Here is a 230,686-nt window from a genome sequence, read left to right as displayed (position 1 = left end):
TTTCGACGGCCTCCTGAGTGCGGTCAAGGAAGACCGCTACGCGTTCTTCACGGAGTTCTTCAAAAACTTCTTCAACACCGACGACACCCTGGGCAGCCGCCTCAGCGAAGAAGCGCTGCGTGCCAACTGGGCCACCGCAAGCAAATCCTCCGCGCACGCCTCCGTGGCCGCCCAGCCCACCTGGCTGACCGACTTCCGCGCGGACATTCCGAAAATCGATGTCCCGTCGCTCATCGTCCACGGAACCGCGGACAACATCCTGCCCATTGACGTGACCGGCCGCCGCTTCAAGGAAGCGCTGCCCAACGCGGACTACGTGGAGATCGAGGGAGGTCCGCACGGGATGTGCTGGACCCACGCGAAGGAAATCAACGAAGCACTCCTGGCCTTCCTGAAGAAGTAGGCGCCGGGTACTCTGAAGGATTTGTGGCCGAAATCCAGGAGGCCATCATCAAGCTGTCCCAGCGCAGCGGCATGCGGGTCCTGCTGGTGGAGCAGCACATCGGCTTTGCGTTGAACGCCGCGGGCAGCTTCTACGTGCTCGCGGACGGGCCCTGGCGCTCGTGCGTCTGGCCGAAGGGAACGTCCGCGCTGACGGCTACGGTGAACGTGGTGTGGCCCAGCCGTGTCACCAGGATGCCGGACGTGCCCTCTTCCATGGCGTGCTGCCGTGCCTGCTCCACCGCCGCGTTCAACTCATCATCAATGAGGCGGGGGTCGGTGGTTTCGACAAAAAAGGTCCGTCCGGCCTCGATTGTGCTGATCATCCTGCGGTTCCCGTTCTTGGTTCTTGGTTGGTTTGTATCGTGGCGTCCCGGTCAACGTCGGAGATCGCGCGAAAAATCCGCTCCTGCGTCGCAAGCTCGATGCCGAGCGCCGTCGCAGCGATATCCTCGAGGGCTTCGTGCATCCAGTCCGTGGCGGCCCGGTTGTCCGGATGCAACGGGTCGTGCAGGGACGGGTCGGACCGCAGGAGCGAGTAGCGCGCCACCTTCGCCTTCAGCTGCCCCACGAGGTCCTCGATCTCCGTCAATAGCTCGTCGCGCCAGCTTTCGGAATCGTCCGGCATCGTAGTTTGCCTTGCGTCAGGGGAACTTCGGTCCAGGCTCAAATCGGGCCGGCGCCAGTGGCTGGCGGACATGGCAGCCCTCAACAACTCGCCATGGTCCGGAGATGCCGCATGCGTGAGCGATACTTCTAGGAATTGGTGGCCGCGCATTGATTGGACTCCTCCTGGGTAGCTCGCCGACAATGGGCGCTACCGGGGTCCGGGGCAACAATTAAGTATATCCCGCCTGGCAAGGGGTGCACAGGACCCGGGCGGCAGCCAGCGGACTGACTATAAAGCAGGCATAAACTGTAGGAACAGCAGTTGATGCATGGAAGGTGCCTTTCCGATGGTTCAAGCGACTTCCTTCCGTGGCCCGGATGCGGCTGGCGCGGCGTGGTCCAGCCATGGTTGAACACTCCTGCTCGATGACCGAGGGGCTGGACGGGGGCCTCTGCGCCGGGTTCCTGGAATCCCTGCCCGTCTCCGGAGTGTCGATTTCCGTCTTTTCCGGGCTGGCTCCGGAAACGATGGTCTGTGCCAGCAACACGGTGTCGGCGAGGATTGACGAGCTCCAGTTCGACCTCGGCGAGGGCCCGCGCTGGGAGGCGCTGGGAACCCGGAGGCCGGTCCTCCTTCCCTACGTGCGCTCGGCTCCGCACCCGGACTGGCCCGTCTTCGCTGACGCCCTGCGGGACCTTGATGTTTCAGCGCTCTTCGTCTTCCCGCTGATGCTTGGTGCCATGGATATCGGCGTGGTGGAACTGTACAGCTCCGACGCCGGCCCGCTGAGCCCCGCTGACCATTCGACGGCACTGCAACTGGCCGATGCCGTGACGTGGCAGCTGCTCCGCCAGCTCCTCACCCTGTCCCCGGGAGACGGGACAGACGCGCCGCATGACGGCTCGCCGCTCTCCCGGCGCGAGGTGCACCAGGCCACCGGAATGGTCCTGGCCCAGACCGGGGCTTCCGCCACCGACGCTCTGCTGCTGCTGCGGGCGCACGCGTTCGCGCAGGGGCGCACGGTCCGCGACGTGGCCCGCGACGTGGTCGCCAAGACCCTTGACTTCACCCCGAATGACGGGTGAACGGCGAACCATGACGTGCAGTAGAATCCCTTCATGGCGATGATGAGCCGCGCCGGGCGCGTGAGTGCCGCGTTCGTCAAGATTGCGGACACCCTGGTGGCGGATTACGACGTTTTCGACCTCCTGCACACCCTGGTGGAGGAATCCGTGGGAATACTCGACGCCGCCGCTGCCGGGCTGGTGCTGGTGGACCCGGCCGGAGATCTCCAGGTGATGGCTTCCACGAGCGAGGAGAGCCAGCTGGTGGAAGTGCTCCAGCTGGAGGCCGGCGCGGGCCCGTGCGTGGACTGCTACCACACCGGCGCCGTTGTGGCCGTTGACGATATCGCGGCGGACGGATCCCGGTGGCCGCTGTTCCAGGCGTCCGCGCTGGCACAGGGGTTCCGCTCACTGCACGCCGTCCCGATGCGCCTGCGCAGCCGGACCATTGGCGCCATGAACCTCTTCGGCCGCGAAACCGGTCCCCTCAGCGCGGACGACGCAGCCATTGCGCAGGCGTTTGCCGACGTCGCCACCATCACCCTCCTGCAGGAACGTGCGGCGAGGGAAAGCGCCATCATCAATGAACAGCTGCAGCGCGCGCTGAACAGCCGCATCCAGATTGAACAGGCGAAGGGCGTCATCTCGCATACCGCGAACGTGGACATGAACCGGGCTTTCTCGATGCTGCGCGATTATGCCCGCGCCCACAACCAGACCATTTACGATACGGCCGCAAAAGTCGTCGGCCGCAAGATCACGCTCTGACGAAGATCATCCTGACAAACGGCATCCGCCGGGCCGGACTGAGTACTGAGGCGCGCCTCCGGCGACCCAAGCCGGCAGAATAGAGTACACACTACTGGTGACGGACCGCCGCGGCAGCGGATTGAATGGACCACAGCTTGGTCTCACAGCTTGGTCTCTGGTCTCTGGGGGTTTTCCTATGTTTGTTTTGTGCGTTCCCATGGTGTCCTACCGGCTCCCCGCAATGACGGGCGGCGTCCGATGAGCGCGGGGATGGAATCCGTTGCCATGTTCGCCGGATCGATGGCCGGTCTGGTCATCCTGTCCCTGGGGCAGGCCATGGTGGTGGCGTGCCTCTGTTTTGACATGGTCCGTGCACTGTCCGTGCCCAGGTCCCACCGGCGTTATGTGGCCAGCACCGTTTTCCGGACGCTGGCATTGCCGTCGGTCCTCGCCATGGGTATCAGCGTCCTGGTTGACGCCGTGTTCTGGTCATGGATGGACGTCGCCATGGGTGTCTTCGTGATGGTCATGATCATCTTCCGCCTGCACCACGACAAGGACGAGGACAACTGGTGGAAGGGCAAGGGCAAGAAACTCGCCCGCTGGGCCCGGAAGCAGCTGTCCTCCGGAAGGTCCTTGGCCCCGGCCATGGGCTGAGGGGCCGCCCAACCGGGGAGCCGGTCAACCGTCAGTCGTTGAACAGGCCGGCCAGGTCATCGGCCGTCAGGGAACCGCCGGAGAGCGCGTCGCCCTCCATGACGTCCGCGAACAGCTGCGACTTCTTGGCCTTCAAGGCCATGACCTTTTCCTCGATGGTGTCCTTGGCAACCAGCCGGTAGACCATCACGTTGCGGGCCTGGCCGATCCGGTGCGTACGGTCCACCGCCTGCGCCTCGGACGCCGGGTTCCACCAGGGGTCCAGCAGGAACACGTAGTCCGCCTCTGTCAGGTTCAGGCCGAAGCCGCCGGCCTTCAGGCTGATCAGGAACACGGGGGCGGAGCCGTTCTTGAACTCGTTCACCACGTCGGAGCGGTTGCGGGTGCTGCCGTCGAGGTAGCAGAATTCGATCTTCTCCTCGACGAGCCGTTCACGGACCTTGCCCAGGAAGCCGGTGAACTGGCTGAAGATCAAGGCACGGTGCCCTTCGGCCACGAGGTCCTCAAGCTGCTCGAAGAGCACGTCCAGCTTGCTGGACCGGACGCCGGACAGGGACGGGTCCACCAGCGATGCGTCCAGGCTGAGCTGACGGAGCAGGGTGAGCGACTGGAAAATGGTGAAGCGGTTTTTGTTGACGTCCTCAATGAGGCCCAGGATCTTCTGGCGCTCCCGCTGCAGGTGCGTCTGGTAGACCTTCTGGTGCCGCGGATTCAGCACCACCTCGAGGATCTGCTCCTGCTTGGGCGGCAGGTCGTGGATGACCTGTTCCTTGGTGCGCCGCATCATGAGTGGACGGACCCGACGGCGGAGCTTGTCCAACTGCCCCTTGTCGCCGTTCTTTTCCACCGGCTTCTGGTAGTACTCGGCGAACCGGCTGGGGCTCGCGAACAGGCCCGGCGCCACGATCGAGGTGAGCGCCCAGAACTCCATCAGGTTGTTTTCCAGCGGTGTTCCGGTGATGGCCAGCTTGAACGCCGCCGGCAGCTTGCGCGCGCACTGGTAGGCCTTGGACTGGTGGTTCTTCACGAACTGCGCCTCGTCCAGCACCAGGGCGGCCCATTCCCGTGACGCATACGCTTCGTAGTCGATCCGGAACAGGGCGTAGGACGTAATCACGATGTCCGCGCCGGCCATGGCCTCGGCCGGGTCCACCCCGTTTTTCGCGAACGTCTCGCCGATGGCGCGGACGGTAAGCCCGGGGGCGAACCGCGCGGTTTCGGCCTCCCAGTTGCCCACCACGCTGGTGGGGGCCACGACGAGAAAGGGCGCGGCGCCGTCGGCAGCTTTCCCCTCAGACGCGGCGGCTTCCTTAGCCGCGCAAACCAGCGCGAGGGCCTGGACGGTCTTGCCCAGGCCCATGTCATCGGCCAGCACCCCGCCCAAGCCGTGCCGGTAGAGGAAACTCAGCCAGTTGAAACCCTCCAACTGGTAGGGGCGAAGCTCGGCATTCAGGGTTGGCGGCAGGGGCAGCCCCTTGATGCCGCCTTCCAGCAGTCCGCCCACGGCCTCGCGCCAGGCGGCCGCCTGCTCATCGACAACGCCAAGGTGCGCCAGTTCATCCCAAAGCCCGGCCTGGAACCGGCTGATCTGCAGCGGCGCGTCCTTGTTGTCCTGAAGGGACCGGGCCTCCTCGATCAGGGCCCGCAGCTGATGGAGTTCCGGAAGGTCCAGCGAAAAGTAAGCGCCGCCGGGCAGGAGCATCTTCGTCTGGCCGGCGGCGAGGGCGGAGAACACCGCTGCGAAGGAAACGGGCTGGCCTTCAAGGGAGATCTGGATACCGAGATCGAACCAGTCGCGCTGGTCCGTGGCCTTGGTGGAGATGGCCACCACGGGGGCTTCCTCGGCCTCCCGGTAGTCGGCGATCTCACCTGAGGTGTCCACCACCACGTCCGGGGCGTTGCGGAGCCGGGGAAGCACTTCCTCGGTAAAGGCAAGCGTGTCCAGCCCGCTCAGCTCGGCAGAAGCAGCAAGCCGCGGAGTTCCCCAGCCTCCGGTGGCGGATTCGCCCAGCTTGGGGACAACCTCCCAGGGCTGTCCCACTGCCTCGAGGATGCGGGCCTCCGTGGGGTCGTCACGGTAACCGTGGTCGCCCGGATGCCGCCAGAGGGGCTGCGCCGTGACCAGGTTCCCTGACGTGTAGTGCCATTCCCAGTGCAGCCGGACTTTGTGGTCGGCACCGTAGTTGGCCAGGAGCGACAAGGTGGGGACGGCCAGCGTGGGCAGTTCCACCGACTGGTCCGACGCGGTGACGCGGGCGGCCTGCTTGAGCTTGGGGTAGAAGCCGGTGAGGAAGCGGGTCTCGTCCCGCGCCGGAATGTGCAGCGTGCTGCCGGCCGTGACGAATGTCAGGAGTTCTTCGCTAAGCCCGCTTTCCAGCGGAGCCAGCGTGATGATCGATCCGTTGCCCGTGCCGGGAAGAGCGTCCGCTCCGGACGTCAGGAAGATCCCGTGGGCCGGCCGGCCGATGGTCCCCACGGACGCCGGGTCAACCACTTCCCCTTCAACGGTGATGGTGGGCGCCAGCGTCAGCCCGCCGTCGTCGGACGTCTTCGCGTTGACGGCGGCGGCCGGCCCGACGGCGGCACGTTCGACGGCGGCGCCGCCGCCCGTTTCCCCGCCGGACGCGCCGAAACGGGTCAGGTTAAGTCCCACCGCGGCCGGCTCCTCCACAAACCGCACGGGTTCCTGGCTGCCGGCATGCACCAGCGCGACGCCGATCTTCCGGGCCTGGGCGAGCAGGCTCCACAGGTTTTTCCCGGCGTAGGTGTTCAGCCCCAGCCAGGGCGCGGTGGAGTTGTGCTGCCGGTTCGCGAGGGCGGTGTGGGAGGCAAGGAATTCCTGCATCCACTCCACGTGGGCCTCGTTGCATTCACGCCGGTAGTTGAGGTAGCTCAGGGTGTTCCAGGAGACGTCGCCGCGGATCCACTTGCCCTTGGCGCCCATGATCACCGGGCGCGCCTTCAGCTGGCGGACGCTGCGGAGCGGATCACGGCGGCCGGTGTAGGAAAAGTGCGGGGCCGGCTCTTCAATGTCGAACTGGAGGGCCAGCGGGATGCCGTTGGTGGACGGGGTGATTCCAGGGCGGGCAATGAGCGGGCCCAGGGCCTGCTCCCAGTCCGGCATGTCCTGCGCCAGGGGTTCACGGGACAGGCGGGTGGCCTCGGCCGGGGCCAGGAGCTGGACGCGGATGGCGGGACTGTCCTCGGCCGCGAACAGCAGCGCGGCCACATGCTTGCAGTCCTTCCGCACCGGGCAGCTGCAGACGCCCACGGTGCAGCTCCAGCCGCCCGCCTTCCGGACGAGCTTGGCAGTGGTTGAATAGGGCGCGTCCGAACCGCCGCGGACCTTGCCGAGCATCAGGCCGGTGGCGGCATCGAAGGAAATCCCCGAGACCCGGCTGCCCATGGCGTAGGCGAGTCCGGCCGCGAGGGAGCGGTCGTTGATCGCGGGGGTCTGTATTGCCAGTGCCGCACTCTCGTCCGGTTGGGATGGCATGGTGCGCGCTACTTTCAGCAGGTCAAAAATCTGCAGGTTATCTGATCCATCTTACCGAGCCGGAAGAGGCCCTGAAACTTCGCCCAACGTTCAGCTCATCCTCCACCTGCGGACCGGTGCGCCACGTAGCGTGAAAGGGTCCAGAGCACCACCCGCTTTCAGCAGTGAGGATCTTCCATGAGCACCGGTCAGCCCGCCAGCAAGCACCCCGTCGTCCTGGCACCCGAAAGCGCCGAGGCGGCCAACGAGGACGTTGTGGACTCCAACGTGACCGTGGTCAACGCCATGTATGCGGAGCTTCTCGACGCCCCGGAAATCGCGCCTAACGCGCTCCGCAGCTACTACGTCGACTTCTACCTAACCCAGGCGCTGGCAGGCGGCTTTGCCCAGTACGTCTTCACGGTTCCGGAGCGCGAAGAGATCGACGCCTATGTCCGCGAAGGCCTGGAAGGCATGCGCGCCACCGCCCACCTGGCGCTGTTCAACCGCACCGCCGCGGCTTTTGATGCGCTCTCAGAGGACGACGCCGACGCGTACTTGGATGGGGATGCAGACGGGGATACGGAGGGCTTTGGCGGCGCCGACAACGGCGGCGGGACCGCCTCCCCGGAGGCGGTCCGGGAACTCGAAAGGCTCGACGACGAATTCGAGTCGCTGCTGGAGAGCGAGGACATCCTCGCGCTCAACGCCGCCTGGCTCCGCGGCCAGGAAGGCCTGCTGCTGCTTGACGGGGAGCAGCTGGAACTCCACATCGCCGAGCGTGTGGCCCGGATTCCCAACCTTGCCGAACGCCAGGCCGAAGCGGCGGAAGAAGCCCTGGAGAACGCGCCGGAGTTCGAACTGATCATCCGCGAACTGTGCGACGTCGCGGGCCAGGAGCTGCAGAAGATCACCATGGGCGATCCCAACTACGAGCACAACGGCGAGACCGTCCTCGCCTGGCACTTCACCACGGACCAGGGCGACTTCATCATGGTGGAGGATGACGAGGAGGCCTACATGATCAGCCCCTCGACCAAGGAGATCATTGCCGCCGTGGAGTTCGAAGAGGCCGACGCCTAGGGTCCCCGAACCGCCCTGCCGGGACCGCGGCGGGAACGCGGAAGCGCGGCCCCTGTAAAATTGAGCGAAATCAGACCAACACGCACGAACGCCGGCGCCGGCTTATATACCGGCGCCGGCGTTTGTGCATCACGATGATCGGTGGACATGTCGCTCAGGTTTCCCCCCAGCAAACTCACGCCACGGGCCCTATGGGTCGCGGTGGCCGCTGCCCTGGCGCTCGTCTTGGCGGCGGTAGCCATCGTGGTGGGTGCGGGGTCGCAGCCTGGCCCGGGCAGCCCCGCCGCGGACGCGCTGGCCGACGTCGCCGGCGCCCAGGCGGAGGCCAAAAAAGACGCCGGCCGCTATGGCTCGTTCTGGCTGGCCGGGGGCGACCGCAGCCTGGAGGGCCTGGCACGCCCGCTCCGGACCGACGGCGTTTCCGACCTCCGCGCCATTGAATGCGCCGATGGATGGGTGGCCGCCGCCAGGGTGGGGCAGGACGTCTTCGTACGCTCCAGCAGTCAGGACCAGGTGGTGCGGGCTGGCTCCGCGGACATCCGCCGCCCGGACTGCGTCACAGCTGTTGCAGTGGAGGCCATGCTGTCCGACCTGGGCGCACGGCCCGAGGTTCCGGCGCCGGCGGAGTCCGCGTTCGCGCGGCCGGACGGTGCCTCCGCCTACCGCCCGGGCTACCACATCACCCCCCGCGAAAACTGGATGAATGATCCGCAGCGGCCGTTCTGGCTGGACGGCCTCTGGCACTACTACTACCTCTACAACGCCGGCTACCCGGAGGAGAACGGCACTGAGTGGTACCACCTCACCAGCACCGACCTGGTGCATTGGAAGGACGAGGGGGTGGCCATTGAAAAGTACAAGAACGGCCTGGGCGACATCGAAACGGGCAGTGCCGTGGTGGATTACGAGAATTCCGCGGGGTTCGGCAAAGGTGCCGTCATCGCCGTCATGACTCAGCAGGACGACGGCATCCAGCGGCAGTCGCTGTTCTATTCCACCGACAAGGGCTACACATTCAAGCCCTACGAGGGGAACCCGGTGATGGACAACCCGGGGGAGCAGCACTGGCGCGATCCGAAGATCATCCGTGATAACGCGAACAACCAGTGGGTGATGGCCTTGGCGGAGGGCGAAAAGATAGGTCTGTACGCGTCCGCCAACCTGAAGGAATGGCACTACCTTTCGGCCTTTGAACGCAAGGGACTGGGGATCCTTGAATGCCCGGAACTCTTCCAGCTCGACGTCGACGGCGATCCCGCCAAACGGACCTGGGTCCTTGCTGCCAGCGCCAACGGGGCCGAGGAAGGGAAGTCCACCGGCGTCGCCTATTGGACCGGGACCTGGGACGGGACCCGGTTCGAGCCTTCGGACCAGAAGCACCAGTGGCTGGACGACGGCTCCGACTTCTACGCCGCCGTGACCTGGGACGACCCCCGTCTCACGGAAAGCCAGCGCATGGGGTCGCGCCACTCCATCGCGTGGCTGAACAACTGGGCCTATGCCCGCAAGCTGCCCACAGACGACTGGCACGGGGGCGCCGACACTCTGGTCAGGGATATCCGGCTGAAGACGGTCTCCGGCAAGCCCACGCTCGTCTCCATGCCCACCAGTGCGCTGAAGTCGCTGGAAGGAGACACCGCCACCGTGGAAGACCGGAAACTGACTCCTGACGGTGCAGCCGGGCTACCCGTGCCTGACCGCGGAGCGTACCGGCTCGACCTCACGCTCGAACGCGCGGCAGGCGACGACGGTTCCGAGGCCAAGGTGGAACTGCTCGCCGAAAACGGGGTCTTTGCCACAGTGGGCTATGACTTCGAATCGGGAACCGCCTTCGTCACGCGGGACGGTGCCGCCAAGGAAACGGCCGGACTCGCGCCCGATTACGGCGTGCTCCGGCGTGCGGAGTCCGCACCCCGCGAGGGCCGGGTCCGGCTGACGGTCTATGTGGACCACAGTTCCGTGGAAGTGTTCGTCAACGACGGCGAGAGAACCCTCACGTCTCTCGTGTTCCCTGCCGGGGCGCCTAAGGGCCTGAAGGCGCTGACGAAGGACGGGACGCTGACGCTCAAGTCGTTCAGCTATACACCGATGGCGGCCACGTCCTGATCCGGCACTGATTCTGCCCGCTAGGCGTCGTCCACCACGCCGGTCCGGTACGAGGCGAGGAACGCGGCGATCCGGCGCACTGCTTCCTCGATGTCCTCCACCGACGGAAGGATGACGAAGCGGAAGTGGTCCGGCCGGGGCCAGTTGAACGCCGTGCCGTGCGAGACCAGGATCTTCTGTTCACGCAGGAGGTCCAGGACGAACTGTTCATCGCTCTTGAACGGGTAGAGCTCCGGGTCAAGACGCGGAAACAGGTACATGGCCGCCGCCGCGGGAACACACGTGACGCCCGGAATGGCGGTGAGCAGCTTATGGGCGCGGTCCCGCTGCTCGCGGAGGCGGCCGCCCGGCCGGACCAGGGCCTCGATGCTCTGATAGCCGCCGAGGCACGTCTGGATCGCGTGCTGGGCGGGGACATTGGGGCACAGGCGCAGGGATGCCAGCAGTTCCAGGCCTTCCCGGTAGGCCAGCGTTGCCGCCAGCGGGCCCGTGACGGCCACCCAGCCTGCGCGGTACCCCGGCATCCGGTACGCCTTGGAGAGGCCGCTGAACGTGAGGACGCAGATGTCCTCGGCCACCGAGGCTGTATGGATGTGCTGCGAATCCTCGTACAGGATCTTCTCGTAGATCTCGTCCGAGAACAGCACCAGATGGTGTTTGCGCGCCAGTGCGGCAAACTGCTCCAGGACGTGCCGCGGGTACACGGCTCCCGTGGGGTTGTTCGGGTTGATGATCACGATTGCCTTGGTGCGCTTGGTGATCTTTGCTTCGACGTCGGCCATATCCGGCCACCAGTGCTCGTCCTCGTCGCACAGGTAGTGCACAGGCTTGCCGCCGGTCAGCGTGACGGCCGCCGTCCACAGCGGGTAGTCGGGCGCCGGAATCAGGATTTCGTCGCCGTCTTCCATGAAGGCCTGGAGGCACATGGAGATGAGTTCGCTGACGCCGTTGCCGATGAAGATGTCCTCGACGCCGATCTGCATCAGGCCGCGGGTCTGGTAGTACTGCGAGATGGCCGTGCGCGCAGAGAAGATGCCCTTGGAATCGCTGTAGCCCTGGGCCCCGCGCAGGTGGTGGATCATGTCCACAACCACGGACTCGGGAGTCTCCAGTCCGAACGGCGCGGTGTCACCCAGATTCATCTTGAGAATCCGGTGCCCTTCAGCTTCCATCTCCTTCGCGGCCTGGAGGATGGGTCCGCGGAGTTCATAGCGGACGTTCTGGAGTTTGCTGGAGTGCTGCATGGGACGCATGCTTGATCTTTTCACAGCACCGGGCGGTCTACACTGTGGTCAGCGCCCTTGAAGCAGCCCGGGGGATTCTTTATCTGTGCCTGGGGGGACAGACGGATGAAACGTATCCATGCAAGCGATCCGATTGACATGACGCAACCGGCGGCAGGGCCGGGCAATGACAGTCCACCAGCAGAGGGCGCATCGCCCGCCTGGGATGCGCTGTTGGCCGACTGGATCGACCGGTTTTTCGGCAGGCTCGGAGTCCGGGGCCGTGTGGTGATGAGCCAGCTTCCTCTGCCCGTTACCTTGTCCCTGATAGTTGTTACTGCCGCGATCTTCAGCCCGGCAACGCTGGCGGACGACGCGTTCAGGATTGCCTTGCTGGCACATGCCGCGTTGTTCGGCCTCTGCCTGGCCGTTCCCTGGGGGAAGCTGCACCCCGAAGCGTTCACGCTGATACCGGTCCTGGACTGCGTTGCCATCGGATTCACGCGGCAAGCGGGCGGCCCCAGCTTCAACGTCCTGAGCCTGCTGCTGGTTTTCCCGGTGGTCTGGCTGTCGGTGAGCGGGCACAGGCACCGGGTTGTCCTGGCAGTCCTCGCCACCGTACTCAGCACCGTCGTCCCTGCCGCCGCCCTGGGAGCGGACCCGGCGCAGGGTTCCATGATCCGGACCATCTTCTTGCCGCTCCTGATGGCTGCCATCGCGGTGACGGCCCACGTGGTGGCCGGCGCCCTCCACCGGCAACGCGGGACGCTGGTCCGGAAGGACCGTGACCTGGCAGCAACCCTCGCCGAGAGCGTCCGACGCCAGCGGCTGCTTGATGCCGTGCTTTCAGCCGTTGATGTGGGCGTCTGGGTGGTGGACGCAAAGGGTCAGGATGTGCTGACCAACAGGGCGATGCGGACCGACCCCTCGTTGGCCCGGCTGGTCCCCGCCACGGGATCTCCTCAGCTCTTTTATGGTGACAGGACCACCCTAGTGCCGCCGGACGGGTTCCCGGCAGCGCGGGCGTCCCGCGGTGAGGCCTTCACCAATGAGCTGTACTGGGCCGGCGAGGGTAGCGGGCAACGGGCCTATTCCGTCAGCGGCCGCGCCATTCCGTCCCCGGACGGGGACAACACGGGGGCCGTGGTCACCTTCGCCGAGGTGACCACGCTGATCAACGCCCTCGCTGCCAAGGACAACTTCGTCGCCACGGTGTCCCACGAGCTGCGCACGCCGCTGACGTCAATACTCGGTTACCTGGAACTGGTCATCGACGAACCGGGCCACGAGGACATACAGGCTGAGCTGCGGATCGTGGAGCGGAATGCCGTCCACCTTCTGGGCCTTGTGAATGACCTGATTGCCGTCGCTTCTGAAAGCGTGGAGCTCGTCCTGCAGGAGACGGACATTGCAGGCCTCCTCGCTGCCGCCGTGGCCGCCGACCACGAGAAGGCTGCACTCTGCGGAGCGGCCCTGGTGCTCGACACGGAAGAACCGCTGACTGCCCGGGTGGACCCGGTCAGGATCCGGCAGGTGGCGGGCAACCTGATCTCGAATGCGGTGAAGTACTCACCGGACGGCGGAAGGATCACCGTCCGGGCCCGCAGGAACGGCGAAAAGCTGGTCTGCTCAATCACCGACACGGGCATAGGTATGACGAAGGAAGATCAGGAACAGGCCTTTGCCAAGTTCTTTCGATCCGCACGGTCCCGCGATACGGCCATTCCGGGAGCAGGGCTTGGCCTTCCCATCAGCAAGACCATCATCGAAGGACACGGCGGATCAATCAGCCTCACCAGCGCCCCGGGAGAGGGCACAACGGTGTCTTTCGTCCTTCCCGCGGCCCACGGTTGACCCACCATGGTCTGCCAGGTCCTCGCGGCATTCTTCAGATCGGTCGGCTTGCCCGGGTCCCGATCCTAATGCCGGGCCCGCGGCCACAGGCCTGCCCGGGTCCCGCAAAAAGAATTTTCGGCACCGCGTAACTTTTCCGGAACACGCAGCGATGTAAGGGGAGTGCGGACCGCGTCCGCACAGCTTGAGTGGCCGGATCCAACCTGGCCGTTACTGACACTGTTGTATATGTTTTCGGAGGGTTTCATGTCCTTGTTCACTGTTTTTGCCACTAGTAAGGTTGCCGCGAGCGCATTGGCGGCCGGTACGCTGGCGGTCGGTGGCACCGGCGCAGCCGCCTTTGCCGGAGCCCTTCCTACTGACGTTCAGCAGAGCGCCCACGAACTGCTCGGCGCTCCCGCCCCGCACGTCGGCGGTGTCTCCGAGACCGCTACGGCCGGCGCCACCGCGGAAGCGTCCGCCTCCGCCTCGCCGTCCGCTTCCGCTTCGGCTGATGCTGCAGCAACCGGCTCTGACGAGGACGCCAGCGCTGAAGCCTCGGCAACCGCCGTCGGCCCGGACGCCACCGGCCCCGCCGCCTACGGCCTGTGCACCGCCTTCACCAAGGGCGGCCTGGACGCATCCTCCACCGGTTTCAAGTCGCTTGCCATCGCCGCTGAGGGCGAAGCCAACGTCGAAGGCTACTGCGCTGATGTAACTGCCGCAGGCAAGGCAGCTGCCAACGCATCGGCCAAGTCCGAGGGCGGCAAGGTTGAAGGTGCGGGCTCCGGCGAGGCCGCAGCAGACGTTCAGGCCCCGGAGGTTCCGGAAGCCCCTGAGCTGCCCACCCAGGCAGCAGTTCCGGCCACCCCGGAAATCCCCGCCGAGGTCCCCACCGAGCTCCCTGAGCTGCCCACCTCAGCTGGCCGTCCGTAATACAGCCGCCTATGGTGGACCGCGGGACTTTTCGCTGTGGCGGAAGTCCCGCGGTGCAACCGGCGCAGGTTCGCAGCCTTCCGATCTTCGGACATATGTGACCGCGCGGCACGGGATGGAGGAGCCCTAGGGTGCTGGACACTTTGGCAGATGAATATGTGCGCACGGACGGGACCGACCCCGCCGTGCTGTTCACCCTTGTCTACCGAAAGTTCTCCGGCGCAGTTCTTGGCTACCTGAGGGCGCGCGGAGTGGATGATCCCGAGGCGGTCACCCAGGACGTGTTCCTTGCCTTCTATCCGAAGCTTGACGGCCTGAGCGGCGGACTTCAGGGCGCCAAGTCGCTCATTTTCTCCATTGCGCATGCGCGCATGGTGGATTATTACCGCCGCAACGAGCGCACTCCGTCCCTCAGCCCCTACGAGTCTGAACTCGACGGCCGCAGTTCGGCTTCGGCCGAGGAACTGGCGCTCGCGAAGGTGGACTCCGGAGGCGCAGGTGCCCTTCTCGAAGGACTCAGCCCGGACCACCAGGAAGTCCTCGCCCTCAGGGTGGTGGCGGACCTGTCCGTGGAGCAGGCCGCCGAAATCATGGACAGGACACCTGGAGCCGTCAAACAGTTGCATCGCCGGGCGCTCATCGCCCTTAGGGAACGCGCCTCAATAGGAAGCCAGGCAGACCATGAGTGACAACTCCTCATTCCGGAACCAGCGGATCATCGACGAACTGCTGGCTGACGCCGGCATGGAAGACGCGGGCGAACTGCGTCCCGTCCTGCTGGAACTGCGTGCACTGGCCGCCGACAGCCCGCGGCCGTCCGCCGCGGTGGAAGCGCTGATGGCGCCGGCCGTCACGCTGACCGTGCTTCCCGCTGTTTCTGCTGAATCCGCCGCCGCCCGCACGCACGCCATGGCACTGCCCGCCGCCTCTGCCGAGCCCTCACCCGCCGACTCCGCACCTGGTGAGCCTGCCGTGGATGAGCTGGCCGCCCGTCGACGGCGCAAACGCCGGCTGCCGCTTACGGCGCTTTCCGTCGCGGCTGCCCTGGCCGCCGGTGGCGCCGCCGGTGGCGCCGCCGCGGCAGCCTCGGATCAAAACTTCCGCCACACCCTGGGTAACGTCGGTCATGCCGTGACCTTCTTCGTGGGGACCGTAACTCCGGGAGGCGGGGGAAGCACCCCAGGCCAGCCGGTGCCGGGCACCGGGGGAACGTCACCGGGCGCACCCGCGCCCGCCTCACCGGCGCCTTCGCCGGCGGACGGCGGAACAGTCTCCGGCGGGCAACCAGGTCAGGGCAGCGCCGGGGAAACCGCCGCCCCCTCGCCGGGCACCGTCCCCGCGCCCGGACACGCCCTGCCGGGGAAACCCGATCCCCGCAACCCGGCCAACGTTCCGGGACTTGGACAGCTGCCCCCGGGCAAGTCGCTTCCGTCCGCCCCCGTGAGCCCCGGTCCGTCCGGTCTTGTTCCTACGTCGCCGGTAGAGCTGCCAGTCCCCGAGCTGCCTGCTCCCTCGCCGGTTCGCTAACCGCGTGCCCGGTCGGGCTCTGTGCTGAAACGGGGCTCTGTGCTGAAACCGTCGGCTAGTAGCCGCCAGCCGCGGTCTTCAGCATGTCTCCTGTGGGGCCGACCAGGTACCAGACGTCGTTGACGCCCTGGCCGGTGATGTCACCTGCGGCTTTGTCCTTGACGTAGTAGTAGACCGGCAGGCCGTTGATCGTCACCTGCTTCTTTCCCTCCGGCGTCGCGATTGTTGCCACCGTTCCCGTAACGCCCTCCACGGCTGGCGCGTCCGATTCGGTGAGGACCGGCGGCCACGCGGCGATGCATGCGCCGGTGCACGCGCTGGTGCCGGAGTCCTTCACGTCCTTCGTGAAGAAATAGACGCTCATGCCTTTCGCATCCACCACGATCCGGCCCGCCGCAGACGAGGCAGTCTTCAGTTCAGCCGCTCCGGCGGGGACGGCGGCTGTCGAGCTTTCCGCGGGAGCGGAGGCCGACGTCGTACCTTCCGCAGCGGTGGGCGTCGACGTTCCGGTTGCGCCGCCACAGGCCGTGAGGGCCGCGGCCAGCGCCAGAACGTACAGGCCTGTTCCCCAGTGCTTCTTCATGTCCAGCTCCTTGGATTCGTGCCGGCCAAAAGGTGCGGAATGCGGGCCGGCGCTATCCGGTATGACGTGTCAGGGAACAGAATGGTTCACAAGCAGAGTCGTTCAGTGCGGCGCCTCCGTGGACCGCACTCGGCGGTGAACCGTTTCGGGCCGGGCGGCGTCATAACTGGGGAACGGCGGGCGTCCGGCCGGCCGCGGCACCATGAGGCATCACAGATAATGCAGGGCACCATCAGCACAGCGGGAGGGGCGGGGATGCCGCTCGATGAAGATGTGGTGGCAGCGATTTACCGGGAGCACGGCCCGGCGCTGCGGCGCTTTGTACTGAGCGCCTGCCGCGATCCGCAACTGGCTGAGGACGTTGTCCAGGAAACCGTCCTCCGGGTCTGGCAGCAGGCCCCGGAGATTACCGGCAGCCTGCGGAGCTACCTTTTCCGCACCGCCCGGAACATCATGATCGATAACTACCGCAAGGCCCAGCGCCGTCCCCTCGAAGCGGCCGAACGGGATGTGGCAGACCCCGCGGAAGCCAGTGAACGCGTTGACGAACTGCTCAACCGCGTACTGATGGAGGAAGCCTTGCTGCGTCTCAGCGCCGAACACCGGGACGTCCTGGTGGCACTGCACTACCGCCGCTGCACTGTCGCGGAAACGGCCGTGGAGCTGAGTATTCCCGCCGGGACGGTGAAGTCCCGCGCGTTCTATGCGGTGCGGGCGCTGCGGACCATCCTTGACGAAATGGGGGTGCAACGGTGAGCAGCGCGGACGTGCACCAATTGCTGGGAGCCTACCTGCTGGGCGGCCTGGAGCAGGCTGACGTGTCGCGGTTCGAGCAGCATCTGGCGGGGTGCCCGGACTGCCGGCGGGAGCTGGACGAACTTGCCAGCCTGCCGGCGCTTCTGGACGCCCTCCCTGTTGCGGACGCCGTCGCCCTGGCCGGGCCGGCGCCCGCGGCGGCAGCCCCGGAAGCCACTGCGTTGGGGGTAGTGGCTTCCGGGGCGGAACCCGCCGCCCTGCTGGACGAACTGGCAGTACGGCGGCGGAAATCACGACGGCGGTGGGCGGCTTTCGTCGGGGCGGTGGCCGCCGCGTGCCTGGCAGTGGGGGTGCTGGCCGCTCCGCTGTTCAACCAGCCGCCCCGGCCGGACGCCAGCTACTCGGTGGAAGCGCCGGGCGGCCTTCAGGTCCAGCTTGCACTGATCAAGAAGGCGTGGGGGACCGAGGTCTCGTTTTCCGGGACCAGCCTGCCCACCCAGGGCACCTTGTCCCTGTGGGTCAAGGGCCAGGACGGCACAGAGGACCGGGCGTGCAGTTGGTCCGCGACGCCCGGTGGCAGGTCCAGGATCACCGGGGCAACGCCCACCCAGATCAGCCGGATCAGCAGTGTGGAACTGCGCAACGAAGGCCAGCAGACAGTGGCTGTCATTTCCATGGTGGGCGGCTCGTCCGGGGCCCATTGACGCGCTCCGCGCCCGGTGGGACGCTGGGCACATGGTCCGCGGCAGGACCGGGCGTTTTGCCCGGATTCAGCCCTTTGGCATCGACAAGGTGGCAGCCGCCGTCGGTGGTGATCCCGACGTGCTCCGGATGGAGAACCTGGACACGGACATCGCGCCGCCGCCGTCGGCCATCATCGCCACCCGCGAGGCTGTGGGAAACAAGGCAGCCAACAGCTGGCTCCCCTTCACCGGCACGCTGGCCCTCCGCCAGGCCGTGGCGCACCGGCTCCGGCAGCAGACCGGGCTTTCCTACGATCCCCGTTCCGAGGTGGTGATCACCGGCGGCGCTCTCGCCGGAATGCTCAGCGTTCTCCTGGCAACCGTGGACCACGGCGACGAAGTGATCCTCACGGATCCCACCTATGCGGGCATGATCAACAGGGTCCGGCTTGCAGGGGCCATCCCGGTGTTCGTTCCGCTGATGGTCTCCGGCGGGCGCTGGCGCCTGGACCCGGTGAGGCTCGCCGCGGCGGTTTCCGCGCGCACCCGGGCCATCCTGTTAATGAGCCCCGCCATGCCCACCGGCCACGTGCTCAACGACGCCGAATGGGGCGCAGTCCGTGATGCCTGCCTGCACGCGGACTGCTGGCTGCTATATGACGCCGCCATGGACCGGATCCTGTTCGACGGCCTGCCGTACCGTCATCCGGCGTCGTTTCCGGAACTGGCCCCGCACACCATCACCATGGGCGGAGTCTCCAAGAATTACCGCATGATCGGCTGGCGCGTCGGCTGGGTGGCCGGACCCCCGGAGGTGATGGGAGACGTGGCCCTCGCCGCGATCTACAACACTGCCGTGGCCAGCGGCTTCAACCAGGCCGGGGTCCTCGCCGCACTGACCAACAGCGACGACGGGATCACCGGTGCCGTGCGCGAGTGGCAGTCGCGCCGGGACCTGGTGACCGCGGAGTTGGCAGGGCTGCCCGTTGTGGTGCCTGAGGGCGGCTGGTCGCTGTTGCTGGATGCCGAGGCACTGGGGATGCGGGCGCCGGAGCTGTCCCGGCGGCTCCTGGTGGCGGGCCGCATCGCCGCGACCCCCATGACGGCGTGGGGCCAGGACGTGGCTCCCCGGTACGTACGGCTGGTCTACGCCACCGAACCGGTCGAGCGGCTGCGCGGCATCGGTGCGCGTGTCCGGGCCGCCCTCGAGGGCGGGCGGCCCTAGGACCGCAGGGCGCGGAACTCCGCCATGAGCTGCGGGTCCTCGCACGCCCGGGCGAAAGCCCCGATGCGCTTTTCGATCTCACGGCCCAGCAGCCAGCTGCCGATCCGCTCCGCCACGGGCCGCAACCACGCCGGCCGGCAGGAAAAGGTGTACTTCCAGACAGCCCGGGTGCCGCCGTCGGCCGGGGTGAAACGCCAGCCGCCGCCAAAGTTGGCGAAAAACCACGGCCCGGACACCATGGTCATGCCCACGTTCCGGGGCGGTGCGTAGGAGACGTATTGGCTCACCATCACCAGACCCATTTTCGAGACCGTCCGCGTTCGGACACCCTTGCCGGCCGCCCGGGCGCCGTCCAGCCAGCCCTGAGCTGAAATGAACGGATCCCACTTCAGCCGGAACTCGCCGGTGGTCTGGGAGAACGCAAAAGCGGTCTCAGGGTCGAGTCGGATGAATCGTTCGGCGCGTACCTGGGGCATGCGTCCACCCTAGCCGGGCGGGTGTCCGCAGGCGGCCTACATCTTCGCCAGCTTTGCCCGCATCATCGAGTACACGCCGTAGCAGATCAGGCCGATGCCGGCGGCGGCCAGCAGGTACAGCCCGAACGGCTGGTCCCGCAGCGCCTTCAACCCGCCGTCGAGCCCGGTGGATTCCTCCGGGTGCGACCGGATGGTGGCAATGACAATCAGCAGGCCTACCAGCAGCAGTGCGAAGCCCTTCGCGACGTATCCCACCACGCCCAGGACCGTCACCGCGGTTCGGGTGGTGCCCGGGGCAGGCATCCTGAGGTTCTTTTCGAACGACTTCCGGACGCCGCGGATCCCGTACACGATCCCCGTGACGGCCACCGCGGCGCCGATGACGATCAGCAGCGCAACGCCGCCGGGGGCCTTCATCAGCGCGATGGTGAAATCGCTGGTGGACTGGCTGTTGTCCCTCCCGGTGCCGATGGCGAACGAGGCCAGCGTGACGGCGAAGGCGGCAAAGACCACGGCCTGGCCCGCCGCCTTGAGCTTCTTGCCGATCTTTTCGCGCTTCGGCAGGTGGCTGAAGTCGAAGATCGCATCGCTGGTCTGCCAGATGGCGAGCGCCACGCAGGCGGCGAAGCTGCTCCACAGCAGGATGGGTCCGGCGGGCTGGCCGGCTAGCTCCTGCACGGCGCCGCTGACGTCAGCTTTGCCTTCGCCCCCCATGGCCAGGCGGATGGCGATGGCGCCCACCAGGAAATGCAGGATGCCGCTCACTGCGAACCCGGCACGGGCCATGAGCTCCAGCGGCCGTGAGTTGGTGACTTCCTCAGCCGTCCCGGCGGCTTCTCTCAGTTCTCTTTTGATGTCCGGACCCTCGTGCAGTTCTCGTGGCCGCGGGGCTGTCCCGCAGGCGGTGTTAAAGGCCAATCGTGCCACGGGAACCGGCTCCGGAACAGCTCGCCGACGGCGGTTATGCACCGAGGCAGGGTGGCGGCGGACGGACTCAGGCTGCTCGCGGGGCCCCATGGGTAGTGATGCCCATGGCACCCCCGGGGGCAACATGGCACGATATGGACCAGCCACCACCTCGCAACTGCATCATTCTCTGGGGAGACATCATGACTTTTTACGGTGCTGACGTCAGTCAGCTTCGCGCCTTGGCCAAGGCCGCAGACAAAGCAGCTTCACTGCTCAGCACCAGGGCGTCCTCGCTGCAGAGCCAGATCCTTGCCGCCCCCTGGAAAGGCGGCGACGGCGAGCGTTTCCGGCAGGAGTGGACGGGCAGCCACCGTCCCAGCATCGAACGGGTGGTTGCAAGCCTCCGGCAGAACTCTAAGGTCCTGCTCCAGAACGCCGCGGAGCAGGAAAAGTCCTCGGCGGCGGGGACGGGCGCCACCAGCGCGGGCCCGGGCGGGCTGAAGGGCCTGTTCGACCAGATGAAGAACTGGGCGCAGGAAAAGCTTGAGGCTGCCCGCGAGGCGGCGGAACACCGTGCCGAGCTCCAGGGCCAGCTGGACACGATGGCCGGGGCCAGCCCGGAGGAACAGGCCAAGTGGTGGGACGGTCTCTCGGCCGCCGACAAGAAGTACCTGATCGAGGGCGAAGGCCCGGACGGTCCGCTGGCCAAGGACCTGATGGCCATGGACGGCGGAATCCCGGAAGCAGCGCAGGACCTCGCCCGGCAGCACCTGCTGGAGCTGGCCAAGGAAGACATCCCGGTCTACACGGAGACGGGCAAGGCCTCCATCGAAGCCCGTGTCCTGTGGGTCCACGGCGGCGCCGAAGTGGGCACCGAAGTGGTGGAAAACGCGGACGGCTCGGCCACCGTGAAGGTCTACGGCAACATGGGCCTGGGCGTGAACGACGCTTCCGGGACCGCCGGGGCCACCCTGACGGGCGAGGTAGCCCGCGAATACACGTTCGGCAGCATTGAAGAAGCCATGGCGGCGCGGAACCAGATGTACGCCGACCTCCCGCCGGACAGCGCGGGTGACATCAAGGACGTGGCCGGCAACGCGCCCGACTACATCCTGGACACCCTGGACGACGCCGCCTCGGACAACGGCTCCAACGGACACGAGGACAAGGCCAAGGGATCGCTGAGCTTTGAAGCCGGTGCCGATTCGGCTGATGCCGCCGCCTCCGCGAAGCTGGAACTGGCCTATGAAAAGAACCTCAGCGACGGGACGTCCAAGGGGAGCGTGGAAGTCTCCGCGAAGGGCAACCTGGACCTGGACGGGCGGACGTTCGAGGCTTCGGGCAAGGGTGGCCTGGAACTGAACATGGACAAGGACAACAACCTCAGTTCGGTGTCCCTGTCCATGGAGGGTACCGTGGCGCAGGGCGTCAAGGAGGGCATGGACGTCAAGGCCGGCAACGTCGAATCCAGCGTGACGGCGGGCACCCAGGGCACCGTCAAGATCGACATCGACTACACGCCGGAAAACAGCGCCGTGATCGACAGCTACATGAAGAACGTGGCGCTCGGGAACGACGCCGCAGCTGCCCGGGACGCCGCGAAGCTCTACGAGGCGGGCTCGGCTACTGTACAGGTGAACAGCGTGGTCACTGCGTCCAACGAGGCCGGGTTCGACGTCAAGGCAGGCGAGGTCAAGGTCAGCACTGAAAACCAGGTCAGCACGAACGTCAGCACGTACCAGAAGGTCCCGAACGACACCAAGCTCTCCCGGCTGTAGTTTCGCCGCCGCCGCCCCATATACACCGAGTTACCGCTGAAGGAGCAACCACCAGCCATGACAGTTCACATCGAATCCCCGCTCGGTTTCACCGCGGACTTCCCCGAGCACACCCTGGTCCTGGACGACTCCACCGCCGGCCCCAACACCGAACAGTACGGGCTGCTGGGAGACGTCCTCGTCACCGTCATCAAGGATGACACCTCCGTGGAAGGCCCGGCCGAGGCCAACGGCTGGGCGCACCTGATGTCGGCCCACTACCTTGATGAGCGCGGCGGCAACCTGCTGACCGAGGGCGAACTAAACCTTCCCGGCAAAGCCGCCTACGCCGTCGTCGTCGGCTATGACGACAAACGGGGCGACGCGAAGGCGGCCGCCACCGTGGGGGTGTGGGAAAAGGAACGGTTCATCGGCGTCGTGGTGATCTGGCCCTATGTTGACCCCCAGATCGAGCCGCGGATCGGCCTCCTCAAGGAAGTGGTGGGCGCCATCAAGGTGAGCTGACCGGCGCCTACCTACCCGAAGAGAACGTCGACAGGCCGAAGACGGCCCCAAACGGTGCCAGCGCGGCAGACGCCAGGCTGCTGATGTCGGCTGCCGGCCCGCGGGAACCAGCGGAGGGGCGTTGCGGGGTGGAGGGCTGTGCGGAGGCCATGGTGCCTCATAGCCGCCGGTAGCAGAGATCGAAGATGAGGCGGCCTGCCTCATGGGCCTTGTTTTCGAAGCTTGTCCGTATGCGGCCCTCGAAGCGTGGCGCCCAGCCCCCGGTTTCGTCCACGCCCTCATTGGGTCCGGTGTGTTCGGTGCTTACCGGGGCACGGCCCTCCTTGACGGGCGCGCCGCCCACCAGGGATTCGACGCCGGACTGCCACACCTGGGTGAGCGGGCTTTCGGGACCCCTGCGTTCGCCGTCGTGCAGGTTGACGAAATCGGCCGAGCCGGCCATGACGTCGCGGACGTGGACGGCGTAGTTGGACCAGTCGGTGGCCACGCGGAACAGGCCGCCCGGCTTCAGGGCGGCGGCAACGAGCGCGGCGAACTCGGGCTGGATGAGCCGGCGCTTGTGGTGGCGCGACTTGTGCCAGGGGTCGGGGAAGAAGACCCAGACCTCGCTGACGGACCCTGCCGGCAGCATGGTGGCCAGGACTTCCGGGGCGTTGGCCTCCACGACGCGCACGTTGCTGAGTTTGCGGCTGTTGATCTTGATCATCGTGTTCGCGAGGCCGGGGGTGTAAACCTCCACGGCCAGGAAGTCCCAGTCCGGGTTCTCCTCCGCGGCGTGGCAGACGGCATCGCCGAGGCCCGAACCGATCTCCACGATCAGGGGCGCCGAGCGGCCGAACTCCGCTTCGGCGTCGAACACGTAGTCCGGGTGCACCGAGGTGTTGGCGATGTGCCGCGGGACGTCCACCGCCCAGCGGTCCGAGTGCTCCTCCCAGGCCTGCTGGCGGCGGCCCTGCAATCGGGTTCCGCGGCGCACGAAGCTGACCGGCCGGCCGCCGTATGTGCCGAACGAAGCCTGGCTGCCGGGAGTCACCGGGCGCGCTGCCTGCGGCTGCTCCGGAGCGGCCTCCGGCGACTGGGCAGGGGACGGCTCGGGGGTTTCTGGGGATTCACTCATCCTTTCCAGAATAGTTGAGATCACCCGCTTGGAGTTGTGACGTCCCAAGACTGGCAGCCAGGGCATGCTGGCGCGGGAGCGCTTCAGAACAAGATCATCAAATCCCCCTTCGCGAGCACGAGCGTCAGGGCAGCGGCCGCATGCAGCCCGGAGATCCACAAGCCGGCGATGGCGGCAGTCCAATTGTTTGACCCCGGGGAGGAGCGTCGGACTGCGGCGATGCCAAGAGATAGGGCCAGAAGGCCCAGAACCACTGGCAGGCTCCAGAGGACCAGCGGTGCAACCCAGTCCCGCTGGCCGCGGCCGGTGTCGGGCCGGGTCAACAGCGCGGCCATGAGGCTCAAGGGCACGGTCACGATCAGACTCATAGAAGCAGCGACACTGATGACCAGGCTGGCGATACCCGCCCCGCCATCACCGGCGCGCCGCAGCTGGACGGACGGTGCGGTGGCCGGCGGCGGCTCGTGGCCTGGCGGCACGAGCGATGACCCTGCGGGTAAGACGTGCGGTTCCGGTGGGTTCATTGGCTCTCCTTGGTCCTGTAGGGGGATGCCCTGTGGCGCCCCGGGGTTGGCCAGTCCAGACTATGGACGGCAGGGCGGGGCCGCTGCCGGGATTCGCCGCTATGTGGATAACTCCTGCAAGAATGGGGCGCGTGACCGAAGCCGCGAACGAAGCCGAAAACCAAGCCAGGAACCCAGCCGTGAAAACCAAAGCTCCGGGCCGGGACCCGCGCGGAAACCCGGGCACGCTGGTGGACGCCGAAATCGATGAATTGCCCGCTGCCGAACCCACCCGGGTGGGCAGCCGCCGTGCCCTGGCCTACCTGGGCGTGTGCCTGGTCCTGATCGGGCTGAACCTCCGCACCGTCTTCTCCAGCTTCTCCGCAGTACTGCCCGAAGTAACGGCAGACGCCGGGCTGCCGGGCTGGGCGGTGGTGGTCCTCACCACCGTGCCCGTGACCCTGCTGGGGGTCTTCGCCCCGCTGGCGCCGGTCCTTGCCCGGCGTTTCGGTGCGGAGCGGGTGCTGCTGGGGGCGATGGGCGTGCTCACCGGCGGGCTGCTGCTGCGCCCCGTCGAGCTGCCGGGCGCCGGCCACCTGCCCGCGCTGCTGGCCGGAACAGCGGCCTGTGGCGCCGCGATCGCTTTATGCAACGTGCTGCTGCCGGGCCTGGTGAAACGTGACTTCCCGCACCGGCTGGGGCTGATGGGCGGGCTCTACACCACCGCGATCTGCGCCTCGGCCGCGCTGGGTGCGGGGTTCACCTACCCCGTGTTCAGCGCATCGGGGGAGTGGACGGCGGCGCTGTGGTTCTGGGCGCTGCCCGCCGCCGGCGTCCTTCTGTTGTTCCTTCCGATGGCCCTTCGGCAGCGGCACCCGCGGCACCAGGCCGTTGCCGACGGCGTGAACGTGTGGCGCTCGGCGGTCGCCTGGCAGGTGACCATCTTCATGGTGCTGCAGGCCATGATGTCCTTCAGCGTGTTCGCCTGGCTGGCACCCATCCTGCGTGAGCGCGGAGTGGACGGCGGGACGGCCGGGCTGATCGTCTCCGCGTCCATCGTGCTGCAGATGCTTGGTTCGCTGTTCGCCCCGGCGCTGGCCGCGCGGTTCCGCGACCAGCGGGCCATCAACACGGTGGTGGCGCTGATGACCGGCGGCGGGTTCGCGCTGAGCATTTTCGGACCGCTGGACTTCATTTGGGTGTGGACCGGGCTGCTGGGCCTCGGGCAGGGCAGCCTGACCGCGGTGGCGCTGACCATGATCATGCTGCGCACCCGTGACGGGCACACGGCAGCCCACCTGTCCGGCATGATGCAAGGTGTGGGCTACGGCGTCGGCTCCACAGGCACTCTGATGGTGGGGCAGCTGCATCAGGCCACGGGATCCTTCGCCGCGGCAGGTGTGCTGTTCCTGGTGGTGGGGGCGCTCGCCGCGGTGTTCGGTTTCCGCGCCGGGCGCAACCGTTTCATCGGGGGTTAAGCGGCTGAGGGGGAGGCCTCCGCCGCCCCCTCAGCCCTTGCGGCGTCGGCGTCTCAGTCCGTGCCGAGTCCGGCGGCGGAGACCTTGCTGCCGCCTGTTTCGGCGGTGACGCTGTTCAGGGCGGTGAGGTCGAAGATGCCGGTGATGTCCGCCTGCTTAGTGGTGCCGGCCTTCACCCCGTCCTCGAGCAGCTTTTTGTAGGTTCCGGCCAGCGGATCCACGGTGAAGACGATGTTCTTCAGGGACCGTTCAATGACGTCGGCTTTCAGCTCGGCGCCGGACGCTTCCTTGAGGGCGGCATTGATGACAGTGGACTTCTCGGCGGCGGCCGCGGAGTTGAGCCAGGCCACGGACTCGGCGTGGCCCTTCAGCAGGGCCTTGACGGTGTCCGGGTGGTCAGCGGCGAACTTCTTGTTCACGACCAGGATGGTGGTGGGGAACTCGCCCGGCTTGCCCGTCAGCGACCCGTCCCACAAATCCTTCTCGTCCACCAGGACCTTCGCGCCGGCCTGCAGCACCAGCCGGGACGCCCACGGTTCCGGCAGCCACGCGCCGTCGAGCTTGCCGTCCTGGAACAGCTTCAGCGTCTGCGCGTTCTCGGTCGGGTTGATCGCCACATCCCCGCTGCCGTCCGTGTTCGTCTTGTACCCCTGCCCGGCGAGCCAGGCGCGCAGCGCCACGTCCTGGGTCCCGCCCAGCTGCGGCGTAGACAGGGTCTTGCCCCTCAGATCCGCGGCCGAGCCGATCTCCGGCTTCACCACCAGCTGGGCGCCGCCCGCCGCGGCGCCGGCAATGATGCTCACTGACTCGCCCCGGCTCTTCACGAAGGAGTTGATCGCCGGGTTCGGGCCGATATACGTGGCGTCGATCGCGCCGGCGTTCAGCGCCTCGATCGCGGCGGGACCGGCATTGAACACCTGCGTGCTCAGCTTCGTCCCGCCCAGGCTCCCGGCAATGAAACCTTCCTTCACCCCCACCAGCGCCGGGGCGTGCGTGACGTTGCCGAAGAAGCCAAGCTTCAACTCCGCGGCAGGCGTGCCGGTGGCAGCTGCTGCGGCCGGCTGTGATTCGGTGCTGCGGGCGAGGTTCGACGCCACTGCCGCGCCGCCGGCGATCAGGGCGACGAGCCCGGCCGCGATGCCGATTCCGAGGGCGCGTTTGCGCTTTGCTGCGGAGTTTTGGACTTTGCTGCCTTGGCCCGCCACGATGCGGGTGGATCCTTCTGGGTTCTGATGCGATGACATGGGGATTCCTTCACGAATGCGGCCTGCCCGCACAGGGCTGCCGCCGGACAACAGTCGGGGATGGAGGTCGAAGGGACGGAGGCTCGAGGCGGCATCTCTGCCGCCCTCCATCGTTGGTCAGTGGCGGGGCCTGCTGCTCTTGTGGAGCGTCCCCGGTGCCCCGGTGCCAGCGCTTGGACCGAGATTACGGTTTGCCGCGCGGCACTATCAACGGTCCGCGACGCGCGCGTTCACCGGCGTTCACGCGGTGACTCAAAGCGTCATCGGGGAAGCCCGGAGCGGCCGAGTGGCGCGTCCGGAAGGTAACGGAGCGTCACGTGAGGTAACTGCCGCCGTCGTCGTCAGTTCAGTCCGGTGGCTCCGGACCGCGGCTGCAGCGCAGTCCAGATGATCACGGTGACCACCAGCGCGATGGAGATCAGACCAAGCCCGGAATAGCCGACGGCGGCCAGCACCGGGCCGGCCAGCGCACCGCCGGTAGCCGCAGCCGCGTTCATGCTCAGGTCCGAAACGCCCTGGATGGCCGGCCGGTCCTGCACCTGCGCCGATTCGGCCACCAGCGCGGACCCGGCAACCACCGAGGCGGACCAGCCAAGCCCCAGCAGGATCAAACTTGCGGTCACGGCCGGGCCCGAATCGGACGCAAATCCGGCCAGTACCAGCGAGGACAACAGCATGGCCTGGCCCAGCAGGATGGTGCGCAGCCGCCCCGCTTTGTCCGCCATCCAGCCGAAGACGGGGGACAACCCGTACATGCCGGCGATGTGGAGGCTGATCGTCAGGCCCACCACTGTGAGGCTGGCCCCGTGGTCGCGCAGGTGGACGGGCGTCATGGACATGAGCGCCACCATGGTGGCGTGGCTGAGGGCGACGGCGGCCACCGCGTACCGCGCCTTGGCGTTGCTCCGCAGGATCCGCAGGCCGCTCTGGGGCCGGGGGGCTGTGAGATCGGGGACGCGGGAGGCCATCGCGGTGAGAAGCGGGTCCGGCCGCAGGCCGGTTGCATAGACGACGGCGGTGGCAAGCTGGGCGGCCACGGAGAACGCGAAAGCGCCAGTCAGCGGTGGCAGGCCGAGCGCGGCGCCCACCACCTCGCCGGGGCCGAAAAGGTTCGGGCCCAGAACGGCTCCGATTGTTGTGGACCAGACCACGATGGAGAGATCCCGGCCGCGCGACCCGGGGAGCGAAAGATCGGTCGCAGCGAAACGTGCCTGCAGGTTCACGGCGGAGCCCGCTCCGAGGAGCATGAGGCCCAGCAGGAGCAGCGGAAAGACCGTAAGTGCGGTTGAGGTGATGGCCACGATGGCCCCGGCCCCGGCAATGAGGGCGCCCGTGGACAGGGAGACCCGGCGCCCCCGGGCTTGGGCAAGCCTGGCCAGGGGGACAGCAGCGAGGGCAGCGCCGAGGGTGCTCATCGTGGCGGCCATTCCGGACCACGCGTTGGATCCGGAGAGCTGGGCAGCCAGCAGGGAACCCAGGGAAAGCGTCGCGCCCATGCCGATGCCGCCGAGGATCTGGCCGCCGACCAGGACGGAGACCACGCGGCGTTGCAGGCTGCGATCGTGCGGGGCGGCCTGGACCGGGGTGGCGGCGTGGCCCGGTGTTGCCTCGTCCAGCTCCCGGCTTTCCGGCCGTTCCTCTGCGTTCATGCTGATCCTTAAGGGTTCGAGCCCCTTAGTCGCGGAACTTTAGTTGCAGAGCTGCCCGAAGGTCGCGCCGGCCTTCTGGTACCCCGCCTGCAGCTCAGCCACCTTGTCAGCGTCGGGGTTTTCCTTGGCGTTCTCGTCCGCGTAGTCCAGGATGGCCTGCACGGCGGGCTTCATCTCGTCCGAGGCCCCTCCCACGAGCGGGCGGAGCTTGTTGCCGAGGATGACCATTCCGGTTTTGCCGGCGTTGGCGCTGGGGTCCGTCACAACGATCTTGAGCCGGTCGCAGGTCTCAGCGGTGGTCAGTTGTACCGGCGCGGAGCAAGCGGAAGCGGAGATGATGAGCCCGGCGGCAAGCAGGGCCGTGGTGAGTTTCTTCATGGTTCCCTTAATAGATGTCTGTCGGTCGATTGTACGCAGATCCTGCTGGGGCTCCGGTGTGCGTACCCGGCCTGTGACGCTTCGGGCAACCCTAGTGCGTCAGATCCTTGCCCTTGGTCTCCGGGATCGTGAAGACAAACGCGATGCCGACCAGCAGCAGGAGCACGGCGTAGACGTTGAACAGGTTGGCCTGTCCGATGGTGCCAAGCCAGGTCTGCAGGTAGGGGGCCGTGCCGCCAAAGACAGCGACGCAGATGGAGTACGGGACACCGACGCCGACAGTGCGGATCCTGGTGGGGAAGAGCTCGGCATACACCGCCGGAACGATGGCGGCGCTGGCTGCGATGAAGAACAGCATCACGGACATTGTGACGGCCAGCTGCCAGGGGGAGTCCTTCAAGAGCCAGGTCATGGGGAAGTGCAGCAGGGCGGCGCCGGCGGAGCCCATGACCAGGACCGGTTTGCGGCCGATCCGGTCGGACAGTTTGCCCCAAAACGGCAGGGCGGCGATGAAGACGACGTTGGCGATCACGCCGGCCCAGAGGGCTTCGCCGCGGTCCATCCTCAGTGTGGTTGCGGCGTAGCTCGGCGCCACGACGCCCCAGATGTAGTAGCTCACGGTGAGGCCGACGGTCAGGCCGATGACCTGCAGGGCCTGCTTGCGGTGCCGCCAGATCTGCGGCCACATCGGCTCATGCTTCTCGGTGGGAGTTTCGGACTCGAAGGCAGCAGTCTCCTTCATCCTGGCGCGCATCACCAGGGCGTAAACGCCCAGGGCGCCGCCGATCAGGAACGGGATGCGCCACCCCCATGCGTTCATGTCGGCCTGGCCGAGGACGTTGGACAGGATGGCGCCGAGCAGGGTCCCGGCCAGGATGCCGGCGGTACCGGAGGTGTAGATGAGCGTGGCCCAGAAGCCCCGCTTTTCCTTGGGCGCCATTTCGGAGAGGTAGGTCTGCGACGACGGCAGCTCGCCGCCGTGGGCCAGGCCCTGGATCAGGCGGGCCACCAGCAGCATCACTGACGCAAAGGCGCCAACAGCTTCGAAGGTGGGGGCGACACCGATCAGCAGGCTGCCGAGCGCCGCCAGACCGACGGCGAATGTCATGGACGTCTTGCGGCCGATCCGGTCACCGATCCAGCCGAACACGAAGCCGCCGAACGGACGGGCCACGAAGCCGACGGCGAAGATCGCCAGGGTGGCCAGGAAGGCCGACGTCGGATCCGCTTTGCTGAACAGTGCGCTGGCGATGAATGGCGAGAACGTGGCGTAGATCGCCCAGTCGTACCATTCAACGGCGTTGCCGATGCCGGTGCCGATGAGGGTCCGCAGGTGGGACTTGTGAACCTGGACCTCGGCTGGCATGCCTACGGTGGAAGTCATATGGTGCTCCAAAAGTGGTGGGAAGGTCAGTTGCCGGCAGCCGCAAGGGCCGCGATGCGGGAAACAGCGAGCTCCGCGTAGAGCGCTGCTCCGTCGGAGAGGACGCCGTCGTCAAAGGTGGCGTAGGGGGAATGGTTGAAAGGGGTGGACGTGTGGTCCGCACCCGGTGCAACGGCGCTGAGCCCGATAAAGGTTCCGGGCACCTCCGCCATCACCCGGGAGAAGTCCTCCGAACCGCTGAGCGGGGTCGCCCAGCGGGTAAGGCGCGACTCTCCGAACAGCTCCTGGATGGTCCTTTCGGCAGTGTTCGTCTCGTCCTCGTCCGTGACGCTGAGCGGATACTCGGAGCGGTATTCCACATCCACCTCCAGTCCGTGGGCGGCGGCGATGCCCTTGAGGAGCATGGGAACGGCCGTCATCATCCGTTCCCGGGATGCCTCCGAGAACGTGCGGATGGTGGCTTCGAAGCGCGCGGATTCCGGGATGACGTTGCGCTTGGTGCCTGCCTGCAGGAGGCCCACTGTGAGGACCACGGGATCAAACATGTTGAACTGGCGCGTGATCATCACCTGCAGCGCGGTCACCATCTCGGCCACGGCCGTCACCGGGTCCTTAGCGGAGTGCGGTGCGGAGCCGTGGCCGCCGGCACCCAGGACGGTGACGAAAAGTCCGTCCGAGGCGCTCAGGATGACGCCGGGCTTGGTGCAGAACTGGGCGTACGGTTCCAGGGCGGAGAACACGTGCATGGCGTAAGCGGCATCCACTCGGTGGCCGGCAGCGTCCAGGACGCCTTCACGGATCATGTGAGAGGCGCCGTCGAAGCCTTCCTCACCCGGCTGGAACATCAGGACAACATCGCCGGCCAGCTGATCCCGGCGATCGGCCAGGAGCCGGGCGGCGCCGGCCAGCATGGAGGTGTGGAGGTCGTGGCCGCAGGCGTGCATGGCGCCGTCGACTCGTGAGGTGAAGTCGACGCCGGTGCGTTCCTGGACGGGCAGGCCGTCCATGTCCGCGCGGAGCAGGACCGCCGGTTTCCGGGCCGAAGCGTGCGCTGCGCCGCCGCGCAGGACCGCGGTGACCGACGTCGTGCTCTCCCCAAGGGTGATTTCATACGGCAGGCCGTCCAGGGCCTTGAGTACCTTCTCCTGGGTCCGGGGGAGGTTCAGACCGATCTCCGGCTCCCGATGGAGTTCGTGGCGGAACCGGGCAATTTCGTCCTGCAGTTCCTTGGCATCGACGGTGATCGACATATGTTCTCCTACTTCCCGAACGATTGGTAAGTGACCTGCGTCCATTCTGGAGTGAGCTGGTTCACAATTACGGAAATAGCTCGAAAAAATCAAAAGTAAGATTGATCTTGCAGGATTCGCGCATGTGAGAGGGTGACGGCAGATGAACGTCAGCGAAGACGATCTTGAACTGATCAATGCGCTGCAAATCGCACCACGTGTCAGCTGGTCCGATGCCGCCGGCATCCTGGGGGTGCATGCCACCACCCTGGCGGCCCGCTGGGACCGGCTGCGGACAGCCGGCGTCGCGTGGACAACAGCCCACCTGATCGGCGACCCGAAGCAGATGTGCCTGGCGCTGGTGGACGTGGACTGCGAAATGCGGCAGCGCGCTGACGTCACCGCGGCGCTCGCGGCCATCCCGGAGGTGGTCACGGTGGAGGAAGCTGCCAGCAACCGCGACCTGATGCTGACGGTCATCACTCCCACCCTGGGCCACTTCAGCGAGTCGGTGGTGCCGCAGTTCAAGGAAATCCCGGGCCTGCTCAAATACCGGACCTCCCTTTGCACCCGGCTTCACGTAGGTGGCTACGCCTGGCGGCTCAACGTCCTGAGCAAGGCGCAGCAGAACGCCCTCAACGCGCTCGCCGGACCCGAGGCCGCCGGCAACGTTCCGCCAGCCGGCACGGCTGCCCCGCTGCCCCGGAGCCACCTGGACCTGATTCCGTTCCTCGCGCAGGACGGGAGGGCAACGGCGGCTGAGATCGCCCGCAGCCTGCGCCGCAATCCGGCCACCGTCCAGCGGCAGCTGAACCGGGTGCTGTCCAGCCAGTTGCTGTCCTTCCGCTGCGAAATCGCGCAGAAGTACTCCGGCTACCCGGTCACGTGCCAATGGTTCGCCAATGTGCCGCCCGGCCGGCACGAGGCCGCCGCTGCGGAACTTCGCGGTTTGCGCAATGTCCGGCTTGCCGCGTCCACCACCGGCCGGACCAACTTTGTGATCATCATGTGGCTGCAATCACTGGCCGAAGTGATGAATGCCGAACTGGCCCTCCAGCAGCGGATTCCCGGGATCGAACTGGCGGAAAGTGTGGTGGTCCTGAGTGCCGCCAAGCGGGTGGGCTGGATGCTTAACCCGGATTCGACCGCCACCGGAGCCGTTGTTCCGTCCGCCGGCCTGGGCCTGGAGGCCTAGCCGCGCGGGGAGCGGCGGCGCCGGCCGGGTGATCCCCTACCGGCGCACCACGGCCCCGGGGTGTTTAATGGCAGGCACCATCCATGTCTACTGATCAGGCCACCACCGTGCAACGAAGCGCCCCCGCCGAGGCCCCAGAGAAGGCCGGAATCCTGCACCGCCACTACCTGCTGGTGACGGCCGGCGCATGCGCCCTGGTGTTCCTGGCCGCCTTCGAGTCCCTCGCCGTGACCACCATCATGCCGCTGGTCAGCCGCGAACTGGACGGCGCCGCCTTGTACGCCCTGGCCTTCGCCGGACCGCTCGCCACCGGGGTGATCGGCATGGTGGCGGCCGGCAACTGGTCCGACCGCCGCGGACCGGTGGGTCCGCTGTACGCCTCTGTTGCCCTGTTCGTTCTGGGGCTGCTGATCGCCGGAACGGCCGGAAGCATGGCGGCCCTGGTGGCCGGGCGGCTGGTGCAGGGCCTGGGCGGCGGCGCCATGACCGTAGCGCTGTACGTTGTGGTGGCGCGCGTTTATCCGCCCCTGCTGCACCCGAAGATTTTCGCCGCGTTTTCCGCGGCATGGGTCATTCCTTCCCTGGTCGGACCCTTCGCGGCCGGAATCGTGGCCCAGGCGGCCAGCTGGCACTGGGTGTTTCTGGGCGTGGTGGGACTGGTGGTTCCGGCGCTCCTGATGATCGTGCCCGCGCTGCGCGGACTCCGAGGCGTCCCGGAGGGCAGCTCGGACCCGGGGCGGTGGTCCTACGGCCGGCTCGCGTGGGCAGTCCTTGCGGCGCTGGCCGTCCTGGGGCTGAACCTGTCCGCGCAGGTGCCGGGGGCCGGAGGATACCTGGCGGCGGCCGCCGTCGTGATTGCACTGGTGGCGGTGCGCCCGCTGGTGCCCCGCGGCACCCTGCTTGGCAGACGGGGGCTGCCGAGCGTGATCCTGGCCCGGGGCCTCGTTTCGGCCGCGTTCTTTGGGGCAGAGGTCTACCTTCCGTACCTGCTGGTGGAGCGGTACTCCTTTTCCCCGACGTTCGCCGGTCTGACCCTCACCGGCGGCGCCCTTGCGTGGGCCGGGGCGTCCGCAGTCCAGGGCCGCCTGGGCGCCAAGCTCAGCAACGTCCGTGCCATGAAGATCGGGTCGGTGATGGTGCTCGCCGCCGTGGCCCTCGCCCTGGTGACCACCGTCCTGGGCTGGCCGGCCGCCGTCGCGATTGCCGGCTGGATTTCCGCCGGCGGCGGCATGGGACTGATGTATCCGCGCCTGAGCGTGATGACCCTGGCCATGTCCACGCCCGACACCGAGGGGTTCAACAGTTCGGCCATGTCCATTGCCGACTCCCTCGGCGGAGCTTTGGCCCTGGCCACCACCGGGATCGTGTTCACGGCGTTAACGGCAACGACGACGGCGGGCGGGGTTTCGGGCGGCTCCTTCGCCGGAGTCTTCGCCCTCACGGCCGCCATCGCCGTCGTCGCCGTTGTTGTTGCGCCGCGGGTGGCGGCGCGGAAAAAGTCCTAGCTGGCTAGCGAGCCGGCCGTTGTGCGTCCGGCAGCGGCCTTATCTGACGCAGACTCAGCCTTCCACTCTTCGATCCGGGCCTGCTGCAGCGGCGTCTTGCGGTTGAAATGCCAAGCCGCGCCGAGGATCAGGAACCAGAGGGGAGCCACCACCAGGGCAAGCCGGGTGTCCTCGGCCTGGGCAAGCGCCACAAGCATGAACACAAAGAATGCCAGCACCACGTACGGCATAAAGGAGCCGCCGGGCATCTTGAAGGCGGACGCGGCGTGGAGTGCTGGCCGGCGGCGGCGGAACACAATGTAGCTGACCAGGATCATAGACCAGACGAACATCGTGAGCACGGATGCCACCGAGGTGACCACGGTGAACGCGCCGATGACGGAGTCGCCCGAGTAGAGCAGCACCAGTCCGGCGAGCAGGAAGATGCAGGAGAACAGCAGGGCGTTCTGCGGAACCTTGCGGATGCTCAGCTTGCCGAAAGCCTTCGGGGCGTTGCCGTCCTGGGCCAGGCCGTAGACCATGCGGGACGTGGAGTAGATGCCGGAGTTGGCGCTGGAAGCCGCGGAGGTGAGGACCACCAGGTTGATGACCACTGCCGCGATTCCCAGGCCGGCCAGGGTGAACATGCCGATGAACGGGCTGCTGGCGGCGTCGATGGTCCGCCACGGGTTGACCGCCATGATGACCACCAGGGCGCCCACGTAGAAGAGCAGGACGCGGATCGGGATGGAGTTGATGGCCCGCGGAAGGTTCTTCTCCGGGTCCTTGGTTTCAGCTGCCGCGGTGCCCACCAGTTCGATGCCGGCGAAGGCGAAGATGGCGATCTGGAAGCCGAGGATGAAGCCGAACATGCCGTGCGGGAACATGCCGCCGTCGTTCCAGATGTTGGCGAGGCTTGCCACTGCGCCGTTGGGCGAGGTGAAGTGCGTCGCGATCATGACGATGCCGGTGCCGATCAGCGCCAGGATGGCAACCACCTTGATGATCGCGAACCAGAACTCGGCTTCACCGAAGGCCTTGACCGTCGGGAGGTTCAACAGGATCAGCACGACGGGGGTGATGAGCGCGGGGATCCACAGCGGGGTTCCGGGTGCCAGCTTGTCCACGTAGCCGGCAATTGCCACGATGTCCGCCACACCGGTGACAACCCAGAAGAACCAGTAGGACCAGCCCGTGAAGAACCCGGCCCACGGGCCCAGGAGGTCGCCGGCGAAGTCGCTGAAGGATTTGTAGTTCAGGTTGGAGAGCAGGATTTCGCCCATGGCCCGCATCACGAAGAACAGCATGGAGCCGATGATCATGTAGACGAATATGACGGACGGGCCGGCAAGGGAGATGGTCTTGCCGGAGCCCATGAACAGGCCGGTGCCTATGGCGCCGCCAATGGCCAGCAGCTGGATGTGGCGGTTGCCCAGTGCCCGGGCGAGGTGCGGCTCCTGGCTGTGGCCTCCGCGGGCGGTTTCCGTTGCAGTGTTCCTGGCAACCGTGGTGGTGCGTTCAGACATCAGTGCTTCTTTCCTTGTCTCAGGCGGAACGCGCCGCAGGCGGCCTGCCGTCGGCAGGTTGCACCGCCGCCGTCCGCACGGAGCCGCCACAGATGTGACGGAGGTAACAGTTGGGGGTGTGGATTAAGACTAGGGGGCGGGCGGGGGCCCCTCCTCCGCGGCGGGGCAACCGGTGCTGGCGGGCGGGACGCCGGAATGCCGACGGCGGCCGGCCCCGATTGTTCGTCGGTTCCTCGGACGGGAAAGGGCGTGCCCCCGCTTGGTGCCGGGCTGGGCGGCCATGGCGGAGCCTCCCTGTCCTCGTCTCCAAGGACGGCGGACCAGCCGCAGTCCGTGTTGCCTGCACCTCGACAAACGTCGAGCCTCAGGGCATCAACTGTAGTCCGTTGTTGGACGTAACGATGATCGGCAGTGGTACGTTGCGGGCGCCGGCTACCGGTGTGTCGGCTGGGGACCCGAGATCGCGGCCACCTGCACGTCCACGGTGACGGACCGGGGTTCAAGGTGCCGGCGGACGGTCCGCGCAGGGAACCCCGGCGTGCGGATGCTAGACTGGTGGAACTTGATGTGCAGTGATGCCCACTTTGATTCGGTTCATCAACCGGATCCCCCGAAGGATTTGTCCGGCAGGGAGTGGGTTTTTTTCATGTGAGAGGCACATCCTGCGTCGATGAACGCGTTCTATTTGGTCCCGGCCGCCGCTACCGCAAGGTTTGCAGCAGCCCGGTTGATCACCTGACTTTTCTTCGGCGAACCCCTGGGCCAACCGGCGCCGGGGGCCGATATCCGCACGGATACCGCCTGAAAGACCTTTGAAACACATGACTACTTTTGCTGGCCTCGGCACGCCCAAAGAACTTGCCGACACCCTCACCGCACAGGGAATCACCGAGCCGTTCCCCATCCAGGTCAAGACCCTCCCGGACACCCTGGCCGGACGCGACGTCCTGGGCCGCGGCCGCACCGGCTCCGGCAAGACCATCGCCTTCGCCATCCCGCTTGTAGCACGACTCGCTGAGCGGGAAGCCAAGCACTTCCGCAAGCCCGGCCGCCCAATGGGCCTGGTCCTTGCGCCGACCCGCGAGCTGGCCACCCAGATCAACGCCACCATCGAGCCGATGGCCAAGGCCATGGGCCTGAACACCACCGTTATCTACGGCGGCATCTCCCAGGCGCGCCAGGAGAAGGCGCTGCGCGCCGGCGTTGACATCGTCATCGCCTGCCCGGGCCGCCTGGAGGACCTGATCCGCCAGCGCATCCTGACCCTCGAAGCTGTCGAGGTCACCGTGCTCGACGAGGCCGACCACATGGCCGACCTCGGCTTCCTGCCGGTGGTCAAGAAGCTCATGGACATGACCCCGAGCCAGGGCCAGCGGCTCCTGTTCTCCGCCACGCTGGACAACGGCGTGGACAAGATCGTCCAGCGCTACCTGTCCAACCCGCTGACCCACTCCGTGGACGATCCGCAGGCCGCGGTCACCACCATGGAACACCACGTGCTCGTCGTCAACGACCAGACCGTAAAGAAGCAGCTGATCGTCGAACTCGCCTCCGGTGCCGGCCGCCGCGTGCTCTTCATGCGCACGAAGCACCACGCCCGCAAGCTTGCCAAGACCCTGACCGACGCCGGCATCCCCGCCGTCGACCTGCACGGCAACCTGTCGCAGAACGCCCGTGACCGCAACCTCGCCGAGTTCTCCTCCGGCGACGTCCGCGTCCTGGTGGCCACCGACGTCGCAGCCCGCGGCGTCCACGTGGACGATGTCGAACTGGTGATCCACGTTGACCCGCCCACAGAGCACAAGGCATACCTGCACCGCTCAGGCCGTACGGCCCGCGCAGGTTCCGACGGCACCGTGGTCACGCTGACCCTCCCGGAGCAGCAGTCCGACGTCAAGAAGCTCATGAAGGCTGCCGGCGTCGAGGTCAACTTCGAGCGCGTCACCGCCAACTCCCCGCTGGTTGCAGAACTGGTGGGCGAAATGGCGGACAAGATCGACCCGCGCACCCGCGCCGCACTTCTGGCTGCCAAGTCCAACCAGGGCGGCGGCACCTCCACCGGTGCAAACGCGGAGCGCAAGCGCGCACGCCGCACCACGCAGGCTGCACCCACCGCGGGTGGCCGCGGTGGACGTGGCGGACGCGGTCGCGTCGGAGCAGAGGCTCCGCGCACCGATCTTCCGCGTTCCGAGCGACGTGCCGTGGCCTATGAAGGCCAGGCCGCTGCCCGCAACGCCGCTGAGCGCGTGGCGGAAAAGAACCAGGACCGTGCCGACGCCGAGCGCGCCGAGCGCCGCAATGCCCGCGGCCGCGGCCGTGCCACTGCTTACTCGCACCACAACGACGTTCCCGCAGCAGGCGGCCGTGCATCGGCCGGCCGCGGGTCTGACGCACGTACAACCGACGGCCGTGGCGACGCCCGCGGCGGCGCAACCCGCACCAGTGCACCGCGAAGTGGTGCTCCCCGCACCGGTGGCGCTCCCCGCACTGGCGGAGCAACGGGCGGCCAGCGCAGCGGACGTCCGGCAACGGGCCAGCGCGCCGCTGCCGGCAGCAAGTCCGGCTCGGCCGGCGGTAACGCTGCAGTCTGGTCTTCCAACACGGGCGGAACCTCGGGCGGATCCTACGCAGGCGGCGGCAACGGCCGCTCCGGCGAAGGCCGTCCGGCACGCAGCGGCGGCCCCCGCCGCGCGTCGGCTCCGGCCTCGAACGAACGCCGCAGCCGCTAGAGTTCGCGTTTTCGCTACCTAAAGTAGCGGGCGACACGCTAAATGCCGGTCGCTGCGGGTATATCCGCAGCGACCGGCATTTAGCGCAGCGTAGATCACGAAGCGCAGCGCCAGCCTGAAAGCTACCAGCCGCGGGCGCGCCACTCCTCCAGGTGCGGGCGTTCCGCGCCGAGGGTAGTGGGTTTGCCGTGGCCCGGATGCACCAACGCGTCATCCGGGTACACGTCAAACAGCCGCTCGCTCACATCGCTGATCAGCTGGTTGAACCGCTCCGGATCCTTCTGGGTGTTGCCCACGCCTCCCGGGAACAGTGAATCGCCGGAGAAGATGTGCACAGGCCCCTCCGGGTCCTGGTACACCAGCGCCACCGACCCCGGCGTGTGCCCCCGAAGGTGCACTGCCGTCACGTCGAAACCGTCGAAGTTGCCCACGTCTCCGTGGTCCAGCAGGACGTCCACCGGTACCGGCAGTTCCGGGGCGTCATCCGTCCCGGCCGCCGTCTTCACCCCGGTGGCTGCCACCAGGCCCGGCAGCGCACGGACATGGTCCCAGTGCTGGTGGGTGGTGGCAATCAGCGCCAGCTTCGGCGTCGCGGGGGTATCCGCGGCGGCCTCCGCAAGCAGCCCTTGGATGGCGGCCAGATCATCGGCCGCATCGATCAGGAGCTGGGCACCGGAAGCCTTGCTGGTGAGCAGATAAACGTTGTTGTCCATCTCGCTGACCGAAATCCGGCGGATGGTGATGTCACGCAGGTCGTGAATGAGGGAATCCATGGGCCTCAGTCTACGGAAACCCTATTCGCGGCCCTGGGACACCCACTTGGGGTCCGCCGAGCGGGAGCCGACGACGGCGTCCGCGGCGGCATCGAGCTTCTCCAGTTGTGCACTGGTGAAGTTGAGCGACAGCGCACCCAGGTTCTCGTCGATCCGTTCCGCCTTGCGCGTGCCGGGGATGGGAACCACAGGCAGGCCAAGCTTTTTGCCCTGGGCAAACAGCCAGGCCAGGGCCACTTGTGCCGGAGTCGCCGGCTCGCCGGCGACGGTGAGCTCGGCTGCGACGGCCTGAACCGCGGCCACCACTCCCCGGTTGGCATCCGCCGCGTCAGCGGCGAAGCGGGGGATGTTGCGGCGGAAGTCGCCGCTCCCGAGCTTCGAAGCGTCCACTGTGCCGGTGAGGAATCCCCGGCCCAGCGGTGAATACGGCACGAAACCCACCCCAAGTGCGGCCGCCGCGGGAACAACGTGGCGTTCCACATCGCGGCTCCAGATGGACCACTCGCTCTGGACCGCCGCGATCGGGTGGACGCTGCTGGCTTCCCGCAGTTCCTCGGCCGTCACTTCCGACAGGCCGAGGTGCCGCACCTTGCCTTGCTGCACCATCGCCGCCATGGCCTCCACGGTTTCCACAATCGGAACGCGGAGGTCGCGGCGGTGCATGTAGTACAGGTCAATGGTGTCGGTGCCCAGGCGGCGGAGGCTGGCTTCCACCGCCTCCCGCACATAGGCGGCGTCGCCCCGGATGTCCGTGTAGCCGGTGGACGGGGTGCCCACCAGCCCGAACTTGGTGGCCAGCTGTACTTCGTCCCGGCGCTCCTTGAGCAACCGGGAAATCAGTTCCTCATTGCTGCCGCCGCCGTAGATGTCCGCAGTGTCGATAAAGCTGACGCCCGCATCCACCGCATGGTGCAGGGTCCGCAGGGCCTCGGCCTCGTCCACTTCGCCGTAGACCGGGGTCAGGGCCATGCCGCCGAACCCCAGGGGGCTGACGTTCAATCCGTCGCCGAGGTGGACTAATGGTGCGGGTGCCGGTGCCATAAGGGTCTCCAATTCGCTGCTGTGCGTGTTCCGGGAAGTGCCGTCCTAGCCAAGAACTCCTGCGGCAAGGCCAGTATTCCTTATGAATCGACGGCCTGCTCGAGTGCTGCCGGGCGGGGCTGAAGGCGGGCACCCGAAGCCAGGAGCGTCTCGATCGCCTCGGCGGAACCCGGGCGGGCCAGGAAGTAGCCCTGGCCCATCGGGCAATCCAGGGCGCGGAGAAGGTCCAGCTGTCCGGGCTCCTCCACCCCTTCGGCGATCACGTCGAGGGAGAGCATGCGGGCCAGCCCCAGGATGCCTTCGAGCATCGCCGCCGATTGCGCCTCGGACGATTGCCGTCCAAGGAACGAACGGTCAATCTTGAGGATGTCCGCCGGCAGCACCGCCAAGGAGCTCAGCGAGGAATATCCCGTCCCGAAGTCGTCGATAGCCACGCGCACACCGGTCTCCTTCAGGGCCTTGAGTGCGGCGATGCCGCCGTCCGTGCTGCCAGCAAGGGCTGTTTCGGTGACTTCGAGTACCACCTTTTCCGCCTGTGCCGCGGGGTCGGCAAGGATGCGCGTGATGGCGACCAGGTTCCGCGGGTTGGGCAGCTGGATGGTGGAGAGGTTGATGGCAATCCAGAGGTCTCCGCAGTGCGGCAGGGATTTCCGCCAGCTGGCCGCCTGGCGGCTCGCGTTGTCCAGCACCCAGCAGCCGACGGCGTCGATGTCGCCCGTCTCCTCGGCGAGCGGAATGAACTCCGACGGCGCAAGCAGCCCCAGCGTGGGGTGCTCCCAGCGCACCAGAGCCTCGACGCCGAGGATGGCTCCGCTGTTCAGATCGGCAACGGGCTGGTACTCGAGGCGGAGCTGGCCGGCGGGCACGGCGGAGGCCAAGTCCCGTTTGAGGGCGGCGCGGTACGTCATATGGTCGTAGCCCTCGGCGTCGAAAAGCTGGAAACGTGCCTTTCCGCCGTGTTTGGCCAGATACATCGCGAAGTCCGCCTGCCGCAGCAGCTCGGCAGCGTCTGTGGTTTCCGGACGCCGTTGTGCCGCGCCCATGCTGGCCGTGACGGTCAGCCGGTCGTCGCCGACGAAGAACGGTGCGCGCAACGCCCGGTGGATCCGATCGGCGATCCAGGCGGTGACCGAGCCGGCGTCGTCGTCCATCACAACGATCGCGAACTCGTCTCCGCCGAGCCGGGCAACCACGTCGTCGGAGCGGACGCAGCCCTTGAGGCGGGCGGCCAGCTGGATGAGCAGGGCATCACCCCGCTCATGTCCCAGCGAATCGTTGACCTCCTTGAAGTCGTCGATGTCGATGAACAGCAGCCCCTCGTTCCGGTTCCTGCGGGTGCTTCCGGCCCCAAAGGATGCCGTGAGGCGTTCCATCAGGGCCGCCCGATTTGCCAGGCCGGTGAGGGGGTCGTGCGTCGCCCGGTGGGTAAGGGCCTCATGGCTGCTGTGGACGGCGGCGGCCATGCCGTTGAATGCCTCCGCCAGTTCGCCGAGTTCGTCGCGGCGGAAGACCTCGATGCGGTGGTTGTAGTTGCCTGCCTGCAGCTTGCGGACACCCTGGTGCAGGCTCCCTACCGGGCGCATGAGGTCCTTGACCATCCTGCGGCGGAAGTAGACCGTAGCGCCCACTGCCACCACGAACAGGAAGCTGCGCGCGACAACCAGGAACCGCTCGAGTTCGGCGCTGTGCGCGAGTCCCTTGTCCATTTCCGCCAGGGAGTAGCGCCGGATGTCCGCCAGCTTGCTGCGGATTCCTGCGCTGGAGGCGGCCAATGCAGGGGTCTCCTCCACGTGGCTGCCCCGGAGTGAAAGCACCCCGCTGCCCCACAGGCCGTGTTCCGCCAAGGCCTCCTCCCACGACTGCCGGGCCGCGGCAATCGTTTCCCGCACTTCTGTCTCAGCCGGCAGGACGGCGGCGACGTCCTCGAAGACGCGGGTTATCTCCTCCTGCTGCCGGAGGAAAACGGAGCGGTCCACGGGGGCACTCGAGAGCAACTGATGCCCCAATTGCTCGTGGCTGTCGAGTGCCGACCGGAGGGTCTCTACTTTTTCGAGCTCGAGCTGCAACCGGCCGGACGTTTCCTGCACCTGGTCCATCAGGCCGCGCACACCCACGATCGTGACCACGGCGCCGATCAGCAGTGCGGCGAGCATCAGCAGGAACGCCCTGGACCATTCGCGCCGCAGGCTCCACGTGCGCCCGGACGCGGCAGGCCCGGTTGCGGGGTCCCGGGGCGTGGCCGCTGGTCCTGAAGCGTTGTCCGGCGCTTGCGCATCCATGTGCTGTTGTCCTCTGCGTCCAGGAGCCACGGGGGACCCAGCCACCGGCTGAGACCCAATGATGGTCCGGTGATCCTAGGAGCAGGCTAACAGGGCTGCACTGCCTTGGACCGTTTGCCGCTGAAATAAGACTTCGGGAACCCCGGTCCGGCCGGCGGTGAACGAACGGGGAACCCTAGGACCAGGGAATGATCCGGTCCGCGGCAGCACGGGTGGATTCGATCAGCCGCGCGTTGGCTTCGTCGGAGCCGCCGGCCCATAGCTCCGCAGCAGGCCGGTCCATGCCAAAGTGCACATGCCTGTCCACCAGCCGCTCGAGCCGCAGGTCCGGGGGAGTGTCCATGAACCAGACCTGGTCCAGCTGCGCCCGGACCTGCCGCCACACCGGGTGGTCCGCCAGCAGGTAGTTCCCTTCGGTGATCACCAGCGGCACCGAGGCCGGAACGCCGATGGAGGCTGCCACGGGCTCGTCGATCTCCCGGCGGAAATCCGGCGCGTAGACCACCGGCTCATCCCGCCGGGCGAGCCGCCGCAGCAGTGAGAGGTAACCGCCGGCGTCGAACGTGTCGATTGCCCCTTTGCGCTGCCGCAGCGGCGTGCCGTCGATGATCGCGTTGCCCAGATGGAAGCCGTCCATCGGCACCACCACGGCCAGGTCCGGGCCGAAGAGGGTGTGCAGGGCAGCCGCAAACGTCGATTTGCCGGATCCCGGCGAGCCCGTGATGCCGAGCAGCGTCCGGTTCCCGGACGCCAGGCGGCCGCGCAGGTCCGCCACGGCCGCCCTCAGCTCCGGATGCCGGAGCGCGTCCGGCTGGATAGATGCCATGGCCACCAGCCTAATTCGCCGTTACCTGGCCTGGAACACCGCCACCGTGCGGGCGGGGACGCTGAAGGTCCCCGACTGCGCATCATATCCGGCCGCCTTGACCACGGAATCGACGCCCCCGGCCTGCACCGGGTGCAGGGCGTAGACGGAACCCACCGTGCCGGACAGGGTTTGGCTCGTGGCCTCATCCGAGGCATTGAACACCACCACCAGCCCGCGGAGGTTCGGGTCCACGTCCGTCCCGACCGAATCGTCAATGCGCATCACCACAACGCCCGGGGTTTGTTCCGGGCCGCCCGCCGGGAAGGAGACCTTCTGCTGGACCAGTCCGGCATCGCCCAGGTGGAACAACGGCGTGCTCTTGCGGATGCGCAGCAGTTCCTCGGCCCGTTGACGGGCTTGCGTGATGTCCGCGGAAGCCGGCTTCTGGGCCGGATCTGCCAGCAACGGGCGTATGTAGCCGTACTTGTCCTCGTTGTCAGCCTTGGGCGGCAGGCCGCGGCCGAATCCATTGGTGGCGTCCGTGTGGTCCAGGACGTTGAACCAGTCGCCGGAATCGTAGCTGTTGCGGTCCAGGGACTTGCTGCGCAGCGATTCGCCTCCGGCATGCCAGAAGGAGATGCCCTGGCCGAAGGCCGTGGTGCTGAGCGCAAGGGTCTGCATCCGGGTGCGGTCGGCCATGGGCGTATCCTGTGGCAGTTTCAGGGCCAGGGCGTCGAACAACGTCTCGTTGTCGTGGGCCTCCACGTAGGTGATGGCCTCCTGGGGATCGCTGGTGTACCCCGCCGGGGCGCCGTTGTACGGTACGTCCGAACCCTTGACGGCGGCGCCGGTGCGGTCAATGAAGGAGTAGTCCTTCAGGTTGCCGGTCAGGCCCACCTTCACCAGGTCCTGTGCGAGGAGGAGGGCGGCCTTCTGCTGTTCGGGTGTGCCGTTGGCCGGGGAATCGTTGGGATCCGTGAACAATCCGGAAGCGAAACCCTGGACGCGCGGATCGGGGTCGAACGGGCCCCCGCCGCGGACGGCGTCGCGCAGGCGGTCGTTGAACGTCCCGATGCCGGTTCCGGCCATGTTCGCCTGGGTGGCCTGCACGAACCTGGCATTGTTGGCCACCTCGCCGAAGTTCCAGCCCTCGCCGTACAGGGCGATGTTCTTGCCGTCCACGCCGTCCCTGTGCAGGGTCAGCTTGTCCAGGGCAGCCCTGACGTCCAGCATGTTCTGCTTTGAGTGGTGCCCCATGAGGTCGAAACGGAACCCGTCCAGTTTGTAGGTCCTGGCCAGCGTCACCAGCGAGTCGACCATGAGCTTGCCCATCATGGCGTTCTCGGTGGCCGTGTTGGCGCAGCACGTGGACGTCTCCAGGGAACCGGTGACGGCGTTCAGGCGGTGGTAGTAGCCCGGGACAATCCGATCGAGGTTGTTGCTTCCGGACTGGCCTGCGCTGGAGGTGTGGTTGTAGACGACGTCCTGGATGACCCGCGCGCCGGTGGTGTTGAGGGCGGCCACCATTTCACGGAACTCCGTGATCCTGGTGGCTCCGTCCGGGTTGGTGGAGTAGGAGCCTTCGGGTGTTGTGTAGTGCAGGGGATCGTAGCCCCAGTTGAAACCGTCCTTGGCTGCCGTCCCAGCCACGCAGGCCTGTTGTTCCTCTGAGTCGGCGGGAAGGGCTGCGAGGTCACAGAGCGGCTCGCGCTGCTCGCTGCGATGCTCCTCGATGGTGCCGATGTCGTTGACGGGCAGCAGGTGGACCGCGTTCATCCCGGCGTCCACCAGTTCCTGCATGCGCCTCATGCCGTTGCTGCCGGTGTCCGTAAACGCCTTGTAGGTGCCGCGGTGCCCGGCCGGAACGGAGTCGTCGGTGATGGAAAAGTCACGCACGTGCAGCTCGTAGACGGAAAGGTCCTCCGGCTTGCTGAGCGCGGGCTTCTGGAGTTTGGCCCAGCCGGACGGTGCCAGGGACTTGTCATCCAGATCCACGAAGAGGCTGCGCTCGGAGTTGGCGGAGAGGCCAACGCTGTAGGGGTCGGTGACAAGGTTCCGCTCGACCTTGCCGGTTTCCGGAACGAACACCTCCACTTCGTACAGGTAGTAGCCACCGTTCCAGTCCTTGTCCCCGGTAATGGACCATACGCCGTCCTTGCCCGGTTTCATGGCCGTGGTGGCGACGGGTTCGCCGCCGGAGCCGGAGGCGTAGGTGCGGACAGCGACGCTGCGGGCCGTGGGGGCCCACAGCGAAAGCTCCGGTCGCTTGCCCTTCCAGGCCAGTCCAAGTTCCCGCTCTGCCGCTCCGGGGTACAGCGAGTCCAGGACGCCGGGAACCTGGATCCCGGTAGTGGCTGTGACTTTGCCGTCCGGGCCGATCGCGGCCACCAGCAGCTGGCCCTTGAGCAGTTCCTTGGCCTGGTGTGAGCCGGCTTCCGTCAGCCGCAGCGAGGCGAGGCCCGCCACGTGCGGATACTTTGCCGCAAGGCCTGCATCCAACCCTTGGGCATCGAGCTCGAGGGGAAGGGCGGAACCGCCGGTGACCTGTCCGTCGGCAACCGCCAGGCCGCCGTCGGGGGCGCTGTAGAGCCGGTAGGTCGTGCCCTCGGCTGCGGGGGCCTTCCAGGCGATGGTGTCCGCCGTCAGCCAGTGCGCCCCGGCGTCGGCTCCCAGCGCGTCCGGCACGTCGTCCGTGAGGCTGTGGCTGGCGTGGTCGTACGTGAAGGTCACCGGTCCTCCCGGCGCGTTGAGCACGATGTCGCCCCCGCCGGCCGCCCCGCCTGCGCCGTAGTTCTCGTCCCATGAATTGTTGAGGGCGACTTTCATGGCGTAGGTGCCGGCCGGGACATCGAAGGTGGCCCGGAACAGAGTTGCGGATCCCTCGACCGGCAGCAGCCTGCTGGCGGGGCACTCCGGCTGCCAGTCGCCCGGGCAGCCGATTTCGGACTGCAGCGATCCGACGAGGGCCACCGTCCCCGGAGTGGCAGTGTGGTCCGCAAAGGCGGGGAGGGCGAGGCCGCCCAGGGTGAGGGGAGTGACGCAGGCTGCGGCCAGCGCAGCCAGGAGTTTCCTGTTGAGGACGGGCGGGGACCCGGGCAGGCGGGAGTGGCGAATCATGGGAGACCTTCCTTGGCAATGCCCCAGAACGGCATCAGCGGTGAGCGGGGATACCGATGAGCCTAGGTAGCCGTTGTGACGCACGTCAACCATTTACGGAAAATTTTGCGTTCTGTTTTCATCGTTTGCGGCGTGCCGTTTACGTAGACTGGGGGCACGATGACATCCGGACGGCTGTTCCGGTGAAGGAGCCTTATGAGCACGACGGCGGGCCGCGCACACCCTGACGCCCCGGAGCGACCCAAGCTGGAGGACCTCGCCCGGAAGGTGGGAGTCAGCATCGCCACGGTGTCCCGCGTGGTCAATGGACGGAAAGGCGTTTCGCGCGAGGTGCGGCAGGCGGTCCTCGCCGCGATGGACGACCTTGGCTACGAGCGGCCGGACCGTGCACGAAGCACCACCCGGGGCCAGGTGGGGATCATTGTTCCGGACCTGACCAATCCGATCTTTCCGGCAATTGCGCAGACTGTCGTATCGCTCCTGTCCCAGGAGGACTTCATCCCGATCCTCTGTGCCTTGCCGGGCGGGGGGCGCTCAGAAGACGAGTACATCGAGATGCTCGTGGCGCAGGAAGCGTCCGGAATCATTTTCATCTGCAGTTCACACGCCGACGGCCAGGCCAGCCTGGAGCGTTACCACCGGCTCCGCGGCCGCGGCATCCCGTTCGTCCTGGTCAACGGTGCACGTCCGGAACTGTCGGCCGCCTCCGTGTCCAATGACGACGCCGCGGCAATCAGCACGGCGGTGCACCACCTTGCCAGCCTGGGGCACCGGAAGGTGGGGCTGGCTATAGGCCCGCACCGTTTCATCCCCAGCAGGCAAAAGCTGGCCGGATTCCGCTCCGCCCTCGCCGAGTACCTGGACACCCAGGACCCGGAACCGCACACGGCTACCAGCATGTACACGGTGGAAGGCGGGCAGAGCGCGGCCAATGAGCTCCTGGACTCCGGCCACACGGCCATAGTGTGCGCCTCCGACGTCATGGCACTCGGCGCCATCCGCGCCGCCCAAGCCAGGGGGCTGCGCGTCCCGGAGGATGTGTCCATCGTCGGTTTCGACGACTCCCCGCTGATGGCGCTCACCAATCCGCCGCTGACCACCCTCAGGCAGCCTGTCGCCGCGATCGCGCACGCCGCCGTCCATGCCCTGGCGGCCGAAATTGCCGGCGAACAGTCCACCCGTTCGCCGGTGGTCCTGGCGTCCGACCTGGTGGTGCGTGGATCTACCGGTCCTGCGGCAGCAGCTTCAGGCCCGCCGCGCAACCCACGATCCCGGCGATGAACAGCAGCTTGAGCGGGCTGGCGGGCTCGACGCCGGTGGCCATCGCCCAGCCCACGGTAAGGGCGGCGCCGATCCCCACCCACACGGCGTAGGCAGTCCCGAGCGGGATCGACTTCACAGCGATCCCCAGCCCCGCCATGCTCAGTGTTGCTGTGACGGCAAAAACGGCAGTGGCCAGCGGCCGGGAGAAACCGTCGGACAGGCCCAGTGCGGTGGCCCAGACAGCCTCAAGCACAGCGGAAGCGAGCAGGATCAGCCAGGCAGTCGCATTCCTGGTCATTACGCCACCACCTTCAGGCCCACCACAGACGCCGCGATACCGGCCAGCAGCAGCAGTCGCGCCGCCGTCGCGCGTTCCACCTTGGTGACGATCGCGTAGGCGGAGGTCAGCACCACGCCGACACCCACCCACACCGCGTAGGCGGTGCCTGTGGGGATCGACTGCATTGCGATGGCCAGGCCGCCGGTGCTGGCGATGACGGAGACCAGGAAGACCGCCGCGGGCAGCACGCGCCGGCGGCCTGTGGCCTGGGAAGTCCGGTGCAGCGCTGCGGCCCAGACGGCCTCGAGCGCGCCGGAGAAAATGAGGATTAACCACGACATGACAGATCCTTTGGCCAGTCTTGTCGCGTGCCGGGTACTGAACCGTCGTCCGGAGGCTCCGGAAGGGGAAGCCTTGGTCCCAGCGTAGCAACGCCCGAAGCCGGGCGGCCACCGTTGGTGGCCAAGCTCACCGGGGCTGCTTGGGCAGGGGTGGGGACCGGTGCGGGATCGACGCGGCGAGGGCAAGCAACACGATGAACGATGCGGCCAGCACCGCAAACCAGGCGACGCGCGGTTCGGTGATGGCGAGCCTGGGGCCGGCGATCCCGGGCCCCGTCAGGGCGAGTGCCACGGCGAGGGCAGCGCTGACGAGTCCGCAGGCAAGCCTTGCCCAGAGCGGCCCGCGGCGGGAGAGGGCGTAGCCGCCGCCGATCCCCGTCAGTGAGACGGCGATGGCGCCTCCGCCGAGGCTCTCGGTGAGAAGGCCGGCAATCGCGCCCGGCATGAACAGGGGAGCGACGGCGAACGCGAGGGGCGCAAGGGCGAGCCAGCGCCAGCCCCGCCGGCCGCCTGCCCGCCGCAGTGCTTCCGCCCAGCCCAGTAGCCCGCCGGCAACTGCCCCGGGCAGGAGGATCGCGCCGAAGGTTCCCCACCAGGTGAAGGTGGACTCCGGGCCCACCAGCTCCACCATGTAGCTGCGGAATCCTGCGGCCCAGGCAATCCCGCAGGTTATGCCGATCGCTACGAACGGCACCGTTGAATGGAGGGGCGCGGTCCGGGGGACGGGCGCGGCTTGATGGGCGGCGGGCCGGGCGTCGCCCGCGGTTGATGCAGATTCCTTGTCGCTCATGCCCGGCTCCAGAAGTTCAGCCAGTAGCTGGGGACATTAGGGCACTGATGCGGAAACATCAAGGCCCCTCGCTTGGTCTTAGCTGCTACCGGGTGCCGCCAGCGGCAGCGGAATCCGTTCCACCACCCGCGGTGCAAGGAGGAGCTGCCTTTCCGGCGGGGCGGGAGCTGCAGTGAGGGCCCCGCCGGCGGTTCGGCCGGTGCCCGAACCGGCAAGAGATCCGCTTCCCGCCAACTCGTAAGCCAGCACGCGGATGATGTGGCGCGCCGCCTCCTCCACGGGCTGGGCGACGCTGGAGAGACCCAGTGCCGCAGCCACGGGAGTGTTGTCGAAGCCCACGACGGCGGTCCGGCCGCTGGGGCCGTCCGGCCCGGCACCCGGCCGGGCGCCCCTGCCGGCAGCCTGCCCGGAAGAGGACCCGCCACGCCGTGATTCCCGGAGTTTCTCCATGGCTCCCAGCGCCAGGGAGTCGCTGGAACAGACCATGGCCGTGGCGCCCCTAGATGCCAGCAGGCCCGCTCCGGACGCGCCGCCGGCAACGGTGTCCTCCGCTTCCGCGCTGAGTCCCGGCACATCCTGGCCCCGCCCTGCCGCGGTCATGGCGCGCTCCCAGCCCCGGCGGCGGTCCGCACCCACCGGATCGCCCGTGAACCAGCCCAGGAATCCGATCCGCGAGTGGCCCTGCGCCAGCAGCATCTGCACGGCCGCTTCCGTTCCGGCTGCCCCGTCCACATCCACCCAGGGGTGGTCCGCCGCTGCGGGGTGCCCGGCGGCATCCCAGGGCCGGCCGAAAACGGCGAAAGGCGTGCCGCGTTCCTGCAGCCACCGGGTCCGGGGGTCGTCGGGGGTGCTGGAGGTCAGGATGAATCCGTCCAGACCGGCAACGTCCAGAAGTTGCCCGTATTGTCGTATTTCGTCCCGGTCCGAGTCGGCGCAGAAGAGCGTGAGCCGGTAGCCGGCCGACTGGGACGCTTCCGTGAGCGCATGCAGGAAGCGGTCCAGGACGGCACCGTTGATGCCGTTCGTGGCGGGAAGGAGCCGCATGCCGAGGTTCATGGAACGCCGGGTCCGCAGTTGGCGGGCCGCGGCGCTGGGCCGGTAGCCGGCCGCGGCGATGGCGGCCTGGACGCGTTCCCGGGTGGCGGGCCTGACCTTGTGCGGGGCGTTCAGCACATTCGAGATGGTCTGCCGCGACACGGCAAGTTCGCCAGCCAGGCTGGCGAGGGTGGGCCGGGGCAAGCGGGTCTCCTTAGGACGCGGGTACTGAGTGGCTAAATGCGGCCGGTGGCCGGTGGCCGGCGGGCGTCCCGGCGTTGCCGCGCCACGGCGGACTTTTCCTTCCCACACTAACGTGTGAGACGATTTAACCGCACAAATTTGATCGATCAAATTCGTGCGGCCAGGTTCACGCCCGGTAATGCGGACGCCAGCCTCCGCCCCCGAAACCCAGCAGCACAGGAGTTGTTTCACCGTGGCCTCTGAACAGCCATACCTGCACAATCTCTCGGGCGTTTTCAGCGCTCCCATCCAGGCCTGGTCCGACGCCCATGGGCAGGTCCGGCATATCGGCGCGCAGGGTATTTACTGCGGTGATGACCGTGTGCTCAACACCGCAGTCGTCACGGTGGACGGGCGGGAGCCTGAATGGGTGTCCACCCAGCTGCGTTCCTCCAAGGAAACCGACTACATCTATTTTGTGCGCGCGGACGCCGAAGTGGCGGACCCTTTGCTCTCCCTGGTGCGTACGCGTTCGGCCCAATCCGGCCGTATCCGTCCCGGCGCGGACACCGAGAGCCTCACCGGTTGCTCCGGCCGGGTGGCTGAGACGCTGCGTCTTGAGTCGGCCATGCGGGAGCCGGTGTCGCTGACGGTCCGGCTGACCCTTGGCGCGGACAACACCACGATGGAAGACATCAAGCAGGGCGCGCGTGGCGGCGCCCCGGTGGAGCCGCAGGGGACCACCTGGTCCTGGCGGGACCAGGACACCACCCTGGCGCTGACGGCGGGCAACGGAACCGTCGGCGTCAATGGCAACACGGTGACCATCGACTGGGCCGTGCAGGTGTTTCCCGGGGTGCCAGTGGAGCTGGCCTGGGCAGTGGACCTGACGGACGAGGACTCCCCGATGCTCGCCGCGGACGGGGAACCCATCGTGGCTCCGGCCTCAAACGACCCGCGGCTCAGCAGGCTCCTGGAACGGTCCGTCAGCGACCTCAACAGCCTGCGCCTGGCGCACTACTCGCATCCGCGTGACACGTTCCTGGCGGCCGGTGCCCCGTGGTTCTTCACCATGTTCGGGCGCGACTCCATCATCGCGGCGCGCATGCTGCTGCCCATCAACACGGCCATCGCCGGCGGAACCCTCCGTGCGCTCGCCGGCCGGCAGGGCACCGAGACGGACCACACCACGGCCGTCCAGCCCGGCAAGATCCTGCACGAGGTCCGCAGGACCGTCCTGACCATGGCCGAGAGCGGTCAGGCCCTGCGCCTGCCGCCGGTGTACTACGGAACCATTGACGCCACGCCGCTGTGGATCTGCCTCCTGCACGACGCCTGGAAAGCCGGCATGCCGGATGCCGAGGTGGAGGAACTCCTGCCCAACCTCCAGGACGCCCTCGAATGGCTCCGGGACCATGGCGACCTGGATGGGGACGGCTTCCTGGAATACCTCGACGCCTCCGGCCAGGGCCTGGTGAACCAGGGCTGGAAGGACTCCGGCGACGCCATCCGCTGGCACGACGGCTCACTGGCGAAGGGGCCCATCGCGCTCGCAGAGGTCCAGGCCTATGCTTACGAGGCCGCCGTGGTGGGTGCGGAAATCCTGGACGCCTTCGGACGTCCCGGGGCGCAGGAATGGCGCGACTACGCGGCAGGCATGGCCGAGCGCTTCCGGGCGCAGTTCTGGTGCGAGGACGAACTGGGTCCCTACCCGGCGCTCGCCCTTGATGCCGACAAGCGCCCGGTGGACGGCGTGACCTCCAACATGGGGCACTTACTCGGCACCGGAATCCTCAATGAGGAGGAACAGCGGATCGTCGTGCGCCGCGTCATGGACCCCACCATGTTCTCCGGCTACGGCGTCCGGACGCTGTCCACCACCAATGGCGGCTACTGGCCCACCCGGTACCACGCGGGCGCCGTCTGGAGCCACGACACGGCCCTGATCATCAGCGGCATGCTGGCGGACGGATACCCGGATGAAGCTGCGCAGCTCGCCGCCGGGCTGTTGCACGTGGCCGAAGCCAACGACTGGCGGCTGCCGGAGCTCTTTGGCGGCCACGGCTCGGACACCATGCGCACCCCCGTGCCGTTCCCCGCGAGCTGCCGCCCGCAGGCCTGGGCCTCGGCCAGCTCGGTGGTGATCGCCGCTGCGCTTACCCCGAACGGGCGGCCGGCAGCGCGGGAGGACCTGCAGGCGTCGGCCGCCAGCCTGTAGCCGGGCTAGGCGGTAACGCGGTCTATCGACACGACTGCAAGGAAGCCCCGGCCCAGGATTTCCGGCGTATTGGAGTCGGAACCGACGACGGCGTCATAGCGGCCCAGCGTCTCCGGCTCGCCTGATGCCCGGGCTGCTTCTGGTGCTTCGCCGTCGCCCGGGGTGTCCCCGACGCCGGCGATGCCGGGGGTGACAGTGGCCTGGCCCTGCAGCAGGATGCCCAGCTGGCCTTCGAAGACGGGGTGGGCGCGCTTCTTGGAGAGCTCGATGATGGACGTGTACCCCTTGAACGCCCCGTTACGGGTAATCACATTGAGGTCGCGGATGTCGCCCGTGGGCAGTGCGCTGGCGGTGTCGGCGTCGCCGGAGAACCGGAACGGCCGGTACTTCTCCAGCGGGTGTTCGGTGCCGTCTACCGTCAGCAGGAGGAGTTCGCCTTCGATCACCGTGAGCACTCGGTCCATGCCAGGAAAAGAAGAGAACGCGCCGGCCTTGGACACCTCGGCGATGCTCACCCGCCAGTCCCACGCGCCGTCCTGGGCGGAGGCGGCCTTCGGATGGCTGGCCAGTTCGCGGGTGACACCGCCTTTGTTGCGCCACGGTTCGGCCCTGAGTTCGGCATAGCGGATGATCTCCATCGGACCAGCCTAGCGGCCTGACGCCGGGCCGGGCCCGCAGCGGCGCCGGTGAAGAGGTGTCGGTGAGCGCTTCGCAGGCTTGCTAACGTCAGGTGGAGGAAACACGGCAGGAGGAGCCAGGGATGTTCGTCAAGGTGTGCGGGCTGAGTACGCCCGAGTCGGTCCGGGAAGCGGCCGGCGCCGGTGCGGACGCCGTCGGCTTTGTCCTGACCAGGAGTCCGCGCGAGGTCACTCCCGCCCGGGCGCGGGAGCTTCTTGCCGACGTTCCGGCCGGCACCCCGGCCGTGGGCGTATTCCGCCACGAGGCCGTGGCGGACGCCATCGCCGTCGCCCGCGACGCCGGCCTGGACTGGATCCAGCTCCATGGGGACCGCACCCCGCAGGACGTCAAGGCAGCGCACGACGCCGGCATGAAGGTGATCAGGGCCGTCACCATGGGTGCCTCCCCGGAAGCATTCGGCAGCTGGGGCGAGGAACTGCTGCTGATCGACGCCGCTGTTCCGGGCTCCGGCGAGGCCTGGGACTACGCCTCGGTGCAGGCAAAAGGGCTGGCCGGCCGGAACTGGCTGCTGGCAGGGGGCCTCGACCCCGCTAACGTCGCCCGGGCCGCGAAGGAAGCCGGTGCGTGGGGAGTGGATGTCTCCTCCGGCGTCGAAAGTTCCCGCGGGGTGAAGGACCTGGCGAAGATCCGGGCGTTCGTGCTGGCGGCGAAGGCTTAGCGCCGTCCCGACGGAGTACACGGCCTCAGCCGGAATGGATAGCGCACGGTTCTTGTTGCCGCAGTCATGAAGCGCATCGGATTTCTTTCCTTCGGCCACTGGGGCAACGTTGAGGGGTCCCGTACCCGCACGGCCCGGGATGCGCTGCTGCAGGGTATCGACCTCGCCGTGGCAGCTGAGGAACTGGGGATCGACGGCGCATTCTTCCGGGTGCACCACTTTGCCCGGCAACAGGCGTCCCCGTTCCCGCTCCTGGCCGCCATCGCCGCGCGCACCAGCAGGATCGAAATGGGCACCGGCGTCATCGACATGCGGTACGAGAACCCGCTGTACATGGCCGAGGAAGCCTCCGCCACTGACCTGATCAGCGGCGGGAGGCTGCAGCTGGGTGTCAGCCGCGGTTCGCCCGAACCGGCCCGGGACGGAGCCGCGGTGTTCGGTCATGTTCCGGCCGACGGCGAGAGCCCGGCAGACATGGCACGCCGGCACACCGCGGTGTTCCGCCACGCCATCACCGGCGCCGGGGTGGCCGAAGGGGATCCGCGCTACGGCGGCGGACCCGGCAAGCTCCCGGTCCAGCCGAACTCGCCCGATCTTGCCCGCCGGATCTGGTGGGGTGCCGGATCCCGCGCCACCGCGGTGTGGACCGCGGAGCAGGGGATGAACCTGATGAGCTCCACGCTGCTGACCGAAGACACAGGCGTGCCCTTCGACGAGCTGCAGGCGGAGCAGATCAGCATGTTCCGTGCCGCCTGGGCCGGCGCAGGCCACCAGCACACGCCGCGGGTTTCGGTCAGCCGCAGCGTGCTGCCGATCGTGGACGAGGAGGACCGCCGGTACTTCGGGCTCAGCGCCCTACGGGAAAAGCGGGACCAGGTGGGCATCATCGACGGGCTCGTGGCAAGGTTCGGGAAGAGCTACGTGGGCGAGCCTGAGGCGATCGCCGGGGAACTTGCGGCAGACGCCGCGGTGCAGGCTGCCGACACGTTGCTCCTCACCGTCCCCAACCAGCTGGGCGTGGACTTCAACGCCAAACTCCTCGGCACTGTTGCCCGCCACATCGCCCCCGCCATCGGCTGGCAACCCAAGTGGTCCCCGGCCGCGGCTCTGCCTGCGGCGGGGGCGTCCGGTGCCGAGGCTAGCCGCGGCTGAGGGTGTTCGCTAGCATTCAGCTGGGGAGCACCCCGAAGAACCCGGCGGCCACGCCCGCCACCCGAGTCAAAGGAGACCCGTTGTGACTCTGCCCCAAGGTATTACCCCCGGCATCTGGACACTCGACATGTCCCACAGCGAAATCGGGTTCACGGTCCGCCATGCCGGCATCAGCAAGGTCCGCGGCCGCTTCACCGACGCCTCGGCCGAAGCGCACGTGGGCACGTCCCTGGCTGCGTCCAGCCTGCACGCCACCGTCAAGACGGCAAGCTTCGACTCCGGCGATGCCAACCGTGATGCCCATGTGCGCGGGGCGGACTTCTTCGACGTCGAGCAGTTCCCCGAGATGACTTTCCGGGCCACCGGCATCGAAGGCGACGGCGAGGACTACACCGTCACCGGTGACCTCACCATCCGCGGCATCACCAAGCCCGTGGAACTCGAGGTGGAATTCACCGGCGTGGCTGTCGATCCGTTCGGTGCCACCAGGGCGGGATTCAGCGCCGAGGCCGAAATCAGCCGCAAGGAGTTCGGGCTGACGTGGAACGCGGCCCTCGAAGCCGGCGGGCTGCTGGTCAGTGACAAGGTCAAGATCAACGTGGAGGCGGCCCTGGTCAAGCAGAGCTAGACCGGAATCCCGTGGCCGTCCGGCGCAAGCCGGGCGGCCGCGGCGGCCCAGGTCCGGACCGGCTCAGGTCCAAGGTATGCGGAGGACCAAGGAAAACAGGGTGGCGTAGTCGTAGCTCGTGGAACTGTTGGACATGAGCACGACTGCCCTGCCCCGTTCCGGGTAAAGGCGCATGATGTTCCAAAACCCCAGCCCCGTGCCGAAGTGCTCCACGTAGGATCCGTGCGGCCCGTGGGAGTGTTTCCGGAACCAGCCTGCGGAGTGGTCAAACCCCTTTCCCCGGACCTGGATTTCGCGCATTGCCCGGGCCGTGGAGTCCTGCAGGATGCGGTTCCCGCCCGGGCCGCCGGCAGCCCCGGACACCGTGGTTCCGGATGCCGTGGTTCGGGAAGCCGGGACCAGGCCGTCGTTGAGGTGCAGCCGCGCAAACTCGGCCGCGTCCAGCACGGTTCCCACCAGGCCCCCGTAGCCTGCGCCGTCAACCAGGAACGGGTTCAGCGAAGAATAGTCGCCGTGCCGTGGCCCCAGCGTTCCGGGCGGGAGGATCCGTGCCAGCGCCGGTGCGAGCGGGCGGGGGAGCCGAACATAACCGGTGGCCGCCTGACGCCCTGGCGGATACGAAAAACCGGTTGAATCCATTCCCAGCCGGGTGAGGATCTCGCGTTGGACATAGCTAGTGAACGGCTCGCCGGAGACCTGGCCGATGATCTGCGCCGCCACAAGGTAGCCGACGTTGGAATAGTGTCCTGTGCCTCCCACCCGGTAGCGGAACGGCCTGCGCCGGGCCATCAGTTGCCGCAGCATCCGTTCCTGGTCCGGCCCCGGCGTGTCCGCCGGGTGAATCCACCTCACGGGCAGCGGATTGCCCAACCCCGCCGAATGGCTGAGCAGTTGCCATACGGTGGGCTGGACCGGGCCGGGGGCGCGCAGCCAGGGCAGGTACTCGTGGACTGGTGCGTGCAGGTCCAGGCGACCCTCATCGGACAGCCGGTGGGCGGCAGTGGCTGTCACCGGTTTCGTCATCGAAAACCACGGATACGCCGTGCCCGCAGTTGCCGGCGTCAGTGATGACACATCCGCATACCCTGTCCCGCCCGAATACAGCACGCGGTCCCGCGATACGACCGCCAGGGACATCCCCGGAACGCGGGCCCTGCCTGCTACATCAGCCAGGGCCGCCCCGAGCGCCGTCAGATCCATTTGTTGTGCCGGAAGGCTGCATACAGGATCACGCCCATGACCGCCATCAGGCCCAGCGCCATGGGGTAGCCAAAGACCCAGTCCAACTCGGGCATGGTGCGGAAATTCATCCCGTAAATGGTGCCCACCAGGGTTGGAGCGAAGAGGATGGCAGCCCACGAGGAGATTCGTTTGACCTGCTCGCTCTGCGCGAAGCTGGATTCCGTGAGGCGCCTCATCTCATCGTTCTGCCGCTGTGCCACCAGCGCCGCGTTGACCGTGAGCGCGTTCTGTAGCAGGGCCCTGAAGGAAGCGGTCCGCTCGCCAAGGCGCAGGACGTGGTCCAGGACGTCGCGCAGGTGGTCCTGCAGTTCGGGGCCGGGCCGATGCTCGGGTGTGCCGGTGAGCAGGGCCTGCAGGATTCCCGCCAGGGGACTGGTGCCGCGCTGGAACATAATGACCTGGCGGGAAAGTTCGTATATCCGGCGTGACACGTCGGGGTCGCCGCCGAAGAGGTCATCCTCGATTTCGTCAATGTCGTTTTCCAGCCCGGCGGCCACCGGCTCATATTCATCCACCACCTGGTCCAGGATGGCGTACAGCACGGCGTCCGGCCCCAGTGCCAGGAACTCGGGCTGCGATTCCATCCTGCGGCGGACCCGGGCAAGGTCCGGTGACTCGGCGTGGCGGACGGTGACCACAAAGTCTGTGCCCACGAAGACGTGGATTTCGCCGAACTCGACCTTTTCGACGTCGTCGAGATAGCGCGCCGGGCGAAGCACCAGGAACAGGGTTTCGCCGTAGTGCTCAAGTTTGGCCCGCTGGTGCCCGGTCAGGGCGTCCTCCACCGCGAGGTGGCTGAGTTCGAACTCGTCCGCCACGGAACGCAGTTCCTGCGAGTCCGGCCGGTACAGCCCGATCCAGGCCATCCCCTCACGCTGCCGCAGCAGGAAGTACGTCTCCTCAAGTCCTTCCGGGTCGGTGGTCCGGCGGCCATTTACATAGACGGCATTGTCAACAATGGTCACGCTGCGCCTCCTTCTGCGGACCGTCCCTTGCTGTGACGTTAGCCCTTCGCCGGGACGCTGCCAACAGTATGCGCCCGGGCCGGCGTGACGCCGTGACGGGGCAGCGTAAGGATTTCGTAAAGACCGGGTTAAGCCGGAACCGGGCGGTGCTACGCTCCGTGATGCGTCGAACAACAGGCACGTTATAGAGGCACGGCGCCTGAAGCACTTTGCATGCCCGCCGATGAGAGGATTTCCAATGGCGGCACAGCTGAGCGGGTCGGCAAAAGCGGGCACAGACATCCGGCCCGGCGACAGCCGCATCAGGCGCCTGCTACTGCACCCGGTCAGGTCGGTGCCGGTGGCATTTCTTGCCGTGATCATGCTGGGAGCCGGGCTGCTCCTGCTTCCCGCCTCGCATTACCCCACGGATTCCGACACCGCTATGCCCGCCCTGTTCACCTCGGTTTCCGCCGTCTGCGTGACAGGGCTGATAACTGTGGACACCGCCACGTTCTGGACGCCCTTTGGCCAGGCGGTCATCCTCGGGCTGATCCAGGTGGGCGGCTTCGGCATCATGACGCTGGCAACCCTGCTCGCACTGCTGGTCCGCAAGAACCTCGGCCTCCGCGGGCAGCTCGTGGCGCAGTCCGAAACGCACACCCTGAACTTCGGCGATGTGCGGTCGGTGCTGGTTCGGGTCGCCAAAATCATGGCAGCCATCGAGGGCAGCACGGCGGCGGTCCTGACGCTCCGCTTCTGGTTCGCGTATGACGCCAACCCGGCCACGGCACTGTGGCACGGCATCTTCCACGCGGTATCCGCCTTTAACAACGCAGGCTTTTCGCTCTACAGCGACAACCTCGTCGGGCTCGCTGAAGACCCGTGGATCATCATCCCGATCTGCGCGGCAGTGGTGGCCGGCGGCCTGGGCTTCCCGGTCATCATCGCCTTGATGGGAGGCGGGTTCCGGTTCAAGGAGTGGACGGTCCATGTGCGGCTTACCGTCTACGGCACCCTCATGCTGCTCGCCGCCGGCTTCGTGCTCTTCGCCGCCTTCGAATGGAACCGGCCCGAAACCCTGGGGTCGCTCAGCACCGGCGGAAAGTTCCTCGGGGCGCTGGCCGGCAGTGTGTTTCCGCGCACGGCCGGCTTCAACAGCATCGATTACGGGGCCGCCACGCCGGAAACCCTAATGGTCACCAACATCCTCATGTTTATCGGCGGCGGGAGCGCCGGGACCGCGGGCGGTATCAAGATCACCACCTTCCTGATCCTGGGATTCGCCATTTGGAACGAGGTGCGGGGCCGTGAGCAGGTCACCATCGCCCACCGGTCCATCAGTTCCTCGGCACAGCGCCAGGCGCTTTCGGTTGCCTTGCTGGGGGTTGCCGCGGTCATCGCGGGAACGCTCCTGCTCCTGATGTTCACCGACTACAGCCTCGAAAAGGTGCTCTTCGAATCCATTTCCGCCTTCGCCACAGTGGGCGTGAGCACCGGCATCACCTACCACCTGCCGGCCAGCGCGGAGTGGGTCCTGATGGCGCTGATGTTCATCGGCCGGATCGGGACCATTACCGTTGCCTCTGCCCTGGCCCTGTCTGCGCATCCGCGGCTCTACCACCTGCCCGAAGAGCGGCCGATCATCGGCTGACGCTGCGGACCCGGGATTCAGGGCCCGTTCAGGGCAGTCCCCTACTCCCGATCACTCGCCCGCGGTGGACAATGGCTGTATGAAGACATTGCTCAACATCATTTGGCTGGTCTGCGGCGGACTCTGGCTGGCGCTCGGGTACTTCTTCGCGGGGATCATCTGCTGCCTGCTCATTGTGACCATCCCCTGGGGCATCGCGTCCTTCCGGATTGCGTCCTACACGCTGTGGCCCTTCGGCCGCATGGTGGTGGACAAGCCGGGCGGCAACGGCGTGTTCTCGCTGCTGGGCAACGTGATCTGGCTGGTGGTTGCAGGCATCTGGATCGCCATCGGCCACGTGGTGACCGCGTTCGCCATGGCCATCACGATCATCGGGATCCCGCTGGCGATCGCCAACCTGAAGCTCATCCCGGTTTCGCTGATGCCGCTCGGCAAGCAGATTGTGCCCTCCGACCGGCCCTTCGTCACCAGCTACCGCTAAGCCCGGCGGAACGCGCCGCCGTCGAGAAGCGCGACGGCGGCGCTCCCGTTGAGTTCAGCAGCGATCTCCACGTCCTCCTGGTAGCCGCCGAAAACGAGCTCCCGTCCGCTGGAGGATTCCAGCAGCGTGCCACCAAGGCGTGGCTCCGCAGCGGTGAACGCGTCCATCGCCCCCTGCGCCTCCGGGGAGAACCAGTTCCGGCGGTGCTCTGGCAGCGCGGCCAGGAAGGCCCCCGCTCCCAACTCGTCCTCCAGCGCGGGCCGGAGTCCGCCGTCGGGCCATTTTTCGCCGGCCGCGATGACGGCGATCACCGCTGCGGGCGGAAGGTTCCGGGCCGCCCACTCGGCGGTGGCGCGGGCGTTGCGGAGGCACACCGCGGCCACCCGCGGTACGGTACCCGCCAGGGAGTGGGCCAGGGCGGAGCCGTTGGGCGAGGGAAGCACCACCCTGTCCAGAGCCGGCGCGGAGCGCAGGCTGGCAGGGGAGAGGCTCACCCCGCTCCCGCCGCGCCTGTCGGCGAGAACCGCGTCCTGCTCCGCGGCGAAATCAGCGGCGGTGCCGTCTTTCCAGCGATAGGGGAACACGTCGGCGCCGCGGTCCACGGCGACGCTCACACAGGTGGTGAAACACAGGACATCCACCACCACGGCCAGTTCGGCTCCCGGCGCTACGGCTATGGCGCCGTTGTGGCCCCACTCGAAGCGGACGGTAAACGGCAGTTGCCGGTGCGCGGCCTGAACCTCGCTCACGCGAGCTCGCCCGCCAGGTTTCGCCGGGCGGAGTCAAGCCAGAGCTCACGGCCGCGGGCCGTGTTGAACAGCGGGTCCAGATCCAGCAGGTGGCGCACGACGGCGGCGCGTCCCGCCGCGAAGTCGGCGTCGCCGATGTGCGCGAAGTCTTCCCGGACGGCGCTGAGGTAGCGGCCGTACGCCTTGGGTTCGCCGCCGAGAACCGACAGGTCCGCGTCGCACAGGAGGGCGCCGTCGTCGTCTCCCGGCACCGGGCGGTGGTCCGCAGTGAGACGGACCAGCCGCCCCACCTCGTACGCCTCATCCTCGGTAAGTCCGGCGTGCAGGAGCCTGTCCTCGGCCAGCCGCGCCGATTCCTCCTCGTCCTGTCCGGCGATCCCGCGGTAGACGGCGTCGTGGAACCAGGCGGCGAGAACCACGGTGCGTGGCGGGTCAGCCGGTTCAGTGAGCAGGTCCAGGGCCTCCAGGACGGACAGCAGGTGGGTGCGGCCGTGGTACTTCCGGTGTTCCTCGCCCCAGCGGTCCAGCAGGTCCAGGAACAGGGCGTCGTGGCCGGGCAGCACGGCGTTCCAGCGGTTCAGGAGCGGCACCTTGAGGGCCTTGCCACGCTGGCGGGCGGGGATGCGGAGTCCGCAGGCAATCAGCTTGCGGACCAGGATCCTGGCCTCCACGGGGATGGCACCGGCCTCCACCAGGGAGTCGTACCTGGCCTCGGAGACGTCGTAGTGGTCGCCGTCGAACGCGCGCTCCGGAATGCCGGCGGCCTCCGCGAAGCGGTGCAGCTCATCGAGGGAGGTGTCCGAGATCAGGTGCGAAAAGTGGGTTCCGTGGGCTGGCCAGAGCGGCGGATCCAGGTAGACGGCCATGGGGGAAATTCTAGTGCCGAGGGTGGGACACCTGCTTCAGCGCGGCAGAGTCCCGTGTTTCAGCCTCCCGACGGACCGGCGCCGCCAACCTCGCACGCACCCACATCGCCAACAGCCTCACGGCCTCAGTGACCGGAGCCCTTGAGGAACGCGAAAACGTCCAGCCGGGAACCCTGGAGAAAACCGCCTAATACCCGGCAGCCGGCACGCCCTACTCCGGGGCGGGCGGAATGTTCTGGTTGCCGCGGAACACGTTGTCCGGGTCGAAGTCGCGTTTCACCCGGGACAGCCGGTCGAAGTTCTCATTCCCGAAGGCCGCGCGTACGCGCGCCTGGCCTTCGTCGCCGATGAAGTTCAGCCACACCCCGCCGGTGGCATACGGCGCGATGTCGTGGCGGAAATGCTTCACCCACGCCCTGGCTTCCTCGCCCTCCTCCGGTGTTTCACCCAGCCCGAACGGGTGGCTGACCCAGCTGGCGTTGCGGTTCAGCAGCGGTGTGGCTGCCGCGGCCGGTCCGCCCACCGCACCTCCCCAGTGTGCGATCAGCTGCTGTGAGTGCTGGCCGGGCAGCCTACGCGCAGAATCGATGATGACGTCCAGGGCGTCGTCGGAAAGCTCATTGTGGTAGTCGGCGCTCCAGTAGTTGTACATGCCCGGGGGATCGTCCAGCGAGCACTGGAAGTCGGCGTAATTGGTGTCTCCCAGAAGATCCACCGCCGGGTCGAGCGCGCGGTACGGCTTGGCCCTCTCCGCGCCTTCGCCGGCGTCCCCGGCATAGATGTACACCACGGCAACAGCCATCTTTCCCACCATCTCCGCGGGAACAAACGGCTCAGGCGGGGCTGTCAGATAGATGAGGGTGGCACATTCCTCGTTGGGTGCCGCCAGGGCAAGTTCCCGGAAGCCGCGGCTGACGTCGGTGGCTGCATCCCCCGGCCAGAGCATAATGCCGGCATGGACCTTCGGGCCCAGTTCGTGGAGCCCGAACGTGAAGGACGTGGCCACGCCGAAGTTGCCGCCGCCGCCGTGCAAGGCCCAGAACAGTTCCGGGTTCTCCCGTGCGCTGGCGGTCACCTGGTCGCCGCCGGCAGTAACCAGGTCCACCGAGACCAGGTCGTCGCAGGCAAAGCCGAAGGCCCGCTCCAGCCAGCCGGAGCCGCCGCCCAGCGTGAAGCCGGCGAGCCCGGTGGTGGAGACGCGGCCGCCCGTCAGGGCCAGGCCGTGCTCCTGTGTTGCGCGGTCGAACTCACCGCAGGTGAGGCCCGCTCCGGCGGTGACCGTGCGGCTTTCCGGATCCACCCTGACCGATTTCATGGGGCGGACGTCCACCACCAGGCCGCCGTCGTTCATGGACATCCCGGCCACGGAGTGGCCGCCCGCGCGGACGGCCACGGGCAGTTCGTTGTCGCGCGCGTGCTGGAGGGCCCGGGCAACGTCGGCGGGGGTGCCGCATTGGGCAATGACGGCCGGCCGCCGGTCGATCATTGCGTTGAAAAGCTTCCGGGATTCGTCATAGTCCGGACTGTCAGGCTTGATCCATTTCATGGCAACGCTCCTCGGCGCTGGCGGCTTCGCCCCCAGGAAAAATCGTACTGCGGCCGGTATCGGCGGGCTACGGCTGAGATTTGCGGTAGAGTGCTCACCGAGGCACGGGACCGGATATGCGGATGAATAATGCTTTCATAACCGCATATGAGGTAATAGGCTGGACAAATGCCCACCATACGCATTGCGGAAGCAGCCCGGTTCCTCGGTGTCAGCGACGATACCGTCCGGCGCTGGACCGAGAACGGAAGCCTCACCCCGGTGAAGGACGAATCCGGCCGCCTGGCCGTGGACGGGTTCGAGCTGGCATCCCTGGCCCGCGAGCAGGCGCAGCTGCCGGATGACCCCACCCGGGTGGGCAGTTCCGCACGGAACCGTTTCGTCGGCCTGGTCACGGGAATCACCGCAGACAAGGTCATGGCCCAGGTGGAACTGCAGTGCGGGCCATTCCGCGTCGTGTCCCTGATGAGCAGCGAAGCTGTCCGCGAGCTCGGCCTGGAGCTCGGTTCCGTGGCCACGGCCGTGGTCAAGGCCACCACCGTGATCATTGAAACGCCGCAGGGAAAGAGCATCGTGTGAACACCAGGAAACCGCGCGTTGCAGCACTGCTGACAGCGGCGGCGCTCACCGCAGGCCTTGCCGCTTGCGCTCCGTCAGCGTCGACGTCGGCCGGCCCTGCGGCCGGCGCATCCTCGGACACGGCCGGGCAGCTTTCCGGGACCATCACCGTTTTTGCGGCAGCTTCGCTCAAAGCCACCTTCACAACGCTCGCGGACGAGTTTGAGAAGAAGAACCCGGGCACCAAGGTGACACTCAGCTTCGCCGGTTCCTCGGACCTGGCCACGCAGATCAGCCAGGGTGCGCCCGCTGACGTGTTTGCCTCCGCAGACACCACGAACATGGCCAAGCTCGCCGACGCGGGACTCCTCGACGGCGCGGCGACGAACTTCGCCACCAATGTCCTGCAGATAGCGGTCCCGCCGTCCAACCCGGCGTCGATCGGTTCCTTCGCGGACCTGGCCAGGCCCGGCGTCAAAGTGGTGGTCTGCGCGGGCCAGGTCCCGTGCGGTGCCGCGGCGGACGCCGTTGAAAAGGCTGCCGGCGTCACGATTGCCCCGGTCAGTGAAGAATCATCCGTCACCGACGTCCTGGGCAAAGTGACGTCGGGTGAGGCCGATGCCGGCCTGGTGTACGTCACCGACGTCAAGGCCGCCGGCACCAAGGCGAAGGGAATCCCGTTCGCGGAAGCCGGCAAGGCCGTCAACACCTATCCCATCGCCACCGTAGGCGCCAGCAGGAACAAGCAACTGGCCGCAGCGTTCGTCGCCATGGTGGCCAGCGCCGACGGCAGGAAGACCCTCGCCGACGCGGGCTTCGGGGCTCCCTAAGGATGGACCGAGCCAACGTGAGCGGTTACCACGGCATCCCGCGCTGGATCTATGCCATCGCAGCGGCAGGCGGACTGTTCGTTCTCCTGCCGCTGGCCGCGATGGCTGCCAGGGTCAACTGGCCCCAGTTCATCCCGCTGGTCACGTCCGAATCCTCCCTGACGGCCCTTGCGCTCAGCCTGCGGACCTCGGCCGCGAGCACCGTCTTGTGCATCGTTTTCGGCGTTCCGCTTGCCCTGGTGCTGGCCCGCTCGAGCTTCCGGGGCCAGCGGCTGCTGCGCGCCTTCGTGCTGCTGCCACTGGTGCTGCCGCCGGTGGTGGGCGGCATCGCGCTCCTGTACACCTTCGGCCGCCAGGGCCTGCTGGGGCGCAGCCTTGAGGCTGCCGGGATCCAAATTGCGTTTTCGACGACGGCGGTGGTGCTCGCGCAGACCTTCGTGGCGTTGCCGTTCCTGGTGGTGAGTTTGGAAGGCGCACTGCGCACGGCCGGCGGACGATACGAGGCTGTGGCGGCCACACTCGGTGCCCGCCCCACCACCGTGCTGCGCCGCGTCACCGTGCCGCTGGTGTTGCCCGGCCTGGCGTCCGGCGCCGTGTTGTCCTTCGCCCGGAGCCTGGGCGAATTCGGTGCGACGCTCACCTTCGCCGGGAGCCTGCAGGGGGTGACGCGGACGCTGCCGCTGGAAATCTACCTGCAGCGGGAGACGGACGCCGATGCCGCCGTCGCGCTTTCGCTCGTCCTGGTGGCTGTCGCCGTGACAGTGGTGGGACTGACTTACCGGCGCCCGGCTCAGCAGAGCCAACGCAGTTCGCCGGCAGACAGCACCGCCGGCAGGCTGGACACCGGCCGGCCGGACGATGGAAGTCTGGGCGGTGCCCGGTGAGCTTCCACCTGCAGGCAACCGTGCGTGCCCGCGGATTCGACGTCGGACTGAGCCTCGCGCCGGGCGAAACCGTTGCGGTTCTCGGCCCCAACGGGGCCGGGAAATCGACCCTCCTCAACATCATCGCCGGGCTGCTGCGGCCGGATGCCGGCCGCGCCGAAATCGACGGCAAAGTGCTGTTCAACCTCGACGGCGGCGCCACCGCCTGGACTGCACCGCACCACCGCGGCACGGCCCTGCTCGCGCAGGAACCACTGCTGTTCCCGCACCTCAGCGCCTTGGAAAACGTGGCCTTCGGGCCCCGCAGCGCCGGGACGGCAAGGAAAGCGGCGCGGGAGTCGGCCCGGAAATGGCTGGCCGCGGTGGATGCGGCGGACCTCGAAGCCCGCCGCCCCGCCGAGCTCTCCGGCGGCCAGGCCCAGCGCGTGGCCGTCGCGCGGGCGCTCGCGGCCAACCCCGAAGTACTGCTGCTGGACGAGCCCATGGCCGCCCTGGACATCCACGCCGCGCCGCTGCTCCGCAGGCTCCTGAAAAAGGTCCTGGCCGGGCGCCGCGCCATCATCATCACCCACGACGTCCTGGACGCCCTGATGCTGGCCGACCGGGTGATCGTGCTCGAAGGGGGCAGGATCGCCGAGGAAGGGCCCACCCGGCAGGTCCTGCAGCGGCCCCGGAGCCGGTTCGCCGCCGGGCTGGCCGGGCTCAACCTCATTTCCGGGACCCTTACCGCCACAGGGCTCCGGACCGCGGAGGGCATGGAGGTGGCCGGTCACCGGGACGAGGAAGCCCTCCCGGACGATGCCTGGCCCGCCGGTCCCGCCGGTCAGCCCGGCGTGGCGGCCTTCCCGCCGTCGGCCGTTTCCGTGTTCCTGACGGACGCGCACGGCAGTCCGCGGAACTCGTTCGCCGTCGCTGTCACCGACCTGGAGCAGCACGGCGACCAGATCCGGGTGCGGGCCGACGGGATGTCGGCCGATATCACTCCGGCCGCCTCCGCAGACCTGGGACTGGCACCGGGAATGACCGTCTACTTCGTGATCAAGGCGGCAGCGGTAGCCGTCTACCCGGCGTAGCAAACTCCCACAAACGGCCGCAAACGGCACCAAACGCGTGAGTAGTCTCATAAAACTTGGGGGTCCGCCGGACCGCGTTGGTACCGTCGAAAGCCAAGCCAGACTCAATACGACCCCTGGCCCCCGCCTCCGTGCGCCACAGCGCGGCCGGGAGACCCGGCGTCTGGACCGCAGCCTCAAAAACTGAAATGGGACCAATGAGCCACAACTCCTCAGCGCGCCCCGGCGCAGCGCCGGCCGCTGGCGCACCCTCACCACCAAACCAGTCACCGTCGCAGGACGCCGCGCCGGAACGCACCACGCGGGTCAACAAGACCGTCTTTTTCGGCTCGGCTGCGGGCGTGGTGGGCATCGCGCTCTGGGCCATGCTCGCCAAGGACAACGCCGAGGCCGTCATCGGGTCCATGGTGGGCTGGGTGTCCACCAACATGGGCTGGTACTACTTCCTGATTGTCACGGCCGTGGTGGTTTTCGTCATCGTGGCCGCGCTGTCACGGGTGGGCAAGACCAAGCTCGGACCGGACCATTCCAAGCCCCAGTTCGGCATGTTCACCTGGGCCGCCATGCTGTTCGCCGCCGGCATCGGGATCGACCTGATGTTCTTCTCCGTGTCCGAACCGGTCAGCCAGTACCTTGCCCCGCCGCAGGGCGAAGGAGGTACCGCTGAGGCCGCCCGGCAGGCCCTGGTCTGGACCCTGTTCCACTACGGCATCACCGGCTGGGCGCTCTACGCGCTGATGGGGTTGGCGCTGGGCTACTTCGCCTACCGCCACAATCTTCCGCTAAGCATCCGCTCCGCGCTGTACCCGATCTTCGGCAAGAAGATCGAGGGCCCGCTGGGGCATGCCGTGGACATCGCCGCCCTGCTCGGCACCATCTTCGGTATCGCCACTTCGCTGGGCATCGGCGTGGTCCAGCTCAACTACGGCCTGAACTTCATGTTCGGCATCCCGGAGAACCTCGCCGTCCAGATCGGCCTGATCGCCCTGTCCGTGGTGATGGCCACTGTCTCGGTGGTGTCCGGCGTCGAGAAGGGCATCCGGCGGCTGTCCGAACTGAACGTGATCCTGGCCGTGGCCCTGATGCTGTTCGTGCTGGTGACCGGCAAGACCAGCTTCCTGCTGGACGGCATCGTGCAGAACGTCGGCGACGTCATGAGCCGCTTCCCGGCCATGACCCTGGACACCTTCGCGTACGACCGGCCCACCGACTGGCTGAATGCCTGGACCCTGTTCTTCTGGGCCTGGTGGATCGCCTGGGCGCCGTTCGTCGGCCTGTTCCTGGCCCGCATCTCCCGCGGCCGCACCATCCGCCAGTTCGTGCTCGGCACCATGACCGTCCCGTTCCTCTTCATCCTGCTGTGGATTTCCGTGTTCGGGAATTCCAGCATCGACCTGATCATGAACGGCAACGCGGCCTTCGGCGAAGCCGCGATGAGCCACCCGGAGCGCGGCTTCTACAGCCTGCTGTCCCAGTACCCCGGCGTTCCGGTGACGGCCGCCGTCGCCACCTTCACGGGACTGCTGTTCTACGTGACCTCCGCCGACTCCGGAGCCCTGGTGATGGCCAACTTCACCTCGCACCTCAAGGACGCGGACGCCGACGGTCCGGAATGGATGCGCGTGTTCTGGGCGGTGGCAACCGGCCTGTTGACGCTCGCCATGCTGATGGTGGGCGGCGTGGCCACCCTGCAGAACGCCACAATTGTCATGGGCCTGCCGCTGTCCCTGCTCCTGGTTTTCATCATGCTGGGGCTGTACAAGGCGCTGCGGGTGGAGAACTCGCTCAACGACAGCTACCGCGCCAGCCTGCCGGGCATCATCACCGGCCGTGCGGGCGAACAGCGCGGCGGCCGCAGCTGGCGCCAGCGCCTCACCCGGGCCATGAGCTATCCCGGCCGCCGGCAGACCACGCGGTTCGTCGAAACCGTGGCCGTGCCGGCGCTCCGGGAGGTCAGCGAGGAACTGAAGGCCCAGGGCGCCGAGACCGTGCTTTCGGTGTCCACGGTGGAGTCCTGCGGGATCGACAGTGCGGACCTGCAGCTCGCCATGGGCGAGGAGCGGCCGTTCAAATACCAGATCTACCCGGTGCAGTACGAGACGCCGTCCTACGCCACCCGGCGGGCGGACCCGGACGACCACTACTACCGGATGGAAGTGTTCTCCCTCGAGGGCAGCCACGGCTACGACCTCATGGGCTACACGAAGGAACAGGTCATCACCGATGTCCTGGACCACTACGAACAGCACCTGGAATTCCTGCACCTGAACCGTGCAGCGCCGGGCAACACCGTCCTGGTCGAAGACCAGGTGGCTAAAGACAATTGGGAATCAGACTTCGAAACGCAGGAGGCAGCGAAATGACCACCGCAACGCTATTCATCGGCGGCACCTGGAGTGCAGCGTCCGACGGCGGCACCCGTGAGATCCGCTGTCCGGCCGACGGCGAACTGGCCGGCGTCGTCTCCGAGGCCAACGCCTACGACGCTGTCCGCGCCGTGGCAGCCGCCAGGGCGGCGTTCGACGGCGGCGAATGGGCAGGTGTCCCGGCCTTGGAACGCGGGTCCTTCCTGCTGCGCGTCGCGGCGAGGTTGCGGGAGCGCAAGGACGAGTTTGCCCGCGCCGAAACGCTGGACACCGGCAAGCGCCTGGTGGAGAGCGAAATCGACATGGACGACATCGCCAACTGCTTCGAGTACTTCGGCAAAATCGCGGGCCAGGACTCCGGACGGCTGGTCGACGCGGGCAGCAGCACCGTGGTCAGCCGGATCGAATACGAACCCGTAGGCGTCTGTGCGCTGATCGCCCCCTGGAACTACCCGCTGCTGCAGGCCGCCTGGAAGATCGCCCCGGCGCTCGCGGCAGGCTGCAGCTTCGTGCTCAAGCCGAGCGAACTGACGCCCCACACCGCCATCCTGATGATGCAGGTCCTGGAAGAACTGGGACTGCCGTCCGGGGTCGCCAACCTTGTTCTGGGCGACGGGAAAACCGTGGGTTCAGTGCTTTCCGGAAACCCGGATGTTGACCTCGTCTCCTTCACGGGCGGGCTCGAAACCGGCAAGACCATCGCAGCTTCGGCCGCCGCCACGGTCAAGAAGGTGGCGCTGGAGCTGGGCGGCAAGAACCCCAACATCATCTTCGCTGACGCCGACTTCGACGCCGCCTTGGACAACGCGCTCAACGCCGCCTTCGTGCACTCCGGCCAGGTCTGCTCCGCCGGCTCGCGCCTGATTGTCGAGGAATCCATTGCCGAACGGTTCGTGGACGAGCTGGTCCGCCGTGCGGAGCAGATCCGCCTGGGCGGCCCCTTCGATCCCGACGCCGAGACAGGGCCGCTGATCTCCGCAGCCCACCGCGACAAGGTGACCGCCTACGTGGACAAGGGCGTCGCCGAGGGTGCACGCCTGCGCTGCGGCGGTACGTGGGGCGACGGCGAGCTCAAAAAGGGCTACTACTACCTGCCCACCGTCCTGGACCAGGTCACCAGCGGCATGTCCGTGCTGAAGGATGAGGCTTTCGGTCCGGTGGTCACCGTGGAAACCTTCAGCACCGAAGAAGAAGCCGTGCGGCTGGGCAATGACACCCACTACGGCCTGGCCGGCGCCGTCTGGAGCCAGAATGCCGGCAAGAGCCAACGCGTGGCCCGCAAGCTGCGCCACGGCACCATCTGGATCAACGATTTCCACCCCTACCTGCCGCAGGCGGAATGGGGCGGCTTCGGCCAGTCCGGCGTCGGGCGCGAACTCGGACCCACGGGCCTGGCTGAATACCAGGAAGCCAAGCACGTCTATCACAACATCGATCCGCAGGTGACGGGCTGGTTCGCGGACCCTGGCACAGCCGGGAACACAGCCGGCAACACAGTCACCGCAGAGGGGAACTAAGCGCATGACAGCATTGGACAAGACTGACTTCGACTACATCGTCATCGGCGGCGGGTCCGCCGGCGCAGCGGCGGCCTCCCGGCTGAGCGAGGACCCCTCGGTGGAAGTGGCGCTCGTGGAAGCCGGCCCGGACGACCGCGGCGTGGACGCCATCCTCCAGCTGGACCGCTGGATGGAACTGCTGGAATCCGGCTACGACTGGGACTATCCCGTCGAGGAGCAGGAAAACGGCAACTCCTTCATGCGCCACGCCCGTGCCAAGGTGATGGGCGGCTGCTCCAGCCACAACTCCTGCATCGCCTTCTGGGCGCCCCGCGAGGACATCGACGAGTGGGAGCAGAAGTTCGGCGCCACCGGCTGGAACGCCGAGACGGCCTACCGCCTGTACAAGCACCTGGAAACCAACGAGGACGCCGGACCGGAAGCACCGCACCACGGCGACAGCGGCCCGGTCCACCTGATGAATGTGCCGGCGGAAGACCCCTGCGGCCGTGCCCTGCTGGACGCCTGCGAGGAAACCGGGATTCCCCGGGTCCGCTTCAACTCCGGCGAAACCGTGATCAACGGCGCCAACTTCTTCCAGATCAACCGCCGCGCGGACGGCACCCGCTCGTCGTCGTCGGTGTCCTACATCCACCCCGTGGTGGACCGTCCGAACTTCACCCTGCTGACCGGGTTGCGTGCCCGTGAGCTGAAGTTCACGGCGGACAACCGCTGTACCGGCGTCGACGTCGTGGACAATTCCTTCGGGAAGACGCACACGCTGACCGCCCGGTCCGAGGTGATCCTGTCCGCTGGGGCCATCGATTCGCCCAAGCTGCTGATGCTGTCCGGGATCGGTCCGGCCGCCCAGCTGGAAGAGTTCGGCATCCCGGTCCGCTCCGATTCCCCCGGGGTCGGCGAACACCTTCAGGACCACCCGGAAGGCGTCATCCAGTGGGAAGCCAGGAAGCCCATGCCCGAGACGTCCACCCAGTGGTGGGAAATCGGGATCTTCACCACCACAGAAGAAGGCCTGGACCGGCCGGACCTGATGTTCCACTACGGCTCGGTGCCCTTCGACATGCACACTGTCCGCCAGGGCTTTCCGACGACGGACAACGGCTTCTGCCTGACGCCGAATGTCACGCACGCCAGGTCTCGCGGGACGGTCCGGCTCCGCAGCCGCGACTACCGGGACAAGCCCAAGGTGGATCCGCGGTACTTCACCGACCCGCACGACATGCGCGTGATGGTTGCCGGCATCCGCAAGGCCCGGGAAATCGTGGCGCAGCCGGCCATGGCCGAATGGGCGGGCAAGGAGCTCTATCCCGGCGAAGCCATTCAGAGCGACGCGGAAATCACGGACTACATCCGCAAAACCCACAACACGGTCTACCACCCGGCGGGAACCGTACGGATGGGCGCGTCGGACGACGTGATGTCCCCGCTGGATCCTGAACTGCGGGTCAAGGGCGTGACCGGACTGCGTGTTGCGGATGCCTCGGTGATGCCGGAGCTGACCACGGTGAACCCGAACATCACCACCATGATGATCGGGGAGCGCTGCGCGGAGCTGGTTAAGGCCGCGCGGGCACAGGCTTCCTAGCGCGTTTCGGAGTCGGCCTTTGCGTCGCGCCGCACGGGGTGCTGGCTGGTGATGGACACGCGGTTGAACGCGTTCATGGTGATCACCAGCCAGCTCACCGCCGAATATTCGGCCGTGTTCAGGTGCTGCCGCGCGTAGGCGTCCTCCCGTTCACGGGTGTGGGCGTCCGGCAGGATGGTGATGGACTCGGCCAATGCCAGGGCCGCGCGCTCCTTCTCAGTGAACAAAGCGGTGTCGCGCCAGGCGGACAGCACGGCGAGGCGCTGCGTGGTCTCGCCCTTCTTTAGCGCATCGGCAACGTGCATGTTCAGGCAGTAGGCGCAGCCGTTGATCTGCGAGATGCGGACGTTGAGCAGCTCCGTCAGCGCCCTGCTGATGCCGGCTTCGTCGGCCGCCTCCCGTGCCTTCAGGCCGAGTCCGTTCAGCGCACGCCAGACCGCCGGGCTTTCCTTGTCAATGAAAATGTGCTGGGTGGTGGGGTTGCCGGCATCATGAGTCTGGTCCATGGCTTCCAGAATACCCATCAGGACATGACCGATTTTGTCACAGTCGTGACAAGGCCATTGAAGCGCTGTAGTGTTTTCACCGGACCGCCTGTCCGCCCCGCGGCGGGCGGCGGTCCACCAGAGAAGTTCCTGTGTGTCGGGCCGTGCGCATGTCACGCGCAGGCTCGCATGCCAGCCGGAGGGCGGTTCCTTGGGGGAGCCGCCCTCCTGCATGCCCGCCTAAGGGGCTAACGTTTCCCGGGCCGCAGTCCTACCATGTGAAAATGCGTTGTCGCCTGAGGTTCCAGGGTCGCCGCACCCCGCGGGTGATCTTCGCCGTCGCGCTGCTCATTGCCCTGCCGCTGGCGCCGGCGTTCGGTTCGCCGGTCCCCGATCCGCCAGCCCTCACCTTCCTGGCTTCGGGTCCGCCGGACCCGGGTCCGGCGGACACGAACATTGCCGGCGGCGAGGCTGTGGCCATGTCCGACGCCCCATTCGCCGCCCAGATCGCCTACGACACCGCGGGTGCCAGGGTGGGCTGCACGGGCAGCCAGATTTCAGCGGAGTGGGTTATTACTGCCCGGCACTGCGACTCTGCCCGACTTCAGTCAGTCCGTCTTGGCAGCCCGTACCTGGGCGTCGGCGGTTCCGTGCGGAAAGTCGCTGCCCGGTACCCGTCGACGACGGGCGACGTTCTCCTGCTCAAACTCTCCGCCCCGCACCCCGGACAATATGCCAGCCTCTCCCGAACCTTCCCGGCTCCCGGCTCGGACGCACGGGTATTCGGCTGGGGGGCCCAGGCTGAGGGGTCGGGTGCCATGTCCTACCAGGTCAAGGCTGCCGGTGTAACCGTGGCTGGGCAGGGCTCGGACGCTTTTGGCGGCCTGTCCGTGCGGACGCAGTCCCGGACGGGGCACCCGCTGTCCGGGGACTCTGGAGGGCCCCTCATTGTCGCCGGGAAGCTGGTTGGCGTGCTGTCGACGTCGAGCGTCCTGCCGGCCGGCAACCCCTCCGGGTTCGCCGGCCTCTACAACGACCACGCGGCCGTCTCGCGCCATCTGGGCTGGATCGCGGTCATCACCGGCGTCGGCCCGTCCTGACGCCCGGACGCCTTGGCGGCCGGCGCCCCTGCCGGTGCCGGTCAGCGGGGGGCCAATCGCCCCTAGACAGCCATTTCGCCGTCGGCAAACATGGAGCGTAGACCCCGTCTGCAAAGTTGAGTCATGTACACTCAACTTTAAGAGTTGATCTATCCCCGAAAGGAGCTCTCTTTGGACGCCAAGTTCACCACCAAGAGCCAGGAGGCTCTTTCGGCAGCAGCCATGAACGCCTCCACGGCGGGAAATCCCCAGGTTGAGCCTGCCCATCTGCTCAAGGCGCTGATGGACCAGCGGGAAGGCGTGGCCGTCGCGCTCCTGCGAGCCACCGGCGCCGATCCGGACGCCGTCAGCGTCCAGGCGAGCACCGCCATCAAGGCGCTCCCGGCGTCCTCCGGCGCCTCCGTTCAGCAGGCCCAGCTGTCCCGCGCCGCCCTGCAGGCAATCAAGAATGCCCAAAACGAGGCAGACAAGCTGGGGGACACGTATGTCTCCACCGAGCACCTGCTGCTGGGCCTCTCCGCCGGCAGTGACGCCGTCGGCAAGCTGATGCGCGACGCCGGCGCCTCCCACGAGGCCTTGCTCGCCGCGCTGCCGGGTGTCCGCGGTGACCGCAAGGTCACCAACGCCGACCCCGAGAACACCTTCCAGGCGCTGGAGAAGTTCGGCACGGACCTTACTGCCATCGCACGGTCCGGCAAGCTGGACCCGGTGATCGGCCGCGACGCCGAGATCCGCCGCATCATCCAGGTGCTGAGCCGCCGTACCAAAAACAACCCGGTGATCATCGGCGAACCGGGCGTCGGCAAAACCGCCGTCGTCGAGGGCCTGGCCCAGCGGATCGTCGCCAATGACGTCCCGGAGAGCCTGCGTGGCAAGACCCTCATCGCCCTGGACCTCGCCTCGATGGTGGCCGGGGCCAAGTACCGCGGCGAGTTCGAGGAACGGCTGAAGGCCGTCCTGGAGGAGATCAAGAGCTCCGAGGGGCAGATCGTGACCTTCATCGACGAGCTTCACACCGTGGTGGGCGCAGGCGCCTCAGGAGACTCCTCCATGGACGCCGGCAACATGCTCAAGCCCATGCTGGCCCGCGGCGAGCTGCGGTTGATCGGTGCAACCACGCTGGACGAATACCGCGAGAACATCGAGAAGGACCCCGCGCTGGAGCGCCGCTTCCAGCAGGTGTTCGTGGGTGAGCCGAGCGTGGAGGACACCATCGGCATCCTCCGCGGCCTGAAGGAACGCTACGAAGCCCATCACAAGGTGTCCATCGCGGACTCCGCCCTGGTCGCTGCGGCGACACTCTCCAACCGCTACATCTCCGGCCGGCAGCTTCCGGACAAGGCGATCGACCTCGTGGACGAGGCGGCGTCCCGGCTGCGCATGGAGATTGACTCCGCACCGGAGGAGATCGACCAGCTCCGGCGCCAGGTGGACCGGCTGACCATGGAAGAACTCGCCCTCGCCAACGAGAAGGACGCCGCCTCCGTTGAACGCCTCGCCGCGCTGCGGGCGGACATGGCGGACAAAAAGGAAGCGCTGTCCGCACTGAATGCCCGCTGGGAAGCTGAGAAAGCCGGCCTCAACCATGTCGGTGACCTGAAAGCCCGGATCGACGAGCTGCGGTCGGCGGCTGAGAAGTACCAGCGCGAAGGCGACCTCGCTGCCGCCTCCCGCATCCTTTACGGCGAACTTCCCGCACTGGAACGCGAGCTGTCCGCTGCCGCCGAGGCGGAAGCCGCACGGGTTGCCGGCGGTGGCGCCAAGCAGGAACTCATGGTGGCAGACGAGGTCACGGCTGGTGACATCGCAGAGGTGATTTCGGCGTGGACCGGCATCCCGGCCGGCCGCATGCTCCAGGGTGAAAGCCAGAAGCTGCTGCACATGGAAGAGGAACTCGGCAAGCGGCTGATCGGCCAGAAGAAGGCCGTCACTGCAGTGTCGGACGCCGTCCGGCGCGCCCGTGCGGGCATCAGCGATCCCAACCGGCCAACGGGCTCGTTCCTGTTCCTGGGACCCACCGGCGTAGGCAAGACCGAACTCGCCAAGGCCCTGGCGGAGTTCCTGTTCGACGACGAGCGCGCCATGGTGCGGATCGACATGTCCGAGTACGGCGAGAAGCACTCCGTCGCGCGGCTTGTCGGTGCACCTCCTGGCTACGTGGGCTACGAGGAAGGCGGCCAGCTGACTGAAGCCGTCCGCCGTCGTCCGTACTCCGTGGTGCTGCTGGACGAAGTGGAGAAAGCCCATCCCGAGGTGTTCGACATCCTGCTGCAGGTGCTCGACGACGGCCGCCTCACCGACGGCCAGGGCCGCACCGTGGATTTCCGCAACGTGATCCTGGTGCTGACCTCGAACCTTGGCAGCCAGTTCCTGGTGGACCAGACCCTGGATGCCAACGCCAAGCGCAGCGCCGTGATGGCAACCGTGAATGCGTCCTTTAAACCGGAATTCCTGAACCGGCTGGATGAAGTGGTGCTGTTCGATGCCCTGGACGTCGAGGAGCTGGCCCAGATTGTGGAACTCCAGGTGGCTGAACTTGGCGGAAGGCTGCGCGAGCGCCGCCTGGACCTGGAAGTCACCGAGGGCGCCCGCGCCTGGCTGGCCATGACGGGCTTCGATCCCGCCTACGGCGCCCGCCCGCTGCGCAGGCTGGTGCAGCGCGAGATCGGCGACCGGCTGGCCAAGGCCATCCTCGCCGGGGAAATCGCGGACGGCGACACCGTACTGGTGGACACCGCGGCCGACGTCGACGAACTCACCATTGCCAGCCTGGGCGGACAGGAATCGCCCGATGGCCGTGCCCTCGCCGGCAGCGGGCTGTCAGTGCGGCGGAAGGGCTAGCAGCGCAAGGGCGGGTGGACGCGGTCCGGCGCGGTCCTAGGGGATCAGGGATTCCATGATGATGTTGCCCTTGTCCGCCGTGACATAGCAATCCACCCGCCGGTCGCCCTTCTCCCAGCTGGTGTCGCTCGGATAGGCGTTGCGCTGCATGAGGACGTAGTTTGCCACGGCGTCGGTGAGGCCGGCGTCCTGGCAGATCTCGCGGCCCTTTTGCCGCAACGCGGCGATGCCCGGATAAGAGTCTGATTCCGGGTACCGGTACAGGGCGACCAGTTGGGCCGAGTGGCCGGTGGTGCAGGCCACCACCCGCGATTCCGTAGCTTCGGGATCGAAGTTTTCGAAGCAGTCGCCCAGCTGGTAGTCCAGGGCGCTCACGCCGTCCTGGGGAAGCTGGCTCCGGGTTGCCGGCGCAGACTGTGACGTCTCCGAGACAGCCGGGGCCGGGTCCTGGCTGGCGGCCTGCTCGTTTGCGCTGGCGATCAGGGAGGCCAGCCACCAGATGAAAAGGCCCAGCAGCACAAGTCCGGCCACCACGAAGCCGGCCTTGAACAAGTTCTGTTTTTGTTCGGCGGTTTGCTCGGCGGTTCTCCGGGTATTGCTCGCGGGCCGGGCGCCCGGGGCAGGCTCCGCAGGCTCTGTTGTCACGGCCGGCGCCTCTGTTGTCGCGGCGGGCCGCTGGATGGGGAGGCCGCTGGTCGGTGGCCTGGCAGGCGGAGGCGGCACCACGGGCGGCGTCCCGGCCCCCGGGGATGTCTTGTGGTTCCCGTCGCTGGTGCCCGTTGCGTTCTCGTCATTCACGTGAAGATTCACCCTTCCCGGCGTCTTTTCCCCCGCCTTGTGCCGTGGCTGCGGCCGCCGGCGTGGAGTCGCTCAAACGACTCTACCGAAGAAAAAACCGAGGGCCGAAGAAGGCCCGGACCTGCGTAAACGTGGCTGCTGTCCGCCGGGGGCGCGTTCCGGGGAGCAGTTACCGCTGAAAGCATGTAATCTAGGTGTACGACAAATTGACCAAACATTCCGGGGCCTCACTAACGCCAATGGTGACCACCTCCGGTCCGAGTACAAAAGGGGGTCACGCCATGGGGCGCGGCCGTCAAAAGGCAAAAGCTACCAAGCAGGCTCGGGATATTAAGTACTATTCCCCGAATACTGACTACACGGCTCTCCAGCGCGAGCTCAAGAGCTCCGAGGGTCGTGCACCGAGCCGTTTCTCGAGTGAGCCGGTAGAGCCGGATTATTCGGCCTATGTGGATAAGTACGCGGATGATTTGGAAGACGACGACGACGAGGTTGACACCCGTCGAATCGGTTAGTTGTCGCCCCCTGAACCTGCCGTAAGGCACTCAGTGGCGTGCCGCCGTCGTTCATTCACCACAGTGATCCGTACGATGCTTCGGCTCTTCTTTCCCAGCACCCCCGGGTGCTGACCTCAGATATCAGGCCCGTCAGGGCGCGCCGGTTTCCGGTGCGCCCTGACGGGCCTTTCTGCTGTGCGCCTACACTGTTGGGGTCGAAGGGAAACAATTTTATGACCGAGCGCAGCACGTACAATGCGGGCGAGATCTGCTGGACGGACCTGCAGGCCAAGGATGTCGAGGCCGCCAAGTCCTTCTACGCAGGCGTGTTCGGATGGCGCTACGAGGACCTGCCCACACCGGACGGGCGAAGCTATTCGAAGGCCTACCTGGGCGACGACCTCATCACTGTCATTGCGCCGCAGAATCCCCTGCAGGAGGCATCCGGGACCGCCGCGCAGTGGAACATCTACTTTGCCGCGGGTGACGCCGGCGCAATAGCCGAGGAAACCCCGCACGCGGGCGGCACACTGGAGTTCGGTCCCGAGGACGTGGCGGACACCGGTGTCATGGTGTTCGTCGCGCCGCCCGGAGGCGGAACCACCGGGGTGTGGCAGCCGGGAACGCATACCGGCACCGCCCGGTACAACGAGGCCGGGGCGCTGGCCTGGGCCGAACTGTTGACTGCCGAACCGCAGGCAGCGGTCGCGTTCTTCCAGCAGCTGTTCGGGCACGAGGTTACCGAGTACCCGCAGGACGACGGGGGGACGTACACCACGCTGATGGTGCACGGTGCGGAGGTGGCCGGGATCGCCAGGGTTCCCGGCGATGCCCAGCACACGCTCGAACCCGGCTGGCAGGTCTATTTCGGCGTTTCGGACGTCTCGGAAGCGGTGGCCGCTGCGGTGGCAGCAGGCGGCGTGGTCCTTGTTGAGCCGGACGACATCGAAGAGGCAGGAACTATTGCCACGCTGAAAGACCCCCAAGGCGGGGTGTTCAGCGTGCTGGAACTTTAGACAGGCGAGTGCTCCGCAACTGCCGTTTTCAGCTCGCTAGACGGCGGTTGCGGAGCACTCGGTCAGTTGCTCGGGGGAGGAGCTCAGGCGTACGTGTTCACCAGTCGGACTGCGCCGCCGTCAACACCCTTGGCACCCTGGACGTAGTCCGGGCCGGTCTTCACGATCGAGTCCGAGTTCTCCTCCACGGTGCCCATGATCCAGGACGGCAGGCCGCGGTCATTGAGGCGGTTCACTGCGGCGTCGGCCGCTTCGGGGGAGACGATCGCCACCATGCCCACGCCGAGGTTCAGCGTGCGCTCAAGGTCGGCCAGCGGGACGTTGCCCAGTTCCGAAACCAGCTTGAAGATGGCGGGGAGTTCCCAGGTGGCGCGGTCCACCGTGGCGATGAGGCCCTGGGGGAGGACGCGGGCCAGGTTGGCCGCGAGGCCGCCGCCGGTGACGTGGCTGAAGCCGTGGACGGCCGCGCCTGCCGTAACCGGGAAGGTGCGGGCCAGGTCCAGGCAGTCTGCGGCGTAGACCCGGGTGGGCTCGAGCAGTTCCTCGCCCAGCGTGCGTCCGAGTTCGGAGACCTGGCGGTCCAGGGCCCAGCCGGCGTGGTTGATGACGCGGCGGACCAGGGAGTAGCCGTTGGAGTGCAGGCCCGAGGAGGCCATGCCGATCACTACGTCGCCGGCGCGGACGCGGTCCGGCCCCAGCAGGGCGTCGGCCTCGACAACACCGGTGGCGGCACCGGCGACGTCGTACTCGTGCTCACCCAGCAGGCCAGGGTGCTCTGCGGTTTCGCCGCCCACCAGGGCGGTGCCGGCCACGGAGCAGGCTGCCGCGATGCCGCGGACGATGTCCGCGATGCGCTCGGGGACAACCTTTCCGCAGGCGATGTAGTCGGTCATGTAGAGCGGTTCGGCGCCCACCACTACGATGTCGTCCACCACCATGCCCACGAGGTCGAAGCCAATGGTGTCGTGGATGTCCATGGCCTGGGCGATGGCCACCTTGGTGCCCACGCCGTCCGTGGAGGTTGCGAGCAGCGGCCGCTTGAAGGTGAGGAGCCTCGAAACGTCATAGAGTCCGGCAAAGCCGCCCACTCCGCCGATCACGGAGGAATTGTGGGTGGCCTTGACGGCGTCCTTCATGAGTTCGACGGCGCGGTCGCCCGCTTCGACGTCAACACCGGCAGAGGCGTACGTGATGCCGGCGTTCTGGGCGGAGGAAGATGCGGAAGTCATACGGACTCTTTCTTGTCAGCGCCGGCGGTGGCGGCGTGCACGTCTGGCACAAGGTCGGCTTCGGTCAGCAGGTTCTCGAACTCGGCATCAGGTCCAGGGTCGCAGCCGGTGGCACCGGCCTTCCCGGCCGGATCCTCGTCGGAGTCCACAGCCACGGTGGCGGATGCCGGGGCGCTGGCTGCGGATCCGGCAGCGGGCAGGCCGCCGAGATCCGTGCGCTCGAGCAGGTTCTTGCCCAGCTTGTCCGAGCCCGGGAGCTCGATGGGGTACTTGCCGGTGAAGCAGGCGGTGCAGAGGCGTTCGCGCGGCTGCTGGGTGGCGCCGATCATGCCGTCTTCGGAGATGTACGCCAGCGAATCGGCCCCAATGGCTTGGGAAATTTCCTCAATGGTGGCGCCGTTGGCGATCAGTTCCGCGCGGGACGCGAAGTCGATGCCGTAGAAGCACGGCCACTGGACCGGCGGGGAAGAGATTTTCACGTGCACCGCGGCGGCCCCGGCTTCCCGGAGCATCCGGACAATGGCGCGCTGGGTGTTGCCGCGGACGATCGAGTCATCCACCACCACAACGCGCTTGCCGCGGATTACGGATTCGAGGGCGTTGAGCTTGAGGCGGATGCCCAGCTGGCGCAGGGTCTGCGAGGGCTGGATGAACGTGCGGCCCACGTAGGAGTTCTTGACGAAGCCGTGCGCGAAGGGGATGCCGGATTCCTCGGCGTAGCCCACGGCGGCGGGGGTTCCGGACTCCGGGACCGGGATGACGATGTCCGCTTCCTGGGTGTTTTCGCGGGCCAGCTGGCGGCCCATCTCCACACGGGACTCGTACACGGAGCGTCCCGCGATGGCCGCGTCCGGACGCGCAAGGTAGACGTACTCAAAAACGCAGCCCGCCGGCGTCGGCTCCGCAAAGCGCTGGGACCGCACGCCGTCTTCGTCGATGGCGATGAATTCGCCGGGTTCGATTTCGCGGATGAAGCTGGCGCCCACGGTCGCCAGGGCAGACTGCTCGGAGGCGACTACCCAGCCGCGCTCCAGCCGGCCGAGGACCAGCGGGCGGATGCCGTAGGTGTCGCGTGCCGCGTAGAGGGTGCCTTCGTCCATGAAGACGAAGCAGAAGCCGCCCTTGATCTTGGGCAGCAGCTCGATGGCGGTCTGTTCGAGGGACTTGCCCTCTTCGCCCTCCAGCAGTGCCGTGACCAGGGCGGTGTCCGAGGTGTTGCCCTGCTTCATTTCGCCGCTGAGCTGGCCGCCGTTGCGCTCAATGATCATGGCATTGAGCTCGGCAGTGTTGGTGAGGTTGCCGTTGTGGGCCAGTGCCACGGTGCCCGTGGCGGTGGCGCCAAGCGTGGGCTGGGCGTTGGCCCAGTGGCTGGCGCCGGTAGTGGAGTAGCGGCAGTGGCCGACGGCCAGGTGCCCGGTCAGGGTGTTCAGCGTTGTCTCGTCGAAGACCTGGGATACGAGCCCCATGTCCTTATAGACGTTGATCCGCTTGCCGTCACTGGTTGCTATGCCAGCCGACTCCTGACCGCGGTGCTGCAATGCATACAGCCCGTAATAGGTGAGTTTTGCTACTTCTTCACCTGGTGCCCAGACCCCGAAGACGCCGCAAGCGTCCTGGGGGCCTTTTTCGCCAGGGAGAAGATCATGAGAAAGTTTTCCATCGCCGCGTGCCACTGGTCGATTATCTCACGTGATGGGGTAGGACTTTTCCGGTTGCCCGTTTATGACTGACGGCCGCCCGCGGCGCCGCTGTCCTCGCCGTCGTCCGTCTCGTTGCCCGGGGCCTCTTCCGGGACGGCCTCGACGACGGCGTGCTCGGCGCGGCGGACGCTGAGCCGGTCCAGGAGGAGGGCAATGATGGCGCCCAGAATCACGCCGCCGGCGCCGAAAAGGACCAGGAAGAAGCCGAAGACCGAGCTGGGTTCGTAGCTCGGGTCTCCGGGCAACGCAAGGGCGATGACCGCCGCAACGATGATGCCCACTAGTCCGCCAAGTATGAGGAACGGCACGTATTTGGGTGCTCGGCGCACGGTGATTTCGCGCCTCTCGGCGGGGGTGTCTTCAGAAGCCATGCCCTCTAGCCTACTGCCCCGGGCTCTTCCTCCAGCGCCTAGCTGCCGCGGTACGTCGAGTAGGCGAACGGGCTCAGGAGCAGCGGCACGTGGTAGTGCTCCCCGGCGTCGGACACGGTGAACACCAGGTCCACTTCCGGGAAGAACGTGGCCGTGCCCAGGCCCTCGTAGTAGGCGCCTGTGGCGAAGTTCAGCCGGTACGTCCCGGCCGGGAGCAGCTCCGGACCGAGGTCCTTCGCCCGGCCGTCACCGTCGGTGGTGCCCGAGGCAACGAGGTTCCAGCCGCCGCCGTCGCGCGCGTACAGCCCGACGGCGACGCCGGCAGCCGGGCGACCGGCTCCCGTGTCAAGGATGTGGGTGGTCACCTGTGAAACGGTCATTCGCTGATCACTCCTTCGAGCCGCAGCAGGGCGATTTCGCGCAGCTGCCGGGCCACTATGGCGTCTTCTTCTTCGGGTGTGTGGTTGAGGCGCTCGTGCAGCGCCGCCAGGATTTCCGGGGCGGTGCGTCCGGCGGCCCGGATCAGGAACACCCGGCCGAACTTTTCCTCATAGGCGCGGTTGCCTTCGGCCAATGCCGTGACGATCTCCTGGTCCGCGGGATCCACTCCGGCCTGTTCCGATCGGGACATTGAAGCCTCCGTGGTGGAAGCGGCGGGCCGTTCCCCGATCCGCGGATGGTGGGCCATGGCCGACTCCACTTCGTCCGGTGTGAACGGGGCGGCGGCGTCGCGGGCGAAGTCCAGCAGGGCCTTGCTGCTGGCAAAGGGTCGTGCGTCTGCGATCTGGTCCACCCAGCGCTGGACGTCGATGCAGGGGCGAAGCGCCGCGGTGACTTCCGCGCGGTCCGCCCCGTTGAATACGGCAAGCTGCATGCTTGTTCATCCCTCGTGCAAATGCTGGCATCCATGGCGTCGGCTATGCGGAAAAGGGAGTGCCCCGCTGTAGTGGCCGCCACGGATCCGGTCAGGGCCGCCGCAGTCGCCTACATTCCGCATCATGGAACTGTTATTTCAGCATGCGTAATAGTCAACCTGAAATTTGCGGTTGGTGTCAAGAGACTACCTCACCCCCGTGAGCGGCAATCCGCTCCGCTAGACTCCTGCTGCGGGGACTGTGGCGCTTGGCCGGGTGCTCTGGGGATGGAAGGGACTTAAGTGGCTCAAGCAGATGGGCGCAGCCTTGTCAGCGCTGACTTGGCACGGCGCTCCGTGCTGGGAGAGTACGGACTGTTGGAAGAGAGTTCCAGTGCCGGCGCGGCGCGCGCACTGAACTTCCTGGTGGACCTTGCGGCGAAGCTTTGCGGCGTGCCCTTCAGCGCCGTCAATATCATCACTCCCGAGCAGCAGGTCCAGCTCGCGGCTGCGGGCCTGAAACCCGGACTGTGCGCACGCGAAGACTCGATGTGCGCACAGGTCTTCCAGCAGGGCCGCACCACCGTGGTGCCCGACGCTTCCGCGGACCCCAGGTTTGCGGCCAATCCGTTTGTGACCGGAGAAATCGCGAGCGTCCGGTTCTACGCCTCGTCCCCGCTGGTGACCGATTCCGGCTTCACACTGGGCTCCCTGTGCATCTTTTCCGATGCGCCGGCCACCATCTCCGCCGAACAGACCGCCATGCTGGATGTCCTCGCAGCACAGGTGGTGGAAGTGCTGGAGTTGCAGCACCGCACCCTGCAGCTCCAGCACGCCCTGGAAGAACTCGCCCGCAGCAACCGCAAGCTCGCTGATTTTGCCGGCCGGGTCAGCCATGACCTGCGGATCCCGCTCACCACCATCCTTGGCTATGTGGAACTGAGCGAGGATGACGAGGACATCCGTCCGGACAGCCCGGCTGCGGGCTACCTGGAACGCATCCGGGGCAGCGGGCGCCGGATGCTCTCCATGCTTGACGACGTGCTCAGCTACTCCCAGGTGGGCGGAATGCTGCGTCTGCGGCCGGTGTCCCTTAAGGACACCGTTGCAGCGGCGGTCAGCGACCTGGGCGACGTGTTCAGCCATGGCGCCAAGCTAAGCTGCGAGGACGCGGACGTGGTGGCTGACCCGGCGCAGCTGCGGGCCTTGCTGCAGAACCTTCTCGGCAATGCCTCCAACTACCGCAGCCCCGCGCACGAACTCAAAGTCAGGGTCTACGCGCTGGCAGACGACCGCGGAGTCACCGTCCGGGTGGCGGACAACGGCAAGGGCATCAGCGCCGCCGACCGCGAACGGGTCCTTGAACCCCTGGTCAGGCTGCACCGTCCCGGCGACGCACCCGGCTCGGGCCTGGGGCTGGCTACCTGCGTGCGGATCGTCCAGTCGCACGGCGGAGAGCTTTCCCTCACGGAAACCCCGGGCGGCGGAACGACCGTCTCGGCCCTCTTCCCGAATGGCGCCCCGCATGAATCCGCCTAAAGCCTTCTGCCGGACCGCGCTCCTGGTGCTCGCCCTGGTGCTCTTCCTTCCGGCGGGGGCCGCGCAGGAAGCCGTGGCAGCGCAAGCCGGAGCGGCAGCGCAAGCCGGAGCGGCAGCGCAAGCCGCCCTTCCGGCGTCGAACATTAACAGCGGCGAGGACCTCGGTTCCTCATCGGGGAAACCGCTCCTGGGCGGCGTGCTGGAGTGGGGCGAGGACGACGCCGCCGGGTTCGCCGGACGGCTGCAGGCAACCCCGGCGGTGCTCGGCCACGACGTCTCCTTTCCCATCAGGAGCGGTGAAAAGGGCTACCTGCGGGAGTTCCTGGCCCAGAGTGCCGCCTCCGGGGCCCATGCGCTGCTCACAGTGAATCCCACAGTGCCCCTCGCAGAGGTGGGCGCAGCCGGTGCCGCCGATTTTGCCGGGCAGCTTGCGGGTCTCGCGCAGGGTTTTCCCGGGAAGCTGCTGATCCGCTTCGCCCCGGACATGAACTCAAGCTGGGTTTCCTGGGGCCAGCAACCCGGAGACTACGTGACGGCGTTCCGTGCGGTAGCCCAGGCGTTCGAACCGGAATCAAATGCGGTGATGGTGTGGCAGCCGTTCCAGGCGCGCGACTATCCGTTCACCAGGAACCGTGATGCCCCGGCACCCGGCACCGCGGGTTTCGCCGCACTGGACACGAATTCCGACGGCGCCTGGAACGGTTCGGACGCACCCTACGCCCCGTACTACCCCGGGGACGACGTGGTTGACTGGGCGGGCCTGACGGCAGTGCATGACGACACGGGCGGCGGAGCCGCCGTCAACACACTGCCCAGGGACCGGGAACTGGCCTCCCTGCTGAACGGGACCGCCCGGGGGGCCGCCTCCGGTGAGGGGACCAATTCCGACGGCGGTGACTCCGACTTTTACGAGTCCTACGCGGTCAAGCGGGACAAGCCGCTGCTGCTCCAGACCGCGGCGTACTTCAGTCCGACGGCGGGCGGCCCGTCGGAGACCGACATCAAGTCCGGCTGGTGGAAGCAGGTGCTGGGCGAGGCCGCGCCGGGCAAACTGGAACGGATTGCCGCCGTCGTCTGGGACGAGAAGACGGACGTGGGTGACGCCGGCAACACCATCATTGACTGGCGCCTCACCCGGAACGCGGACGTGGCAGCCGACGCCGGGGCGGCCCTCAAGGAGTCCACGCTCGTCACAGGACCGGTCACCAGGACTGTGGACGGGCTCGGCGGGGCACCCGGCAACACGCTGTCCGGTGTGCCGGCGGGGATCGCGGCAGCCGCCCTGCTGGCAGGCGCGGTCCTGCTGTGGTTCCTGCCGGTGCGGGTGCGCCCGGCGAAGGGCTGGACGTATTCGGACAAATCCCCGCGCGACTCCCGCGTGGACCTGATGCGCGGGCTGGCCATCCTCTTTGTGGTGGTGAACCACGTGGGCATGACATCCCTCTTTCAGCTGTTCACGCAGGAAACCATCGGCTTCGTCTCCGGCGCCGAACTGTTCGTGCTGCTGTCCGGACTGGTGCTGGGGATGGTCTACGGGCCCAGGGCCCAGGACAACATCGGCGAGGTCGCCCAAAAGACCGGCAGGCGGGCGGGCAAGCTGTACGTCACGGCGCTGGCAGTTGTTGTCCTGGTGTTCGCCCTCAGCCTCATCCCGGCCTTCAACTCGGACGTGCTGACCTCGTTCACGGACCAGGGGACCGGCGGCGCCGGCAGGTCAGGCGCGGGCCGGACCTACGACCTCTACACCGGCATGCAGGGCCTGCTGCAGTTCCCGGTGTCCGGTGCCGTCATCCCTGCGGTGCTGCTCCTGCAGTTCGGGCCATGGCAGTTCAACGTCATGGGACTCTACGTGATCATGCTCCTGGTCAGCCCGCTGATCCTGCTCGCGCTGGCCCGCGGCAAGGTGCTGTGGGTACTCGCTGCCACTACCGCGCTATACGTCGCCGGCACGGTGTTCCGGTTCAGGATCCTGCCGTCCCAGTTCGAGGATTCCTTCCCGCTGCTGGTGTGGCAGATCCTTTTTGTACTGGGCCTGGTGGGCGGCTACTACCGGCGGACCCTCGTGGCTTGGTTCTCCGCGCACCGCTGGGTAGTTGGTGTCTGCGCCGCCCTCACTGTGGCTTTCGTCCTGATGTCCTGGGCAAACCCGTACCTGGCCAACGAATACGATGTCCGGCTGGCGCTGACGTCCGACGCGAACTACCGCGCCGTTTACGACGAGTTTTTCGGGCGGACCTACCTGGAACCGGGGCGGCTCCTGAACGTCCTCACCCTGCTGGTGACGGCCTACGCGCTCCTTACGGCCTACTGGAAGCCGATCGAACGCGCTGTCGGCTGGTTGCTGATTCCGCTGGGGCGGGCCACGCTGTACGTCTTCATCATGCACGTGGTGCTGATCGCGGTGGTGGCGAACATCCCGGCACTGCAGCAGGGGAACATCTGGCTCAACACCGCCGGGTATGCCCTGATCGTGGCGCTGCTGTGGGTGATGGTCCGGACCAAGTTCCTGTTCCGTATTATCCCCACCTGACGCTCTCTCACCTGTGGTCGCCTATTTTCCGACGCTCTCTCACCTGTGAGAGAGCGTCGGGGAAAACCCGGCGGGAAGTGAGAGAGCGTCGGGCGCGGGGAGCCGGGGTTAGCGGGCGGGGGAGGCGCCGCCGAGACGGGCTGTAACGCGGTCCGCGGCCGCCTTGCAGGATTCGCCGAGGCGTTGCAGCGTGTCCGGGGAGACCCGGAAGCGCGGTGCCGGAATGAGGACGGCCGCCACGATGTCGCCGCGGTGGTCGAACACGGGGGCAGCCAGGCCAACCTCGTCCAGTGACGACTCCCCGTAATTGGTGGCCCAGCCGCGCCGGGCGACATCGCCGAGCCGGATCAGGTAGGCCTCCAGGCTGGTGTCGTCCAGCCCCGGATAGGCAATTTCGCCGCTGCGGAGCAACACCCGCACGCGCTCGGCGGGTTCGGCGGCGAGGAAGACCTGCACGGAAGCGCTGAGGGCGTCGTTGTACCGGGCGCCCAGCGGGGTGGTGTGCTTGATCTGGTGGTGGCTGGCAATTTGCTCCACGCACATCGACTCGGAGCCGTTCCACACCATGAGGGCACTTGTTTCGCCGGTCTGCTCCGTCAGTTCGCGCAGGACGGGGTAGGCCACGCGGCGCTCTTCGAGTTCCGCCAGCAGCGGTCCGGCGACGGCGATGAGGCCCAGTCCCAGGCGGAACCTGCGGGTCTCCGGGTCGCGCTCCACCAGGTGTTCCTGTTCGAACGTGGCCAGGATGCGGGAAACGGTGCTCTTGTGCAGGCCGACGCGGTTGGCGATCTCGGTGACGCCGAGCAGCGGCTCGTCGGCGGTAAAGCTTCGAAGCACCGCGATGGCGTTGACGATGACGGACGTGCCTTTGGCGTCGCCGTTGCTGCTGGTTTCGGGGGCTTCTGCAGAGGTCATGGTGTGCACCATCATTCCGTATGTAAGCCGGAAAGCGGCGCCACGAAGGACGTGGCGCCGCTTTCGGGCGGTGGCAACTGCGGTGCTTATCAGGCCCCGATGATGTTGTATTCCGGGCCGAACGGGAACTTGGTGATGTTCTCCGCGCCGTCTTCGCCGACCACCAGGATGTCGTGCTCGCGGTAGCCGCCGGCACCGGGCTGGCCGTCCATGACCGTGATCATCGGCTCCATGGAAACCACCATGCCCGGCTCCAGGACGGTGTCGATGTCCTCGCGCAGCTCGAGTCCGGCTTCCCGGCCGTAGTAGTGGCTCAGGACGCCGAAGGAGTGGCCGTAGCCGAAGGTGCGGTTGGCGAGCAGTCCGTAGCCGACGTAGATCTCGTTGAGCTCGGCGGCGATGTCCTTGCATACCGCGCCGGGCTTGATCAGTTCCAGGCCGCGCTTGTGGACCTCGACGTTGATGTTCCACAGTTCCAGCGAGCGGGCATCCGGTTCGCCGTAGAACAGGGTGCGTTCCAGGGCGGTGTAGTAGCCGGAGGTCATGGGGAAGCAGTTCAGCGACAGGATGTCGTGTTCCTGGATCTTGCGTGTGGTGGCCCAGTTGTGGGCACCGTCGGTGTTGATGCCGGACTGGAACCAGACCCAGGTGTCGCGGATCTCGGAGTCCGGGAAGGTCCGGGCAATCTCGTGGACCATGGCCTCGGTGCCGATCAGGGCGACCTCGTACTCGGTAATGCCTGCCGTGATGGCGTTGCGGATGGCCTCGCCGCCGAGGTCGCCGATGCGCGCCCCGTGCTTGATGACCTCGATCTCCTCGGCGGACTTGATCATCCGCTGGCGCATGGCGTCCTGCGCGACGTCCACAAGGGTTGCCGACGGGAAGGCGGCCTGGATCTTGTTGCGGTTGTCCAGCGGCAGCGAGTCGTCCTCGACGCCGAGCCGGCGCGGGTTGATGCCGCGGGTGCGAAGCACTTCCTGGATGGCGAAGATGTAGTTGTCCCGGCGCCAGTCCGTGTACACGATGTTGTCGCCGTAGCTGCGGCGCCACGGCATGCCGGCGTCGATATTGGCGGTGACCGTGACGGTGTCATCCTTGGTGACCACCATGCCGTAGGAGCGGCCGAAGGTGGTGAAAAGGAAGTCGGAATAGTACTTGATGGAGTGGTAGCTGGTCAGGACGACGGCGTCCAGGTCCTTCTCTGCCATGATGCGGCGCAGGCCGGCGAGGCGGCGTTCGAACTCCGTGTCGGAGAATGTGAGCTTCACCTTGTCCCCGTTTTTCAGGACCTTGGTGCGCTCCAGCTCGGCGACGGACGTTGCGTTCTCGGATGCTGTGATGGTCATGGTGGTGTTGCCTTTCTGTGGTGCAGTTACGTGAGGTGAATGGAAGAAGTTCGGCTATTCGTGGCGCAGCGGTTCTTTGCAGGTTTCCCTGGAGAGCGAAACGGCGATCAGGGAGATCACTGCCGCGGCTACGAGGTACCAGGCCGGTGCCAGATCGCTGGCGGTGGCAGCGATAAGGAGGGTTGCCATGAACGGGGCGGTGCCGCCGAAGAGGGCGTTGGAGAGGTTGAAGCTGACCGCGAAGCCGCTGTAGCGGACACGGGTGGGAAACATTTCGGCTAGGAAGCTGGGGAGCGTGCCGTCGTTGAGGGTGAGCATCGCACCCAGCAGGATCTGGACCAGGATGATGATCAGGAAGTTCCCGGTTCCCAGGAGGGCGAATGCCGGCACCGTCAGCACGATGAAGGCGACGGATGCACTGATGAGCACCTTCTTGCGGCCGTAACGGTCCGAGAGCATTCCGGTAAGGAAGATGAACCCGATGTACGTGACCAACGCGATGGTGGTGGCCAGGAAGGATTCCGTTGCGCCCAGGCCCAGCTCTGAGGACAGATAAGTGGGCATGTAGCTGAGGATCACATAGAAGCCGACGGCGTTCAGCAGCACAGCTCCGACGGCCTGCAGCAGCTGCCGCCAGTGGTTCCGGAACAGGCTGGAAACAGGTGCCTTGACCGCCTCGTCCTCTGCTGCCATTTCGCGGAACACCGGGGTGTCTTCGAGCTTGGTACGGATGTAGCGTCCGATCAGTCCCATCGGGGCAGCCAGCAGGAACGGCAGGCGCCAACCCCAGCTTTGCATTGCGTCGGAACTGAGCAGGACTGTCAGCAGGCCGGCCAGCAGGGAACCAAGGAGCAAGCCTGCTGCGGTGCTCGCAGGAACCACCGCGGCGTAGACGCCCCGCTTGTTGGCGGGGGCGTATTCGACCAGGAACGCCGATGCTCCGGCGTACTCCCCTGAAGCCGAGAAGCCCTGCACGACCCTGATGATCAGCAGCAGGATCGGAGCCCAGATGCCGATCGTGTCGTAGCCCGGAATGAGAGCTATGCAGAAAGTCGCTCCGGACATGATCAGGATCGACAGGGAGAGAGCGGTCCGCCGGCCCACCCTGTCACCGATATGGCCCCAGACGAACCCGCCGAGCGGGCGCACCAGGAATGAAATCGCGAACAGGGCGAAAGTCAGCAGGAGCCCGGTCTGGGGATTCGATTCAGGGAAGAATACCGTCGCGATCGTTACGGCCAGGTAGCCATAGACGGCGTAGTCGAACCATTCGACGAAGTTGCCGATGAAGCTGGCCGCGATGACTCTCCGGCGCGTTTCCCTGCTGACATCGTTGTCAGCAGGTTGGAAATTCTGGCCGCTCAAGGTGCTGCGGCCGGCGCGGCGGCCTTCATGCACGCCATCCTGCTCCGCGCCCAGTCCTCCCGCAAGAGCGGGAGAGGAAGTTTCGTTACTCATGTATCCACCAAATTGTTTGTGGTTGCATTCAGCGCAACGCTGTTGCACTAGATTATGCGTGACCTGTAACACAGTCAATACCTTTGCGTTTCGGAATTGTGAACTTTCCAGCCCCTGAAGTGCTGGGCGAGCGCACTCTGAAAGCGTGATGGAGTGAGGTGGGTTGCGCTGGAAGCGACGCTGTTGCGTTTGAGAACGTCCCGACGGAAGTCCACCGTGATGCCGCGCCGGACCCCCGGGCGTAGTACTCCGGTGACCTATTGACACCCCTTGTGACGGCTGTCATATTTTCCAGTACGCGCTATGTGCATCGTGTTGTGTAATACGCAATTAGCGGAACCCTAATCCGCGGTGTGCAGGCCTGCTTCTCGATCAAGGAACGGCGACGCCGGGTCCTCGCGACGTACAAGGAGACTTTGCAGAATGACAGAGACCAGCTACGACTACGTCATCGTCGGTGGGGGAAGTGCCGGTTCCGTGCTGGCCAACCGCCTGAGCGCAGGGGGCACGCGCAGCGTCCTGGTCCTGGAAGCGGGACGAAGCGACTACCCCTGGGATCTGTTCATCCAGATGCCGGCTGCCCTGACCTTCCCCAGCGGGAATCCTCTCTATGACTGGCGCTACCAGTCGGATCCGGAGCCGCATATGGGGGGACGCCGGGTGGCCCATGCCCGCGGCAAGGTCCTGGGCGGCTCGAGCTCCATCAACGGCATGATCTTCCAGCGTGGAAACCCGCTGGACTACGAACGCTGGGGAGCCGACGACGGGATGGAAACCTGGGATTTCGCGCACTGCCTGCCGTACTTCAACCGGATGGAAAACGCGCTCGCGGCGGATCCGGACGATGACCTCCGCGGCCACTCGGGACCCTTGGTCCTGGAGCGCGGCCCTGCCACCAACCCGCTGTTCCAAGCCTTCTTCAAGGCAGCACAGGAAGCGGGATTCCCGCTGACGGATGACGTGAACGGCTACCGCCAGGAGGGCTTCGCGGCGTTTGACCGGAACGTGCACAAGGGGCAGCGGCTTTCCGCGTCCAGGGCCTACCTGCGCTCCGGGGCCAAACGGCCCAACCTGACGGTCCGCACCCGCGCCCTGGTCACGAAGGTGAACTTCAAAGGCAACGTTGCCACCGGCGTCACCTACCGCCGCAACGGCAGGACGCACCAGGTGAACGCCGGAGAGGTGATCCTGTCCGGCGGCGCCATCAATACCCCCCAGCTGCTGCAGCTTTCCGGCATCGGGGACGCCACCCACCTCAAGTCGCTCGGCATCAAGCCCGTGGTCCACCTTCCCGGTGTGGGCGAGAACCTGCAGGACCACCTTGAGGTCTACATCCAGCACGCCTGCACCCAGCCGGTGTCCATGCAGCCGAACCTTGACCTGTGGCGCTACCCGCTCATCGGCCTCCAATGGCTCCTGGGCCGCAAGGGTCCCGCGGCCACCAACCACTTCGAGGGCGGCGGGTTCGTCCGCTCCAACGATGAGGTGGCATACCCCAACCTGATGTTCCACTTCCTCCCCGTCGCCGTGCGGTACGACGGCCAAAAGGCGGATGCGAAGCACGGCTACCAGGTGCACATCGGCCCCATGTATTCCGACGCCCGCGGCAGCCTCAAGATCACATCCACGGATCCCACCGTGCACCCCTCCATGGTGTTCAACTACCTCTCCACCGACCAGGACCGCCGCGAATGGGTGGAGGCCATCCATATCGCCCGCGACATCCTCGGCCAGTCCGCCATGGGCCCCTTCAACGGCGGGGAGCTTTCCCCTGGCCGGGGTGTCCAGACCGACGCCGAAATCCTGGACTGGGTGGCGCGCGACGCCGAAACAGCCCTGCATCCGTCGTGCACCGCGAAGATGGGGCCGGAATCGGACCCGATGGCCGTGGTCAACCCGCTCGACATGAGCGTGCACGGGGTCAAGGGCCTCCGCGTGGTGGATGCCTCGGCCATGCCGTACGTGACCAACGGCAACATCTACGCCCCGGTGATGATGCTCGCCGAGAAGGCAGCCGACCTGATTGCCGGAACGGCCCCGTTGGCCCCGCAGCATGCCGAGTTCTACCGCCATGGGCACAGCCCGCTGATGCGGGACCAGGCCGCCGCCGCAGCGGCGAAGGGCTAGGGAGGCAACATGACGATCGAAACCCAAGTGGAACTCGCCCGGGGCGTTTATGTCGACGGCGGATGGTCGCCGTCGTCGGGTAGCCGGACCCGGACCATCAGCTGCCCGGCCGACGGAACCGCCATTGCCGTGGTGGCCGAAGGCACCGCGGCCGACGCCGAAGCGGCGGTCGCCAGCGCCCGCAGGGCGTTCGACGACGGCGAGTGGCCCCGAACGCCGGAACGCGAACGGGGTAGGGTTCTCCAGCGGGTCGCCGAGCTGCTGGAACGCGACAAGGCCGACTACGCCAGGGCGGAAGCGCTGGACACAGGGAAGAGGTACGTCGAAGCGGAGTACGACATCGACGACGTCACCGCCTGCTTCCGCTACTACGCCGGCATCGCGGGCACGGACGCGGGCCGGGTGATCGACACCGGAAACCCGGATGCGGTCAGCCGGATCGTGCACATGCCGGTGGGTGTGTGCGGGCTGATAACACCGTGGAACTACCCCCTGCTGCAGGTGTCCTGGAAGGTGGCACCGGCGCTCCTGGCAGGAAACACCTTTGTCCTCAAACCCAGCGAGCTGACACCGTCCACGGCCGTCCTGCTCATGGAGACGCTCCGGGAGGCGGGGGTGCCTGCAGGCGTGGCCAACCTGGTGACCGGCACCGGGCCGGAGGTGGGCGCCGTCCTCAGCACCGATCCGCGGGTGGACCTCGTGTCCTTCACCGGCGGCCTGGCCACCGGGAAGCGCATCATGGCCGCGGCCGCAGGCACGGTAAAACGGGTTGCCCTGGAACTCGGCGGGAAGAACCCCAACATTGTGTTCGCCGACGCCGACCGGGAGGCCGCCGTCGACTTCGCCCTCACCGCCGTATTCCTGCACTCCGGGCAGGTCTGCTCCGCGGGCGCGCGGCTGATCGTCGAGGAGTCCATCCACGAGGAATTCGTGGCCGAGGTGGCCCGCAGGGCCCGCAAGATCCGCCTGGGCGGTCCGTTCGACGAAACGGCCGAGACCGGTCCGCTGATCTCGTTCGCCCACCGGGACAAGGTGCACGCGTACGTCCAGTCGGGGGTGGCCGAAGGGGCGAGGCTGGTGTGCGGGGGGATCATCCCCGGACAGCCGCACCTGGCTGCGGGAAGCTACTACCCGCCCACCATTCTGGACGGCTGCAACAGCACCATGGGCGTGGTGCAGGAGGAATCCTTCGGGCCCGTGCTCACCGTGGAAACCTTCCGGACCGAGGCCGAGGCCATCCGGCTGGCCAACGATACCGTCTACGGCCTGGCCGGCGCAGTGTGGTCCGGTGACGGATCCCGCGCGCAGCGCGTGGCGCAGGCACTGCGGCACGGCACCGTGTGGATCAACGACTACCACCCCTACGTCCCGCAGGCCGAATGGGGCGGCTTCGGGCAGTCCGGCAACGGACGGGAACTTGGAGTGCTCGGCCTGGCGGAGTACCGGGAAACCAAGCACATCTGGCAGAACACCCGGCCGGGTCCCAGCCGCTGGTTCGGCACTTCCACCGAAAGGTAAGGCGCGCCACCAGCCAAGCATCACCTATGGGGAAACCGGTCAGGCGCAGTTTGTGCGCCGGCCGTTGATTACGCCTGCGCCTTCAGGCAGCGGGCCGGCAGCATCGTGCTATTCGAACTTAGGAGCTCAGATGTTAGAACCCACCACATCGGCACCCAGCAAAAGCGCCGACTCAAGCGGCATGGACGAATTCGGCTACGCCCAGACCCTGGACCGCAGCATCGGCAAGTTCGCCAGCTTCGCCGCGGGAGTCAGCTACATCTCCATCCTCACCGGCGTCTTTCAACTGTTCTACTTCGGTTTCTCCATGGCCGGGCCGGCGTACGCCTGGTCCTGGCCCCTCGTCTTCGCCGGCCAGCTGATGGTGGCACTGTGCTTCGCCGAACTGGCAGGCCGCTACCCGGTGGCCGGCTCGGTCTACAACTGGGCCAAGCGGCTTTCCTCCGGGACGTGGGCATGGCTGGCCGGCTGGCTGCTCCTGCTCTCCTCCATGATGGCGCTTGGGGCCGTCGCCCTGGCCCTGCAGCTCACGCTGCCGCAGATCTGGTCCGGCTTCCAGTTCATCGGGGACGGGACCGGTCCGTACGACTTCGCCGTCAACGGCGTGATCCTGGCCAGCATCATGATCGGCATCTCCACCCTCATCAACGCATTCGGCGTGAAGCTGATGACGCGGATCAACAGCATCGGCGTCTTTGTGGAACTGGCCGCGGCCGTGCTGCTCATCCTGGCGCTGGGCTGGCACGTAGTGCGCGGTCCCGAAGTCCTCTTCGAGACCGCCGGTTACGGCGACGACCACCCGCTGGGATTCTTCGGGGTGTTCCTCATCGGCGCCATGGCCTCCGGTTACGTCATGTACGGCTTCGACACTGCGAGTTCCCTTGGCGAGGAGACCAAGGACCCGAAGCGCACCGCCCCCAAAGCAATCCTCCGCGCCGTCACCGCATCGTTCGTGCTCGGTGGCCTGATCCTCCTCGGCGGGCTGCTGGCTGCGCCGGACCTGAACGACCCGAAGGTGGGCGCTGCGGACGGCGGACTGCAGTACGTGGTCCTGTCCGTGCTGGGCGGGCCTTTCGGCAAGGCATTCCTGGTCTGCATCGTGGTGGCTGTCGTGGTCTGCACCCTGGCCGTCCACGCCGCCGCCATCCGGATGATGTTCGCCATGGCGCGGGACAACAACCTGCCCTTTAGCCGCCAGCTCAGCAAAGTGGATCCGGCCCGCAAGACGCCCACTGTTGCCGCCATCGTCATCGGCATCCTGGCCGTCGTCCCGCTGATCGTCAACATCACGCAGCCGGCAATTTTCACCATCATGTCCAGCATCAGCATCGTCCTGATCTACCTGTCCTACCTGCTGGTCACGGTGCCGATGCTGCGGAATCGGCTGCAGAAGAAATGGCCGCTGGCTGAAGACGACACCGAACCCGGCTTCAGCCTGGGCAAATGGGGGATGCCGGTAAATATCCTCGCCGTACTGTGGGGCGGTGCCATGACCCTCAACCTGATCTGGCCGCGCCCGGAGATCTACAACTCCGTGCCGCCGTTCGAGTGGTACCTCCAGTGGGGCGGCGTCATCTTCGTCGGTGCAGTCGCGATTGGCGGGGCGTTGCTCTACCGTCTGAGGATCAGGCACCGCACGGGCGTCCTGGCGGAGCACGCCGCAGTGCCCGCCGCAGCCCGGGCAGTAGCGCACGCCGCCGTCCCGGGCCCGGGCCCGGGCCCGGATCAGGTCCGGGTTTCGGGCGCCGGCCAAGGCCCCGGCCAGGGCGCCGATCAGGGCCTTGAGCCGCTGGAAGAAGATTTGGAACCGCAACGAGTCAGCTAGATTGGCAATGGGTGCCGTTGCCAGCGAGCCCCCCGGGCTCAGGAAAGGAACACAAGAATCATGGTTCACAAAGTAAAAGCCGTTGTCGTCAAGGAGAAGAACGCTCCGGTTTCGCTGGAGACCATCCTGGTGCCGGACCCGGGGCCGGGTGAAGCACTGGTGGACATCCTCACGTGCGGGGTGTGCCACACGGACCTGCACTACAAGCAGGGCGGTATCGGTGAGGACTTCCCCTACCTGCTGGGCCACGAGGCTACCGGCGTGGTCAGCGCGGTGGGACCGGACGTCACCGGAGTGGCTCCCGGCGACCGCGTGATCCTGAACTGGCGCGCCGTGTGCGGAGAATGCCGCGCCTGCGCCAAGGGCCAGCCGCAGTACTGCTTCAACACGCACAACGCGACGCAGAAGATGACGCTGGAGGACGGCACTGAGCTCTCGCCCGCGCTGGGCATCGGTGCTTTTGCGGAGACGACGCTCGTTGCCGCCGGGCAGTGCACCAAAGTTGACGACGACGCTGATCCCGCCGCCGTCGGGCTGCTCGGCTGCGGCGTGATGGCAGGCATTGGCGCCGCGATCAACACCGGTGAGGTCAAGCGCGGCGAATCCGTTGCCGTGATCGGCTGCGGCGGCGTGGGCATTGCCGCCATCGCGGGGGCCAAGCTGGCCGGCGCCACCACCATCATCGCGGTGGACATCGACGCCAACAAGGTGGAAATGGCCAAGTCCCTGGGCGCCACCCACGGAGTGGACTCCAGCAAGGAAGATCCCGTCGAAGCCATCCGGGCCCTCACCGGCGGCAACGGCGCCGACGTCGTGATTGAAGCGGTGGGCCGCCCCGAGACATACAAGCAGGCGTTCTACGCCCGCGACCTCGCCGGCCGCGTGGTGCTGGTGGGTGTTCCGACGCCGGACATGAAGCTTGAGCTGCCGCTGCTGGATGTTTTTGGCCGCGGCGGATCCCTGAAGTCCTCCTGGTACGGCGATTGCCTGCCCTCCCGCGATTTCCCCATGCTGGTGCAGCATTACAAGCTGGGCAACCTGGACCTGGACGCGTTCGTGACCGAACGCATCACCATCGACCAGGTGGAAGAGGCGTTCGCCAAGATGCACGAGGGCAAGGTGCTGCGTTCCGTGGTCGAAATCCACCCGTCCGCCGAAACCGTCACTGCCGCTGAGACTGCCCCGGAAGCGGCCGCCGTATGAGCGTGACCATCGAGAACCTGGTCACCTCGGGCACGTTTTCGCTCGATGGCGGCACCTGGGATGTGGACAACAACGTCTGGATCGTGGGAAACAACGACGAATGCGTGATCATCGACTCCCCGCATGATGCGGAGGCCATCATCGGCCAGGTCCGCGGCCGGAAGGTCCTGGCCATCCTGCTGACGCACGCGCACAACGACCACATCGGCGCGGCACGTGCCGTGGCCGAGGCCGTGGGCGCCCCGATCTACCTGCACCCTGACGACCTGGTGCTGTGGGACCAGGTCTATCCCGACATCAAACCGGACCGCTACCTCGCGGACGGCGATGTGTTCCGGGTAGGCGGGGCAACCCTGCGCGCCCTCCACACCCCGGGCCACTCGCCCGGGTCCACGTGTTTCCAGCTCGAGGAGGAGGGGACGGTGTTTTCCGGGGACACGCTGTTCAACGGCGGCCCGGGCGCCACGGGCAGGTCCTACAGCGACTACCCGACCATCCTCGCCTCCATCCGCGAACGGCTGCTGACCATGCCCGCCGCCACGGTGGTCCGCACCGGCCACGGCGACAACACCACCATCGGGGCCGAGCGCGAGACGCTGGCCAAGGTGGACCAATGAAACCTCCCAGGTTCGGCAGGCAGCCGGCCCCGGTTGCGGACATCAACGAGGACGAGCTTGAAGTCCACCCGCCGAAGAGGGAAGCGGCCGGCGTCAAGGCTGTGATGGTTGCGCTTGAACGCGCCGTGGCGCAGGCCGGGGTGTCCCGGACGGCCCATTCGCTGCTCCGGCTGAACCAGCGTGGCGGCTTTGACTGCCCCGGCTGCGCCTGGCCTGAATCGGACAAGAAACGCAAGACGGCGGAGTTCTGCGAGAACGGCGCCAAAGCCGTGGCCGAGGAGAACACCCTGCGCACGGTCGGCGCCGAATTCTGGGCCCGGCATTCCATCGCCGAACTGTCAGGGAAAACGGAGTACTGGCTGGGCAACCAGGGCCGGCTCAGCGAACCCGTGGTGATCCGCGAGGGCGAGACGCATTACTCGCCGATCTCCTGGGCGGACGCGTTCGAGCTGATCGGTGAACACATCCGGGCCAGCACGCCGGACCGCTGCGTCTTCTACACCTCGGGGCGCACCGCGAACGAGACCGCGTTTATGTACCAGTTGTTCGCGCGGGCCCTGGGCACCAACAACCTGCCGGACTGCTCGAACATGTGCCACGAATCGTCGGGATCAGCGCTGAACCCGACCATCGGCATCGGCAAGGGGACCGTCTCCCTGGATGACATCCACGACTCCGAGCTCATCTTCGTGGTGGGGCAGAACCCCGGCACCAACCACCCCCGGATGCTCTCGGCGCTGAAGGAATGCAAGGACAAGGGCGGCAAGGTGGTGGCAGTGAACCCGCTGCCGGAGGCCGGCCTGTTCAACTTCAAGGACCCGCAGACCGTCTCCGGCGTGGTGGGGCACGGAACACCGCTGGCGGACGAGTACCTGCAGATCAAGGTGGGCGGGGACCTGGCACTGTTCCAGGCCCTCGGCCACCTGCTCCTGGCGGAGGAAGAGCGGAACCCGGGCACCGTCGTCGACCGGTCCTTCATCGACGCGCAGACGGACGGCTTCGACGCCTACCGCGACGCCCGCCGCGAACTGGACTGGGCGGAGACCGAGAAGGCCACGGGCCTGGCCCGGAAGCAGATCGAGGACGTGGCCGGGATGCTGGTCCGGTCCAAGGCCACGATCTTCTGCTGGGCGCTGGGCGTCACGCAGCAGCCCCACTCGGTGGACACCATCAAGGAAATGGTCAACGTCCTGCTCCTGCAGGGCAACTTCGGCAAGCCCGGCGCCGGCGCCTGCCCGGTCCGCGGACACTCCAACGTCCAGGGCGACCGGACCATGGGCATCTGGGAGAAGCCGAAGGAATGGCTCCTGGAAGCACTGGACAAGGAGTTCAAGATCCAGTCACCGCGCGGCCACGGCTACGACGCCGTGGAAGCGATGGAGGCCTTCGAACGCGACGACGTGGACGTCTTCGTGTCCATGGGCGGCAACTTCTCCCTGGCCTGCTCCGACACCGCGACCTTGGAAGCCGGGATGCAGCGCATCGGCCTGACAGTGCACGTGTCCACCAAGCCGAACCGGTCCCACGTGGTGCACGGGCGCACCTCGCTCATCCTGCCCACGCTGGGCCGGACGGACAAGGACGACAAGCACCCGGGCGGTGCCCAGTTCCTGTCCGTGGAGGATTCCATGTCCGTGGTCCACTCCACGCAGGGCAGGCTCCACCCGGTCTCCGACCACCTTCTCGCCGAGCCGGTGATCATCGCCCGGATGGCAGACGCCACCTTCGGCGAGGACCACCCGGTGGACTGGAAGGCCATGGCCGCGGACTACGACGTGGTCCGGGACCACATCTCCCGCGTCATCCCGGGCTTCCAGGACTTCAACGAGCGGATCCGGACCAGGAACGGCTTTGTGCTGCCCAACCCGCCACGGGACACCCGGTCCTTCAAGACGGACATCGGCCGCGGACGTTTCACGGTCAGCCCGCTGGAGTACCTGACCCCGCCCGAGGGCCACCTGGTCCTCCAGACCATCCGCAGCCACGACCAGTACAACACCACGTTCTACGGCGTGGATGACCGGTACCGCGGCATCTCGGACGGCCGCCGGGTGATCCTGGTGCATCCGGAGGACCTGGCCGAACTCGGCTTCAAGGACCGGGACCTGGTGGACGTGGTGAGCACATTCCGCGGGAACGACCGGCAGGCGGACAAGTTCCGGCTGGTGGCCTACCCGACGGCCAAGGGCTGCGCCGCGGCGTACTTCCCCGAGGCCAACGCCCTGGTCCACAAGGAAAACGTGGCCCGTGAATCCAACACCCCCGGGTTCAAGGCCATGTTCGTCCGCTTCGTGCCGCACCCCGCGGAAACAACGCCGCACCCTGAAGGCGCGGCAGCCCGGCCGGCGTCGGTCGGCTAAAGCAGCTAGCTGTTCCCGAGCACTGCCCACCCGTAACCGGGCAGGCCCACGGCATCCCGATCCGGATGCCGGTGGGCCCGCCCGGCCAGGAGGCCGCCTGACCCGGACGGTACGGGCAGGTCCGCCGGCGTGCCGGAAAGGTTCAGCGCGACTGTCAGCGCGGCGCTTGCGCCGCCCTCCTCTGTGCTACCTGCTGCTGCCTTACCGTTGCCGCGGACCTGGTAAACGAGGTGTTCGTTGCTGAGCGTCAGGACCGTGGTGCGGGCCCGGTGCAGCCAGGCATGCCGCCGTCGGAGGCTGATCAGTTCCTGGTGCAGGTGGTAGACGGACCAGCCGTCCTCCGCCAGTTCTGCGGGCCCCGCGGGGAACGCCGGACGGACGGCGTCATCTCCGCCGGCCCGGTCCTCCTTGACGCCGCGGAAAGCCTGCTCGTCTCCGTAGTAGATGCAGGGCGTCCCGCCCACGGTCAGGAGGACTGTGAGCGCAAGCGCCAGCTGGTCCGGGTTCGTCAGCTTGCTGGCCAGGCGGGTGACGTCGTGGTTGCCCACGAACGTGAGCGGCACGAACGTGTCCAGGAACCCGTTGTGCCGCTCGAGCGCGGATGCGAGTTCGTAGAAGTTGGCATCGTTGAGTGAACTCCAGACGGCCTTCCACAGTTCGTACTGCGTGACCGAGTCGAGCGTGCTCCGCTCCACCTCCTCGGCGAAGTCGCCGTGGATGTACTCGCCCACGAAATAGGAGTCCGGATACTCGCGGCGCACCTCAGCCAGCACCGGGGCCCAGAACGACGCCGGCACAGCGTACGCCGCGTCCAGCCGCCAGCCGTCCGCTCCCCGGCCTAGCCAGTGCTTCATCACGTCCGTGACCAGGGCGGCAACTGCCGGTTCGTCGTGGTTGAGCGCCACCAGGTGATGATGGCCCTCAAAATCCTCGTAGCCCGGTTCGGTCCCCGGCGCCCATCCGGACTCCGGCCACCGCAGGCGGAACCAGGAGGCTGCAGGAGACCCGGGACCGTCCGTGAGCACACCCTGGAACGCCCCGAAGCTGCGCCCCACGTGGTTGAAGACGCCATCCAGCAGGACTTTCAGTCCGCGGGCGTGGCACTGGGCGATGAGCTCGTCAAAGTCCGCGTCATCGCCCAGCCGGGGATCGATCCTGAAGTAGTCCGTGGTGTCATAGCCGTGGGTTTCCGAGGCGAAGACGGGCCCCAGCGCGAGCCCGGACGCGCCGAGTTCCAGCACGTAGTCAAGCCAGGGAACCAGCTGCCCCAGCCGATGGGCCACAGTCTGGCCCGGCGCCTCGGACGTCGGCGCCTTGGACGCCCGCTCAGCGGCAGCCTGCTCCGCGCCGACAAAGCCGATCGGGTAGACCTGCCACCAGATTGCGTGTTTTACCCAGTCCGGTTCCGTCATGGAGATCCACCTTTCATCAGCTTCCCAACATACTCGGTCGGCTCCCTGGCCGGACCTTGAGCCAATCCTTGCACTTCTTTGAGCCGACGCTGAGCTACGTTCGCCACACTCGAAGGGAAGGGTCAGGTAAGAGTCAGTCTGCGCACCGGGGATGGTGAAGGTCCGCATGGAAAGAATTCAAATCGGGGAGAAACTGCTGGGTGAAGCCCTGGCCCGGGCCGCCGTCGGACTCGTGCGGGAAGCCCCCGGATACAAGAGGCGCGCGGTCCACTACATGAAGCACGCCTGGAAGGTCTACGCCCTTTCCCGTGCCCTGGCCAAGGCGCTCGAAGACTCGTGGGAGGCCTCCAGCTGGCCCGGCGACCGGCTCCAGGTGGGCACCCGGATGTCCCGCCGGGTGGAACTGATCACCCGGCGCCTGCAGCGCGAGACGGATGCATACGCGGCAGGCTAGGAACCTTTTCCGCGAGCCCTCCTGCCCGTTTTAAACCGAGAACGACGGCGACACACCGGCTTTACCGGTGTGTCGCCGTCGTTCCGGCGAAAGAGAACCTAGCCGCGCAGCCGCTCCATGCCTGGGTCGAACAGCGGTTCGGCTGAGACGGTGGCCGCGATGCGCCGGCCGAAATACTCAACCTCCACGGCGTCGCCCTCGCATACTGCGGCAGGCAGCCAGGCGTAGGCAAGGGGCTTGCGGATCGAGTAGCCGTAGGCGGCGCTGGTGACATAGCCGGCGGCCTCGCCGTTGACGTACACCGGTTCCTTGCCCAGGACCAGGGACGTGCCGTCGTCCACGGTCAGGCAGCGCAGCACTTTGTCCAGCGGCTGCTCCTTCCGCGCGGCCAGGGCCTCGCAGCCCACGAAGCCCGTCTTGTCCTTGGCAATCGAGAAGCCCAGGCCGGCCTGGTACGGGTGGTGCTCCGAGGTCATGTCCGTTCCCCACAGCCGGTAGCCCTTCTCGAGCCGCATGCTGTTGAACGCGCCGCGCCCCGCGGCGATGATGCCGTGTTCCTGGCCTGCCTCGAACAGCAGGTCCCACAGTTTCAGCCCGTATTCGGCGGTGGTGTACAGCTCCCAGCCGAGCTCGCCGACGTAGGAGAGCCGCATGGCCGTGACGGGGATCCCGCCCACCGAGATTTCCTTGGTGCGGAAGTACTTCAGGCCGTCGTTGGAGAGGTCGTCCGTGCTGAGCTTGCCGATCACTTCACGCGCCAGCGGCCCCCACAGCCCGATGCAGCAGGTGCTGCCGGTGATGTCCGAGACGTGGACCCACTGCGCCGGATCCGCGGCTGACTGCTTCCTGGCCTCGACCCGGAGGTAGTCGAAGTCCACGTTGCTGTTCACGCCAAGCTGGAACTGTTCCTCAGCGAGCCGGGCGACGGTCACGTCGCTGCGGATGCCCCCGTCGTGCTCCAGCAGCAGGCAGTACGTGACGGCGCCGGGCTTCTTGGCGATGTTGCCGGTGCTGAGCCGGTGCAGCAGAGCCTGGGCCCCAGGCCCCACAACGGCCAGCCGCTTCAGCGGCGTCATGTCGTAAAGCCCGACGGCGGTACGCGTCTTCCACGCTTCGGCCGCCGAAATGGGGGAGTAGAACATGGCGGACCACTCGTCGCGCTCCGGCGCCTGCCATTCTGCGGGAAGCTCCTCGAGCAGGACGCGGTTGGCCTCGAACCAGTGCGGCCGCTCCCAGCCGGCGGACTCCAGGAAGAATGCACCCAGCTCCTTCTGCCGGACGTTGAACGGGCTGACCCGAAGGTCCCGGGGGGATTCCTTGGGCTGCAACGGGTGCAGCACGTCGTAGATTTCCACGAAGTTCTGCTGGGACGTTTCGCTGACGTACGCGTCGCTGGTCTGGACTTTCTCAAAGCGGGTGAGCTCGCAGCCGTGCAGGTCGGTGCGGGAACGGCCCTCGACGAGCAGCTCCGCCATTGCCTTGGCCACGCCGGCCGAGTGCGTGACCCAGACGGCTTCGGCCACGAACAGGCCTTCGAGGTCGGGCGCCTCGCCCATGAGCGGGCCGCCGTCAGGGGTGAAGGAGAAGATGCCGTTGAAGCCGTCCTGGATCTCGGAGCTACGCAGTGCCGGCAGCAGGTCCTGGCTGTCCTCCCAAGCGGGCAGGAAGTCTTCCAGGGTGAACTCCAGGCGGGAGGGCATGCGGTGGTCCGACATTTCCTCTGCGGAGACCTTCGGCAGGGCGGACATGTCTACCGGCATGGGTCGGTGGGCGTAGCTGCCGATGCCGATGCGGTCGCCCCATTCGCGGTAGTACAGGTCCTTGTCCTGGTAGCGCAGGATGGGCTTGCTGGCGCCCTTGGGGAGCTCGTTGACGCCCTCGACTTCGGGCAGCGGGGTGCTGATGGCGTACTGGTGGGCCAGCGGCAGCAACGGGACTTCCAGGCCCGCCATCTTGCCGAGTTCACGGCCCCAGAAACCTGCGCATGACACCACGATGTCCGCCGGGATCACGCCGTCGGCCGTTTCGACGCCGGTGACCTTACCGCCGGTCTGTTCTATGCCGGTCACGGCGGTGGAGCCGAGGTAGGTCACGCCGCGCTCGCGGGAACGCTCGATCAGCAGCTGCACGGCACGGGCAGCCAGGGCCAGCCCGTCCGTGGGGATGAGCAGGCCGCCCAGGACCTCGCGGCCGCCGGTGAGCTTACCGGTGTTCAACAGTGGGTAGATCTTTTCGCATTCATCAGCGTCGATGATCCGGCTTTCGACTCCCCAGGAGGTCATCACCCCCATCTTGCGCTTGAGGTCGGCCAGGCGCTCGGGGGTGGTTGCCAGTTCCAGGCCGCCTACCTGGTTGAAGCAGGACTCCCCGTCCTTGCTCAGGGAGAGGAACTTGTTGACCGTGTAGGTGGCGAATTCGGTCATGGTCCGTGACGGGTTGTTCTGGAACACCAGGCCCGGCGCGTGCGACGTGGAGCCGCCGGCAAGTTCCAGCGGGCCCTGTTCCACCACCGTGATGTTGGTCCAGCCGCGGGTGGCGAGTTCGTCGGCAAGGTTGGTTCCGACAATGCCGGCGCCGATAATGACAACGCGTGGTGATGCGCTCATGGGTTGTTTCTCCTGTTTTGCGTAAGAGGCGTTGGCGTTAGCGGAAGACGACGGTGCGGGTGTTGTTGAGCAGGACCCGGTGCTGGCAGTGCCACTTAACTGCACGGGACAGTGCCTGGGATTCGGCGTCCCTGCCTACCGTGACCAGTGCGTTCGGGTCCAGGCTGTGGTCCACCCGGAACACTTCCTGCTCGATGATCGGGCCCTCGTCCAGGTCTGCGGTGACGTAGTGCGCGGTGGCTCCGATGAGCTTCACGCCGCGGTCATAGGCCTGGTGGTAAGGCTTGGCACCCTTGAACCCGGGCAGGAAAGAATGGTGGATGTTGATGGCACGGCCGCGGAGGCTGGCGCACAGGTCGTTGGACAGGACCTGCATGTAGCGTGCAAGGACCACCAGGTCAGCGTTGTACTCGGCCACCAGTTCCAGCAGGCGCGCTTCAGCTTCGGGCTTGGTAGCGGCCGTTACCGGGACGTGGATGAACTGCAGGCCGGCGGCTTCCGCCATGGGGCGAAGGTCCTCGTGATTGGACACCACGACGGCGATCTCCGCACCCAGGCTGCCGGCGCGCCAGCGGAAGATGAGGTCGTTGAGGCAGTGGCCGAACTTTGAAACCATCACCAGCAGGCGCTGGGGGCGGCCATCGTGGATGGCGAATTCCATGTCGAACTCTTCGGCGATGGCGGCGAACTCCGCGCTGAGGCCTTCCGCGGAAACTTCCTTGTCTCCCGGAGTGAAGGCCGTGCGCAGGTAGAGCTTGCCGCTGATGTGGTCATCGAACTGCTGGTGCTCAACAATGTCGAAGCCGCGATCAGCGAGGAATGCCGTGATGGCCCGGACGATTCCGGGGCGCTCCGGGCACGCAAGGGTAAGGACATACTGTACGGTGTCGGTGCCGCGGACGCCGGCAACGTCGCCGGCCTCCACCGTCGCGTTACCGGTGGGGCGGCCTTCGAGGACTGTGGTCATGGTCTACTCCTAATTCTTTGCGGGGGCTTGGGTGTCAGCGGGGGAAGCCGCGCAGCGGCCGTCGTCCGGACAGCGCTGATCACATTGATGTTTGGTAACGAGATCGAACTGGACGCCGCCGTGTTGGTCCACGCCGCTGCGAATGGCGCGCTCCACTACCGAGTCCGCCAGTCGGCGCCGGAGGGACAGCGGATCCCGGCGCAGGTCCTTGACCAGGGCGAAGCACAGCAGCAGCATGACCAGCACAAACGGCAGGGCCGCCACGATGGTGATCCGCTGCAGGCCGGAGAGCGCCTCCGAGGGTTCATCGCCGCCGGCCAGCATCATGACGGCGGCTACTGCGCCGGTGAGCAGGCCCCAGAAGATGACCAGGCCGCGCTTCGGGTCGGAGGACCCGTTGGAGCTCAGGGATGCCATGATGATCGATGCGGAATCGGCTCCGGTGATGAAGAAGATGGCCACCAGGACCATGGCGAGAACCACCACTGCTGCGGTGAGCCAGGCAGGCATGGACATGTTCCGGACGAGGTCGAACAGGGCGCCGTCGAAGTCGATGGACGGTGACCCGCTGGCCATGGACACCAGTCCGGGGGTACCCGCCTTGTCCGCTTCCTCCTGGACGTGGAACGCAGTGCCGCCGAAGATACCGAACCAGATGACGCTGACGATGCTGGGGACCAGCAGGACGCCGGTGACGAACTGGCGGATGGTGCGGCCGCGGCTGATGCGGGCGATGAACATGCCCACAAACGGCGTCCACGATACCCACCAGGCCCAGTAGAAGATGGTCCAGCCGGACATCCAGGTCCGGAGCGCCTCGTCGCCCACGGCTTCGGTGCGGGAGGACATCTCGGCCAGGTCCCTGGCGTAGTCACCGACTGCTGCGGGAATGAGGTTGAGGATGAACAGTGTGGGCCCGGCGAGGAAAACGATGAGCGCCAGGATCACGGCCAGGACCATGTTGATGTTGGACAGCCACTGGATGCCGCGGCTGATGCCGGACACCGCCGAGGCCACGAAGCAGGCTGTCAGGACGGCAACGATGGCCACCAGGATGGGTGTTCCCACTTCCCCGATCCAGCCGTTCGACGTCAGGCCGCTGCCGATCTGGAGGGCGCCGAGGCCCAGGGAAGCGGCCGTGCCGAAGAGCGTGGCGAAGATCGCCAGGATGTTGATGAACTTGCCCACCGGCCCTTCCACCGTCCTGATGCCGAACAGCGACGTGAACGCTGCCGAGATCAGCTGGCGGCGGCCCAGGCGGTAGGTGCCGTAGGCCATGGCAATGCCGACGACGGCGTACATCGCCCAGGGGTGCAGGGTCCAGTGGAAGATGGAGGTTGCCATGGCCGTCTGGATGGCTGCCGGCGTCCGTCCGTCCACCGTTCCCGGCGGAGGGGAGATGTAGTGGTACAGCGGCTCGGCCACACCGTAGAACATCAGGCCGATGCCCATGCCGGCCGCAAACATCATGGCAATCCATGACACGGTCCGGAACTCGGGCTTCTCGCCGTCCTTGCCGAGGGGAATGTTGCCCCACTTGCCCAGGGCCAGCCAGAGCACAAAAACAACGAACAGCGAGGCCAGGACCATAAAGAGCCAGCCGGTGTACTCCATTACCCAGTCGAGGGCGGCTGTTGACGTGGCGGCCAGGCTGTCCCGGCCCAGGAAGCCCCACGCCACGAAGGCCAGGGCCAGGACCCCGGTGATGCCGAAGGTGGCCTTGTCGAGGGTGAGTTTGCGGTTCCGCCGCTCTGCCACAGCCTGCTCGGCTTTGGTCTGGCGGAGTTCCTGCATGATCTGTTCGGTGTCCTCGGCATCGTGTGAATCGTGGGAGGAAGGAGAGTTCTCGGACGCAGGAACGAGCTTGGGCTCCTCCAGCTCAACGGGGGGGTGGGCATCCGTGCGGATGTCGCTGTTCAAAGCCATGTCAAGTCCTTTGGTTTGAATTCATGGGCTGAAGCTGTACTCCGGTGTCCCCAAACCGGGCGGAAGATCGGGGCCTTCCTGGCATTCATTGTTCAAGGTCAGCTTTGCTTGCATCGCGGCAGTTGTTCCGTAAAGAGCAACACGTCTCGCCATAAGCAACAGCGTGGCCCGTATCACAGTCACGTGTCAAGGTTTTTCTGAAGTCTTAAGCCCTATTTCAGGCAATCCGGCTGCGCCTTGACGGTGGGCCGGGGCAGGGGCTAGGCATCGATAACCAGGTCCGTCTGCGCCGTGGAGCAGCAGGGCAGGAACTTGCCCGCCGAGATTTCCCGCGCCCGGATCCCTCCCTGGTGGTTCATCTCGATCTCCCCTGAAAGCTTGACGACCTTGCAGGAGCCGCACATGCCTTCCTTGCAGTTCGCGCCAATCCTGACGCCCGCACGCTGGGCCACCTCGAGGATGCGCTCGGTGGGATCGATCCGGACATTGATGCCGGTACGCATGAAGGACATGGTGAGGCTGCCTGTCCCCACCGTGCCGAAGCTCGAGGCGTCAGGGGAACCGGCTTCCGGCTCCAGGCCCGGGCTGTCGACGGCGGGGTCGGAGCCGGGTGCCTCCGGGCCGCTGATTTCCAGCGGCAGACCCGAGGCCTGCAGAGTCCCGTCGGCGTCGTAGCCAGGCTCGTAGAGCCCGAATGCGGCGGGCTGGCTTTCAAAGTAGTCCTCGGCGGATTCGGCGATCTCCTCGGCGATCTCCTCCGCGACGTCGGCTGCAAGTGCCACCTCCGCCTGGTATTCAAGGAGCGTCTGGCGGTCTCCCGAGAAGAACTCCATGTATATGGAAGTGTCATCGACGCCGACCTTTTGGAGGAGCTCGGTGGCGGTGTTCAGGTAACCCTCGGGACCGCATGCGTACACCTGGCGGCCGTTGGCATCAGGGGCCACCTCCTCGAGCATGGCCGCCGTCAGCCTTCCGCTGAGCCCTTCCCACCCCTCCGGTACGCTGCGGTCGCCCAGGGAGTAGTGGACCTTGACGCGCGAGTCCACGGAGGCGATATAGGCCAGTTCCCGGTGGAAGGCAAAGCCTCCAGCATCCGAGCCGTGGTAGAGCACCACAACATCGGCGTGTCCGGGCAGGGAGTGGATGGTCCGCACCATGGACATGATGGGGGTGATGCCTGCGCCGGCAGCAAGCAGGAGATACCGTGCCCGTCGGTCGGCATCGGGCAGGTGGAATGCTCCCACCGGTCCCAGCATCTCAAGAACGGTGCCGGGTTTGACGTTCTCGTGCACCCAGGGTGAGACCAATCCCGTGGGGTCGCACTTGACGGTAATGCTGAAAGTCCACGGCTCGGTGGGCGAACTGGACAGCGAGTAGCTGCGGTCCACCGGTTCCTGGTCCTCGCCATTCACGGGAAATGCGACGTTCACGTACTGGCCGGCACGGAACGCCAGGGGTGCACCGTCGCATCGGCGGAACACGAAGGTCATCATGGCGCCGGCCTCGGGAACGGTCTCGACGCATTCGGCCATGAACTCCTGCGGATGCCATGGGCCCAACGCCCGGGCTGCCCGTGCGGGTGCCTCGGGGCTTCCCATCACCCTGTTCCACGGCATCTCAAGACCGCGAATACGCTGTGGTTCCTGGATTGCCGTTTCGGTGAGGAGTTCAATCATGCCAAGTGCTCCTGCACGCGCTGCACGTACCAGTTGATGAATGCCTCGACCTGGTATTCGCTCTTCATGTACGGACCGGGCTCGTAGGCGGGACTGCCGGCACCCTGCTGGCACAGCTCCACGAACGCCTTGTCCTGCAGGTTCGTTTGCTTCCAGGTGTAGGTGAGCTTCTCCAGGTCGTAGTCGACGCCTTCCACGGCGTCGTCAGCCACCAACCAGGTGGTGCGTACGAGGCTCTGGTGTTCGTTGATGGGAAAGACGCCGAACGTGATCACGTGGTCGCCGAGGAAATGGAACCAGCTGTTGGGCTGCAGGTGCATCGAGCAGCGGCCAAGGCGGAAGTCGGGCAAATCACCCAGCAGCTTCTTGGAAAGCCTCCGCCCGTCCGCGGAGAACGACTCACCCTCTCCATCGAGTGATTCCCGTGAGATACGGATTCCCGCGATACGCGTGTCAAGCTGCTCGACCACCTCGTAGGGAAGGCCGTAGCGGCGGCAACGCTCCTCGAGGGAGGACTGAGCCTCCTTGTTCCGGTTCCACACTTCCTCAAGATGGGGCGGGATCAGGCCCTCCGTCAGGCCCCAGGTGGGGAAGAGGGAGCAGGCGAGCTCAGGGTGGCCGTCGCAGTGGTAGCACTCACGGTTGTTCTCCATGACGAGCTTCCAGTTGCCCTCTTCGATGATGTTCTGCTGGTAGGCGATTTTTGTCTTCGAGAGATCGTGGGGCGCCAGGTAGGGCTCAAAGATCTTTGCGGTTTCGTCGAAGTCCGTCGGCGCATCATCGGCAATGCAGACGAAGATGAGTCCGGCGACTTCGCGGCCGTGGGCGCGTTTGAGGCCGAAGCAGCTCTTGTCGAACTTCGTTTCCCCCGGCGCGGAGGCATGGATCAAATTACCCTCCGGGGAGTAGGTCCAGGAGTGGTAGCCGCAGACCAGGTTTCCGGTTGACCCGGCAGCTTCGGTGAGAACGCGGGCGCCGCGGTGGCGGCATACGTTGTGCAGGACGTTCACGGCGCCGTCGTCGTTGCGCAGCACAATCAGGGAGTAGGGCCCGTAGTCGACGGTGACGTAGTCGCCCGGCTCCGGCAGTTCGGCGGTGCTCGCGGCAAAGATCCAGTGCTGGCCGAAAATGGCCTCCATGTCGATGTTGAAGATCGAGCGATCGGTGTAGAAGGGCGCATCGAGGGAGTAGCCGGTGCGCCGGAACTCAAACAGCGCGGTAATTTCTGCCAGCTGCTCGGCCGGCAAGGATGCAGCGAGTTTTCCGCGTGAATTGAGGGGGACGTTCACTGAAGCAGTCATGGGTTTCCTCCCGGGAGGCATGGGTAGTGGGTGTTGCGGCGGCCATGCGTGGGCGGGTGCTAACGGCCGGTCGAAGTACTTGTAATGATGAGATTAGGGTCACGGGAGCTGCAACAAAAGCGCGTGATTTTGAAGATAACCATGCAGAATAGATGCATGATCGATCCACGGCTCATAACACTTCGGGTGTTTGCCCGGTGCGGCACTATTGGCGCAACCGCGGAGCTCACGGGTTATTCTCCCTCCGCTGTCTCCGCGCAATTGCGGGAGCTCCAGCGCGTGCTTGGAATGCAGCTGCTGACGAAGGACGGCCGGGGTGTGCGTCTTACCGCCACGGGACGCTTTCTCGTGGCGGGCTCGGACACCCTCATCGCGGAATGGGAGAGCCTGCGCGCCGAGGCCATGGAGGCCGGTGACCAGGTGCAGTCCCGTTTTGGGCTTGGGGGATTCTCCACGGCGGCCGCCCAGTTGCTCGCGCCGCTGGCTGCCACCCTGCGTTCAACCCGCCCCCTGCTGGAGGTGCAGGTTCTTGAGGCTGATCCGGCCCGCTGCTTCGACTTGTTGATTGCGGAACGAATCGACCTTGCAGTCATTGTCGCCATGCAGTCCGACAGTTATGGTGAGGACGATCCGCGCTTCGAGCAGAGAGTTCTGCTCGACGATCCGCTGGACGTCATCATTCCCGGTGACCATCCGCTGGCATCACGGGAAACAGCGACGCTTGAAGAACTGGCATCGGAACCATGGATCACGGAGGCAGTCGGTTCCACCTACCATTCCCTGTTCACCGCGGCGTTCACGGCAGTCGGGGTGACACCGAGGATTGCCCACGAGGCCGTTGAATGGGAAACCCAGATCGCGTTCGTGGGTGCGGGGCTGGGCGTCGGCCTGCTGCCCCGGCTGGCGCCTTTGCATGGTGCCGAAAACGTGGTTCGGCTACGCATCACCGGTAGGGCGAAACCCACGCGCCGCATTGTCGCCGCGGTGCGCAGGGGCAGCATCGCCTCACCCCTGATCCAGGAGTCGCTCGGCATCCTCCAGGTCAATGCCAATCGGATCCTCACCGCCCGGCCCGAAGTGGACCCCTGAGCGCTGCCGGCGTGGGGCGTCCTGGACCTGATGCCTTAGCGGCGGGTGTAGCCCATTCTTGCGCTGATCTGCAGTCCCGCCTCTTTCAGCGCCTCAAGGAGTCCCGGTGCCTTTTCGGGATCAAAACGGAAGGCAGGCCCGGAGATGCTGACCGCACCGATCACAGCACCCATGTGGTTGTACACCGGCACGGACATCGAGTTGAGGCCGATTTCGAACTCTTCGCGGACCACGCCGTAGCCGTCGCGGGCGACGTCGAGGAGCTGGGTTTCGAGCGCCTTCCGGTTGGTGATGGTCCGGGGCGTCCGGGCCGGGAGGCCGGTCTCTTTCAGGATGCGGTCCCGGTCGTCCGCGGACAGCGCCGCCAGGAGGACTTTGCCGCTCGAAGTCGCATGGAGCGGGGTCAGGCTGCCCACCCAGTCGTAGGTGGCAAGCGTTGACGGTCCCATGGCCTGGTCCACGTTGACGGCGTAGTTGGAGCGCAGGACGGCCAGGTTCACCGTCTCCTTGAATTCCTCGGCCAGCCCTTCCAGTACAGGGCGGGCTTCACGGACCAGGCTGAGCCGTCCGGGGATGGAGCTCGCCAGCCTCAGGATGCCGAAGCCCAGCTGGTACTTTCCGCGCTCGCTGTTCTGGTGGACCATTTCACGGCTCACCAGCGAGCCCAGCAGCCGGGACACGGTGGACTTGTGGATGCCCATCTCCTCGGCGATTTCACTCACGCCCGCATGGCCGTCCCGGGCCAGGATCTCCAGGACTGCCATTGCCCGGTCCACTGACTGGACGCCGCCGTGCTGGCCCGAGTCCGCGTCGACGTCGGATTCGGGGTCGTTCTTCGAAGCCATGATCCATACCCTTAAGTAGTTTCTGCGGCTTGCTTACCCGCCACAAGGCCGCTTAGAGCGTCCTCTCGGTTAGTTCCACACTTTCGATCCTATGCCGAGACGGGTGCGTCAGGCGGCATTGCGTTAAGCGCGGGGTCGTCACGACAGGTCCAGGCGCATCAGCACCCGGGGGAAGCCGTTAAGCACGGAGTCGGTGTCCGCGGCCTTGGTGAAACCGGCCTCCTCGAAGAGCTTGCGCGTGCCGACGTAGGCCATGGTGATGTCCACCTTCCGGCCCTGGTTATCGACCGGATAGCCTTCGATTGCCTGAGCGCCGTGGCTGCGGGCGAAGTCGATGGCGCCCTGCAGCAGGTGATGGGAAATCCCCTTGCCTCGATGCCCGGGCCGCACCCGGATGCACCACACCGACCACACGTCGACATCGTCTACGTGGGGGATCTTACGGTTACGGGCGAAGCTGGTATCGGCGCGCGGATGGACAGCGGCCCAGCCCACCACCTCGTCGCCGTCGTACGCGAGCACCCCGGGCGGCGGGTCCTGCCGGACCAACTCCTTGACGACTTCGCCGCGCTCAGGGCCGCGCAACGCCAGGTTCTGTTTGGAGGGGATGCGATAGCTCAAGCACCAGCACACGGTCGCATCCGGCCGCTTGGGGCCCACCACCGCCTTCACGTCCTCGAAGCAGGTCGCCGGACGGACTTCGATGGCCACGGCTACCGCACACCGTTGCTGTGGGCCATGGCGATCGCTTCGGTGCGGGAGGTGGCGCCCACTTTCCGGTAGATGTTGCGCAGGTGGAACTTCACTGTGTTCTCGCTGATGTGCAGTTTCGCGGCGATGGCCCGGTTCCGTTGTCCGGCGGCGAGCAGCTGGAGCACCTCGAGTTCGCGGTCCCCGAGCTTCCAGTCGGAAACGTCGGCCAGCGGGCGGGCAGGCGGATCAAGGGGGAGTGAGATGGCGACGTCGGCACCCCAGCCGGGCATCACATCCACGGACATGCTGCCGTCGAGGGCTTCCACCCGCTGGGCGAGGCGGGCCATGGCGGGCGCGGCCGCGGAGCGCTCGCCGGGTCCGTCGTCGCGGACGTTGACCAGGAGGTTCTCGCCGTCGCAATCCCACTGCGTACGGATCCGCCGCACTCCCGCCTGGTCCACCATGGCAAGGACCAGCCCGCGGACGATCGCGCGGGCCGCGTGAGCCACTTCGCCGGGCAGGGCACGGCCGTTGACGGGCGGCTCGATGAACTGGACGTCGATGCCGCTGAAGTTCATGAGCGGTTTCAGGTCCTCGCGCAGCCGCTGGAAAGCCGTGGCCACCGGTTCCTCCACGAGTTCGGTGGTGCGGTCGTTGAGGGTGCGGAGTCCCACCAACGCCCTGGCGGCGACATCGGTGGCGGACTTTCGTGCTGCGTCGTCGCTGAGCGCAGGCGACCGCAGCGCGGCGAGCAGGGTTTCGAGGGTGGTGGAGTGGTGATCCACCAGTTCCGCCGTCACCCTCACCCGCTCGGCCGAGGCCGCGCGGGATTCGATGAGGTACGACGGCGGCGCGTCCGCCACCTTTTCGCGGATCCGCTCCGCTGCCAGCGTCCACAGGTAGCGGAGCATGCTCTCCGTTGCATCGTGCCCGGCCGGATCCGGCAGCTGCGGGTCGGCGAGGACCAACAGGGCGTTGCTGGGGGAGGACAAGGCGAGGACCTGGCGTTCCTCGCCGCCGAGCACGGCTCCGCCTTGCCACCGGTCACCCGGCGACAGTCCCCCTGCCGCGGAGAGCGACGCCCGGATCTGGTCCAGTTCCGCGATGGAGACCCGGCTGATGATCGATTCGTCTCCGGCCTTCTTCTGCGGCCTGCCCGTGCAGTCCTCGGTGAAGATGACCAGGGCGCTGCTTCCCAGATAGGGGAGGGTGGCCTCCCGCAGCCGCTGGGCAATGGTGGCCAGCGGGGCGGTGGCCAGGGCGGCAACGGCTTCCAGCAGGACTGTGTCGGGGGCTTCCACCTGCCCAGTCTACGACGCCACGGGAATAGACCTATCCCTTTGGGTAGTAAATACCGTTCAATCATGGCGTTGGAACTACCTGTCGGGCGGGTGAGGATGAATAGGTAGCAACTTTCGTGAAGGAGGAACCCGCAGATGAGCGTCATCGCCGAAACCGATCCGGCCGTCCTGGCCGATGCGTCCCGCGCCTTTGGCCGCAATCGGGACCTGGTCCAGGACGAGATCAGGGCTGTATCCGGACGCGTTGATCCGGTTCAGGTGGCGGCGCTCGTCACCGAGCTCCGGCTGGCGGGCAGGATCTTCGTGACCGGAGCCGGCCGCAGCGGGCTGGTCCTGAAAATGGCGGCCATGCGGCTGATGCACCTGGGACTGACGGTGCACGTGGTCGGTGAGACCACCACGCCTGCCATCAGCGCAGGGGACCTGCTGCTCGCGGCTTCCGGTTCCGGCACCACCCCCGGCGTCGTCAAGGCGGCGGAGACAGCGGCCGGCCAGGGCGCGCGGGTCGCTGCCTACACCACTGACGCCGGTTCCCCGCTCGCGGCGGTTGCTGCCGCCGTCGTGCTTATCCCGGCCGCCCGGAAAACGGACCACGGCTCGGCGGTGTCCCGGCAGTATTCGGGCAGCCTCTTCGAACAGGTGCTGTTCACCACCACTGAAGCCGTCTTCCAAAGCCTTTGGGACGAGGACGCGGCCGCTGCCGAGGAACTCTGGCGGCGCCACGCGAACCTCGAGTAAACCACGCCAATTTCCACCGAGACCCAACCCCAACCAGAAAAGAGACACCACGTGAAACTGCAAGTCGCCATGGACGTCCTGACCGTCGAAGCCGCCCTCGAGCTCGCGGGCAAGGTCGCCGAATACGTTGACATCATCGAGCTCGGCACCCCGCTGGTGAAGAACGCCGGCCTGTCCGCCGTGACCGCCGTCAAGACCGCCCACCCGGACAAGATCGTCTTCGCGGACATGAAGACCATGGACGCCGGCGAACTGGAGGCCGAGATCGCCTTCGGCGCCGGTGCGGACCTGGTGTCCGTCCTCGGCAGCGCGGATGACTCCACGATCGCCGGCGCGGTCAAGGCGGCGAAGGCCCACAACAAGGGGATTGTTGTTGACCTGATCGGCGTCGCGGACAAAGTCACCCGCGCCAAGGAAGCCCGCGCACTCGGCGCCAAGTTCATTGAGTTCCACGCAGGCCTCGACGAGCAGGCCAAGCCGGGCTACAACCTCAACTTGCTGCTCAGCGCAGGGGAGGAAGCCCGGGTGCCGTTTTCGGTGGCCGGTGGAGTAAACCTGTCCACCATTGAAGCCGTACAGCGCGCCGGTGCGGACGTCGCCGTCGTCGGTGGCTCCATCTACAGCGCAGAGGATCCGGCACTGGCCGCCAAGCAGCTGCGCGCGGCGATTATCTAACGAGTATTCCGCGCGCCTTTCGGTGTATGACCGCGGCAGGATTCGAGTAGTCCCGGCCGTTCCGTCCTGACTGCGGCCATGCCACACTTGATGGACTATCGAGTGACTGGGGGGATCCACGTCAGGAGATTGTCATGCGACCATCGATGCCAGCCAAGAATTCGTGCCGCAGGTTGGCGGTGAACACCGCATGATGATCGGCTGGGCCTACCTTATGGCGGCCATCATGACAGTGGACTCGCTCCTGCTGGGCCTTCTGCTGCTGAACGTGAAGTGGCCGAAGGGCTGGAAGAGGAACAGCTGACCACCTTGCGTGGATGCCCTCGACCCTCCACCTGATCTCCCGGCCCGCATTCACAGCCTGCCGACAGGATCCGAACAGCAGCGCCATACCTTGGTGCCGCATCTTTGAGTGAAGGACGGTGCAAACCGGCCGTTCTTCCCCAAAGAGCCGTTCACACGGCGGATCGAGGAGACATCAGATGTCACGCACGAAGAGAATCACGCTCGGCCTGGCGGCCGGGGCACTGGCGCTCGGCGCCGGGCCGGGAGTCACCGGGATGGCCTCGGCGGCCGAAACCCCTAGCCCCAGCGCAACGGCCCAGAGCACCGCGTCCACCGACGGATCCACAACCACTGACGGCGGCATGCGCGGCGGCCACAGGGGCGGCGACCGCGGCCAGCTGGCTGCCGACCTGGCCACCAAGCTCGGCGTGGAGGAGTCCAAGGTGACCGAGGCCCTCCAGGCGTTCCGGGATGCCAACAAACCGGCTGACGGAACCAAGCCAACCGAGGGGACCAAACCGGACCGCTCCGCCATGGACGCGGCGATGGCCAAGGACCTGGCTGGGTCACTCGGCGTCGAAGAATCCAAGGTCACCGCAGCCCTGGAAGAAATCCGCACGGCCGGCCAGGCTGAACGGGCGGCCGAACTTAAGACCCGGCTTGACCAGGCTGTCACCGACGGCAAACTGACCCAGGTCGAGGCGGACGCCGTCACGAAGGCTGTGGAAGCAGGAGTGATCGGAGGCGGCGGCCACTAGGAAGCAGACAGGACTGGAAAGCAACGCAGGACGCTCTCTCACTTCCTGCCGGTTTACACGAGACGCTCTCTCACTTTCTTCAGGTTTACACGAGACGCTCTCTCACTTTCTTCAGGAAAGTGAGAGAGCGTCTTGGGGTTTAAGGCCAAAAGTGAGAGAGCGTTTCTGCCTTGGGGCGCCTAGAGCACCTTGCGGATGGTCTCTTCGAAGCTTGTGACATGGTGCAGGGCCAGCTCGCCGGCTTTGTCGGCGTCGCCCGCGGCCACCGCCTTGAGCAGCTCCACGTGCTCGGTGATGTGGCCGCTCACCGAGGGCACCTTGTCCAGGACCAGGCACCAGATGCGGGTGGCCAGGTTGTCGTAGCGGATCAGGGTGTCTTCCAGGTGCGGGTTGGCAGCCGCCTTGTAGATCAACCGGTGCACTGTCAGGTCATAGCGCATCAGCTCGCGGGACTCGGCAGGGCTGGGATCAAGCTCCGCGATGATCGTGGCGACTTCCAGGAGTTCGCGGCGCATGGCGGCGTTTGCCCTCGTGGCAGCACTGCGGGCGGCCAGCGGCTCCAGCAGCTCCCGGACCTCCGAGACGTCAGCCAGTTCGGTGAAGTCCACGGTGGTGGCAAAAGTTCCCCGGCGCGGATAGGACACCACCAGATGGTCCACCTCCAGCCGCTTGATCGCCTCGCGCACAGGAGTGCGGCCGAAGCCGAGCTCGGCCGCCAGCTGGCCGTCATTGATGGGCTCGCCGGGCCGGATCTCGAGCATGATCAGCTTGTCGCGCAGCTGCCGGTAGGCGGCCTCCGCCTGGGACAGTACTTCGTCCTCGGCGGGTGGCAGGGCGGGAAGTGCATTCAAGGTGCCGCTCCGTTCTTCGCTACTCAGGTTCCTTATGGCTCGTCGTCACCACAGCGGCCGGCCTCCAACCACCGGTTGATGCGGTTCCAACCGGAAGCTCAGTGCCACTTTGCCACCGGCTATTGACTCTCATGTGATCCCAATCATACCATTGACCTCACACTGATATATCAGTCATAGCAATAGTGGTATTTCAAAGGAGCACCCGTGGTTGAGCAGTTGAACGAGCGACTTTCCGCAGTCGATCCCGAGGTCCAGCAGGCCATCGCCAATGAGCTGGGCCGCCAGCAGTCGACGCTGGAAATGATCGCCTCGGAGAATTTCGCCCCGTCCGCAGTCATGGAGGCGCAGGGCTCGGTACTGACCAACAAGTACGCCGAGGGCTACCCGGGCAAGCGCTACTACGGCGGCTGCGAGCACGTTGATGTGATCGAACAGCTGGCCATCGACCGGGTGAAGGCACTCTTCGGCGCCGAGTTCGCGAACGTCCAGCCGCACTCCGGCGCCCAGGCCAACGCTGCCGCCATGTTCGCGCTGCTGAACCCGGGCGACACCATCATGGGCCTGGACCTGGCCCACGGCGGCCACCTCACCCACGGCATGCGGATCAACTTTTCCGGCAAGCTCTACAACGTGGTCCCGTACCACGTGCGTGAATCGGACCTCCGGATCGATATGGCCGAGGTCGAAGCGCTGGCCCTGGAGCACCGTCCGCGGCTGATCGTCGCCGGCTGGTCCGCCTACTCCCGCCAGTTGGACTTCGCCGAGTTCCGCCGCATCGCCGATCTCGTGGACGCGTACCTGATGGTGGACATGGCGCACTTTGCCGGCCTGGTGGCCGCAGGGCTGCACCCCAACCCGGTGCCGTACGCCGATGTCGTCACCACCACCACGCACAAGACCCTCGGCGGTCCGCGCGGCGGCGTCATCCTGGCCAAGGAGGAATACGCCCGCAAGATCAACTCCGCCGTGTTCCCGGGCCAGCAGGGCGGACCGCTGGAGCACGTCATCGCCGCCAAGGCCGTCGCCTTCAAGCTGGCCGGCACCCCCGAATTCAAGGAACGCCAGGAGCGCGTCCTGCAGGGATCCAAGCTGCTGGCGGAACGGCTCCTCCGTGACGACGTCGCCGCGGCCGGCATCTCCGTAGTCAACGGCGGCACCGATGTGCACCTGGTCCTCGTGGACCTCCGCAACTCCGAACTCGACGGGCAGCAGGCCGAAGACGCCCTGCACCGGATCGGCATCACGGTCAACCGCAACGCCGTACCGTTCGACCCCCGCCCGCCGATGGTTTCCTCGGGCCTCAGGATCGGAACGCCCGCCCTGGCCACCCGCGGCTTCGGCGCCGTGGAATTCACTGAGGTCGCGGACATCATCGCGACGGCGCTGATTGCCGCGGCTGCCAACGGCGCCACCGGGGCAACGTCCCTGAGTGACAGCGCCGTCGTCGAACTTCGCGCCCGGGTGACCGCCCTCGCCGAACAATTCCCCCTCTACCCGCATCTTTCCCAGGACAGTGGCGATGAAATCGCCGCCTTTGAAACAGACATGATTGGAGCAGCCCAGTGAGCACCCAACAGCTCCCCGAGCACCCGGATTTCCTCTGGCGCAACCCGGAGCCCAAGTCCTCCTACGACGCCGTGATTGTGGGCGGCGGCGGGCACGGCCTGGCCACCGCCTACTTCCTGGCCAAGAACCACGGCATGACCAACATCGCCGTTCTGGAAAAGGGCTGGCTGGCCGGCGGCAACATGGCACGCAACACCACCATCATCCGGTCCAACTACCTCTGGGACGAGAGCGCTGCCATCTACGAGCACGCCCTCAAGCTCTGGGAAATCCTGCCGGAAGAGCTCGAATACGACTTCCTCTTCAGCCAGCGAGGCGTCATGAACCTCGCCCACACCCTGGGCGACGTCCGCGAAAGCATCCGCCGCGTGGGCGCGAACAAGCTCAACGGCGTGGACGCTGAGTGGCTGGAACCGGACCAGGTCAAGGAACTCTGCCCGATCCTGAACATCAGCGACAACATCCGCTACCCGGTCATGGGCGCCACCTACCAGCCGCGTGCCGGCATCGCCAAGCACGACCACGTGGCCTGGGCCTTTGCCCGCAAGTGCGACGAACTGGGCGTGGACATCATCCAGAACTGCGAAGTCACCGGCTTCCTCAAGGACGGCGACCGCGTGGTGGGCGTCAAGACCAACCGTGGCACCATCAACACCGAAAAGGTGGGACTGTGCGCTGCCGGCCACAGCTCGGTCCTTGCGGAAATGGCCGGCTTCCGGCTCCCCATCCAGTCCCACCCGCTCCAGGCCCTGGTCTCCGAACTGCACGAACCGGTCCACCCCACCGTGGTGATGTCCAACCACGTCCACGTCTATGTCTCCCAGGCCCACAAGGGCGAACTGGTCATGGGCGCCGGTGTCGACTCCTACAACGGCTACGGCCAGCGCGGGTCCTTCCACGTAATTGAGAACCAGATGGCCGCCGCCGTTGAACTGTTCCCCATCTTTGCGAGGGCACATGTGCTCCGGACCTGGGGCGGGATCGTGGACACCACGCTGGATGCCTCGCCGATCGTGGGCACCACCCCGGTGGAGAACATGTTCGTGAACTGTGGCTGGGGCACCGGCGGCTTCAAGGCCACCCCGGCTGCCGGACTCACGTTCGCGCACACCATCGCCACGGGCACCCCGCACAAGCTGAACAAGCCGTTTGCGCTGGAACGCTTCGAAACCGGCGCCCTGATCGACGAGCACGGCGCAGCCGCAGTAGCCCACTAGCCGCCGTCCCATAGAAAGAAGACGCACATGCTGCTTATCTCATGCCCCAACTGCGGCTCGCGCGACGAGACCGAGTTCCACTACGGCGGCCAGGCCCACGTGCCGTACCCGGAAAACCCGAACGACATGAACGACCGCGAATGGGCCGAGTTCCTGTTCTACCGCGACAACACCAAGGGCGCCTTCGCCGAGCGCTGGCTCCACAGCACCGGTTGCCGCCAGTGGTTCAACATGCTCCGCGACACCGTCACGTACGACATCCAGGCCGTCTACCCGATGGGTTCACCCCGGCCGGACGTGTCCGTCGCGGCCGCGGCCGAATCCGGCACTGCCAGCACCGCCGCTGACAGCACCACCACCGGCACCAGCGCGCCCAGCACCTCTGCAACCAGCATCGCACCGGCCGGTTCAGCCTCAAGCACCACAGCCTCAAGCACCACCGCCCCGGAAGGAGCAACCAAGTGACTTCCCAGAACGCCCGCCTCGCCGCCGGCGGACGCATCGACCGCAGCATCTCCTGGCGTTTCACCGTGGACGGCGAGGAATTCACCGGCCACCCCGGCGACACACTCGCCTCGGCCCTGCTAGCCAATGGTCGGATCGCCGCCGGCAACTCGCTGTACGAGGACCGCCCCCGCGGCATCATGTCCGCCGGCGTGGAGGAATCCAACGCGCTGGTCCGGGTCGAAGCACGGTTCCCGGGCCACGTGGCAGAGTCCATGCTCCCCGCCACCACCGTCACCCTGGTGGACGGCCTGAAGGCAGACCTGCTCAACGGCCTGGGCCGGCTTGACCCCGAGGAGGACCGCGCCGAGTACGACAAGAAGTTCGTGCACACGGACGTCCTGGTGATCGGCGGCGGCCCCGCCGGCCTGGCCGCGGCCCGCGAGGCCGTGCGCACCGGCGCCCGGGTGATGCTGCTGGACGACCAGCCCGAACTGGGCGGCACGCTCCTGTCCGGATCCACCGCACCTGACCTGGCCGAGGCCATCGAAGGCAAGCCGTCCCTGGAATGGGTGGCTGATGTGGAAGCCGAACTCGTCTCCGCAGCCGAATGCACCGTCCTGAACCGCACCACGGCCTTCGGCGCCTACGACGCCAACTACATCGTCGCCGTCCAGAACCGCACCGACCACCTCTCCAGCCCGGCCGCCCCCGGCGTGTCCCGGCAGCGGATTTGGCACATCCGTGCCAAGCAGGTGGTGGTTGCTCCCGGCGCTCACGAGCGCCCGCTGGTCTTCGAGAACAACGACCGCCCGGGCATCATGCTCGCCTCGGCCGTCCGCAGCTACCTCAACCGCTACGCCGTGGCCGCCGGGCAGCGCGTCGTCATCAGCACCACCAACGACAGCGCCTACGCACTGGCCTCGGACCTGCGCGCCGCCGGCGTCAAGGTGGCGGCCGTCGTCGACGCCCGTCCCCGCCTTACGGAAGTGGCAGCCGCCGCCGTCGAGTCCGGCACCCGCGTGCTGATCGGCAGCGCCGTGGCCAACACCTCCGCCTCAGGAGAAGGCGCCGCAGACGGCCGGCTGGACAGCGTCACCGTCCGCAGTATCAACGACGACGGCGAACTCACCTCCGGCATCGAAGAGATCGCCTGCGACCTGCTGGCAGTCTCCGGCGGCTGGAGCCCGCTGGTGCACCTCCACTCGCAGCGGCAGGGAAAGCTGCGCTGGGACGAGGACCTGGCGGCGTTCGTACCGAGCACCGTGGTCCCGAACCAGCAGACCATCGGCTCCGGCCGCGGCAGCTTCGAACTCGCCGACTGCCTCGCCGAAGGCATCTCCGCCGGAGCTTCGGCGGCCATCGCCGCCGGCTTCAGTGCCGCCGTCGAACCTTCTGTCATCGGCGAGCCGAAGGCATCCGCCCCGACCCGCCAGCTGTGGCTGGTGCCCGGCCAGGCCGGTACCCCGGACGACTGGCACCACCACTTCGTGGACTTCCAGCGCGACCAGTCCGTGGCTGACGTGCTGCGGTCCACCGGCGCCGGCATGCGGTCCGTGGAGCACATCAAGCGCTACACCTCGATCAGCACCGCCAACGACCAGGGCAAGACTTCCGGCGTCAACGCCATCGGCGTGATCGCCGCGGCTCTCCGCACCGCCGGCGAAGCGTCCCGGGGCATCGGCGACATCGGCACCACCACGTACCGGGCACCGTTTACCCCGGTGGCGTTTGCGGCACTTGCCGGACGCCAGCGCGGCGAACTGTTCGACCCCGCCCGTGTTACGTCGATCCACCCGTGGCACGTGGCCAAGGGTGCGCTGTTCGAGGACGTGGGGCAGTGGAAGCGCCCCTGGTACTACCCGCAGGACGGGGAGGACATGGACACCGCCGTGCTGCGCGAGTGCGCCGCCGTCCGCGAATCCGTGGGCTTCATGGACGCCACCACGCTCGGCAAGATCGAAATCCGTGGCAAGGACGCCGGTGAGTTCCTCAACCGGATCTACACCAACGCGTTCAAGAAGCTCGCCCCGGGTTCCGCCCGCTACGGCGTGATGTGCATGGCGGACGGCATGATTTTCGACGACGGCGTGACCCTGCGCCTCGACGAGGACCGGTTCTTCATGACCACCACCACCGGCGGTGCCGCGAAGGTGCTGGACTGGCTGGAGGAATGGCTACAGACCGAATGGCCTGAGCTGGACGTGCACTGCACCTCGGTGACCGAACAGTGGAGCACCATTGCCGTCGTCGGGCCCAAATCCCGCGCGGTCCTCGCGAAGGTGGCACCCGAACTCGCCGCCGGCGGCGGCCTGGAGGCGGAAGCCTTCCCGTTCATGACCTTCCGCGAAACCACCCTCGCCTCCGGCGTGCAGGCCCGGATCTGCCGGATCTCGTTCTCCGGCGAACTGGCCTACGAAATTAACGTGCCGTCCTGGTACGGCCTGAACACCTGGGAAGCTGTTGCGGCCGCCGGGGCCGAATTCAATATCACCCCCTACGGCACCGAAACCATGCACGTGCTCCGCGCCGAAAAGGGCTACCCGATCGTCGGGCAGGACACCGACGGCACTGTCACCCCGCAGGATGCCGGGATGGAATGGGTTGTCTCCAAGGCCAAGGAGTTCATCGGCAAGCGCTCCTACGCCCGTGCCGATGCGAAGCGCGAGGACCGCAAGCACCTGGTCAGCGTCCTCCCCGTGGACGGAACGCTGCGGCTGCCGGAAGGCACCCAGCTCGTGGAAAAGGGCATCCCGACCAACCCCGCCTACGGTCCCGTCCCGATGCAGGGCTTCGTGACCTCGAGTTACCACAGCGCCGCACTGGGCCGGTCGTTCGGCCTGGCCCTGATCAAGAACGGCCGCAACCGCATCGGCGAGACCCTCGTGGCCGCCGCCGGTGATCAGCTGGTTGATGTCGTTGTCGCCGAAACCGTACTTTTTGACCCTGAAGGGACCCGCAAAGATGGCTAACACAGCAGCACTCGAAGGCATCAATGGACTCCGGGACATCCGCCGCAGCCCGGCCTCCCACCTGGCCGAAGCGCTGGAGGCCGGCTCCGTGGCGGGCACGGTTGTCCTCAAGGAAGGCCCGTTCCAGACCATGGCGGGGATCCGCGTTGACCCCCGCTCCGAGCAGGGCTCTCGGATCGCGTCCGTTGCCGGCGGCCTGCCCGCTCGGTGCGGCGAAGTGGCCGGCTCGGACGGCATCAGCGTCCTGTGGCTCGGCCCGTCCGAGTTCCTGGTGGTGGCACCGGAAGAAGCCCACGACTCCCTCGGCGGGCACCTGATCGGCTCCCTCACGGCAGCCCTCGGCGACGCCCCCGGCCAGGTGGTGGACCTCTCCGCCAACCGCACCACGTTCGAACTCTCTGGCCCCCGTGCACGGGCAGTCCTGGAGAAGGGCTGCGCCTTGGACCTGCACCCCCGCAGCTTCACGCCGGGAACAGCCCTGAGCACCGAAGTGGGCAACATCCCGGTGATCCTGCTGAAGACCGGCGAGGACAGCTTCCGGCTCTTCCCGCGGGCTTCGTTCGCGGACTTCCTGGGCCGGTGGCTCCTGGACGCCATGAGGGAATACGCCTCCCCCGAGGTGCCCTGATGGCGCTGAGCGCCCTGGACCTCTTCTCCGTTGGCATCGGGCCGTCGTCGTCACACACGGTCGGCCCGATGCGGGCGGCGAAACTGTTCGCCGAAGGGCTCAAAGGTGACGGCCACCTGAGCGCCACCACACGGGTCCAGGCGGAACTGTTCGGATCGCTCGGCGCCACCGGCAGGGGCCACGGCTCCGACAAAGCAGTCGTGCTCGGACTCCAGGGCCTGGACCCTGAAACGGTGGACACCTCCACCGCGGACGATCAGGTGGCAGCAGCCGCGCTCGACGCCGAACTCCGGATCGGCGGGGACCACCGGGTGGACTTCAACTGGGACGAGGACGTGGTGCTGCACCGCCGGAAATCCCTGCCTGCCCACCCCAACGGCATGACGTTCCGCGCGCTGGACCACACCGGCGCCGTGCTCAGTGAACGGAGCTTCTACTCCATTGGCGGCGGTTTCGTTGTTGACGGCGATGCCGACGCCGGAGACAAAGTGGTGGCGGACGACACACCGCTGCCATACCCTTTCACCACGGCCGACGAACTCCTGGAGATCTGCCGCCGCGAGGGAATGTCCATCTCCGACGTTATGCTCGCCAACGAGCTGGCATGGCGCAGCGAAGCGGAACTCCGCGAGGAGCTGCTGAAACTCTGGGCCGTCATGCGCGAATGCGTGGACAACGGCTGCGCCGCGGAAGGGATCCTTCCCGGCGGGCTGAACGTCAGGCGCCGGGCGCCGTCGTTATTCAAAACCCTGACCGCGGACACCGGCGTGACCGATCCCCTGCGGGCCATGGAGTGGGTGAACCTCTTTGCCCTCGCCGTCAACGAGGAAAACGCCGCCGGCGGGCGGATCGTCACCGCCCCCACCAACGGCGCGGCCGGGATTGTTCCCGCCGTCCTGCACTACTACGTCAAGTTTGTTCCGGGGGCCGACGACGACGGCGTGGTCCGCTTCCTGCTGGCGGCGGCCGCCGTCGGGATTCTATTCAAGATCAACGCCTCAATCTCCGGCGCCGAAGTGGGCTGCCAGGGCGAGGTGGGTTCCGCCTGCTCCATGGCGGCCGCCGGACTGTGCGAAGTGCTCGGCGGCACGCCAGAACAGGTGGAAAACGCGGCTGAGGTGGGAATCGAACACAACCTGGGCCTGACCTGCGACCCCGTGGGCGGCCTGGTGCAGATCCCCTGCATCGAACGGAACGCCATTGCCAGCGTGAAAGCCATCAACGCCGCCCGCCTTGCCCTGCACGGGGACGGCAGCCACAAGGTATCGCTGGACAAAGCCATTAAAACCATGCGCGAGACAGGAGCGGACATGAAAACCAAGTACAAGGAGACCTCCCGCGGGGGCCTCGCCGTGAATGTGATCGAGTGCTGAGCCATGACTGCCATTGAGACTGAAACTTCTTCCCTCCCGTCCTTCGCGGGCCCGGCCGCGACCACCGTGGAACATGTCCTGACGCTGGACTGCAACGAGTCGCCGGGCATCGTCCACGCCGTCTCCGGCTTCCTGCTGGAACACGGCTGCGACATCATCGACAACCAGCAGTTCGGCGAACGCTCCGAAGGGCACTTCTTCATGCGGGTGCATTTTGCGTCCGACGGCGATGCCTCCACCGCGGAGACCCTGCGGGCCGCTTTTGCCCCGGTTGCTGAACGCTTCGGGATGAGCTGGCGGTTGGAGCCGCACGGTTCCAAGCGCCGCGTGCTGATCATGGTGTCCAAGTTCGGGCACTGCCTCAACGACCTGCTGTTCCGTGCCAGGATCGGCGAGCTGCCGGTGGACGTGGTGGCCGTGGTGTCCAACCACACGGACCACCAGGCGCTGGTGGAATGGCACGGGATCCCGTTCTTCCACGTGCCCGTTACCGCCGCCACCAAGCCCGGGGCCGAGGCGCGGTTGCTGGAGCTGGTGGACGAGTTCGACGTGGAACTGGTGGTGCTGGCCCGCTACATGCAGGTCCTTAGCGACGGCCTCACCCGCAAGCTGGACGGCCGTGCCATCAACATCCACCACTCGTTCCTGCCCAGTTTCAAGGGCGCCAAGCCGTACCACCAGGCCTACGCCCGCGGCGTTAAGACGGTAGGGGCTACCGCGCACTACGTCAACGGCGAGCTGGACGAGGGACCCATCATCGCCCAGCAGGTGGTGGAGGTGGACCACACCTACGGCCCGGAAGACCTGGTGGCCGCCGGACGCGACACCGAGTGCAAGGCCCTTTCCAACGCGGTGCGCTGGCATTGCGAGGGCCGTGTGATCCTGCGCGGCAACAGGACAGTGGTGCTCCGCTAGGACGCTCTCTCACTTCCGGTCGGTTAAGCCGGGACGCTCTCTCACTTTCTTGGAGAAAGTGAGAGAGCGTCCCGGTTTTTCCTGCGTTAAGTGAGAGAGCGTCCATTCACGCGTTGGCCACTCGCTACAGCGCGGCCAGCCGGGTGGCGAGGTGCAGCGCAGCGAGCCGGCCGGTTCCGCGCGGATCGCCGCCGCACAACTCAAAAATTCGCTGCAAGCGGTGATGCATCGACTGCCGCTCAACATGCAGTTCGCGGGCAGCCTGCGCGGTGTTGCAGCCAGAGTCCAGCCAGGTTGCCAGGGTTGCGAGCAGCTGGGAGTTGCGCCGCGCGTCGTGATCCAGCAGGGGCCCCACCTGCTGGCGGACGAAATCCTGCCGCGCGCCCTGGTCCAGATGCTGCACCGCCAGGCGTTCCACCGCCAGATTTTCGACGTCGATCACCACGCCTTCCGTGTCCGACGCCGGCCGGGCCGCTGACCGAAGTGAGCCGTTCACGGCGAGATCCAGGGCGCTTTTCGCCTCCGACAACGACCAGGGAGCGTGTTCGATCCCCGCGGCCAGCGGACCCACCGCCGTCATGGTCCCCGCCTCAACCGGGAGCTCCCTGAGTGCTGCCACGAGCCCGGCCCGCGCGGCCGCCGCCCCGTCAAAAGGGAGGGCGGCAAGCGCCAGGAGCTCGGCATTGTCCACATAGCTGGCGCTCTGCTGCGCCGACCGCTTGAGGATAGTGTCCATTGCCGCCCGCAGCTGCTGTGAGGTGGACGACCGGACGACGACGGCGACCACCGTCGCAGAGGGAAGGATCCCGGCGGCGGGGGAGAGCTGCTGAAGCCGCCAGGGCTGGCTGCCGGAACTGACGGCCCGCAGCAGCGCCGTGCCGGCCACTTCTTTCAGCCCGGGCGGCATCCGCTGCAGCAGAGCGAGCGACAGGATGTCCACGCAGCGGCCGCCGGCCACGCGCGCCAGGTTGGCGTCGCCGTCGGCCGGGACATTGATGAGCAACCTCGCGGAGGGCACGCCACGGACCGGCACATCAATGCTTATCAACGTGCCGCTGATGCCCGTCTTTGCCGCGCTTCCGGGATCTGCCGCCCTTCCGGGCTCTGCCGGGGAGCCGGTGCCGGACTCCAAGCCCTCTGCCGGCTGGGAAGCCGTGCCGTCCCCCGGATGCGTACCGGCGCTGCCCGGGCCGGCGTTGCCCAGCGTTACACCGGACACGGACGAGAGCTCCAGGGTCGCATCAATGATTCCGGCCAGCACGGCAAGGATCTGATCCAGGCTGCTCCCGTGGGCCAGCTCAACGGCCATGGCGTGGCTGGCCTCATCCGCGCGGCGCAGATGGGCCACCGATTCACTGACGAGCATCGAGTTAATCGCCTGCATGATGCCCACGAAGGGCACCACCTTGCGGAATTCGATAAGGGGAAGCCCGGCGGTTTCCGCTGCCTGGATCATCGACGACGGCAGTGAAGCGAGCCGCTGGCCAGTTTCCACCGCCAGCGCACCAACCCCGCGCTCCGAGAGCTGCCGGACGTACTCCGCCCGGCGTGCATCCGAGGCAGTAACCAGCGCGTCGCCGCCGGTAAGTAGCAGCTCGCCGCCGCTAAGTAACGGCGCGATGTCCAGGACTTCACTGGAGTGCACCCACCGCAGCTGCGTACCCGCCACTGCGCCTGCACCCGCGCGGATCACGGGATCGGCGGCCGTGAGGGTGGCATGTTTGAGGATCTCACTGAGCTTTATTGGCATTACGCTCCGTCATGCAAATGGGGCTTTTGATGTACATATCGTATCTTGTTGCGTGTGGTCTGCGGCACATACTCTGGCTGTATCCCCTTTCTCCCACGGAGGCCCACATGCAAAACAACTCCACTGCAGTCCCGGCCGGCCACGTGCCCGCAGCCGGCGAAGACGTTGAAGCCTGGCTTCAGCCCATCCCCGAATCACAGCGGACCCGCAAGGTTTCCGGACAGTTCTGGATCTGGGCGGGAGCCAACCTGGCGCCCATCAACTGGGTGCTCGGCGCCCTGGGCATCCACCTCGGACTTGGCTTCGCCGACACCGTTACCGTCCTGGTTTTGGGGAACCTGATCGGCATGCTCCTGTTCGGCTGCTTCGTACTGCTGGGCCAGAAGACAGGTGCCACGGGCATGGTGCTGGCCCGCGCGGCATTTGGCCGGCGCGGAAACTACCTTCCCGCCGCCATCCAGGCACTACTGGTCATCGGCTGGTGCGCCGTCAACACCTGGATCATCCTGGACCTTGTCATGGCACTCTTTGGCACCCTCGGCTGGGTGGACCCGACAGCCCACAACTACGCCTGGAAGATCGGTGTCGCCACCACCATCATGGCTGCGCAGGTTGCCATCGCCTGGTTCGGCTACAAGGCTATTGCGGCTTTTGAAAAGTGGACCGTGCCGCCCACCATCATCATCCTCGCGGTGATGTCCGCCGTCGCCTGGTTCGGCATGAAGATCAACTGGTCCTACGCCGGACCCGCCGGCAACATCCTCGAAGGCTCGGAGCGGATCGCGGCCATGAGCGCCGTTATGACGGCCATCGGCATCGGCTGGGGAATCACCTGGTTCACCTACGCCGCTGACTACTCCCGTTTTGTGAGCACCGAGGTGCCGAAGCGCAAGGTCTACCTGGCCTCAGTGCTGGGGCAGTTCATCCCGGTCGTCTGGCTCGGAGTCCTGGGCGCCAGCCTTGCAACCAACAGCGGCGAGATCGACCCCGGAAAACTCATCGTGCAAAACTTCGGAGTCCTCGCGCTTCCGGTACTCCTGATGGTCCTGCACGGACCCATCGCCACCAACATCCTGAACATCTACACCTTCTCAGTCGCAACCCAGGCCCTCGACATCACCATCAGCCGCCGCAAGCTCAATCTGTTCGTCGGCGTTTTCTCGCTCATCGCCGTCGTATTCTTCATCTTCCAGGAGGACTTCGCCTCCGTCCTGGATGCGTGGCTGATCGGTCTCGTGGCCTGGGTGGCCGCCTGGGGCGGCGTCATGCTGGTGCATTTCTTCTGGATCGAGAAGCGCTGGCCCGGCGAGGCCTCACGGCTGTTCGACGGCGTGGGCACTAAGCGGCTCCCCGGAGTCAACTGGGCGGGCGTCGTGTCCCTCCTGGTCGGCATTTTCGCCACCTGGCTGTTCATGTACGGCCTGGTTCCCGCAATGCAGGGCCCCATCGCAGTGGCACTGGGCGGCTGGGACCTCTCCTGGCTCGCCGGCGGCGTCAGCAGCGCAGCGTGTTACGCAGTTCTTGGCCCCCGGGTCCACCGGAAATTTCTGGCCGGCGGCGCCGCTGAGCCGGTCCAGGTAATCGTCCCGGAGACGACGGTCCCGGAACCTTCAGCCCGCCCGTCAACCACCGCAGTTTCGCTGTAGAAAGGATTCGGACCATGGAATTCCCCGCCTTCCCGGACTCCGCCCATCCCATCACCTGGCCCGAAGGGTTCCGGGCGGCCGCGTCCTTCACCTTCGATGTGGACGCGGAATCATGCACCATTGCGCACGACCCCACCAGCACCCGCCGGATGTCGCTCATGACGCACCAGTCCTATGGGCCCAAGGTTGCAGTGCCCCGGCTGCTCCAGATCCTGCAGCGCCAGGACATCCAGGCCACGTTCTTCATTCCCGGATTCACGGCTGAAAGCTACCCCGACGTGGTGCGCCGGATTGTGGACGCCGGCCACGAAATCGCCCACCACGGCTACCTGCACGAACCCATGCAGGGCATCGACGCGGCCACCGAGGCGAGGTACATCGACCGCGGGCTGGAAGCGCTGGCCAAGGTCGCCGGTGTCCGGCCGGTCGGTTACCGGGCCCCGTGGTGGGAACTGAACTGGCACTCGCCAGCGCTCCTTGCGGACCGCGGCTTCCTCTACGATTCAAGCCTGCTCGACGGCGATGCACCGTACCGCTTCAGCGTCGGCGAGGGCGATTCCAGGGACCTGGTGGAAATCCCGGTGGATTGGGCGCTCGACGACTGGGAGCAGTACGCGTTCTATCCCGGGGTCACCGGCAGCGGCGTCATCGAAAGCCCCGCCAAGGTCCTGGAAATGTGGACGCTGGAAGCGGAGGCACACCATGCGGCCGGGAGTTGCTTTGTACTGACCAATCACCCGTTCATCTCCGGCCGGCCCTCGAAAGCCGTGGCCCTGGAACAGCTGATCAGCCGCGTCAAGGACATGGACGGAATGTGGGTCACCACCATGGCCGGGATCGCCCAGCACATCCGGGACACGGTCACCGAAGTCCACAGCCACGCACGGATTGAGGTTCCGGGATTCCCCGACGCCGGCGCCCGTTTCACCCCGGCACAGGTGCGCCAGCCAGCGCTGGCCGCTGAACCGGCCGGTCGCTAGCCACCGGAGGCCCGAGCCGGCGAACCAATCACCGGCGGCCCCAACCACCCTCGGCCCCAACCACCGGAACGCTCTCTCACCATTTACAGGAAAAGCCGGAACGCTCTCTCACTCGGTGAGTGAGCGTTCCGGCTTTTGTTGCGATAAGTGAGAGAGCGTCGGCCCAGATCCCGCCGGAAGTGAGAGAGCGTCGGCCCAGATCCCGCCGGAAGTGAGAGAGCGTCCGGCGGGAGGAGGGGCTAGAGGCCCAGGGTTTCCTTCAGCGCTGCGACGTGGCCCTGGGCCTTGACCTGGTACTGGGCCAGCTTCACTCTGCCCTCGGGGTCGAGCACCACGGTGGAGCGGACGATTCCTTCAGTGACCTCGCCATCGCGCAGCTTTTCGCCCCAGGCGCCGTAGGCGAGGGCCACGGAGTGGTCCTCGTCGGCCAGGAGCGGGAAGGTCAGGGCAAAGTCGCCGGTGAAGTGGGCCAGCTTTTCGGGAGCGTCGGGGGAGACGCCCAGGACCTCGTAGCCGGAGCCCTGCAGGGACTCGAGGCTGTCGCGGAAGTCGCACGCCTCCGTGGTGCAGCCGGGCGTGGCCGCTTCGGGGTAGAAGTACACGATGACGTTCTTGCCGCGGTAATCGGCCAGCGAGGTGGGCTTGCCCTCAGCGTCCGGCAGGGTGAAGTCCGGTGCCTGGGTTCCGGGCTGGAGCTTGGTGGTCAGAGTGGGGCTCATAATGATCCTTCGGGAGTCTGTTGCTGACAAAAGAGCTGCGTAAACAACGGGGTGGGGCAGACGGCTGTATGGCACAACCACCGGTTCAGATGCTGTATTCCGCGGGGCCGCGAACTTTAGTGTGCGCGCCCGGGACGAACTGGTAGCCGCCGCCGCGCACTGTGGCGATGGCGTGCCGGCCGCGGCGCAGCTTCCGGCGCACCCGCCCCACGTATACATCGATAGAGCGCGAGGCCGCCGCTGGGGAATCAAAGGATTCCAGGAACAGCCGCAGTTCCTCCCGGCTGACGGTCCGCGAGCAATTTTCCACGAGGTAGCGCAGCAGCTTGAACTCGACGCCGGTGAGCGCCACCAGCTTGCCGTCCAGCCGGACCTCACCCGCGGCGAGGTCCACGGACACCAGGCACGCGGGACCGGCCGACGGCGTCAGGGGAGTGGCGCCGTCGTCGTCCCCTTCCGGGGAGTCCTCCGTAAGGGGCGACGACGGCACCCGGGTTCCGCTGCGGGCTGCCCCGTGCGGTCCCCCCGGCAGGGCAGCCTCGGCAGCGGAAGTTGCAGCTCCGGCGGCGGGCCAGACGTGGACTTCCGCCTCCGGAGCAATCTTGAGGGCACGCGCCAGCAACAGTTCCGCGGCGCGCGCCATAACGGCGTCGTCAATGTCCTGGCCGTCGTCCGGGGTTACCCAGACGGCCAGGCCATGGGCTTTGAGCTGCGCACCCGGCTGCGCCGGACCGGGCTGCCCCGGACCGGCCTGCGCCGGACCGGGCCGCCCCGGGCCAGCCTGCGCCGGGCCCGCAGTGCATATGCCGCGCGGGGAATGTACCTGGACAGCCATGGCGTGGTGCCTCAGACGCCGCCGCGGCGGATCAGCTTGCCGCCGGGGGTCTGGCCGTCGATTTCATGTCCGCGCAGGAATGTCTTCCGGACCACGCCGGAGAGTGCCTTGCCGTCGTAGGGCGTGATGGGGTTCTTGTGCTTGAGCTTGGAAACGTCCACCACGAAGGCCTCATCGGGCGCGAAGACCGAGAAGTCGGCGTCGAAACCGAGCGCCAGTTGGCCCTTGTTTGAAAGGCGTGCCAGGGCGGCCGGCTTCTCTGCCATCCAGGAAACAACCTGCTCCAGCGGGATGTTGCGGTGCCGGGCCTCGGTCCAGATCAGCGACAGGCCAAGCTGCAGCGAGGAGACGCCGCCCCAGGCCACAGCGAAGTCGCCGTTTTCCAGGTCCTTCAGGTCAAGCGTGGACGGGGAGTGGTCGGAGACGATGCAGTCGATGGTGCCGTCCTGCAGTCCCTTCCAGAGGAGCTCGCGGTTGGAGGCTTCGCGGATGGGCGGGCAGCACTTGTAGGCGGTGGCGCCGTCCGGGATCTCCTCGGCCATCAGGGTGAGGTAGTGCGGGCAGGTCTCCACAGTGAGGTGCACGCCGTCGCGCTTGGCGCTGGCGATCATCGGCAGCGCATCGGAGGAGGAGAGGTGCAGGATGTGGGCGCGGGCGCCGGTCCAGCGGGCCCGTTCGATCACCTCGGCGATGGCCTTGTTCTCTGCGCCGCGGGGGCGGGATGCCAGGAAGGTGGAGTAGTGGTCGCCGCCCGGATGCGGTGCGCGGTCAATGGCGTGCGAGTCCTCGGCATGGACGATCATGAGCGAGTCGAAGGACTTGAGCTCGGCCATGTCTTCTTCCATCTCGTCCGCCTCCAGGTGCGGGAACTCGTCCACGCCGGAGTGCAGCAGGAAGCACTTGAAACCGAACACACCTTCGTCGTGCAGCGGGCGCAGGTCCGCCTTGTTGCCGGGCACGGCGCCGCCCCAGAAGCCGACGTCCACGAACGCCTGGTCCTCGGCCACTTCGCGCTTGAGCTTAAGGCCTTCAACGGTGGTGGTGGGCGGGATGGAGTTCAGCGGCATGTCGATGATGGTGGTGACGCCGCCGGCTGCCGCGGCGCGGGTGGCGGACGCGAAGCCCTCCCACTCGGTGCGGCCGGGCTCGTTGACGTGGACGTGGGTGTCCACAAGGCCGGGGATCAAGGTTTCGTCGTCGGCGAGTTCGATCACTTCGGCGCCGGCCAGGCCGTTGCCGAGCGGTTCGATGGCCACGATCTTGCCGCCGCGCACGCCCACTTCCCGGGGTGCGATGCCGGCCGTGGTGAGGATACGCTGCCCCCGGATAACGAGGTCAAAGCTTTCTTCAGACATTGAGGGGCTCCTTAGTGCGGGCGTTGTTCGCTGGCGCGGCGGAATCAACCGTGGTGGCGGCCCGGGTCAGGTCCGCCAGTTCCGCGCCGATGTGCTTTCCCAATTGTTCAAGCAGGGGTGCTGCTTCGGCTATACATATTTCTACCTTGGCCTCCAGCGAGGTCAGGGGGTAGACCTGCCGGAATCCGGAATCCTTTTGCTGCTCCGGCGTCAGCGTGGTCCGCCCGCAGACGGCCACCACCGGAACGCCGGCCCGGGCGGCCGCTCGCGCCACGCCCATGGGCGTTTTACCGAGCAAACTCTGTTCGTCCAGGCTGCCTTCCCCGGTGATCACCAGGTCTGCCCCGGCCAGCCGGTCGGCGAGCCCGGTGAATTCAAGCACGACGTCGATGCCCGGCCTGCGCGTCGCGGCCAGGACGGCTATGGCCGCGTAGCCAACACCGCCCGCCGCTCCGGCGCCCGGTGCGTCCGCGGCCTTCAGCGCGCGGGGCCCGATCTCGGCGGCGAGGACATCCACAAAGTGTGCAAGCGCGGCATTAAGGATGGACACGTCCTCCGGGTCGGCACCCTTCTGCGGGCCGAAGATCGCCGCGGCTCCTTCGGTTCCGAGCAGCGGGTTGTCCACGTCGCTGGCTAGGACGAAGCGTGTCTCGTCCAGCCGCGAATCGAATCCGGAGAAATCGATCCGGTCCAGCCTGGCGAGGGCCGCGCCGCCGGGCGGAAGTTCGTTGCCGTCGGCGTCGAGGAGCTGGGCGCCGAGTCCCTGCAGGACGCCGGCGCCGCCGTCGGTGTTGGCGCTCCCGCCGACGCCCAGGATGATCTGCCGGCATCCGGCGTCGAGCGCTGCCCGGATCAGTTCACCGGTGCCCAGGCTGGTGGCACCCCTGGCGCTGGCGGAATCCGGCCGGCCGGATGAGCCGCCTTCAGCGGGCAGGACGGCGAGCCCGGACGCGGCGGCCATCTCAATGACCGCCTCACGGCCGCGGACCGCGAAGTCCGCCCGGAGCGGCTGCCCGGTGGGGCCGCTGACCATGGCGCTCCTGCGTGTGAAGCCGGAGCCGACGGCGGCATCGAGGGTGCCCTCGCCGCCGTCGGCCACCGGAATCCGGAGCACGTCAAGGTTGTGGCCGGTCGCCGACTGCAGCCCGGCATCCAGGTGCCGGGCCACCTCCGGGGCGGACAGCGAGCCCTTGAACTTGTCCGGTGCGATCACGATCCGCATGATTAGGCCTGCATCGCCAGGATGGCGGTGGGGGCGTCGGCGCTGGTCTCGGCCAGTTCCTCGAACTCGTTCACCGCGTTGATTTCCACGCCCATGGAGATGTTGGTGATCTTTTCCAGGATCACTTCAACCACCACGGGAACCTTGAACTCGCCGGCCAGTGCCTTCGCCTTGTCGAAGGCGGCACCCAGATCGTTCGGGTTCTCCACCCGGACGGCCTTGCAGCCCAGGCCCTCGGCCACCTTGACGTGGTCCACGCCGTAGCCGTTTGTTTCCGGTGAGTTGATGTTCTCGAAAGCCAGGGACACGTTCTGTTCCATGTTGAAGCCGCGCTGGGACTGGCGGATCAGGCCCAGGTAGGAGTTGTTCACCACCACGTGGATGTACGGCAGGTTGAACTGCGCGCCCACGGCCAGTTCCTCGATCATGAACTGGAAATCGTAGTCACCGGACAAAGCAACAACGGTCTCGTCCGGCTTGCCGCGCACCACGCCCAGGGCGGCCGGAGCGGTCCAGCCCAGGGGCCCTGCCTGGCCGGCGTTGATCCACTTGCGCGGGCCGAAAACGTGCAGCATCTGCGCGCCGGCGATCTGGGACAGGCCGATGGTGGAAACGTAGGTGGTGTCCTTGCCGAAGGACTTGTTCATCTCCTCGTACACGCGCTGCGGCTTGATGGGGATGTTCTCGAAGTGCGTCTTGCGGTGCAGGGTAGCCTTGCGCTCCTGGCATTCGGCGGCCCAGGCGGAGTAGTCCGGCAGGGATCCGGCGGCCTGGCGTTCGCGGGCCAGTTCAACCAGCCCGGTCAGCGCTGCGCCGGCGTCGGACGCGATGCCGAAGTCCGGGGAGAACACGCGGCCGATCTGCGTGGGCTCGATGTCGATGTGCACGAACGTGCGGCCGGCCGTGTAGGTGTCCAGCCCTCCGGTGTGGCGGTTGGCCCAGCGATTGCCGACGCCGATCACGAAGTCGCTGCGCAGGTAGTTCTCGTTGCCGTAGCGGTGCGAGGTCTGCAGGCCCACCATGCCGGCCATCAGGGGGTGGTCGTCGGAGATGGCGCCCCAGCCCATCAGGGTGGGGATGACCGGAACGCCCAGCAGTTCGGCCAGTTCCACCAGCTGCTCGGAAGCGCCGGCGTTGATGATGCCGCCGCCGGCCACGATCAGCGGGCGCTCGCCTGCGGTCAGCATGTCCAGGGCCTTTTCCAGCTGCTTGCGGCTGGCCTTGGGCTTCTCCACGGGCAGGGGCTCGTAGGTGTCGATGTCGAATTCGATCTCTGCCATCTGCACGTCGATCGGCAGGTCCAGCAGCACCGGGCCGGGACGGCCGGAGCGCATCAGCTGGAAGGCCTTCTGGAAGGCGCCCGGAACCTGGCCGGGCTCCAGGATGGTCATGGCCATCTTGGTGACAGGCTTGGCGATGGACTCGATGTCCACGGCCTGGAAGTCTTCCTTGTGCAGCTTGGCAACGGGGGCCTGGCCGGTGATGCAGAGCATGGGGATGGAATCGGCCCAGGCCGCGTACAGCCCGGTGATCATGTCCGTGCCGGCCGGGCCGGAGGTGCCGATGCAGATGCCGATGTTTCCATCCGCGGCACGGGAGTAGCCGTCCGCCATGTGGCTGGCGCCCTCAACGTGGCGGGCCAGCGTGTGGCGGATGCCGCCGTGGTTCCGCATGGCGGAGTAGAACGGGTTGATCGCCGCGCCTGGCAGGCCGAACGCCTCAGTGGCGCCCTCCTTTTCCAGGATCGCGACGGCAGCGTCTACGGTGCGCATCTTGGTCATTGTGTACTCCTAGGGGAAGTCTGTTTTTGGGTGTGATGAAGGAAGGCCCGGCGTTCGTCGCGGGGCACTTTGCGGGATTCGCCGTCGTAAATTACGACGGCGGCCGGCGTGTCCGTGTCGAAGTGCCCCGTTTCGGGGCGGCTCCTACTTCCGGCCGCTGAGCTGGAGGACCTGCTTGAAGAGGCCCGAGTGGTCCAGGCCGCCGTCGCCCTGGTTGACGGTGGCGGCGACGAGCTGTGCGACGACGGCGCCGAGGGGAACGGCGACGTTGGCTTCGCGGGCTGCGGAAGTGACGATGCCGAGGTCCTTGTGGTGGAGGGCCAGGCGGAAGCCGGGGTCGAAGTTGCGGTCCAGCATCTTCTGGCCCTTCTGGTCCAGGACCTTGGAGCCGGCGAGGCCGCCGCCGAGGACCTTGAGGGCTGCGTCGGTGTCCACGCCGTAGGCCTCGAGGAAGGCGATGGCCTCAGCCAGGACCTCGATATTGACTGCCACGATCAGCTGGTTGGCGGCCTTGACGGTCTGGCCGGAGCCTGCCGGGCCGACGTGGACGATGGTCTTGCCGACGGCGTTCAGGACGTCCGAGGCTGCCTCGAAGTCGGCCGCTTCGCCGCCCACCATGATGGAGAGTGCGGCGTCGATGGCACCCTGCTCGCCGCCGGAGACCGGGGCGTCGAGGGCACGGATGCCGGCTGCCTTGGCGTCGTCCGCCAGCCGCTTGGCCACGTCCGGACGGATGCTGGATGCGTCGATCCAGAGGGTGCCCTGCTTGGCGTTGGCGAAGACGCCGTCCTTGCCGCTGACTACACCCTCAACATCGGGGGAGTCGGGGACCATGGTGATGACGACGTCGGCGTCCTTAACAGCGTCCGCGATGCTCGTGGCGCCCTTGCCGCCTTCGGAGACAAGCTTGTCGATCTTGTCCTGGCTGCGGTTGAAGCCGGTGACGGTGTGGCCGGCCTTGACCAGGTTGATGGCCATGGGCAGGCCCATGATTCCGAGTCCGATGACTGCAACGTTGCTCATGATGGTTCTCTTTCTGAAGTCTGTGGTGGTGCCGGTGGGGGTCGAAACCTACTGCGAGACGCGCTGGCGGATGGCCCAGCTGAAGGCCGTTTCCTGCGGTTCCTTGTATTCGAGGCCGATGTAGCCCTCGTAGCCGAGTTCGCGGCTGCGGGCGATCCATTCGCCGAGGGGAAGCTCACCGGTTCCGGGAGCCCCGCGGCCGGGGTTGTCGGCGATCTGGATGTGGCCGAAGTCCTTTGCGTGCTTTTCGATGACTGCGGCGACGTCGTCTCCGTTGACGGCCAGGTGGTAGAAGTCGGCGAGGAGCTTGATGTTCTCAGCGCCGGACTCCTCCTTGACCCGGGCAATGACGCTGAGGGCGTCCTGGGCCTTGAGGAGCGGGTACCTGGGGGCGCCGCTTACTGGTTCCAGGAGGACGGTGCCGCCGATACGGCCGACGCCGGCAGCTGCCCTTGCGAGGTTTTCGGCGCCGATGGCGTCCTGCTGTTCGGCCGATTCGCCGTCGATGCGGTTGCCGTAGAGGGCGTTGAAGGCCTTGCAGCCGAGGCGCTCACCAATGCCGGCGACAACGTCGATGTTGTCCTGGAATTCGGTGGAGCGTGCAGGCCAGGAAACCAGGCCGCGATCGCCGCCGGGCATGTTGCCGGCGTTGAAGTTCAGGCCCGTGAGCTGAACGCCGGCATCCTTGATGGCGGTTTCAAACTCGTTGATCTGGGCGTCCGTGGGGACGGAGGACTCGAAGGGCCACCAGAACTCGACGGCGTCAAAACCGGCTGCCTTCGCGGCGGCGGGGCGCTCGAGCAAGGGCAGCTCCGTCAGGAGGATGGAGCAGTTCACTGTGTACGTCATCGTAGGTCCTTCCGAGGAGGGGCTTTGATCTATCTTCCTCTTTGCTTGCCTCTGCCTGTTCGGCGCCGAAGCATTTCCGCTTTGTGGAATTTAGATTCTGCTTTATGAAAAGTTTAGGGAACGCTGGGGTGCGAGTCAAGGGGGCAGGGCGGGTGCGGGCGTGAGGCATATCGAAATGGGGGGTCCGGGGCCGCATCCGCTGCGCCCACACATGGGCCATGCCCTTGTCCGCTTGACTCTGACATCGCCGTTCGCCCCTGCGACTATGCTGAGGAACGCCCGTAAGGCACGGCGGTGGTATGGCGGCAAGGACCAGTGTCACTGGTCGCGGAAGGACAATCGAATGGCGCGAGCGACAGTCCAGGACGTCGCCCGAACGGCGGGGGTGTCCGTGGGGACGGTGTCCCGTGTCCTAAACGGAAGTCCGGCTGTCAGTGAGGCGAGCAAGGAAAAGGTCAATGCCGCAATCCGCCAGCTCAGCTATCGGCCGCTTGCCTCGGCCCGGGACCTTCGCCGGGACCGGACAATGCGTGTTTTGGCCCTCGCCAAGAACCTGGATTCTTTGGTGATTAGTGAAGTCTTCCGGGGTGTGGGCGACGCTGCCGCGGAATCGGGCTATGTCAGCCTCATCGCGGCGACGTCCGGGGACCTGGAGCGCGAACAGCAACTGGTGGACATGCTGCGGAATGGCTCCGTGGATGGACTTGTCCTGTTTTCTCCGACGATGTCGGATCAGGAAGTTGATGCCGTTGCCGAGCAGATGAGCGTGGTCCAGGTCTGTGAGATCGTCGACGCCGAAGCGGCCTTCGGTGTGTCCATCGACGACCGTCAGGCCGCGTATGACATCACCCGACACCTGATCGACACCGGCGGCAAGAGGCTGGCCATGCTCGCGCACAGAGGCGCCCGCTCCGGCCGGCTGCGCGAAGAGGGCTTTCGGCAGGCGCTCGCCGAATCGGGCTTGGCGCCGGACAGAATCCTGTTCGGCGAAGGCAATTTCGGCTTCCACTCAGGGCGCGCTCTTGCGCGGAAACTGCTGGAGGCCGGGGACCTTCCGGACGCGGTGTTTTGCGGCACCGACATCGTTGCGGCCGGGTGTGTCCGTGAACTCACCGACGCCGGGTTGCGGGTTCCGGACGACATTGCCGTGGCAGGTTTTGATGACTCGGCCCAGGCGGAAATGTGCGTCCCGGAACTGACCACGGTCCGGCAGCCGGCCTATGAGATGGGCCGTGTGGCATTCGCTGAGCTCCTCGAAAGGATGACCGTGCCGGGCGCCCACCGCCGCGGCCGGACTTTCCTCCCCCACGAGCTCGTGGTGCGGGACTCCACCAAGGGCTAAAGAAACAGGGTTGACAGCCTCGAGTGGTCCCTGTCACACTACTTTGGAATCGATTCCACAGCCGCGGGAACCTATATTTTTCGCAGTTTTGGAATCGATTCCAAAATTCAATGGACCATCGGCAAAGAAGCCATGTTTAGGGTGCGCGGCAGCCGCCGCCCCCTGAACTTCCCACCGCCCACAGACCCCCAAAGGAGCCACTTGTGGACTTGATTCGACCTGCTTCTCCGCTCCAGGAGGACACCGCAACATCACAGACGTCAGCACACATCACTGAACTGCGCGCAGGTTCCTTGCGGACCCGCTTGGTGACTGTCGCCGCAGCGGCTATCGCTGCAGGCCTCCTGATCAGCGGTTGCGGCGGGGGAGCCGCACCCCAAGGTGCGGAACAGGCGGCTGCTGCCGATCCGGCGTCGGGCGCTAATGCAGGCGGCAGCGTCAACATCTGCGGCGTCAAGGACGCGTCGGGGATCTACAAAGGCACTGCGGCGGCATTCACCAAGGCGAACGGCAAGGTCACGGCCAAGTACACCGAGATCGGTGCCACCACAGACGAGGCCCGCACCCAGATCGTCCAGCGGCTCGAAGGTAAGTCCACTGAATGCGATATCTTCCTCACGGACGTCATTTGGACCTCCGAGTTCGCATCCCAGGGCTGGCTGCTGGACCAGACCAAGCTGGTAGAGGCCAACAAGGACCGGCTCATTCCGTCCACGGTGGAGACCACCAAGTACCAGGACAAGTACTGGGCCTCGCCGTTCTTCACGAACGCCGGATTGGTCTACTACCAGAAGGACAAGGTGGCCAAGCCTGAGACGTGGCAGCAGCTCTACGCAGAAGCAGCCAAGGCGCCCGGCAACGGATACGTCTACCAGGGCAAGCAGTACGAGGGCCTGACGGTGAACTTCCTCGAAATGCTCTACAGCGCGGGCGGCGAAGTACTCGACGACAAGGGCGAGGTGGCGATTGATTCGCCGGAGACCCGCGAGGTCCTCGATTTCATGAGCAACGGGCTCAAGAACGGCTCAGCTGACCGCGCAGTCCTGACCTATAACGAAGATCCCGCCCGTCTCGCTTATGAGTCCGGCAACTTCGGCTACCAGCGCAACTGGCCGCATGTATACCGCCTGCTCAACGCCACATCACTGGCCGGCAGTTTTGGCGTGGCGCCGCTGCCCGCATGGGAAGGCGGCAAGGCGTCCGGCGTGCTGGGTGGCTGGAACCTGGCCATCTCCGCCCACGCCACGAACCAGTCCGGGGCCGTGGCGTTCATCGACTTTGCCACCACGCCGGAATGGCAGAAGCACGTGGCCATGGATTACTCCCAGGCCCCGGTCAATGAAGCCGCCTATTCTGATGCGGCAGTTCTCCAAAAGATGCCCTTCGCCACCGAACTGCTCGCGTCCGTCAAGGGTGCCAAGCCCCGCCCGATCTCCCCGGTCTACCCGCAGATCTCCCAGGCGATCTACAAGAACGTCTATGCCGTCCTTTCCGGTACAGCCTCCGCCGAGGACGCCGTGAAAAAGATGGCCGAGGAGATCACCACCGCCAAGGCGAGCTTTTAGACATGGCCAATAAAACACTTGTTCCCGGTCGCGGAGTGAACGGCCGCGACCGGGCCGAGCGGCGGCTGGCGGTCCGCATGACGGCCCCCTCCCTGGTCATCATGGCCCTGGTGGCGGCGGTCCCCATTGGCTACGCGATCTGGCTCTCCCTGAACCAGTACAGCGTCCGCACTGCAGGCCTCTCCCGATTCGTCGGTCTGGAGAACTACATCTCTGCCCTGAGCAGCTCTCAATGGTGGGCTGCCTTCGGCCAGACGTTCCTCTTCGCCGGACTTTCGGTCTCCTTGGAGTTGGTGCTCGGTACGGCCATGGCCTTGTTGCTCAACCTCGCGTTCAAGGGCCGCGCCCTCCTGCGCACAGTGGTTCTGCTGCCCTATGCCATCATCACCGTGGTCAGCGCCATCACTTGGCAGACGATGTTCCAGCCGAACATGGGCCTGGTAACCAACGTCCTCTCCGCGCTCGGACTGCCCGGCGGCGATGTCGTCTGGCTCGGCGAGCACGGATACGCCATGGCCGTGATCGTTCTGGCCGACGTCTGGAAGACCACGCCGTTCGCGGCACTCATCATCCTGGCCGGCCTGCAGGTCATCTCCTCCGAGACCTACGAGGCCGCAGAACTCGACGGCGCCAGCAAGTGGCAGGCATTCGTACACATCACCCTGCCGCTCCTGCGTCCTGCAATCGTCCTTGCGGCGATCTTCCGCACCATGGATGCCCTGCGCGTCTTCGACCTGCCGTTCGTGCTGACCCGCGGCGCGAACGGCACCGAGTCCATGTCGATGCTGGCCTACACCCAGTTGCGCGAAAACCGGCTGGTGGGTGAAGGATCGGCGCTGTCCATTCTGACCTTCCTGACCGTCATGGTGGTCTCCGTCATTTACGTCCGCTTCGCCGGCGGCAACATCCGCGAAGTCGCCAAGGAGGAACAATGAGCACGCTGACTGCAGAACGCCCGACGGCGGAACCCGCCACCCGCCCCAGGGCACCGAAGCGTCGGCTCCGGGGCGAAGCGAAACTGCACCCGCTTGTTTGGGTGTTCGTCGTGGCCGTCATGGGCTTCTCGCTCATACCGTTTTACTGGCTGGTGAACACCTCGCTCAAGACGGGGGCGAGCCTGTCCCAGGGCGAGCTCTACCCGAGCCAGCCCACCTTTGAGAACTACCTTGTGGTATTCCAGAACCCCGAGTTCCTCCTGGCCCTGCGCAACTCCGTGATTATCGCCGTCGTCACCACCACAGTGGCACTGGTGTTCGCATCGTTCGCTGCTTATGCCCTGGCCAGGCTGAAGATGCGCCGCAAGGCCTTGATCCTGACGCTGATCCTCTCGGTGACAACTTTCCCGGCCATCGCCATCGCGGCCCCGTTGTTCTCCATCTGGCGGGAAATCGGACTGTACGACACACTGCTGGGCCTCATCATCCCGAAGCTGACGTTCGCCTTGCCGCTGGCGATTTACACGCTGACGTCCTTCTTCAAGGAGATCCCGCGGGAACTCGAGGAATCCGCGTACATGGATGGCGCCACGCCGTTCACCGCCTTCCGCAAAGTCATCCTGCCCCTGGCGGTCCCCGGCCTGGCCACGACAGCGATCCTGGTGTTCATCTCGGTCTGGAACGAATTCCTCCTTGCCGTCACCCTGACCACCTCGCCGGAGGCCCGCCCGGTCCCGGTCGCGATTGCCTTCTTCAGTGGAACCAGCGAGTTCGACCAACCACTGGGCACCATCAGCGCCGCGTCGGTGATCATCACGGTCCCGCTCGTCATCCTTGTGCTCTTGTGCCAGAAGCGCATCGTTTCGGGCATGACGGCCGGCGCCGTCAAGGGCTAGCCACCACTGGCAGCAGACCCGTCCACAGACTTCAACAAGAATCACAGAAAGAACAGGAACAACGTGAGCATTCAGCAGCACGCCCCGTCCGCGACCCTCAAGGTGGGAGTTGTGGGCATCGGCTGGGCCGGCCAGCAGCACCTCAAGGCGTACAGCAACATCGACGGCGTCGAAATTATCGCCGTCGCGGGCATGGAAGCAGAACTCCTAGCCGGGCTGAAAGAGGAGTACAGCATTCCCCATGCCTTCGCCCGCTGGGAAGACATGATCAAGCTTGAAGGCCTCGACGCCGTCAGTGTCGCCGTGCCCACTTTCCTGCATGCGCCGATTTCGATTGCAGCCTTGGAACGCGGGTTGCACGTGCTGAGTGAAAAGCCGTTGGCCCGCAACGGCGTGGAAGGGCAGGCGATGGTGGACGCCGCCCGCGAGGCCGGGCGGGTCCTGGACGTCGCGTTCAACCACCGCCGGCGCGGCGACATCCAGGCCCTCAAGGAAGTGATCGACGACGGCACGCTGGGCCGCCCGTACTACGCCAAAGCATCCTGGCTCCGCCGCCAAGGCATTCCGATGCTGGGCAGCTGGTTCACCAATCCGGAGCTCGCCGGCGGAGGTCCGTTGGCAGACATCGGCGTGCACGTCCTGGACTACGCACTGCATCTCCTTGGCGAACCCAAAGTTCTGGCTGTCTCGGCCTCGACCCACTCCGAACTCGGTCCGCGCGGCCTTGGCGGGAACGCCCGCTACACCGCCTCGAACTCCAGCCACAAGTTCGAAGTGGAAGACTTCGCGTCTGCCTTCATTCGGCTGGAAGGCGGCGGGACGCTCATCCTGGAAGCCGGATGGGCCAGCTACCGCGACGAGCGGGACCTGATGGACTTCACTGTCTACGGAACCGACGGAGGTGCCGAACTGCGCTCTGTCGGCGCTTCCGAGAATCCCGTGGCCGACGTGCACGTTTTCACTGAAAAGGACGGCGAAAACGCCGACTTTGAAGTGGTGGCCGAACCCGGCCGCGCCCACCAGGCCGTCGTCGACGACTTCGTTGCCGCCGTGCGCGGCGGCGAGACAGTGTGGGGCGGCCACGACGGGTCACTTGCCCTCAGCCGCGCCCTGATTCTTGATGCCTGCTACAAATCCGCCCTCGAAAAACGTGAAGTGGTGCTCTGATATGACTGATTCAAAACTCAGGATTGTTGTCTGGAACGAGGCCGTGCACGAGGCCCGCAACGAGCCTGCAACCATCGGCGAGATGTACCCCGAAGGGATCCACGGCGCCATCGCCGCCGGGCTCCGCGCCTACTACCCGGACTCCGAAATCTCCACAGCCACCCTGGCCGATCCCGAGCACGGGCTCTCCGAGGAGGTCCTGGAGCAGACCGACGTCCTGCTGTGGTGGGGTCACATCGCGCACCAGGAAGTCAGCGACGAGGTGGTGGAGCGAGTGCAGCGCCACGTGCTGGGTGGCATGGGCTTGGTAGTCCTGCACTCGGGGCACTTCGCCAAGATCTTCACCAGGCTGCTGGGCACCACGTGCTCGCTGAAGTGGCGCAACGAAGGCGAACGCGAACTCGTGTGGACGGTCAAGCCTTCCCACCCGATCGCGGCCGGCATCGAAAGCCCCATCGTCATCCCCAAGCAGGAAATGTATGGCGAACTGTTCGACATTCCGGAACCCGACGACCTGATCTTCATCAGCTCTTTCGCCGGCGGCGAGGTGTTCCGCTCCGGCGTGACGTTCTCCAGGGGAAAGGGCCGAATCTTCTACTTCAGTCCCGGTGACCAGGAATACCCGGTGTACCACCAGCCGCAAATCCAGAAGGTCATCGCCAACGGCGTCGGCTGGGTGGCCCAGCCGGATCAGTTCAGGGAGGCACCCGAGGTCTCCAACCCGGCCCTGGGCTGGTTCGAGGAAGCCTAGGCCCTCGACTTTCGCAAAATACCCACTCTCAAGGAACGAATACATGACCACCTCCGCACACTCGTCCCGACCTTCCTCGCCGGTTTCGCGCCCGCTCGGCGTGGCCGCCATTGGTTATGCCTTCATGGGGAAGGCCCATTCGAATGCGTGGCGGAACGTGGCCAGTTTCTTCGACGTCCCGGCCATCGAGCAGAAAGTGCTCGTAGGCCGGGACGGCACCAAGGTGGCCGAGGCCGCAGCCAAGTACGGCTGGGCCGAGTCCGCCACGGACTGGCGTGCCGTCATTGAACGGGACGACATCGACATCGTGGACATTTGTGCCCCGGGCTGGATGCACGCCGAAATCTCCATCGCTGCACTGGCTGCCGGTAAGCACGTCCTCGTGGAAAAGCCCCTCGCGAACACCATCTCGGAGGCGGAGGCCATGACGGCAGCCGCTGCTGAAGCCCGGGCCCGCGGCGTGCTATCGATGATCGGCTTCAACTACCGCCGTGTCCCTGCCTTGGCACTGGCACGCGAGCTCATTGCAGAGGGGCGGCTGGGCACTGTACGGCACGTCCGCGCTGCCTACCTGCAGGACTGGCTCTCCGAGGCAGAGTCCCCAATGACCTGGCGGCTTCGCAAGGAAACGGCCGGATCCGGAGCGTTGGGTGACATCGCCTCGCATGCCATCGACCAAGTCCAGCACCTCACCGGTCAAACCGTCACTGAGGTGACCGGAACGTTGAGGACCTTTGTCACCCAACGTCCCGGCCCCGGCGGTGCGGAGAAAGTGACAGTCGACGACGCCGCTTGGGCCACCCTTGGCATGACGGGGAACATCAGCGCGTCCGTGGAGGCATCGCGGGTTGCCACGGGTCAAAAAAACTCGCTCAAGCTCGAAATCTACGGTTCCCTCGGATCGCTGACGTTTGACCTCGAGAACCTGAACGAACTGAATTTCCTCGACGCCAGACTTCCCGTCCGGGAGCAGGGATTCCGGCGGATTCTCGTGAACGAGCCGGAGCACCCTTACCTCGAAGCGTGGTGGCCGCAGGGCCACATCATCGGGTGGGAGCACACGTTCACCCACCAGATCCGGGACTTCCTCCTTGCGATTCGGGACGGAAGCCAGCCGTCGCCGTCGTTCGACGACGGGCTCCAGATCCAGCGCGTCCTGACCGCGGTCGAAGAGTCCGCCAAAAACAGGAGCACCGTCACCGCGGTCAAGGCCTCCACCCGGCGGTGCGTCCCGCCCGGGGAGAAAGACGACCCGGACGACCTTTACGCGGCGCTGCCGGGCCTTGTCTCCGGCGGCTGAGCTTCTTCCAGGCTTCAGGCAGCTATCCCTGCCCGCACCCGAGGACATATGTTTTGTAGCCGGAACGCAGAAAAGCGGGCGGTTCCTTTCGGAACCGCCCGCTTCATCGGTTTGTCGCCTAGTGCCGCTTGAAGGCGTGCCTGAATTTTTCGCCGGCCTGCTTGAGATCGGCCTTGATTGCCTGACCCCTGCCTTCGGCCCTCATCCGGCGGTTGCCGCTGGCCTCGCCGGCGGCTTTCTTTCCCTTGCCGTGAAGTCGCTCCGCGGCGTTGTGGATCCTGTCACCCAAACCCATTGCGGTCCTCCTTGTGGTGCGGCCCATGCGGCTGGTTGCCGCAATTCCCGCCACTTAAATTGTAGGAAGAAAAAGCCCAAGGTCCATGGCGTCCGGGAAGGAGTACCCTATGAACCATAAGCATGCTTGCTATCTGAAGGGGTGGTTCCCATGAAGAAATTTCCTGTCCTTGGCGTTGCAGCCGCGGCCATCCTGGCCCTGGCCGGATGTACCGGCGGGGGTGGGCAAAGCCCTTCACCCACTGCCACCGCAACGACCAGCGCGGCGCAGGCCAAGGTCTACAGCGAAGATGAACTGCGCGGGCTGATCTCGGGCAGGACCGACAAGGACGGCAATGAGCTCAAGCTTTTCTCCAAGGACCAGGTGGAGCAGGGCAGCAACATCGCCAACCTGCTGATGAGCGCTGCCACTACCGACCCTGCGGGCTGCAAGGGGATTGCCACGGCGGGGTTGCTGGACAAGGTTGAGAGCGGTGACGTGGCCATTGCCATCTCAGGGGGGTCGCAGCCGCGCACGTTGTCCGCCCAGTCGGGCAGCGAAGGGCCTGACGCCGCCGGCCTGCTCAACGACGTAAGCGGCAATATGGACCAGTGCGCCAAATTCACGCTCTCAGTGCTGGGACAGCGTTATGAGGTGGCCAGCAAGGAACTGAATGCCGACACCAACGGCGAGGAGACATTCGCGACCGTCAGCACCCGGGACGGCAACGTTTCGGACATGCTGATGCAGGTTTCCGCGGCGCAGGGCCGCCTCCTGGTGGTGGCCACCAAGGGCGGCGCGAACCTGGGCGACGCCGACCAGAAGGAGTTGGAGGACATGGTCAACGACGTCCTGGACAAGGCGGAGGGCGGTTCCTCCGGAACGGCCACCCCGACGCCGACCGGAACCTCGACTTCGACGGTCACCGGAACCTCAACGCCAAGCGTTACGGAAACGACGACGGCGACTGTTACCGCGACTCCGACAGCCTCGGAATCTGCAATGAGTCCCTCGCCGTCTAAATAATCATTCGCCCAGGTACCAGGCCGGAACGCCAATGCGGGGATCGCAATATCCCGAACAGAAGCGAACATTTTCTGACATTTCAGGTCGATAAATCCTTGACTGATCCAGTCACGCCCTGATAAACCTTAGGTGCGGAAAGCGCTTTCTCTGCCGCCCGGCTCCCTCTCCAAATCTTTCGGGGAGGTGGCCGGTGCAGCAAATGAAACGATACAAAACCCCCTGGCGGCAGACTCAGCTGCCACCAGCATCAAAGGAGATGTTCTTTGGCATACCCCGCGAAATGTTCCCTTCCCCAAAAGACCGGCCGGTTCCGAAAAACGGCGCCAGTGGCCGCCGCGGCAACCCTGGCGGCCGCCCTCGCATTCACCGGCGTCCCGCTGGCGCAGGCTGATCCAACCCAGGCGAGCCCCGGCCAGGCGGCCCAGCTGCCGGGCCAGTCAGGCAAGTCCGCACTCAAACGCCAGGTGGAAAACCTGGACCGTGCGCCCGTGGCGGTTCTCACGGACCAGGGCGTCACGCTCAGCTGGCGGATGCTGGGCCTGGACCGGGACAGCATCGGTTTCCATGTGATCCGCGACGGCGTGCAGCTTACGGTTGACCCCATCCGGAACGCCACCATGTACGTCGATCCGGAGGGGACTGCGTCCTCCACGTACGTCATCAAGGCAGTGGGCAACGGTGACGGGCAGAACCAGCTCACCGGGGAATTCACTCCGATGGCGCAGAACTACCTGGCCATCAAGCTGGACAAGCCGGCCGACGGCGTCACCAAGGACGGCAAGCCCTACACCTACTCCGCCAACGACGCCAGCGTGGCCGACCTGGACGGCGACGGCAAGTACGAGATCATCCAAACGTGGGCGCCGTCCAACGCCAAGGACAACTCTCAGTCCGGCTATACCGGCAACGTCTACGTGGACGCCTACAAGATGGATGGCACCAAGCTGTGGCGCATCGATCTGGGCCACAACATCCGGGCGGGCGCGCACTACACCCAGCTGCTCGCCTACGACTTTGACGGCGACGGCAAGGCCGAGCTGTCAATGAAGACCGCGGACGGCACCACGGACGGTGCCGGTACCGTGATCGGCAACCCGTCCGCGGACTACCGCAACACTGCCGGGTATGTCCTCTCCGGTCCTGAATTCCTGACAGTCTTCAACGGCGCCAGCGGCACCGTCATGGACACCGTCAATTACGACCCGCCGCGCGGCTCCGTGGCCGCATGGGGCGATGGCTACGGCAACCGCGTGGACCGTTTCCTCGGCGCGGTGGCGTACCTGGACGGCGAGCACCCGTCCATGATGTTCAGCCGCGGCTACTACACCCGGACCGTCCTGGTTACCTATGACCTTGTCAACGGCAAGCTGGTGCAGCGCTGGAAGTTCGATTCCGACGTCGCCGGCGCCGAATACAAGGGCCAGGGAAACCACAACCTGTCGGTGGCTGACGTGGACCAGGACGGCAAGGACGAGTTCGTCTTTGGCTCCATGACCATTGATGACAACGGCCAGCCGCTGTACAACACCAAGCTGGGCCACGGCGACGCCATCCACACGGGTGACCTGGACCCGTCGCGGCCCGGCCTGGAGACCTTCGCCGTGCACGAAAGCATGAGCCAGAGCGGGAACCGGGGTGCCACCTTCCGCGACGCCGCCACGGGTGAAGTCCTCTGGAGCATTCCGGCCATCAAGGACACCGGACGCGGAGCCGCGGGGGATATTGACCCCCGCTATGCCGGCGCTGAAGGCTGGGCCGTCGGTGGCAGTGCCGCCTGGAACTCGCCGGTGGGGCAGTTGATGTCCGCGAAGGGTGAACTGATTGCGGAGAACATCCCGGCCGCGAACTTCCTGGCCTGGTGGGACGGCGACCTGTTGCGCGAAATCGTGGACCACGACTATGACGCCGCCACGTCCGTCGGCGTGCCCACCATCTCCAAGTGGAACTGGGAGACCGAGACGAGCGACCGGCTCCTGACCGCCACGGGAGCCCGGACCAACAACACCACCAAGGGCAACCCGTCCCTGCAGGCTGACCTGCTGGGGGACTGGCGCGAGGAGCTGGCTTTCCCGTCCAACGACAGCACCGAGTTGCGGATCTACACCACCACATCGCCCACCGGGGTGCGGCTCCGCACCCTGATGCACGATCCGATGTACCGCACCGGTGTGGCGCGGGAAAACGTGGCTTACAACCAGCCCCCGCACCCGAGCTTCTTCATTGGGGCGGGAATGAAAACACCGGCGATGCCGTCAGTCACGTACGTCGGCGCGGGCAAGTAGGACGCCCGACGGCGGGACAGCGCACCGCCCGCATCGTGAGGATGCGGGCGGTGCTTCGCGCCGGTTCAGTGCTGGCCCAGGCCGCCTCCCATGGGCGGCAGGTTACCGTCGTGGCGGCGCTGTTCCCGTAGCCGTTCCGCGGCGCTGTAGTTCTCGCCCTCTGCCGTCTCGTCGGACTCTCCCTCGAAGTCGACCAGCCCGTTGGTCTGATCGAATGGATGCGCGAACCGGTTGTACTCCGGGCTTGCGCCGGCCTGCGCGCCGCCGGGAACCGGTGCCTGCCAGTCACCTGTTGCGCGGCCTTCATGTTCGATGAACTGCTTGAACTTCTTGAGGTCGTGCTCCGCCTGGCGGCCCACTATGTGGAGCAGGTTGCCCACCTTCTCGACAAGGCCCTCGGGCTGGTACTCCAGGGTGAGCTTGATCGAGGTCCTGCCGCTCCCGGCGTCGTCGAACTCCGCGGCGCCGGAGTTGGTGGCCCCCGCGGTGGCCGCCCACGCCACCCGGCGGTCCGGGACCTGCTCCAGGATTTTGGCTTCCCATTCCCGGCGGACCCCTGCGATGCGGGCCACCCATTTCAGGCGGTCATCACCGAGCCGGGTGACGCTCTCTACCCCGGGCATAAAGTGTGGGAAGTCCTCGAACCGGGTCCATTGCTTGTAGGCCTCGCTCACCGGCACGTTGACCAGAATCTGCTTTTCCACGCGTGTGCTCACGGCGTCTCCTTGGGTTGGAACGGATTCGGATGGAATGGAAGAGCCAGGGGCGTGGCGCCCCTGGCTCCGTGAGGATCGGACGGCGGAGCGGTCAGCGGATGACGGCTACGTCGCTCCTCTCCCACTGGGTCCAGTCGGACCAGTTGTTGCCGCTCTTTACCCGGAAGGAGACTTCCTGGTACACGCGGTCCTTACCCTTGTCCTTCTCGACACTGTCCTTCTTGCTGAGGGTCATGCGCTCATCGTGCCTGTTGAACTCCAGCCTCCGCCATTCGGAACTGCCGAGCCTGTCGTCGCGCCCATGCCGGTCCCTTTCAAAGCGCTTCTGGCGGACATCCACGATCTTGTTGCCGTTGCAGTGGATCCTGATCTTAAACTCTGCGAGGTTCTTCCCCGCGTCCGTCGGCTTCAGCGGGTCAACGGTACAACCGCGCAACGACGTCGATGCGTCAGCGGGCACAGCCAGTGCAACAGGTCCGCCAATAAGACCCAGCGAAACAGCCGATATCAATGCGAATCGGGTTCCGAAGGGGCGGGATTTGGTTGATTGAGTGATGGACATTTCTCTTGCTCCTACATAAGGATGCGAGTGATCATTTTCGGGCAGGACTGGCCAGCCGCGATCTCACTCCCCTGTGAAGCGGCGCCCAGTTCCATCCGGTTTCAAACAGCACACCCGGTCTCTGCGGGGGCTTGACTCCGGGCTCTTCCCACGTGAATTCGTGGCCCGGTAGTACAATCGTCCGCCTGCTTTTGCTCAAGCGCCAGAGTCGCGAAGCCCCTATTTTCCGCGATTTCACGGGAAAAACCGGGATTGATTCCGGATGTTATGCATCTGGAAACCTCGCCACTGCAAGACGCGAAGCCATAGGCTTGCAGTGCCGGCCGGACGTTGAAAACGAAAGGTCACACGTAGGCCAACCACCAACGAAAGGCTCCATCATGACCGACCCCCAGGAAGCTGCAACCGACCCCGCAAAGCTGATCGGCCCGGGCGATCCCGATGCCGTTGACCAGCAGCAGGCGCATCCGGGCGCCGGTGCGGCGAAGAACATCCGCGAAGAGCAGCAGACGCAGGCTGCAGGCACCGTTCCGGCGTCGTACGTGGGCAGTGGCGAGCCGGACGCGGAACGCAAGCCGGAGGATGCGGCGGCGGATGCCGGCACCTGGGATGACCAGGTATAGGGGGCACCGCCGGAGCTGGCATCAGATTCCATTCTGCGGTTAAACAATTCCGCAGTACGGATTTAGCATTCCGGAAACACGGGGTCCCTAGCGTTGCCTATGACCTGAAGGCGTCCAGCGCGCCTTTTCCCCGTTGATTGGCAGCCCTGATGAAACTCCCCTCGCCCCTGGTGCCCGACGCAAGCAGTGCGGCCCCGAAGAAGCCGCTTTACAAATCGCTCTTCTTCCAGATTCTGGCGGCCGTGTGCCTGGGCATCGGGGTCGGCCACTTCTGGCCGGATCTCGGCTCGGCCCTGCGGCCGCTGGGTGACGGTTTCATCCAGCTGATCAAGATGATCATCGCTCCGCTGATCTTCCTGGTGATTGTCACCGGCATCTCGGCCGTTGGCGACGTGAAGGCCGTGGGCCGGGTGGGCGTGAAGGCGCTGCTGTACTTCACCGGCGCTACGCTCTTCGCCCTGGTGTTCGGCCTGGTGGTGGGCAATATCGTCCAGCCGGGCGCGGGCCTGAACATCGATCCGCATACGCTGTCCCAGGACGCCCTCAACGCCAAGACCGGAACGGCCCCGCCCAAGGACGCCGGCGCCTTCCTGCTGGGCATCATTCCCACCAGCGTGGTGGGAGCCTTCGCGTCCAACAGCCTGTTGCAGGTGCTCTGCTTTTCGGTGTTCTTCGGCGCGGCGATCGTTGTGGTGGGCCGGGAACGCTGCCTGCCCGTGGTGACGCTCCTGGAGACGGTGCTGGAGCTGTTCTTCAAGATCATGGGCTGGGTGATGCGCGTTGCCCCGGTGGGTGCCTTCGGCGCCATGGCGTTCATCATCGGCCAGTACGGCCTTGGCTCACTGAGCACTTACGCACTGCTGATCGCGGCCTGCTATGGTGCGGCCATCATCTTCATCGGGCTGCTGTTCGTGGTGGCCTGGGTGTACCCGCGGGTGCCGCTGTGGCAGTTCATCAAGTACAGCCGCGAAGAATTCCTGCTGGCGCTGGGCACGGCGTCCACCGAGTCCGTGCTGCCGCGCATCATGGCCAAGCTGACCAACGCGGGCTGCTCCCGGGCCACCACCGGACTGGTGGTGCCTACGGGCTACTCCTTTAACCTGGACGGCGCCGCGCTGTACCTGTCCATCTCCTTGCTGTTCCTGGCCCAGGCCTTCGGGCACAACCTTGACCTTGGCCAGCAGCTCGCGGCCCTGGGCATTTTGATGCTGACTTCCAAGGGCATGGCCGGCGTCCCCGGTTCGGCCTTCCTGGCGCTCTCGGCCACCGCGGCCGCCCTGGGCATCTTTCCGGTGGCCGGCGTGGCCCTGCTCCTGGGCGCCGACCGCCTCATGGACTCCATGCGCGTCTCCGTGAACCTGCTGGGGAATTGCGTCGCCACGTTCGTAGTGGCCAAATGGGAAGGCCAGTTCGACCGGGAGGCCATGCTCCGCGCTTTCCGCGGGGAAGCGGAGGAAAGCCCGACGGAGGAAAGCCCGACGGCGGGCGGCGCACCTGAGTATCCTGCCGCCGTCGAGCCTGCCGGCGCTGCCGAACCGGCCGGTACCGTAGCGGCTCCGGTGCGGTAGGACAGCGGAAGCCGGCGGACGACGGCGGCACTGACGCACGCCGTCGTCGTCCCGCCATGCGGAACGGGGCTGGTTTGACCGCCGCAGAACAGGCAGACTGGGCCCATGAAAACGCTTTCTCATGAAGCCCCCGCCACCGTTCCGGCCAGCGGGAGCACCAAACCTCCAACGACCTTTGCCGTCATTGGCGGTGGCTACCGGGCAGGCTTCTTCCTCCGTGTAGCCCAGGCCCTTCCGCACCTCTTCCGGGTCTGTGGCGTGGTGGCCAGGCGGGAGGAAAGCCGGACAGCGGTGGAAAGGGAGTGGGGCGTTTGCGCGTACCCCACCCTGGCGGAACTCCTTGACGAGGCGACGCCGGACTTCGCGGTTGTATCCGTCAGTGCAGGCGCAGCCCCGGGTGTCATCGCTGATGCCGCATCGCGGGGTCTCCCCGTGCTGACGGAGACGCCGCCGGCCCCGGACCTCGAGGGGCTCCTGTCCCTGTATTGGCTGGTGGAGGACGGCGCGCGGATCCAGGTTGCCGAGCAATACCACCTGGAACCCCTGCTCTCGGCGCAGATCGCCGTCGCCCGCTCGGGCCGGCTGGGCAGCGTTGCAGAGGCCTTCGCCTCGGTCTGCCACGGGTACCACGGGGTCAGCGTCCTCAGGCGGCTGCTGGGGATCGGCTTCGAAAACGCCGAGGTGACCGCCCACGAGTTCCGCTCGAGGATGCAGGCCGGACCTGACCGCTCCGGGGATCCGCAGGAAGACCATCTGATCGATGAGGCGCACGTGTCCGCGCGGCTGGACTTCGGCGGCAGGCTGGGCGTCTTCGATTTCACCACCGACCAGTACCGCTCCTGGATCCGCTCCCCGCACGTGCTGGTCCGGGGCGACCGTGGCGAGCTCCGCGATACCGAACTGCGCTACGTGGAGGACTTCCGCACGCCCATGCGCAGCGAGATCCGGCGCATCGGTGCCGGGCATGCCGGCAACCACGAAGGCATGTTTCTCCGCGGCCTGGTGGAGGGCGGGAACTGGCTCTACCGGAACCCGTTCGCGCCCGCCCGGCTCGCCGACGACGAACTTTCCGTCGCCGCGCTGCTGCAGGGCATGGCCGACTACGTCCACGGCGGTCCGGAGGTTTACAGCCTCGCGGAAGCTTGCCAGGACCAGTACCTTGCGCTTACCATCCAGCAGTCCGTGGAATCAGGGAAGAGCATCCGGACCAAAACCCAGCCATGGGCCGCCGCCTAGCCCACCGGCTGGAGTGCCGGGAGGTGTCCGCCGATCAGGGCCAGGTTTTGGATCACCGCCAGGCCGAACTGCGCGGCGTCATTGGTGGACACTGTCACGGCCTCGTCCACGGGAGAGAGGACATACGGCGGTTCGATCTTCCGCAGCGTGAACGCTTCCCCGTGGTTGAGGTTCTCGCCGCCCTCCGCGAAGCTGTCCCAGGCGCGGCCGGCGAGCTCAGCGTCACCCAGCCGCGCGGCTGCGTAGGCGGAGAGGCGGCTGTGGGCCTGCGTCAGGTAGATGCCCTCCAGCGGCCGGCCCACCTCCCGGGCCTGTTCTTCGGGTGTGGCCAGGAACAGCCGGCAGTACTGCAGCCAGGCGCTTTCAAACGCGGCATCCGGCACCAGGCTGACCAGTTCGCTGCAGATTTCCACCAGCCCGAACACCGCACTCAGGTGCGAGACGCTGATGACTTCGCGGCCGGCGTCGAACCTTCCTTTATCCAGGTCGTACAGCGCTTCGCCCGTGAGGAAGCCGTATTTCAGGGCGCCGATGTCCGCCATGGTGCCCAGCAGGCGGTCCCGTGAGCGCGGGTTGCCCGTGCGTTCCCAGTCGGTCAGCCAGGTGGCGGCCAGCGATCCCCAGTCGGTTCCCAAGCCCACGGCCAGCGCGCTCCGGTCCTGCCGGTACGTGGCGATGTCCGGGCGCACCTTGCGGGTGGGGTCCAGGCCCAGGAAGTTCTGGTCGCTGTCCACGAGCTCGGAGAGCAGGTCGCCGGTGCGTTCGTCCGCCGTTAGGTAGTAGTAGAACCGGCGGTAGGCGGGAGTGCTGATCCGCAGCTGCTTGGCGCTGCAGCCCCAGTGCTGGACGTTGTGCCGGGATCCCAGCCCGCGCCACTCGCCCAGGTGGTAGACGTCCACTTCGCCGGTGTGGCGGGTCATGGCCTCGGCGAAACGGAACACGTCCGCCCGCCCGGACCGCAGGTACATGTACCAGAGCCACAGGTCGGGGGAGAGCTCCGAGTTGTCCCAGGCGTACCCGCCCACGTCGTAGCGCCAGACGTGCCGGTCGGCGTCGTAGGTATGCATCACGTCGCCGTAGTTCCAGAACCCGTACCAGCGGCGCTGCTCCACCTGGCCGGTGTAGAAGTCGAACAGGAAGTCCAGCTTGTCCTCCAGTCCGGCCCGCTCAGGCGTGCTGCGGTCCACGGGCGACCAGTCACCGAACACGCCGGCCGAGTGCAGGTACTGCGGGGTGGCCTGCAGGAGAGGTGGCGTGGAGGTGGCCTCCGCATCAGCGGCGAGGGCAGCGGTGTCCGGAGTGGAGTCGTAGGCGAACAGCGTCAGTTCGTGGGTGCGGGCAATGCCGGCGGGGTTGCCGAATCCCGGTTCGTAGTCCTCGTAGGTGATCTCCAGCCCTTCGAGCTGTTCCTCGAACGTGTCCTGCCCCAGTCCGTCGTGGTAGAACCGCAGATCCATGGGCTGCGCCTCGGGTGAGTACAGCCACGCCGTTACGGCGGCCTGGGCGGTGGCGGCACCCCGGATGTCCAGCTGCCCCGGGTGGGACTGCCAGAAGTTGCGGACGCCGACGCCGAAGCCGCCGCGCGGACAACTCAGTGAACAGAATCCCGCAGCCCGCGTGCCGCCGGAGATTCCCACCCAGCCGTGGCCCTCGCCGGTCCGTTTGCGGAGCTCGAAGCCGTCCGCGCTCAGCTGGGTCAGGGTGTAGTCGTTCCATGCGGGGATCAGGTGGAGCCGCTTGGACACCAGGTCGCTCCACTCCTCCAGCGGCGGAGTGGCCCGTCCCTCGATCTGGGCGCGACGGACGGCCTCGCCGGGGTCGCGGCGCAGGCCGGTCAGGCCGCGGACCGCCTCGGTGAGGAAACCGCCGTCGGCCCCTGCGATGCGTACATGCCTGTCGTGCAGCTGGCCCTCGAGCGGTACCGTGAACCGGACGCCGAGTCCGGCCAGGAAGTCACGCTCGGCATCGCCGTCCCAGATGAAGGAGTGGACCATCCGCACGCTGCGGGCTCCGGCGTGGAAGTAGAACCGGACTACGAACGGCAGCCAGCTGCGCCCGTCACCACTGTGGTTATCCGGGCGGTGTGAGCCTTCCAGCCGCACCACCGCGCGTACCGGACCGCTTTGTTCAAGCACGACGGCGGTCACCTCACCCGTGAAGGCCTGCCGGCTGACGCTGCCGGCGGCCTCCGCGACACCGTCCTGGAGCAGGCTGACCAGTTTGCCATCGCGCGCCACCACGGTGCCGGCGCGGGAGAGGGTGGCGAACAGGGATGAGCCGTTTCGGTTGATGACCATGTCCAAGGTGCCGGTGGAGATCGTCATGGTGTCTTCGGTTTCCGTCACGGTGATCTCCTGGGCGGGGGCAGCCTCCGGTGAGGGCCCGGACTCCGGGGAGGCGCCGCCGTCGGACGTTACCCGGTAGTGGGCGGAGGGTGCGTCGACGGCTGGCAGGGCGACGCCGGCCCACTTCAGCGAGCCGTCCGGCCAGGTTGCCAGCGGCCAGGCCTGCGAAGCGACCGGCCGCCCGTCGGCGTCCGAGACGGAGATTTCGCTGACGCCGGCCAGCGAGCCGCGGGCGAAGGGCATGCCCCAGGTGGTGCCGCCGGATAGCCCCGCGGGAGCCACGCCGTCCAGCCAGTTGAGTGCTGCTTCGGTCGTCATTGTCCGTCTCCTTCGAGGGCGCGTGGATTAACCAGCATGCAGGGCTGCTCTTCACCATGCTTGTATCGTTTCAAAACTCCTGCAGAATCCGACCCGTGGCCCGGGGGGTGTTTGTTGGGGATCGGTCGGAAACCGCTTTCCGATCAGTTCTAACAGTAGGAAGCAGTGCAAGTCAATGATTTTTGTGGCACACCTGTGCGCTTATGAGCGTTAATGTGTGACGCTATGTGCCCGGCCCGGAGCCCTGGGTGGCGCCGCGGCCGGCAGTGTCGATGACGCAGAAACGGTTGCCCTCGGGGTCGGCCATGATCACGTAGTCCGCGTCCGCGGGCCGTTTGCTCCACTCGATCCGGGTGGCGCCCAGATCAAGGAGCCGTTGCACTTCGCCGCTCTGGTCCTCGGTGTAGAGGTCCAGGTGGATGCGCGGCGGAATGTGGACCGAGGACGGCACGCGGTCCAGCGAGATGCAGGTGCCCGCGCCGCCCGGCGGCTGCAGGATCACGAAGTCGGCCTCGGGTTCATGCCGCGGCTCGAAGCCCAGGGCGGCCTGCCAGAAGGCCATCTGGGCCGGGAGGTCATCAACGCGGATCACGATCGAGCCAATGCTCAGCATCCGGCCAAGCTACACCGACGCAAAGTGGCCCGCAACGCCCTGGGACTGCTTGCCTCCACTAGGCTGGCAGCAAAGAACCCCGGCAGGCCGCGCTGCACTGGCGCCGACCTGCCCGAGCCGACGGAGCTGTTGGAGAACCATGACCCGGAAGATCACTGTCACCCTGCCCGATGCCGTACTTCGCGAATACCTGACGCCGCACCCGGATGTCACGGTGCTGGAGTGGGACTTCTCGGGCGAACCGCCGCAGGCGCAGATCGACATCGTGGTCCCGCCGTACATGGGCGGGACGCGGATCCTCCGGAATCTTGAAGCCGTGGAGACTGCCCTGGTGCAGAGCCAGTCGATCGGGTACGACGGCGTGGCGGATTCGCTCCCGGCCGGCCGGGTCTTTGCCAACGCGGCCGGCGTGCATGAGACCTCCACCGCGGAACTGGTCCTCGCCATGATCCTGGCCAGCCAGCGCGAGTTTCCGCGGCTGATGCGCAACCAGCAGGAGGGCGTCTGGGAAACCCGGCCCACCGCCAGCCTGGCCGACCGCCGCGTTCTCATCGTGGGTTATGGCGGCGTGGGCAAGGCAATTGAGCAGCGGCTCATCCCGTTCGAAACCAGCGTCACCCGGGTGGCCAGCCGGCCGCGGACCGATGAAAACGGCGTCATTCACGGGATCGCCGAACTGCCGGAACTGCTGCCGGAGCACGACATTGTGGTGGTGGGTGTCCCGCTCAGCGACGCCACGACGCACCTTATCGACGACGCCTTCCTGGCAGCAATGCCCGACGGCGCGCTGCTGGTCAACGTGGCCAGGGGCCCGGTGGCGGACACCGAGGCCCTGGTCCGCCACACCGCGTCGGGACGGATCCGCGCCGCGCTGGACGTCACGGACCCCGAGCCGCTGCCGCAGGACCACCCGCTGTGGGGCACCCCCGGCGTCATTATTACTCCGCACGTGGGCGGAGCAAGCTCCGCCATGCGCCCCAGGATGGGCCGGCTGCTGCAGCGGCAGATCGACCTCATGCTGGCCGGGGAACCGCCGGTCAACGTGGTCCTGGGCGGCTGAGCTAGCCCCGGCCGCGCTGCAGACCTGTCAGTAAAGCCTCGCCGGTCTGCCTCCAGATGCCCTGGCCGGCCTTGTCCGCGGAATGCCCGGCCGCGGCTTGGGCCACCAGCCAGTCCCCGAAATGCGTGATGTCCCTGCCGAGGGACGCCGCTACCGCATCGCAGGCAAATCCCACGGCGGTGGACCCGTCACTGAGCCGGACGGATCCCAGGAGCATGGGTTCGGGGAGTTCCGCGAGGAACGATCCCAGTGCGGCCTCGGACAGCAGCCACCGCTCTGCTGCCAGTTCCGCGCCGTCGTTGGAACGGATGACGCCGGGCTTGGGCGGGTGCGTGTCCAGCGCCACCATCCGGTAGCGGGGCGCCAGGGTGACCGGACCGTCCCAGTACGCGCCCCGCCGTTCCAGTTCGTCCACCAGCGGCTGGCCTTTGCGGTGGGCGCCCACCACCACTAGCGGCACGGCCCGCGCACCGGCGGCCACGGGCCACGGCAGCCGTTCTGGGGAGGCAGGGTTAAGTGCGGTGCGGCTCGCTGCGGCGCCGGAGGCAAACAGGGCCGGGAGGTCCGGTGTCGCTTCGATCCTGCGGGCGATATCGGCCACCACGCCGTCGTCGAACGTCCTTCCCACGACGGTGAGTCCGAACTGTGCGGCTCCATCGCCTCCTGCGTCTGCGACGGTGCCGGCAGGCACCGCGACTGCACACATATCGAAGAGGTTGCAGAAGTTCGTGTACGTTCCCATCCGCGAGTTAACCCCCACGGGGTCCGCGGCAACCTCTGCCAGCGTCGGATGGAACGGTGTGGTGGGCACGATCAGCGCATCGAGTCCCTCAAGCCGGGACAGGGCTTCGCGCCTCAGCTCCTCCAGTGCCGCAGTGTCGCTCACGTACTGATGGGCGGCCACACGGCCTGCCGCAGTGATGATGCCGGTGACCGTCGGGTCCAGCCCGGCGGCGGTGCCGCGTCCGGACTGGTCACCCGCGATTGCAGCGTCGATGAAGGTTCCGACGGCGGCGTGGCGCTCTGCCACGAGGGCGCCGTCGTACAGCAGCCTTGCCGCCTGGAGGAAGACGTCCAGTTCGATCGGCTCGGCGTCCACGCCGGTGGAGCGCAGCCGTTCGATCTGGGCGCCGAACTCCGCAGCCCACGCCTCCGGCAATGCCGGCAGCGACGCCGGGTAGGCCACCCGCGGCCGGGACGGCGCGGCGAGGCGCACGTCCGCAGGCCATGCCCGCGATTCTCCGGCCATGATCCCCATGGCCAGTTCGGCGGTAGCCAGGTCGCGGGCCAGGATGGTGGCGGTGTCCCAGGACCGGCAGGCAGGCACCATTCCCGCCGTGGACACCACGTTGAGGGTGGGCTTGATGCCCACAATTCCCTGCAGCCCCGCCGGAACCCGGCCCGAGCCGGCTGTGTCCGTTCCGATGGCAATGTCCACCAGCCCCAGGGCCACAGCCACGGCGGACCCCGAACTGGAGCCGCCCGAGATCCGGTCCGGCCGGCGCGCATCGCGGACTGCGCCGTACGGGCTGCGGGTTCCCACGAGCCCGGTGGCGAACTGGTCCAGGTTGGTAGAACCCAGCACCAGGGCCCCGGCAGCGCGGAGCCGTGCCACTGCCACGGCATCTTCGGCGGGCTCATAACCGAAACCGGGGCACGCCGCCGTCGTGCTGACTCCGGCGACGTCAACATTGTTCTTGACCGCCAGCAGGAGTCCGGCCAGGGGGAGTCCGCCGGCGGAGGCGTCGTTGTCGATACGTGCGGCCTCGGCCAGCAGCTCGTCGCGGCCGCGCACCTTGATCCAGATCTCCGGCCGGTCGACGGCGTCGATGGCGGCAAGAGCCGCCGTCACACGGCTGGTGGCAGATTCGTTGACGCCGCTCATGCCGCGCTCCCTTCGAGGACAAGCCCGGTTTCGTTCAGATCTGCCGCTCCCAGGACCACCAGCGGCTCGCCGGCCACCACCTGGGATCCGGCGGTGGGCAGGACGCGGTGCACAATCCCGTCGCCGGGTGCGGTGAGCACGGTTTCCATTTTCATGGCTTCGATGGAGACCAGCGGCTGGCCAGCCACCACCTTGTCTCCGGGCGCCACGTCCACCTTCCAGACGCTCGCCGCGAACGGCGAGCTGACCAGGGTTCCGCCGTCGGGAACCACCACTTCCTCTGAAGGCGGGACGACGGCGACAGCCTTTTCGGCGCGGTCGAACTCGCCGGCGTCTTCCCAGGCCGTGCGTTCGATGGCGAAGGCTTTCTCCTGCCGTGCCCGGAAAGCGGCGATCGAGTCGCTGTTCTCCTCGAGGAAGTCCTCGTGTTCGGCCAGCGAGAAGGTTCCGTCCTCGATGTCCACGCCCCGGCCCCGGCCGGCCGCCATGTCCGCCCGCATATCCAGGAGTTCCTCCGGGCTGACCGGGTACCAGGAGATCCGGTCGAAGAACCTCAGCAGCCACGGCGAACCGGGCTCGAACGGCGCGGCGGTGGCGTGCCGGGACCAGACCTGCGTGGTGCGGCCGACGAACTGGTAGCCGCCCGGACCCTCCATGCCGTAGATGCACATGTACGCGCCGCCGATGCCCACGGCGTTTTCCGGGGTCCAGGTCCTGGCGGGGTTGTATTTCGTGGTGACCAGGCGGTGCCGCGGATCCAGTGGCGTGGCGACGGGAGCGCCGAGGTAGACGTCGCCCAGCCCCAGCACGAGGTAGTCCGCGTTGAAGACAGTGTCGAAGACGTCATTCACGGAGTCCAGCCCGTTGATGCGGCGGATGAACTCGATGTTCCACGGGCACCAGGGAGCGTCGTCCCGCACGCCCGCCATGTACCGCTCGATTGCCTCACGCGTGGCAGGGTCGTCCCAGGACAGCGGAAGCCTGACGGTGCGGCTCGGAACCACGAGCTCCGAGCTGGCAGGGAGCGCAGTTTCGATCTCCCGCACGATGCCCAGCAGGCGCGCGGTGGGGAGGACCGACGGGTCAGCCTTGACCTGGAGCGACCGGATGCCGGGTGTCAGGTCCACGATGCCGGGAATCCGCAGCTTCTCAAGCTCCTGGTGCAGGGCGTGGACCCGGGCGCGGAGGCCGAGGTCAAGCACCATGTCACCGTATTCCACGAGCAGGTTGTCGTCGCCGGAACGGCGGTACGTCACGGCCGGGCGGCCGTCGCCTCCCGGCACGCGGCCGAGCACGCCGTCGTCGCAGTCGCCGGCTGAACCGGAACGCCCGACGGCGGCAGGGACGTCCGTCCGGACCCTGCCGCTTGCAGGGCTTCCACCGGGGAGGATCAGCTGCTGCCGGGCCGGACCGAGCTCTTTGGCGGACGGTGCCTGGACGGTCTTCACCGGAATGAAGCGGACCGTGTCGCCGGGCCGGAGCTGGCCGAGCTTCCAGCGCTCGCCGGTCACCACGGTGACCGGGCAGACGAAGCCGCCGAGGCTGGGCCCGTCCGGGCCGAGCAGGATGGGCGTGTCCCCGGTGAAGTCCAGGGCGCCCACCGAGTAGGCGGTGTCGTGGATGTTGGAGGGGTGCAGGCCGGCCTCGCCGCCGTCGTTGCGTGCCCAGCGCGGCTTCGGGCCGATGAGCCGGACGCCGGTCCTTGCAGAGTTGAAGTGCACCTCGTAGGACGCGGCGAAGAGGTCATTGATGTCCTCACGCTGGAAGAACTCCGGGGCGCCGTGCGGTCCTTCCACCACCATGAGCTCCCATTGCGTGGTCAGCGCCGGGCGGCTTCCGACAGGGACCGGGGCCGGCACAGTATCGGGTGCCGCCCCGGCCACGGTGCGGAGCACGTCGCCGGCGCGGAGCACGCGGCCGCCGTGGCCGCCAAACTGGCCGAGGGTGAAGGTGGAAGCGCTGCCGAGGTAGGTCGGGATGTCGAGGCCGCCCTCGAAGAGGATGTAGCCGCGCAGCCCGGCACCCTCGGCCGATCCGACGTCGAGCACGCCGCCAGCGGGGACCGTAACTGGTTCCCAGGCCGGAACAATTTGTCCGTTGACGGTGACGGCTACCTCCGCGCCGGTGACGCAGACGGTGGTGGCGTGGGTGACGCGCAGCGCCGGGCCGGCCATGGTGAATTCAAGTCCGGGTGCCCCTTCCGGATTGCCCAGTGCCACGTTGCCCAGCCGGAAGGACAGGTCGTCCATGGGGCCGCTCGGCGGCACGCCCACCTGCCAGAGGCCGGTCCGTCCGGGCCAGTCCTGCACGCTGGTTTGCAGGCCGGGGCGCTCCACCGTGATGCGGGGTTCGGGGTCGCCTACGCTGTCCAGCGTGCTGGTGGAGTGCGTGGAGGTGCGGACCACGTCCAGCCCGGTGACGGAGCGCAGCATGCCGAGGTTGGTTTCGATGCCGTCCATCCGGGTTTGCGCGAGGGCGTCTGACAGCGAGTCGAGGGCCTCGTCCCGGCTGGCACCGAAGGAGATGATCTTGCCCAGGAGGGGGTCGTAGTTGGTGGACACTTCGCTGCCGGTTTCCACCCAGGCGTCAACGCGGACGACGTCGGAGCCCGGGTACTGGGCGTTGGTGACGGTTCCGGCACTGGGCTGGAAGTTGCGGGCCGGGTCTTCGGCGTAGATCCGTGCTTCGACGGCGTGGCCGGTCACCGGAAGGCTGTCCGGGAGGCCGTCCAGCACGGGCCGGCTCTGGGCGAGGTTGAGCATCCATTCCACCAGGTCGACGCCGGTCACGGCTTCCGTGACCGGGTGCTCCACCTGGAGGCGGGCGTTGACTTCGAGGAAGGATGCTTCCTGCCGGACGGGGTCGTAGACGAATTCCACGGTGCCGGCGGAGCGGTAGCCCACGGAGGCGCAGAGTGCACGGGAGCTGCGGTGCAGTTCCTCGCGGAGCCCCGCCGGCAGGTCCGGCGCGGGCGCTTCTTCGAGTACCTTCTGGTGCCGGCGCTGCAGGGAGCAGTCGCGGTCCCCGAGGCTGACCACGCGGCCTTCGCCGTCGCCGAAAATCTGTACCTCGACGTGGCGGGCGTGTTCGATGTAGCGCTCGGCGAAGACGCCGGCCGTGCCGAAGCTCGAGCTGGCGAGACGGGCCACCCGGGCGTAGTTCTCTGCCAGTTCGGCTTCGGTGCGGCATACGGCCATGCCGATGCCGCCGCCTCCGCCGGTGGCCTTGAGCATCAGCGGGAAGCCGATCGTGGCGGAGGCCGTGATGGCTGCATCGAGGTCCTCGAGCAGTCCCGAGCCGGCGATCATGGGCACTCCGGCGCGCTGGGCGGCGTCCCGGGCGGTGTGCTTGGTGCCGAAGATCCGCAGCTGTTCCGGAGTGGGGCCAACGAAGACGAGCCCGGCGGCTTCCACGGCCTCGGCGAACCCGGCGTCCTCGGACAGGAAGCCGTAGCCGGGGTGGATGGCGCCGGCGCCGGTGGCTGCAGCTGCGGCCAGGATGGCGTCGACCCGGAGGTAGGACTCTTTGGCGGGTGCCGGCCCCAGCAGGACGGCCTCATCGGCGAGGCGCACATGCTTGGCGCCGCGGTCCGCCTCGGAGAATACGGCCACGGTGCGCAGGCCGGCCTTCCGGGCGGATTCGATGATCCGGCAGGCGATCTCGCCGCGGTTGGCGATGAGCAGGGTGTCGAAGCGGTTCATCAGGATGCCTCCGGACGGGTGACGATCATGCGCACGGGCGTGGGGTTGAAGCCGTTGCACGGGTTGTTGATCTGGGGGCAGTTCGAGACGAGGACCAGGGTGTCCGCCTCGGCGCGGAGTGCCACGCGTTTGCCGGGAGCGGAGAGCCCGTCCACGATGCCGAGCGCACCGTCGGGGTCCACGGGTACGTTCATGAACCAGTTGATGTTGGAGACGAGGTCCCGCTTTCCGAGGCCCCATTTGGAGCCTTCGATGAGGAAGTTCTCCACGCAGGCATGCTGTTCGTGCGTGTGCTGGCCGTAGCGCAGGGTGTTCGATTCCTGTGAGCAGGCGCCGCCGATGGTGTCGTGGACACCGACTTCATCGGCCACAACCGTCATGAGGGCTTCGCCGCCGTCCGCCCGCAGCACGGATCCGGTGGTGAGGACGATGGAGCGCTGCGCGGCGATGGTTGCGGCGGCGGAGTAGCGCGTGGCGGTGTCACTTGCCGCGTAGAGGAGGCAGTCCACGGCCTGGTTGCCTTCAAGGTCCACGACGGTGAGGACGTCCCCGGCTTCCACCACCGCGGACCACGGACCGCGGGCTTCGACGTATTCGTCGAGGACGACGTGTCCCGGGACCAGGGCGGCGGCTGCGGCGTCAGGCTGGAAAGCGAGCGTGCTGGTGTTCATGCGGAAGTCCTTGCGGTGAAGTCGAGTTCAGTGTTCTGGAGGGCAAGCAGGTGCTCGGGGCCGGGGGCAAATCCAAGGTTGCCGGTGGCAAGGGCCGCGAGGTCGTCGGGCGCCCGCCACGCAACGATGTCCACGGTGCTTCCGGTGAAGTCCGGACGCGGGTCCAGCGGGTGGGCCGTATTGGCCAGCACCAGGACAGCGTCCATGTGCAGGAGGAGTTCGACGGCGGTGCCGGCACCGGCGCCGCCGGTGAACCGGATGGTGCCGTCCGCATCCACGGCGGTGCCCTTGAAGAAGGAGATCGACGGCGGCACTTCCCGCTGGCTGATGCCGTGCTTGAGGGCGCCGAGGGTCAGCAGTTCGCGGCCCGCGGGTGAGGCGCTGTGCGCGGAGCCTGCACCGTATTTGGCCTGGTTGCCCGCGAGGCTGGTGGTTCCGGTGAGGGCGTCATGCCTGCCGGAGGAATCGGCCACGAGGCTCGCCATCAACCGGCCGGCATCGGAGAGCAGCGGATGGCCCGGCCCGAGGTAGGCCTGCCACGGGACCTTCACGGTGTCCGCGACGTTAATCCGCTCGTGGCTCGCACCGGCCCGGAAGAGCACGGCGTGGACGCAGGCGTCGCCGTCGATATCGGTGAGGCGGATCCTGGTTCCGCGGGCCAGTTCCAGGTGGGTGTACCGCCCGAACGCGAGCGATTCTGCCCAAGTGAGTGAGGCGGCGGCTCCCGCCGGCAGGCCCGCCGTGAGGCGTTCGGGTGCTTGGGCCGCAGGCACGTGGATCATGGTGGCCGCAGTCCGTCCGTGCTGGGCACGGGCGTGTGCGCGCGCACCGGCCGTGGTGGCGGTCCCGGCAGGGGCGGTTCCGGCGGGGGCGGTTCCGGCGGCGGGCTGAGCGGATTCGAGGGTCTGTGTCATGTCAGTCATTCCTTGGCGGTGGTGGCTGTGGCGGTGGGCATCAGTCGTGGGTTCCTAGGCTGCGGCAGCGTCGGCGGTCTTGCGGCTGCGCACCCAGATACCCAGGAGCAGCACGGCCCCGACCATGAGGGGTGCGGAGAACAGCAGGAGTCCGTTTTCGCCGCTGGGGTCGTAGACCTCGGGACGCGGCCAGGCGAGATTTACCACCATCACGGCGCCGTAGAGAACGGCCAGGATGTTGACGGGGAGCCCCCAGCGTCCCAGCGAGAACAGTCCCGCCGGCATGGTCTGGCCCACCCGGTCCCAGTCTCCCCGCAGGCGGCTGAGCAGCTGAGGAACAGTGACCAGGAGGTATGCCAGGTACACCATGACGATGCAGACGCTGCAGAGCGTGGTGAACAGGGCGGCGTTGCCGATGTTGATGGCGAGGACGCCGACGGCGAGGCCGCCGATGGCGATGGACGGCCACATCGGCGTGCCGCGCTCCGGGTGGACCGAGGACAGAAGCGCGGAGGCGGGCAGTTTGCCGTCGCGGGCCATCGAGAACACCAGGCGGGATCCCGCCGTCTGGATGGCCAGGGTGCAGACGAAGATCGCGACGGCGACATCCACCAGGAGGACCTTGCCCCAGAAGGTTCCCAGGACGGCGGTGAGCACATAGGGCAGGCCCTCTGCGGCGAGGCGTCCGTCGTCGAGGCTGGGGGCGGCCATGAGTGCGGTGATGATCATGAGTCCGCCGCCGATACCGGAAATGACCAGGGCCGAAAGGATGGTGCGGGGTGCGGTCCGGCGCGGGTCTTTCGTCTCTTCCGAGAGCTCCCCGGCGGAGTTGAAACCGACCATGACGTAGGCGGCCATGAGGCCGGAGACGAGGAACGCGCCCACGGCCCCGAGGTCCGAGCCGGCCACCACGCTGACGTCCGCCACTACCTCGGGTCCGCGCTGGGCGGCGGAAATCAGGGCGAGGATGACGGCGGCGACGCCGACGATTTCGCAGGTCACGCCGATGGAGTTGACGTGCGACATGAGCTTGACGCCCAGGCAGTTGATCACCGTGGTGACCACGAGGAGTGCGGCCCCGAGGACTACGGCGTTGGCGGCGCCGGTGACGGTGGCCAATGCGGGATCGCCGCCGACAACCTGGAAACCGTCCCACAGCTGCGGGAGGACCACCTGGAGTGCGATGGCGGCCGCGGCCGCAGTGACAACCTGGGCGATCGCCATGAACCAGCCCGCGAACCAGCCCACCACTTCGCCGCCCATGCGGCGGGACCACTGGTAGACGGCGCCGGACAGAGGGTAGCGGGCGGCGAGTTCGGCGAAGTTCAGGGCAACGAGCAGCTGGCCGACCAGCACCACCGGCCAGGTCCAGAAGAACGCGGGTCCGGCAAAGGAGTACCCGAAGGCAAAGAGCTGGAAGATCGTGGTCAGGATGGAAACGAACGAGAATCCTGCGGCGAAGGAAGCGTAGCGGCCAAGTTTGCGGTGCAAGGACGGCTGGTAGCCGAGCGAGGTCAGGTCTGCATCGTCTGCGTGGGCGGACGCCGTCGAAATGGTGGAAGTCATCGGTTTCTCCGTGTCTGGAACGGGGGCTGGTGACCACATCTGGGTAGCCACTGGATGGGCCCCTCCCGAAATACCGGTCACTTGATAGTTTTCCAGCGCAGTGTCCCCGTTCCGTTTCGCCCGTGTAAAAGCTGGATTTCGAGGTGTTTCGGTTCGGTGAACAAAAACTCACCGTTACCCCGGCGTCCAACGGCAGGGCATCCGGCAGCCGCCCGCGGTGTAAGAATGTGGGGTGACTTCAGCCGGACCGGGACGACCCCGCAAGCAGCAGCCAGTGCGCCCGGGGGCCACCGCCCGGGACGAAATCCTCGATGCGGCCGCCGAACTCTTTACGGGCCAGGGCTTCGCGAACACTTCCACGAGGGCGATCGCCGATGCCGTGGGCATGCGCCAGTCGTCGCTCTACCATCACTTCGGCACCAAGGATGACATCCTCGGCGAGCTGCTGAAGGGCACCGTGGCCGGTGGCCTGGACTTCGCGAGGGCCGTCTGCGCAGCTCCCCGCCCGGCCGGTGCAGTGGCGGCGGCCGCGGCGCTCCATTCAGTCGCGCTCTATGACGGCGGCCTGCTGTGCAGTGCACGGTGGAACCTCGGCATCCTGTACCACCTGCCGGAAGCGCGCGCCGAGCGTTTCGAGCCGTTCATGGCGGACAGGCGGGAGCTGCGGCAGCGGTACCAGGACCTGGGCCAAAAGGTGGAGGAGCTCCTTCCGGCGGCCGGCGGTCCCGGCAGCGCGCCGCTCGGTGAGCTGGCATTCCGCCTGGTTGAGTCCCTGATCAACCTTCGCGCTGACGGGCTCGCGGACAGTGCGTCACCTTCCCAGACGGCCGATGCCGCCGTCGTGCTGGCCGGACTTTCGGCCGAACTGCCCGGGATTCGCGAACTCAGCAGGGAACTGATCGCGCAACACGGGCGCGGCTAGGCGCTCGTGGCGTCCTGCACTTCGCCCACCAGCTCTTCGATGATGTCCTCCAGGAAGAGGACGCCGGTGGTCTTCCCGTCCGCGTCGAAGACCCGGGCCACGTGGGCGCCGGTGCGGCGCATGGTGGCCAGCGCGTCCTCGAGGTCGCTGCCGCTGAACGCGGAGGCGAGCCGGCGGATTCTCTTGGCCGGCACGGGCCTGGCGAATTTTTCCGGGGACGTCAGGTCCATGACGTCCTTGAGGTGCAGATAGCCGGAGGGCACGCCGTCGTCGTCCGTCAGGATGTAGCGGGAGAACCCGTGCCGGGCCACCGCGCTCTGGATGTCCGCCGGCGTCGACGAGGCCGGCAGGAGCACCATCTCGCTGATCGGCACTTCCACGTCCGCCACGGTCTTGGCGGTGAATTCGAACGCCGCATTCAGCGTGCCGGTGGTGTCCGTGAGCATGCCGTCCCGGGTGGACTGCTCCACGATGTTGGCCACCTCGTCCAGGGTGTAGGCGCTGGTGGCCTCATCCTTGGGCTGGACCTTGAAGAGCCGCAGGATGGAGTTTGCGATCCCGTTAAGGGTCCAGATCACCGGCTTGAACAAGCGTGACACCATCACCAGCGGCGGGGCAAGGATGAGCGCGGCCCGGGTGGGAACGGAGAACGAGATGTTCTTGGGCACCATTTCACCGATGACCACGTGCAGGAAGGTCACCAGCAACAGCGCGGCCACGAAGGCGATGATCCCGATCGCTTCGCCGGAGAGCGAGGTCAGGCCCAGGGGGATTTCCAGCAGGTGGTGGATGGCGGGTTCGGAAACGTTCAGGATCACGAGTGAGCACACGGTGATGCCCAGCTGGCTGGTGGCCAGCATCAGCGTGGCATGCTCCATGGCCCACAGCGTGGTCTTTGCGGCCTTGCTGCCGGCCTCGGCCTTGGGCTCGATCTGCGACCGGCGGGCGGAGATGACAGCGAACTCGGCCCCGACGAAGAAGGCGTTGACCACCAGGAGCACCACCAGCCAGATGATGCCGGGAAGGTATTCACTCATGGGTCAGCTCCGAGGTCAGGGTATCGATGATGCGGTCATGCGGGCTCTGGGGTGCTTCCTGTGATTCGTCCGGCGTGAAGCGGAGGCGCTCCACGTGGGTTCCCACCACGCGTTCCACGCGCAGCGTTCCGCCATCCACGGTGACTTCGTCGCCGAGCTCGGGGATCCGGTCCAGCTGGTCGGTGACGAAACCCGCGATGGTGTCGTACTCCTCGCCGTCGGGCACTTCAATCCCTGTCCGGTCCAGCAATTCGTCCGGGCGCAGCGAGGCGTCGAATGTGATGGCGCGGCCGATCCGGACCACACCCACGCGTGCGCGGTCGTGTTCGTCCTCGAGTTCGCCCACGATCTCCTCCACCAGGTCTTCGAGGGTGACGATGCCGGCCGTTCCGCCGTGCTCGTCGGACACGATGGCCACCTGGAGGCCCTGCTTGCGGAGCAGGACCAGCAGCGTGTCCACGCCCATGGATTCGGGGACCCGCAGCGGGTCGATCATGAGGCTCGCGGCGGTCACACTGGCGCGTTCTTCCAAGGCAACAGCGAACGCCTGCTTGACGTGCAGGACCCCCAGGACGTCGTCGCGATCCCGTCCGATCACCGGAAAACGCGAGTAACCGGTGGACGTGGCCAGGGTGACGATCTGCTCCGCGGTGTCGTCGGCGTTCACCGCCGTCATCCGGACGCGGGGCGTCATGACGTCGGCAGCGGAGTGCTCGGAGAAGCGGAGGGTGCGGTGCAACAGGACGGCATGGTCGACGTCGAGCACGCCTTCCAGCGCGGACCGCCGCACGAGCGAGCTGAGTTCCTCGGCGCTGCGCGCGCCGGACAGCTCCTCTTTCGGCTCGATGCCAAACGACCTGATGATGCCGTTGGCAGTGTTGTTGAACAGCAGGATGACGGGCTTGAAGACGGCGGTGAACAGGGCCTGGAAGGGGACCACGATCTTGGCGGTGGCCAGGGGAAGGGCCAGCGCGAAGTTCTTCGGGACGAGTTCGCCAATCACCATCGAGAAAATGGTGGCCAGGAAGATCCCCGCCACGGCGCCGATCCCCGGCACCACGGACTCAGGCAGGCCTGCGGCCAGCAACGGGCCGCTGAGCATTTTGCTGATGGCCGGTTCAAAGGTGTAGCCGGTGAGGAGCGTGGTCAGCGTAATGCCGAGCTGGGCTCCGGAGAGATGCGTCGAGGTGATCTTGAGGGCCTTGATGGTGGGCGCAAGGCGTTTCTCGCCGCGGGCCTGGCGGGCTTCAAGGTCGTTGCGGTCAAGGTTGACCAGCGCGAACTCGGACGCTACGAAGAAGCCGGTACCCACCGTGAGGACAAGGCCGATACCGAGCATGATCCATTCATACATTCGGGCGCCCCTCTCCCGTAGTGGCCGGTGAACCGGTCAGAAGGTGGAGGGGCTTGGGCATATGTGAAGGAGGGTCATCCATAATGCCGTCTAGTCTACGGGCTTTGAGTCCTTTGGTGTTGACGGGGCATGCCGTCGCGGGGCCGCCGGTTCCGGCGCCGGCAGCCCATCCTGCGAATGGTGGTCGGACCCGGCCCTAGCCGCGGCTGATCGGAAGTTTCTTGGGAGCCTCGGCCTGGGCTGCGGCTTCTTCCGGCAGGGGTGTGCGGACTTCAAGGACGCCGTCGGTGTAGGAGGCCTTGATGTCATCTTCCTTCACGCCCTCGGGCAGGGGGATGCTGCGGCTGAAGGATCCGTAGCGGAATTCTGACCGATAGCGGTTCTTGTCCTTGTGCTCTTCCTTTTCCTGGCGTTCGGCGTGGATGCGCAAGGTGCCGTCAACGATGGTGATCTCCACGTCTTTGTCGGGATCAACTCCTGGCATCTCAGCCCGTACCACCAGGGTCTTGCCGTCAACGAACTCCTCGACGCGGATCGGAGAAGTTCCGGCCGTCGATTCAAACATGCGGTCCAGGGAGTCCATGAACTCCAGGGGAGACCTCAGCAAAGCGTCGAACGGTGAGGTCCATCGGGAAGCCGCGCGCGGCGACCATTTACGCAGATCAGACATGGCTTTCTCCAAACTAATGTCAGGGATGGCCCGCGCTGGGGCGGGTGTACTTTCAGTACATACCTGCCGGAAAACAACTAACAGGGGACAAAGACCCGTCGTCGCGGGAGGGCCCAGTGAAGGCTCTGCCCCTTGGCAAATGCGTCAGCCGGGACCGGACAGCCGGACGGCGGTCAGCTTGTACTCGGGGCATCCCGTGACCTCGTCCTCAACGGGTGAGGTGAGATTGTTGACCGCGGCACCGGGGAAATGGAAGCCCGCGAACACCTGGCCGGGTTCCACCTCGTCCGTGATCCGCGCTGGCAGGACGGCTGTGCCGTGGCGGCTGCTCAGCCTGACGGCGCCTCCCTCGACCAGCCCCAGGGCAGCGGCGTCCCCGGGCTCGATGTCGATCGTCTCCCGGGGCAACAGGGTGCTGTTGTCCGTACGGCGCGTCATGCTGCCTGAGTTGTAGTGCTCCGCCCGGCGCCCGGTGATGAGCAGGAACGGGAAATCCTGATCACATTGCTCGCCCGGCGGCAGGTACGGCCTGGCGGCCAGGCGCGCCAAACCATCCGGTGTGGCGAAATGATCCTCGTAGAGCCGCGGAGTGCCGGGGGAATCGACGGATCCGCACGGCCAGTGCAGGGGACCGTCCCGGTCCAGCCTCGGGTGGGAGATGCCACCGAACAGCGGGGCCACCGCGGCGCATTCCGCCAGCGCTTCCGCCGGTGTGGCGCAGCCAAGATCCGCGTCCATGCCGGCGGCGACTGCGTGGAGCACGGCGAAGTCGGTGCGGACGCCTGCAGGCGGTACGACGGCGGCCCGCACCCGCTGAAAGCGCCTGTCGAAATTGACGAACGTGCCATCCTTCTCGAGCCACGAGGCCACCGGGAAGACGACGTCCGCGGCGGCGGCGGTAGGCGAGAGGAACGGATCGTTGCAGATCACCAGCGGACAGGACTCCAGGGCCGCCCGCACCGATGTGCTGTCCGGGTCGGTGGTGAGCACGTCCTCTCCGATGATCCACAGCGCCTTCAACGCCCCGGCACGGGCGGCAGCGAACATCTGGGGGATGCGAAGGCCAGGCTGCGGCGGCACATCGGCCTGCCAGGCCGCGGCGCACCGGGACCGGGCCGACGGATCCAGGACTTTCTGGTAACCGGGCAGCAGGTCGGGCAGGGCGCCCATGTCCGAGGCGCCCTGAACGTTGTTCTGCCCGCGGAGCGGGTTCACCCCTCCGCCGATGCCCGGCCCCACGGCGCCGCGAAGGATTGCCAGGTTGGACAGCGTCCGCACCCCATCCGTGCCGTGCCGGTGTTCGGTCACGCCAAGGCCGTAGAAAATGGCGGGAGCCAGTGCCTGACCGTACACGACGGCGGCCCGCACCAGATCGTCTGCCGGGACACCCGAGATTCGGGCCACCCGGTCCGGAGGGTAGTCGTGGAGCATCCCGGACAATTCCTCGTAGCCGCTGGTGCTGGCCGCAAGGAACGCCTCGTCCACCAACCCCTCACGGACCAGGACGTGCGCCAGTCCGTTGAACACGGCCACGTTGGTGCCCGGCCTGGGCCTCAGGTGGACGTCCGCGTGCCGGGCCAGGAAGGTGCGACGGGGATCGACCACCACCAGGCGGGCGCCGTCCATGACCCGCTGGAAGATGCGGGATCCCACCACCGGGTGGGCGGCCGTCGGGTTTGCGCCGACCAGGAGGACCGCGTCACACCGGTCCAGGTCGTCGAACGGGTTTGTTCCGCCGGACAGGCCGAACGAGGCGGTCAAGCCGGCGGCTGAAGGGGAATGACAGAGCCGGGAGCAGTTGTCCACGTTGTTCGTACCCATGAGGGCCCGGGCGAACTTCTGGGCCAGGTAGTTCTCCTCGTTGGTGGCCCGGGCAGAGGAGATGAGGGCAAATCCGTCCGGGGCCGTGTCCCGGACCGTGGCGAGCCGTACAGCAACGTAGGCGGTGGCCTCCTCCCAAGTTGCCGGTGCGAGGCTGCCGTTCCTGCGGATCAGCGGGGTGGTCAGGCGCTCAACCGATCCGAGGAATCCATGGGAAAACCGTCCTTTGACGCAGGCATGGCCCCGGTTCACCGACCCCTCGCGGGCGGGCCGTACAGTCATTATTTCGTTGTCGCGGGTGGAGACCTCGAGGCTGCAGCCCACTCCGCAATAGCCGCATGTGGTCAGGGTCTGGCGTTCGATCGGCAGTAGATTCAGCAGCCCGGGTTCGGACAATGCACTGGTGGGGCACGTGTCCACGCAGGCCCCGCAGGAGACGCAATCGGATTCCACCCAGGGACCTCCCGTCCCGGGTGCCACCACCGTGCCGGCGCCTCGGCCCACCAGGGTCAGGGCGAACGTGCCCTGGATTTCCGCGCAGGCGCGGACGCACCGACCGCAGGCAATGCAAAGGTCACGGTCGAGCTTGACGTAGGGGTGGGAGTGGTCGGCTCCGCGCGCTGGAAATTCCACGGAACCCGCCGGAGCTACCACCCCGTACTCGACGCATTGCCGGACCAGTTCGCTGCGGTCTGCGGGGACTTCCAGCGCGCGGGCCGGCAACCCCGCCACGATGGCCGCCAGCGCGTCGCGGCGGACGGGCCGGGACGCCTCGACCGCGATGCGCAGCCCTTCCTCGGCTGGGGTGCTGCAGGCGGCAGCAACGCCGCGGCCGGTGACGTCAACCAGGCACGTCCGGCACGAGGCTGCCGTGGTGAGCCGGTCATCATGGCACAGCGTCGGGAGGGCCAGGCCGGCTGCCCGCACCGCGTCGAGCAGCGTGGCTCCGGGCGGGACATCAACCTGGCGGCCGTCGACCAGAAGTTTCATGACGGCCACCCGGCAAGCCCGTAAACGCGGACAAGGCTGCGGACCGCGGCAGGTACCCGGCGGCCGAAGGCGCACAGGCTGCCCGCCGCCATCGTGCGCAGCACATCGCCGCGTTCGCTGCCGACATCCGGGGCGTCCGGGAGCTCCGCCAAGGCGCGTCCCCGCCACGTTCCCACCCGGCAGGGCGAGCATTGTCCGCAGCTCTCGGCTGCGGCAAAGTCCCACAGGTTCCGCAGCACCTGCTCACCACTGAGCCTGTCATCGAAGGCGACGATTCCCGCGTGGCCGAGGGCTGCCCCATGCCGTGCCAATGCTTTGTCGCTCAGCGGCACGTCAAGGTCATCGGGCCCAAGGAAACCGCCCAGCGGTCCGCCGATCTGAATGGCGCGCAGTGTCGCCCCGGCGCGAAGCCCGCCGCCGAGTTCCTCCACGATCCGTCTCACCGGGGTCCCGATCTCCACCTCGTAGGCTCCCGGCCGGAGGAACCGTTCGGACAGGCAGGCGATCACGGTGCCGGCCTCATCCGAGGTTCCCATCGCCGCATACGCCGGACCGCCGTGCTGCACGATCCACGGGACCGCGCACAGCGTTTCGACGTTGTTGACCACCGTGGGCCGGCCGTGAAACCCGCGCTCCGTGGGGAACGGAGGCCGGGGCCGCACGACGCCGCGCAGCCCGTCCAACCCGTTGAGCAGGGCCGTCTCCTCGCCGGAAACGTAGGACCCTGCGCCTTCGGCAACGCGCACTTCCAGGCTGAAGCCGCTGCCTGCAATGTCCGGGCCGAGATGCCCGTCCCGTCGTGCCTCGTGCAGCGCACTGCGGAGCCGGGCGGCGGCGAGCGGATACTCGGAGCGTACAAATACGATGCCGGTGGTTGCACCGACGGCGAAGCAGGCCAGGACCAGCCCCTCGAGCACGCGGTGCGCGTCCTGTTCCATGAGCAGGCGGTCCGCGTAGGAACCAGGGTCGCCTTCATCGCCATTGGCCACGACCACGCGTGGTGCAGGGTGGTCGAGGGCGGCCCGCCATTTGGCGGCGGCGCGGAACCCGGCCCCGCCCCGCCCTCTCAGCTGTGCGGCTTCAACCCTGAGCAGAATGTCCTCTGGGGTTGCTGAGGCGGCCACCTCCGGCCAAACCGACCACGGGGGCGACGCTCCGAGCAGTCCGGCGGTCACCACGGGGACTGGGCTGTCGTTGTAGACCGGGATGGGAGGGTCCGTCCGCGGGGACGAGCCAAGCAGCTGTGCTGCGAGGTCGGGGCCGGCGCAAGCCTCGTCACCGACGAGGGCCGCGGGTCCGGCGAAGCAGTAGCCCAGGCAGCGCACTGCCTGGAGCGAGACGGTGCCGTCCGGGCTTTTGCTGCCGGACGGCACCCCGAGGGCAGCCTCCACTTCGGGGACGTGCGCGCCGCCGGTTGCCGCGAAGCAGGCGGCGGCGGAACACACCCGGACGTGCCGGGCTCCGCGGGGCGCGGAGAAATCAGCGAAGAACGATGCGGGTCCTTCGACGGCCGCCGCGGGCAGTCCCAACGTGCGGGCTACTCCGGCGGGAGGGGTGCGGGAGGAACGGAGCGCATCCGGGACGTCCCTCAGCGCCCGGTCGAAGCGGCCGGCATACCGGAGGAAGGGATCGTCATTGTTCCGGTCCGGCCGGTCATCGGCTTCGGTGCCCGGGCGCCCTGTCGGTGGTTCCCGCATGCGTTCAACGTTCACTCCTGAACTCCCGGACGGGAAGAGCCGAAAGTCCCCTTGCCGGCAGGTTCCCGCATTGAGTAACTCCGCTTAATTGCGGGCGCAATATGGAGGTCCCGTTGAGTATGAGTTTCCTTGACTGAAGATTGCGGATTCCTTTTCGAATACTTTCCTCCTGCTTGCGTTCCGGTTGAAAAACTCGGAGTCAACAATCAATTGACTAATTCCGATGGGGAGCTGCGGAGCCTGTGTGTGACAATGTGAATTCTGTTCCCGGGACTGCGGGTGCCGAAGTCCTGTGATTACAGTTCTTATCCCTGCGCATAATGAAGCTGCAGGTATTTCTGACACGCTCGAATCCCTCAAATCCCAGACTCAGCCGCCGGACAGGGTGGTGGTGGTTGCCGACAACTGCACCGATGCCACCGGGGAAATCGCACTGGAGCTCGGCGCAGAGGTCATCCGCACGGTGGGAAACACAGACAAAAAAGCCGGCGCCTTGAATTTTGCACTGGAGGGACTACTGCCGGGCGCGAATCCGGAAGACATGATCCTCGTCCAGGACGCGGATTCGCAGTTGAGCCATGACTTCATCGAGCGGGCAACCGCTCACCTGCGTGCCGACAGGCGGCTTGGCGCCGTGGGTGGCGTCTTCCGCGGCGCCGACGGCGGCGGATTCGTGGGTCACCTTCAGCGTAATGAGTACGCACGCTACGCCCGGGACGTGAAGCGGCTTCACGGCAAGTGCCTTGTGGTGACCGGAACGGCCGCGCTCTTCCGCGTCCGGACCTTGGAGGATGTCATCGAAGCCCGGCTTGACGGCACGCTGCCGCCGGGTAACGGCAGGGGAGGCGTTTACGACACCTCCGTCCTGACCGAGGACAACGAGTTGTCCTTCGCGCTGCTGACCCTCAACTACCGCATCAAATCGCCGGCCGACTGCACGCTCGTCACCGAAATCATGCCGACCTGGCGTGAGCTCTGGGCACAGCGGCTGAGGTGGAAGCGCGGAGCCGTGGAGAACTGTGTCCAGTACGGCTGGACCAGGGTGACCCGGCCGTACTGGGGGAGGCAAGCGCTCTCCGTGACAGGCATTGTGGTGTCGTTGGCCTACTTCGGAACGGTGGCTTTTGCACTGGGCACGGGAGAAGGGCTGCACATTCAGCCCTTCTGGATGGCCGTGACCGGTGTCTTCGTGATCGAACGGGTAGTGACTGTGCGGCTGCGTGGCTGGAAGTACATGCTCGCCGCCGCAACGATGTACGAACTTCTGATCGACCTGTTCCTTCAGGTAGTCCACGCGAAGGCTTACGTGGATGTAGCACTCAACAAAAAGAAAGCTTGGTAACACTTTATGTACAGCAACCCAGCAGCTCCCGCAGCAGCCGGTGTCGGTGCCGGAACCCTCGCCGCAACCGGGGCCGGTGACCTCTTTTGGTTCGCGCTGGCAGCCTTCGCCCTCGTGGCGCTCGGCATGGCCGTCAAGCGGATCGTGCCGGTCCGGGCAAAGTAACTCAGCCTGATCGTGCCGGTGGCCCGGATTCGCAAAGAATCCGGGCCACCGGTTCGTGTTCGGCTCAGGTCACCACACTTACGGCGTTGGAGCATGCGGCAGCATCGCAGACCTTGTAGCTTGTGGTTGCTCCGCCCTTGAACTTGTTCACGAAGCTGCCGGTATTGGGGACGGTCTTCGGGGTGCCATTGATCCACAGTGTGACGCTGGACCCCGTGGCCCCGGTCCACTTCAGGGTGGTGGAATTGACGCCTTTGACCTTGCTGTTGGCGGCCGTCAGCTTGATGGGTGACTCGGCAACCGGGGTGGTGCTGGCAGCCGGTGTGAACGAGAAGTCCCGGATCACCACGGATTCGGGTTTCACATGTTCGGGATCGCCGCCGCCACCGCCAGTGACCCAAAGGTTGAAGTGGATGGCTTCTTTGGCCGGCACGGGAACGGTGCTTCCCTGGAGGACTGTTCGCTTGAGAAGGGTTCCCCCGTAGCCCTCGCCGGCGAAGGTTTCGAAGGTGATCTTTCCCGGTTCCCAGACCATTTTGTGGGTGAGGATTGCGTCATTCGTCGTATCAAAGACGATGGTGTTGTTGCCCTGCCCCGGCGGCTTGGTGGCATCGAACCAGTAGCCGTGCGCCTGGGTTACGGGCCAGGATTCCCCGTAGCTTGCGCCGCCGCCCCAGGCGGATGCCTCGCACAGGTCGATCTCGTTGTAACCGGGAGTGGCGAGGGGATCGTAGGTGAACAGGCAACCCCACACCACTTCCTTCTGGAGGGCGCTCACATCTTTCTCCACCGTGGTGCTGTAGGTGCCGTAGCCGAATCCCTGCCGGGTGGACTGGAACTCTGCGCCGACAGGGGCGCTGCCGGTCGGGTTGGTTAGGGAAAGCGTGACGTATCCGTTGCTGTCGGGATTGCTGACGTTGGCCGCGTCGAAGGTCTTGTTGAACTGTGGCGCACCGCCCCAGAACCGCTTTTCCCAGTTGAACCCCTTCCAGGCGAAGCTGCCCGCGGGGCCCGGGTCCGGGTCCAGGGGGGTGGTGTCGGCGGCATGCGCCGGGGTTGTTGCGGACAACATGACCAGGCTGGCGGCTGCCAGCATTGCAAGCGGTCTGTTCAGCCAGACCGCTTTTGCGACGCGAGACCTCAAGGAAACCATTTAACGCCCCCTACTTTTGCGCTGATAACAGCAGCGCCGCGCCCCCAGTGAGCACATGATGATCATCATTCAGTGGGGTTTGGTTGGCAATAGCTGAATGCTGATATTTACTTTTTGACCTTCCTCAATAAATGCACAATTTTTACGCAATTCGTAATTGAGGAATTGCTGGTACTTACTAAAGCTGAATATGTACGAGAATTTCTGAGGGGTTTTGATGGTTACGCGCGGCATGGCTGTGGTGGTTGACGGCGACGGTCGCAGCAGGGAGGCTCTGGAGGAGTTGCTTGTCCAATCCGGATTCGAGGTTGTTGCAGCGGCGTCCGGCGCCGAAGGTGTGGCTGCCGTGCGGAAGCACGACCCCGTCCTGGTCACCGTGGAGGTAGGGCTCCCCGACTTTGACGGCATCGAGGCCTCGCGCAGGATCCGTACCTTCAGCCACGCCTACGTGGTCATGGTCAGCGCACTGGCGAGCGAAGCGGATGCGCTGCTTGGGCTTGAGGCCGGTGCTGACGACTACCTGGCCAAGCCCTTCCGTCCGCGCGAGCTCCGCGCCAGGATCGCCGCCCTGCTCCGCAGACCCAGGCGTCACGCGATGGTGGAAGCGGCCCAGTGCGCCGCCGGACACTTCGTCGCCAAACCTTACAGTGCGGAAACGCCCGCTGCAGCCGCCTCTGCAACGCCTCAACCGGCGGCCGCGGCTTCTGCCGCAGGAGTCGGATGGGACTTTGAACATCGGGGCCTTGCCCTGATGGACGGCACCCGCACGGTATCAGTGGACGGAAGAGCCGTTGACCTCACCCGGACCCAGTTCGATCTGCTCCGTGCACTGCTCCAAAACAGGGGTGCGGTGCTGACCAGGGCGGACCTTGCCCGCTATCTGCGGAACGAGCCTGCTGTCCCGGGTTCCGCCGTGGCGGCCCGGGACGAACGGGTTCTGGAGGTGCATATGGGGAACCTGCGAAAGCGCCTGGGTGACAGTTCCCGTTCCCCGCGGTGGGTGCAGACGGTCAGGGGAGTAGGCTACCGGCTGACCATGCAGTAACACCCCACGCAGTCCGCTAGATCGACACGCGGCCGCTCACCACGGCGCGGCTGGTTCCGCCGATCCAGATGTCCTCCTCCTCGACGCTGACTGTCACCAGGCCGCCGCGTCCCAGGGCGGTGCCTTGCTGGACGGTGTAGTTCCCATCCACAGTTCCTTCGCTGAGGAGCCATTGCGCCAGGCCGGCGTTGAGGCTGCCGGTTACAGGGTCTTCGGGAACGCCGAACCCGGGAACGAAGGCCCGGACCTCGAAGTCCGCCGGTCCTCCCTCCGCGTACCTGCCGATGACGCCCACACGGAGCTGGTCCATGAGGGCAAAATCCGGCTGGAGTCCCAGCACCTGTTCCGCTGATTCCAGCCGGATACCCAGCCAGCCGGGACCGTTGTCCACCCAGTTGCTGCCGAGGACCTGCCCGGCGTCGACGCCCAGGCTGGCGACGGCCTGTTCCAGGGCTGCCGGGTCAACCGCGCCCGAGCGGACCAGCGGCGGTGCCGCAAATGCCAGGTCGGTGCCGGCGCGGCGGATCTTCACCAGGCCGGCCTCGCATTCCTGTAGCAGCTCACCTTCACGGAGCGGCTGTCCGCCCTCTGCTAGCCAGGCGTGGGCCGAGCCCAGCGTGGGATGCCCGGCAAAGGGCAGTTCGGATGCGGGCGTAAAAATCCTCAGCCTGTAGTCCGCTTCCGGGTGGGACGGCTTCAGCAGGAACGTGGTCTCCGACAGGTTGGTCCAGTTCGCGAAGCTCTGCATCTGTTCCGTGCTCAGTCCGTCCGCGTCATGAACGACGGCGACGGGGTTCCCGGCTTTGGGGCCGGGAGCAAAGACGTCTACCTGGGAGAAGGGATATTCGTTCACATCGGTGGGCATGGTGGTCTTTCTCTGGATGGCGGGGAGCTCCGGGGAGTGTTCCCCACCAAGCTAGGCGGCGGTCCGGCCGGGAACCATAGCCATTTCCCGAAAGTGGCCTTGTCGCGAACCTTATGCGTACCGCATGCCGCCGGGGTTAAGCTGTGACTGCGGGTTCGAAACTCGTTCCCGCACATGATTCTCCGGACGGTCCGCCGACTCGGATGGTCCGGCTACCGGCCGGAGGTCCGTCCATGGCAAAAAAGCTTCCGTTGGATGATCTCTCCGGCGCGATCGGCAGGATCCGCGGTTTGCTCCTGACCGAGGAGGAGGTCGGCGCCGCCGTCGGGCTCCTTGCGAGGGCCATCAAGGATTCTGTGCCCGGCACCATCGGTGCCGGCGTCTCTGTCCTCGACTCACAGGGACGCAGGACCAGCCACGGTGCCACCGACAGGGTGGTGGAACAGGCTGATGCGCTGCAGTACGAACTTGGTGAAGGGCCGTGTCTGACGGCGTGGGGCGCCGAGGAAACCATTCTTGTGGAAGACGTTCGCGCGGATGACCGCTGGCCGCGGTGGAGGGCGGCTGTCAAAGGACTCCCCATCCGATCGGTGGTGAGCACAGCGCTGATCGCGGACAAGCAAAGTATCGGCGCCATGAAGGTGTACGCGGCGCTTCCCGCCGCCTACACACCCGCCACAGCGAGTCTGCTGGAGCTGTACGCCGTCCCGGCCGCAACGTTGCTGTCCCACATCCAGGCCAGCGAGATGCCCCAGCACATCAGCGAGGACCTGCATGTCGCACTCGAAAGCAGGGACACGGTGAACCGGGCCTGCGGGATCCTGATGCAGCGGCACGGGTTCGGCCACGAGCGTGCCCTGGAGGAATTGATTCGCCGGTCCAGGCAACACAGCCTGACACTTGCACAGGCTGCTTCCCAACTTATTGCCGCGATGCCGGCCGGCCGGAACTAGGGGAGCGCCGCCATGGGCTTCGACCACCACGAACCCGATCAACGCATGCAGCTCCGGGCGGCGCTGAAGGCCGTGGGCATCACGCCCGGAGAACTCTGGCTGAACTACTTCAGCATCGGCGGCAGCGTGGGTGAATACGAAGTCGAAGCGTACCTGCAGGGATTGCTCTCCCTGCCGCCAGTGCAGCGGGACCTTCTCGCCATGGCCGCCAACGAACTCATCGAGGCCGTTCCGCGGCTGTACGCACCCTATTCCAACGACCTGCGACTCTCGGATTCAGCCCCCGAATCCGTCGAATCCGTCGATCCAGCACGCGCATCAGGCGAGTCCTGCGAACCCGGCCAGGAGTCCGAGTCCGCCGGTGGTCACGACGGCCACGGCCGGTCCGGACCTGACGAGTTTACCGACCCTTCCGAGGACGGCTAGCTCTACTCAACTAGCAGACCGGGCGCAGGGGCGGAGGGGGCCTTTGGCCCTGATCTGCGCGCCCGGAGTGAGGCTAGGCTGGAAAAGGTGAATAAAACGACCTTGAGAGTGGAGAGTGACAACGATGTCCGGACACTTCGAACTAATTAGCGCGCCCGACGGCGGGTACAGGTTCAGGCTTATCGGCAAGGCCGGGGAACTCGTGGCGATTTCATTGAAGTACCCTACAAAGCGGGCTGCCGCGCAGGGGATCGCGCTGGTTCGTGAGATCGCCGGAACCGGCCTGATCCGCGATATGAGCAGCAGCCGCCGGATCGAACCGTCCCACCGGATCCGGCCCTCGCAGCCGGCGCCGGTCCACAGCGGCGCCGCGTTGCTCCGCATGCGCGCCGCCCACAACAACCCGCACCCGGAGCACGGGCAGCCGCAACTCAGCTCGGCAGCCCGCCGGTAGGCCGGCTGCCCGGCTAAGCCGGCTGAACCGGGTACCGGGGCTGACCGGCGCCTAGCGGGGCGCCCCGGCAGGCTGATGGTCTCCCCGGAAGAACGCGTTCGCCGGCGGCAGCCACATCAATACGGCGCCGGCCAATGTGAGGGCCAGCCCGGTCACCACAACAGGTGACAGATCGAACGGCGCTCCTGCGGCGGAAAGCACGGCGATGACCGTGAGCACGGTGCGGACCCACCTCACACCTGCCAAGAGCTGGAAGGCCCCCCATACCTGCAGGGCCACCAGGGGAACTGCCAGGGCAATCACGGCCCAGATGGGCGTGGACGGACCGGTGCCGGCTCCAGCGAACTCCAAGACGACGGGCAGCACGCCGGCCACCAGTGCACTGGCCAGCCAGAGCGCCGTCGACGCCCGCACCACCGGCGGTACCGTGGCCGGTCCGCCAAAAATCACACGCTGTTCCCCCAAGGGTCCCCCATCTTCACCATGAATTCCGCGCCCTCGAGCGCGCCGAATGTCCCAGCCTAGCCACCGGCCGACTAGGCGTCTTGTCACACGGGCGGCCATCGGGCTGCAGCATTCAGTGAGCTACCCGGTACTGCGCTACTTCCGCACCATCCAGGGCTGGCGGCGGAGATGCTGCGACGACGTGCTCGTAAGGGAGTCTCGCTGGTCCTGTCTCAGCAAAAAAAGGTCAGCCGTGAGCGCCACTGATCGCCTCGTCCATCGCGGCTTTACCGGCCCGAAGGCCGTCTGAGGAGACAATGTGGCCGGCCTTGATGACGATGCGTTTCCGGCTCCCGTCCCAAAGCACCGAGGGCTCCTCGAAGGGATCGCCGTCCAGTATCACTAAGTCCGCGCAGGCCCCCTCCGCGATGTGTCCTAGGTCTTCCCGCCCGAGGAGTGCGGCGTTCGTCGATGTCGCCGAGCGGAGTGCGTCGTAGACGCCCAGCACTTCGACCTGAAGGCGCAGCCCGGCCAGCTGTTCATCCTCAAGTTCACCCATAAGGTCGGTGCCGAAGCCAATCCGGACCCCGGCCTCCCGTGCCAGTGTGACGGCGTTCTTGCCCGCGGCCAATACTTCGTGATTCTTGGCGGCGCCCATTTCGGTAAGCCCGATTTCCGCTCCGCGGCGGCCCATCGCATCGTACGTCACCAACGTGGGCACGAGATAGACGTCGTACTCCGCCATCAGCCGGGCGGTTTCAGCATCCAGGAGGTTGCCATGTTCGATGCAGCGCACCCCGTTGAGCACCGAATGGCTAATGGCTTCTGGTGAGTAAGCGTGCGCGGTGGCGTAACTGCCCCGCCGGGATGCCTCCTCAGTGACCGCCCGGATCTCCGCGGCGCTGTACTGGGGGACACGAATCGGATCGACGGGGGAGATCACTCCCCCGGAGGTCATGAGCTTGATGGCGGTGGCACCGGTCCGGAACCTGTGGCGCACCGCCCGCAGCAAGTCCTCAACGCCATCCACCACCTCGCACATATGACCGCCATGAAAGCAGCTTCCATCGTTCGCGGCGCGAATATCACCGTGGCCGCCGGTTTGGCTCAGCGCGGGACCGGTATAGAAGTAGCGGGGTCCGGGGCACAGTCCTTCCTCGATTGCAGCCGAAAGGCCCACATCGCCCCCAGCCACGTCCCTCACCGAGGTGAAGCCCCGGCGGAGTGCGGCCTCAAGTCTGCGGGCACCGGCCAGCGCGGAGTAGCTCAAAGGCCCTGTTTCGTTCAGCGCCGAGGTCAGGCTAAGCGCGTAGGCGTGGAAGTGGGCGTCGATGAGGCCGGGAATCACCACCCGGCCGCCCGCGTCGAGTACTGTCTCGGAGAGGGGCGAGGCGCCACTGTCTTCTGCGCTGCCGCGCACGGCTGTGATCCGGCCGTCGCGGACAGTGATGGAGCCCTCAACGAGAGCCGGGGATTCGCCGTCGAAGATCCTGGCGTTCCGGATGGTCAGGTTTCCCGGGAGATTGGGGACCACGTGAAGTGTTTCCTTCCTGTCGACGTCGGCGGGCTAGCTGGTGGCTGCCAAAGCGGCTTCGAGGAGGTGGACGGAGCGCCCCGCAACTACCACGGCGGCATCCACGGAAGACTGGTCATAGCTGCCTTCGGGCGCCAGGAAGTTCATGGAGCCGATAGTGCGCCCACCGCTCACCACCGGAACATTCACGATCGCGCCGCACCCCAGCGATTCAATGGTTCCGGAGTCGAAGAAGAATGCCCTGACCGCTTCTATGTCAGCGCCCAGGAATGGCTGCTGGCCGATGAGGACCTGCTCCAGCCAAACCGGATTAGTGTCCCCCGAGAGGGTCTTCTTCCCGCCTATCGGGTAGACCTCGGGGTGGGTGGTGTAAATGCGCGCCATGCTGCTGCCTTCGTCGGCGATCACGGAGGCGGTGAAGAGACGCACGCCCACTGTTTCCCGGGCGGAGGCGCAGACGTCGTCGAAGGATTCAAACTGGGAACTCATGGGAGTCCTTTCTGGTTTCGTATGGATTTGGGGAAGTTGGTTTCTCATGTGCTGCCGCCAGCACGGCGAGGATCAGATGGACGGACAGCAACTCGGCTGGATGGTCCAACGGGACGCCGAGTTCCCGTGCACGGCTCAGCCGGGCCTGAAGGGTGTTGCGGTGCACATCGAGCGCCGCCGCTGCGAGGGTAACCGATCCGCCGTGATCAAGGAACGCTGCTACAGCTGCCACTATCGCCTCCCGATCAGGAGAATCCATAAGCCGCGGCAGGGTCAGCGCAGCCACCAGTGCCACGGCGTCCTTGTCGACGAATGTAGATGCCGCCGCTACGCCCAGGCCGGCAAAGCCAAGTATTGTGCCCGGGCCCGCCGGCCGCGCTGACACTGCAGCCAGCCGGGCCTCCTGAATGATGGACGGAAGCGGCGGTGCCTCTTCCGTCCAGCGGGACAGGCCGGCGACCAGACGCAGTTCGGCCAGGGCGGGCCGCAGCCTGGCCTTGAGGCGGAGCTCGAGCTGTGCCACCGCAGCCTGATGCGCTGACGGGACAAGTGCCAGCCAGCCGCCGTCGACCTCCGCCAGCGGACTGCGTGCAGCGACCTTACGCCAGAGCAGCCTCAGCACAGCCGTCAGGTCGGGACCAGATGCGTGCACGTCGCTGGGGCAGATCCACGCGGCCACGTAGCGTTCGTTGCGGCGCCAACCAAGCTGCGACAGGAGGTGCCGGTGATCTTCCTCGAAGGCGGCGCCCGAAGAACCTGGGTCCTGGATTAGCCCGGCGAGCGCCGCAGTGGGAACAGCGCGGGCCGCGTCCCGGGAGTTGCCCAACAACCATGCGGCCTTTACGGAAGGAGCCGCTACTTCGAGGATCGAACGAACCAGCCGCAGGTTGTGTACACCGGAGGCGGGTACACGGGCGGTGAGGGCTGAAGGGACGGCGGCGTTGGCAGCGCCAATGTCAACCCTAATGACCTCGGCCGAATCCCGCGGGGCAACACCGGCTGAGGCGAGGAGGACGCCGTCGTATTCGAGCGAGACGCCCACGCCATCCAGTTCACCGGATATGGTCTTGAGGACGTCAGCGAGTGTGCTGTCCTTGGCCACGGCACGGGCGAACCGGGCGAGTTCGGCATCCACCACGGACAGGGCAGCACCGATCTCAGCTGCCAAAGACAACGCGACTTCGGCCGGGTTACCTTCAGCGGCCAACAGCGTGATGCCCAGTCGTTCTGCCAGGCCGATTACAGCGTTGGAATAGGTGCTCCCGGCGACGACGACGGCACTGGCCCGCCGCTCCCAGGCATGCCGCAGTGCCGCGGACACAAGCCATCCACCCGAGCCCATTTCTGCCGCGAGGACCACAACTGTGTTCGGGCGCACCCGCTGGATCGCCTCCAGTTGGGAGACAAGGACGACGCTTTCGACAAGTGCGCTGGTGGGGGTAAGGTACAGCGGAGTCGTGCCGCGCAGGGACCCGTGCGCCAGCAGTCCCGCAACATCGAGCCGCGTGTCCTTCATCGACCTACCCATGGCGCCGCCTTGGATGCTTGAGTGGAATGCCGAACGCAGCCGGTTCGGCCAGGTCCAGTCCGGCCTCGGAGTACCACTGCGGGGCGGCATTGAGTCTAAGCACGTCCACAACGTTGCCTACCCGGACGTCGTCCAGGTTGGCCACAGATCCGTGTTCGGGGTTGAGCAGCGTCACCATGTCGGGGACGGCTGCCGCTACGGCACCGTCCACGAGCACCAGCAAAATCTCATTCTGGACCTCCAGCCGGATGATTTGGCCGGTGGTTTCATCCTCCAGGGTCACACTTGATGGCTGGGCCGGCAGTCCCAGGTCGGTAGGGCGGGAGAGGCCTTCGATGTGGCTCACCCGCGCCCGTGCAATCCGGGTCACGCCCAGGAAGTCGGCAAGTGACAGGAATTTGCTCTCCGCTGAGGTTTCGGCGTCGAGGATCTGTCCTATTCGGATCATCCGGCTGATGGAGCCGTGGACTCCGTGCTCCTTCAGCTCACGTGCGGAGCATGGATACATGACGGTGGCGGCCCAGCCGCCGAGCTCGGTGACGAGTGCACGCACCAGCGTCTCGGCGCGTTGCGGATCACTGGCCTCCACCAGGGCGCGCTCGCCGGTTACTCCCATGAGCGCTATGGGGCCGATGCTGACCCCGCCAATGTTCAAGGTGGTCTGGCTGATGAGGGGGAACACGCGCCCCATGGGGTCGGAGTCGATAACGGGAAGCGAGGACTGGAGCCCTACCATGAGTGGAATTATTCCGTTGATGTTGGCGGCGGCGAGCGAATAGATGGCCCGCACCTTGCGGCCGAGCCTGGTTTCGATCGCGTCGATACAGCCCGTGAACTCGTCACCCACCGGGGGCATGTCAGCGATGAACAGGCCTTGGGTCACCATGCCGACAGCCACGACCAGATCCTCTGGAGCGAGTTCATCCACGGTGACGAGCTCCACGGACCGGTTCTTCATGGCCTCCTGGATCATGCCGGCGTAGATATGAATGGCGGTGGGATCGATGGCGCAGGCCAGGAAATGGGCACCGGTTCGGAGGTGCCGAACGTCTTCGGCTGTGAGGATGGTACTCATGCGGTGGCCCCCAAAGAGTGTGTGGCCAAGCCATGTTCTTCATGGCTGGAGGTCCCACCTGCGGCCTGGACCCGGATCCGGACGATTCCGGGATTCCCGTAGGGCATGGCGAACACGTTCGATTCGATGATGCGGGTGTCCGTGGGGCTTGCTCCCAGCTGGACCGCCGCAGACCGGGCTTCCTCCTCGGCGCGGTTCTGCACCCGCTGCAGGTCCGCCTGTCCGCTGACGCTTTCGAGCCTGTCGATCCACGCTGTAAGGGGTGTCGCGGCACAGCCTATGAGGGTCAGGTCCCGGGCGTCTGGAAGTGTGGGAACCAGGCCGTAGTCGGGCGGGATGTCCTGGCTGGTGCGGGCGTCGGCGACCACTGACGGGATGTCGTGCCGGACTAAATGGTTGGCGGTGTACGGTTCGACGATGGCGGCGTTGGTGGCGAGGCCCGCTTCATACCCCTGTCGGATGAGGCTGTGGGCAACAGGGAGACCACGGCGCATGTTGCCCACGCTGACATCCTCATCGGTGCAGACAACTACTTCGCCGTCAGGCAGCCCGCCCAGCGTTGCTGCGCCGAGGATCGCCATTGCAGGTTCCGGACGAAGCGCGTGCACGGGGGCCACCGCCAGCCGCGCAAGGGGTGCCCGGCCTCCGTCGTTCCTGGCATAGGACAGTGTGGCGGAGGGGAAGTGGCGCTGCCCCGCTTCTTCCAGCATTGCCGCCAGCCCTTCACCCGATTCCATCAAGGCACTATTAAGGACGGCTGTGTAGTCGCGGTCGCGGAACACGCTTGAGTAGAAATCACTGGAGATGCTGATCCGCATGTCGCTGTTGTTCGACAGGATGGCATCCGCGATACGCGTTTCGTGCTCCGGGGAGGCGGTGGAGCCGACGGCGGTAATGGCTACGTTCCGCAACCCCCCAGACAGGATGGAGGGTAATTCCACCAGGAATGCTTTCAGGTCCAGCGGCGCAAGGGGCCGTCCCCGCAGGTCGTGGCCGCCGCGGACATGCATGGTCCTGATCACGGCCGGCTCAATGAGCGCCGGCAGGCTGGTGTTGTGGAACCGATCAGCCGGAGGGCGGGGAGAGATGCGGATAGCGACGACGTCCCCTGGCTGCCCCGCGCCGAGTACGCGTCCGACGTCGGCCGTTACGTCCGTGATCCGGCTCCCGAACTGCAGGCGTAACTCGGACAGCACCCGGTCCAGCGCTTCAGCCAGGCTGCTGGCCTGCGTCTGCTCGGCCGCGGAAATGACGGAGCGTCCCTCCAGAACAAGCGCCCGGCAGCTGCTGCCCTGAAGCATCAGTCCTATCCGCATCGCCGGGCCTCCTGTTCAACTTCCTGCCGGGCCGCTGCCCCGCGCTGCATCCATGTCATATAACTAGGGTCCACCCTGGACAGTCATCTGGTCGCTTTGCGGAAGAACAATCCGTCCGCTGCAACGGCCACCAGGATGAGGACGCCTGTCACCACCTGCTGGTAAGTGGTATCCCAATGCAGCAGGTTGAAACCGTTGCTGATGACGGTGAGGATCATGACTCCCACGAAGGCCCTCCACATGGCGCCCTGGCCGCCCAGGATGCTGGTCCCGCCGATCACCACGGCGGCGATGGCCGTGAGTTCGATGCCGATGGCCATGGCCGGCTGAGCCGAGCCGGCACGCGAGGCCAGGATCATCCCGGCCATTGCAGAGCAGAGGCCGCTGATAGCAAAGACCGCAACGTGGATTGAACCCGTACGGATGCCGCTAAGACGGGCGGCTTCCTGGTTGCCGCCTACTGCGTAGATCCTGCGGCCGAAGGTGGTGCGCCAGAGAACAATTCCCAGCACCATGGTCATCACCAGCATTAATACCGAGCCGGCAGTCAGGCCGAAGAGGCTGGGCCAGGTCCAGGTCTGGAACGATGCAAGCTGGTCAGGCAGCGGTGCCACAATTGCGCCGCCGGTGATCACAATAGCCAGGCCCCGGTAGATGATGCTCACCGCCAACGTTCCGATGAACGAGTTGACCTTGGTGCTGACCACGATCAGCCCTGTAACGGTCCCCAGCAGGGCGCCCACCAGCAAAGCTCCGAAGAATCCAGCCGCAACGCCGAAATGCTGGGTGAGCATTACCCCTGAAATGGCGGAGACAGCGAGGGTCGCTGTTGACGAAAGGTCAAAGACCCCGCTGATGATGCACAGCGTGGCTGCCGCCGCGAGCAGCCCCACCACGGCGGCCTGGTCGAACAGATTGATGAAATTGCGGCCCGAGAGGAATGTTCCGGTGTTCAAGGCCAGGAACAGCATGATGGCGGCCAGGCCAAAAACGATCCCGAAATCTTTGAGGTTCAGATTGAACTTTTTCTCTGCCGTCGAAGGCACGGCAACTGTTGTTGTGCTCATTTTGGATTCACCTATTTCAGGAAAGCGGAAGTCATGACTTCATCGCGGGAGGCGTTTCGGTCGAACTCGGCAACAATGCGCCCGTGCCTCATGACATGGATACGGTGGGACAGGCCGAGTACTTCCTCGAGCTCGGAACTGACGACGATGACTGCTGTACCTTTGGCAGCCAATTCGGCGATGATGGTGTGGATCCGGGCCTTGGCTGCGATATCCACTCCCCGGGTGGGTTCATCCACCAACAGCACTGCCGGAGGATCCAACAGCCATTTGGCGAAAAGAGCCTTCTGCTGGTTCCCGCCGGAAAGGTTGGCAATAGGCTGTCCCGGGCGGGCGCCGCGCAGGTCAACTGACCTGCTGACGTCCTTGACGGCCGCCTTTTCCCGCCGTGCACTGACGAAGCCGGCCCATGACCGGCCGGACAGGGTTGAGAGGGCAATGTTCTCTGAGGCCGGCCGGGACATGACCAGGCCCTGTTCTTTCCGCGACTCCGGAATGAGCGCTATACCGGCTTTGATGGCGTCCCTGATGGAGCTGGCGCGGATGCGGCGTCCGTTGACTTCCACGTGGCCGCCGGTCGTCCGGTCTGCACCGAAAACGGCGAGCAGGGTTTCGCTGCGGCCGCTGCCCACCAGCCCGGCGATGCCCAGGATCTCCCCCCGGCGAACTTGAAAAGAGATCTCCTTGACCTTGGCGCTGGTCAACCCAACAACCCGGAGAACCGTGTCAGCTTGGGACTGAACCTGCCGAATCTCGGGGAGGAGGAAATCGACGTCCCTGCCGACCATCAGCCGCACGAGCGACTCCGGCGTATGGCCGGCGGCGTCTTCGGTGACGATGTGCTGTCCGTCGCGGAGTATGGTCACCCGGTCCACCAACTCCAGGACTTCCTCCAGGTAATGAGAGACGATGAGGATTGTGGTCCCGGTCTGGGCCAGCCTTTTGATGACCTGCAGGAGTTTTTCCTTCTCCGCCTCGTTAAGGACCGCTGTGGGTTCGTCCATACACAGCACCTTCGCCCCGCGGGCGAGGGCTTTCAGGATTTCTACCTGCTGCTGTTGGCCGATAGGCAGGTTCCCCACGGTTGCCCGGGGGTCCAGGTCAAAACCGGTCTCTTCCAACAGCCGGGCGAAATGGTCACCGTCCTTGGTTGGGCGGAGGAGGCTTCCCCTGTTCGACCAGCGGCCCAGGAAGACATTCTCCAGCACCGACAGGTTGGGGATCAGGGCCAGTTCCTGGGAGATGAGGGAAATCCCTTGGGAGATGGCGTCCCGTGGGGTTGTGATCCTGACCGGATTTCCGTCCAATTCCATGGTTCCGGAGTCCGCCATGATGGCACCGCCCAGGATTTTCAGCAGGGTGCTCTTTCCGGCGCCGTTTTCCCCCATGATGCCGTGGATTTCTCCGGGGGTTACCGACAGGGTGACGTCCATCAGCACCGGGGTTGCACCGTACCGTTTGCCGATTCCGGAGACGGTGATCTCCGGGGCGGTCCGCCGGCCGGCATGCTCAGGTTTTTCCAACTGTTGTATCGCCATGTTGACCTCTGGAAATGGAAGGGACTTGAGGGCCAGGGTCCCCGGGGGCCGAAGCGGTCAGGCTCCGGCCCCGGGGTTGCCCCCTGGAGGGGGGTGGACTAGTCCGAGTATTTTGAGACGTAGTTCAGGGCATCAAGTGCCTCTTTAGTGCCCTTGCCGTTGTTGGGGGACAGGCTGGCTTCGTCGATGGCAGTTTCCACCTGCTTGCCCCGCGCCTTGGCGAGCCCCAGTTCGGTGGCCTTGGCACCGTTGGCCACGACGTCGCTGACGTAGATGGAGAACCATTTACCGGACCGGACCGCCTCCACATTGGAAACGGATGCACCGTTGCCGATGAACTTGACGTCACTGTTCCCGGCGGCTGCGGCGGCCCCGGTTATGGCCTGGGATGCGCCAATCACCACGTCAACATCAGGGTTCGCCTGTGAGACGTTTTGGAATGCCTGGCGGCCGGTGTCCTGGGTGTACCCGCCTTCGACACTGGCAACGAGCTTGATCTTCGGATCGGTTGCCAGTTCCGCCTTCACAGCATCGGTCCGGGCATTATCCAGGGGCAGGGACTTGAAGCCTTCAAGGTAGGCTACCTTGCACGTGTCACCCGGCACCGTGGCGCAGGCTTGCTTGCCCATCTCGCCGAGCACCTTGCCGTTGCGGGTGGGCAGGTCCACGATGCTGATGGCACCAGGAACCTGCGGCTGGATGGTGTCGAACTTTGGCCCGATGACAGAGAATTCGACAACTACCGTGATGCCCGCCTGTACGGCCTGCGTCAAAGGTGCGATGAGGGCCTGGTTGTCATTTGCCTGGACTACGATCACCTCGAACTGCTTGGAGGTGACGGCATCCTGGATCTGCTGGACCTGCGTCTGGGCACTGAAATTGGAGTCCACGAAGGTGGCGCTGGCGTTGTTGGCTTTCGCCGCCTGCTCCACGCCGAGGTACGTGCCCTGGGCAAAGCCGTTGGATTTGGCAAAACCGAAGAATCCAACGTTGAGTTTCTGGTCTGCACCGGCAGCCACTGCTTCTGTGGTGCTGCTTTGGGCAGGCGGGGCGCATGCTGAGGTCAGCAGGGCGAGGCTCATGAGGGCCATCGCTGCGGCTGGACGCTTGGTGATTTTCACGGTCAGTCCTTTCTATGCGGCGTTTAGTAGCCGTAGTGGGTCTTGGCGAAGTCCTCGGTGATGAAACCGTTGACGATGTCGTACTTGATGTCTTCACGGGTACGTTTGGAGACATCTCCGAAACCGCCACCGCCCCCGACTGCCAGGCGGACGACGTCGCCGGCCTTGACCTTTCGTGCGTTGGCCTTCAGCGTCCGGACCTCGTCGTGCCGGCCGGGGTTGATCACCACTTCCGGGCCCTGGGCGTCGGAACCGCCGAAGAGGCCCCAGGCCGGCGTCTTGGACCTTTCGAACCAGAGGCCTACCACGCAGTCGGCCAGGAACTCGTATTCACGGATAACTCCGTTGCCGCCGCGCCACTGCCCTGGGCCACCGGAGTTCGGCCGGATGGAGTACTCGTTGATCCGCAGCGGGTACCGGGTTTCCATCATTTCGATGGGCAGGTCCTTGAGCGAGCCGTTGACGTTGTTGATCATGGCGGATTCGCCATCCGTGCCCTGCCAGGCGCCCCAGCCGCCCAGAGTGGCTTCCATGCTGACGAAGTTCCGGCCGAAGCGGGGATCGAAGCCGGCGGCGGTGATGATCATTGAGTCGCCGTGGCTGGCGCTGGCTACGCGTTCAGGCATTGCGGGGGCCATTGCCTTGGAGACCAGGTCGATCAGCAGCCCCAGATGGGAGAAGTACCACTGGCACGGTGCAGGTGCCACGGCGCCGAGCACCGACCCGGAACGCACCTGCGTGGTCAGTGGGCGGAAGGATCCGCCGTTGGAGTTGGAGTCCGGGCTGACGAGGAGCTTGTACCCCACGCGCAGGGCCGAAACGGCTTGGGCTGCGCCGCAGTTGACCGGGCCCATGGTCTGGTCGGCGGAGCCGGTGACGTCGAAGTCAACAGTGTCGCCGGCAACGGTGATCTTCAGCCGGATGGGGATGGGCGTGTCCAGGTTGATGCCGTCGTTGTCCAGCACGCCTTCGGCTTCATAGACGCCGTCCGGGATGTTTCGGACGGTTTCGCGCTCGATCTCCTCTGTCTGGCGGAAGATTTCATCGCGGGCAGCATCGAGCTGCTCCATGCCGTACCGGCCCACCAGCTCCTTCATCCGGGTGGTTCCCATCCGGAGTGCGGCGATCATCGCGTGCATGTCGCCGATGGTCTGGTAGGGGAAGCGCACGTTGGTGCGGATCAGGTCCACCACGGAGGTTTCAATGCCGGCTTCCATGAGCTTGACCGGCCCCATACGGAAGCCTTCCTGGAAGATGTCCGTGGCATCCATCGAGCCGCCCACATCCTTGGACCCCATGTCCATCCAGTGCGCGCGGGTGGCGGCGAAGCCAACCACCGAGCCGTCATCAAAAATCGGCGCGAAGATGGTGACATCGTTCAGGTGCGTTCCGCCAAGGTAGGAGTCGTTGAGGATCCACACGTCCCCTTCCTGCCAGACTTCGCGGCCGTACAGCTCCTCCACAGCGATGGAGCACGTTTCCAGGTTGCCGAGGAACAGCGGGAGCCCCGCGGATTGTCCGAGTACACGGTGTTCCTTGTCCAGCAGCGCCACCACGCAGTCACCGCCCTCATAGAGGATGGGCGAGTAGGCGGAGCGGATCAGGGTTGCATTCATATCGTCCGCGGCGCTGGTGAGCGCGTTGCGGATGATCTCCACGGTTACGGGATCCAGGGTTTTGACTGCAGCGATTGTCATTAGTGGTACCTCAATTTCCTTCTGCGTCTTCAGTGCGGATGACCAGGGAGCCGAACTCGTCGACTGTGACGTTGAACCCGGGCGGCACCACGGTGGTGGCGGTCTGCTCCACGATGATGGCGGGACCTTCAAAGGTGTGCCCTGCGGCCAGGTCGTCGCGGCGAACCACGGTGGTCTCGTGTTCTTCGTGGTCAAAGACCACCCGGCGCATTTCGTGCTTGAATTCCGGGCTCTGTGCTGCGGCGAAGAGCGGTGCCTCCAGCCGGCCCAGGTCGCCCACCGCCTGCGTCCGCAGTGCGACGATTTCGATGGGGGCGCCCAGGTTGGAGTGCCCGTAGCGCTCGTGGTACATCGCGGAGAAGCGGGTAGCCAGGTTGGCGACGAAGCCCTCTGACTCGGGTTCGTCGGCGGACGTCAGTGGGACGTTCAGCGAAAATTCCTGCGACTGGTAGCGGACGTCCACGGAGACGGTGGTGCGGCGGCTTTCCTCGGGGACGCCCTCGGAGACAAGGGACCTCAGCCCCTCAACTTCCATCCTTCGCAGGACACCGGCCATGTCAGCCACGTCGATGTCCTCGTCGAGGAAGAAGTACGGTTCGGAGAAGTCCTTGCGGATGTTCGTCTGCAGCATGCCCCACGCCGAGAACGCGCCGGGGAAACGGGGAACCACGGTTTCCGGTATTCCAAGCTCCTTGGCGAGGAAGACTGCATGCATTGGTCCTGCGCCGCCGAAGGCGACGAGGGCAAAGTCGCGGGGTTCGATGCCGCGGGAGATGGTGATGGTCCTGATGGCCTGGGCCATCTGGGAGTTGGCGACGTCGCAGATGCCTTCGGCCATGGCGATCGGATCCAGGCCGAGCTGGTCTCCCACGGTTTTGAGGGCGGTGACGGCTGCTTCCCGGTCCAGGGTGACCTGTCCGCCTGCGAACCAGTCGGGGTCGACCCGGCCGAGCACCAGGTTGGCATCGGTGACGGTGGGTTCGGTGCCGCCGCGGCCGTAGCAGGCCGGCCCAGGGGTGGCGCCGGCCGAACGCGGGCCCACCCGGAGGCCGCCGGCTTCGAGCCATGCCACAGAGCCGCCGCCGGCGCCCACGGTGTGGATGTTGACGACGCTCATGAGCATTGGCAGGCCTTCGAGGTGGGCTTCGGTGGACACATCGGGTTTCCCGTCGACTACCAGGGAGACGTCGAAGGAGGTGCCGCCCATGTCAACACCGATGAGGTTGCGGTTGCCGGACACGCCGGCCAGTTCGACATCGCCCATGGCGCCGCCCACCGGCCCGGACAGCAGGGTCTGAAGGGGACGCTTGCGGGCGGACTCGGCGGTGAGCACGCCGCCGGAGGACTGCATGATGTGCAGGGGAGCCTCCACGCCGCGGTCGGCAAGCTTCTCCTCCAGGTCCAGGAGGTAGTTGCGGACCACGGGGCCGGTGTACGCCTCGACGACGGCGGACGAGGTGCGCTCGTATTCGCGCCATTCCTTGGCTGCTTCATGCGAAAGGGAGATGGTGAAGTCTTCACCCAGTTCTTCGAGCAGGATTTCGCGGGCACGAAGTTCGTGGGCCGGGTTCTTGTAGCTGAAGAGGAAGGCAACGGCCACGGCGCCGTATCCTTCGTCCAGTGCCCGGCGGGCCGCCTGGCGTACTGCCACCTCGTCGAGCGGCCGGATCACGTGGCCCTGACCGTCCAGGCGTCCGCCGATCCCGATGACGTCCTTCCGCTCGACGAGGGGAGCCGGCTTGCGGTACTGGGCGTTGTAGAGCTCGAGGCGGGGGCCGCGGGCAATGTGGTAGGTGTCCTCGACACCGGCAGTAGCCAGCAGCAGCACGGGAACGCCGCGGCGTTCGAGGAAAGCGTTAAGGCCCTGGGTAGTGCCGTGCACCAGGAATTCGATGTCGGACAGGTCGCTAACAATCGATTCGAGGCCGGCGATGACGCCGGCGCTCAGGTTGCCTGGCGTGGTGGATGCTTTCGTCGCCTCATAGGTCCCCGCAGCCTGGTCGTACGCCACGATGTCCGTGAACGTCCCGCCGATATCCATCGACACCCTGTAGTTCGGCATGTGTATCTCCTCATCGTTCTGAATGATTTGGTGTGTGGAAGATCACGTTAGACATCAGGGGTTCCGGAACCGGTTGCATTATGCACAAACCTGGAGGAGGGGAAAGGGCGTGCTGCCTAATGAGGCTCTGGAGAACACCATTTGGAGCGGGATTTTGGCACCTGAGAAATTGTGGGATGGATTTCAGCTATGGTGCTTGACGCGTTCATGGCGGTGTTGTCAGGCGGTCCTACCGCTCCATGGCCGGCCGCCGGGAAGGTTAGCCGACGGCGCCTGGGAGCGCGGGGAATACGCTCTGGGAGAACCCGCCCACTTCTGCCGGACGCCTGCTGGTTGCCCCCAGCAACCAGACGTAAACTGACCTTCGAACCGCTTCCCGCGGGACCGAAATGGGTTGGAGTTCCGGATGCTCTGGAAACTGCTTGTTGAATACCTGCGGCCGCAGCGGCGGCTGCTGATCGCCGTCGTGATTTTCCAGCTGGCGCAGTCCATCGCGTCGCTGTACCTGCCTACGCTCAACGCGGACATCATCGATCAGGGCGTGGCCAAGGGGGACACCGGCTACATCCTGCGGGTGGGCAGCCTGATGCTGATAATCACCATGCTGCAGATCGCGTGCGCTGTAGTGGCCGTGTACTTCGGGGCGAAGGCGGCCATGGCCCTGGGCCGGGACCTGCGCGGCGCCATCTTTACCCGGGTGGGGGAGTTCTCCGAGCAGGAGGTCACCCGGTTCGGGGCGCCGAGCCTGATCACCCGCTCCACGAACGACGTCCAGCAGGTCCAGCAGCTGGTGCTGATGTCCGCCACCCTGATGGTGGCCGCACCCATGCTCAGCATCGGCGGGGTGATCATGGCGGTCCGGCAGGATGCGCAGCTGTCCTGGCTGATTGCCGTCAGCGTCCCGGTGCTGCTGATCGCCGTCGGGCTCATCATCACCCGGATGGTGCCGCTGTTCCGCAAGATGCAGGTGCGGATCGACACCGTGAACCGGGTGCTCCGCGAGCAGCTCACCGGCATCCGGGTGGTGCGGGCGTTCGTGCGCGAGGACATCGAAACCGCCCGGTTCGGCCGCGCCAACGAGGACGTCACGGACACCGCGCTCCGGGCCGGCCGGCTGATGGCGCTCGCCTTTCCCGTGGTGATGCTGGTGCTGAACGTCTCCAGCGTGGCGGTGATCTGGTTCGGCTCGTTCCGGATCGAGGACGGCTCCATGCAGGTGGGCACGCTGATCGCGTTCCTCAGCTACCTGCTGCAGATCCTGATGTCCGTCATGATGGCCACGTTCATGGCCGTGATGATCCCGCGCGCGGCTGTTTCGGCGGACCGGATCGGGCAGGTGCTCACCACGGAGTCGAGCGTGCGGCCCCCCGAGCATCCGGTCACCGCCGCCACCGGCCGGGGCGGTGCGGGCAGCGGCGAGCTGGAAATGCACGACGTCGGGTTCGCCTACCCGGGTGCCGAGCAGCCGGTTTTGTCCGGCATCAGCTTCACGGCCCGCTCGGGGCAGACGACGGCGATCATCGGCAGCACCGGGTCCGGCAAGACCACCCTGGTGAACCTGCTGCCGCGGCTTTTCGATGCGACCACCGGTTCGGTGAAGTTCGACGGCGTGGACGTCCGCGAGCTGCAGCCGGACCAGCTGTGGGGGCACATCGGGCTGGTGCCGCAGCGGCCGTACCTGTTCTCCGGCACGGTGCGCAGCAACCTGCTCTACGGCAAGCCCGATGCAACGGAGGATGAGCTGTGGCGGGCGCTGTCCACCGCGCAGGCGCAGGAGTTCGTCCGGGAGATGGAGGGCGGCCTCGATGCGCCGATTTCGCAGGGCGGCACCAACGTCTCCGGCGGGCAGCGGCAGCGGATCGCGATAGCCCGGGCGCTGGTGAAGCGGCCCGAGCTCTACATTTTTGACGACTCGTTCTCCTCGCTGGACACCGCCACGGACGCCCGGCTGCGGCAGGCGCTCAAGCACGACACCTCCGGCGCCACCCTGGTGATCATCGCCCAGCGGGTGTCCAGCATCGCGGACGCGGACCAGATCCTGGTGCTCGACGACGGCAGGATAGTCGGCCACGGAACGCACGATGAGCTTCTGGAAACGTCGGAGACGTACCGCGAGATTGTGTCCTCGCAGCTGGCAGCGGAGGAGGCGGTATGAGCACCACAGGCAGGCCGGCAGGCGGGGCACCCGGCGGGACTGCCGCCGTCGAACGCATCCCCAGGCCGCGGGGCGGCCCCGGGCACGGGGGACCGTTCGCCGGGATGAACGTCCCCGCCGAGAAGGCGATGAACTTCTGGCCGTCCGCCAAGCGGCTGCTGGGCACGCTGCGGCCGGAGCGGCTGTGGCTGGTGCTGGTGATTGTGCTGAGCGTCGCTGCGGTGGCGTTGTCCGTGATCGGGCCGCGGCTGCTGGGCGAGGGCACCAACCTCATCTTCGCCGGCGTCGTATCCAAGCAGCTCCCGGCGGGGGTGAGCAAGGCGCAGCTGATCGCGCAGCTGCGGGCCGCGGGGGAGAACCAGAAGGCGGACATGCTCAGTGCCATGGCGCTGACTCCCGGGCAGGGGATCGACTTCACTGCGCTGGCCAACGTGCTGCTGTGGGCGCTGGTGCTGTATGTGCTGGCGTCCGCGTTCATGTGGATCCAGGCCTACATACTCAACGGCGTGGTGCAGCGGACGGTGTACCGGCTGCGCGAGCGGATCGAGGCGAAGATCAACCGGCTGCCGCTGCGGTATTTCGATTCGATCCAGCGCGGCGAGCTGCTCAGCCGGGTGACGAACGACGTCGACAACATTTCCCAGAGCCTGCAGCAGTCCATCAGCCAGGCGGTCACCTCGCTGCTGACCGTGCTGGGCGTGCTAGTGATGATGTTCCTGCTCTCGCCCACGCTGGCGCTGATTGCGCTGGTGACCATTCCGCTGACGCTGGTGACGACGACGATGATCGCCAAGCGCTCGCAGAAGCTGTTCGTGGCGCAGTGGAAGCACACGGGCGAGCTGAACGGGCAGATCGAGGAGACGTACACCGGGCATGCGCTGGTGAAGGTGTTCGGCCGGCAGCAGGAGGTGGGGGAGCGGTTCCGGCAGAAGAACGCGGAGCTGTATGAGGCGAGCTTCGGCGCGCAGTTCATCTCCGGCTTGATCATGCCGGCCATGACGTTCATCGGGAACCTGGTGTACGTGGGGATCGCCGTGGTGGGCGGTCTGCAGGTGGCGTCCGGGGCGATGCAGCTGGGCGATGTGCAGGCGTTCATCCAGTACTCGCGGCAGTTCACCCAGCCGCTGGCCCAGCTGGGGTCCATGGCCAACCTGCTGCAGTCCGGGGTGGCTTCGGCGGAGCGGGTGTTCGAGCTGCTGGATGAGGAGGAGCAGTCGCCTGAGGCTGCTGGTTCTGTTCCGGCCGGCGGGCGGGGGCGGCTGGTGTTCGAGAACGTCTCGTTCTCCTATTCCCCGGATAAGCCGCTGATTTCGGACCTTTCGTTGGTCGCCGAGCCGGGGCAGACGGTGGCGATCGTCGGCCCCACGGGGGCAGGGAAGACGACGCTGGTGAACCTGATGATGCGGTTCTACGAGATTGATGCGGGGCGGATAACGCTCGACGGCGTGGACATCACCTCTGTTTCCCGGCGCGAGCTGCGCTCGCGGATGGGCATGGTGCTGCAGGATACGTGGCTGTTCGGCGGAACCATCCGGGACAACATCGCGTACGGCCGGCCTGACGCTACCGAGGAGGAGATCCTGGAGGCGGCGACGGCGACGTACGTGGACCGGTTCGTGCACTCCCTGCCGGAGGGCTACGACACGGTGCTGGAGGACGAGGGCGGGAACGTTTCGGCGGGCGAGAAGCAGCTGCTGACGATTGCCCGGGCGTTCCTGGCGCGGCCATCGGTGCTGATTCTCGATGAAGCGACCTCGTCAGTGGATACCCGCACTGAGGTGCTGGTGCAGAAGGCGATGAGTGCGCTGCGGTCCGACCGTACTTCATTTGTCATTGCGCACCGCCTGTCCACCATCCGCGACGCCGACCTCATCCTGGTGATGGAGGCCGGCCAGATCGTGGAGCAGGGGACGCATGCTTCCTTGCTGGCTGCGGGCGGGGCCTATGCGCGGCTGTACGAGGCGCAGTTTGCGGCACCGGTGGCGGAGGTTTAACCGGGTTGCCATTAAGTGAATGGGAGGCTCCGTGCTCATATGAGTACGGAGCCTCCCATTTGGTTATGGAGGCAATTAGCCCGCCTTGTGGTTGCTGGCGTTCATTGCCCGGCATTGCCGAGTTAGCCTACGAGGGCCCGCGTGTGGTCGTTGAGGAACATTCCGCGGGGATCAAATTCGCGGCGGACCTGCATGAAGGTGTCCAGTTCCGGGTAAAGGCGCTCAAGGCGGCCCCGTGTCATGAAGTGGATCTTCCCCCAGTGGGCCCGCGGCTCGAATTCCTGCAGGACAGCGTCGGCATCCCGGAAAAACTGCCAGTAGTCGGTTCCCGGCTCGGTGGTCAGCGTGATGACAGTGCTGTCACGGCCTTGGAACTGGGACATGTAGGCGTCGTCGGCTTTCACCCAGCGGACTTCCACGGGGTACTTCTGCTCGGGGTACCTGCTGCGGATCAGGTCCTGGATGGCCTCGACGGCGGCCAAGCCGTCCTCACTGCGGACGAAGTACTCCAGTTCATGGAACTGGGTGGTGAAGCCGCCGGGATAGATCCGGTACGAGCGGTCCAGCCGGGCACCTTCAGTGCCTGAGATCTGGCGTTCATCCTGGACGTCCACGATGTTGTACTTCTTGGTGTAGCTCCGGCCGCCCATGCGGTAATCCGGCGAACCCGGCAGGTCCAGAAGCTCGCACGAGTCGTCTTCGGGGCACCAGAGGAAGGAGTAATGCCGGTTGTTGTCGATGTCGGCTTGCCACGTGGACGCGGTCTCCGCCCAGGTGGGGTAGGTGATCTGTTCCTGCAGGTAGTAGCTGTCCTCGACCGCCAACTCGACTTCCAGGAAGATCCCCAGCGTGCCAAGGGCTGTCTGTGCCGCACGAAGTTCGCGGAGCTGGTCCTCGCCGATCTCCACGATGTCGCCGTAGCCGTTGATCAGCTTCACCCAGCGCAGTTTGGAGGAGAAGCTGCCCAGGTCTTTGCCGGATCCGTGCGTGCTGGTGGCCAGGGCCCCTGCGATCTGCTGCTTGTCGATGTCGCCCTGGTTGCTGAGCGCCAGTCCCTTGTCCCACAACGCGTCCCCGAAGGCGTTGATGGTGGTGCCGGCCAGGGCCCGGGCGCGGCGCCCCACCCGGTCGGTGCCGGTGATGGCGGAGAGGCCGGACATGTCCATCAGGACGCCGCCGGTTTGAACCAGGGGTGAAGACGAATGTCCTGAGCCGACCGCCCGCACAGGCAGGCCTTCGCGGATGGCGAAGCGGACGGCGTCGAGCGCTTCCTGTTCATTCCTGGGCCGGACCGTAAACGCCGGCGTGGCGCTTTGGTTCCCGCCCCAGTTGGTCCAGGTGACGTCCGTGCCGAAGGGAGCGGAGGGCGTGGAGGCACCTGCCAAGGAGGCGGGACGGGAGACGTTGGTGGTCATGGTGAAAGCTCCGTTGCTTGTCCGGGTGCTCATGCGCCGTGGTTGATCATGACGTGCTTGGTGCGCGAGTAATCATCCAGGGCGTAGAGCGACAGGTCGCGGCCGTAGCCGGATCCCTTGAATCCGCCCCACGGTACCTCGCAAGCCAGAACCAGGTGGGCATTGACCCAGACGGTGCCGAAGTCGAGTTGCTTGGGAATCCGCAGGGAGAGGCTGGAGTCCTTGGTCCATACCGAGGCGGACAGGCCGTAAGGGCTCTCGTTGGCCCGGGTGACAGCTTCTTCGGTGGTGCTGAAGGTCTCGACGGTGACTACGGGGCCGAAGATTTCGTGGGTGGCGATGTGCGCGCCGGCCGGGACGTTGCTGATGACCGTTGGCTCGATGAAGTAGCCGGGGCCTTCCAATGCCGAACCGCCAAGGGCGATGTTAAGGCCTCCGGCCCGGGCTTCGGCGAGGGCTTCCTTAACACGCTCGAAGTGGGGGCCGGAGATCATGGGACCGATTTCGACGTCGTCCCCTGCCGCCGGAGTGCCCACTACCAATGTGCCAACCTCCCGGACCAGGTGCTCCGTGAATTCTGCCGCCACGGACTCATGGACCAGAACACGGCAGGCGGCACCACAATCCTGGCCGGCATTCCAGAAGCCGGCGTTCCGGACTCCAGCGGCAGCCGCGCGGAGATCGGCGTCCGGGAAGACAACGACTGGAGCTTTGCCGCCGAGCTCCAAGTGGACGCGCTTCACGGACTTTGCGGCGGATTCCGCAACGGCCTGGCCACTGACAACGCTGCCCGTCAGCGCCACCAAGGCGACGTCGGGGTGCTCAGAAAGCCGCTGCCCGACCGTCCTTCCCCGACCGGTGATGACGTTCAGGATGCCATTGGGGATGCGTCCGGCCACGAGTTCGGCCAGTTTTAGCGTGGACAACGGGGTCTGCTCGGAAGGCTTCAGGACGATGCTGTTGCCTGCGGCGAGAATCGGTGCGATCTTCCAGGCGGCCATCAACAGCGGGTAGTTCCAGGGGGTGATGACGCCGACGACGCCCACGGGTTCGCGAAGGATCACGGAGGTGTGGCCGGTGGCGTAGTCGCCGCCGGCCATCGACGTCAGCGTGCGGGAAGCGCCGGCCATGAAGCGGAAGGTGTCAATGGTGCTGGTGACATCATCCTCGGCCACGGCGTGCGGCTTGCCCGTGTTGGCGGACTCGATGGCCTCGAACGCTTCGCGGTTGGCCTCGATGATGTTGGCGATCAGGTTCAGGACATCAGCCCGTTCCTTGGGGGTGGTGGCTCCCCAAGATTTCTGGGCTGCGATGGCGGCTTCAATCGCGACGTCGACGTCGTCAGCGGTGCCTGCCTGGACGGACGCGATGACCTGTTCAGTGGAGGGGTCCATGACGTCGATGAACTCGTTGGAGGAGCCCGGAACGAACGATCCGTTGATGAAGTGTCCGGCGGGAGGCAGCGGAAGCGGCACGGCACCGGCGGAAGACTGGTCAGCAGAGGAACGTCGGACGGTGAACTGTTCGGCCTGGGTGGTGGTCATGATGGCTCGCTTTCAGATGAGGTCTGGGGTCAGTGCAGGGGAAGGAACGGCGGCGGGTTCCGTCTTCTGACGGAAGACGCGGGCAGCGACGTAGTAGAGGGGAGCAACCACTGCCAGCCCGACGATCCAGGAGATGTCCACGCCGCCCATCGCGGCGGCCAACGGCCCGGTGTAGACGGCCGTTGCGGAGAACGGGACCTGGATCAGGGCGCCTGCCAGGTAGGAGCCGATGGCGACCCAATTGAACCGTCCGTACACACCGCCGTCGCGCTTGAAGAAGTCTTCCACCCGGTAGTCGCCATGCCGCAGAAGGTAATAGTCCACCAGGTTGATGGCCGTCCAGGGAACCAGCACGTACATCAGGAAGGACAGGAAGTTGGTGTAGAAGAGGATGAAGTTGTCGCGGGCGAACAGGGCGATGCTGACGGCGACAACGAAGACGATGACTGCAGCGATGCTGCGGGTCTTGGCGCGCGGCAGCCAGGTCGGCCTGAACGTCTGCCCGATGGTGAGGATACAAAGAACACCGCAGTAAAGGTTCATGGCGTTCGACGCCGCGACGCCCAGGCAGAAGATGCCGACGATGATCAGGGTCCACGGCTGAAGCAACGCGCCCAGGCTGCCAACGATCTCCACGTCGCCGGCGCTCAAGGTCATGGCGAGCGTTCCTACCAGCGCGCCAAGGATCATGGGGAACAGGGTTCCCAGGACGCAGCCCGAGTAGGAAGCCCAGAACGCAGGGCCGGATCCTGTGCCATGCGGCATGTAGCGGGAGTAGTCGGAGACGTAGGGTGCGTAAGCCAACTGCCACAGGGCGGAGACGGAGATGGTCCCCATGAAGCCCACCCAGTTGAAGTTGCCTTGCTCCAGGAAGCTGGCTGGCAGGCCGTGGACCACGAGGATCCAGCCGAAGGCCAGCAGCAGGGCCAAACCGGCTGCGACGCTCAGGATGCGTGCATACGCGTGGATGAGCCTGTAGCCGAAAATCGTGGCGATAACGCTGACAACGCCGATGATGATGATGCCCGCGTCAACGCTGATGCCCGGGCTGACTGCGGCCATTGCTTCGCCACCGAACACGAGGTTTGCGGCGAAGAAGCCGACGTACATGACCACCACGATGACCACGATCAACAATGCACCGAAGGAGCCGAACTGGCCGCGCGTCTGGATCATCTGTGCCACGCCCAGTTGCGGGCCCTGGGCGGAGTGCAGCGCCATGAAGATGCCGCCCACAACGTTGCCGATGATGATGCCCACGATCGCCGGCACAAAGCCGAGGCCGAACACCGTGGTGGCAAGTCCGCCGGTCACGATGGTCATGATCATGATGTTGGAGCCGAACCAGATGGTGAAGAGGTCCCGGGCTTTGCCGTGGCGTTCGTTGGCCGGGATGGGCTGAATGGTCTTGTCTTCGAGCCGCGGTACTTCTGTTGCCGGAGTGTCAGTGGGGCTCATGATGCGGTCCACGTGGCTTCTTGAAGTTCACGGACAGAGGTGGCCTTGCTGCGGTTAACCATGAGCCCGAGAAGGTCGAAGACCAGGGTGGCCGCGGCCAGGGTGGTGATGTCCGCATGGTCGTAGGCCGGTGCGACCTCCACGACGTCGGCGCCCACAATATTGATGCCGTTCAGTCCGCGGAGCAGGGCAAGGAGCTCGCGGGAATGGAGCCCGCCCATCTCCGGCGTTCCGGTGCCAGGTGCGAAGGCGGGATCCAGGACGTCGATGTCGATGGAGACGTACACCTGGGTATCGCCGAGCCGGTCCTTGACCTGGGCGATGGCCGCAGGAACACCGATGACGTCCAGGTCCGAGCAGCGGATGATCTGGAATCCGAATTCGTGGTCGCGGAGGAAGTCGTTGCGGTCATAGACCGGTCCGCGGATGCCCACATGCATGGACTTGTCCTCCACAAGCAGGCCTTCTTCAAATGCCCGCCGGAAGATGGTTCCATGCGTGACGGGCTGATCAAAGTACGTGTCCCAGGTGTCCAAATGTGCGTCGAAGTGCAGCAAAGCCACCGGACCGTGGACCTTGTTCAGGGCCCGCAGCATGGGAAGGGCGATGGTGTGGTCGCCTCCGATGGAGATGAGCCGCTGGTCCTCGCTGATCAGGGGCAACGCTTGCTCCTCGATTTCGCGGACTGCCCGGGTGATGTCGTAGGGAGTGCACGCGATGTCACCGGCATCCACAACCTGGGCTTCGTGCACGGGCTCTACGTCGAGCTCGGGGTGGTAGCCGGGGCGCAGGAGGCGGGAGGCCTCGCGGACTGCGGCAGGACCGAAACGGGCGCCGGGCCGGAAGGAGGTTCCGCCGTCGAACGGTACACCGACAATTGCGATGTCGTAGTCCGGGACGCGGTCAATCTGGGGGAGGCGGGCGAAGGTGCCGAGGCCTGCATACCGGGGGACTTTGGTTGCGTCGACAGGGCCGATGGGCTTGTGCGTTGTCATGCCGGATCCTTGGGTTGAGGGGTGCTCGCCGTTGAGCGGGAACTAAGTAATTCCATTGTTGGTGACGCGGATCACCGCGGATAGCGCTACATTGACTACAAATGGTCGAGGCGTTTAGACGAATGTCTAAGCACCGCTACAGCAGGCAGGAATCAAGGAACCAGGAGGGAATCGGATGGCAATTACCGTGGCCGAGCTCGTGGCTGAACCGCAGCTGGGGCTTACCCTCATTGCCGGCGCGGCCGGGCGGGACAACCGCATCACCTGGGCCCACACCTCCGACCTTCCCCGGCTGTGGGAATGGGTCACCGGCGGGGAACTCATGATGACCAACGGCCTGTCCATCCCCGCCGATGCCCCGGGGCAGGTGGCGCTCGCAGAGGCCCTGATGGATTCGGGTGCCAGCGCCTTGGCCATCGGCGAGAAAATGCATGCGCCCCCGCTGCTTCCGGAGTTCCTTGACGCCTGCGACCGGCTGCCGCTGCCCCTGATCAACATCCCCTACCCGTTGCCGTTCATCGCGATCGCCCGCTCGGTTGCCGAATCTTCCCTGCTCGAAGAGTCCCGCCGCCTGCGGCAGACGGCCCGCGTTTACGATCTGCTCAGAACAGCGGGGGCCTCCGAGGACCATTGGCAGAGCCTCGTCCAAAGATTGGCGACGGAACTGGACGCTGAACTCTTCGTGGTGGATCGTCGATGCCTTCACCCGTGGCATCCCGACGGGCAATCACTGCCGGGGTTCCTCGCGGACGAGTGGGCGCCGCTCTCCGGGCAGGTGTCCCTGGCGGGCAAGAACTTCCAGTGGCATCGGGTCAGGGGCCGCCACGTGCTGACCATGGACATCCCGACGCACGCCAACGCGCTCCTCGTGGTGCTGCCCAGGAACGAACCGCACCCGGACGCCGTCGTACTTTTGCATGCGGCAACCGTGCTGGGACTCCAGCTGTCGCGCGTTGTCCTGTCGCTGGAAGGGCAGCATCGGCTGGCGGGTGAGTTCCTGCTGCAGGCAATGGAAGGCCGGCTTGGGACGGCGGAGATGGAAAGCCGGTTGGCGGCTTTCAACGTCCCGGCGCAGGCCTTTATGATCGCCTCGATCTCGGCGGACGACGGCGAACAGCTGGCTAACGTCCACATCGAACTTTGGCGTCACGGAGTTTCAGCGGCCTCCTTGAGGCGGAACAACAGGCTTCACGTTGTGGTTCCGGCGGATGTCCCCGACGACGTGCTGGCGCACTGTGCCGGGTCCAGTGCCGCGATGGGCATCAGCGCCCCGACGACGGTTGCCGGCATCCAGCGGGCATTGCAGGAGTCCCTCTGGGCGCTGGGATCGGCCCGGGCCAACAAGCTGGGGCTGGCCCGGTACGCGCAAGGTCCGTCGTGGCTGGGGCTGACCGGCTTCGAGGAAGGAACCGCCCTGGTCCGGCGCCTTTTGGGCCCGATTCTTGAATACGAGCAGAGCCAGGAAGGCGATCTGATGGTCACGCTGAGGACGTATTTGGACTCGCAGCGTTCGTGGCAAAAGACTGCTGCTGCCCTGTTCGCGCACCGGCAAACCATCATCTACCGGATACGGAAAATCGGTGAGCTGACGGGGTTGGACATGGGTGAAACGTCCACGCTTGCACAGTTGTGGTTCGCGCTGCAGATTCACGAGGCGATGCGGCGGTAGTTACGCCCGACGGCGCCGGTGGGGCGGCTGTACGAGGCGCAGTTCGCGGCACCGGTGGCGGAGGGTTAGGGAACGGGCGCGGCCTTTTTGAGACCGCGCCCGCTGCAGGTATGCGGGTCGTGCAGGCGCTTGGCCAGTACCTGCGGGACGCCTGCTTTGGTTTCAACGCTGACGCTTATGCCGGTGCGCCCACGAGGTGGCCGGCCGTGAGGGGCAAGCGCCGCCCGTTGATCTGTTCTGCCTCCAGGCCGAAGATCCGCTGTACAGCGTCGGCAAGGACACTGACATCGGTGTAGCCCGGAAATTTCCGTTCCGGCTGGGCTGCGCGCATCCGGTCGTCGACCAGAGCCTTGACGACGAAGACCAGGGCGGCTGAGTGCTGAGCGGAGTGAGGGCCTCCATCTCCGCCCTGCAGGTGCCGGAATCCGTCGGCCACGGCCAGGGTCCATGCCTCGGCGGCGGACTTGACGGCGGCATAGGCGGCGCCGCCCGCTGTCGGCGAGGCGGCGGACTGTGCGGAAACAACGGCCAGGCGGCCCGCAGGGGAGGCAGCCAAGTCATCGTAAAAAGCGCGGCTGGTGTTCCTCAGGGTGGTGAGGACGCTGGTGTGCAGGAAGTCCCAGTCTTCATCCGTCTGGCCGGTAATTCCGGTACCGCCCCGCCACCCACCTACAAGATGGATAAGGCCGTCCACGGGACCCAGATCGTTCCGGACAGACGTCGCCAAGTTCTCAACGGCTTGCAGGTCCGCGAGGTTGCAGACATAGCCCGTGACGTTGTTGTACGCGACCGCGAGCTCCTGCACGCGATCCTCAAGGATGTCCACGGCGGCCACGCGTGCCCCTGCTTGCGAGAGGGTATGGACCACCGCGACGCCTGCGGCGCTTGTCGAACCGGCGACGACGACCGTACGTCCTGAGAGATCCTGGCTCATGCGCCCGCCTCGCCCTCAGTCTTCACAGGGCTCTTCCCGGTGATCCCGGCAGTTGAGTCAATAACAGGGCGCATCTTCTTCTCCAGTGCTTCGTAGAACATCGACAGGGGGAATTCGTCATCAAGGATCTGGTCCGTCAGATCCCGGAGAGGGCCGTTCAGCGGAAGGGCCTCCGGTCCCTTGGCCCATACGGAGGCCGGGTGGGGGGTGAGGGTTTCCGAGACGAGCTCGTAGGCAGCCAGCCAGTGTGCGGTCTTCGGCCGGTCGATTGAACGCCAGTAGAGTTCCTCGATGCGGAGACCCAGCCCGACGACCACGCCGGCGACGTCCGTCCAGTCGATGCTCAACTTTCCATCGGTCCAGTGCAGGACCCGGTGCTGGTGCATCCAGGCGAACAGCAATTGGCCGCCCACGGCGTCGTAGTTACGGACCCTGTTCCCTGTAATCGCGAATCGGAAAATGCGGTCGAAGATCACGGCGTACTGGACCAGCTTGGCGTGCTTGCGCGCGTCCTCGGAAGCCGTTTCGTCCCGCTCGATGAGGACGGACTCGCGGAAGGCGGTCAGATCGCACCGGAGCTCCTCCAGGGAGTACAGGAAATACGGCATCCGCTGCTTGATCATGAAGGGGTCAAAGGGCAGGTCACCGCGCATGTGGGTCCGGTCATGGATCAGATCCCACATCACGAAGGTCTTCTCCGTGAGGTGTTGGTCGTCGATGAATTCTGCGGCGTCAGCCGGCAGGTCCAGGGAAGTGATGTCCGTAGCAGCTTTGAGGACGCGACGGAACCGGGCAGCTTCGCGGTCCGCGAAGATACCGCCCCACGTGAAGGAAGGGGTGCTCCGGACCGCTACGCTCTCGGGGAAGAGAACTGCGGAGTTTGTGTCATAGCCGGGCGTGAAATCGATGAAGCTGATGGGGACGAACAGCTTGTTGGAGTATTTTGTTGCCTCCAGGTCAGCCACGAACGAAGGCCAAATGACCTCGATGAGGACGGCCTCGAAGTAGCGGTTCGTGCTGCCGTTCTGCGTGTACATGGGAAACAGAACCAGGTGCGGCAGCCCGTCGATGCGCCACTGCTCGGGGTGGAAGGCTACCAATGAGTCGTGGAAGTCCGGTACGGCGAAGCCCTCGGACGCCCACCGCTGGAAGTCCTGCACGAGCAGTTCAAGGTAGTCCGTGTCGTGGGGGAGGTGGTGGCGAAGATCGTTGAGTGAGTCCGTAATGATGCCGACATTCCGGCTGGCCTGGCCGTGGTCAGCGGGTTCCGGAACGGAACCGTCCTGCACTTGTATTTGCTGCAGCCCGACGACGGCTGCCTTCAGGGCCTGCCATGCGGGGAGCGCCCTGAGGTCTTCTGCCCGGATGGTTGTCACTTCAGGGTTTGCGATTACAGACATGCTCTTTCCTTCCGTTGAGGGATTTCCTGAAGAAGCTAGCAGTGCGTAAGCATCCGTGAAGGGTTCTTCCATACTGCATAAGAGATACTTTTGCTCGAGGACTGCTCTTCAGCGCAATGCCTGTGTCTGACCTTGGGGTCGGTGCTTTTAAGACATCCCCAGAAGCGGCGTATCACCGATGAAGCGGCGGCGGTCTCGGGACGAATGGGGGTTCGGCTCCTGCACCCTGCGCCCTCAGTGGCATTGGCTGCTCGCCGTCTACCAACGCGCCATAGCAGATCATCAGAGCCGCTTAGTCACCGAGCGAGATCAAATCAGCAACTCTTGGGCTCGGATTGGATTGCCACCGCCTATGCGTAAGTACTTGACCCGTCGGACGTGCAACATTCGCCACGCCAAAAGTCGCTTCCTTTGCCTGTGTTAGCTTGATCACCGTCCTTCCCGGCCCGAGGGCTTCGGAAGGCCCCAATTCACCGCAGCTACCTTTTCGGAGGCACCATGGGACTTGGCTCCCGCACACAAAGAAGTGATCGGACTATGGCGGCCTATCTGCTCGACATGGCAGTCGCAGAAGCCTGCACTGGTCGAGCCGCTATTGGCACCGGGAACCCGACCCGGACCGAAACGATATCCCAGGGTGGTGCTGCATGACACCACCGATCGGAACTCTCGAAGAAATCAAGCCCGATGAAACACAGGGGTCCTCCCTTGCGATAGCGGCAGATCGCCCTACCGGCGGATCCACCAACGAACTCAAGCGCGGGCTGAACCACCGCCATCTGCAGATGATCGCCATCGGCGGTGCGATCGGTACCGGGCTGTTTGTGGCCTCGGGCAGCACCATTTCCCAGGCGGGTCCCGGCGGTGCGTTGGCCGGCTACGCGCTGGTCGGGCTGATGGTATTCCTGTTGATGCAGTCACTGGGCGAGATGTCGGCCAAAATTCCGGTTGCCGGTTCGTTCCAGTCCTTTGCCACCCGTTTCGTCTCCCCGTCCTTTGGGTTCGCGATCGGCTGGAACTATTGGTTCAACTGGGCCATCACGGTGGCCGCAGAGCTGGTCGCGGCCGGAATCATCATGGACTTCTGGTTCCCGGGGGTCCCAGGGTGGGTGTGGGCCGGGTTCTTCCTGCTGGTGCTGACCGGGCTCAATGCCCTCTCGGCCAAGGCCTTTGGTGAGTCGGAGTTCTGGCTCTCACTGATCAAGGTCAGTGCAGTGGTGCTCTTCCTGATCGCTGGCGTGCTGATGATTTTCGGCATCCTCGGGGATAACTCTCCGGGACTGAGCAACTGGGAAAACCGCGACGATGTGTTCCACGGGGGTTGGGTCTCGATCATCTCGGTCTTCATGGTTGCCGGGTTCTCCTTCCAGGGCACCGAGCTCGTAGGAGTCGCTGCAGGCGAAGCGAAGGACCCGCGCCGCGAGGTGCCGAAGGCCATCCGCACTGTCTTCTGGCGCATCATGCTTTTCTACATTGGCGCCATCTTTATCATCGGCTGTCTCATCCCGTTCACCGATCCGAGCCTGCTGGCCTCCGGTGAGTCCGATATTGCCTCATCGCCCTTTACCCTGGTCTTCTCTCGCGCCGGAATCGCCTTCGCGGCGGCCTTGATGAACGCCGTGATCCTGACAGCAATCCTGTCCGCGGGCAACTCCGGACTATATGCCTCCACCCGGATGCTTTACGCCATGGCCCATGACGGCATGGCCCCGAAGATCTTCGGCCGAACCAATGCGCGTGGTGTGCCGATCGCGGCGTTGCTCGCGACGGCGGCCGTGGGACTCTTCGGGTTCCTCTCCGCGATCGTCGGGCAGGGTGCAGCCTACTCCTGGCTGCTGAACATGTCGGGCCTGTGCGGCTTTATCGTCTGGGCGGGAATCGCGGTCTCCCACTACCGTTTCAGGCGCGGCTTCCTGGCCCAGGGAAACAAAGTCAGCCACCTGCCATACAAAGCATCTCTGTTCCCCATCGGCCCGCTGCTGGCCTTCGCCCTGCTCATACTGGTCATTGCAGGACAGAACTACGAGGCTGTGCTTGCCGGACGGTCCGCGGAGGTGCTTTCCTCCTACATCGGGTTGCCGGTCTTCCTCGTTCTATGGCTGGGTCACCGCTACAGCACCAAGTCCAAAGTAGTGCCGCTGCTCGAGATGGATCTCAAGGCACCTCAGGACGTCGAGGACGAACCTAGGGGCGCCACCCATTAACTAGGCAAGACGGAGGGAAGCCGGGTGAGAACAGCACCCGGCTTCCCTCCGCCCCCAAGGCCAGCGACGGTCGTTTCTGGCGTTTCTGACCCACGCCTGGCAACCCTCAGGCCATCGTCACTCGCGGCATCCGGTTCCCGTGTTCGTTGCCGGGAAGACGACGCTGGTGAACCTGATGATGCGGTTCTACGAGATTGATGCGGGACGGATAACGCTCGACGGCGTGGACATCACCTCCGTTTCCCGGCGCGAGCTGCGCTCGCGGACGGGCGCAGTTACACCGAATAATTGACCGACCCGGCCACCTCGATCAGCGTCCACGGCACCGGGTTGCTGTACCCCGGAGATCTCGGTCTTGCCCATGAAGAGGGTGTCCTGCGGATCGGTGAACTGGCAGGGGGGTAGTGGCGGAGGTTTCGGCTGGAGCAACCCGCGCCTGGTCCAGCCCGTGGTGCTGCCGGTCACGGTGGCCTGCGCCTTGGGCCATCCTGCCATCAGCTGTGACTGACGCCTGGTCCTGCGGCCCGCATGGACCCGCATTGGCGCTTATGAGTATGGAAGAGCTGATCGGCGCGGTGGAGGGGCGTGAGGTAGACCGAACGCCAATCCCAGCGACACCTGCTGTACGGAGCAGCTCCACCCGCGCCACATCCCCAGGGTGCTGCCACCCAAAACACATAATTTTGGTGGCGCAATCCAGGCCAGACAAGGCACCCCTGTGAGCGAGATGTCGCACGCGTTGGTGCGCTAACACCGAACTGTATCGTTCATGCCACCCTGTCTTTTTCCAAAGAATCCCTTATTTTCGCAGGAGTATCACAAGGGTATTGCGTTCAAACGGGGTTGGCCCCTATATTTGTGTTAGCGCTAACACAAGGCGCGAACTTGTTTGGGAATCGCATCCCGACGGGCATAGAACCTCAGGGAGCGCTAACAATGTGCTCGCCGGTTCGCCCAGGCCCGGCATCGCCGGACACCAGCTGCTCGGCTCCACACAGGTGGCCACCCAGCTCTCAATCGAACGTCAATGACGACCCCTGGATGGAGAACCATGGCAAACTCGGCACTCACTCTCACCCGTCGCAACCTCCTCGCTGGGACCGCAGCCGCTGCTGTGACGGCGGCACTCGCCGCCTGCAACCGCGGCGGAGGTCCCACGCCTGCTGCCTCGTCCTTCGCGGCGGGCGATCCTCGCAGCAACGGTTGGCGCACCGTTAACCAGTACTTCAGCTCGAACAACGCCTTCTTCAACAGCTGGCAGCAGGGCTCAGATGAGGCGGCCCGCGCACTCGGTATGACGAACGAGGCGCAGGTGGACAACTCCAATAACGACAAGGCACTGACCATCTTCCGCAGCGCGGCAACCCGGGGTTTCAATGGGATGACTTCGATGGTCTCCGACCCTGGGATCTCCAAAATCATGCTCTCAACCGCGCAGACGAATGGCACGGTCGTCGCCAACGCGTGGAACGTCGCTCCGTGGCTCACGCCATTCGATATCGGTGACAAATGGGTTCAGTTCATTGCCCCCAATGACGTCGCCGGTGCACAGGCCGTAGCCAACGTCCTCTTCGATGCGATGGGAGGGGAGGGTGAGCTGATCCACATCACCGGTGTGCCGGGAAACACGGCCGACCTCCTCCGAACCGAGGGCGTCGACCGGGCTCTTAAGAAGTTCCCCGGTGTCAAGCTCGTGGCTCGGGAACCGGGAAAGTTCAATCGTGGCGCCACGGAGCCGGTTATCAGCGCGCTCCTCACGGCGCATCCGAACGTCAAGGCAGTCTTTTGCCAGAACGACGACGAGGCGATGGGCGTGCTCGCAGCTCTCTCCGCCCGCGGCCGCAAAGACGTTCTCGTCACGGGCATCGACGGCATCCCGGACATGCTCGACGCAATCGCGAGCGGTCGTGCATTGGCCACTTGGGCGCAGCACGGTGGGTTCGCGGCGGGGTGGCTGACGGTTCAGGTGTTCGACGCACTCGCCGGTGTGACCCTGGACCCTCTCGAGCGGATGATGTGGCTCGGCACCTTCGTGATCAATACCCCGGAGGCGGCCAGCGCGTACAAGAAGATGATGTACGGCGGCGCCTTCCCGTTCGACTACGTGAAGATGTCGCGAGCCCTGCACCCTAACGATTGGGACCCACAGAACTCCTTCGCGCCGATCGACCTTGAGACGTACTACACCCTGCTCCAGCCGAAGCCCTCAGGCTATGAGCTGCCGGCGAAGTACACCAATGCGGCCTCGGCCGCCGGGATCGAGGCCGTTGCGAAGTCATATTCCCAGCGGGTTAACACCGACCCCTTCGCCAACGTGCGGAAGCTATGCAAGGGCGAGGGCGGCCGCGACCTGACCGGCTTCTGACACCTCCCCTTCCGTCCACCGAACTGGAGCACCAACACTCATGCAAAGTCCAGATCTGGCACGCGCCAACGCGCCGCTCCTCGAACTGAGGGCACTCACCAAGGAGTTCGGCCCAGTTCGGGCGTTGGACGGAGTCTCGTTCAGCGTCCGAGTAGGGGAGGTCGTCGGCCTGATCGGCGAGAACGGCGCCGGCAAGTCGACGCTCCTGAACATCGTCAGCGGAACCGAGACCGCGACCTCCGGCCGTGTCGTAGTCCGCGGCCGCGAGGTCGCCTTTGAGAACTATCACCAGGCCTCGACGAACGGTGTTTACAGGGTCTTCCAGGAGCTCGCGCTCCTGCCCAACCTCACCGTATGGGAGAACCTCTTCTTCGGCCACGAAAACCTTCTCACCAAGGGAGGTGTAATCCAACGGGGCGCGGCGATCCGCCGCGCCGAGGCGATCCTAGAGCGGTTCGACCACGGCTGGATTGATGTGCGCCAGCCGGTTGGTTCGCTGCCCTTCGCGCTCCAGCAGGTGATCGAGATCCTCCGGGCGTTTGCGCTCTCCGAGCTGCTTGGCCAGGAACACCCGATCATCCTGCTCGACGAGCCGACGGCGGGGCTGTCCTCCGACGAGATTCACTTCCTCGCGGAGACGATCGAGAAGGTGAAGGCCAACAGCGCGATCGTCTTCGTCTCGCACCGCCTCACCGAACTCCTGGAATGGAGCGACACGATAGTAGTCATGAAGGACGGCGGGGTCGTCGCCCAGGCAGCGGCGAACGAGCTCTCCGAGGAACGGCTACACCTGCTGATGGTCGGTCGCGCCCGGAACGACCAGTTCTACCGGGAGAACCTGCAGCGAGAGCCCGAGGACGAGCTTCTGCTCGAAATCGCGGGACTCGGGGACGGCGACGCGTTCCGGGATGTGTCATTCCAGGTGCGCGCCGGTGAGATTGTAGGCGTCGCCGGGGTCCTCGGCTCCGGCAAGTCTGAGCTGGGCCGCGCTATCTATGGGGAGTGGCCGACCACCGAAGGCGTGCTGCACCTGAAGGGCAAGGAGCTGCCTCGCTCCTACTCGGCGCGCTACACCTCGAGCCAGAGGGTCGGCTACATCACCCCTGAGCGCAAAGACGACGGACTGCTCGACACTTTCAGCGTGGCCGGGAATATCTCCTTCGCGCGCATCGCCTCGCAGAAGGGAATGTTCCTCGACCTGGGGTTGGAGGCACGGCAGGCCGACGAATACGTCAAGAAGTTGTCCATCAAGACCGCCGGGATCGGCGCGCCGATTACCTCGCTGAGTGGAGGGAACCAGCAGAAGGCACTCATCGCACGTTGGCTCGCGCGTGGCGTCGACCTGCTTATCTTGGACAATCCGACTCGAGGCGTCGATGCCGGCGCAAAGGAGCAGGTCTATGAGCTTCTCCGGGAAATCGCGTCTACCGGCGTCGGGATCCTGCTCATCAGCGATGACCTGCTCGAGGTCATCGGTCTATCAAATCGGGTCATCGTGATGCGGGACGGCGCCATCTCCGATCATGTGTCCGCGCCCGTCGACGCCAAACCCTCGGAATCCGCCCTCGTCTCCAGAATGGTGTGAGAAGAAATGAATCAGCAGTTGACAACGACTAAGAAGCCGGCCGCACATGGGCCGGCCCCCTCATCGACACGCCCCGGCTTCGGCGACTGGGCCAGCAAGAACCGGAGCATCCTCGCTCCCGTCGGCGCATTAATCGTCATGATCATTGGGTTCACGATCATGTCCCCGGAGTTTCTGACGGTGGGCAACGCGGTGAACATCCTGCTGGACTCGTCCGTGCTCATGATCCTCGCGCTCGCCTCGACGATCATCATCCTGATGGGCAGCATCGACCTCTCCATCGGGTCAACCCTCGCGATCTGCGCATTCACTGGCGCGCTGCTGGCGCAGAGTACGGGGGACAACAACCTCCTGCTCCTGGTGCCGATCGTTGGCCTCATCTGTGGACTGCTCAACGGCCTCGGCGTCGCATTCCTCGGCCTGCCCTCGTTCCTCGTCACCCTCGGTTCGTTCTTCGTCTATAACGGTCTGGCGAATTACTTCTCGGGAGGACAACCGGTGACGCTGATGTCGGCGGGGCCGCTCGTCTGGTTCAGCGGCACGATCGGAGGGGTGCCCGTCATTGCGTTGTGGGCGGTCGTGATCCTCGTGATTGTCCACCTGGTGTTCCGCTACACGCGGGGCGGCCGGTACGTGTATGCCATCGGCGGCAACGAAAAGACTGCCCGCTTGGCCGGGGCTCCCGTCCGCCGGGTGAAGGTGTGGGCATTCGCCGCAGCAGGGACGCTCGCTGGAATCGCCGCGCTTCTGCAGCTCGCCAAGTTGCAGAGCGCGAGCCCGGATATGGGCGCGCCGTACATGCTCCCCGCAATCGCTGCGGTCGTCATGGGCGGTACCCCACTCACGGGCGGGATCGGCGGGGCGTTGCGGACGGTGATCGGTGTCCTCGTCATCGCGATCCTCTCGAACGGGATGGTGCTGGCGGCGATCGATCCGCACCTCCAGGACGTAGTCCAGGGCATCGTCGTTGTGGGGGCTGTCGCGGTCACCATGCAGCGCCGGCGCGCCGACGTCGTCAAGTAGGGCCACAAGAACCGAATCAACGGACCGCGGTGTGCGGTCCGGAAGGAGAACAATGCTCGGAGAACTGGGCTCGCTATTCGATCAGGCGGAGAAGCGAGCGGAAGAACTGGAAGCGGCTTGTGTCGTGGCGGCGGTCGATCCACACGGCAATCTCGTCCTGCTCATGCGGATGGAGGGAGCCCCGGAGTTCGCTATCCACATGGCCACCCGAAAAGCGTACACCGCCATCTCGATGCGCCTCGAAACCGCGGCGCTGGCGCCGCTGGTGCAACCGGGCCAACAACTGTTCGGGCTGATCGAGGCGAGCGGCGGCCGGCTGCTGCCCTTCGGCGGCGGCGCCCCCGTCACCCTCGAGAACGGCTCCTCGCTCGGGATAGGTGTCTCGGGAGGGACGACCGAGCAGGACGTCGCCGTACTGGAATCCATCCAAGCACTGGCGCACACGCCCCAGCCGGCGTCCTGACCTCGCCTCAACAACCGGATATCAACATCAACGAAAAGGAAAACAATGGTCGATCCATTTGTCGTCGTTGCGGTTTCGCCGCGGACAATCAATGTGAAGAATCCCGGCGACGGCGTCGCCAACGTCAAGCGCATCAACGAATTCATCGACACGGCGGTCATGGTCGGCGCCTGGGAAGGCTCTCCGGTCAAGCTGGTAGTCCTGCCCGAGATGGCGATCCAGGGCATGATGGCTAACACGCCTGGGAACCGTAAGAAGGAGGCCCACTTTGCCGTGACGATCCCTGGTCCGGAGACGGACGAGCTGGCGAAGAAGGCCGTGGAGCTCAATACCTACATCGCTGCCGAGCTGTACATGGTCAAGGACGAGGACTTCCCGGACCGCCACTTCAATGTCGCCTTCATCATCGATCCGCAGGGCGAGATCATCTACAAGCGCTACAAGGCCACCAGTGATGCCTACGAAGGCGGCATGCTCGGCAACATGAACCCGCACGACGTGTGGGACGAGTGGATTGAAAAGAAGGGAAACGGCAACGCAATGGACGCCATCTTCCCTGTGGCTAAGACCGAGATCGGCAACATCGGGTACGCCATCTGCCACGAGGGTGTCTACCCCGAGGTGCCGCGTGGGCTCGCGATGAACGGCGCCGAGATCATTATCCGGGGCACCCTGATCGAGCCGGCCGTCCAAAACGGCATGTGGGAACTGCAGAACCGGGCACACGCCATGTTCAACTCGGCGTACATCGTCGCTCCGAACCTGGGGCCCGAAGTCCGCGACGACGGGAGCATGCAGGACCTGTTCGGCGGCCAGTCCATGATCGTCGGTCCACGCGGGCAGATCCTCACCAAACAGCAGGGCTGGACCTCGGGCGACTCGTTCGTCTGCACCACAATCGACATCGAAGCGCTCCGCCGGGCCAGGGTCGCCAACGGCCTGTACAACCAGTTCAAGGACCTGCGCACCGAGCAGTACCGGGTCATCTATGACAACCCGATTTATCCGAAGAACCAGTACCTCGACGCGCCGCCGAGCGAGGGATGGCTCGCCCGGGAAGACGCAACGCGGGCCGCTAATATCGAGAAACTCATCGAGCGCGGCGTGCTCACACCGCCCTCGGGCTATAAAGCCTGAGATGGGCGACACAGGCGGGCGCCGCTGCCCGCGGCGTCCGCCTGAACCTATGCGTGAGCCTCGATTATCTTTGTCACGCTGACTAAGGGGGCAGCGGGGCCCGTGTCCGGGGTGCTGTCAGTTTCTGGGGAGCGCCCGTAGAACATTGATTGAGCGACGGGCGAGCGCGAGCACGGCTTGCTGGTGGCGAGTTGCGGGCGAAGGCATGCTGGCTACTGGAAAGACCGGAAACCATTGGAAAGCTAAGACCGGTGGCCTGGGGCAGCGGCGAGCTAACCAAGGCCTGCTGACCAAAACCAAGAAGGGTATGGAGCAATGGAGAGCGAGAAGAGCTTCCGGGTGGCAGTGCTCGGGATGGGGCGATGGGGGCACGCATGGGCGGACGTCATCGATCGGGCCGAGGGAACGTCGCTGGTCGCGACAGCGGGCGGGCGGCCCTGGCAAGGCGGCGATGAGCGGCCTCCGCGTCACTTCCCGAACTATCGGGACGCCATCGAGGCGGCCGACGTCGACGCGGTGGTGGTCGCGTTGCCGGTTCAGCTTCATCTCGATGCGGTGCGAAGGGCTGCGGCCCGCGGTTTTCACGTGTTGTGTGAGAAACCGGCAGTGCCTAGCCGGAGGGAGCTTCGGGAGTTGGAGGACCTCGCCGAGAGTACGTCGATCCTCATCGCCATCGATCAGAACTACCGGCAGCGGCCGTGGGTCGACGCCGTCCGGCGCAGCCTTCCTCAGATCGGTCGCATTGCACATGTGTCGATCGAGTTCGCGCAGCCGGAGTTTCTGGACGGCGGCCGCGGGGACCTCGCTCACCCACTGATCGCTGACATGGCCATCCACCACGTCGACCTTCTGCGCCATCTGACCGGACAGGAAGCGCGCGTCGTCGGCGCGCTGTCTGGGCGCCCAATGTGGACAGAGTACCGGGGAGAGCCGGATCTGAGCGCGGTGCTGGCGCTGGAGAACAAAGGGACCGTCACCTACACCGGCACATGGTCCGCCCGAGGACGCACGACGCCATGGGACGGGGACTGGCTCATCCGGGGAGAGAACGGCAGCATAGCGGTCGCCGGACTGGAGGTGACGCTGGATCTCGGCACGGGACCCCAGCTCGTGGCTCCCGCCCAGGACGTTCAGAATGACTCTGACCTGGCCCGGGTTCTCCAGCAGTTCCGGCGAGCGGCATTGGGGGATTCGGCAGAGAATGTTTCGGTTGCGGACAACGCGCGGAGCTTGTCTCTCGTCTTCGACCTAGCCGATATCGTCGGGCTCCGGGACACCTCCCGCTTGGTAGGTGCCTCTGCATGAATAATAACCTCCGGGCCCCTGTGCCCCGCCCCGTGCGCCAGCACACTTGCTGCGTTAGCTCACAGGAGGAAGCGCCACGCACCCCCGCCGTAGTACACGGACACACAGCGCAACGTTCCAGCCCCCACACGTAATCTGTTTAGATGCCTCGTTTTGCGCTTGATATTGAGTCCGTTTCCCGTCCCGTTCGCGCCCAGGCGCTCCTGGATGCCGTGAACCACCGGGTCGTCATCGCTGATGGGGCCATGGGCACCATGCTGCAGGGGCGGGACCTGTCGCTCGAGAAGGACTTCCTGGGGCTGGAAGGCTGCAACGAGATCCTCAATGACACGCGCCCGGATGTCCTCGCCGACATCCATGACGCCTACTTCGCCACGGGAATCGACGCGGTCGAAACCAACACCTTCGGTGCCAACTGGTCCAACCTCTCCGACTACGGCATCGACGACCGCATCGAAGAGCTCGCCCGCAAGGGCGCGGAGATCGCCCGCGAACGCGCCGAAGCGGCAGAAAAAACAGACGGACGCATGCGCTGGGTCCTGGGCTCGATGGGGCCGGGCACCAAGCTCCCCAGCCTGGGCCACACCAGCTACGACTATCTCAAGCAGACCTTCGCACTGCAGGCCGAGGGCCTCATCGACGGCGGTGCGGACGCCTTCCTCATCGAGACCAGCCAGGACCTCCTGCAGACCAAGGCCGCGGTCAACGGCTGCAAGCAGGCCATCGTCACCCGCGGCGTCCGGCTCCCGATCTTTGTCGAGGTGACCGTCGAAACCACCGGAACCATGCTCATGGGATCCGAGATCGGCGCTGCGCTCACCGCCCTCGAGCCGCTCGGCGTCGACGCCATCGGCCTGAACTGCGCCACCGGGCCCGATGAGATGAGCGAGCACCTGCGCCACCTCGCCAAGCAGTCCTTCGTGGCCATCGCCTGCATGCCCAACGCCGGCCTCCCTGTGCTTGGCCCCAACGGCGCGCACTATCCGCTGTCACCCAGCGAACTCGCCACCGCACACGAGCAGTTCGTGCGGGAATTCGGCCTGGGCCTGGTGGGCGGCTGTTGCGGTACGACGCCGGAACACATGGCCGCCGTCGTCGAACGCCTTGCGCCCTTGCGCGCCAGCGCCGCCGTCACCAGCGGCGGCAGGGGCGCCGACGGCAGCCGCGTCCCCACCGAACGTGAAGCCGGCATCGCTTCCCTTTACCATCACGTGCCGTTCGACCAGGAATCCGCCTACCTCGCCATCGGGGAGCGCACCAACGCGAACGGTTCGAAGGCGTTCCGCCAGGCGATGCTCGAAGAACGCTGGGACGATTGCGTTGACATCGCCCGCGAGCAGGTCCGCGTTGGCGCGCACCTGCTCGACGTCTGCATCGACTATGTGGGGCGCGACGGCGTGGCCGACATCAAGGAAATCGTGTCGCGTTTCGCGTCGGCCTCCACCCTCCCGCTCGTCATCGACTCCACCGAACCGCCCGTGCTGCAGGCCGGCCTCGAACTCATCGGCGGCCGCCCGGTGGTCAACTCCGTCAACTATGAGGACGGCGACGGCCCGAACAGCCGCTTCGCGCGCATCATGCCGCTGGTGAAGGAACACGGTACCGCCGTGATCGCCCTGACCATCGACGAACAGGGCCAGGCCCGCACCACCGAAGGCAAGGTGGCCATCGCCTCCCGCCTCGTCGACGCCCTGGTGGGCGAATGGGGCATGCGCGTCGAGGACATCATCGTGGACGCCCTGACCTTCCCCGTCGCCACCGGCCAGGAAGAAACCCGCCGCGACGGCATCGAAACCATCGAGGCCATCCGCCAGATCACCACCAAGTACCCCGGCATCAACACCACGCTCGGCGTCTCCAACGTCTCCTTCGGCCTCAACCCGGCAGCGCGGGTGGTGCTGAACTCCGTGTTCCTGCACGAAGCCGTCCAGGCCGGCCTGTCCAGCGGCATCATCGACGCCGCCAAGATCGTGCCGCTCGCCTCCCTCCCGGAAGAACAGCGCAAAGTGGCCCTGGACCTCGTCTATGACCGCCGCGAATACGATGCCGACGGCAACGTCACTTACGACCCCCTGGCCATCATGCTGGACCTGTTCGCCGGCGTCGACACCGCAGCGCTCAAGGACCAGCGCGCCGCCGAACTCGCCGCCCTGCCCACCGGCGAACGGCTGCAGAGGCGCATCATCGACGGCGAAGGCAAGGGCCTGGAAGCTGACCTGGACCTCGCCCGCAGCGAAGGCATGACCCCGCTCGGCATCATCAACGACCAGCTGCTCGAAGGCATGAAGGTGGTGGGTGAGCGCTTCGGCGCCGGCGAGATGCAGCTGCCGTTCGTGCTGCAGTCCGCCGAGGTCATGAAGAACGCGGTGGCCCTGCTCGAGCCGCACATGGAGAAGTCCGACGCGTCAGGCAAGGGCACCATGGTGATCGCCACCGTGCGCGGCGACGTGCACGACATCGGCAAGAACCTTGTGGACATCATCCTCACCAACAACGGCTACAAAGTGGTCAATATCGGCATCAAGCAGGGCATCGCCGAGATCATGGCCGCAGCCGAGGAGCACAACGCCGACGTGATCGGCATGTCCGGGCTCCTGGTGAAGTCCACCGTGGTGATGAAGGAAAACCTCGCGGAACTCCAGTCCCGGGGGCTCGCGAAGAAGTGGCCCATCATCCTCGGCGGCGCAGCCCTGACCCGCGCGTACGTGGAGCAGGACCTGGCAGAGCAGTTTGAAGGGACCGTCCGGTACGCCAAGGACGCCTTCGAGGGCCTGGCACTCATGGAACCCCTGGTGCAGGTGGCCCGCGGCGCCGATCCGGACGCCGTCGGCCTTCCGCCGCTGAAGAAGCGGATCCATAAGGGCGGCCCGAAGTTCACGGTGACCGAACCGGAAGCTATGCCCGGCCGTTCCGACGTCGCCTCCGACAACCTAGTGCCTTCGCCGCCGTTCTGGGGCACCCGCATTGTCCGCGGCGTCGCGCTCCACGACTACGCGGCGTTGCTCGACGAGCGCGCCACGTTCATGGGGCAGTGGGGGCTCAAGCCCGGCCGCGGCGATGACGGCGCCTCCTATGAGGAACTGGTGGAACTCGAGGGCCGGCCGCGCCTGCGGTACTGGCTGGACCGCATCCTCGCCGAAGGAATGCTCGACGCTTCCGTTGCCTACGGCTATTTCCCGGTGGTCTCCGAGGGGGAACAGGTGGTGGTGCTGCACCACGGGGAGGACCCCGACGGCGTGCTCGGCACCCCGGGCCTGCTCGCCCCCGATGGTGGCTCAGGCGGTCCGATCGGCACCGAGCGGCTGCGTTTCGACTTCCCGCGCCAGCGCCGCGACCGGCACCTCTGCCTCGCCGACTTCGTGCGCTCGCGCGAATCGGGGCAGGTGGACGTCCTGCCGGTGCAACTGGTCACCGCCGGTTCGAAGATCGACGAGGTGACGTCCGAGCTGTTCAAGGGGAACCATTACCGCGACTACTACGAGCTCAACGGCCTGGTCATGCAGCTCACCGAGGCGCTCGCGGAGTTCTGGCATGCGCGCATCCGCTCCGAGCTCGGCTTCGCGGCCGAGGAGCCCAAGGACAAGGCCGGGTACTTCAAGCTCGATTACCGCGGCGCGCGCTTCTCGCTCGGCTACCCGGCGTGCCCGGACATGGAGGACCGCCGCAAGGTGACGGAGCTGCTGAAGCCCGAGCGGATGGGCGTGGTCCTCAGCGATGAGCTGATGCTGCACCCCGAACAGTCCACGGACGCGTTCGTGTTCCACCACCCGGAGGCGAAGTACTTCAAGGTGTGAGTTGGAGCCGGATCGGGGCGGGGACGCAGCGCCTCCGGGGTAACCGGTCCAAAGCTGCTAAGTGCAATGCCGCTGTGAAAGGCTGCAGTCATGGACACCTCATCTCGGGAACATGACCTCGTGATCTACGGAGCGACGGGTTTCGTTGGCAGACTGATTGCCGCCTACATTGCCGGGCATGCACCGGCCGGGATGCGGGTTGGGCTCGCGGGCCGGTCCATGTCCAGGCTTGAGGCGGTTCGGGCGGAGTTGCCGGCCGCGGCGCACGGGTGGGCCCTCATCGAAGCCGCCTCGGAGGACGTGGACTCAATCGCCGCCCTGGCTGCGAACACACGCGTGCTCTTCACAACCGTCGGTCCATACGCGAAACACGGACTGCCCGTCGTCGAGGCCTGTGCCCGGGCCGGTACCCACTATGCCGACCTCGCCGGTGAGGTGTCTTTCATCCGGGAGGCGATTGATCGCTACGACGCCCTGGCCAGGACGACCGGGGCACGGATCGTGCACTCCTGCGGCTACGACTCTGTGCCGTCCGACCTCGCCGTACTGCTGCTTCATCAGGCGGCAGAAGCCGATGGCGCTGGCGGTCTGGTCGAGGTCCAACTCGAGGCTAGGGCCAGGGCCGGCATCAGCGGGGGCACCCTCGAATCGATGCGCGGGCAGCTCGATGCGATGCGATCGAGCACCGCACTGAGGTCACTAGCCGCGGACCCCTACGCCCTGAGCCCCGACCGCACACGGGAGCCAACGACACCACAGCCGCCTGACGCCGGTCCTGTGCGCCGTTCCGCTGACGGCACCTGGACCGCGCCTTTCATCATGGCCCCGTTCAACACCCGGATAGTGCGCCGCAGCAACGCATTGCAGCGCTGGGCCTGCGGGCGCTCCCTTCAGTACGGCGAGGTGATGGGGGTGGCCCCCGGACCGGCAGGAGCGGTCATCGCAAGGGCAATGGCACTCGGGCTCAGGGCATTCACGGGCGCGATGGCCTTCCCGCCTACCCGGAAGGTGCTCGACCGCTTTCTTCCGGCACCGGGTACGGGTCCGAGCACCAGCACGCAGCGCGCGGGCTGGTTCCACTCCCAGGTGACCGCCCGCACCGAGGACGGCCAGCGTTACCAGGCGATTGCTGCTGGCCCCGGTGATCCCGGCTATGCCGCCACCGCCGTGATGGCAGGGGAGACTGCACTCGCCCTTGCCCTCGATGGTGACCGGCTGCCGACCGCTAAAGGGTCACTGACGCCGGCCACGGCACTCGGCAACGTGCTCATACAGCGGCTCCGCGCGGCCGGCCACACTTACCAGGTAACCAAACTCGCCTGAACCCGGATCCTGCAGCTCGCCTGAAAACGGGGCAATCCTGTTATCCGGGCACCCGCGGGGGTGTTTGATGAAAGAAGGTTGCAAAACCGGGCGGGGGAGAGGCCCGCGGTGCCTGTCAGGAGCGGGTGTCGAGGTAGTGCAGAATCGCCCGGGCTGTTTCCTCCGGGGCGCTGACGTGGGGGCAGTGCCCGGTGGCCTGGAGCTGCACCAGGGTGCTGTGTTCCAGATTCTTGTGCAGGTAGGCGCCCACTTCCGGCGGGGCAAGCCGATCGTCGGAGCACTGCAGGATCAGGCAGCTGGTGCGCAACTTTTTCAGTTCAGGGCGGGTGTCGGAAAAGAAAGTTACCCCGGCGAAGTGCCGTGCGATGGTCGGATTCGTCCGGCAGAAGCTGACACGCAGGTCCTCCGCTAGTTCAGGCTCCTGCGGGTTGCCCATAACCATGGGGGCCAAGGCCGCGGCCCACGCGAAATAGTCGCTGTCCAGAGATGCCAGCAGGCCCTCGATGCCTTCCCGCGAAAAGCCGCCCACGTAGCCGTCGTACGGGTCATCCGTATGACGGGGCGAAGGTGCAAGCAGAACCAGGTGGGAGAAACGGTTGGGGTCCTGCACAGCGGCGATCACGGCGATCATCGTGCTGACACTGTGGCCCACCAGGATGACGTCCTCAAGGTCAAGAGCGGCGCAAATCTCCAGCAGGTCCGAAGCGTACCCGTTGAGGGACCCGTACTTCTCCCAGTCATAGGCGCTGATGTCAGAGTGTCCTGCACCAACATGGTCAAAAAGCACCAGCCGGTAATCATCAACGAAATAGGGCAGCAGCTTCCGCCACATAGCCTGATCGCAGCCAAAACCGTGGGCAAACATCATCACAGGCCCGTCATCCCGGCCCGATATGGTGACGTTGTTCCGGCCTATTACCGCAGCAACTCCTTCTTTCACATTCTCACTGACCCTACATCGGGTGGCGTCCTGTCCCAGACTATCCACGGGGAATAGCGAATCCTAGGGATCCCCGCACTATGACCTTCAAGGCGACGTCCGTTCAGCCCATTGCGTGCGACGCGGCTTACGCGACTCCCCGACAGGGACCTGTGTCGGGTGTCCTCAAACTCCAATGTGCAGCCGGTCCTCGGACTGGGTGGATTTAGCCTGGGCGGATTGAGCCTGCACGGCCTGCCCGCCGGGTCCAGGAACCATGCCGGAGACCGGCTTCACCCGCCGGAGCGCGGCCAGGATCGCCCGCCCCACCAAAGCGATTCCGATGATCGTGGTGATTGCACGCAAGGTGTCCCAGCCCGCCGTCGACGTCAACAGCGAGTAGAGCAGGAAGCTGCTGAGGTTGGTGCCCAGCGGTGCGCCGGGCACGTAGGAGATGCCGGTGCCGGCGCCCACCGCGAAGGGCCAGAACCACAGGTTAGTCAGCAGGCCGAACAGGTAGGACGCCACGACTCCGTAGCCGCACAACATCCACAGCTCGGCTTTGCCCCGCACCCGGCGGGGGAGCAGGCCGGCCCCGGCGCCCACCCACGCACACGCAAAGATCTGGAACGGCGTCCACGGCCCGATGCCACCCCACAGGGCGCTGGAGAGGGCGATGGTGGCGGCGCCGAGGAGCATGCCGAAACGGGGGCCGAAGGCCCGGCCGGCCAGGATCAGCAGGATAAAGACTGCCTCCACACCCCCGACGCCGGTGCTGGCCACCCGCACCGCCGAACCTACTGCCGCCAGGACGCCGAGCAGCGCCACCGTGTGTGCGGAGCGGACCGAGCCGTCAAGGGACACGACAATGGCGACGACGGCGATCGGCGCAATGGCCAGCGCCGCATAGGGGAGTGCCGCGGCGGCATCCTCGGGGAAGGCCGCGGCGAGCAGCGGCCAGCAGAATGCTGCGAGGGCCAGAAGGTTTGCAGCTGCGAGGACGGCGAGCTCGATGCCCCGTGGCATCCGGATGCGGCGCCGTCTTTCTGCGCCCTTCGAGTCTGGTTCGATGACCTCCGGCCTTGGTCCGGCGCCCGCCGTCCGGGGGAGCGGAAGGGGCGGTTCAGGTACATCGGCTGCCGCAGAGGAGGGCGCGACGCCGTCATGCATCGGGAGGATCCGGGCGCCAAGGCTGTGGGCAAAGTCGAGGTCGTGCGTGGCGATCAGGACCGCCGCACCGGAATCCGCTGCAGCCCGGAGCGCCGCCGAGACTGCCGTGCGCGCCGCGGGATCCAGTCCGCGGGTCGGCTCATCGATCAGGAGCACCCGGGGGTCGTCCATGGTCTGGAGCACGATCGCCAGGATCCTGCGTTCCCCCGAAGAGAGGTCCCGCGGATGCTCCTGGCCAATGGGGATCGTGACGTCGCCCCGCAGACGGGCCAGGCGCGACGCCGCAAAGCCGGGCGCGGGCTGTCCGCCGTTCTTTCGGCGCGCAAGGCGGCGCTCTGCCGCGCGGAGCTCGCCGGCGACGGTATCCCGCGTGAAGAGATCGTCCGAGGCGTCCGGGACCAGGGCGACGCGCCCGCCGTCGGCCTTTCCGCCGTCCACCGTGCCGACGTCGCGCTTTCCTGCACTGCCAGTTCCTTCACTCACCATGCCCTCACCAAGGGCTATCGCCACCAGGAGGGACGACTTCCCGGCCCCGTTCGGCCCCACGAGGGCCACCACTTCACCGCGGTGCAGGGTCAGGGATGCGTCGCGCACCAGCGGCGTGCCCTTGCGGTGCACCGCAAGCTGTGTCGCCGTCAGCACGGGCGCGAGGTCCGCCGGCTCTGCCGGCATTCGACGGGCGTCGACAAGGCGCGGAGGCGCGGATGGTGCGGCACCCGGCACCAGGCCGCCGTCGTCGATAGTCCACCACGAATCGGCGACCGGGACGAGCGGCTCGGCTCGGTGCTCCGCCACGATGACGCAGACACCGGCGTCCCGGGCGAGGGCGTGAAGCACCGCGATGACGTGTCCGCGTGCTGCGGTGTCAAGGTCGGCCAGGGGCTCATCAACCAAGAGGAGGGCAGGCTGCTCCACCACGGCAGCGGCGATGGCAACGAGCGTCGCCTCGCCCGCCGAGAGGGTGCTGACATTCCGGTCCAGCAGGGCCGAGACTCCAATGCTCTCCGCAATCTCCAGCACCCGGGCCTTGGCGGCACCGGATGCCATGCCGCGCAGCTCAAGGGCCAGGGCGATTTCGTCCCGGACCCGGGTGGTGGCGAATGCGGCGCGGGGATTCTGCAATACGACGCCGACGAGGCGGGCGGTATCGCGCGGCGGCGTGGCGGAACGGTCCGCTCCGGCGACGCGCACGGTCCCGGTAATTTCTCCGCCGTCAACGTGGGAGAGGAGACCCGCGATACCTCGCAGGATAGTGGACTTGCCGGAGCCCGTGGGCCCGGTGATCACCGTTATGGACCCGCTAGACGGCGTGAATTCCGCGACGCGCACCTGCGCGTCACCAATGCGGAACTCGGCATTCCGGACGAAAAGCGGTGTTTCGGTACCGCTGCCGGGCTGGGGTGCCGCCCGGCTCCCGAATCCACGCAGCTCCAGGGCCGCGGCAACCCGGGCCGCGTGCTCAAGGGTGCGCTCCAGCACGGGAACAAGGGCTCGGGGCCCGAAGCGTTCGCCCCGCAACCGGAATGCCAGGCGCACGGAGGTCACGGCGTCGGAAAGCGCGGGGAGTGCCGCCCAGGCCACCACAAGCGTCCGGGCCAAGCCCTGCATGGGGCCGCGGCGGGCCAGGTGCACAAAGCCGCGGGCCACGTCCACCCAGGCGTTGAGCAGGCCGAAACCAAGGAACATTCCTGCAATCGGCAGGGCGGACAGGACCGCCGCCCACAGTCCGGGCGCCGTGACCGGGCCGAGGAGGACCACATGGGCGTACGGGGCAGGCAGCCGAATCGCCGGCAGGTCGAGCAGAACCGGCTCGGCGATGCCTGCCCCGTTGAAAAGGACGCGGTAGATGACCCGCGCCACGATGAAGACGACGGCGAGGGCCGCCCCTGCACGTAGCGGCGCGGGTCGGAAGGTCATGCCGCGGGTGCGGCCGGTTCGCCGTCGACCGTGAAGAGCAGTTCCAGGCTCTCGCCGGGGCTCACCTTCAACGTGGCGAGGCCTTCCTGGGCGTATGCCCAGTCACCGGAAGCCGGCTTCACCCAGAGGGCCCAGTACGCAAAGGCGGCAGGCATCTTGCTGCAGTCTTCCCGGTACGTGCCGCCCTTGTGGGTGATGTCGAAGTCCGCGGCGGGCACACCGTTCACCCGGCACGCCAGTTCCTTGGGATATTGGGCGGTGCCCTCGGTTTTCACCTTGGCCTCTTCGAGCACCGTGGACGCGAGGATTGGCGCGTCCGCGGGCACGCAGACGGATGTGTCAGCGGCAGCCTGCTTCAGGGCGCCGGAATCTACGATGACCTTCACTCCGGTGCAGGGCCCGGAGGAGGCGCTGGATGAAGCCGTTGCCGGCGACGCCGGTGCGGAGGTGGTCGGCTGGGTGGCGGCCGGCGTGGAACAGGCGGCGAGGGTAAACAGGAGGCCTGCGGCGGCGAGGGAGCTCGCGGCGGCGGTGCGGATCTTAGTCAAAGTCACA

187 protein-coding genes, 1 pseudogene and 1 riboswitch (1 of these 189 running past the window's edge) are annotated in these 230,686 nt (G+C 66.3%); of the genes and pseudogenes, 93 read left to right on the top strand and 95 right to left on the bottom strand.

Going from position 1 to position 230,686, the window contains the following annotated elements; translation table 11 throughout:
- A protein-coding gene (locus JOE41_RS09380) for an alpha/beta fold hydrolase (protein WP_209752175.1) crosses the window boundary here: on the top strand, positions 1–403 show its 3' portion. It extends 431 nt beyond the left edge of the window; the window shows 403 of its 834 coding nt (coding positions 432–834); the start codon falls outside the window, past its left edge; the stop codon is at positions 401–403.
- 130 nt (positions 404–533) lie between these two features.
- On the opposite strand, the gene JOE41_RS09375 is transcribed toward JOE41_RS09380, so the two are convergent.
- Positions 534–767: a hypothetical protein gene (locus JOE41_RS09375; protein ID WP_011693628.1), complete on the bottom strand. Its 234-nt coding sequence runs from the start codon at positions 765–767 to the stop codon at positions 534–536.
- Entirely contained in the window at positions 764–1,069 is a 306-nt protein-coding gene (locus JOE41_RS09370; RefSeq protein WP_209752174.1) for a hypothetical protein, read from the bottom strand. The genes JOE41_RS09375 and JOE41_RS09370 overlap by 4 nt, the downstream gene beginning before the upstream one ends.
- Positions 1,070–1,455: 386 nt before the next feature.
- On the opposite strand from JOE41_RS09370, the gene JOE41_RS09365 reads away from it, so the two are divergent.
- From JOE41_RS09365 to JOE41_RS09355, 3 genes are all read left to right on the top strand, one after another.
- A complete protein-coding gene (locus JOE41_RS09365) occupies positions 1,456–2,136 on the top strand; it encodes a GAF and ANTAR domain-containing protein (RefSeq protein WP_245200685.1) in 681 nt (226 codons plus the stop codon).
- A gap of 33 nt (positions 2,137–2,169) precedes the next feature.
- Entirely contained in the window at positions 2,170–2,883 is a 714-nt protein-coding gene (locus JOE41_RS09360) for a GAF and ANTAR domain-containing protein (protein ID WP_011693625.1), read from the top strand.
- Positions 2,884–3,135: 252 nt separating this feature from the next.
- Entirely contained in the window at positions 3,136–3,522 is a 387-nt protein-coding gene (locus JOE41_RS09355; protein ID WP_043430099.1) for a hypothetical protein, read from the top strand.
- Between the two features lie 31 nt (positions 3,523–3,553).
- On the opposite strand, the gene JOE41_RS09350 is transcribed toward JOE41_RS09355, so the two are convergent.
- Complete coding sequence (locus JOE41_RS09350) at positions 3,554–7,018, bottom strand: DEAD/DEAH box helicase (RefSeq protein ID WP_209752173.1); 3,465 nt, start codon at positions 7,016–7,018, stop codon at positions 3,554–3,556.
- A gap of 177 nt (positions 7,019–7,195) precedes the next feature.
- On the opposite strand from JOE41_RS09350, the gene JOE41_RS09345 reads away from it, so the two are divergent.
- Entirely contained in the window at positions 7,196–8,080 is an 885-nt protein-coding gene (locus JOE41_RS09345; RefSeq protein WP_209752172.1) for a hypothetical protein, read from the top strand.
- A gap of 147 nt (positions 8,081–8,227) precedes the next feature.
- The gene (locus tag JOE41_RS09340) at positions 8,228–10,186 is read left to right on the top strand and encodes a glycoside hydrolase family 32 protein (RefSeq protein WP_209752171.1); all 1,959 of its coding nucleotides are present in this window, start codon (positions 8,228–8,230) and stop codon (positions 10,184–10,186) included.
- Between the two features lie 20 nt (positions 10,187–10,206).
- Here the strand turns inward: JOE41_RS09340 and JOE41_RS09335 are convergent, their stop codons facing one another.
- Complete coding sequence (locus JOE41_RS09335) at positions 10,207–11,439, bottom strand: pyridoxal phosphate-dependent aminotransferase (protein WP_011693620.1); 1,233 nt, start codon at positions 11,437–11,439, stop codon at positions 10,207–10,209.
- A gap of 96 nt (positions 11,440–11,535) precedes the next feature.
- Between JOE41_RS09335 and JOE41_RS09330 the strand changes: the two genes are divergently transcribed.
- From JOE41_RS09330 to JOE41_RS21120, 4 genes are all read left to right on the top strand, one after another.
- Positions 11,536–13,263, top strand: a complete 1,728-nt coding sequence (locus JOE41_RS09330; RefSeq protein WP_209752170.1) for a cell wall metabolism sensor histidine kinase WalK — start codon at positions 11,536–11,538, stop codon at positions 13,261–13,263.
- A 246-nt stretch (positions 13,264–13,509) separates the two neighbouring features.
- Positions 13,510–14,178, top strand: a complete 669-nt coding sequence (locus JOE41_RS09325) for a protein tyrosine phosphatase (RefSeq protein WP_209752169.1) — start codon at positions 13,510–13,512, stop codon at positions 14,176–14,178.
- A 131-nt stretch (positions 14,179–14,309) separates the two neighbouring features.
- Complete coding sequence (locus tag JOE41_RS09320) at positions 14,310–14,867, top strand: RNA polymerase sigma factor (RefSeq protein WP_011693617.1); 558 nt, start codon at positions 14,310–14,312, stop codon at positions 14,865–14,867.
- The gene (locus JOE41_RS21120; RefSeq protein WP_209752168.1) at positions 14,860–15,705 is read left to right on the top strand and encodes a hypothetical protein; all 846 of its coding nucleotides are present in this window, start codon (positions 14,860–14,862) and stop codon (positions 15,703–15,705) included. The genes JOE41_RS09320 and JOE41_RS21120 overlap by 8 nt, the downstream gene beginning before the upstream one ends.
- Positions 15,706–15,760: 55 nt before the next feature.
- On the opposite strand, the gene JOE41_RS09310 is transcribed toward JOE41_RS21120, so the two are convergent.
- Positions 15,761–16,288, bottom strand: a complete 528-nt coding sequence (locus JOE41_RS09310; RefSeq protein ID WP_209752167.1) for a hypothetical protein — start codon at positions 16,286–16,288, stop codon at positions 15,761–15,763.
- 255 nt (positions 16,289–16,543) lie between these two features.
- Between JOE41_RS09310 and JOE41_RS09305 the strand changes: the two genes are divergently transcribed.
- Genes JOE41_RS09305 through JOE41_RS09295 form a run of 3 tightly spaced genes read left to right on the top strand, consistent with a single transcriptional unit; the run spans position 16,544 to position 18,952 of the window.
- Entirely contained in the window at positions 16,544–17,044 is a 501-nt protein-coding gene (locus JOE41_RS09305) for a sigma-70 family RNA polymerase sigma factor (protein ID WP_209752166.1), read from the top strand.
- Positions 17,041–17,748, top strand: a complete 708-nt coding sequence (locus tag JOE41_RS09300) for an anti-sigma factor (RefSeq protein ID WP_209752165.1) — start codon at positions 17,041–17,043, stop codon at positions 17,746–17,748. Before JOE41_RS09305 ends, JOE41_RS09300 begins: the two co-directional genes overlap by 4 nt.
- A 31-nt stretch (positions 17,749–17,779) precedes the next feature.
- A complete protein-coding gene (locus JOE41_RS09295; RefSeq protein ID WP_011693612.1) occupies positions 17,780–18,952 on the top strand; it encodes a pyridoxal phosphate-dependent aminotransferase in 1,173 nt (390 codons plus the stop codon).
- Here the strand turns inward: JOE41_RS09295 and JOE41_RS09290 are convergent.
- Both JOE41_RS09290 and JOE41_RS09285 read right to left on the bottom strand, forming a co-directional pair.
- Positions 18,949–19,428: an SRPBCC family protein gene (locus tag JOE41_RS09290; RefSeq protein WP_209752164.1), complete on the bottom strand. Its 480-nt coding sequence runs from the start codon at positions 19,426–19,428 to the stop codon at positions 18,949–18,951. The genes JOE41_RS09295 and JOE41_RS09290 overlap by 4 nt on opposite strands.
- A 36-nt stretch (positions 19,429–19,464) precedes the next feature.
- Positions 19,465–20,355: a DUF1206 domain-containing protein gene (locus JOE41_RS09285; RefSeq protein ID WP_011693610.1), complete on the bottom strand. Its 891-nt coding sequence runs from the start codon at positions 20,353–20,355 to the stop codon at positions 19,465–19,467.
- A 182-nt stretch (positions 20,356–20,537) separates the two neighbouring features.
- On the opposite strand from JOE41_RS09285, the gene JOE41_RS09280 reads away from it, so the two are divergent.
- Together JOE41_RS09280 and JOE41_RS09275 are read left to right on the top strand one after the other, a co-directional pair.
- Positions 20,538–22,115 carry a hypothetical protein gene (locus JOE41_RS09280; protein WP_209752163.1) on the top strand — a complete coding sequence of 526 codons (1,578 nt, stop codon included), beginning with the start codon at positions 20,538–20,540 and terminating at the stop codon, positions 22,113–22,115.
- A gap of 57 nt (positions 22,116–22,172) precedes the next feature.
- A complete protein-coding gene (locus JOE41_RS09275; protein ID WP_011693608.1) occupies positions 22,173–22,619 on the top strand; it encodes a hypothetical protein in 447 nt (148 codons plus the stop codon).
- A 157-nt stretch (positions 22,620–22,776) separates the two neighbouring features.
- Here the strand turns inward: JOE41_RS09275 and trmB are convergent, their stop codons facing one another.
- Entirely contained in the window at positions 22,777–23,736 is a 960-nt protein-coding gene (gene trmB / locus JOE41_RS09270) for a tRNA (guanosine(46)-N7)-methyltransferase TrmB (RefSeq protein WP_245200684.1), read from the bottom strand.
- Between the two features lie 83 nt (positions 23,737–23,819).
- Entirely contained in the window at positions 23,820–24,260 is a 441-nt protein-coding gene (locus JOE41_RS09265) for a hypothetical protein (protein WP_209752162.1), read from the bottom strand.
- Positions 24,261–24,382: 122 nt separating this feature from the next.
- Between JOE41_RS09265 and JOE41_RS09260 the strand changes: the two genes are divergently transcribed.
- The gene (locus tag JOE41_RS09260) at positions 24,383–25,717 is read left to right on the top strand and encodes an MFS transporter (protein WP_245200683.1); all 1,335 of its coding nucleotides are present in this window, start codon (positions 24,383–24,385) and stop codon (positions 25,715–25,717) included.
- Positions 25,718–25,770: 53 nt separating this feature from the next.
- On the opposite strand, the gene JOE41_RS09255 is transcribed toward JOE41_RS09260, so the two are convergent.
- From JOE41_RS09255 to JOE41_RS09235, 5 genes are all read right to left on the bottom strand, one after another.
- Positions 25,771–26,961, bottom strand: coding sequence for an ABC transporter substrate-binding protein (locus JOE41_RS09255; protein ID WP_209752160.1), 1,191 nt, complete (start codon positions 26,959–26,961; stop codon positions 25,771–25,773).
- Between the two features lie 341 nt (positions 26,962–27,302).
- Entirely contained in the window at positions 27,303–28,610 is a 1,308-nt protein-coding gene (locus JOE41_RS09250; protein WP_209752159.1) for an MFS transporter, read from the bottom strand.
- A gap of 39 nt (positions 28,611–28,649) precedes the next feature.
- The gene (locus JOE41_RS09245; protein WP_011693603.1) at positions 28,650–28,988 is read right to left on the bottom strand and encodes a hypothetical protein; all 339 of its coding nucleotides are present in this window, start codon (positions 28,986–28,988) and stop codon (positions 28,650–28,652) included.
- Positions 28,989–29,079: 91 nt separating this feature from the next.
- On the bottom strand, positions 29,080–30,372 hold the full coding sequence (locus JOE41_RS09240) for an MFS transporter (RefSeq protein WP_209752158.1): 1,293 nt from the start codon (positions 30,370–30,372) through the stop codon (positions 29,080–29,082).
- A gap of 26 nt (positions 30,373–30,398) precedes the next feature.
- A complete protein-coding gene (locus tag JOE41_RS09235; RefSeq protein ID WP_209752157.1) occupies positions 30,399–31,622 on the bottom strand; it encodes a M20 family metallopeptidase in 1,224 nt (407 codons plus the stop codon).
- Between the two features lie 142 nt (positions 31,623–31,764).
- Between JOE41_RS09235 and JOE41_RS09230 the strand changes: the two genes are divergently transcribed.
- A complete protein-coding gene (locus tag JOE41_RS09230) occupies positions 31,765–32,796 on the top strand; it encodes an Lrp/AsnC family transcriptional regulator (protein WP_209752156.1) in 1,032 nt (343 codons plus the stop codon).
- Between the two features lie 83 nt (positions 32,797–32,879).
- On the top strand, positions 32,880–34,301 hold the full coding sequence (locus JOE41_RS09225) for an MFS transporter (protein WP_209752155.1): 1,422 nt from the start codon (positions 32,880–32,882) through the stop codon (positions 34,299–34,301).
- On the opposite strand, the gene cycA is transcribed toward JOE41_RS09225, so the two are convergent.
- Complete coding sequence (cycA, locus tag JOE41_RS09220) at positions 34,298–35,806, bottom strand: D-serine/D-alanine/glycine transporter (RefSeq protein WP_011693598.1); 1,509 nt, start codon at positions 35,804–35,806, stop codon at positions 34,298–34,300. The two genes, JOE41_RS09225 and cycA, sit on opposite strands and share 4 nt — an antisense overlap.
- 821 nt (positions 35,807–36,627) lie before the next feature.
- On the opposite strand from cycA, the gene JOE41_RS09215 reads away from it, so the two are divergent.
- Entirely contained in the window at positions 36,628–38,535 is a 1,908-nt protein-coding gene (locus tag JOE41_RS09215; RefSeq protein ID WP_011693597.1) for a DEAD/DEAH box helicase, read from the top strand.
- 122 nt (positions 38,536–38,657) lie between these two features.
- Here the strand turns inward: JOE41_RS09215 and JOE41_RS09210 are convergent, their stop codons facing one another.
- From JOE41_RS09210 to pulA, 5 genes are all read right to left on the bottom strand, one after another.
- Entirely contained in the window at positions 38,658–39,308 is a 651-nt protein-coding gene (locus JOE41_RS09210; protein ID WP_209752154.1) for an MBL fold metallo-hydrolase, read from the bottom strand.
- A gap of 21 nt (positions 39,309–39,329) precedes the next feature.
- Entirely contained in the window at positions 39,330–40,349 is a 1,020-nt protein-coding gene (locus JOE41_RS09205; protein ID WP_209752153.1) for an aldo/keto reductase, read from the bottom strand.
- Positions 40,350–40,429: 80 nt separating this feature from the next.
- On the bottom strand, positions 40,430–42,628 hold the full coding sequence (locus JOE41_RS09200; protein WP_209752152.1) for a bifunctional diguanylate cyclase/phosphodiesterase: 2,199 nt from the start codon (positions 42,626–42,628) through the stop codon (positions 40,430–40,432).
- 175 nt (positions 42,629–42,803) lie between these two features.
- Complete coding sequence (locus tag JOE41_RS09195) at positions 42,804–43,454, bottom strand: nucleoside/nucleotide kinase family protein (protein ID WP_209752151.1); 651 nt, start codon at positions 43,452–43,454, stop codon at positions 42,804–42,806.
- Positions 43,455–43,475: 21 nt separating this feature from the next.
- Entirely contained in the window at positions 43,476–46,553 is a 3,078-nt protein-coding gene (gene pulA, locus JOE41_RS09190; RefSeq protein WP_209752150.1) for a pullulanase-type alpha-1,6-glucosidase, read from the bottom strand.
- 195 nt (positions 46,554–46,748) lie between these two features.
- Between pulA and JOE41_RS09185 the strand changes: the two genes are divergently transcribed.
- The gene (locus JOE41_RS09185; protein ID WP_209752149.1) at positions 46,749–47,834 is read left to right on the top strand and encodes a LacI family DNA-binding transcriptional regulator; all 1,086 of its coding nucleotides are present in this window, start codon (positions 46,749–46,751) and stop codon (positions 47,832–47,834) included.
- On the opposite strand, the gene JOE41_RS09180 is transcribed toward JOE41_RS09185, so the two are convergent.
- From JOE41_RS09180 to JOE41_RS09165, 4 genes are all read right to left on the bottom strand, one after another.
- Positions 47,776–48,114 (bottom strand): multidrug efflux SMR transporter, encoded by a 339-nt coding sequence (locus JOE41_RS09180; RefSeq protein ID WP_011693590.1) that lies wholly within the window; start codon positions 48,112–48,114, stop codon positions 47,776–47,778. The two genes, JOE41_RS09185 and JOE41_RS09180, sit on opposite strands and share 59 nt — an antisense overlap.
- Positions 48,114–48,437 carry a multidrug efflux SMR transporter gene (locus JOE41_RS09175; RefSeq protein WP_011693589.1) on the bottom strand — a complete coding sequence of 108 codons (324 nt, stop codon included), beginning with the start codon at positions 48,435–48,437 and terminating at the stop codon, positions 48,114–48,116. The genes JOE41_RS09180 and JOE41_RS09175 overlap by 1 nt, the downstream gene beginning before the upstream one ends.
- Positions 48,438–48,446: 9 nt before the next feature.
- A riboswitch (guanidine-III (ykkC-III) riboswitch) is annotated at positions 48,447–48,514 on the bottom strand.
- Positions 48,515–48,564: 50 nt separating this feature from the next.
- Positions 48,565–49,227, bottom strand: a complete 663-nt coding sequence (locus JOE41_RS09170; RefSeq protein WP_209752148.1) for a hypothetical protein — start codon at positions 49,225–49,227, stop codon at positions 48,565–48,567.
- A gap of 78 nt (positions 49,228–49,305) precedes the next feature.
- The gene (locus tag JOE41_RS09165; RefSeq protein WP_245200682.1) at positions 49,306–50,466 is read right to left on the bottom strand and encodes a LacI family DNA-binding transcriptional regulator; all 1,161 of its coding nucleotides are present in this window, start codon (positions 50,464–50,466) and stop codon (positions 49,306–49,308) included.
- 232 nt (positions 50,467–50,698) lie between these two features.
- Here JOE41_RS09165 and JOE41_RS09160 point away from each other — a divergent pair, with 232 nt between their 5' ends.
- Positions 50,699–52,663: a glycogen debranching N-terminal domain-containing protein gene (locus tag JOE41_RS09160; protein WP_209752146.1), complete on the top strand. Its 1,965-nt coding sequence runs from the start codon at positions 50,699–50,701 to the stop codon at positions 52,661–52,663.
- A gap of 5 nt (positions 52,664–52,668) precedes the next feature.
- Here the strand turns inward: JOE41_RS09160 and JOE41_RS09155 are convergent, their stop codons facing one another.
- On the bottom strand, positions 52,669–53,301 hold the full coding sequence (locus JOE41_RS09155) for a HutD family protein (protein WP_209752145.1): 633 nt from the start codon (positions 53,299–53,301) through the stop codon (positions 52,669–52,671).
- 122 nt (positions 53,302–53,423) lie between these two features.
- Between JOE41_RS09155 and JOE41_RS09150 the strand changes: the two genes are divergently transcribed.
- The 3 genes from JOE41_RS09150 to JOE41_RS09140 all read left to right on the top strand — a co-directional run bounded on the left by JOE41_RS09150 (position 53,424) and on the right by JOE41_RS09140 (position 55,800).
- Positions 53,424–54,020: a phosphoribosylanthranilate isomerase gene (locus tag JOE41_RS09150; RefSeq protein WP_209752144.1), complete on the top strand. Its 597-nt coding sequence runs from the start codon at positions 53,424–53,426 to the stop codon at positions 54,018–54,020.
- 66 nt (positions 54,021–54,086) lie between these two features.
- Positions 54,087–55,172 carry an LLM class flavin-dependent oxidoreductase gene (locus JOE41_RS09145; protein ID WP_209752143.1) on the top strand — a complete coding sequence of 362 codons (1,086 nt, stop codon included), beginning with the start codon at positions 54,087–54,089 and terminating at the stop codon, positions 55,170–55,172.
- 82 nt (positions 55,173–55,254) lie between these two features.
- Complete coding sequence (locus JOE41_RS09140) at positions 55,255–55,800, top strand: YceI family protein (RefSeq protein WP_011693582.1); 546 nt, start codon at positions 55,255–55,257, stop codon at positions 55,798–55,800.
- Positions 55,801–55,863: 63 nt separating this feature from the next.
- Here the strand turns inward: JOE41_RS09140 and JOE41_RS09135 are convergent, their stop codons facing one another.
- Entirely contained in the window at positions 55,864–57,000 is a 1,137-nt protein-coding gene (locus tag JOE41_RS09135; RefSeq protein ID WP_209752142.1) for a serine hydrolase, read from the bottom strand.
- Positions 56,991–58,007: a magnesium and cobalt transport protein CorA gene (locus JOE41_RS09130; RefSeq protein WP_011693580.1), complete on the bottom strand. Its 1,017-nt coding sequence runs from the start codon at positions 58,005–58,007 to the stop codon at positions 56,991–56,993. Before JOE41_RS09130 ends, JOE41_RS09135 begins: the two co-directional genes overlap by 10 nt.
- A gap of 238 nt (positions 58,008–58,245) precedes the next feature.
- On the opposite strand from JOE41_RS09130, the gene JOE41_RS09125 reads away from it, so the two are divergent.
- Together JOE41_RS09125 and JOE41_RS09120 are read left to right on the top strand one after the other, a co-directional pair.
- Positions 58,246–59,640, top strand: a complete 1,395-nt coding sequence (locus tag JOE41_RS09125) for a TrkH family potassium uptake protein (RefSeq protein WP_011693579.1) — start codon at positions 58,246–58,248, stop codon at positions 59,638–59,640.
- 79 nt (positions 59,641–59,719) lie between these two features.
- Positions 59,720–60,121, top strand: coding sequence for a YccF domain-containing protein (locus tag JOE41_RS09120; RefSeq protein ID WP_011693578.1), 402 nt, complete (start codon positions 59,720–59,722; stop codon positions 60,119–60,121).
- Here JOE41_RS09120 and JOE41_RS09115 read toward each other — a convergent pair.
- The 3 genes from JOE41_RS09115 to JOE41_RS09105 form a co-directional block, all read right to left on the bottom strand.
- Entirely contained in the window at positions 60,118–60,870 is a 753-nt protein-coding gene (locus JOE41_RS09115) for a 2-phosphosulfolactate phosphatase (protein ID WP_209752141.1), read from the bottom strand. The genes JOE41_RS09120 and JOE41_RS09115 overlap by 4 nt on opposite strands.
- A complete protein-coding gene (locus JOE41_RS09110) occupies positions 60,867–61,736 on the bottom strand; it encodes a DUF4031 domain-containing protein (RefSeq protein ID WP_209752140.1) in 870 nt (289 codons plus the stop codon). Before JOE41_RS09110 ends, JOE41_RS09115 begins: the two co-directional genes overlap by 4 nt.
- 211 nt (positions 61,737–61,947) lie before the next feature.
- The gene (locus JOE41_RS09105; RefSeq protein WP_209752139.1) at positions 61,948–63,282 is read right to left on the bottom strand and encodes an FAD-binding oxidoreductase; all 1,335 of its coding nucleotides are present in this window, start codon (positions 63,280–63,282) and stop codon (positions 61,948–61,950) included.
- Between the two features lie 168 nt (positions 63,283–63,450).
- On the opposite strand from JOE41_RS09105, the gene JOE41_RS09100 reads away from it, so the two are divergent.
- From JOE41_RS09100 to JOE41_RS09070, 7 genes are all read left to right on the top strand, one after another.
- The gene (locus JOE41_RS09100) at positions 63,451–63,861 is read left to right on the top strand and encodes a molybdopterin-binding protein (RefSeq protein ID WP_011693574.1); all 411 of its coding nucleotides are present in this window, start codon (positions 63,451–63,453) and stop codon (positions 63,859–63,861) included.
- Positions 63,858–64,670, top strand: coding sequence for a molybdate ABC transporter substrate-binding protein (gene modA / locus JOE41_RS09095; protein ID WP_209752138.1), 813 nt, complete (start codon positions 63,858–63,860; stop codon positions 64,668–64,670). Before JOE41_RS09100 ends, modA begins: the two co-directional genes overlap by 4 nt.
- Before the next feature lie 2 nt (positions 64,671–64,672).
- A complete protein-coding gene (locus tag JOE41_RS09090) occupies positions 64,673–65,554 on the top strand; it encodes an ABC transporter permease (protein ID WP_011693572.1) in 882 nt (293 codons plus the stop codon).
- The gene (locus tag JOE41_RS09085) at positions 65,551–66,627 is read left to right on the top strand and encodes a sulfate/molybdate ABC transporter ATP-binding protein (protein ID WP_209752136.1); all 1,077 of its coding nucleotides are present in this window, start codon (positions 65,551–65,553) and stop codon (positions 66,625–66,627) included. Before JOE41_RS09090 ends, JOE41_RS09085 begins: the two co-directional genes overlap by 4 nt.
- Before the next feature lie 188 nt (positions 66,628–66,815).
- Positions 66,816–68,990: a choline BCCT transporter BetT gene (gene betT / locus JOE41_RS09080; protein WP_209752135.1), complete on the top strand. Its 2,175-nt coding sequence runs from the start codon at positions 66,816–66,818 to the stop codon at positions 68,988–68,990.
- On the top strand, positions 68,987–70,510 hold the full coding sequence (locus JOE41_RS09075) for an aldehyde dehydrogenase family protein (RefSeq protein ID WP_209752134.1): 1,524 nt from the start codon (positions 68,987–68,989) through the stop codon (positions 70,508–70,510). Before betT ends, JOE41_RS09075 begins: the two co-directional genes overlap by 4 nt.
- A gap of 4 nt (positions 70,511–70,514) precedes the next feature.
- Positions 70,515–72,098 carry a GMC family oxidoreductase gene (locus tag JOE41_RS09070; RefSeq protein WP_209752133.1) on the top strand — a complete coding sequence of 528 codons (1,584 nt, stop codon included), beginning with the start codon at positions 70,515–70,517 and terminating at the stop codon, positions 72,096–72,098.
- Here the strand turns inward: JOE41_RS09070 and JOE41_RS09065 are convergent.
- On the bottom strand, positions 72,095–72,604 hold the full coding sequence (locus tag JOE41_RS09065; protein ID WP_209752132.1) for a carboxymuconolactone decarboxylase family protein: 510 nt from the start codon (positions 72,602–72,604) through the stop codon (positions 72,095–72,097). The genes JOE41_RS09070 and JOE41_RS09065 overlap by 4 nt on opposite strands.
- 263 nt (positions 72,605–72,867) lie before the next feature.
- Between JOE41_RS09065 and JOE41_RS09060 the strand changes: the two genes are divergently transcribed.
- Positions 72,868–73,683, top strand: coding sequence for a trypsin-like serine protease (locus JOE41_RS09060; RefSeq protein ID WP_245200681.1), 816 nt, complete (start codon positions 72,868–72,870; stop codon positions 73,681–73,683).
- A gap of 171 nt (positions 73,684–73,854) precedes the next feature.
- Positions 73,855–76,524, top strand: coding sequence for an ATP-dependent chaperone ClpB (clpB, locus tag JOE41_RS09055; RefSeq protein WP_209752127.1), 2,670 nt, complete (start codon positions 73,855–73,857; stop codon positions 76,522–76,524).
- 36 nt (positions 76,525–76,560) lie between these two features.
- Here clpB and JOE41_RS09050 read toward each other — a convergent pair whose 3' ends face one another.
- A complete protein-coding gene (locus tag JOE41_RS09050) occupies positions 76,561–77,322 on the bottom strand; it encodes a septum formation family protein (protein ID WP_209752125.1) in 762 nt (253 codons plus the stop codon).
- A 281-nt stretch (positions 77,323–77,603) separates the two neighbouring features.
- Here JOE41_RS09050 and JOE41_RS09045 point away from each other — a divergent pair, with 281 nt between their 5' ends.
- Positions 77,604–77,837 carry a DUF3073 domain-containing protein gene (locus JOE41_RS09045; RefSeq protein WP_011693563.1) on the top strand — a complete coding sequence of 78 codons (234 nt, stop codon included), beginning with the start codon at positions 77,604–77,606 and terminating at the stop codon, positions 77,835–77,837.
- Between the two features lie 215 nt (positions 77,838–78,052).
- Complete coding sequence (locus tag JOE41_RS09040) at positions 78,053–78,835, top strand: VOC family protein (RefSeq protein ID WP_011693562.1); 783 nt, start codon at positions 78,053–78,055, stop codon at positions 78,833–78,835.
- A gap of 83 nt (positions 78,836–78,918) precedes the next feature.
- On the opposite strand, the gene purM is transcribed toward JOE41_RS09040, so the two are convergent.
- The 5 genes from purM to uraD are packed head-to-tail and all read right to left on the bottom strand — an operon-like array spanning position 78,919 to position 83,009.
- Positions 78,919–80,064, bottom strand: coding sequence for a phosphoribosylformylglycinamidine cyclo-ligase (gene purM, locus JOE41_RS09035; RefSeq protein WP_209752123.1), 1,146 nt, complete (start codon positions 80,062–80,064; stop codon positions 78,919–78,921).
- The gene (gene purF, locus JOE41_RS09030; RefSeq protein WP_011693560.1) at positions 80,061–81,737 is read right to left on the bottom strand and encodes an amidophosphoribosyltransferase; all 1,677 of its coding nucleotides are present in this window, start codon (positions 81,735–81,737) and stop codon (positions 80,061–80,063) included. The genes purM and purF overlap by 4 nt, the downstream gene beginning before the upstream one ends.
- Positions 81,738–81,784: 47 nt before the next feature.
- Entirely contained in the window at positions 81,785–82,135 is a 351-nt protein-coding gene (locus JOE41_RS09025) for a hypothetical protein (protein ID WP_209752122.1), read from the bottom strand.
- A 38-nt stretch (positions 82,136–82,173) separates the two neighbouring features.
- On the bottom strand, positions 82,174–82,515 hold the full coding sequence (gene uraH, locus JOE41_RS09020; RefSeq protein ID WP_209752121.1) for a hydroxyisourate hydrolase: 342 nt from the start codon (positions 82,513–82,515) through the stop codon (positions 82,174–82,176).
- Complete coding sequence (gene uraD, locus JOE41_RS09015) at positions 82,512–83,009, bottom strand: 2-oxo-4-hydroxy-4-carboxy-5-ureidoimidazoline decarboxylase (RefSeq protein ID WP_209752120.1); 498 nt, start codon at positions 83,007–83,009, stop codon at positions 82,512–82,514. The genes uraH and uraD overlap by 4 nt, the downstream gene beginning before the upstream one ends.
- A gap of 282 nt (positions 83,010–83,291) precedes the next feature.
- Here uraD and JOE41_RS09010 point away from each other — a divergent pair, with 282 nt between their 5' ends.
- A complete protein-coding gene (locus tag JOE41_RS09010; RefSeq protein WP_209752119.1) occupies positions 83,292–84,527 on the top strand; it encodes a GAF domain-containing sensor histidine kinase in 1,236 nt (411 codons plus the stop codon).
- On the top strand, positions 84,514–87,057 hold the full coding sequence (opgC, locus tag JOE41_RS09005) for an OpgC domain-containing protein (protein WP_245200680.1): 2,544 nt from the start codon (positions 84,514–84,516) through the stop codon (positions 87,055–87,057). The genes JOE41_RS09010 and opgC overlap by 14 nt, the downstream gene beginning before the upstream one ends.
- 108 nt (positions 87,058–87,165) lie before the next feature.
- Here opgC and JOE41_RS09000 read toward each other — a convergent pair whose 3' ends face one another.
- The 3 genes from JOE41_RS09000 to JOE41_RS08990 all read right to left on the bottom strand — a co-directional run bounded on the left by JOE41_RS09000 (position 87,166) and on the right by JOE41_RS08990 (position 90,776).
- Complete coding sequence (locus tag JOE41_RS09000; RefSeq protein ID WP_011693554.1) at positions 87,166–87,972, bottom strand: IclR family transcriptional regulator; 807 nt, start codon at positions 87,970–87,972, stop codon at positions 87,166–87,168.
- 89 nt (positions 87,973–88,061) lie between these two features.
- Positions 88,062–89,318, bottom strand: coding sequence for an aminopeptidase P family protein (locus JOE41_RS08995; RefSeq protein WP_209752118.1), 1,257 nt, complete (start codon positions 89,316–89,318; stop codon positions 88,062–88,064).
- Between the two features lie 54 nt (positions 89,319–89,372).
- Positions 89,373–90,776 carry an MFS transporter gene (locus tag JOE41_RS08990; protein WP_011693552.1) on the bottom strand — a complete coding sequence of 468 codons (1,404 nt, stop codon included), beginning with the start codon at positions 90,774–90,776 and terminating at the stop codon, positions 89,373–89,375.
- Between the two features lie 423 nt (positions 90,777–91,199).
- Here JOE41_RS08990 and betA point away from each other — a divergent pair, with 423 nt between their 5' ends.
- The 6 genes from betA (at position 91,200) to JOE41_RS08960 (ending at position 100,426) form a co-directional block, all read left to right on the top strand.
- Entirely contained in the window at positions 91,200–92,903 is a 1,704-nt protein-coding gene (betA, locus tag JOE41_RS08985) for a choline dehydrogenase (protein WP_209752117.1), read from the top strand.
- A 9-nt stretch (positions 92,904–92,912) separates the two neighbouring features.
- A complete protein-coding gene (locus JOE41_RS08980) occupies positions 92,913–94,421 on the top strand; it encodes an aldehyde dehydrogenase family protein (RefSeq protein WP_209752116.1) in 1,509 nt (502 codons plus the stop codon).
- 130 nt (positions 94,422–94,551) lie between these two features.
- Positions 94,552–96,246 (top strand): APC family permease, encoded by a 1,695-nt coding sequence (locus JOE41_RS08975; protein WP_209752114.1) that lies wholly within the window; start codon positions 94,552–94,554, stop codon positions 96,244–96,246.
- Between the two features lie 60 nt (positions 96,247–96,306).
- The gene (locus JOE41_RS08970) at positions 96,307–97,449 is read left to right on the top strand and encodes an S-(hydroxymethyl)mycothiol dehydrogenase (protein ID WP_209752113.1); all 1,143 of its coding nucleotides are present in this window, start codon (positions 96,307–96,309) and stop codon (positions 97,447–97,449) included.
- Positions 97,446–98,066, top strand: a complete 621-nt coding sequence (locus tag JOE41_RS08965; RefSeq protein ID WP_209752111.1) for an MBL fold metallo-hydrolase — start codon at positions 97,446–97,448, stop codon at positions 98,064–98,066. The genes JOE41_RS08970 and JOE41_RS08965 overlap by 4 nt, the downstream gene beginning before the upstream one ends.
- Positions 98,063–100,426: an FdhF/YdeP family oxidoreductase gene (locus tag JOE41_RS08960; RefSeq protein ID WP_209752109.1), complete on the top strand. Its 2,364-nt coding sequence runs from the start codon at positions 98,063–98,065 to the stop codon at positions 100,424–100,426. Before JOE41_RS08965 ends, JOE41_RS08960 begins: the two co-directional genes overlap by 4 nt.
- Before the next feature lie 5 nt (positions 100,427–100,431).
- On the opposite strand, the gene JOE41_RS08955 is transcribed toward JOE41_RS08960, so the two are convergent.
- Positions 100,432–101,838: an alpha-amylase family glycosyl hydrolase gene (locus JOE41_RS08955; RefSeq protein ID WP_209752107.1), complete on the bottom strand. Its 1,407-nt coding sequence runs from the start codon at positions 101,836–101,838 to the stop codon at positions 100,432–100,434.
- A gap of 166 nt (positions 101,839–102,004) precedes the next feature.
- On the opposite strand from JOE41_RS08955, the gene JOE41_RS08950 reads away from it, so the two are divergent.
- The gene (locus JOE41_RS08950; RefSeq protein WP_011693544.1) at positions 102,005–102,292 is read left to right on the top strand and encodes a hypothetical protein; all 288 of its coding nucleotides are present in this window, start codon (positions 102,005–102,007) and stop codon (positions 102,290–102,292) included.
- 98 nt (positions 102,293–102,390) lie between these two features.
- On the opposite strand, the gene JOE41_RS08945 is transcribed toward JOE41_RS08950, so the two are convergent.
- The 5 genes from JOE41_RS08945 to JOE41_RS08925 form a co-directional block, all read right to left on the bottom strand.
- The gene (locus tag JOE41_RS08945; protein ID WP_209752105.1) at positions 102,391–104,898 is read right to left on the bottom strand and encodes an FAD-dependent oxidoreductase; all 2,508 of its coding nucleotides are present in this window, start codon (positions 104,896–104,898) and stop codon (positions 102,391–102,393) included.
- 37 nt (positions 104,899–104,935) lie between these two features.
- Positions 104,936–105,865, bottom strand: coding sequence for a formyltetrahydrofolate deformylase (purU, locus tag JOE41_RS08940; protein ID WP_011693542.1), 930 nt, complete (start codon positions 105,863–105,865; stop codon positions 104,936–104,938).
- A gap of 9 nt (positions 105,866–105,874) precedes the next feature.
- Positions 105,875–107,791 (bottom strand): BCCT family transporter, encoded by a 1,917-nt coding sequence (locus JOE41_RS08935; protein WP_209752103.1) that lies wholly within the window; start codon positions 107,789–107,791, stop codon positions 105,875–105,877.
- 260 nt (positions 107,792–108,051) lie between these two features.
- A complete protein-coding gene (locus JOE41_RS08930) occupies positions 108,052–109,467 on the bottom strand; it encodes a ferredoxin reductase (RefSeq protein ID WP_209752101.1) in 1,416 nt (471 codons plus the stop codon).
- Positions 109,464–110,768 (bottom strand): SRPBCC family protein, encoded by a 1,305-nt coding sequence (locus tag JOE41_RS08925; RefSeq protein ID WP_011693539.1) that lies wholly within the window; start codon positions 110,766–110,768, stop codon positions 109,464–109,466. Before JOE41_RS08925 ends, JOE41_RS08930 begins: the two co-directional genes overlap by 4 nt.
- Positions 110,769–110,924: 156 nt before the next feature.
- On the opposite strand from JOE41_RS08925, the gene JOE41_RS08920 reads away from it, so the two are divergent.
- Complete coding sequence (locus JOE41_RS08920; protein WP_209752099.1) at positions 110,925–111,857, top strand: LysR family transcriptional regulator; 933 nt, start codon at positions 110,925–110,927, stop codon at positions 111,855–111,857.
- Positions 111,858–111,892: 35 nt separating this feature from the next.
- On the opposite strand, the gene JOE41_RS08915 is transcribed toward JOE41_RS08920, so the two are convergent.
- The 3 genes from JOE41_RS08915 to JOE41_RS08905 form a co-directional block, all read right to left on the bottom strand.
- Entirely contained in the window at positions 111,893–112,702 is an 810-nt protein-coding gene (locus tag JOE41_RS08915; RefSeq protein WP_011693537.1) for an IclR family transcriptional regulator, read from the bottom strand.
- A 138-nt stretch (positions 112,703–112,840) separates the two neighbouring features.
- Positions 112,841–113,413: a GNAT family N-acetyltransferase gene (locus tag JOE41_RS08910; RefSeq protein ID WP_209752097.1), complete on the bottom strand. Its 573-nt coding sequence runs from the start codon at positions 113,411–113,413 to the stop codon at positions 112,841–112,843.
- Between the two features lie 2 nt (positions 113,414–113,415).
- Positions 113,416–114,696: a LuxR C-terminal-related transcriptional regulator gene (locus JOE41_RS08905; RefSeq protein WP_209752095.1), complete on the bottom strand. Its 1,281-nt coding sequence runs from the start codon at positions 114,694–114,696 to the stop codon at positions 113,416–113,418.
- Positions 114,697–114,831: 135 nt separating this feature from the next.
- On the opposite strand from JOE41_RS08905, the gene hxlB reads away from it, so the two are divergent.
- The 4 genes from hxlB (at position 114,832) to JOE41_RS08885 (ending at position 117,152) form a co-directional block, all read left to right on the top strand.
- A complete protein-coding gene (gene hxlB, locus JOE41_RS08900) occupies positions 114,832–115,434 on the top strand; it encodes a 6-phospho-3-hexuloisomerase (RefSeq protein WP_011693534.1) in 603 nt (200 codons plus the stop codon).
- Positions 115,435–115,485: 51 nt separating this feature from the next.
- Complete coding sequence (hxlA, locus tag JOE41_RS08895; protein WP_011693533.1) at positions 115,486–116,109, top strand: 3-hexulose-6-phosphate synthase; 624 nt, start codon at positions 115,486–115,488, stop codon at positions 116,107–116,109.
- Between the two features lie 163 nt (positions 116,110–116,272).
- A complete protein-coding gene (locus tag JOE41_RS08890) occupies positions 116,273–116,413 on the top strand; it encodes a hypothetical protein (RefSeq protein WP_156810710.1) in 141 nt (46 codons plus the stop codon).
- Positions 116,414–116,591: 178 nt separating this feature from the next.
- Positions 116,592–117,152: a phage protease gene (locus JOE41_RS08885; protein ID WP_209752093.1), complete on the top strand. Its 561-nt coding sequence runs from the start codon at positions 116,592–116,594 to the stop codon at positions 117,150–117,152.
- A 179-nt stretch (positions 117,153–117,331) separates the two neighbouring features.
- Here JOE41_RS08885 and JOE41_RS08880 read toward each other — a convergent pair whose 3' ends face one another.
- Positions 117,332–118,003 carry a GntR family transcriptional regulator gene (locus JOE41_RS08880; RefSeq protein ID WP_209752091.1) on the bottom strand — a complete coding sequence of 224 codons (672 nt, stop codon included), beginning with the start codon at positions 118,001–118,003 and terminating at the stop codon, positions 117,332–117,334.
- 207 nt (positions 118,004–118,210) lie between these two features.
- Between JOE41_RS08880 and glyA the strand changes: the two genes are divergently transcribed.
- The 7 genes from glyA to purU (JOE41_RS08845) are packed head-to-tail and all read left to right on the top strand — an operon-like array spanning position 118,211 to position 127,121.
- A complete protein-coding gene (gene glyA, locus JOE41_RS08875; RefSeq protein WP_011693530.1) occupies positions 118,211–119,572 on the top strand; it encodes a serine hydroxymethyltransferase in 1,362 nt (453 codons plus the stop codon).
- A complete protein-coding gene (locus JOE41_RS08870) occupies positions 119,569–120,789 on the top strand; it encodes a sarcosine oxidase subunit beta family protein (RefSeq protein WP_209742219.1) in 1,221 nt (406 codons plus the stop codon). Before glyA ends, JOE41_RS08870 begins: the two co-directional genes overlap by 4 nt.
- Positions 120,790–120,816: 27 nt before the next feature.
- Complete coding sequence (locus JOE41_RS08865; RefSeq protein WP_011693528.1) at positions 120,817–121,254, top strand: sarcosine oxidase subunit delta; 438 nt, start codon at positions 120,817–120,819, stop codon at positions 121,252–121,254.
- Positions 121,251–124,205 carry a sarcosine oxidase subunit alpha family protein gene (locus JOE41_RS08860; RefSeq protein ID WP_011693527.1) on the top strand — a complete coding sequence of 985 codons (2,955 nt, stop codon included), beginning with the start codon at positions 121,251–121,253 and terminating at the stop codon, positions 124,203–124,205. The genes JOE41_RS08865 and JOE41_RS08860 overlap by 4 nt, the downstream gene beginning before the upstream one ends.
- On the top strand, positions 124,198–124,833 hold the full coding sequence (locus JOE41_RS08855) for a sarcosine oxidase subunit gamma (RefSeq protein WP_209752090.1): 636 nt from the start codon (positions 124,198–124,200) through the stop codon (positions 124,831–124,833). Before JOE41_RS08860 ends, JOE41_RS08855 begins: the two co-directional genes overlap by 8 nt.
- Entirely contained in the window at positions 124,833–126,206 is a 1,374-nt protein-coding gene (locus tag JOE41_RS08850) for an L-serine ammonia-lyase (protein ID WP_011693525.1), read from the top strand. Before JOE41_RS08855 ends, JOE41_RS08850 begins: the two co-directional genes overlap by 1 nt.
- A 3-nt stretch (positions 126,207–126,209) precedes the next feature.
- A complete protein-coding gene (purU, locus tag JOE41_RS08845; RefSeq protein ID WP_209752088.1) occupies positions 126,210–127,121 on the top strand; it encodes a formyltetrahydrofolate deformylase in 912 nt (303 codons plus the stop codon).
- 124 nt (positions 127,122–127,245) lie between these two features.
- Here purU (JOE41_RS08845) and JOE41_RS08840 read toward each other — a convergent pair whose 3' ends face one another.
- The gene (locus tag JOE41_RS08840) at positions 127,246–128,871 is read right to left on the bottom strand and encodes a PucR family transcriptional regulator (RefSeq protein ID WP_209752086.1); all 1,626 of its coding nucleotides are present in this window, start codon (positions 128,869–128,871) and stop codon (positions 127,246–127,248) included.
- A 107-nt stretch (positions 128,872–128,978) separates the two neighbouring features.
- Between JOE41_RS08840 and JOE41_RS08835 the strand changes: the two genes are divergently transcribed.
- Together JOE41_RS08835 and JOE41_RS08830 are read left to right on the top strand one after the other, a co-directional pair.
- Positions 128,979–130,517 (top strand): cytosine permease, encoded by a 1,539-nt coding sequence (locus tag JOE41_RS08835; RefSeq protein WP_245200679.1) that lies wholly within the window; start codon positions 128,979–128,981, stop codon positions 130,515–130,517.
- Positions 130,518–130,531: 14 nt separating this feature from the next.
- A complete protein-coding gene (locus JOE41_RS08830) occupies positions 130,532–131,497 on the top strand; it encodes a polysaccharide deacetylase (protein WP_209752082.1) in 966 nt (321 codons plus the stop codon).
- A gap of 239 nt (positions 131,498–131,736) precedes the next feature.
- Here JOE41_RS08830 and bcp read toward each other — a convergent pair whose 3' ends face one another.
- The 7 genes from bcp to JOE41_RS08795 all read right to left on the bottom strand — a co-directional run bounded on the left by bcp (position 131,737) and on the right by JOE41_RS08795 (position 139,281).
- Positions 131,737–132,216: a thioredoxin-dependent thiol peroxidase gene (bcp, locus tag JOE41_RS08825; protein WP_209752080.1), complete on the bottom strand. Its 480-nt coding sequence runs from the start codon at positions 132,214–132,216 to the stop codon at positions 131,737–131,739.
- An 85-nt stretch (positions 132,217–132,301) separates the two neighbouring features.
- A complete protein-coding gene (locus JOE41_RS08820) occupies positions 132,302–133,051 on the bottom strand; it encodes a winged helix-turn-helix domain-containing protein (RefSeq protein ID WP_209752077.1) in 750 nt (249 codons plus the stop codon).
- A gap of 11 nt (positions 133,052–133,062) precedes the next feature.
- A complete protein-coding gene (allB, locus tag JOE41_RS08815; protein ID WP_011693518.1) occupies positions 133,063–134,406 on the bottom strand; it encodes an allantoinase AllB in 1,344 nt (447 codons plus the stop codon).
- Positions 134,399–135,628: a glycerate kinase gene (locus JOE41_RS08810; RefSeq protein ID WP_209752075.1), complete on the bottom strand. Its 1,230-nt coding sequence runs from the start codon at positions 135,626–135,628 to the stop codon at positions 134,399–134,401. The genes allB and JOE41_RS08810 overlap by 8 nt, the downstream gene beginning before the upstream one ends.
- Positions 135,629–135,630: 2 nt before the next feature.
- Positions 135,631–137,409 carry a glyoxylate carboligase gene (gcl, locus tag JOE41_RS08805; RefSeq protein WP_209752073.1) on the bottom strand — a complete coding sequence of 593 codons (1,779 nt, stop codon included), beginning with the start codon at positions 137,407–137,409 and terminating at the stop codon, positions 135,631–135,633.
- A gap of 144 nt (positions 137,410–137,553) precedes the next feature.
- Positions 137,554–138,432, bottom strand: a complete 879-nt coding sequence (locus JOE41_RS08800; protein ID WP_209752071.1) for a 2-hydroxy-3-oxopropionate reductase — start codon at positions 138,430–138,432, stop codon at positions 137,554–137,556.
- A 48-nt stretch (positions 138,433–138,480) separates the two neighbouring features.
- Entirely contained in the window at positions 138,481–139,281 is an 801-nt protein-coding gene (locus JOE41_RS08795; protein ID WP_209752069.1) for a hydroxypyruvate isomerase family protein, read from the bottom strand.
- Positions 139,282–139,624: 343 nt separating this feature from the next.
- Between JOE41_RS08795 and JOE41_RS08790 the strand changes: the two genes are divergently transcribed.
- From JOE41_RS08790 to JOE41_RS08760, 7 genes are all read left to right on the top strand, one after another.
- Positions 139,625–140,623, top strand: a complete 999-nt coding sequence (locus tag JOE41_RS08790; protein WP_209752066.1) for a LacI family DNA-binding transcriptional regulator — start codon at positions 139,625–139,627, stop codon at positions 140,621–140,623.
- 203 nt (positions 140,624–140,826) lie between these two features.
- The gene (locus tag JOE41_RS08785; protein ID WP_011693512.1) at positions 140,827–142,188 is read left to right on the top strand and encodes an ABC transporter substrate-binding protein; all 1,362 of its coding nucleotides are present in this window, start codon (positions 140,827–140,829) and stop codon (positions 142,186–142,188) included.
- Between the two features lie 2 nt (positions 142,189–142,190).
- Complete coding sequence (locus JOE41_RS08780; RefSeq protein WP_011693511.1) at positions 142,191–143,123, top strand: carbohydrate ABC transporter permease; 933 nt, start codon at positions 142,191–142,193, stop codon at positions 143,121–143,123.
- Complete coding sequence (locus tag JOE41_RS08775) at positions 143,120–144,019, top strand: carbohydrate ABC transporter permease (RefSeq protein ID WP_011693510.1); 900 nt, start codon at positions 143,120–143,122, stop codon at positions 144,017–144,019. The genes JOE41_RS08780 and JOE41_RS08775 overlap by 4 nt, the downstream gene beginning before the upstream one ends.
- 63 nt (positions 144,020–144,082) lie before the next feature.
- A complete protein-coding gene (locus tag JOE41_RS08770) occupies positions 144,083–145,186 on the top strand; it encodes a Gfo/Idh/MocA family protein (protein ID WP_209752064.1) in 1,104 nt (367 codons plus the stop codon).
- A 1-nt stretch (position 145,187) separates the two neighbouring features.
- On the top strand, positions 145,188–145,937 hold the full coding sequence (locus tag JOE41_RS08765) for a ThuA domain-containing protein (RefSeq protein ID WP_011693508.1): 750 nt from the start codon (positions 145,188–145,190) through the stop codon (positions 145,935–145,937).
- A gap of 43 nt (positions 145,938–145,980) precedes the next feature.
- The gene (locus JOE41_RS08760; protein WP_209752062.1) at positions 145,981–147,237 is read left to right on the top strand and encodes a Gfo/Idh/MocA family protein; all 1,257 of its coding nucleotides are present in this window, start codon (positions 145,981–145,983) and stop codon (positions 147,235–147,237) included.
- Between the two features lie 118 nt (positions 147,238–147,355).
- Here the strand turns inward: JOE41_RS08760 and JOE41_RS08755 are convergent, their stop codons facing one another.
- The gene (locus tag JOE41_RS08755; protein ID WP_043430082.1) at positions 147,356–147,532 is read right to left on the bottom strand and encodes a CsbD family protein; all 177 of its coding nucleotides are present in this window, start codon (positions 147,530–147,532) and stop codon (positions 147,356–147,358) included.
- Positions 147,533–147,682: 150 nt separating this feature from the next.
- On the opposite strand from JOE41_RS08755, the gene JOE41_RS08750 reads away from it, so the two are divergent.
- Positions 147,683–148,537, top strand: a complete 855-nt coding sequence (locus tag JOE41_RS08750; protein WP_209752061.1) for a hypothetical protein — start codon at positions 147,683–147,685, stop codon at positions 148,535–148,537.
- 263 nt (positions 148,538–148,800) lie between these two features.
- Positions 148,801–150,819, top strand: a complete 2,019-nt coding sequence (locus JOE41_RS08745) for a rhamnogalacturonan lyase (RefSeq protein ID WP_280873443.1) — start codon at positions 148,801–148,803, stop codon at positions 150,817–150,819.
- A gap of 65 nt (positions 150,820–150,884) precedes the next feature.
- Here the strand turns inward: JOE41_RS08745 and JOE41_RS08740 are convergent, their stop codons facing one another.
- A complete protein-coding gene (locus JOE41_RS08740; protein ID WP_209752059.1) occupies positions 150,885–151,535 on the bottom strand; it encodes an SRPBCC family protein in 651 nt (216 codons plus the stop codon).
- Positions 151,536–151,626: 91 nt separating this feature from the next.
- Positions 151,627–152,097, bottom strand: a complete 471-nt coding sequence (locus JOE41_RS08735) for a hypothetical protein (RefSeq protein ID WP_209752057.1) — start codon at positions 152,095–152,097, stop codon at positions 151,627–151,629.
- Between the two features lie 380 nt (positions 152,098–152,477).
- Here JOE41_RS08735 and JOE41_RS08730 point away from each other — a divergent pair, with 380 nt between their 5' ends.
- The 3 genes from JOE41_RS08730 to JOE41_RS08720 all read left to right on the top strand — a co-directional run bounded on the left by JOE41_RS08730 (position 152,478) and on the right by JOE41_RS08720 (position 155,524).
- On the top strand, positions 152,478–152,720 hold the full coding sequence (locus JOE41_RS08730) for a hypothetical protein (RefSeq protein WP_209752055.1): 243 nt from the start codon (positions 152,478–152,480) through the stop codon (positions 152,718–152,720).
- A gap of 149 nt (positions 152,721–152,869) precedes the next feature.
- Entirely contained in the window at positions 152,870–154,288 is a 1,419-nt protein-coding gene (locus JOE41_RS08725) for a cation:dicarboxylate symporter family transporter (protein ID WP_209752053.1), read from the top strand.
- A gap of 105 nt (positions 154,289–154,393) precedes the next feature.
- A complete protein-coding gene (locus tag JOE41_RS08720; RefSeq protein WP_209752051.1) occupies positions 154,394–155,524 on the top strand; it encodes a Gfo/Idh/MocA family protein in 1,131 nt (376 codons plus the stop codon).
- Here the strand turns inward: JOE41_RS08720 and JOE41_RS08715 are convergent.
- Both JOE41_RS08715 and JOE41_RS08710 read right to left on the bottom strand, forming a co-directional pair.
- Entirely contained in the window at positions 155,521–158,187 is a 2,667-nt protein-coding gene (locus JOE41_RS08715) for a Tat pathway signal sequence domain protein (protein ID WP_209752050.1), read from the bottom strand. The genes JOE41_RS08720 and JOE41_RS08715 overlap by 4 nt on opposite strands.
- A gap of 223 nt (positions 158,188–158,410) precedes the next feature.
- The gene (locus JOE41_RS08710; RefSeq protein WP_209752049.1) at positions 158,411–158,800 is read right to left on the bottom strand and encodes a VOC family protein; all 390 of its coding nucleotides are present in this window, start codon (positions 158,798–158,800) and stop codon (positions 158,411–158,413) included.
- A 139-nt stretch (positions 158,801–158,939) separates the two neighbouring features.
- Between JOE41_RS08710 and JOE41_RS08705 the strand changes: the two genes are divergently transcribed.
- Positions 158,940–159,860, top strand: coding sequence for a 2-hydroxyacid dehydrogenase (locus JOE41_RS08705; protein WP_209752048.1), 921 nt, complete (start codon positions 158,940–158,942; stop codon positions 159,858–159,860).
- Position 159,861: 1 nt separating this feature from the next.
- Here JOE41_RS08705 and atzF read toward each other — a convergent pair whose 3' ends face one another.
- Genes atzF through JOE41_RS08680 form a run of 5 tightly spaced genes read right to left on the bottom strand, consistent with a single transcriptional unit; the run spans position 159,862 to position 168,597 of the window.
- A complete protein-coding gene (gene atzF, locus JOE41_RS08700; RefSeq protein WP_209752047.1) occupies positions 159,862–161,745 on the bottom strand; it encodes an allophanate hydrolase in 1,884 nt (627 codons plus the stop codon).
- Positions 161,742–165,446: an urea carboxylase gene (uca, locus tag JOE41_RS08695; RefSeq protein ID WP_209752046.1), complete on the bottom strand. Its 3,705-nt coding sequence runs from the start codon at positions 165,444–165,446 to the stop codon at positions 161,742–161,744. The genes atzF and uca overlap by 4 nt, the downstream gene beginning before the upstream one ends.
- Positions 165,446–166,117, bottom strand: a complete 672-nt coding sequence (locus JOE41_RS08690) for an urea amidolyase associated protein UAAP2 (RefSeq protein WP_209752045.1) — start codon at positions 166,115–166,117, stop codon at positions 165,446–165,448. Before JOE41_RS08690 ends, uca begins: the two co-directional genes overlap by 1 nt.
- Positions 166,114–167,031 (bottom strand): urea amidolyase associated protein UAAP1, encoded by a 918-nt coding sequence (locus JOE41_RS08685; RefSeq protein WP_209752043.1) that lies wholly within the window; start codon positions 167,029–167,031, stop codon positions 166,114–166,116. Before JOE41_RS08685 ends, JOE41_RS08690 begins: the two co-directional genes overlap by 4 nt.
- Before the next feature lie 54 nt (positions 167,032–167,085).
- Positions 167,086–168,597, bottom strand: coding sequence for an amino acid permease (locus tag JOE41_RS08680; protein WP_209752041.1), 1,512 nt, complete (start codon positions 168,595–168,597; stop codon positions 167,086–167,088).
- A gap of 232 nt (positions 168,598–168,829) precedes the next feature.
- On the opposite strand from JOE41_RS08680, the gene JOE41_RS08675 reads away from it, so the two are divergent.
- Positions 168,830–169,519 (top strand): TetR/AcrR family transcriptional regulator, encoded by a 690-nt coding sequence (locus JOE41_RS08675; RefSeq protein WP_209752039.1) that lies wholly within the window; start codon positions 168,830–168,832, stop codon positions 169,517–169,519.
- Here JOE41_RS08675 and JOE41_RS08670 read toward each other — a convergent pair.
- From JOE41_RS08670 to JOE41_RS08650, 5 genes are all read right to left on the bottom strand, one after another.
- Positions 169,516–170,556 carry a hemolysin family protein gene (locus tag JOE41_RS08670; RefSeq protein WP_209752037.1) on the bottom strand — a complete coding sequence of 347 codons (1,041 nt, stop codon included), beginning with the start codon at positions 170,554–170,556 and terminating at the stop codon, positions 169,516–169,518. The two genes, JOE41_RS08675 and JOE41_RS08670, sit on opposite strands and share 4 nt — an antisense overlap.
- Positions 170,549–171,910: a hemolysin family protein gene (locus JOE41_RS08665; protein ID WP_209752035.1), complete on the bottom strand. Its 1,362-nt coding sequence runs from the start codon at positions 171,908–171,910 to the stop codon at positions 170,549–170,551. Before JOE41_RS08665 ends, JOE41_RS08670 begins: the two co-directional genes overlap by 8 nt.
- A gap of 196 nt (positions 171,911–172,106) precedes the next feature.
- Complete coding sequence (locus tag JOE41_RS08660) at positions 172,107–172,580, bottom strand: Hsp20/alpha crystallin family protein (protein ID WP_209752033.1); 474 nt, start codon at positions 172,578–172,580, stop codon at positions 172,107–172,109.
- Positions 172,581–172,724: 144 nt separating this feature from the next.
- Positions 172,725–175,391, bottom strand: coding sequence for a formate dehydrogenase subunit alpha (fdhF, locus tag JOE41_RS08655; protein WP_209752031.1), 2,667 nt, complete (start codon positions 175,389–175,391; stop codon positions 172,725–172,727).
- Positions 175,388–177,103, bottom strand: coding sequence for an NAD(P)H-dependent oxidoreductase subunit E (locus JOE41_RS08650; protein ID WP_307800686.1), 1,716 nt, complete (start codon positions 177,101–177,103; stop codon positions 175,388–175,390). The genes fdhF and JOE41_RS08650 overlap by 4 nt, the downstream gene beginning before the upstream one ends.
- 277 nt (positions 177,104–177,380) lie before the next feature.
- Between JOE41_RS08650 and JOE41_RS08645 the strand changes: the two genes are divergently transcribed.
- Positions 177,381–178,430, top strand: coding sequence for a glycosyltransferase family 2 protein (locus JOE41_RS08645; protein ID WP_209752030.1), 1,050 nt, complete (start codon positions 177,381–177,383; stop codon positions 178,428–178,430).
- A 6-nt stretch (positions 178,431–178,436) separates the two neighbouring features.
- Positions 178,437–178,595, top strand: a complete 159-nt coding sequence (locus JOE41_RS08640) for a hypothetical protein (protein WP_198011523.1) — start codon at positions 178,437–178,439, stop codon at positions 178,593–178,595.
- A 64-nt stretch (positions 178,596–178,659) separates the two neighbouring features.
- Here the strand turns inward: JOE41_RS08640 and JOE41_RS08635 are convergent, their stop codons facing one another.
- Entirely contained in the window at positions 178,660–179,691 is a 1,032-nt protein-coding gene (locus tag JOE41_RS08635) for a hypothetical protein (protein WP_245200678.1), read from the bottom strand.
- Positions 179,692–179,965: 274 nt separating this feature from the next.
- On the opposite strand from JOE41_RS08635, the gene JOE41_RS08630 reads away from it, so the two are divergent.
- Complete coding sequence (locus JOE41_RS08630; RefSeq protein WP_209752028.1) at positions 179,966–180,793, top strand: response regulator transcription factor; 828 nt, start codon at positions 179,966–179,968, stop codon at positions 180,791–180,793.
- A gap of 16 nt (positions 180,794–180,809) precedes the next feature.
- Here JOE41_RS08630 and JOE41_RS08625 read toward each other — a convergent pair whose 3' ends face one another.
- Positions 180,810–181,658 carry a PhzF family phenazine biosynthesis protein gene (locus JOE41_RS08625; protein WP_209752026.1) on the bottom strand — a complete coding sequence of 283 codons (849 nt, stop codon included), beginning with the start codon at positions 181,656–181,658 and terminating at the stop codon, positions 180,810–180,812.
- A gap of 233 nt (positions 181,659–181,891) precedes the next feature.
- On the opposite strand from JOE41_RS08625, the gene JOE41_RS08620 reads away from it, so the two are divergent.
- From JOE41_RS08620 to JOE41_RS08610, 3 genes are all read left to right on the top strand, one after another.
- A complete protein-coding gene (locus JOE41_RS08620; RefSeq protein WP_209752024.1) occupies positions 181,892–182,611 on the top strand; it encodes a GAF and ANTAR domain-containing protein in 720 nt (239 codons plus the stop codon).
- 12 nt (positions 182,612–182,623) lie between these two features.
- On the top strand, positions 182,624–183,037 hold the full coding sequence (locus tag JOE41_RS21000; protein ID WP_245200677.1) for a hypothetical protein: 414 nt from the start codon (positions 182,624–182,626) through the stop codon (positions 183,035–183,037).
- Positions 183,038–183,161: 124 nt separating this feature from the next.
- Positions 183,162–183,491 (top strand): YegP family protein, encoded by a 330-nt coding sequence (locus JOE41_RS08610; RefSeq protein ID WP_043430078.1) that lies wholly within the window; start codon positions 183,162–183,164, stop codon positions 183,489–183,491.
- Positions 183,492–183,542: 51 nt separating this feature from the next.
- Here the strand turns inward: JOE41_RS08610 and JOE41_RS08605 are convergent, their stop codons facing one another.
- The 11 genes from JOE41_RS08605 to JOE41_RS08555 form a co-directional block, all read right to left on the bottom strand.
- Positions 183,543–183,941: a hypothetical protein gene (locus JOE41_RS08605; RefSeq protein WP_307800685.1), complete on the bottom strand. Its 399-nt coding sequence runs from the start codon at positions 183,939–183,941 to the stop codon at positions 183,543–183,545.
- 241 nt (positions 183,942–184,182) lie between these two features.
- Positions 184,183–185,469 carry an amidohydrolase family protein gene (locus tag JOE41_RS08600; protein ID WP_209752022.1) on the bottom strand — a complete coding sequence of 429 codons (1,287 nt, stop codon included), beginning with the start codon at positions 185,467–185,469 and terminating at the stop codon, positions 184,183–184,185.
- Positions 185,470–185,502: 33 nt separating this feature from the next.
- Complete coding sequence (locus JOE41_RS08595) at positions 185,503–185,958, bottom strand: GAF domain-containing protein (RefSeq protein ID WP_209752020.1); 456 nt, start codon at positions 185,956–185,958, stop codon at positions 185,503–185,505.
- Positions 185,942–187,486 carry a helix-turn-helix domain-containing protein gene (locus tag JOE41_RS08590; protein WP_245200675.1) on the bottom strand — a complete coding sequence of 515 codons (1,545 nt, stop codon included), beginning with the start codon at positions 187,484–187,486 and terminating at the stop codon, positions 185,942–185,944. Before JOE41_RS08590 ends, JOE41_RS08595 begins: the two co-directional genes overlap by 17 nt.
- A complete protein-coding gene (locus JOE41_RS08585) occupies positions 187,479–188,561 on the bottom strand; it encodes a DUF917 domain-containing protein (protein ID WP_011693472.1) in 1,083 nt (360 codons plus the stop codon). Before JOE41_RS08585 ends, JOE41_RS08590 begins: the two co-directional genes overlap by 8 nt.
- Entirely contained in the window at positions 188,558–189,877 is a 1,320-nt protein-coding gene (locus JOE41_RS08580; protein ID WP_209752018.1) for a hydantoinase/oxoprolinase N-terminal domain-containing protein, read from the bottom strand. The genes JOE41_RS08585 and JOE41_RS08580 overlap by 4 nt, the downstream gene beginning before the upstream one ends.
- An 83-nt stretch (positions 189,878–189,960) precedes the next feature.
- Positions 189,961–190,944, bottom strand: coding sequence for an ABC transporter permease (locus JOE41_RS08575; protein ID WP_011693470.1), 984 nt, complete (start codon positions 190,942–190,944; stop codon positions 189,961–189,963).
- Between the two features lie 11 nt (positions 190,945–190,955).
- Entirely contained in the window at positions 190,956–192,482 is a 1,527-nt protein-coding gene (locus tag JOE41_RS08570) for a sugar ABC transporter ATP-binding protein (protein ID WP_209752016.1), read from the bottom strand.
- A 98-nt stretch (positions 192,483–192,580) separates the two neighbouring features.
- The gene (locus tag JOE41_RS08565; protein WP_209752014.1) at positions 192,581–193,603 is read right to left on the bottom strand and encodes a sugar ABC transporter substrate-binding protein; all 1,023 of its coding nucleotides are present in this window, start codon (positions 193,601–193,603) and stop codon (positions 192,581–192,583) included.
- A 23-nt stretch (positions 193,604–193,626) separates the two neighbouring features.
- Positions 193,627–195,300, bottom strand: coding sequence for a hydantoinase B/oxoprolinase family protein (locus JOE41_RS08560; RefSeq protein ID WP_011693467.1), 1,674 nt, complete (start codon positions 195,298–195,300; stop codon positions 193,627–193,629).
- A 10-nt stretch (positions 195,301–195,310) separates the two neighbouring features.
- The gene (locus JOE41_RS08555) at positions 195,311–197,362 is read right to left on the bottom strand and encodes a hydantoinase/oxoprolinase family protein (RefSeq protein WP_011693466.1); all 2,052 of its coding nucleotides are present in this window, start codon (positions 197,360–197,362) and stop codon (positions 195,311–195,313) included.
- Between the two features lie 406 nt (positions 197,363–197,768).
- On the opposite strand from JOE41_RS08555, the gene JOE41_RS08550 reads away from it, so the two are divergent.
- Both JOE41_RS08550 and JOE41_RS08545 read left to right on the top strand, forming a co-directional pair.
- Positions 197,769–199,517, top strand: coding sequence for an ABC transporter ATP-binding protein (locus JOE41_RS08550; RefSeq protein WP_209752013.1), 1,749 nt, complete (start codon positions 197,769–197,771; stop codon positions 199,515–199,517).
- Complete coding sequence (locus JOE41_RS08545) at positions 199,514–201,511, top strand: ABC transporter ATP-binding protein (RefSeq protein WP_280873439.1); 1,998 nt, start codon at positions 199,514–199,516, stop codon at positions 201,509–201,511. Before JOE41_RS08550 ends, JOE41_RS08545 begins: the two co-directional genes overlap by 4 nt.
- A 122-nt stretch (positions 201,512–201,633) precedes the next feature.
- Here the strand turns inward: JOE41_RS08545 and JOE41_RS08540 are convergent, their stop codons facing one another.
- Genes JOE41_RS08540 through speB form a run of 4 tightly spaced genes read right to left on the bottom strand, consistent with a single transcriptional unit; the run spans position 201,634 to position 206,923 of the window.
- On the bottom strand, positions 201,634–202,959 hold the full coding sequence (locus tag JOE41_RS08540) for a D-arabinono-1,4-lactone oxidase (protein ID WP_245200674.1): 1,326 nt from the start codon (positions 202,957–202,959) through the stop codon (positions 201,634–201,636).
- Positions 202,956–204,470, bottom strand: a complete 1,515-nt coding sequence (locus JOE41_RS08535) for an aldehyde dehydrogenase family protein (protein ID WP_245200673.1) — start codon at positions 204,468–204,470, stop codon at positions 202,956–202,958. Before JOE41_RS08535 ends, JOE41_RS08540 begins: the two co-directional genes overlap by 4 nt.
- A 12-nt stretch (positions 204,471–204,482) precedes the next feature.
- Positions 204,483–205,928 (bottom strand): cytosine permease, encoded by a 1,446-nt coding sequence (locus JOE41_RS08530; RefSeq protein ID WP_209752011.1) that lies wholly within the window; start codon positions 205,926–205,928, stop codon positions 204,483–204,485.
- A complete protein-coding gene (gene speB / locus JOE41_RS08525; protein WP_209752009.1) occupies positions 205,925–206,923 on the bottom strand; it encodes an agmatinase in 999 nt (332 codons plus the stop codon). Before speB ends, JOE41_RS08530 begins: the two co-directional genes overlap by 4 nt.
- Positions 206,924–207,098: 175 nt before the next feature.
- Between speB and JOE41_RS08520 the strand changes: the two genes are divergently transcribed.
- Entirely contained in the window at positions 207,099–208,592 is a 1,494-nt protein-coding gene (locus JOE41_RS08520; RefSeq protein WP_209752007.1) for a PucR family transcriptional regulator, read from the top strand.
- 175 nt (positions 208,593–208,767) lie between these two features.
- On the opposite strand, the gene JOE41_RS08515 is transcribed toward JOE41_RS08520, so the two are convergent.
- Together JOE41_RS08515 and JOE41_RS08510 are read right to left on the bottom strand one after the other, a co-directional pair.
- A complete protein-coding gene (locus tag JOE41_RS08515) occupies positions 208,768–209,526 on the bottom strand; it encodes an SDR family NAD(P)-dependent oxidoreductase (RefSeq protein WP_209752005.1) in 759 nt (252 codons plus the stop codon).
- A complete protein-coding gene (locus JOE41_RS08510) occupies positions 209,523–210,926 on the bottom strand; it encodes a DUF6421 family protein (protein WP_209752003.1) in 1,404 nt (467 codons plus the stop codon). The genes JOE41_RS08515 and JOE41_RS08510 overlap by 4 nt, the downstream gene beginning before the upstream one ends.
- Positions 210,927–211,573: 647 nt before the next feature.
- On the opposite strand from JOE41_RS08510, the gene JOE41_RS08505 reads away from it, so the two are divergent.
- The 10 genes and pseudogenes from JOE41_RS08505 (at position 211,574) to JOE41_RS08460 (ending at position 226,125) form a co-directional block, all read left to right on the top strand.
- Positions 211,574–213,130, top strand: a complete 1,557-nt coding sequence (locus JOE41_RS08505; protein ID WP_245200672.1) for an amino acid permease — start codon at positions 211,574–211,576, stop codon at positions 213,128–213,130.
- Between the two features lie 148 nt (positions 213,131–213,278).
- Positions 213,279–213,407: pseudogene (locus JOE41_RS21115) on the top strand (ATP-binding cassette domain-containing protein); the annotation flags it as partial.
- Between the two features lie 774 nt (positions 213,408–214,181).
- Entirely contained in the window at positions 214,182–215,495 is a 1,314-nt protein-coding gene (locus tag JOE41_RS08495; RefSeq protein WP_209752002.1) for a sugar ABC transporter substrate-binding protein, read from the top strand.
- Between the two features lie 40 nt (positions 215,496–215,535).
- Positions 215,536–217,080, top strand: a complete 1,545-nt coding sequence (locus JOE41_RS08490) for a sugar ABC transporter ATP-binding protein (protein WP_209752000.1) — start codon at positions 215,536–215,538, stop codon at positions 217,078–217,080.
- Positions 217,081–217,098: 18 nt separating this feature from the next.
- The gene (locus tag JOE41_RS08485; RefSeq protein WP_209751998.1) at positions 217,099–218,103 is read left to right on the top strand and encodes an ABC transporter permease; all 1,005 of its coding nucleotides are present in this window, start codon (positions 217,099–217,101) and stop codon (positions 218,101–218,103) included.
- A 52-nt stretch (positions 218,104–218,155) separates the two neighbouring features.
- Positions 218,156–218,566 (top strand): heme-binding protein, encoded by a 411-nt coding sequence (locus tag JOE41_RS08480; protein WP_209751996.1) that lies wholly within the window; start codon positions 218,156–218,158, stop codon positions 218,564–218,566.
- A gap of 45 nt (positions 218,567–218,611) precedes the next feature.
- Positions 218,612–219,703, top strand: coding sequence for a nitrilase-related carbon-nitrogen hydrolase (locus JOE41_RS08475; protein WP_209751994.1), 1,092 nt, complete (start codon positions 218,612–218,614; stop codon positions 219,701–219,703).
- A 315-nt stretch (positions 219,704–220,018) separates the two neighbouring features.
- Positions 220,019–221,008: a Gfo/Idh/MocA family protein gene (locus JOE41_RS08470; protein WP_209751992.1), complete on the top strand. Its 990-nt coding sequence runs from the start codon at positions 220,019–220,021 to the stop codon at positions 221,006–221,008.
- A 143-nt stretch (positions 221,009–221,151) separates the two neighbouring features.
- Positions 221,152–224,802 carry a methionine synthase gene (gene metH, locus JOE41_RS08465; RefSeq protein ID WP_209751990.1) on the top strand — a complete coding sequence of 1,217 codons (3,651 nt, stop codon included), beginning with the start codon at positions 221,152–221,154 and terminating at the stop codon, positions 224,800–224,802.
- Positions 224,803–224,892: 90 nt separating this feature from the next.
- Positions 224,893–226,125 carry a trans-acting enoyl reductase family protein gene (locus tag JOE41_RS08460; protein WP_209751987.1) on the top strand — a complete coding sequence of 411 codons (1,233 nt, stop codon included), beginning with the start codon at positions 224,893–224,895 and terminating at the stop codon, positions 226,123–226,125.
- Positions 226,126–226,240: 115 nt separating this feature from the next.
- Here the strand turns inward: JOE41_RS08460 and JOE41_RS08455 are convergent, their stop codons facing one another.
- The 3 genes from JOE41_RS08455 to JOE41_RS08445 all read right to left on the bottom strand — a co-directional run bounded on the left by JOE41_RS08455 (position 226,241) and on the right by JOE41_RS08445 (position 230,685).
- Positions 226,241–227,065: an alpha/beta fold hydrolase gene (locus JOE41_RS08455; protein ID WP_209751985.1), complete on the bottom strand. Its 825-nt coding sequence runs from the start codon at positions 227,063–227,065 to the stop codon at positions 226,241–226,243.
- 165 nt (positions 227,066–227,230) lie between these two features.
- On the bottom strand, positions 227,231–230,131 hold the full coding sequence (locus tag JOE41_RS08450; RefSeq protein WP_209751983.1) for an ATP-binding cassette domain-containing protein: 2,901 nt from the start codon (positions 230,129–230,131) through the stop codon (positions 227,231–227,233).
- Positions 230,128–230,685 carry a hypothetical protein gene (locus tag JOE41_RS08445; protein WP_011693448.1) on the bottom strand — a complete coding sequence of 186 codons (558 nt, stop codon included), beginning with the start codon at positions 230,683–230,685 and terminating at the stop codon, positions 230,128–230,130. Before JOE41_RS08445 ends, JOE41_RS08450 begins: the two co-directional genes overlap by 4 nt.
- Between the last annotated feature and the right edge of the window lies 1 nt (position 230,686).

It is taken from the genome of Arthrobacter sp. PvP103, from assembly GCF_017833075.1.
Taxonomy (GTDB): domain Bacteria; phylum Actinomycetota; class Actinomycetes; order Actinomycetales; family Micrococcaceae; genus Arthrobacter.
The sequence above is the reverse complement of the archived record's forward strand: the minus strand, read 5'-3'. Positions and strand labels throughout refer to the sequence as shown.

Coding starts and splice junctions, on each gene's coding strand:
- JOE41_RS09310 (WP_209752167.1), bottom strand. CDS start 16,288: ATGAAGAAGCACTGGGGAACAGGCCTGTACGTTCTGGCGCTGGCCGCG.
- JOE41_RS08830 (WP_209752082.1), top strand. CDS start 130,532: ATGGAATTCCCCGCCTTCCCGGACTCCGCCCATCCCATCACCTGGCCC.
- JOE41_RS08535 (WP_245200673.1), bottom strand. CDS start 204,470: ATGACCACCACCCAGGCCGAACAGTTCACCGTCCGACGTTCCTCTGCT.
- JOE41_RS08480 (WP_209751996.1), top strand. CDS start 218,156: ATGCTCGGAGAACTGGGCTCGCTATTCGATCAGGCGGAGAAGCGAGCG.
- JOE41_RS08570 (WP_209752016.1), bottom strand. CDS start 192,482: ATGGCGATACAACAGTTGGAAAAACCTGAGCATGCCGGCCGGCGGACC.
- JOE41_RS08640 (WP_198011523.1), top strand. CDS start 178,437: ATGTACAGCAACCCAGCAGCTCCCGCAGCAGCCGGTGTCGGTGCCGGA.
- uraH (WP_209752121.1), bottom strand. CDS start 82,515: ATGACCGTTTCACAGGTGACCACCCACATCCTTGACACGGGAGCCGGT.
- pulA (WP_209752150.1), bottom strand. CDS start 46,553: ATGATTCGCCACTCCCGCCTGCCCGGGTCCCCGCCCGTCCTCAACAGG.
- JOE41_RS09060 (WP_245200681.1), top strand. CDS start 72,868: ATGCGTTGTCGCCTGAGGTTCCAGGGTCGCCGCACCCCGCGGGTGATC.
- JOE41_RS09205 (WP_209752153.1), bottom strand. CDS start 40,349: ATGGCACCGGCACCCGCACCATTAGTCCACCTCGGCGACGGATTGAAC.
- JOE41_RS08450 (WP_209751983.1), bottom strand. CDS start 230,131: ATGACCTTCCGACCCGCGCCGCTACGTGCAGGGGCGGCCCTCGCCGTC.
- JOE41_RS08930 (WP_209752101.1), bottom strand. CDS start 109,467: ATGATTGAACTCCTCACCGAAACGGCAATCCAGGAACCACAGCGTATT.
- JOE41_RS08705 (WP_209752048.1), top strand. CDS start 158,940: ATGACCCGGAAGATCACTGTCACCCTGCCCGATGCCGTACTTCGCGAA.
- JOE41_RS08970 (WP_209752113.1), top strand. CDS start 96,307: ATGGTTCACAAAGTAAAAGCCGTTGTCGTCAAGGAGAAGAACGCTCCG.
- JOE41_RS08850 (WP_011693525.1), top strand. CDS start 124,833: ATGGCGCTGAGCGCCCTGGACCTCTTCTCCGTTGGCATCGGGCCGTCG.
- JOE41_RS08795 (WP_209752069.1), bottom strand. CDS start 139,281: ATGACGTACACAGTGAACTGCTCCATCCTCCTGACGGAGCTGCCCTTG.
- JOE41_RS09260 (WP_245200683.1), top strand. CDS start 24,383: ATGGGGCGCGTGACCGAAGCCGCGAACGAAGCCGAAAACCAAGCCAGG.
- purU (WP_209752088.1), top strand. CDS start 126,210: ATGACTGCCATTGAGACTGAAACTTCTTCCCTCCCGTCCTTCGCGGGC.
- JOE41_RS08780 (WP_011693511.1), top strand. CDS start 142,191: ATGGCCAATAAAACACTTGTTCCCGGTCGCGGAGTGAACGGCCGCGAC.
- purM (WP_209752123.1), bottom strand. CDS start 80,064: ATGACTTCCGCATCTTCCTCCGCCCAGAACGCCGGCATCACGTACGCC.
- JOE41_RS09280 (WP_209752163.1), top strand. CDS start 20,538: ATGACTTTTTACGGTGCTGACGTCAGTCAGCTTCGCGCCTTGGCCAAG.
- JOE41_RS09235 (WP_209752157.1), bottom strand. CDS start 31,622: ATGTCGATCACCGTCGATGCCAAGGAACTGCAGGACGAAATTGCCCGG.
- JOE41_RS08630 (WP_209752028.1), top strand. CDS start 179,966: ATGGTTACGCGCGGCATGGCTGTGGTGGTTGACGGCGACGGTCGCAGC.
- JOE41_RS08530 (WP_209752011.1), bottom strand. CDS start 205,928: ATGAGCCCCACTGACACTCCGGCAACAGAAGTACCGCGGCTCGAAGAC.
- JOE41_RS09365 (WP_245200685.1), top strand. CDS start 1,456: ATGGTTGAACACTCCTGCTCGATGACCGAGGGGCTGGACGGGGGCCTC.
- JOE41_RS08995 (WP_209752118.1), bottom strand. CDS start 89,318: ATGACCATCACAGCATCCGAGAACGCAACGTCCGTCGCCGAGCTGGAG.
- JOE41_RS09275 (WP_011693608.1), top strand. CDS start 22,173: ATGACAGTTCACATCGAATCCCCGCTCGGTTTCACCGCGGACTTCCCC.
- uraD (WP_209752120.1), bottom strand. CDS start 83,009: ATGCAGCTTGCCGTATTCAACGGGGCGGACCGCGCGGAAGTCACCGCG.
- cycA (WP_011693598.1), bottom strand. CDS start 35,806: ATGTCTGAACGCACCACCACGGTTGCCAGGAACACTGCAACGGAAACC.
- JOE41_RS08855 (WP_209752090.1), top strand. CDS start 124,198: ATGGCTAACACAGCAGCACTCGAAGGCATCAATGGACTCCGGGACATC.
- JOE41_RS08560 (WP_011693467.1), bottom strand. CDS start 195,300: ATGACAATCGCTGCAGTCAAAACCCTGGATCCCGTAACCGTGGAGATC.
- JOE41_RS08935 (WP_209752103.1), bottom strand. CDS start 107,791: ATGGCTTTGAACAGCGACATCCGCACGGATGCCCACCCCCCCGTTGAG.
- JOE41_RS08980 (WP_209752116.1), top strand. CDS start 92,913: ATGACGATCGAAACCCAAGTGGAACTCGCCCGGGGCGTTTATGTCGAC.
- JOE41_RS08555 (WP_011693466.1), bottom strand. CDS start 197,362: ATGCCGAACTACAGGGTGTCGATGGATATCGGCGGGACGTTCACGGAC.
- JOE41_RS08840 (WP_209752086.1), bottom strand. CDS start 128,871: ATGCCAATAAAGCTCAGTGAGATCCTCAAACATGCCACCCTCACGGCC.
- JOE41_RS09225 (WP_209752155.1), top strand. CDS start 32,880: ATGTCTACTGATCAGGCCACCACCGTGCAACGAAGCGCCCCCGCCGAG.
- JOE41_RS08715 (WP_209752050.1), bottom strand. CDS start 158,187: ATGACGACCGAAGCAGCACTCAACTGGCTGGACGGCGTGGCTCCCGCG.
- fdhF (WP_209752031.1), bottom strand. CDS start 175,391: ATGAAACTTCTGGTCGACGGCCGCCAGGTTGATGTCCCGCCCGGAGCC.
- trmB (WP_245200684.1), bottom strand. CDS start 23,736: ATGAGTGAATCCCCAGAAACCCCCGAGCCGTCCCCTGCCCAGTCGCCG.
- JOE41_RS09210 (WP_209752154.1), bottom strand. CDS start 39,308: ATGGATTCCCTCATTCACGACCTGCGTGACATCACCATCCGCCGGATT.
- JOE41_RS08720 (WP_209752051.1), top strand. CDS start 154,394: ATGAAAACGCTTTCTCATGAAGCCCCCGCCACCGTTCCGGCCAGCGGG.
- JOE41_RS09345 (WP_209752172.1), top strand. CDS start 7,196: ATGAGCACCGGTCAGCCCGCCAGCAAGCACCCCGTCGTCCTGGCACCC.
- JOE41_RS08975 (WP_209752114.1), top strand. CDS start 94,552: ATGTTAGAACCCACCACATCGGCACCCAGCAAAAGCGCCGACTCAAGC.
- JOE41_RS09325 (WP_209752169.1), top strand. CDS start 13,510: ATGTCCTTGTTCACTGTTTTTGCCACTAGTAAGGTTGCCGCGAGCGCA.
- JOE41_RS09150 (WP_209752144.1), top strand. CDS start 53,424: ATGTTCGTCAAGGTGTGCGGGCTGAGTACGCCCGAGTCGGTCCGGGAA.
- JOE41_RS09305 (WP_209752166.1), top strand. CDS start 16,544: ATGCCGCTCGATGAAGATGTGGTGGCAGCGATTTACCGGGAGCACGGC.
- JOE41_RS09255 (WP_209752160.1), bottom strand. CDS start 26,961: ATGTCATCGCATCAGAACCCAGAAGGATCCACCCGCATCGTGGCGGGC.
- JOE41_RS08920 (WP_209752099.1), top strand. CDS start 110,925: ATGATCGATCCACGGCTCATAACACTTCGGGTGTTTGCCCGGTGCGGC.
- JOE41_RS08635 (WP_245200678.1), bottom strand. CDS start 179,691: ATGCTGGCAGCCGCCAGCCTGGTCATGTTGTCCGCAACAACCCCGGCG.
- JOE41_RS08680 (WP_209752041.1), bottom strand. CDS start 168,597: ATGACTTCCACCATTTCGACGGCGTCCGCCCACGCAGACGATGCAGAC.
- hxlB (WP_011693534.1), top strand. CDS start 114,832: ATGAGCGTCATCGCCGAAACCGATCCGGCCGTCCTGGCCGATGCGTCC.
- JOE41_RS08810 (WP_209752075.1), bottom strand. CDS start 135,628: ATGCGGATCGTGATCGCACCGGACAAGTTCAAGGGCTCGCTGTCCGCC.
- JOE41_RS09355 (WP_043430099.1), top strand. CDS start 3,136: ATGGAATCCGTTGCCATGTTCGCCGGATCGATGGCCGGTCTGGTCATC.
- JOE41_RS08540 (WP_245200674.1), bottom strand. CDS start 202,959: ATGAGCACCCGGACAAGCAACGGAGCTTTCACCATGACCACCAACGTC.
- JOE41_RS09100 (WP_011693574.1), top strand. CDS start 63,451: ATGCCCACCATACGCATTGCGGAAGCAGCCCGGTTCCTCGGTGTCAGC.
- JOE41_RS08670 (WP_209752037.1), bottom strand. CDS start 170,556: ATGAGTGAATACCTTCCCGGCATCATCTGGCTGGTGGTGCTCCTGGTG.
- JOE41_RS08735 (WP_209752057.1), bottom strand. CDS start 152,097: ATGTCCATCACTCAATCAACCAAATCCCGCCCCTTCGGAACCCGATTC.
- JOE41_RS08820 (WP_209752077.1), bottom strand. CDS start 133,051: ATGGCTGTCCAGGTACATTCCCCGCGCGGCATATGCACTGCGGGCCCG.
- JOE41_RS09025 (WP_209752122.1), bottom strand. CDS start 82,135: ATGGCTTCTGAAGACACCCCCGCCGAGAGGCGCGAAATCACCGTGCGC.
- bcp (WP_209752080.1), bottom strand. CDS start 132,216: ATGAGCCCCACTCTGACCACCAAGCTCCAGCCCGGAACCCAGGCACCG.
- gcl (WP_209752073.1), bottom strand. CDS start 137,409: ATGACCAAGATGCGCACCGTAGACGCTGCCGTCGCGATCCTGGAAAAG.
- JOE41_RS09045 (WP_011693563.1), top strand. CDS start 77,604: ATGGGGCGCGGCCGTCAAAAGGCAAAAGCTACCAAGCAGGCTCGGGAT.
- JOE41_RS09090 (WP_011693572.1), top strand. CDS start 64,673: ATGGACCGAGCCAACGTGAGCGGTTACCACGGCATCCCGCGCTGGATC.
- JOE41_RS09350 (WP_209752173.1), bottom strand. CDS start 7,018: ATGCCATCCCAACCGGACGAGAGTGCGGCACTGGCAATACAGACCCCC.
- JOE41_RS09185 (WP_209752149.1), top strand. CDS start 46,749: ATGAGCACGACGGCGGGCCGCGCACACCCTGACGCCCCGGAGCGACCC.
- JOE41_RS08945 (WP_209752105.1), bottom strand. CDS start 104,898: ATGAGCGCATCACCACGCGTTGTCATTATCGGCGCCGGCATTGTCGGA.
- uca (WP_209752046.1), bottom strand. CDS start 165,446: ATGAACCGCTTCGACACCCTGCTCATCGCCAACCGCGGCGAGATCGCC.
- JOE41_RS09145 (WP_209752143.1), top strand. CDS start 54,087: ATGAAGCGCATCGGATTTCTTTCCTTCGGCCACTGGGGCAACGTTGAG.
- JOE41_RS09370 (WP_209752174.1), bottom strand. CDS start 1,069: ATGCCGGACGATTCCGAAAGCTGGCGCGACGAGCTATTGACGGAGATC.
- JOE41_RS08730 (WP_209752055.1), top strand. CDS start 152,478: ATGACCGACCCCCAGGAAGCTGCAACCGACCCCGCAAAGCTGATCGGC.
- JOE41_RS08790 (WP_209752066.1), top strand. CDS start 139,625: ATGGCGCGAGCGACAGTCCAGGACGTCGCCCGAACGGCGGGGGTGTCC.
- JOE41_RS08775 (WP_011693510.1), top strand. CDS start 143,120: ATGAGCACGCTGACTGCAGAACGCCCGACGGCGGAACCCGCCACCCGC.
- JOE41_RS08620 (WP_209752024.1), top strand. CDS start 181,892: ATGGCAAAAAAGCTTCCGTTGGATGATCTCTCCGGCGCGATCGGCAGG.
- JOE41_RS09200 (WP_209752152.1), bottom strand. CDS start 42,628: ATGGATGCGCAAGCGCCGGACAACGCTTCAGGACCAGCGGCCACGCCC.
- JOE41_RS09245 (WP_011693603.1), bottom strand. CDS start 28,988: ATGAAGAAACTCACCACGGCCCTGCTTGCCGCCGGGCTCATCATCTCC.
- JOE41_RS08950 (WP_011693544.1), top strand. CDS start 102,005: ATGGAAAGAATTCAAATCGGGGAGAAACTGCTGGGTGAAGCCCTGGCC.
- JOE41_RS08475 (WP_209751994.1), top strand. CDS start 218,612: ATGGTCGATCCATTTGTCGTCGTTGCGGTTTCGCCGCGGACAATCAAT.
- JOE41_RS08685 (WP_209752043.1), bottom strand. CDS start 167,031: ATGACACAGACCCTCGAATCCGCTCAGCCCGCCGCCGGAACCGCCCCC.
- JOE41_RS08925 (WP_011693539.1), bottom strand. CDS start 110,768: ATGACTGCTTCAGTGAACGTCCCCCTCAATTCACGCGGAAAACTCGCT.
- JOE41_RS09105 (WP_209752139.1), bottom strand. CDS start 63,282: ATGAAATGGATCAAGCCTGACAGTCCGGACTATGACGAATCCCGGAAG.
- JOE41_RS08760 (WP_209752062.1), top strand. CDS start 145,981: ATGACCACCTCCGCACACTCGTCCCGACCTTCCTCGCCGGTTTCGCGC.
- JOE41_RS08835 (WP_245200679.1), top strand. CDS start 128,979: ATGCAAAACAACTCCACTGCAGTCCCGGCCGGCCACGTGCCCGCAGCC.
- JOE41_RS08490 (WP_209752000.1), top strand. CDS start 215,536: ATGCAAAGTCCAGATCTGGCACGCGCCAACGCGCCGCTCCTCGAACTG.
- JOE41_RS21000 (WP_245200677.1), top strand. CDS start 182,624: ATGGGCTTCGACCACCACGAACCCGATCAACGCATGCAGCTCCGGGCG.
- JOE41_RS08660 (WP_209752033.1), bottom strand. CDS start 172,580: ATGTCTGATCTGCGTAAATGGTCGCCGCGCGCGGCTTCCCGATGGACC.
- JOE41_RS08610 (WP_043430078.1), top strand. CDS start 183,162: ATGTCCGGACACTTCGAACTAATTAGCGCGCCCGACGGCGGGTACAGG.
- JOE41_RS08590 (WP_245200675.1), bottom strand. CDS start 187,486: ATGGGTAGGTCGATGAAGGACACGCGGCTCGATGTTGCGGGACTGCTG.
- JOE41_RS09335 (WP_011693620.1), bottom strand. CDS start 11,439: ATGCGTCCCATGCAGCACTCCAGCAAACTCCAGAACGTCCGCTATGAA.
- JOE41_RS08470 (WP_209751992.1), top strand. CDS start 220,019: ATGGAGAGCGAGAAGAGCTTCCGGGTGGCAGTGCTCGGGATGGGGCGA.
- atzF (WP_209752047.1), bottom strand. CDS start 161,745: ATGAGCGGCGTCAACGAATCTGCCACCAGCCGTGTGACGGCGGCTCTT.
- JOE41_RS08960 (WP_209752109.1), top strand. CDS start 98,063: ATGAAACCTCCCAGGTTCGGCAGGCAGCCGGCCCCGGTTGCGGACATC.
- JOE41_RS08725 (WP_209752053.1), top strand. CDS start 152,870: ATGAAACTCCCCTCGCCCCTGGTGCCCGACGCAAGCAGTGCGGCCCCG.
- JOE41_RS09075 (WP_209752134.1), top strand. CDS start 68,987: ATGACCACCGCAACGCTATTCATCGGCGGCACCTGGAGTGCAGCGTCC.
- JOE41_RS09295 (WP_011693612.1), top strand. CDS start 17,780: ATGGTCCGCGGCAGGACCGGGCGTTTTGCCCGGATTCAGCCCTTTGGC.
- JOE41_RS08750 (WP_209752061.1), top strand. CDS start 147,683: ATGAAGAAATTTCCTGTCCTTGGCGTTGCAGCCGCGGCCATCCTGGCC.
- JOE41_RS08575 (WP_011693470.1), bottom strand. CDS start 190,944: ATGAGCACAACAACAGTTGCCGTGCCTTCGACGGCAGAGAAAAAGTTC.
- JOE41_RS08800 (WP_209752071.1), bottom strand. CDS start 138,432: ATGAGCAACGTTGCAGTCATCGGACTCGGAATCATGGGCCTGCCCATG.
- JOE41_RS08915 (WP_011693537.1), bottom strand. CDS start 112,702: ATGGCTTCGAAGAACGACCCCGAATCCGACGTCGACGCGGACTCGGGC.
- betT (WP_209752135.1), top strand. CDS start 66,816: ATGGGACCAATGAGCCACAACTCCTCAGCGCGCCCCGGCGCAGCGCCG.
- JOE41_RS08710 (WP_209752049.1), bottom strand. CDS start 158,800: ATGCTGAGCATTGGCTCGATCGTGATCCGCGTTGATGACCTCCCGGCC.
- JOE41_RS21120 (WP_209752168.1), top strand. CDS start 14,860: ATGAGTGACAACTCCTCATTCCGGAACCAGCGGATCATCGACGAACTG.
- speB (WP_209752009.1), bottom strand. CDS start 206,923: ATGACAACGCACAAGCCCATCGGCCCTGTCGACGCAACCAAAGTCCCC.
- JOE41_RS08965 (WP_209752111.1), top strand. CDS start 97,446: ATGAGCGTGACCATCGAGAACCTGGTCACCTCGGGCACGTTTTCGCTC.
- JOE41_RS08690 (WP_209752045.1), bottom strand. CDS start 166,117: ATGAACACCAGCACGCTCGCTTTCCAGCCTGACGCCGCAGCCGCCGCC.
- JOE41_RS09360 (WP_011693625.1), top strand. CDS start 2,170: ATGGCGATGATGAGCCGCGCCGGGCGCGTGAGTGCCGCGTTCGTCAAG.
- JOE41_RS08460 (WP_209751987.1), top strand. CDS start 224,893: ATGGACACCTCATCTCGGGAACATGACCTCGTGATCTACGGAGCGACG.
- JOE41_RS09155 (WP_209752145.1), bottom strand. CDS start 53,301: ATGGAGATCATCCGCTATGCCGAACTCAGGGCCGAACCGTGGCGCAAC.
- JOE41_RS08595 (WP_209752020.1), bottom strand. CDS start 185,958: ATGAGTTCCCAGTTTGAATCCTTCGACGACGTCTGCGCCTCCGCCCGG.
- JOE41_RS09180 (WP_011693590.1), bottom strand. CDS start 48,114: ATGACCAGGAATGCGACTGCCTGGCTGATCCTGCTCGCTTCCGCTGTG.
- JOE41_RS09195 (WP_209752151.1), bottom strand. CDS start 43,454: ATGGCATCTATCCAGCCGGACGCGCTCCGGCATCCGGAGCTGAGGGCG.
- JOE41_RS08990 (WP_011693552.1), bottom strand. CDS start 90,776: ATGAGTAACGAAACTTCCTCTCCCGCTCTTGCGGGAGGACTGGGCGCG.
- JOE41_RS08865 (WP_011693528.1), top strand. CDS start 120,817: ATGCTGCTTATCTCATGCCCCAACTGCGGCTCGCGCGACGAGACCGAG.
- JOE41_RS09125 (WP_011693579.1), top strand. CDS start 58,246: ATGGCGGCACAGCTGAGCGGGTCGGCAAAAGCGGGCACAGACATCCGG.
- JOE41_RS08955 (WP_209752107.1), bottom strand. CDS start 101,838: ATGACGGAACCGGACTGGGTAAAACACGCAATCTGGTGGCAGGTCTAC.
- opgC (WP_245200680.1), top strand. CDS start 84,514: ATGAATCCGCCTAAAGCCTTCTGCCGGACCGCGCTCCTGGTGCTCGCC.
- JOE41_RS09065 (WP_209752132.1), bottom strand. CDS start 72,604: ATGGACCAGACTCATGATGCCGGCAACCCCACCACCCAGCACATTTTC.
- JOE41_RS08585 (WP_011693472.1), bottom strand. CDS start 188,561: ATGAGTACCATCCTCACAGCCGAAGACGTTCGGCACCTCCGAACCGGT.
- JOE41_RS08580 (WP_209752018.1), bottom strand. CDS start 189,877: ATGCGGATAGGACTGATGCTTCAGGGCAGCAGCTGCCGGGCGCTTGTT.
- allB (WP_011693518.1), bottom strand. CDS start 134,406: ATGTCTGAAGAAAGCTTTGACCTCGTTATCCGGGGGCAGCGTATCCTC.
- JOE41_RS09040 (WP_011693562.1), top strand. CDS start 78,053: ATGACCGAGCGCAGCACGTACAATGCGGGCGAGATCTGCTGGACGGAC.
- JOE41_RS08545 (WP_280873439.1), top strand. CDS start 199,514: ATGAGCACCACAGGCAGGCCGGCAGGCGGGGCACCCGGCGGGACTGCC.
- JOE41_RS09265 (WP_209752162.1), bottom strand. CDS start 24,260: ATGAACCCACCGGAACCGCACGTCTTACCCGCAGGGTCATCGCTCGTG.
- JOE41_RS08765 (WP_011693508.1), top strand. CDS start 145,188: ATGACTGATTCAAAACTCAGGATTGTTGTCTGGAACGAGGCCGTGCAC.
- JOE41_RS09135 (WP_209752142.1), bottom strand. CDS start 57,000: ATGGATCTGACGGCGCTCGGGGCGGCCCTGGCTGATGTAGCAGGCAGG.
- JOE41_RS09215 (WP_011693597.1), top strand. CDS start 36,628: ATGACTACTTTTGCTGGCCTCGGCACGCCCAAAGAACTTGCCGACACC.
- JOE41_RS08495 (WP_209752002.1), top strand. CDS start 214,182: ATGGCAAACTCGGCACTCACTCTCACCCGTCGCAACCTCCTCGCTGGG.
- JOE41_RS08505 (WP_245200672.1), top strand. CDS start 211,574: ATGACACCACCGATCGGAACTCTCGAAGAAATCAAGCCCGATGAAACA.
- JOE41_RS08510 (WP_209752003.1), bottom strand. CDS start 210,926: ATGTCTGTAATCGCAAACCCTGAAGTGACAACCATCCGGGCAGAAGAC.
- purU (WP_011693542.1), bottom strand. CDS start 105,865: ATGACCACAGTCCTCGAAGGCCGCCCCACCGGTAACGCGACGGTGGAG.
- JOE41_RS09070 (WP_209752133.1), top strand. CDS start 70,515: ATGACAGCATTGGACAAGACTGACTTCGACTACATCGTCATCGGCGGC.
- JOE41_RS09290 (WP_209752164.1), bottom strand. CDS start 19,428: ATGCCCCAGGTACGCGCCGAACGATTCATCCGACTCGACCCTGAGACC.
- JOE41_RS09340 (WP_209752171.1), top strand. CDS start 8,228: ATGTCGCTCAGGTTTCCCCCCAGCAAACTCACGCCACGGGCCCTATGG.
- JOE41_RS09170 (WP_209752148.1), bottom strand. CDS start 49,227: ATGAGCGACAAGGAATCTGCATCAACCGCGGGCGACGCCCGGCCCGCC.
- JOE41_RS09375 (WP_011693628.1), bottom strand. CDS start 767: ATGATCAGCACAATCGAGGCCGGACGGACCTTTTTTGTCGAAACCACC.
- JOE41_RS08625 (WP_209752026.1), bottom strand. CDS start 181,658: ATGCCCACCGATGTGAACGAATATCCCTTCTCCCAGGTAGACGTCTTT.
- JOE41_RS09110 (WP_209752140.1), bottom strand. CDS start 61,736: ATGGCCGTCTACCTGGATCCGCCGCTCTGGCCAGCCCACGGAACCCAC.
- JOE41_RS09175 (WP_011693589.1), bottom strand. CDS start 48,437: ATGTCGTGGTTAATCCTCATTTTCTCCGGCGCGCTCGAGGCCGTCTGG.
- betA (WP_209752117.1), top strand. CDS start 91,200: ATGACAGAGACCAGCTACGACTACGTCATCGTCGGTGGGGGAAGTGCC.
- JOE41_RS09250 (WP_209752159.1), bottom strand. CDS start 28,610: ATGAACGCAGAGGAACGGCCGGAAAGCCGGGAGCTGGACGAGGCAACA.
- JOE41_RS09230 (WP_209752156.1), top strand. CDS start 31,765: ATGAACGTCAGCGAAGACGATCTTGAACTGATCAATGCGCTGCAAATC.
- JOE41_RS08520 (WP_209752007.1), top strand. CDS start 207,099: ATGGCAATTACCGTGGCCGAGCTCGTGGCTGAACCGCAGCTGGGGCTT.
- JOE41_RS09120 (WP_011693578.1), top strand. CDS start 59,720: ATGAAGACATTGCTCAACATCATTTGGCTGGTCTGCGGCGGACTCTGG.
- JOE41_RS08550 (WP_209752013.1), top strand. CDS start 197,769: ATGCTCTGGAAACTGCTTGTTGAATACCTGCGGCCGCAGCGGCGGCTG.
- JOE41_RS09330 (WP_209752170.1), top strand. CDS start 11,536: ATGAAACGTATCCATGCAAGCGATCCGATTGACATGACGCAACCGGCG.
- metH (WP_209751990.1), top strand. CDS start 221,152: ATGCCTCGTTTTGCGCTTGATATTGAGTCCGTTTCCCGTCCCGTTCGC.
- JOE41_RS09000 (WP_011693554.1), bottom strand. CDS start 87,972: ATGACCTCTGCAGAAGCCCCCGAAACCAGCAGCAACGGCGACGCCAAA.
- JOE41_RS08515 (WP_209752005.1), bottom strand. CDS start 209,526: ATGAGCCAGGATCTCTCAGGACGTACGGTCGTCGTCGCCGGTTCGACA.
- JOE41_RS08885 (WP_209752093.1), top strand. CDS start 116,592: ATGTCACGCACGAAGAGAATCACGCTCGGCCTGGCGGCCGGGGCACTG.
- JOE41_RS08665 (WP_209752035.1), bottom strand. CDS start 171,910: ATGTATGAATGGATCATGCTCGGTATCGGCCTTGTCCTCACGGTGGGT.
- JOE41_RS09240 (WP_209752158.1), bottom strand. CDS start 30,372: ATGACTTCCACCGTAGGCATGCCAGCCGAGGTCCAGGTTCACAAGTCC.
- JOE41_RS08755 (WP_043430082.1), bottom strand. CDS start 147,532: ATGGGTTTGGGTGACAGGATCCACAACGCCGCGGAGCGACTTCACGGC.